The organism is Faecalibacterium taiwanense (genome assembly GCF_036632915.2).
GTDB classification, from domain to species: domain Bacteria; phylum Bacillota; class Clostridia; order Oscillospirales; family Ruminococcaceae; genus Faecalibacterium; species Faecalibacterium taiwanense.
On the sequence record NZ_CP155552.1, the window covers coordinates 2,006,880 to 2,233,922 of the forward strand.

Here is a 227,043-nt window from a genome sequence, read left to right on the forward strand (position 1 = left end):
TAAATTTTTGAAGAAGTTTGGATTTTTAGGTGTAGATTGAGGCTTCTCGATGGCTCGTAAGTGAGGGGACAATTCACCAGACGGCTCTCGCCGCTGGTGATATGTCCACACTCACGGACCTTGAAAGCTGAATAGTTCAATCATCTGGTACTTCAAGATAATGATACTTCTGTTCAACGCAGCCCGGTCAGCGTTAGGCGGGGTGGCTGAAATGCCAATGGAGCGGTACAAGCCCGCCGCCAGATGATTCCCCACTCTCAGGGAGCCGAGGGCGAATATGAGAGAACTTTATTCATATTTTCATCGCACTGCCAAATCGGCAGAGCAGTGATCTGCAATCCCAACACGATTCCCCAACAAATAACACGTTGGTTTGCAATAAAGCAGGAGCGGTCGGATGCCGTTTTCGGTCTCCGACAACTCCTGTTACTTTTACTTATCCATATCTATCCGCAAAACAACTACCCGACATAGGAGGACATCTCTATGGTTGAATTGAATCCTACCGTGCGGGAGCAGGAGATCTACGAGGAAATGGAGCTGACCCCGGAAATGGTCAAATCCATCCGAACCCTCTGCGCGACCTGCCTCCGGCACTTCGTGGAAGCTAAGGCTTTCAAAATTGCGCTCGTGCCCAGCCCTGACAAGAGCATGGACACCTGCACGGTCTGCCAGACCAACCGTGGGCATGACTATGTTGTTATGCACCGGTAAGTCCGGCACTGCACTTTGTCACCGGGGAGGTGATAACACACCCCATTAAAATGAATGCCACCATAAATTGAACGAAGCCCGCTGCCAAGAAAAAGCAGCGGGCTTTGTACATAACAAAACATGGAGGTAAACATTTGCAGCAAAACTGGAAGTTCCGGCGCGGAGACATTTACTACGTCCAATTCGGAAACACAAGTACCGGCTCGGAACAGCACGGCGACCGCCCTGCGGTCATCATTCAGAATGATGTGGGCAATACCTACGCACCGACCCTCATCGTTGTCCCTCTGACAAGCAATACGGAAAAGAAAGTAACTCAGCCGACACACTGCTTGTTGGAAAACGAAGGGCTGTCTATGTCCTCTATGGCTCTGGCAGAACAGATCTTCACCATCGACAAAAGCCGCATTTTGAAATACTTAGGGCATCTCGCCCCGGAAGATATGCAGCGGCTCGATTATGCCTTGAAGAACAGTCTTGCCTTGAACCCACTGGGCAGCATTCGGAAGCTCAAGCCCATCATCCGCTCCACGGCAGCGTATGCGCCGCCGGAAGTAGTGGATGGAAAGCCACCCATCTATCCCTACACACCCATCAAATCGTCCTTTGAGGACGCAGGGAGCGTGGAGGAAATGATGCTGTACACCGAGCTGCAATCCGCTGTTCATGCCATGATACAGCGACTCGAATACAGCTTTACCTTTAATCCCAGCCTGCTCACCATCCCGAAGCGTAAGCAGCAGGTCAGTGAGATTTTAGCAGAAGCCGAAAAATACATCTGGAGAATCCGGGAGGAAATGCAATGCGACTGAGCAACACCAACAACTTTTCCGCATCTTTCAATGTGGCCACTCCTTATCAGATGGTGGTCATTCACAGCAGCAAGCTAATCTACCCGCGCGAGCTTTATCAGCGGGGCATCCAGCGTAAGCGCGTTGAGCTGATTGCAAGAGACTTCAATGAATATACGGCGAATGAGCCGAAGGTCAGCTTTCGCAATGGCCGGTATTATGTAACGGACGGTCAGCACACCATTGAAGCGCGTATCCTGCGCAACGGTGGCAAAGACCTCCCGATTCTCTGCAAGGTGTATACGGGTCTGACGATGCAGCAGGAAGCCCTGTTCTTCGCAGAGCAAAACGGTCACGCTGCACCGCTGACGGCGGGCATCAAGCTCCGTGCCAAGGTCGTGGGCGAGGATGCTCTTTCCATGGCATTCCTCGCAGCCACCAACCGGGTGGGTCTGGACTTCAACTATGACAGCTTGCAGTTGAGCGACTACCGCATCAGCTGCGTAGGCACTGCACTCAAGCTGTACAACCAGATGGGCGAGAAAATCTACTGCGAGGCTCTGCGGCTGATTGTGGACGCATGGGAGGGCAAACCCGATTCCTTCCGTGCCGCAGTCCTGAAGGGTGTGATGTACTTCGTGGAAGTGTATCACGGTGAGTTCAACGAGGAACGGCTGATCCGTGCCCTGCGCAGCGTCCATCCCATGGAAATCTACCGCACCGGGATGGACAACCCGGCAAAGCTGCCCGGATGGAAGAAATACGTTTTCCCCATCTATGCGGCGTACAACGGCAAATCCCGTAAGGATGCCCTGCCGATGAAGTTCTGACATTTACAGGAATCTCTCCTTAAAGACAATGGGCATCCGCACAACGCAGATGCCCATTGTTACATATTAAGACAACAGCATTTATTCATAATAGGAGTTACAATCTTATGATCGATAAATTTTCACAGGTCGCAGAGAACCTTCCTGCGGCTGACCGTGATGCCGACCGGCAATATCATGTAATCAATGGCTATCCTGTTGTTTTCAGTTTTTCCAAAGAACCCAACCCGGAAGCATTTGAGCGCATTCGGAACATCCTGCTTGCCACCAGCTATACGAAGAAGGTAGGTTGACATCATGGACGAATGCAGAACCAAACGCTATACTGAGTGCGGTAACGGGCGGTGCTACAAGCCGAACCATTGCCGGACGTTCTTTGACAACGAAATAAAGCCTGTCCCCACTTTTGTTATGAAAGTGAGGAATTTACAATGACAGAAAACAACAACCGCGTCTGCTGCTTGTACCGCGTTTCCACCGATAAGCAGGTGGATTTCACTTCCAACCATGAAGCTGACCTGCCCATGCAGCGAAAGGCTTGCCATAAGTTCGCTGAATCGAAGGGCTGGGTCATCGTCCATGAAGAACAGGAAGAAGGCGTGTCCGGCCACAAAGTCCGGGCCGCCGCCCGCGACAAGCTGCAAATCATCAAGGACTATGCCCGGAGGGGCAAGTTTGACATCCTGCTGGTGTTCATGTTCGACCGTATCGGTCGTATCGCAGATGAAACTCCCTTTGTTGTGGAATGGTTTGTACGGAACGGCATCCGGGTATGGAGTACCCAAGAGGGTGAGCAGCGTTTCGACAACCACACTGACAAACTGCTGAACTACATCCGATTCTGGCAGGCGGACGGAGAAAGCGAAAAGACTTCCGTCCGTACCCGCACCAGTCTGCGCCAGCTTGTAGAAGAAGGTCACTTCAAGGGCGGAAATGCGCCTTATGGCTATGACCTTGTACGGAGTGGGCGTATCAACAAGCGCAAGCATGAACTGTACGAACTGCACATCAACGAACAGGAAGCTGCCGTAGTGCGGATTGTCTTTGACAAGTATGTGTATGAGGGCTACGGCCCGCAGCACATTGCTACCTATCTGAACAATTCTGGCTATCGCGCAAGGTCTGGAAAGTGCTGGCACCCATCCAGTATTCGGGGGATGGTACAAAACCTGACCTACACCGGCGTTCTCCGTTGTGGGGATGCACGGTCAGAATTGATGCCGGATTTGCAGATTGTCCCGCAGGAACAGTTTGAAAACGCACAGCGCATTCGGAATGAACGCTCTGTGCGCTCAACTGCGGAAGCCGAAAATCGCCTTCCTTTGAACATCCATGGGAAGTCGCTGCTTGCCGGCAACGCTTACTGCGGACACTGCGGTGCAAAGCTGGAACTGACCAGCAGCCGTAAATGGCGAAAAATGGCAGATGGTTCGTTAGACGATACGCTGCGTATTCGCTATACCTGTTACGGAAAGCTCCGCAAGCAGACCAACTGCACCGGGCAGACGGGATATACCGTCCACATTCTGGATGAGATCATTGATAAAGCTGTCCGCCAGATTTTCTCCAAGATGAGGGGTATCCCCAAAGAGCAGATCGTTACAAAACGCTATGAAAAAGAGAATGCGGAACGCAAGAATCATCTGCAAGACCTTCAGACACAGCGGAACAAGGCAGAAAAAGACCTGTTGGCACTGAAAACCGAGGTTTTAGCTTGCATCAAAGGTGAAAGTGTGTTACCGAGAGAAACCCTTGCCGAAATGATTACAGCGCAGGAAGAGAAACTCACGGAGCTGGAAAACCTTTGCGAAGCGGCCAGTGAAGAACTGGAGAAAACGGCTGAGCTGATGGATAAAGTGTCGCGGCTGTATGATGAACTGATTTCTTATGCTGACCTGTACGACAGTGCAAATTTTGAAGCGAAGAAGATGATCGTCAACCAGCTCATCCGCAGGGTAGACGTATATCGCGGATACCAGATCAACATCTCGTTCAACTTCGACCTTACTCCGTACATCGAGGGGGAGTGATACGTCCGCCTGCAAAACAGTCGGGCATCGAACAAGTATTTTCAAAAACAACGAAACAGCAAGAATTGGGGGTTGCCGTCCATGCGCCTGCAAAATCAGACTTTTGACTGATTTTTTCCGTAGCCTCCAAGAAATCAAAAAGAAAAGCACCATACTTCAAACGAAGTACAGTGCTTTTTTGGTGGAGAATACCGGGATCGAACCGGTGACCTCTTGCATGCCATGCAAGCGCTCTCCCAGCTGAGCTAATCCCCCATAAAATCCAAGAAGCGAACCTCTTGGATGGAGTTTTTTGTTGGGAATTGATTGTCGCAGGACTATCTGACTGGGGGTGTGTTTTGATACCAACCGGGCTCCCAGCTGAGCTAATCCCCCAGATGTTTGTGCCGTGCCTGACGACAGGAGTAATTATACCAGCGCTTTGCCGGATTGTCAACAGCTTTTTTGGGATTTTCTGCAAAAAAATTCCCGCCGGGGAAATGCCCTTCCCGGCGGGAAAAATGGCCGCGAAAAAACTTACGCTCTTGCGTTCTGCGGGTCGAAGATCTGCGGTGCGACACGGATCAGGATCACCACAAGGACCGTGGTCAGAATGGCTTCGGGCAGCATGTAGGTGGCGTTGTACACGGCACTGTACAGCCAGCACAGACCGTCCACGCTCATGTTGGAGATGCCGGGAAAGCCGATCTCGGTCATCCAGCTGAAAGCGTAGTCGTAGTCCTTCCAGACGATGTAACCGGACAGAAAGCTGCACAAAAAGCGCAGCAGGCACACCACAAAGGCGCTGACACCGACACCCACGGTGCGGTTGCGGAAAGGCTTTGCGATCAGGCAGGCAAAGCCCAGCACCGTGAAGGCCAGAAGGTAGTCCAGCAGCACGCAGCCCACCTGTGCCGTGAGGGTCTGGCAGTATGCCAGATTGCCAAGGCCCTGCACAAGCTGGATCAGGCTGTTGACGAAAGCGGTCATGATGCCCCACTTTGCGCCGTGGCGGTAGCTCATTACCAGAATGGGCACCATACTGAACAGAGTGATGGAACCGCCGTGGGGCATGAGCGGGATCTGGATCATGCTCAAAACGGTGGACAGGGCGATCATCAGCGCACCCTCCACCAGAATGCGGGTCTTGGAATAGGTTTTGGTCATAGGGATTCCTCTTCTCAGAACGATAGTACACAAAAACAAAATGCGCCCGCTTTCCAGCAGGCGCACGGGGTTTGTGAAAGAACGGACAGTTCTGCAAACTCCCACGCCGGCATTGTCCGGTCAGGTAAAAGGGTACTCCGCAAAACGCAGATCTCAGCCTTTCGGCACCCCTGTTTTTATGTCCATGCAAAAGTATAGCGCGTCCGGCGCAAAAGTCAAGCCCCGGCGGAACATATCTGCCCCGGCCTGTGCATAGGCTGTACCATAAGTTCACAATGGGAGGAGTCTGGATATGAAGGGAGACCCCGAACAGAGGGCGGTACAGCTGGGCGAATATATCGCGGCCAACCGGGCCACAGTGCGTGCGGCGGCAGCGGTGTTCGGGTGTAGCAAGTCCACCGTGCACAAGGATGTTGCGGTGCGGCTGCGGACGCTGCAGCCGGAGCTGTTCCGGCAGGTGCGTGCGGTTCTGGCCTGCAATAAGGCAGAGCGGCATCTGCGCGGCGGTGCGGCCACCCGGCGCAAATACAGCCGCAGATAAAAGACGGCACACTTCCGAACAAAACGGAAGCTGTGCCGCCTTTTTAGGTTCAGTCCGGGGTGCGGAACTGGCTCAGTGCGCCTTTTTCCAACCGGCTGACCTGTGCCTGACTGATGCCGATCTCCCGCGCCACCTCCATCTGGGTCTTGCCCTGCAGGTAGCGCAGCTCCATGATCCGCTTTTCCCGCGGGGTCAGCCCGGCCACGGTCTGCCGGAACTGCAGCCCGCTGATCCAGCTGTCCTCGCCGTCCGGGTCCCGCACCTGATCGATCACATACATCGCATCGCCGCCATCGGTGTACACCGGCTCTTCCAGACTGATCGGCTCCACCACCGATTCCAGCGCGGCGGTCACTTCGCGCCGGGCAAGGCCCGCCGCCTGCGCGATCTCGTCCATGGTCGGCTCGCGGCCCAGCTGCTTTTCCAGCGCTTCGCGGCTCTGCATGGCCCGGTAGGCGGTATCCCGCAGGCTGCGGCTCACCCGCAGGGCATTGTTGTCCCGCAGAAAACGCCGGATCTCCCCAATGATCATGGGAACGCCGTAGGTGGAAAAGCGCACCGGCTGGGCGGGGTCAAAATGATCGATGGCCTTGATCAGGCCGATGCACCCCACCTGAAACAGGTCGTCCAGATTTTCGCCGCGCTGGGCGAACCGCTGCACCACGCTGAGCACCAGCCGCAGGTTGCCTTCCACCATTTGTTCCCGGGCTGCTGCATCACCGGCGTGGGCGCGGGCCAGCAGTTCCCGCTTTTCGGCTTCGGTCAGCACAGGCAGCTTTGCAGTGTTCATGCCGCACAGCTCCACTTTGTTGTACATCCAAACGCCCCCGGTCTGTTTTAATCTTCACCGGGAGTATGGGATGCGCAGCGGCATTGTATGCGTGGAAAAAACTGTGCGCTTTCCCGTTTGACAGGAAAGCGCGGCAAAATATTGTTTTTCGTGCAGATTTATGATATGCTGTATTTGCGGCGGCAACGCCGCCATCAGGCGCTGTGCCCACAAACGCAGGCGGCTAGTCCTTACCGGTACTTGGGTGCCGGCTAAAGACGATTTTTTCTTGAAGATCTCGTTCTCCCCGGATGCCCAAGGGCGGAAAGGGGGGATGCACCATGACGTTTGAACAGGTCGTGCTTCTGCTCACGCTTCTCGGCGGAGCAATCTACGTTACGTTTGAAATTACATGGACTGTTTCTCACAGTGATGACAAAAAGAAAAAATGACCGCCTCGAGTCCCAATCCGAGCGGTCATCTTTTCTTGACTAATCCGGTAAGGAACTAGCCGTTTGCAGGGCCAGCGCCTTTTGTAGTTTTATTATACGCAAATCAGCGTGGATTGTCAAGCCCAGCGGGCGGCAGTCCGCGTTTTTTCACCTCACTCGTTTTCCAATTGTACTTTTAAGGTATGGATGATCCGTTTTTCCAGCCGGGAAATGTAGCTTTGGCTGATGCCCAGTGCGTCGGCGGCCTCCTTCTGGGTGCGCTCAATGCCGTCCGCCAGACCAAAGCGCAGCTCCATGATCTGCCGTTCCCGCGGGGACAGGCTGTCCACGGCCCGGCGAAGAACGGCACGCTCCGCATCCTGTTCCAGCCGCTGGCTGATCTGGTTCTCATCACTGCCCAGAATATCAGAAAGCAGCAGCTCGTTGCCGTCGCCATCCACGTTCAGCGGTTCGTCGATGCTGGCTTCCTGACGGCGGTTGGAGCTTTTGCGTAAGTACATCAGAATTTCATTGCCGATGCAGCGGCTGGCGTAGGTGGCCAGCTTGATGCTGCGCTCCGGCGTGAAGGTGTTCACCGCCTTGATCAGCCCGATGGTGCCAATGCTGATCATGTCCTCGGCAGGCACACCGCTGCTTTCGTACTTTTTGGCAAGATACACCACCAGCCGCAGGTTGTGGGTGATCAGGTCGTCCCGGGCAGCGGCATCGCCTGCAGCCATACGGGAGAGCAGGACCTTTTCCTGTTCCGGGGTCAGGGGCGGGGGCAGGCTGGGCGCGCCCGCCAGAAAATGTGCGCCGCCGCAATAGCCCAGCCGTGCAAGGAGCCAACGCCAGAACCGGTGCAGAACATGAAACATGAATACCCCTCCTGTACATCTATAGATATCGATCGCATCAAGCGCTTCTCAGCGGATGCCCAGCTGTACGGCCAGTTCGCTGCCAAGCAGAGCTGTCCATGGCTGCTGTGTTTCCGGGCGGCAGAATGCGGCCAGAATGCCCGCTGCACTGCCTTTGCTGGTGCGCAGGGCCTTGGCCGGAACGGCAGGCAGCACGCAGTGCCCGGCAATGGTGGTGCAGGGCACCAGCCGCACCCGCAGCTCCGGCGGCGGTGCCGTGCCGCAGGCAAAATAACGGTCCAGAAATGTGCGCAGCTCCTGCGGCAGGGCGCTGCGCACGGCGGGATAATAGACCAGAACCACTGCCTGCCCGGTCAGCGGGTCCTGCACTGAGAAGCCGGTGTCGCAGAAAGCCTGTACGGAGAGGGCTGCACCTTCCAGCTCCAGCACAGCGGCAAAGCAGCGGGTGCCTGCACGGCCAAAGCAGAACAGTACGCCGCGCAGCACGGCAAGCACTGCACCGCAGCACAGCAGCAGCCGGCCCGGGGACAGCGGCAGATAGACGCAGAGATTTGCGCTTTGCACTCCGGGCAGCAGCACGGCTCCGCACAGCAGCAGGTTCAGCAGCAGATACCACACACACAGCTGCACAAAATTGCGCAGGCCCGGCACGCCGTAAGCCGCAGCTACAGCGGCACAGCAGGTGAACACCTTATAAAGGAAAGCTGCAGGGCCGGGCAGCTCCGGCAGCAGAATGCCCAGCGAAGCCGCTGCCGCTGCCGCACTGCCCGCCATCAGCCGCAGACCGCTGCACTGCCGCGCACACAAAAGCCCTGCGCCCAAAAGCAGTGCTGCTGCGGCCAGAAAGTTCGTCAGCAGCAGTTCGTCCAGATAGATCACGGTTTTCATACACGATCCCTTTCAAATTCCAGTATCTTCCAATTCTGCAAAAAACCATGTCGCTGTGTGCAAAAAAGCGGCTTCTGTAAGAATTTTGAGACCGGATTTTCACAGTCTATCACATTTTTCACATTTTTTTCAAAAAAGTACTTGAACATTTCTGGAAAGTGTGGTATATTATTGCCATCCTAGTAAGGGACGTAAGCCAAACAAATGGCTTGCAAATATCTTTCTAAATTTGAAGGGAGAAATTCATTATGATGATGCCTGCAAACTTCTCTGCTGTTGCAGAAAACGAGATGACCTACGTTGTTGGTGGTAGCCTGGTTGATGTCCTGGCTCCTGCTATGACCACTGCTAACTGGCAGAACGTTTCCGCTAACGTGATCAAGATCGTTGGCAACTCTTTCCTGGCTAAGTACACCAACGATGTTCTGGCCCAGCTGTTCGATGGCAACTACGTTCCCGGCGATGTGATTGGCTACTCTGTTAAGAATCTGGATAAGGCTTACAACAAGGGCTACGGCACCTTCGGCGGCAACTGGGGCTTTGCTGTTGGCGCTCTGAACGCTGGCATGCAGATCCTGGGCGGTCTGTCCGCTATCTACACCCTGGGCAGCAGCTCCATCGGTCTGGAAACTAAGAGTGGCACTCTGCCCACTCTCTAATAACTAATCTTTCCTGAATAGGATAGATAGTTTGATTTGACATAGCGTTTGTTGTGTCAGGTAAAAGAGCTAGAGAGGCCCCGCACAAGACAAGCAATTGTTTTGTGCGGGGTTTTTGTTTGCATAAAAACGTAGCAGGCTGTGGGAAAACGGCGCAGGGATGGAGCAGGATAGGACGATCTCAAAAAAATCTCCATTGGCAGACAAACTGCTGCAGAATTTTTCAAAAAAACAGTTGACAACTCCCGGATGTGCTGATATAATAAGTCACGTCGTCAGGCACGGCACGAACATCTGGGGGATTAGCTCAGCTGGGAGCCCGGTTGGTATCAAAACACACCCCCAGTCAGATAGTCCTGCGACAATCAAATTCCCAACAAAAAACTCCATCCAAGAGGTTCGCTTCTTGGATTTTATGGGGGATTAGCTCAGCTGGGAGAGCGCTTGCATGGCATGCAAGAGGTCAGCGGTTCGATCCCGCTATTCTCCACCAAAAAAGCACTGTATTTCGTTTGAAGTACGGTGCTTTTCTTTTGCTTTCTTGGAGGTCGCACTGAAAATCATCCAAATGCTTGATTTTGCAGGCACATGGACGGCAACCCCAATTCTTGCTGTTTCGTTGTTTCTGAAAATGCTTGTTCGATGCCCGACTGTTTTGCAGGCGGACGTATCACTCCCCTCAATGTAAGGAGTGAGATCGAAGTTAAACGAGATGTTGATCTGATAGCCACGATAAACGTCTACCCTGCGGATCAGCTGGTTGACAACCATCTTCTTCGCTTCAAAGTTGGCACTGTCGTACAGGTCAGCATAGGAAATCAGCTCATCATAGAGCCTCGACACTTTATCCATCAGCTCTGCTGTTCTCTCCAGTTCCTCACTGGCAGATTCACAAAGGTCTTCCAGTTCCTTGAGTTTCTCTTCTTGCTCTGTAATCATTTCGGCAAGGGTTTCTCTCGGCAACACACTTTCGCCTTTGATGCAGGCTAAAATTTCGGCTTTCAGCGAAAGCAGGTCTTTCTCGGCCTTGTCTCGCTGCGTTTGCAGGTCTTGCAGATGGTTTTTGCGCTCCGTAGTTTCTTTTTCGTAGCGTTTTGTAACGATCTGCTCTTTCGGGATACCCCTCATTTTGGAAAAATCTGGCGCACCGCCTTATCAATGATCTCATCCAGAATGTGGACGGTATATCCCGTCTGCCCGGTGCAGTTGGTCTGCTTGCGGAGCTTTCCGTAACAGGTATAGCGAATACGCAGCGTATCGTCTAACGAACCATCTGCCATTTTTCGCCATTTACGGCTGCTGGTCAGTTCCAGCTTTGCACCGCAGTGTCCGCAGTAAGCGTTGCCGGCAAGCAGCGACTTCCCATGGATGTTCAAAGGAAGGCGATTTTCGGCTTCCGCAGTTGAGCGTACAGAACGTTCATTCCGAATGCGCTGTGCGTTTTCAAACTGTTCCTGCGGGACAATCTGCAAATCCGGCATCAATTCTGACCGTGCATCCCCACAACGGAGAACGCCGGTGTAGGTCAGGTTTTGTACCATCCCCCGAATACTTGACGGGTGCCAGCATTTACCAGACCTTGCACGATAGCCAGAATTGTTCAGATAGGTGGCGATGTGCTGCGGACCATAGCCCTCATACACATACTTGTCAAAGACGATCCGCACTACGGCAGCTTCCTGTTCGTTGATGTGCAGTTCGTAGAGTTCGTGTTTGCGCTTGTTGATACGCCCACTCCGTACAAGGTCATAGCCATAAGGCGCATTTCCGCCCTTGAAGTGACCTTCTTCCACAAGCTGGCGCAGACTGGTGCGGGTTCGGACGGAAGTTTTTTCGCTCTCGCCGTCTGCCTGCCAGAAGCGGATGTAGTTCAGCAGTTTGTCGGTGTGGTTGTCGAAACGCTGCTCACCCTCTTGGGTACTCCATACCCGGATGCCGTTCCGTACAAACCATTCCACAACAAAGGGAGTTTCATCTGCGATACGACCGATACGGTCGAACATGAACACCAGCAGAATGTCGAACTTGCTCGTCATAATCTGCGAAATAAACTTCTGCTTGTTTTCCAGCGTTTGCCAGAGGTAGGCGTCGAATGTCCCCTCCGTGACGTAATTATAGACGTAAACTTGTTTGTTTTTGTTGCCCTGACGGATGATTCGGCCGTTGCGTTGGGTCATATCGGACGGTCGCCAGCCTACATCCAGATGATGCACAGCCACCAGCAGGGTCTGGACATTGGTGCCTGCGCCCATCTTTGCAGTGCTGCCCAGCAGGACACGCACCTTGCCGCTGCGGACTTTGGAGAACAAATCCGCTTTCTTACCTTCAGTATCAGCGTTGTGGATGAACTCGACCTCCGATTCCGGCACCCCGGCGGCAAGCAGCTTTGTGCGAATATCATCGTAGACATTGAACGAGCCGTCTCCCTTGGGCGTGGACATATCGCAGAAAATCAGCTGCGTCAGATTATCCTCTTTGGTTTCGTTCCAGATACGCAGAACATTGTCGACGCAGGCATTCAGCTTGCTGTCCGGGTCATCCGGGGTGAGCGGATTCATCAGCCGCTGGTCAAGGCCGATTTTACGTCCGTCCGAGGTGATCTTCAGCATATTGTCCACCGAGGGGTCAACCGCACCGCTATGCACCTCAGCAGCACGTTCGCTCAGGGATTTCACCATGTCCTGCTGGATCTCCGATGGTTTGACCACGACAGTTTCAAACTTGGCTTCCGGAACAGGCAGATGCAACTGGTCGGAAGTCTTGATGTCCGCTGCCTCCTTGAACATATTCATCAGCTCCGGCAGGTTAAAGAACTTGGCAAAACGTGTGCGCGCACGGTAGCCGGTTCCTTCCGGCGCAAGCTCAATGGCCGTGGTGGTCTCGCCAAACGTAGAAGCCCATGCATCAAAGTGGGTCAGTTGTTTCTGCTGGAGAGTGCTGTACTGCAAATAGCGCATCAGAGTGTACATTTCCGTCATGGAGTTGCTGATGGGCGTTCCCGTTGCGAAAATCACGCCGCGCCCGCCAGTCACTTCATCCAGATAACGACACTTGCCGAACATATCGCTGGACTTCTGTGCTTCGGAGGTAGAAAGGCCAGCAACATTGCGCATCTTGGTGTAAAGATATAGGTTCTTGTAGTTCTGGCTCTCGTCCACAAATAACCTATCTACGCCTAATTGTTCAAATGTGACCACATCATCCTTGCGGTCGGTGGACTGTAGCTTTTTCAGTTTCACCTCCAGTGTTTTCCGTGTCTTTTCCATCTGTTTCACGGTAAAATGCTCACCGGACTGTTCCTTGGCCTCTGCAATGGCATTTTCGATTTCCTCGATCTGATCTTCGATAATCCGTGCCTGCCGTTCCGCAGAAAGAGGGATTTTCTCAAACTGCGAGTGGCCGATAATGACGGCATCGTAGTCGCCGGTTGCGATGCGGGCGCAAAAACGCTTTCGATTGGCGGGTTCAAAGTCTTTCTTGCTGGTAACGAGCAGCTTTGAATTGGGGTATAGCCGCAGGAACTCGCTGGCCCACTGCTCGGTCAGATGGTTGGGCACCACGAACAGGCTTTTCTGACACAGGCCCAAACGCTTGGATTCCATTGCCGAAGCTGCCATCTCAAAACTTTTGCCGGCACCCACCTCGTGGGCGAGCAGGGTGTTCCCACCATAAAGCACATGAGCAACTGCATTGCGCTGATGTTCCCGCAGATTGATCTCCGGGTTCATACCGACAAAATGGATATGGCTTCCGTCATACTCGCGGGGCCGGGTACTATTGAACAACTCGTTATACTGCTTCACCAGCAGATTCCGCCGCTGCGGGTCTTGCCAAACCCAGCCTGCAAAGGTATCCTTGATGGCCTGCTGCTTCTGCTGGGCAAGCATCGTCTCCTTCTGGTTCAGGACACGCCGCTCTTTACCATCCTCCTCAATGGTATCATAAATGCGGCAGTCCCGCAAATTCAAGGTGTCCTCCAAAATCTTGTAGGCGTTGGCCCGATGGGTGCCGTAGGTTTCGGTGGACATGATATCATACATTCCGGCGGCAGATTTGTTGCCGATGCGCCATTCGGACGTAAATGGAGAGTAGCGGACTTGGATCAGGTTGTTATAGCGGATGCGGTAGGGCGGCTGAAAAGTCTCCATCATAAACTGCTGCACAATGGCGGGATTCAGCCATGTGGCACCCAGTCGGATGTCGATTTCTGATGCTTCAAGGTCCTTCGGCTGCGCTTTGGTCAAAGCCTCCACATTGATCTTGAACTCCGGGTGGCTTTCAGCGGCAAGCTGAGCCATGCGCAGTTTATTCCGCACATTGCCGGAAAGATACTCGTCCGCAGTCTGCCAGCCTGCTTCCGGCTCATCTGCATCCGCAGAAGGGTCTTTGAAAATCACGCCTTGCAGCTCTGTGGTAATACGCTCATAATCGCCGGGAGAGCCGAGAAGTTCCGCCATATAGGGCAGATCAACACGGCCATGTTCTCCAATGGACACTGCCAGTGCTTCGCTGGGGGTGTCCACGCTGGTGACGGTGCGCTCCGGGCGAATCGTTCGCTTGGTGAACATATCCGCCTTGCTTTTGAGCTGTTTATTCTCATCGAGATTTTCCAAAGAGCAGAGCAGATAGTAGGAAGAATCATCCTCAAACAAACGCCCATTTTTGCGGTCGTTGAGCAGACCGTATTTTGCGGTAAAAACGTCATAAGCTGTGTTCAGCTTTGCTTGGGTTGCCTTAATGTCCTCATCCGGGTAATCGTCCAGCTGCTCCTGAATCAGCTGGTTGACGATCTGCCGCAGTTCCACCATGCCGGTGACACGGGCTTTGGCATTATCGGACAACTCCACCTGCGTCATAATCGAATTTTCTCGGTAGTACACCTCACCGTCCACCACGGCATAGGAGAAATTCTTTACATCCGGGTCAGCGGGGAGCGTCTTGCGCTCGACTTCTGCATCCGCAACATCTGGTGTTTCCACCTCGACTTCAACATACTGGCCCTCAATATGCTGTACCGCTTCGGCAAGCTGGTCGGCCAGCACTGCGCCCTCGATGGGGGCAACCGTCAGTTCCTCCCGTCCGTATTGGGTGCTTTCGGTGGTCAGTTCGCCCAGAATCATCTCCGGGTGGTCCACGAAATACTGGTTGATGGCAAAGCCGTCCTCGGTCTTGCCGAGCTGCACCCAGTCCGGCTCATGGTCGATGGGGCGGTCACGCTTTTGCAAAAAGATAATGTCGCTGACAACATCTGTGCCAGCATTGGCACGGAACGCATTGTTCGGCAGACGGATGGCACCCAGCAGATCGGCACGTTCTGCCATGTGCTTGCGGGCGGTGCTGTCCTTGCTGTCCATGGTGTAGCGGCTGGTGACAAACGCCACGATGCCGCCCGGACGCACTTGGTCAATGGCTTTCGCAAAGAAATAATTGTGGATACTAAATCCCAGCTTGTTGTACGCCTTATCGTTGACCTTGTACTGACCAAAGGGAACATTGCCCACCGATAAATCGTAGAAATCACGTCGGTCGGTGGTCTCAAAACCGGCTACGGTAATGTCAGCCTGCGGATACAGCATCTTGGCAATGCGCCCGGTGATGCTGTCCAGTTCCACGCCATACAGCCGACTGTCTGCCATGCTGTCCGGCAGCATTCCAAAGAAGTTGCCCACGCCCATGGACGGCTCCAAGATGTTGCCGCTGCGGAAACCCATGCGCTCCACGGCATCGTAGATGCCACGGATAACGGTGGGGCTGGTGTAGTGGGCGTTCAGGGTGCTGGAACGGGCAGCAGCATACTCATCCTCGGAGAGCAGCCCTTTCAGTTCGGTGTACTCTTTTGCCCAGCCGTCCTTGTTGGGGTCAAAAGCATCTGCAAGACCGCCCCAGCCCACATACTGGGAAAGCACCTGCTGTTCTTCAGGGGTGGCCCCCGGTGCTCCCGTTCCAGCTTGAACAGAGTGCGGATGGCTTCAATGTTCCGTCACCGGGCATCACCATCCTTATCCAAGTAAGATTTGAATGGTCGGACAGGCTCCACTTTATCAGCCTTTTCTTCCAGAGCTGCCAGCACAGAGGGGCGGGCATCCGGCTTTTCTTCCGCTTCGGGTTCTGTCCGGCTGGACTGATGCTCCATGTTCAACAGCGCATCCAATTCTGCAAGGCGGGCAGACTTGGTTTGCAGTTCTTCCTCCTGCGCAAACGGCTTGGCGATTTCAACCTCTGCGGCCTGCTTCTGCTGTTCCAGAGAATCCAGCGCGGCATCAGCATCGGCAATGCGGTCGGCAAAATTGCCGATGGCATTGTCCAGACGGACGATGTTGCCGCGAGGGTCATCGCCCAGCGGTACCGGATAACTCAGCTCGCCGCGGAGAACGATTTGATGCTCATTCTTGAAACTGTCAAAGCGAATGTTCAGCTCAAAGCCGCGATAGGTGCCCAGCAGCATCATATCCGCATTCGGCATCTCCTTGCAGGCGAGCATCAGCCGCTCACCAGCTGCTTTTTTCTCATCGAACACCATGCCCTTGATCGTCATGCCGCAGAAGTTCTCCTTATCCTGCGGGTGTGCGTCTGCGATTTGGGCATCGTTTTTCAGAGCCGCAATACGGTTCTTCGCTTTCTGAATTTCCTCCGGGTAATGCTTGAGCAGCTTATCTTCCAGACGATATTTCTGGTTCTGGTAATCCGAGCGCAGCACCTTGAGCTTTGCTACCTGCACATCCAGATCCATCTTTTCCCGGATGCGCGGGTCGCCTGCGCATAAGGCCTTGACCTCGGCATACGAAAGAGCCTGCTCATCCACATCATCACAGGAGCGCATCGGAGATTTGCTCGTCATGATCTGCGAAATAAACTTCTGCTTGTTTTCCAGCGTTTGCCAGAGGTAGGCGTCGAATGTCCCCTCCGTGACGTAATTATAGACGTAAACTTGTTTGTTTTTGTTGCCCTGACGGATGATTCGGCCGTTGCGTTGGGTCATATCGGACGGTCGCCAGCCTACATCCAGATGATGCACAGCCACCAGCAGGGTCTGGACATTGGTGCCTGCGCCCATCTTTGCAGTGCTGCCCAGCAGGACACGCACCTTGCCGCTGCGGACTTTGGAGAACAAATGTTCCTGATTGGGCTGCTGTTCTCTGCAAGGCACTTCAACACAAATTTGATGTGGTCGGCGTTCAGCTTCATAAATCGGCTACGTACCACCTCGGCGGGCTTATCGTCCCCGGCGATGTGCAGTAGCTTGCGGTTGGTAGCACAGGTGTCCACCAGCAAATCTACGATCTGATAGATGGTGTCCTCATCATCCGGGCAGAGCCGGAGCAGAAGGTCTACCTCCAAAGACTGCGAAAAATATTCTTCCAGTTGGGCGCGCTTACTCATCCCATCCGATTCTTCGGAATAGAAGAGATTAGTCTCACTCATTTCAGTATCATTCTCTTTAGTCTTATTACACCGTGATTTTGCAGGGTCTTGACACGCGATTTTGAAGCCACAAGAATCGTCATTATCACGATTCTTGACACTCTCTTTTGAAGATTCTGCCGAAAAGTTTTTCACATATACCAAACTTGGCTTTCCTTGCCCTCGGCGTTTTCGTTCAATCAGACCAAACTTTTCAAGTTCCCGGAGCAGCTTGGTTGCTTTGTTGTCTGCGCAACACAATGCCCTCTTGACATCCTCGATTGTGAAGATGATGAACACCCGGTTTTGCTTGTCCAGCCAGCCGTTTTTCACCGACAGGCTCATGCGGTCCAGCAGGATACCATACAGGGTTTTGGCATCCGTGGACAGGCTCTGGAACCGCTGCTCCTGAAAAAGAGCCTTTGGAATGCGGTAGAAGGAGAAAAGCTCTCCAGTCTGTCCGTAGAAGTAGTCAAGGGTCATGCGGTTGGTTCATGGATAAAAAACAGCGATAATACATCGGCATCGTTGAGAAAACCTCCTTGTCAATACTTTTGGGGAAAATAAAAAGCGCAACTTTGATGTGTAAAATCAAAATTGCGCTAAGTAAGCTGTCAGAAAAAACTTTTCTCGTAAATGACCTTCTCTCTGAGCAAAACCCATTGACACACTTGAAAATTGGGTGGTAAAATTGCCTTGTAGGCGGAGCATGATTCCTGGAAGCAGGATGCAACTGTGAACCTTTTTGGTGGATAGAACGTATCAACGCGATATTAAGCCTGTCCCCGCACTTTCGTGTGGGGGTGTGTTTCGATACCGTTCGGGAGAGCGCTTGCATGGCATGCAAGAGGTCACCGGTTCGATCCCGGTATTCTCCACCAGAAGGAAAAGCACCGCACGGAAACGTGTGGTGTTTTTTGTTGTTACCGACCAAAGGAGAAACTATGAGCTACGCGATCGTATTCAGCAGTAAAACAGGCAACACAAAATTATTGGCAGACACGCTGCACGCCTGTCTGCCACAGGAAAACTGCTGCTATTTTGGCACCCCGGACCCTGCTGCCATGGAAGCGGACGACCTCTATGTGGGCTTCTGGACAGACAAGGGAAACGCTGACGAAAGCACTTTGGACTTTTTGAAGCAGCTGCACGGCAAAAATATCTTCCTTTTTGGCACCGCCGGCTTTGGCGGCAGTGAGGAGTATTTCAACAAGATCCTGAAAAAGGTGGAGCGTTCACTGGACAGGAGCAACACGGTCTTCGGCCGTTATATGTGTCAGGGCAAGATGCCGCTTTCGGTACGCCAGCGGTATGAGGGCATGAAAAAGCAGCCGATTCATCTGCCCAATCTGGATGCACTGATCGAGAATTTTGACAACGCCCTTTCTCACCCGGATGCAGAAGATCTGGAACGGTTAAAGCAGGCGGTAAAATGATAAAAAGGCAGCGGTTTTCCTCAAACAGAGGAAGCCGTTGCCTTTTTTGCTTAGCGGATGATCCTACGCTCCTGCCTGCGGCTCCGCGGTTCTTATCCCACGCTTCTTTTATAAAAGAACAGGTACTGCTGCACGATGCCTGCTTCCAGCCCGAACTGCGGGAACGGGTCCTGCCCGGCAAACTCGTCCCGGATGAGCCGTTCGATCCAGACATCCACCGGCACACGGCCCACACGGCCATAGCCGAACAGACACACGCAGTTTGCCACCTTTTTGCCCACACCGTCCAGTTCCATCAAACGGGCAAAAAGTGCTTCATCGGGCAGGGAAGCCAGCTTCTTCAGGTCCAGTGTGCCCTCTGCCGCCTGCTGCGCCGCATGCAGCACGTAGCGGGTGCGGTAGCCAAGACCGCACTCCTGCAGCGCCTGCTCCCCGGCACAGCAGAGCGCTTCTGCTGTCGGGAACGCATACACCGGCCCTTCGCTATCGCTGCCCAGCCGCTCGCCAAACCGCTCCGAAAGCAGCTCTACCGCCCTGCGGATAGCCGGGATGCTCTTTCGCTGCGAGATGATGAAGCTGACCAGCATCTCCCACTCATCCTGACGCAGCACCCGGATGCCCCGACCATATTCCATGGCACGCTGCAGAAAGTCGTCCCGGCTGTCCAGCTTTCCGCGCAGGGCGGCATAGCTGCGGCCAAGGTCGAAGTAACCGTGCCAGAAGGTATCCCATGCGCCCGGCTCACACCGCACCGTGTAGGTTCCGCTGCGCAGTGGTCTGAGGTAAAGCAGCTGTCTCCCGGAAACAAACCGATACCAGCCCTCCGCCTGCTTCCGGGGGCGAAAGCACTGGCCGCTTTCCAGAATTTTGTCCGGGTCGAAATCATCCCGGATCTGAACCGTTTTCTCTTCCAGCTCCATTGCCCCCATCACAGCTCCAGCTCCCGGTACACTTCGCCTTCCAGCGTTTTCCAAAGGAAAGTCTCCCCTTCCAGTGTCATATAGCTATGTGCACTCCCCTCCTTCGGGATGCTCACAGAACCGGGGTTCAGGTAGAGATTGCCTTCGCCGAACTCTGTCCACGCCGGAATGTGGGTGTGGCCATGCAGCAGGACATCCCCCGGAGCCAGCGGCGGCAGGTTTTTCAGGTTGTGCACATGACCGTGGGTAGCGTAAACGAGCCGCCTGCCCACCGGCAGCACCGCATAGTCGGCCAGAATGGGAAAATCCAGCACCATCTGATCCACCTCAGCGTCACAGTTGCCCCGCACGCACAAAAGCGCCGGCTTCAGCCCGTTCAGGAGCGGGATGACCTCCTTCGGGGCATAACCCTCCGGCAGGTCGTTGCGGGGGCCGTGATACAAAAGATCCCCCAGCAAAAGCAGCCGATCTGCTCTCTCCCGCTCAAACGCTTTGATCATTTTTTTGCAATAAAACGCCGACCCGTGCAGGTCGGATGCGATCATCCATTTCATGGCAGGATTCTCCTTATTTTATAAAGTATCTATTTTTATTTTAGCCTCCCGGTGAAAAATGGTCAAGTCTATAAAAGTCATACTTTATCTGTTTGACCTCTTGACATCTGCCGGAAGCCGTGTTATCCTACAGTTAATAAAATTCGTGTGGATTTTTACAGCAGTATGCTACTTTTCGCCACACAATGACTTCAAAAAAGCCATTGTGTGGCTTTTTTGCGTCTGCTTTTATCTTCGAGCAGTCTCGCCCTGACGATTCCGCGGCTGCAGTAATTCATTCCTTTTCTCTACAGGAGCAATGCAAACACTATGAACGAGACCTTTATGAAAGAAAAACCGGTGCTGCCGCTGTTGGTATCCATGGCGCTGCCCAATGTTATTTCCATGCTGGTGAACAGTCTGTACAACATCGTGGACAGCCTGTTCGTGGCCCGCATCAGCGAAGACGCCATGACTGCGTTGTCGCTGGTGTTCCCGATCCAGAATTTTGCCAACGCCATCGCCATCGGCTTCGGTATCGGCATCAATGCCATGATCGCACTGTACCTTGGCGCGGGCGACCACAAAAAGGCCGAGACTGCCGCCACCCACGGTATGGCGCTGAGCCTGATGCACGGCATTCTCATCACCATTGTCAGCATTGTCATCATGCCGGGCTTTTTGCGCCGGTTCACCAGCGACGCAGGCCTGATCGCATCCGGCATCACCTACTCCACCATCGTATTCCTGTTTGCCACCATCAACATGGCGGCACTGGCCTTTGAAAAGATGTTTCAGGCCGTGGGCCGCATGAAGGTGACTATGGCGGCGCTGATCTTTGGCTGTGTGTGCAATATCCTTCTGGACCCCATCCTGATCTTCGGCCTTGGCCCGGTGCCTGCCATGGGCATTGCGGGTGCGGCCCTTGCCACCGGCATCGGCCAGCTGCTGAGCCTGTGCGTTTACCTTTTCGTTTACGTCCGTACTGAGCTGCCTATCCGACTGCGCCGCAGCTGCCTGCGCCCGGATGCTGCACTGGACGGCAAACTGTATGCCATCGGCGTGCCGGCCATCCTCAATCTGGCCCTGCCCTCTCTGCTGGTTACCTTCCTGAACGGCCTGCTGGCGGGCTTTTCCCAGAGCTACGTGGTGGTGCTGGGCATTTACTACAAGCTGCAGACCTTCCTGTATCTGCCCGCCAATGGCATCGTGCAGGGTATGCGCCCGCTCATTGGCTACAATTACGGTGCCAAACAGCACGCCCGCGTGAAAAAGCTCTACGAACTCACCCTCATCATGAGTGCTGCCATCATGGCTGCGGGCACGGTCATCTGCCTGTTCGCTTCCCGCCCGCTGATGCAGCTGTTCACTTCCAACCCCGAAACCGTCGCCATCGGCCAGACTGCCCTGCGCATCATCTGTCTGGGCTTTGTGGTTTCTGCCGTATCCACCACCTCTTCCGGTGCACTGGAAGGCCTTGGCAAGGGCGCAGAATCGCTGGTCATCTCGCTGTGCCGCTACATCGTATTCATCATGCCGCTGGCCGCTGTGCTGTGCCATTTCCTTGGTGCCAACGGCGTGTGGCATGCATTCTGGATCACCGAAGTGCTGTCCGCCATCGTGGCTTACCCGGTGTACCGCAAGGCAGTTGGAAAGTGCTGAGCCTTCTTGAAAGCGCTGGACGGCGAAGACCGAGTAAAATAAAATAGTTTCAAGCAGTTGAGGGAGAGTTTGCCAAAAATCCTCCCTCTTTTTTGTGCATTTTATTTGACAGTACGCAAAAACTGCGGTAAAATAAGGTGTTTGTTTTCCGGCATTTCGGCTGGAAAAGCGCAATTTAACAGAGGATGTGGGAAAAATATGATCGAGACGATCACGGCCGTCAATCAGGCGGTCAACCAATTCATCTGGGGCGTGCCCGCCATGGTGTGCATCATCGGCGTAGGCCTGCTCCTGAGCGTTCGCACGGGCTTTTTGCAGATCCGCAAATTTCCCTACGCCATCAAGATCACCATTGGACGCATGTTCCGCAAAAAAGACGCTTCCGATGGCGCCATGACTCCCTTTCAGGCAGTGTGCACCGCGCTGGCCGGCACCGTGGGCACCGGCAACATTGCCGGTGTGGCAGGCGCGATCGCCATCGGCGGACCGGGTGCCGTGTTCTGGATGTGGTGTTCTGCCCTGCTTGGCATGTGCACCAAGTTTGCCGAGGTCACGCTGGCGGTGCACTACCGTGAGCGCAGCGAGGCGGGCGAATGGGTAGGCGGCCCCATGTACTACATTAAAAACGGCCTGAGCAAGCATTGGCAGTTTCTTGCTGCGCTGTATTCCCTGTTTGGCGTGCTGACCGTGTTTGGCACCGGCAATGCCACACAGGTAAATACCATCGTTGCCGCTATCGATACCGCTCTGCTGGAGTACGGCGTGGTGGGCGGCGGTGCGCTTTCTACCCTGAACCTCGTGGTTGGCATCGCAGTGGCCATGCTGGTGGCCATGGTGCTGCTGGGCGGCATCAAGCGCATTGGCAGCGTGAGCGAAAAGCTGGTGCCCTTTATGGCTCTGTTCTACATCGTGCTGTCCGTGGGCGTTATGGTGCTGAACTTTGAGCGCCTGCCCTATGTGTTCGAGTCCATCATTGCGGGTGCGTTCAACCCGGCAGCGTTCACCGGCGGCACCATCGGCAGCCTGTTCGTCAGTATGCAGAAGGGTGTGTCCCGCGGCATTTTCTCCAACGAGGCCGGCCTTGGCACCGGCTCCATTGCCCACGCCTGCGCCGACACCAAAAAGCCGGTCAAGCAAGGCATGTTCGGCATCTTTGAAGTGTTTGCCGATACCATCGTCATCTGCACCCTGACTGCCATGGTCATTCTGTGCAGCGGTACCACCGTGAACTACGGCACCGCCGCCGGTGCAGAGCTGACCATCAGCGGCTTTACCACCACCTACGGCGGCTGGGCTTCCATCTTTACCGCCGTGGCCCTGTGCTGCTTTGCTTTTTCCACCATCATCGGCTGGGGCCTGTATGGTTCCCGGTTCCTGGTGTTCCTGTGCCGCAGCGATAAGGTGGCAAAGCCCTTCTTTCTGGTCTACTCCTTTGTGTCCATTCTGGGCGCAACGATGGATCTGGGCCTGCTGTGGAGCATTGCCGATACCTTCAACGGCCTGATGAGCATTCCGAACCTGCTCGCGTTGCTGCTGCTTTCCGGCACGGTGGTCAGGCTGACCAAAGAATTTTTTGCATCGGAGGGCTGATTGCCCACAACAAAAAGAGGCTGCTGCAAGACAGCTCTCCAAAAACATTGTACGAAACCCGGAACTTTTTCAGGGCCAAAACGGCTCCAAAAGGTTCCGGGTCTTTGATTTTTCGCAATTTCCCCGCGCAGGCTGCTACCGCATTTTTTCAATCCCCTTATTCTGCCCGCGTCCGGCTCTTTTCAACCCGGACAGTTCATGTTACAATATATATTAGAAAAAAAAAATGAATCGAGGGAATGAACCTTGGATTTTTATGGTACCATCGGCCCGGCCTGCGCACAGCCGGCGATCTTGCAGCACATGGTGGAAGCCGGCATGACCGGCATCCGCATGAATCTTTCCCACGGGCCGCTAGCGGCGCACACCGACTGGCTGGCCATGATCCGAGCAGCCGGCATCCGCCAGCTGCTGATCGACCTGCAGGGGCCGGAACTGCGCATCGGCACGCTGGCAGAGCCTGTTGCTCTGGTTGAGGGCAGCTCTGTACGCCTTGGCGCAGACGGCGTACCTTGCCCGGCAGCTCTGGTACAGGCGGCTGCGCCCGGGCAGCAGCTTCTGCTGGACGACGGCAAGCTTCTGGTGCAGGTCACACAGGCATTGCCGGAAGCCCTTGTGTGCACCGTGGTGCGCGGCGGCACCCTGCAGAGCCGCAAAAGCATTGCTGCACCGGGCCTTGCGGTGCCCTCGCCTACCCTGACGGAGGAAGACCTGCAGAACCTGAAAATTGCAAAGCAGTGCGGTGTTACCGGTGTGATGCTGCCTTTTGTGCGCGGCAAAGCAGATATTCTGGCCCTGCGCCATGCGCTGGAAGAAGCCGGGGCTGCGGATATCCGTATCTTTGCCAAAATTGAAAACATGACCGGTGTGCGTGCCCTGCCGGAATTCATCCACCTTGTGGATGAGGTGGTGATCGCCCGCGGAGACCTTGGCAATGCCATGCCGCTGTGGGAGCTGCCCCGCTGCCAGAAGCAGCTTTCCGCCGCCTGCCGGGCTGCAGGCGTGCCCTTTATGGTAGTGACCCAGATGCTGGACAGCATGTGCACCCGCGCCGTGCCCACCCGTGCCGAGGTGAGTGACATTTACAACGCCGTGCTGGACGGCGCGGCCAGCGTGATGCTGACCGGTGAGACTGCTGCCGGACAGTACCCGATGCAGGCCATGGAATATCTGGTGCGCACAGCGCAGACAGCCCTTGCCTGACCTTTGCGGAGTTTTTGCGCAAAAGGGATGGCGCATTGTGTCAGAATACGGTATAATAGACGTAAATATTTCTTGTTCAGAAAGGTTTTTTGCTATGGGAATCGTTGTGCTCGGTGCTGTTTTTGTGGATATCAAAGGCTATCCCCTTTCCGCCTATATTCCGGGCGGGCGCAATGCCGGCCGCATTGAGCAGGTACACGGCGGGGTGAGCCGCAATGTGGTGGAGGATATCGCCAATGTAGAGCTGCGCCCTACCTTTGTCAGTCTGGTGGACGACACCGGCATGGGACAGGATGTGATCAACAAGCTGGAGAACCACAAGGTGAACACCAAGTACATCCAGCGCGTGCCGGACGGCATGGGCACCTGGCTGGCCATCTTTGACAACGACGGCGATGTGCATGCAGCCATTTCCAAGCGGCCGGACACCACTCCCCTCACCGGCCTTTTAAAGGAAAAGGGCGACGAGATCTTTGCCGACTGCGATGCCATTGCGCTGGAGCTGGATCTGGAAAAAGATACTGTAAAACAGGTGCTGCACTACGCCAAAAAGTACAACAAAAAGGTTTTTGCGGCCATTTCCAACATGAGTATTGCCATGGAGCGCCGGGATTTCCTGCAGCAGATCGATTGCTTTGTGTGCAACCAGCAGGAAGCCGGGCTGCTGTTCTCCGATGATTACGGCCATCTGGCCCCGGACGAGATGTGCAGGGTTCTGGCCGCCAATGTGCACAGCGCCAACATTCCCAGTATGGTGATCACCATGGGCGGTCAGGGTGCCGTATATGCCCGCGCCAACGGCGAGTGCGGCGTGGTGCCTGCCAAGAAGGTGGATGTGATCGACACCACCGGCGCAGGCGATGCCTTCTTTGCCGGCACCACCATCGGCCTGACCTACGGCAAAACGCTGGCCGAGTCCTGCGAGATCGGCAGCCGGCTGGCCGCATCGGTCATCTGCATCACCGAGAACGTCTGCCCCCGCTTCCGCCCGCTGGAATTCGGGCTGAACATTCCGGTGGTGGATTAAAGTAATATCAGAAAGCCGGGCAGACTGCGGTCTGCCCGGCTTTCTTTTTAGGATTCGGGGAAGAGGTTTATATCATGCTTCCAGCACCTTTTTGCCGGTAACTGGATCAGGGATATCAAGCAACGCCAGAATGATGGCCATGCGGATATACACACCATTGTGCACTTGATCAAAGTAGGCGGCACGCGGGTCGTCATCCACATCCTTTTTGATCTCGTCGATGCGGGGCAGCGGATGCAGCACCGGCATATCCTGCGGTGCCTTCTGCAGCAGCGCTTCGTCCAGCTGGTAGCAGCCTTTCAGGCGCAGGTATTCTTCCTCGTTGAAAAAGCGCTCCTGCTGGATACGAGTCATGTACAGCACATCCAGATGCGGCAGCTCGGCTTCAAGGTCAGCCGTTTCCTTATAGATCTGATGGGTCGGCTCCAGCGATTCATTCTTCACATACTGCGGCAGGCGCAGATCTTCCGGCGAGATGAACACGAACCGGTTGCCCTCAAACTGGCTCAGCGCAGCGGTCAGGGAGTGGACCGTGCGGCCAAACTTGAGGTCGCCGCAGAAGCCGATAGTCAAATGATCCAGCCGCCCCTTGCGCTGGCGGATCGTCATGAGGTCGATCATGGTCTGGCTGGGATGCGCGTGCCCACCGTCGCCTGCATTGATCACCGGCACACGTGCAGAAAGGGATGCCCGCAGCGGTGCGCCCTCTTTGGGGTGGCGCATGGCAATCACATCGGCGTAATTGCTCACCACGCGGGCGGTGTCCTCCACCGTCTCGCCCTTGCTGGCGGAAGAAAGCTGTGCCCCTGCAAAGCCCAGTGTCTTGCCGCCCAGCCGCAGCATGGCCGATTCAAACGAAAGGCGGGTGCGGGTGGAAGGCTCGTAGAACAGGGTGGCCAGAATGCGCCCATCGCACAGGTGGGCATAGGGTGCCGGGTCGGCCTCCATCCGGTCGGCAAGATCCAGAAGGGCCAGCTGCTCTTCCAGAGAAAAGCTGTTGGGCTCAATAAAGTGTCTCACAGCCATTCTCCTTTCAGCACGAACTTCTCGCGCTCGGCTCCGGTGGAGACGAACTGGATCTCATGGCCCAGCTGCTTTTCCAGAAATTCCACGTAAGCCTTGGCCTCTTTGGGCAGCTCATCCCAGCTCTTGCAGCCGGAGATATCCTTGTTCCAGCCTGGCAGCATAGTGACCACCGGCTCTACACGGTCAAGGTCGGACAGCGGGTCGAAGCTGGGGACTTGCACGCCATCCAATGTGTAACCGGTGATCACCGGGATCTCTTTCATGCTGCTGAGCACATCCAGCTTCGTCAGGGCGATCTTGTCCGCGCCCTGACAGGTGAGGCCGTAGCGGCTGGCCACACAGTCGAAGGGGCCGACACGGCGCGGACGGCCGGTGGCCGCACCATACTCGCCGCCTGCCTTGCGCAGCTGTTCATTCCAATCCTCGCTCATGGCGTTCTCGGCGGCAAAGGGGCCTGCACCCACGCAGGTGGAGTAGGCTTTCAGCACGCCCACCACATGGTCAAGACGGCAGTTCGGAATGCCTGCGCCCAGCGGCGCATAGGCTGCCAGCGTGTTGGAGCTGGAAGTGAACGGGAAGATACCGTAATCGATATCGCGCATGGCACCCAGCTGTGCTTCCAGCACGATGCGCTTGCCGCTGTCGTGAGCCTGCTTCAAAAATGCACCCACATCACAGATATACGGTGCAAACTGTCCGGCCTGCATCCGGCACCATTCCAGCAGAGCATCGTAGCTCATGGGTTCCTGATGATAGCAGCCACCCAGCTCCAGATTCTTGGATTCCAGGATCATGTGCAGGCGGTCCTGCACGCGCTTTTCATCCAGATGCAGCAGATCGCCCAGACGCAGGGTCTTTTTGCGGTATTTGTCGCTGTAGGCGTAGGCAATGCCGCGGCGGGTAGAACCAAAGGCCGCACCCTTCTGGGCAAGGCGGTCCTCTTCCAAGCCGTCCTGCACCTTGTGCCACGGCATGGAGATGGTGGCCTTATCTGAAAGTTTCAGGTTTTCTGAGCCTACCTTTACGCCGCGCTCCTCAATGGCATCCATTTCTCCGGCCAGATGGTCGAGGTCGATCACCATGCCCGCACCTAGTACACAGACAACGTCCGGGTGCAGGATGCCGGAGGGCAGCAGGTTCAGGATGAACTTGCCCTGCTCCGTTACAACGGTGTGGCCGGCATTGTTGCCGCCCTGATAGCGGGCAACAACATCGGCATGTTCGGCTAACAGATCGATGACGCGGCCCTTGCCCTCATCGCCCCAATTGATACCAGTAACTGCGGTAAGCATAACTTCTTATTTACCTTCTTTTTCGTTGTTTACAATAGCCTGTACCTTGGTAGGCAGACCATACTTTTGAATTCCCTCTTGCAATTTTTGATTGCGGTGTTATTATACTAGCAAGCAGAGAATGTGTAAAAAGTATCCTGCACATGATCACGATACAAAATTGACATGAAAGAGGGCACGCCGCCATGTATGTGGACTGGGAATATTACAAAATCTTTTATTATGTCGCGAAATATCAGAATTTCACCAAAGCCGCGCGGGTGCTGGGCAACAACCAGCCCAACATCACCCACTCGATGAACCGGCTGGAAAGCCAGCTGAATTGCGTGCTGTTCATCCGCTCCAACCGCGGCGTTACCCTTACCCCGGAGGGTGAACTGCTTTACTCCCGCATTGCATCTGCGGCGGTTCAGATCCAGGATGCAGAAGAAGAGCTGAGCGCCAGCGCCACGCTGGAACACGGTGCGATCAGCATCAGCGCTACCGAAACTGCGCTGAACATCTACCTTGCAGAAAAGCTGCGCGCCTTCCACACGGACTATCCCGGCATCCGCCTGCGCATCTCCAACCACTCCACGCCGCAGGCTTTGCAGGCCGTGAAAAACGGCGAGGTGGATTTTGCCATCATCACCACCCCTGCCGAGGTGGAAAGCGGCCTGAAAATGGTGGAGCTGAAGCCCTTTTATGAGGTGCTTGTGGGCGGCAGGACCTTTACTGCCCTTGCCAGCCAGAACCTTTCGCTGAAGGAGCTGAACAATTATCCGCTGATCTCCCTGAGCGACGAAAGCATGACCCGCGCCTTTTACCGGCAGTTCTTTCTGGATCACGGTGCGGTGCTGAAGCCGGATACCGAGGCTGCCACCACCGACCAGATGCTGACCCTTGTCAAAAGTGAGCTGGGCATTGCGTTCCTGCCCCAGCCCATGGCACAGGATGCACTGGCCCGCGGTGAGATCGTGCAGCTGCATCTGCAGGAGATCATCCCTCAGCGCTCCATCTGCCTTGTGTACGACCATCACCGCCCGCTGAACACGGCAGCCCGCAAGTTCCAGCAGATGCTGACCAAAGCGGCCCCCAAGCGCCCGTAACACAGATAACCGCCGGGCCTTTCCCTGCAAACTGATCTATACGGGACTGTTGCAAAATAGCTCTCTGAAAAAACAATGCACAAAACCCGGAACCTTTTCACAGCCAAATCGGCTTAAAAAAGGCTCCGGGTTTTTGATTTTGTGCTATTTCTTTGTGCAAGTTGCTATCGCATTTTTATTTTGCAACAGTCCCCTGTTTTATTTTTACTTTTCCTGGATCTGTTTGCCGGTGAGGTGTTCAATGGTGATCTCGTAAAGCTGCACGGCCTTGATGTCCAGCGCAATTTCCTTTTCCACCTCTTCCTTGCCGGGGTAATACTTCATGCCAAGCTCCCGCACGCGGGCCTCGGTAGCAGCGGCATCGTCGATCAGATGGCAGCGGCCAAACACCACGGTGCTCTGCACATAAGGTGCCCAGTCGCCCGGCTCAAAGTGTTCGTTGCCGTAAACGGTAAAGCATACCTTATCATTCTGTTTCAGCGCGTCCACCTTCTGGCCGGACTTTGCACCGTGGAAGTAGATTTTGTCGTGCTCCTGATCGTAGTAATAATTTACCGGGATCGCAAAGGGATAGCCGTTGTCGCCGTTCACTGCCAGCACGCCCCGCCGGGACTGCTGCAGCAGGTGCTTTGCAGCTTCTTCCGGGATGGCGCGGCTGGCTCTTCTCATGGGTCTGAACATTTTTGTTTCCTCCATGTATCGCAGGTTTGCGGTGCGCACTCATGCACCCTTGATAATGCGGATGAGGGTCTTATCCAGCTGGATGGTGCGGTTCCACGGGTTCAGGATGATGCCGCTGATCTCCGGCACGGCAAGCGCTGCATCAAACAGCTTGTCTATATCCACAAGAAAGGTGGACTGCACCGGCTCGGCTCCCTTCAGTTCCTCGTCAAAGCTGGTGAATGCATACCACCAGCTTGCGCCATCGGCCGTCCGGATGGCCCGCAGCTGCATCTGTTCACTGCCCAAATTGGGCTCCACCGCCACGACAAGCTGGCCATGCTCCTTTATGCGCCGCCGGATCACGGTAAGGGTGTGGGCCAGCTGTTCCTGTGTGGGCTCCTGCTGCAGGGCGGCTACCGCCTGCTCGATCTTTTCGTTGCCGTTCAGGCCCTTGTCTCTGGGTTGATTCATTGAGGTTGGTTCCTTTCTATTGTATTTTGGCAGAGGGAATAAGCGCAGCTCATCACAGCAGCAGATCGAACAGGCCGATCATTACCGGCATAGACACAATGGAAAGCAGAGTGGTCAGCACATACAGCGCGCTGGAATGCGCCGCATCGCGGTCATAGAGCTGAGCCATGGAGGTAACAGTAGCACAGGCAGGGGTGATGGCGGCAAGGTAGACCGTCATCAGGATGTTCTTGCCGTCGGCCACCCAACTGGATGCATGGCAGACCCACAGCAGCACCAGAACCACCAGCGGACATACCACCAGACGCAGCACTGTGGGCAGATAGTTGCGGCGGGTGCAGAACACCTCCCGCAGCGGCTTTTCTGCAATGGCCATACCGGCCAGCAGCATGCCCATCGGTCCCATCATGTTGCCCACTGTGCTCATGGTATTCTGCAGCGGTGCAGGCAGCACCACACGGAACCAGTACAGCAGTGCACCGGCTGCAATGGCGATCATGTTGATATTGGTGAGCACCTTTTTCCAGTCCAGCGCACTGCTGCCCTGCAAAAGGGAACTGGCGTGGGTCCACAGCAGCACCAGCTGCACAATGATGAATGCGCAGGAGTAAATGACATACGCATCGCCCATCAGAGCCTTGACCAACGGGATCACCAGTGCAGCGGCGTTGCTGTAGATCACATTCACCTGCTCCACGGCATCCAGCTTGAGCGGGCGGCTCAACAGGGCGCTGAGCACCAGCAGCACTACATGGATAGCCGCCGCAATCGCCATGGAGTACAAAAGTCCCTTGCGGATCTCCGGCGTATCGTCGATCTGGAATGCGTTGATGATCACGCAGGGCGTGACCAGATACACCATGACCACCGAGAGCACCCGGCTGTCGCTGGCCTTCAGCAGCCCTACCTTGACCACAGCATAGCCCATGATCAGAATGAGGAACAGCTGTGCGATCTGCTGCATCAATAACAGACTTATCTCCATTGTTTTTTCCTTTCCCCTTCCCTTTTTCAAAACCCAAAGGGAGAGCCGCCTTCCGCAAGGCAGCTCTCCCCTTTTTCTGATTTTATTTGCCGCTCGTCAGCCGCGCCACATGCAACGCCAGATAGGCGGTTTCCTCGTTGGGCAAAAACACGCCGTACTTGCGCAGCACAAAGGTGCGTATTTTTTCCGCGCAGGTCACCGCTGCCGGATAATTCTGCTGCATCTGCTGGAACAAAAAGTCGTCTTCGCTGTCCATCAGTTTGCCGGAGAAGAACCGCTCGGCAAAATACTGCAGGTGGCTCACGAACCGCGCATAGTGGATGCTCTCGGTGCTCACCGGGCAGTGCATACTGTAGGTGACAATGTTGGACAGCTCACCGATCAGCTGCGCTGCCCGCATGGCATCGTAGCCGGCCTGCGGGTCCTGCCGGGCGTTGACGATATGGAAGGCGATGTTGCCTGCCTCTTCGTCCGGCAGCTCGATGCCAAGCTTTGCCTTTACCTTCTGCAGGCCGCGCTGGCCCACCGCGTACTCCTTGGGATAAAAATGCTTGATTTCCCAGAAGATGCGGTTGGTCACCACAAGACCCTTTTGCTGGCGCTCCACTGCAAAATGCAGGTGATCGGTCAGCAGCAGATAGATGTGCGCCGAAAGCTTGACTCCCAGCGACTGCTCTGCGTCGTCCACAATGTCCTGCGTCAGTTCCAGATAGGATGCCGGAATGCTGGAAAACAGCTCCAGCATAGGCTGTGCGTCCGGGTTGGACAATGGAAGGAACACGCGGTCTGAGGGCTGCCGTTCAATGGGCTCGCCCGCCTTGCGGCCATAGCCGATGCCCTTACCCAGCAGGATGGATTCCTCGCCGCTGTCATCCTGCACCAGCACAACACTGCTGTTCAGCACCTTCTGAATGTGCATCGGTCCCTCCTCCTTCCGTTGAAACCTTAAGACTGCCGCTTAGTCCAGATCTTCGCCGTTGGAAGCAATGACCTTCTTGTACCAGTAGAAGCTGTCCTTACGGCTGCGGGCCAGAGTACCGTTACCCATATCATCCTGATCCACATAGATAAAGCCATAGCGTTTGGACATCTGATTGGTGGATGCAGAGATCAGGTCGATGGGTGCCCATGTGGTGTAGCCCCACATCTCAACACCCTCATCGATGGCCTTGCCCATTTCGCTGATGTGCTGGCGGAAGTACTCTACACGGTAGGGGTCGTGGATGGAGCCGTCGGCCTCCACCACATCCTTGGCACCCATGCCGTTCTCCACCACCATCAGCGGCTTGCGGTAACGGTCGTACAGCTCGATCAGGCTGTAGCGCAGGCCCTTGGGATCGATCTGCCAGCCCCAGTCGGTGGAGGGCAGATACGGGTTCTTGACACCCAGCACGGTGTTGCCGGGGGTACGCTCTGCGTTCGGGTCCACAGACTCGGTCATGGTCATATAGTAGCTGCAGGAAACAAAGTCCACACAGCCTGCCTTCAGGGTGGCGGCATCCTCAGGCAGCATTTCCACATGGATGCCCTTGCGCTCGAACATCTTGAGGATCAGGCGGGGGTACTCGCCCCAGACATGCACATCGGCGTAGAACAGGTTTTCCAGATTCTTTGCCTGAGTAGCCAGCTCATCATCGGGTGCGCAGGTGCGGGCATAGGTGGTGAGCTTGGTCAGCATGCAGCCCACCTTGCTGCCGGGGATGATCTCGTGGCAGTCCTTTACTACCATAGCGCTGGCCACCAGCTGGTGGTGCAGGGCCTGATAGCAGGTCTCCAGCATCTTATCCTCGGGCACGCGGCTGGGGATGATGCCGGCGGTGGTGAAGGGGTGACGGATCACGCTGTCCACCTCGTTGAAGGTGAGCCAGTACTTGACCTGATCCTTGTAGCGCTCAAAGCACGCATGGCAGAACTTTGCAAAGCAGTCGATCACGCGGCGATCCACCCAGCCATTGTACTTGGTGGCCAGTGCCAGCGGCATTTCGTAGTGGCTCAGCGTGACCAGCGGCTCGATGCCGTTCTTGTGCATCTCAGCGAACAGGTCGCTGTAGAACTGCAGGCCCTTTTCGTTCGGCTCTGCTTCCTCGCCGGTGGGGAAGATGCGGGTCCATGCAATGGAAACGCGCAGCATGGTAAAGCCCATCTCGGCAAACAGCTTCAGGTCTTCTTTGTAATGATGGTAGAAATCGATGCCGCGGCGCTTGGGATAATAGGTATCATCCGGGTCGGCCATGGCGGCAGCAATGTGTGCGTCGTCCATGGCAACATGGGACTTGTAATCCTTCACGTCGGTGTTGGGCTTGTAGGTGGCAACATCGGCCACGCTGGGGCCTTTGCCATCCACGTTCCATGCGCCCTCTACCTGGTTCGCAGCAACAGCGCCGCCCCAGAAAAATCCTTTGGGGAAACTCATTTATTTGCCTCCAGTTTCAGCAGTGCGGCACCGGGCACCACAGCGCCCTCGGCCACAGTCTTGATGGTGAACTCATCGGCGTTGGTCACGACGATGGGGGTAGTTACATCATAACCGTCTGCTTTGATTCCGTCAAGGTCAAACTTCATCAGCAGCTGGCCCTTCTTGACAGTCTCGCCGTCCTTGACCTGCGGATCAAAGCCCTTGCCATCGCGCTTGACGGTGTCCATGCCGATGTGCATGAGCAGTTCAGCACCGGCATTGGTCTTCATGGAGATGGCGTGCTTGGTGCCGAACACGGACTCGATCACGCCGTCAGCGGGAGCGTACAGCTCACCCTTCTCGGGCACCACGGCAATGCCGTCGCCCAGGATCTTCTGGGAGAAAACTTCATCCTTGACCTCTTCCAGAGCAATGGCCTTGCCCTGCAGGGGGCTGCTGATGGTGGAATCCGCAGCTGCTGCGTCTGCAGCAGTCTCGGGAGCGGGTGCAGCGGTCTCATCCTCTGCGGGGGTCTCGTCCTTATACAGGAAGAAGGACAATGCGAAGGAGGCCACAACAGAGATCACCAGACCAACTGCAGCCCACAGGATGTTCTTGCCGTTATCCGGGTCAACGAACATGGCCATGCCAGCCAGACCGGGGCCCATGGCAACGAATGCCTTGACCTTCATCAGGCCAACGAACAGACCGCCGATGAAGCTGGAGACCACAACGGACATCATGACCTTCTTGTGCTGCAGGGTAACACCGTACAGAGCAGGCTCGGTGATGCCGAACAGGCCGGAGATGCCAGCGGAGATCGCGGTAGCGCGCAGGTTCTCGTCCTTGGTCTTCAGAGCAACACCCAGGCAGGCACCGCCCTCGGAAATGTTGTGTGCCAGAGAAGCAGGCATGTACAGCATTTCAAAGCCGGGGTCAGAAATAGAAGCAACTGCGTAGGGGACCAGAGCCTTGTGCATGCCCATGGAGATCATGAAGGGCAGCACGGCAGCCAGCAGAGCAACGGCCAGCCAGCCCAGCGTGTTGTACAGAGCCAGGATCACAGTGGTCAGCAGGGCACCGATGTTGTAGCCCAGAGGTCCGAGGACGACCAGTGCCACAGGGAAGCCGATGCCAAAGCACAGCATGGGCACAAAGAACACGCGGATGGCCTTGGGGCACCACTTGTTGGCCCACTTTTCAATAAAGGACATGAAAATGACGGTCAGGATGGCCGGGAATACCTGTCCGCCATAAGCGATGTTCTGCAGCTTGATGCCGAGGAAGTAAGCACCGCCCTCGGTAGCCAGCAGAGCGGAAACGCTGGGGTGGATCATGGCAGCAGCCAGAGCCACAGACACCAGCTTGTTGCAGTTGAACTTGGTTGCAGTGGTGAAGGCGACCATGACGGGCAGATAGTACAGAGCTGCATCTGCCACGCCGACGAACACCTTATAGGCGATATCTCCGCTGCTCATCAGGCCCAGAGTGCTCAGCAGCACCATCAGAGCCTTCAGAACGCCTGCACCTGCAATGGCGGGGACCAGCGGCTGGAAGATGCCGACCATGTAGTCCAGAATAATGTCGCCGATCTCTTTTTTGCCCTTGGGGGCAGCGGGAGCTGCAGCCTGACCTGCGTTGAAGGTGCCCAGCTTGAGCAGCTCATCGTACACTTCGATGACATCGTTGCCGATGACCACCTGACACTGCGGGCCGCTGGAAATAACGCCCATAACACCGGCAGTCTTTTTCAGGGCTGCAGCATCCACCTTGGAGGTGTCTGCCAGAGTGAAGCGCAGGCGGGTGGAGCAGTGCTCGACCTGCACAACGTTCTTCTCGCCGCCAACCAGACGCAGCACGTCGGAGGCAGTCTGCTTGTAGTTCTTCATTTTGTTCTCCTTTATCTTGTGTGTGGTGGCATTTCCCTGCCGCCCGGCCGAAGCGGACAAAAGAAAAAAGACCCAACAGAATGACCCCGTGTACAATTTCTCCCGGAATCATAGTATCTGGCTACAATTCACCCAAAAGAAAAGGTATTCGTCATTCCATCAGATCCTGCCTGCATTACCAGTAACATGTCCAACTGGATATTGTGGTATTAGTATATCAATCCTCTTTTCGTTTTTCAATATGACTTTTTCACAAAATAACTCTTAAAAAATTATGAAGTTCGTATATTCATTTGTTTTTTCACATAGCTGTCGGTGTGTGCTCGTGTACTCCTTTCACCGCCTGCACTGATGCCGGCCGCACATCTTGCGCACCGCGCCGCCGCTTGTTATAATAAGTGTAACGATCTGTTTATTACTTTTTACATACAGGAGGTACAATCCATGCGCATTGCTTACGAGACGATGCTGGCCGAATTTGAGCGGGTCCTGACCAAATACGGTTTCAGCCCAAAGCGTGCCCACGAAGCAGCCGAGATCTTTGCCCAGAACAGTCTGGCCGGCGTGTTCAGCCACGGGTTGAACCGCTTCCCCCGCGTGGTGGAATACCTGCGCAAGGGCGAGATTGATCCCGCCGCTGAGGCCGAGTGCATTGCCAGCTTTGGTGCCATGGAGCGCTGGGATGGCAAGCGCGGCTTTGGCCCTCTGAACGCCAAGCACGCCATGGACCGTGCCGTAGAGCTGGCACATCAGTTCGGTATTGGCATGGTGGCGCTGGGCAACAACAACCACTGGATGCGCGGCGGCACCTACGGCTGGCAGGCCGCAGACGCGGGCTGCATCGGCATCTGCTGGTCCAACACCTGCCCCAACATGCCTGCATGGGGCGCAAAGGACAACCACATCGGCAACAACCCGCTCATTCTGGCCGTGCCGCGCTCGAACGGGGAGCACATCATGGTGGATTGTGCCCTGAGCCAGTTCAGCTACGGCAAGCTGGAAACGATGCGTCTGGCCGGCAAACAGCTGCCTGTGGTAGGCGGCTACGATGCAGACGGCAGCCTGACCACCGACCCCGCTGCCATTGAAGAGACCCGCCGCATGATCCCCATTGGCTACTGGAAGGGCAGCGGTCTTTCCATCCTGCTGGATATGATCGGTACTATCCTGACGGGCGCAAACTCGGTGGCAACGATCGGCACCTTTGGCGATGAAGTGGGCCTGACCCAGATCATGATCGCCATTGATCCTGCAAAGTTCCAGTCCGCCGACCTCACCGATGCCGTCATTGATGCCATTGCCGCCGATGTGGCATCCAGTGAGCCTGCAGAGCCGGGCCGTGAGGTGCGCTGCCCCGGCATGGGTGAGCACCGCAGCCGCAAGGAAAACATGGAGCTTGGCATCCCGGCAGCCGAGGAAAAGTGGGCCGAAGTGCTGGCGATGTGATGCAATGTTAAAAGGGGTGTCTCTTCGGCAGACAGAGAGACACCCCTTTTCTTTTATCTGTGGTTTTCCGCAAATATCCGGCCCAGCTGGGACAAGATATCATGCGGCAGCATTCCGTACTCGCCAAGCGCAGCAGCGGCACGGTCGGCAGCGGCACCGTGCAGATACACCGCGCAGGCCGCAGCTTCGTATGCAGGCAGGCCGCAGGCCAGCAGGGCCGCCGTCATACCGGCCAGTACATCTCCGCTGCCGCCCCGGGCAAGGCCTGGGTTTCCGGTAGGGTTTGTGCACACGCGGCCATCCGGTGCAGCCACCACGGTACGGCAGCCCTTGAGTACCACCACAGCGTTCCATTTTTCTGCATACTGGCAGGCAGTATTTTCACGGTCCGCATTGATCTGCGCCACCGAAAGCCCGGTGAGCCGGGCCATCTCGCCGGGGTGCGGGGTCACGATCAGCTCTCCCGCCGGGTGCGGCAGCGTTTTGCCCTCGGCCAGCAGCTGCGCGGCGGCGTTCAGGCCGTCCGCATCCAGCACCGCGCTGCCTGCAAAGCCGGGCAGCAGCTTCTGCACCAGCGTGCGTGTTTCGGCCGCGCGGCCTGTGCTCTGGGCTGTACCGCCAAGGCCCGGGCCCAGCAGCAGCACCGTCGCCTTCTGGCGCTGGAGCTGTGGAATGCTCTCCGGTGAGATGCCGCCTTCGGCCCCCACCACGCAGGGACACAGGCAGCATTCCGGCAGGCGGGCCACCGCAGCTGCCAATACCGGCTCCACGCTGGCCAGCGTTACAATGCCCGCACCGGTGCGCAGCGCACCCTCGGCAGCCAGCAGGGCCGCACCTCGGTAATATGCGCTGCCTGCCACAGCCAATACGGTGCCAAAGCTGCCCTTGTGGCTGTCGCGCGGGCGCGGCGGGATGTTGTGCCAGACAAATTCGGATGTGATCTCGGTTGACATTTTATGCTTCCCCCTGCACCAGTTTGCGGATCTGCTTTTCCACATTCTGCACTTCCTCATGGAACATGCGGGCGGAGACACGCAGCGCGCCGTGGCCCAGAATGATGATCTGCTCCATGCCGTCGGAAGTAGCCACACGCACCCGCCGCCCCTTGCCGATCTCATGAGTAACGTGCTCGATGAACATATCTGCGGTTTCGGCTTCCTTGGTGTAGACCACATGGATATTGTGGTACTGCTCAATGCTGCCGGGGCTGCCCGGCACACGATAGGCATCGAATACAAGAATAAGATTGCACTTCTGGTAGCCCTGATAGTTGCACAGAATATCCATCAGCTTGTGGCGGGCCGCTTCCAGACTGTCCTTTGCAAGGGCGTTCAGCTCATCCCACGCAAAGATGATATTGTAGCCGTCCACCAGCAGATATTCGGGCAGGATTTCCCACTGCTGGGCATCAAAATCCGGGCGTTCCCGCTTTTGCACCGGGCGGAATGCCGCCAGCGGGTCCCGTTTGATGGGGCCATAGGTGCGCTCGAAGATTTTGAGCAGCTCGGCATCCTCTTCCAGTGTTGCGCGGTAAGCCGCTGTCCGGCGCTGGGGCACGGCCTGCGTCTCCTGCTCCGGGCTTTTGCTTTTTCCCCAGCCGCTGTCCACATGCATGTGGCTGCGCACCTGATCCCAAGGCACCACAAAGCCCGCGCCATGGGCACAGAACACCGAATCTGCCGGGTTGTCAAGGTCGTGCTCCGGCTCGTAGCCCACAGCTTCAATGATCTCCGCCGCATTGTGGCAGGGCCGGTAGCCGTCCAGCGTCAGGGTCAGGTGTCCCCGGCCCCGGGTATAGCCCACCACCTCCATGGGGTAGCTGCGCATGGTGGCCACCGGTGCAAAACCGGTGAGCACAGCAGCCTCTTCCCCGCTCTCTGGCGGGTCAAAGCTGCCCTCCATGCGCTGGATATCGGTCATGGCACGGCCAAGGTTTTCCACCGGCACTTCCAGCCGAAAGGCATACCATGGCTCCAGCAGCTGGCTTTTGGCCAGCATCAGGCCCTGCCGCACCGCGCGATAGGTGGCCTGCCGGAAATCTCCGCCCTCCGTGTGTTTAAGATGGGCGCGGCCCGCAATGAGGGTGATCTTCACGTCCGTCAGCGGCGCACCGGTCAGCACGCCAAGGTGCTGCTTTTCTTCCAGATGGGTCAGCACAAGGCGCTGCCAGTTCTTGTCCAGCACTTCTTCCCGGCAGTCGGCGGCAAACTGCATCCCGCTGCCGCGGGGCAGAGGCTCCAGCTTGACATGCACCTCTGCATAATGGCGCAGCGGCTCGTAGTGGCCCACGCCCTCCATAGGCTCCGTGATGGTCTCCTTGTACAGAATGCCGCCGGGGCCGAACTCCACGTTCAGGCCAAAGCGCTCTGCCAGCAAACTGCGCAGCACTTCCAGCTGCACCTCGCCCATGAGCTGCACATGGATCTCGCCCAAAGTCTCGTTCCATACCACATGGAGCTGCGGCTCCTCTTCTTCCAGCCGGTGCAGCTTGCCCAGTGCCGCGTGCACATCAGCCCCCTCCGGCAGCAGCACCTGATAGCTCAGCACCGGTTCCAGCACCGGCACATCGCTGTCGCGTTCCGCGCCAAGGCCCTCGCCCGGGCGCGCCTTGGTCAGGCCGGTGACGGCGCACACCTGCCCCGGGCCGATGGCTTCCGCCAGCGTATACTTTACGCCGGAGTACAGCCGCAGCTGGTTTGCCTTTTCCTCCCACGGCTCACCATCTGCTTCGCCGGAGAGCTGGGCCTTTACCTTCAGTTCGCCGCCAGTCACGCGCAGCCATGTCAGGCGCGTGCCCTGCTCATCCTGCGACACCTTAAACACCTTGGCACCAAAGGCATCCAGCGCGGGAGCCGGACGGGTATAGCGGTCAATCCCGTCCAGCAGAGCGTCCACGCTTTCCAGTGCATCGTTTTCGGTACGCCGCAGCGCCGAACCGAACCAGCACGGGAACACATGCCGGCGTGCAACGGCCGGGATGATGTCCGCATCGGTCAACTGCCCGGCATCCAACATCCGGTCCATCAGGTTTTCGTCACACAGGGCCAGTGCTTCGTCCCGGTCGGCCTGCGGCACATCAAAGGCCACAAAACCCTCGCCCAGACGGTGGTTCAGCTGGGCGAGCAGCTCTTCCCTGCTCTTGCCGGGCAGATCCATCTTGTTCACGAACACAAAGGTGGGCACATGGTAGCGCCGCAGCAGCCGCCAGAGCGTCTCGGTGTGGCTCTGCACACCGTCGGTGCCGCTTACCACCAGCACAGCATAGTCCAGCACCTGCAGGGTGCGCTCTGTCTCGGTAGAAAAATCCACATGGCCGGGGGTGTCCAGCAATGTGATATCCGTATTGCCCGCCGTCAACAGGGCCTGCTTAGAAAAGATGGTGATGCCGCGCGCTTTTTCAAGCGTGTCGGTATCCAGAAAGGCATCCTTGTGATCCACACGGCCCAGCTTGCGGATCGCGCCGGAGCGGTAGAGCATGGCTTCCGAAAGGGTGGTCTTGCCGGAGTCCACATGGGCAAGGATGCCCAGAACGATTTGTTTATGCGTTGTTTCCATCCGCTTCTCCTACAATCAAAAATTCATTTTTATTGTAGCACGGATGGGGAAAAAGAAAAGTTTTTGATTTAGAATGGGGTCGAAACCCAAAAACGCAATTTATCTTATCGGCTTTTCGCGTGAAAAAACAGCTCTGGAAAATCCGCAGATTTTCCAGAGCTGTAAATATAAGAATAACAATTCCGCTATTCATAGCCAAAGCGAACGCGTCGGCCATTTTAACGGTCAATTACTCCACAATGATGCTCTTGCCGGTCATTTCAGCAGGCACGGGCAGACCGATATACGGCAGCATGGTGGGTGCGATGTCGGCAAGGCAGCCGCCCTCACGCAGCTTCACATCGCCGCAGCCAACAGCCACAAAGGGCACCACGTTGGTGGTGTGTGCGGTGAAGGGGGTGCCGTCCGGGTTCATCATCTTCTCGGCGTTGCCGTGGTCGGCGGTGATGAAGGCGCAGCCGCCGGCCTTCAGCACAGCGGACACCACCTGATCCACAGCGGTATCTACAGCCTCAACGGCCTTGACCGCAGCATCGAACACGCCGGTGTGGCCGACCATATCGCAGTTTGCGAAGTTCAGGATCACCACATCGTACTTGCCGCTCTCGATGCGCTTGACGCACTCGGCAGCAACCTCGGGGGCGCTCATCTCGGGCTTCAGGTCATAGGTGGCGACCTTCGGGCTGGGGATCACGCAGCGGTCCTCGCCCTCGTAGGGAGCCTCCACGCCGCCGTTGAAGAAGAAGGTGACATGAGCGTACTTCTCGGTCTCGGCAATGCGCAGCTGAGTCTTGCCATTCTCGGACAGGTACTGGCCCAGAACGTTCTTCAGCTCCACAGGCGGATAGGCGACCTCGCAGTTGGGCATGGTGGCATCATATTCGGCCATGCAGACATAGTTCACCTGCTTGCGGCCGCCGCGGCGCTCAAAGCCGGTGAAAGCATCGTCGCAGAAGATACGGGTCATCTGGCGGGCACGGTCGGGGCGGAAGTTCATGAAGATGACGGTGTCGCCATCCTGCACGCGGCCGCCCTCACAGGTGACGCAGGGCAGAACGAACTCATCGGTCTTGTCTGCTGCATAGGAAGCCTCGATGGCCTCGGCAGCGTTGGCGGCATGATTACCCTCGCCGTAGACAAAGGCAGCATATGCCTTCTCTTCACGATCCCAGTTGTTATCGCGGTCCATGGCGTAGTAACGGCCGGAGACGCTGGCGATCTTGCCGATGCCCAGCTCGTCCAGCTTGGCCTGCAGATCGGCCAGGAAGCCCTTGCCGGAGTGCGGGTCGGTATCGCGGCCATCGGTGATGCAGTGCAGGTAAATGTTCTTTGCACCCAGATGTTTTGCCATTTCCAGCACGCCGAACCAGTGGTCTGCGTGGCTGTGCACACCGCCGGTGCCCACCAGACCCATCAGATGGATGGCCTTGCCGGCATCGATGGCAGCCTTCATGTTCTTGACCAGAACCGGGTTCTGGAGCATCTCGCCGTCCTTGATGGACTTGGTGATGAGGGTGAGCTGCTGGTACACGATGCGGCCAGCGCCCATGTTGGTGTGGCCAACCTCAGAGTTGCCCATCTGGCCCTCGGGCAGACCGACGGCCATGCCGGAAGCGTTGATGGTGGTCATGGGATATTTTGCCATCAGAGCATCGAGGTGGGGTTTCTTTGCGGCAACCACAGCGTTGCCGAAGGTCTCCTCCGGCACCCAGCCGAAGCCATCCATGATGCACAGAAGAACAGGTTTCTTTGCCATAAAATTGAATCTCCTTTGAATTTAACAAATCAGCGCCCGGCACAGCGCTGGAAATGCGGCGCAGCCGGGCGCTGAAACAGCTGATTTAAACCGTCGATCAGCCCTTGGTGGCTGCGTTGACGATCACTGCAAAGTCGGGAGCCTTCAGGGATGCGCCGCCGATCAGGCCGCCGTCCACATCCTTTTTGCTCAGCAGCTCCTCGCAGTTCTTGGCGTTCATACTGCCGCCGTACTGGACAGTGGTAGCCTCGGCAACTGCCTCGCCGTACACCTCGCCGATCACCTTGCGGATCTGGCCGCAGACTTCCTCAGCCTGATCGGCGGTAGCGGTCTTGCCGGTGCCGATGGCCCAGATGGGCTCGTAAGCGATCACAACATTTGCCATCTGCTCAGCGGTCACATCACGCAGAGCGATCTTGGTCTGCATACGCACCAGCTCTTCGGTCACGCCCTCTTCGCGCTGCTGCAGGCTCTCGCCCACGCAGATGATGACCTTCAGACCGGCGTTCAGAGCAGCCAGAGCCCGCTTGTTCACGGTCTGGTCGGTCTCGGCGAAGTACTGGCGGCGCTCAGAGTGGCCCACAATGACGTACTCCACGCCCAGATCTACCAGCATGTCAGCGCTGATCTCGCCGGTAAAAGCGCCGGACTTCTCGAAGTGGACATTCTCAGCACCCACATGGATGTTGGTGCCCTTGGTCTTTTCCACAGCGGTGACCAGATCGGTATACGGGGTGCAGATGACTACCTCGCAGCCTGCGTCCTGCACGGCGGGGACCAGCTCGTCCACCAGAACAGCAGCCTCGGAGGCAGTCTTGTTCATCTTCCAGTTGCCTGCAATGATAGCCTTACGCTTTGCCTTATCCATGATACTCTATCTCCTTTATTTACCTTCTATCGTGCAGAAAGCTCTGCACAAACAAAAAGATGCGGCGGCGCTAAAGCCGCCGCACCCATTATGATGCCGGGATCAGATTATGCGTTCTGAATGACTGCGATGCCGGGCAGCTCCTTGCCCTCCAGATACTCCAGAGAAGCGCCGCCGCCGGTGGAGATGTGGGTCATCTTGTCGCCCAGACCCATCTGCTGCACAGCTGCTGCGCTGTCGCCGCCGCCGATCACGGTGGTAGCGTCGCTCTCAGCCATAGCCTTTGCAACTGCCAGAGTGCCAGCTGCCAGAGTGGGGTTCTCGAACACGCCCATGGGGCCGTTCCACACAACGGTCTTGGATGCCTTGACAGCATCGGCAAACAGCTTCATGGTCTCGGGGCCGATGTCGCAGCCTTCCATGTCAGCCGGGATCGCGGTGACGGGAACAACAGTGGTCTCAACCGGAGCGTCGATGGGATCGGGGAAGTCCTTGATGCAGACAGCATCAACGGGCAGCAGCAGCTTCACGCCCTTCTCCTGAGCCTTGGCCATCATCTCCTTGCAGTAATCCAGCTTGGAATCGTCGCACAGGCTCTTGCCGACCTCGTAGCCCTGAGCCTTGACGAAGGTGTAAGCCATGCCGCCGCCGATGATCAGGGTATCGACCTTCTCCAGCAGGTTGGAGATAACATTCAGCTTGTCTGCGACCTTTGCGCCGCCCAGAATAGCGGTGAAGGGACGAACGGGATCGTTCACAGCGTTGCCCAGATACTTGATCTCCTTCTCCATCAGGTAGCCGACAGCGGTATCCTTGATGAAGTCGGTGACACCTGCAGTGGAGCAGTGTGCACGGTGGCAGCTGCCGAATGCATCGTCAACATATGCATCAGCCAGAGAAGCCAGCTCTTCGCTGAACTCAGGCATGTTCTTGGTCTCTTCCTTGCGGAAACGGGTGTTCTGCAGCAGAACGACATCGCCGTTGTTCATGGCAGCAACAGCAGCCTTTGCGTTCTCGCCCACAACGTTGTCGTCGTCAGCAAACACAACGGTCTTGCCCAGCTTTGCGCTCAGAGCCACAGCAACGGGTGCCAGGCTGAACTTTGCCTCGGGGCCGTTCTTGGGCTTGCCCAGATGGCTGCACAGGATGACCTTTGCGCCATCGTTGACCAGCTTCTGGATGGTGGGCAGAGCTGCATTGATGCGGTTCTCGTTGGTGATCACACCGTCCTTCATCGGGACGTTGAAATCGCAACGGACAAGCACCTTCTTGCCGCAGTAGTTCTGATCGTCGATCGTCTTCTTACCTAAACCCATGGTAATAAACTCCTCTCAAGTTTTAATTTCTGAACTAGAGTTTCGCTCGCATTCGGGGGATCTTGCCCCGTTACTCTACTATTATAAACAAAAACCGTGCACATTGCAAGGTAGCAAGATAGATAATAGTTTAACAAACATTTGCCGCTGATGCACGGAAATGTGTGTATTTTGACCGAAAGCCGCAGCCTTACCGTGTTTTCCGGCAGAACATTCCGCAAATGCGGTCATACATTCCCCATATGAACTTCTGGTTCCGCTGATCCCGCTCAAAAATTGCTTCCACACCAGCATAGCCGCTCGCCTTATACTTCCTGAAAATATTCTGCTTTCAGAGGATTATTCGACACTTCTTTTTCAAAGAATTCTTTGAAGCCTTCCTCCAATACATCCAGAAAATCCGGAGTCACCCCCCCACATATTCATGGATATCAGATAATTTTTCTGTGACCCAGCAGGTCACTTGTTCCTTGAAATGTGACCTACTGGGTCACATTTTGGCCTCAGAAGCCATCTCTGCTAAAGGGGAAAAAAGAAAATTCTGACTTCTATGTTGGCTGCTCTTTTCGTTCTTCTTGATTCGTTTTTTCATAGGCCAGATGTTCCTTATTGGAATCCACCATATATCCGGCACCTGTGAAGATGCCCGCAAGGAAAGCATGATAGAAGTCTTCCCGATAGTCATGGTAGCTTATGGTGCGCCGGAGCAGAGCATTCATTTCCTTGGTAATGCCTTCGCTGTCACCATTCCAGACTGCATCAAACAAAGCATTTCGATTCCACTTCTTCGTACTGTCATCGAACCATTGATGATTTGTTGATCCCAGTTATATTTCTCGCAGATAAAGTCAGCTGCCTGATTCTTCATTTTCATAACCATTTCAGGATGGTCACAAGCCTCTTGCAGTTTTTCTCGCAAGTCCTCTACATCTGACTTTTTGAAAATCAATGCCTTATCTTCCACAACCTCTGCGCATTCCGGAATATCGGAAACCAGACAGCAATTGCCGTAGCTCATTGCCTCCAGTAGACTTAATGGCATTCCTTCCAGATCAGACGGCAGCGTGTAAATGTAAGCATTGCTGTATAGTTCATCCAACATTGCTCCCTGCACAAACCCGGTAAATAGAATCCGATCGTCACCCTTCGCCAGTTCTTTCAATTCCTCCATAAAGGAATCCGTATCGCTGGAGCCACCTGCAATGACCAGTTTTTTCTGTCTTAACATTCTTGAATGCCTCAACCAGATATCGAATCCCCTTCTCCGGCACCAGACGCCCGAGGAACAATATGTAGGAATCTTTTTCCAGTCCAAAATGATCTGTGATCAGCTTTGCTTCCCGAATCTGCGGCCTATTCACGCCATTAGGGATAAAGTGTGTTTCTCTTCCATAAGTTTCCTTAAAATAGTCCTGCACTCCTTTGCTCAGAACAATGACCTCGTCCGCATATTTCGCAGCATTTTTTTCACCCTGCCGGATAAATTTTGATCCAACGCCAAATTTCCATTTTTCGCGGGCCCAGTCCAAACCGTGAATAGTGCAGATTACACGCTTGCCAAAAAGTTTTGGTATCCAACAGAAAAAGGCAGGACCTTCTGCATGGATATGCACCACATCGTATTTTCCAAATGCACTATAAAGTGCCGCAAATGCGGAGGAGCTGACTGCAGCAAGTCCGCGTCGTTCAATGGTCGGAACAAACTTCTGACGGATTCCCTCGTACTCCGTTTTACCAGCATCGTCATATTCTGCACCACTCACATGATGGCCTGCTCTGTTGTAGCAGGTCACGTCACAACCATTCTGTACCATTCGGGTGCAGAGCTCTTTGACAACGATTTCTACTCCGCCTTCTCTCGATAATCGCTTCTGTCCGAACATCGCAATCGCAAGTTTCTTACTCATAAATCTTTCCCACAATCCCACTCAATTTCTTCATCAATATCTCGGTCAACACAAAGAGCGGATAGGCTCGTGCACCTGTCCGCTGGCTGTCACCCCACCCTCATGGTCGAGATTTCTTCCTGTGCGGCATTTCTGCCGCTCAGAAAGATCATTCGTTCATTCTTCGGGTAAGAAAATATGAACTTCGGGTCGCGGAGCCTTTCGTTCTCTGCCGTACCCTTGTCCCTATTATGACAGCCGCGTATTATATCTCTAGCCCCGCGCCGTTCAATGGTCGGAACAGACTTCTGACGGATTCCCTCGTACTCCGTTTTACCAGCATCGTCATATTCCGCACCGCTCACATGATGGCCTGCTCTGTTGTAGCATGTCACCTGACAGCCCTGCTGCGCCATCCGTGTGCACAGCTCTTTTACCACGATCTCCACGCCGCCCTCTCTCGACCACCTTTTGTGGCCAAAAACAGCAAGCCTCAATTTCTCTTTCATTTTCCCTTTCCTGTCGCTTTCCCCATTTAGGGATCTCATCCCCATACCGTGCCAAACTCCGGCCCGGTTTCCTTTACATCAGAAAAAGCCCGGACGCATTTACGCCCAGGTTTTTGACTGATTTACGCCGCAATTCATTGACATTTTATTTCCAGAATCATCAATATCAATTTCGTAAATGTATTTATTGACACTAAAAATATTTTACCATTTTTTCCTCTGGGGTACAATACTTTGCAGCTGTATCATTGCCTGCATCATGGCTAAGATTTCCGTACTTTATTCCGTCTTTTTGTTGCAACCTATTCATTTTAGAAAGGAACTCGTTCCATTGCTTTTTTGTAGCAAAAAAACACCCTTCTTCTCACGGAAACCCGCAAAAGGAAGGGTGTTGAACTCGTTATCCTGTTGTCGTACCAATCACAGCATGTTCGTATCAGCAAAGCCAATACTAGTTGTCCTTCAGCACGGCATCTCAAGCACTTTTGAGCGTAGAGCTGTGATTAGCAGTTCTCAGCGAAGTACTTAATGGTACGGACCATCTGAGAGGTGTAGGAGTTCTCGTTGTCGTACCAAGACACGACCTGAACCTGATAGGTGTCGTCGTCGATCTTAGCGACCATGGTCTGGGTAGCATCGAACAGAGAGCCGTAACGCATGCCGATGACATCGGAAGAAACGATCTGATCCTCGTTGTAGCCGAAGGACTCAGAAGTAGCAGCCTTCATAGCAGCATTGATGGACTCCTTGGTGACGTCCTTGCCCTTGACGACAGCAACCAGAATGGTGGTAGAACCGGTGGGAACAGGCACACGCTGAGCAGAACCGATCAGCTTGCCGTTCAGCTCGGGGATGACCAGGCCGATAGCCTTAGCAGCGCCGGTGGTGTTGGGAACGATGTTCTGTGCGCCAGCACGAGCACGGCGCAGATCGCCCTTGCGCTGAGGACCATCCAGGATCATCTGGTCGCCGGTGTAAGCATGAACAGTGGTCATGATGCCGGAGACGATGGGGTAGGTCTTGTTCAGGGTGTTAGCCATGGGAGCCAGGCAGTTGGTGGTGCAGGAAGCAGCAGAAATGACCTGATCCTCAGCGGTCAGGGTCTTCTCGTTGACGGAGAAGACAATGGTCTTCAGATCGTTGCCTGCGGGAGCAGAGATAACGACCTTCTTTGCGCCAGCCTGAATGTGAGCCATGCTCTTCTCCTTGCTGGTGTAGAAGCCGGTGCACTCCAGAACGACATCAACGTTCAGTTCGCCCCAGGGAGCGTCCTTTGCGTCCTTAACAGCGTAGATCTTGATCTCCTTGCCGTCAACAATGATGGAGTCCTCGGTAGCCTCGACGGTGTGCTTGCCCTCGCCGATCTTGCCGCAGAAAGAACCCTGAGCAGTATCGTACTTCAGCAGGTGAGCCAGCATCTTGGGGCTGGTCAGGTCGTTGATTGCGACGACCTCGTAACCCTCAGCATCAAACATCTGACGGAAAGCCAGACGACCAATACGACCGAAACCATTGATAGCAACTCTAACAGCCATGTTAATAGTACCTCCTAATTATTTTACCCATAATCGGATAAATCACGGTATCTTTATTTTAGACCAAAACGCAGAAAGTTTCAAGTGTCTGCCAAAAAATTAACAAGACATTCACTGCATTTTTTGCTTTTGTACGATTTTAATTCCTTTCATTCCCTGCTTTTCGGCAATTGCGCCAACAGAGTGCCAACATTTTTGTCAGCTCTCCCCGTTCAAGCAGGCTGCAACGCACGCTCCGCCAATGCCGCCCACGCAGCAAAGGCCCAGTCCGGCAAAGATCTCCGGCCAGACAGCCGGTGCGGCCCAGCTCAGGCCGCTCATCAAAACCAGTACATAGGGCAGCTGCCAGCACAGGCAAAGTGCAAATGCGGCAAGCCCGGCTGCGCACAGTGTTTTGCCATTGCCCGGCTGCGGGACATGCAGTGCCCGGGCCAGCGCTGCCAAAAACACCAGTGCCGCAAGCGCCTGCCACACCGCCGCTGTAGGGATCACGCGGTGCCAGCTGGAGCTGTTCTCCATAAAGCGCAGCAGCACGTTCCAGTAGAACAGCAGACTGCCCGCCACGGCCAGATACAGCCCACCAAAGGGCTTTTTCCACTCGTTGGGGCTGAGCCAGCAGCGGCCCATGGTGCTGAGCCACGCGGAGCACAGGCATTCCAGAATGCACCGCACAAAGCCGCCCAGACCGGAAGCTGCGCCCAGCGCGATCTGTGCACCCGCTGCGGCCAGAAAACATACTGCACCGACAAAAGCCAGAATACCGGCCAGCGGCCTGCGGCTACGCACCGCTTCCGAGTGGGAAGGCTGTGTACGGCCCACAAGCACTGCAGCCAGCACCACGATACCCAGTGCCAGATAGCGCCACCACACCGAGCCGACCACGCACAGACCGGTGACGGCATCGGTGCCAAAGGCAAGGTCTGCCGCGCGCAGCACGCCCAGCAGAATGCTCAGGATAAAAACGAACAAAACAGAAGGATTCATCAGCGTTCCTCGATCGGCTTATATTTCTGGCGCACGCCCAGATACTTGTAAGCGGGACGAATGATACGGTTGGCGAATACCACCTCTTCCACGCGGTGTGCACACCAGCCGGGCACACGGGCAATGGCGAACAGCGGGGTGTAGATATCCTCAGAGATGCCCAGCATGTTGTAGATCAGGCCGCTGAACAGGTCCACGTTGGCGCACACCGGCTTGGTGCTGCCCTTTTCCTCGGCAAAGATGCCGGGGGCCAGCCGTTCGATGCTGCACAGCATATTATACTCTTCCTCAAAGCCTTTGTCGTAGGCCAGATGGCGGGCGCGCTGCTTCAGGACCACCTCACGAGGGTCGCTGATGGTGTACACCGCGTGGCCCATGCCGTAGATCAGGCCGGAGCCATCGCCCGCCTGCTTGCGCAGGATGCGGCGCAGATACTCGCGCACCTCATCGTCGTCCTCGGGGTTTTCCACATGCTTGAGGATATCCTTCAGCTGACGGTTCACCATCAGGTTGGCACCGCCGTGCTTGGGGCCCTTCAGTGCACCGATGGCCGCCGCGATTGCGGAGTAGGTATCGGTGCCGGAGGAGGACAACACACGGGTGGTAAAGGTGGAGCAGTTGCCGCCGCCGTGGTCGGCGTGCACCAGCAGGCACATATCCAGCAGCTTTGCTTCCTCGTGGGTGAACTTCTGGTCCGGACGGTAGGTGCTGAGGATGTGCTCTGCCGTGCTCTGGCCGGGCTTGGGCAGGTGGAAGAACATGCTCTGCTTATCGTAGTAGCGGCGCTTCATCTGGTAAGCGTTCACCATCATGGTGGGCATGCTGGCGATCAGATTGATGCTCTGGCTCAGGATGTTCTCCAGACTCAGATCCTCGGCGTGCTCATCATAAGAGTAAAGGCCCAGCACGCAGCGCTGCAGCTTATTCATGATATTGGGCGAGGGGGCGTTCATGGTGTCCATGAAGCCTTCCGGCAGGGCGCGGTGCTCTGCCAGGATCTCACAGAAATCGTCCAGCTGCTCCTGGTTGGGCAGACTGCCGAACAGCAGCAGCCAGATCACCTCTTCAAACACAAAGCGGTCATTGCGGTAGGCCTCGTCCACGATCTCGTTGATGTTCACACCGCGGTAGATCAGCTTGCCAGGAGTGGGGATCACATGGCCTTCCTGATCCTTTTTATAGCCCACAACGTCGCAGACGTTGGTCAGGCCGGCCAACACACCGGTGCCATCCGGGTTGCGCAGGCCGCGCTTGACCCCCAGACGTTCGCTCGTCTCCGGATCGATGTAGTTGTTGGCAACATATTCCTCACACAAAGTCCGCATCGTGTTCGGGTCCAGCGTTGCCACCTCCGAATGTGCAAAATTCATAAGGGGAATTCTCCTTTCATCCTATTTATATACTTTCCCGCCCACCCTCAATGATGGGTATAATTCTATATTATCGCTTTTGACGAGTAAATTCAAGCATTAACTGCACCGTTCAGCGCTCAAAAAGTCGGTTTGGTGCTTTTTTGCGCTTGCACCACAAAAGGCTTTTTCCCTGTTTCGCATCTTTTTTCAGGGTATATCCGGTATTCTGATTAAAAAAACACCGCTGTCGGAGGGTTTGGGACTATGAAAAAGTTTTTTCTGCCAATCTTTGCGGTCCTGCTGGTGCTGGGCAGCATTCTGCCGCTGGCTGCCTACCGGGTCACACGCGCCGTGCTCAGCGGGGCAGAGCCCGCATCTTCTGCCGTGTCTTCGCCTGCAGCATCTGCGCAGCCGCCAAGTGCCGTGCCTTCTGCGGATGCCGAGACCTTTCTGGTGGAGGATCAGGCCACCGGACAGGTGCTGGAGCTTTCCCGTCAGGAATACGTTCTGGGTGCTGTCGCCGCCGAGATGCCGGTGAGCTGGCCGGACGAAGCGCTCAAGGCACAGGCCGTTGCCGCCCACAGCTATGCGCTCTACTGCCGGGACCACACCACCCTGCAAAGCGGCGCTTGGCTCACTGCCGACCCAGCCCGGCGGCAGGGCTGCCTGACCGAGCCGGTGCTGCGCAGCTACTGGGGCACCGCCTACGAGCAGAATTATGCCCGCCTCTCCGCCCTTGTGGACGAGGTCTTGGATGAGATACTTTATTATGAGAATGCTCCTGCCTGCGCCAGCTACTTTGCCATTTCCAATGGGCAGACCGAGGCCAGTGAAAATGTATGGGGTTCCGCCCTGCCCTACCTCATTTCAGTGGACAGCAGCACCGACCGTTCCGCTGACAACTACGAATACACCATCACCTTTTCCGCAGAGCAGGTGCAGCAGGCCCTTGCAGGCCTTGGCATTTCTGCCGACCTCGCCGCGCCGGAGGGCTGGTTCGGCCCGGCAGCGCTGACCAGCGCCGGATACACAAAAACCGTCACGGTCTGCGGGCAGACCGTGACCGGCACGACCCTGCGCCGGGCGCTGGGCCTGCGCAGCACATGCTTTACGGTACAGTACCAGAGCGGGAATTTCAGCTTTACCACCCGGGGTTACGGCCACGGCGTGGGCCTGAGCCAGTGGGGCACAAAGGCCATGGCGGAGCAGGGCAAAAGCTATGCCGATATTCTGGCACACTACTACCCCGGCACACAGCTGCAAGGATGAAAAAGCGGCCCGCACCGCAAAGGCACAGACCGCATTTCTATTCACTCTTTTTCTTATACCCGCACCATATCCGGGGTGATTTCGGCCAGAGAATGCGCACCGCACATCTGCATGGTGTCGGCCAGCTCACCGGCCAGCTTATCAATGTAGCACTTCACGCCTTCCTCGCCGCCGCCATACACAGCCGTGACGAACGGGCGGCAGATCAGCACGCCGTCTGCACCCAGTGCCAGTGCTTTGAACACATCCACACCGGTGCGGATGCCGCCGTCCACCAGGATCTTCACGCCGGTGCCCTTGAGGGCTGCTGCGATCTCCGGCAGCACCTCGGCAGTGGCCGGGCACTGATCCAGCACGCGGCCGCCATGGTTGGACACCACGATAGCAGCCGCGCCGGCTTCCTTTGCCTTCAGTGCGCCCTTAACGGTCATAACGCCCTTGACGATGAAGGGGCGCTCGGCCAGCTTGACGATCTCGGCAAGCTCTGCCACGCTCTTGCTGCCTGCGGGCGGAGTCATGTTCTTCAGGAAGGGCAGACCGGCTGCATCCACATCCATGGCCACGGCAAAGCAGCCGCTGGCCTTGGCCTCGGCCATTTTTTCCTTAATGGTATCAATGTTCCAGGGCTTGATGGTGGGCACGCCGCAGCCGTTTGCTGCGCCAATGGCCTTGGTGGCCATCTCCATAACGGTGGGGTTGGTGCCGTCGCCGGTAAAGGCTGCGATGCCGTTCTCTGCGCAGGCGCGCACCAGCACATCATTATAGGTCATATCGGTATAGGCTTCGGAGTAGTGCAGGTTCACAGCACCCACCGGGCCTGCAAAGAACGGGTACTTGAAGCTCTTGCCAAACAGCTCAATATGGGTGTCCGGGGTGCCGCCCTCGCACAGGGTGTCCATGTTCACGCGGATCTCGGCCCACTTATTATAATTGCGGATGGCCGTATCGCCCACACCCTTGGCACCGGGGCCGGGGATCTGGTTTTTGCAGGCCACGCCGTTGCACACCGGGCAGGCCTTGCAGTATTTTCCGATGCACTCGCGCGCATTAGCCAGCACTTCAGGATAAGTCATAATAAAATATCCTCCTTTTATTCCTTTTCTGCAGGGCAAACTCTCTCCGCAGCACTCTTTACCCCCATCATAGCCCGGTTTTCAGCCGTCGTCAAGGGTTTTGCACGGTTTTCAGTGCAAAGTTCGGAGGCCAGAAACGCAGGCACGTGCTTTTTGAAAAAATACAATTTTTTTCAAAAAAATCCTTGACAAAAGTGCTTCTTTCAGGTATTATAGTGGAGCGCTGAGGGCCACGGCCCAAAACGCAAAACCGAATATGGAAAGATGGCTGAGTTGGTCTAAGGCGCACGACTGGAAATCGTGTAACGTGTCAAAAGCGTTCTGGGGTTCGAATCCCCATCTTTCCGCCAGAAATCCGAAACCTTACAGTTTCGGATTTTTTGTTTTTCCAGCGCTCCTCTGTTCCGCCTTGACTTTTGTCCGCTGTTCCGCTATGCTGAATAAAACATCTGAGGGAGGATTTTTTATGGCATCTTCCAAACGAAAAAAGCACGGCGCGGGCTATGTGATCCTGATCGCAGTGCTCATCCTTGTACTGCTTGCAGTCGTGGCCGCTGTAACCGGGTACAGTCTGGTAGCCCGCCGGGTGAAAGCGCTGCAGGCAGGCGCGGCCTTTACCTTTGATTATGAGATCACATCCACAGCCGATTCCCCTGCCCTTTACACCATCCTGCAAAAGACAGGCTCCACCAAGGGCACCGTCAACGGCCTGTATGCGCCGGACGCACTGCAGCTGAACATCTCGGCCCCGGATGCCGTTATCCCGGCAGGCCCGCTCACCCGGGTGTATATCAGCAGCAGCGAGACCTTATACGATGTCGGGCAGCTGTACAAAAATATCCGCTCTTCCATCACCGGCAGCTACCCGCTGGCGAGCCTTCTGCTGCCGGACTGGAGCCTTGGCAGTTATATCTCGCAGGCCCAGCTGGCAAGCCTGCTGGGTGTGGACACCACAGCCACCAGCCTGCAGGACATGACCGAGTTTGAGCTGCCGCAGAAAAAGCTGCAGCGCGTACAGCCGGAAAACGCAAAGGACGGCTACCTTTATTTTCAGCTGGATACCGGTGATGCCCGCGCCAATGCACCGGTACTTGTTATCGGGCTGGAAAAGAGCAGGTTCTTTGCGGATGCCATCCCGGTGCACATCCTGCTCACCATCCCGGAACACGGGGTCAGCATCCAGCTCACTGGCACCGTGAGTGCCCAGACCGTGGTGCTCACTGCGCCCACATCCCGCATGAAGGACGAAGACATCCAGACGCTGGTGCAGATCCGCGATACCATCCAGAGCGTGCTGCAGTTCGTGCAGACCGCTGCCAACAGCGTACAGAACGCGGGCTGATCTTTCCGCAAACATCAAAAGCCAGAAACGGCAGCAGTCGTTTCTGGCTTTTGTTCTGTCATTTTACCGGTCGAGGATGCGGCCATCGGTGGAGAAGGTGACTACATTCCACGGGATGAACTTGCCGCTGTTCTTCAGAGCAGTGATGGCAGCGTGCTCCAGCCCGCCGCAGCAGGGCACCTCCATGCGCAGCACCGTCACGCTCTTGATATCATTGCTGCGGATGATCTCGGTCAGCTTTTCGCTGTAATCCACAGCATCCAGCTTCGGGCAGCCGATGATGGTCACATGGCCCCTCATGAACTCCTCGTGGATATTGGCGTAGGCATAGGCGGTGCAGTCGGCGGCGATCAGCAGCTTGGCACCGTCAAAGTAGGGCGCGTTCACCGGCACCAGCTTGATCTGGCAAGGCCACTGTGCCAGCTGGGACTGCATGGGCACTGCGGCTGCGGCAGGTGCGGTCTGCTCACGGTGGAACTGTTTCATCATGCTGCCCGGGCAGCCATGGAACGCCGGTGCGGCGGGCTGTGCCTGCTGCTGGGCGGCAGCGGCCTTTTTCTGCTTGTTTTCCAGCACAGCCTGCTCGTCATAAGCGGCGGCTTCGCGCTCGGTAAAGGTGATGGCACCGGTGGGGCATCCGGGCAGGCAGTCGCCAAAGCCGTCGCAGTAGTCGTCCCGCATCAGCTTGGCCTTGCCGTTCACAAGGCCGATGGCACCCTCGTGGCAGGCGGTGACGCAGGCACCGCAGCCGTTGCATTTTTCTTCGTCTATATGAATGATTTTGCGGATCATGGAAAAATCCTCCTTGCTTTGATGTTCTGAGTATACTATAATCAGACCGTGCTTTCGGTTGTTATAACCACAGAAAGAGGATTTTTATGAAAAAGATCGCGTCGCCCCTGTTTCAGGATCTTTCAGAAGCCGAGCTGGATACCCTTGCCGCTGCCGGGCACCTGCGCACCCGGCAGTTTGCAAAGCACGAGGTCATCTTCCGCGCCGGAAGCTGCGTGCGGGAGATCGGCATTGTGCTGCGTGGTTCCGTGCACATTGAAAATCTGGATCTCTGGGGCACCAAAAGCATCCTGAGCAGCGTAGGTGCCGGGCAGGCCTTTGCCGAGACCTACGCCTTTTGCGGCGAGGCCTTGATGGTGGATGCTGTTGCGGCCGAACATTGCGAAATACTGTTCCTGCACACTGCCGCCCTTACCGATGCGCGGATCGAGCCAGCGCTGCAGGACAAGCTGCTGCGCCGCCTGCTGGCGGTGTCCATGCGCAAGAACCTCAGCCTTTCGCAGCGCATCTTCTGCACAACGCCCAAGACTGTGCGCGGACGGCTACTGACCTATTTTTCCGCACAGGCAGCACGCTGCGGCAGGATGGCGTTCGAGGTGCCCTTCAACCGCCAGCAGATGGCCGACTACCTCAATCTGGACCGCAGCGCCCTCTCCAAAGAGCTGTGCAAAATGCGGGACGAAGGTTTGCTGGAATTTGATAAAAACCGCTTTGTTTTAAAGCAGCTTCCAGAATAACCAAAAGCGCCCGCCGGGCAGGGCTGGACCTCCGGCGGGCGCTTTCATTTTAACAGGTCAACAGAACGAGATCAGACCGTCTCCTTCTTCTTGCGGGGTGCGCACTTGCGCTTGGGCTTCTCCGCAGCGGGCTTTTCCTCTGCAGGTGCTTCTGCCTTTGCAGGCTCTGCTTTTTCGGCAGCCTTGGCGGCGGTCTTACGGGCAGGCTTTGCGGGCTTTTCTGCCGGTGCTGCGGTCTCTGCCTTCCCCTCTTCTGCAGCTTCTGCCTTGGCGGCAGCCGCCTTTTTGGTGGTGCGGGGCTTGCGGGCCGCAGTCTTCTTGGCCGGTGCCTTTTCTGCAGCGGGTGCAGCTTCAGCGGCAGCCTCCACAGCAGGCGCCTCGGCCTTCTTTGCGGCACGCTTTGCGCGCTCCTTCACCTCGGCAATGGTCCACAGCTGGTCGTCTGCACCGGGCACCTCCTGCCAGATCTGCAGCACAGTGCCAACCGCAGCGCCCATGCCGACCGTATCCACGCACTTGCCGCCTGCCCAGGAAGAGCGCAGGCGCACAGTTCCTTCCGGGGTGGGCTGGACCGTCCACATCTGGGAGGTGCCGCCCACATCCTCCCACAGATGCAGCCATGTGCCGTTGGCAGTACCGGTCATGGTCAGGTCCAGCAGCTTGCCGGATGCGCGGTTGCGGATGCGGTAAACGCCGTCACCCACGCGGATAAAGCTCCACTCCTGCTCAGGCTTATGCTCGTACTTGCCCAGACGGACGGTACCGGCTTCCTTGGTGCCCTCCACGGCCTGAATGACGTTGCCGGTGTGCGCGGCAATGGTGTAAAAGTGATCGGCTTCGATCACGGTCTGTGCAACAGTTTTCATGGTTTGTTCCTCCTATGGATCGCAGCCGCCCGGCTCTGCCTGCGGCTGCCGCTTATATTTTGTATGCAGCCTGTACAGATGCACAGGCTCTTTTGTTTCCCTTATGGTAAATGATACCACATATCGTGATTTTCTACAAGCAATTCGACCAGCCTTTAGCAAAACAGACAAAAACAGTCAAGCTTTCCGTCCGTTTTTCTCCCGCTCCATGGGCATTTCAGGCACCATTCTGTACCGGTTCGGCTCTCGACTTTTTGCCGCAGCTGCGTTATACTATGGAACGTGCATCCCGTGCACACATTCAAATTATCCGCCGCTCTGCTGCTGGGCGGCTTTTCTTGACCTATTCCTTATGATAAAAGGAGGTTCTTTCATGTCAGCAGACGAACTCAACATTCAGCAATACAAAAAAATGACCGAGACACCCATTCCAAAGCTGATCCTCGGTCTTGCCGTCCCTACCATTTTAAGTATGCTCATCACCAGCATCTACAACTTGGCCGATACCTTTTTTGTGGGCCAGATCTCCACCAGCGCTTCCGGTGCGGTGGGCATTGTTTCCAGCCTGATGGCCATTATTCAGGCGCTTGGCTTTACACTGGGCCACGGCTCCGGCACCATCATCAGCCGCAGCCTTGGCAGCCGGAACACTGAGGCCGCCACCCGTTTTGCTTCCACCAGCTTTTTTACTGCTCTGGCCGTTGGCGTGGTGCTGGCCGTTGTGGGCCTTGCCACTCTGCCCAGCTTCATGATGCTGCTGGGCAGCACCGAGACCATTCTGCCCCACGCCTGCGCTTATGCACGGCCCATCCTCATTGCAGCCCCGCTTATGATCTCCAGCCTTGTGATGAACAACATCCTGCGCTATGAGGGCAAGGCGAACTTTGCCATGATCGGCCTTGTGACCGGCGGCGTGCTGAACATTGTGCTGGACCCCATCTTTATGTTCGGCTTGGGCCTTGGCACCGCCGGTGCAGGCATTGCTACGGCTCTCAGCCAAAGCATCAGCTTCTGTATCCTGCTGTCCATGTTCCTGCGGGGCAAAACCGTCAGTCAGTTCCGTATTGCTGCCGTCACCCGTGAAGCGCGGGAGTTCGGCATGATCCTGGTGGGCGGCGCGCCCAGCTTTGGCCGTCAGGGCCTGCAGAGCATCGGCGGCATGCTGCTGAACATTGCCGCCCGCAGCTACGGCGATGCCGCTGTGGCCGGCATGAGCATCGTTTCCCGCATTTTCATGTTCATCATCTCGGTAGCCATTGGCGTTGGGCAGGGCCTGCAGCCGGTGGCCGCGTTCAACTACGGTGCGCGCAAATTCCGCCGGGTGCAAAAAGCTGCAGTTTTTACCATGGGTGCAGCCTTTTGTATGCTGGTGGTGCTGGTGAGCCTGTGCTGGGTCAACAGCGATGCCCTCATCCGCCTGTTCCGCGACGACCCGGAAGTTACCGCCGTGGCGCTGCCCGCCTTCCACTATCAGTGCCTTGCCATTCTGCTGCAGCCGGTCATTGTGGTGGCAAACATGACCTTCCAGAGCGTGGGCAAAGCCGGGCGCGCCACCTTTCTGGCCTGTTGCCGTCAGGGCGTGTTCTTCATTCCGCTCATCCTCATTCTGCCCCGCACTTTCGGCCTTGTAGGCGTAGAGATCTGCCAGCCCATTGCGGATGCGCTCACCTTTATTGTTTCCCTGCCGTTCCTGCTGGCCTTCCTCAAGCAGCTGGACCGGATGGACGATGCTGAAAAAGCCAAAGCACAGTCCTGAACGTCTGTCATAAAATTGTAATCAACAGCCGTGTTTTCCTGCAATGGAATGCGCGGCTGTTTCGTATTATAATTGAACTGGAAAACCTTTCCGGCTTTCTTTTAAACTTTGTTCCTTTCCATACTGTAAGGAGTGATCTTTATGAAGCGTAACGTTTGCCGCATAGGCAGCGCTGCTGTATGCGCTGCCCTGTGCCTTACCCTTGGCTGCAGCTGCAGCGTGCTGCCGCCCGCTTCCGGCAAGCCTGCGGCTCCTGCTTCCTCAGTGCCCACCGATGCACACGGGGATCCGCTTTACGACAGCTCCCGGCTGGACGACGGCCGGCTGCGGATTCTTTACGGTTACGACAGTTCCGGCAACAGCTGCACGGTGCTCTGCGGCAGCAAGGTGCTGTACCAGTCCTTCCGCAGCGAGAACGTGAACCTTCTGCAGGACACCGTGACCGGTGAGACCAACTACTGGTTCCGCACCTGGGCCGACCCGGACGCTTATTGCGGACGGCGCAGCGGCCTGTTTGACAAAGACGGCAATGAAGTCATGACCTTTGAGGGGGAGCAGAACGCCTCCATGCAGAACGGTCTGCTGGTGCTGCAGGAAGCCCACGCCGTGAACGGCAGCTACGAAAACGGCTACGACGATTACGGCACCTGTCAGGTGATCGACCTTTCCACCGGCGAACGTCTGCCCGTGCCGGATGGCGCATACCGCTGCATCGTGTGCGGGGACAGGCTGGTGTTCACCTGCTATGCCCGCCCAGCAGACCTTGCCGAGGACGCATGGGACGATGAACCCGCCCTGCACAGCTGGGTCATTATACAGACGAAGGACGGTACACAGACTTACGGCGCAGATGCCACTACTGCCCTGAGCCTTTCCTATGCACCGGACGTTCTGACCGACTGGGTGGAGCTGGACACCTGCCACGCCAGCGGCGAGCCAACGGACGAAACGCTCTATAACCCCGCCACCGGCGAAGGCTTCACCGGCTTCCGACAGGTATGCGGCAGCGGCACCGCCTGCTTCGAGACCAGCGATGGCCGCTACGAGCTGCGGGATCTCGCCACCGTGGACCGCACCCTCATTGGCACCTTCGACGACCAGCCCAGCAGCTATTTCCCGGGCTATGTGGTCACATGGCGCACGAGCGGCGACTTCGGCTATGATCTGCACGACCTTGTTACCGGTGAGGTGACACCGCTGTACGCTTCCAGCGTCATGAGCGACACCATCGCCCTTTACTATGAGGACGGACGGTTGAAGGTGTTCAACACCGAAACCGGCGATTTGATCACCGATACCACCGTGGAGCCAGTGGAGGGCCAGCAAAGCGTGATGATGGATAACAAGGGTGACGGCTACGTCTGGCTGGAGCTGCGGGATAACGATAACTTTGAGACCACCGCCACCCGCGTGTACGGCCCCGAGGGCCTTGTCTCCGACCTGACCCATCTGCAGGACAAGTATTATGCCCTGAACTATCTCATCACCACACCGGAGGGCAGGCCGCTGTACTGTGGCAACGCCAATGCGCCCAGCAGCAACGGCTCAATGTGTGACGTGCTGGATGAAAACGGCAACATTGTGTTCTATGGCCTTGGCAGCTGCTACAGCTACTACGACAACAGCCTGAACCAGCTGCCAGAACACGTGTTCGTTGCAAAACGCGGTTTTTACTACGGCTGGATGGATACGAACGGCAAATGGCTTTACTGCCAAAGCATCTTCTCTTCCATCAACGCCGACGATGAAATGGGCTACTGACCCAATAGGAGGAACGCCTTATGAAAAATGCTAAAATTTCCCGCCGCAGCTTTCTGCTTGGCCTTGCCGCCTGCTCTGCCGCAGGCATTCTCACTGCCTGCAAGGGGGATGACACCCCCGCCAGCAGCGCTTCCACCTCGCCGGAAGCACCCGCTTCTTCCGTGAGCGAGCTTGAACCCATCGGGCTGTTTACCGTGGAAGATTTTCCCAAGCTGGATGGCAGCACTGCCTGCATCCCGCTGATGGCCCAGATGATGGCCGATACCACCGGCATCGATCTGGAAGTAGCCCAGAGCGGCATTTCGGTCAGCACCACGGCCTATGCGTGGGAAAACTTCGGCCTGTACCCGGATGAGGAGTACACTGCCAGGATGCTGGTGGTCTACGAAGCGCCGGACTACGTAAAGGAAGAGCTGAAAGAAGCAAACGCCCAGCTGGAACAGAAACCCATTGGCCGGGACGCACTGGTGTTCATCGTGAACGAGAACAATCCGGTCAAGAGCCTGACCCGGCAGCAGCTGAAGGATATCTATGCCGGTAAGATCACCAACTGGAAAGAAGTGGGCGGCGAGGATCTTGCCATCGTGCCCTTCCAGCGGGGCGAAGACTCCGGCAGCCAGACCCTGTTCCGCAAGCTGCTCATTCAGGGCGGCGAACTGATGGACCCGCCCACCGAGCTGGCTCCCGCTGCCATGGGTGAGCTGGTGGATAGCATCGCCGCCTACAACAACAGCGCCAATGCCATCGGCTTCTCGGTCTACTACTACATCGACCAGATGTACTCCCAGCCCGGCCTGCGTCTGCTGGCCGTGGACGGCGTGACCCCTTCCAACGACACCATCGCCAGCGAAAGCTACCCGCTGTGCAACGAGTTCTATGCCGTTCTCCATGCGGACGCTGCCGCCGACAGCCCGGAACGCCAGCTTTACGACTGGCTGGATACCGCCGCCGGACAGGACTGCATCAAAAAATCCGGCTATGTAGCGGTGGCACCCGCCACTGCAGCGAACAGTGCCGTCTGATCTTCTAGCAATTGACAGCTTTCTGCATTTCTGTTACAATATTACACATGAATGTTGAAACTTTTTTGCAAAGGAAGGCTCAATATGGACAATTCCTCCTCCCATGTGGAAAGCCGCTGGCGCACCCAGCTGCGCAACCGCATCATTCAGGCGTCCAGTCTGCTGGAAATTTTGCTCTCCGGCCTTGTGCTCATCGGCCTGCTGCTCAGCGCTGTGCCGCTCATCAAGTGGATGCCCGGCCTGCTGTTTGACGGCAACGAAGTGGAGATCCGCATTTTTCTGGAGCGGAGCCTTGACATCGTGATCGGCATCGAGTTCATCAAAATGCTGGCCAAGCACAGCCCCGGCAGCAGTCTGGAAGTGCTGCTCTACGCCATTGCCCGTCATCTGGTAGTGGGCCATGACTCGGCAGTAGAAAACCTGCTCAGCGTGGGAGCCATCGCCCTGATTTTTATTGTGCGCAAGTTCTTCTTTGTGCCGGCCTTTGGTGCCCACCTGCCGGATGGCCACCCGGCACCGGATCTTTCACCTCGCCAGAGCGGCATCCCCGCCGATGCGTTTCTCTCCCGCCTGAAGGAGCGCGCCAAGGCCGAGGCGGCCGAGGCCATTCCTTCCGAAGAAGAGACTTTTGACGAGTACGATTTTGAGCAGGCCGCCCCGGAACCAAAATAACATAAACAAAAATGCCCCGCAGCACTGCCGGAAAACCAGCAGGCTGCGGGGCATTTTATAATGCTTTTATTTTTTATTGTGCTTTCCGAAGCGGTACTCTTTGCCCTCACGGATGCGCTGGATATTGGCGCGGTGCATATAGATCACCATGCCGGACATAAAGCCGGAGCCAATGGCGCACACCAGCATATCACCGGCGGCATAGCCCTGCAGGGAACCGTAAATGATGGTCAGCACCGGGTAGAGTGCTGCCATGGCCACGCTGCCCAGCGACACCATGCCGGTGGGGATCAGGCACACCAGAAAGATAATGGCCAGAAACGGCAGCAGCACCGGCTGGATGGCCAGAATGGCACCAGCTGCCACCAGCACGCCCTTGCCGCCTTTGAACCCGAAGTACAGCGGGTACAGATGGCCCAGCACTGCAAAGATGGCGGCCAGATAGACACCCAGATACGGCGAAACGCCGGCATCGGCGGGCAGCATGTGGAACAGCCACCGGCCGATGCACACGGCCAGCACGCCCTTGAGCACATCGCCTGTCGCGGTCATGGCGGCAGCCTTCTTGCCAAAGGTGCGCAGCATGTTGGTCATGCCGGCCGCACCGCTGCCATGATTGCGCACGTCGTCATGATATACGAATTTGCTGACGAGGATGCCGGTATCCACACTGCCCAGCAGGTACGCCTGCAGGATGGTGGCTGCGGCAATCAGGATCGCTTTCATCATAGAAACGGATGCCTCCTTTGCGGGCGCTTACACGTCCTTTGCGCCCACTTCGCCGGAGCCGCGCTCGCGGATCACCAGACGGATGGGAGTGTGTTCCAGACCAAAGTTCTCGCGGATCTGGTTGATCAGATACCGCTGGTAGCTGAAATGGAACAGCTGCTTCGAATTCACAAAGGCCACGAACGTGGGCGGGCGGGTGGATGCCTGAGTCAGATAGAAGATCTTCAGGCGGCGGCCCTTGTCGCTGGGCGGCTGCATCCGGGCTGTGGCGCGGGCCAGCATCTCGTTCAGCACGCCGGTGGGCACGCGGGCACCGTTCTGGCTGTCCACATCGCGGATCAGCTGCATGAGCTTGTTCACGTTGTAGCCGGTCTGAGCCGAGATGAAGATGATAGGAGCATAGCCCATAAAGCTGAAGCACTCGGCATAATCGCGGCGCTGCAGCTCCATGGTGTTGGTCTCCTTGCCTTCCACCGCGTCCCACTTGTTGACGACGATGATGCACGCCTTGCCCTGATCGTGGGCATAACCGGCCACCTTGCTGTCCTGCTCGGTAAAACCGACGGTGGCATCCACAAGGATCAGCGCCACACGGCTGCGCTCCACAGCGGCCAGTGCGCGCACTACCATATAACGCTCCAGACCGTCGGTGATGTTGCTGCGCTTGCGCAGACCGGCGGTATCGGTAAAGATGAACTTGCCATAAGCGTTGTCCACCGGGGTGTCAATGGCATCACGGGTGGTGCCCGCCTCGTTTGCCACGATCATGCGGTTCTCGCCCAGAATGCGGTTGGTCAGGCTGGACTTGCCCACATTCGGGCGGCCGATGATGGCAACCGGGATGCGGTCCTCTTCCACCACCGTCTCGCTGAAGTCCAGATGGGCGCACACAGCGTCCAGCAGGTCGCCGGTGCCGTGGCCGTGCACGGACGAAATGGGCATCACCTCGTCAAAGCCGAGGTTGTAGAACTCGTACATCTCCATGGGGGCATCGCCCACCTTGTCGCACTTGTTCACGGCCAGAATGATGGGCTTGTGGCTGCGGCGCAGCATGTGGGCCACATCCTCGTCCGCGGCGGTCAGGCCGTCGCGCACGTCCACCACCATGATGATGCAGTCTGCAGTGTCAATGGCGATCTGGGCCTGCTCCCGCATGTGGGCCAGAATGCCCTCGGTAGCCTTGGGCTCAATACCGCCGGTGTCCACCAGCAGGAAGTCATGGCCGTTCCACTCGCAGTTGGCAAAAATGCGGTCACGGGTAATGCCCGGCGTGTCCTCCACAATGGCAAGGCGCTGACCGCACAGCTTGTTGAACAGGGTGGATTTGCCCACGTTGGGGCGGCCCACCACTGCTACGATCGGTTTGCTCATAGGGGTTCCTCCTTTCTTACAACCCTCTCAGGCACGGCTTACGCCGCGCCAGCTCCCCCGAAAGGGGGAGCTTTTATCACTTCTGCCGAAAGATGCATAAAACCTCGCCCTTCGGGAGAGGTGGCATCGCGCAGCGATGACGGAGAGGGTTTTCTTTTATGCTCTTCTTCTCCTTGCAATGTGCAGGCCGCTACGCAGCAGGGCGCGGGCTTCGTCGCCGCCAGAGGTCGGCAACACCTCCACCTTCACGCCAAGGCGCTGGGCCAGCTGGTCGGTGGTGATGTCGTCCAGAAAGGTGTCTTTTTCCTCCCGCAGCATCACGGCGGGCACGCCCAGCGTGCCGCTGGTCAGCTTGCCCTCGCACTGAGCAATGATATCGGTCGCCGTTACAAGCCCGGCCACACCCACATTGCCGCCGAAGAATTTGTTCTTGATGGTGTGCACCGTCACCTCGATCATGGGGTACTGGCGGTGCAACTCAGCCATCATCTGGTGGATGAGCGGCGAAGCCATTTCGCCCGTGACCACGTCCATCTTTTTGGTGCCGTAGATGCGGTGGGGCTTTTCCAGCTCCGCCAGAAATTCCGAGGCATACAGGCGCATCATGCCCACGCCGTTTTCCAGCTGGTCGAAGTCCTCGTAGAACTCTTCCGGCGGGATGGGCCTGCCTGCCTTGAGGTACCATTCATCACTGGGATAAATGATGCGCTTGCCGTGGCGGCGCTTGCACTCATCGCCGAATTCTTCCATGATGTCGATGACTTCGGCGCTGGTCTTTGCATCATACGGTGTCTGCTTGAACAGCTTCTCGCGGTAGTCCGTCACACCGCAGGGCACCGCAGCGATGCTCTGCACCATAGGGGTCAGCTCCAAAAGGTCGGAGAGGGTACGGCGCAGCTCGTCGCCGTCGTTGATGCCGCGGCACAGCACCAGCTGACAGTTGACGGCGATGCCGCCCTCCACCAGACGGGGCAGATACTTGAGCACCTCGCCGCCGCGCTTGTTGGCCAGCATCCGCACACGGAGCTGCGGGTTCGTGGTGTGCACTGAAATGTTGATGGGCGAAATGTGCATCTTGATGATGCGGTCGATCTCGTGGTCCTGCATGTTCGTCATGGTGATATAGTTGCCGAACAAAAAGGAAAGCCGCTCGTCATCGTCCTTGAAGTAAAGACTCTCGCGCATACCGGGGGGCAGCTGGTCGATGAAGCAGAACATGCAGTGGTTGGAGCAGGAGTGCTTCTGATCGCCCAGATAGGTCTGGAAATCGCATCCAAAGGGACCGCGCTCCGTGCGCTGCACATCCCACTCGCGGATGCCGTCTGCCACCCTTGCTTTCAGGTGGAAGCTTTTGCTGTCAGTGTAGAAATCGTAGTCCAGACTGTCGTTCAGCTCGTTTTCGTCCACGCTCAAAAGCTCGTCACCCGGGCCAAGGCCCAGCACTTCCGCTTCGCTGCCGGGTTCCACCCGTGCGATCTTCATTGCCACCGCATCCACCTCCTTTCAGACAGAACAAGAAGGGGAAGGCATGCGCCCTCCCCTTCTGTACATAACACCATTATGCCACCAATTACGCGCAAATTAGGCCTTCTTGATGACTTCCTCGCCCTTGTAGTAACCGCAGTTGCCACATGCCTGGTGGGGGAGCTTCAGAGAGCCGCAGTTGCTGCACTTGACCAGTGCGGGGGCCTCCAGCTTCCAAACATTGCTGCGACGCTTGTCGCGGCGGGCCTTGGAAAGATGTCTCTTAGGTACTGCCATATTTTTGCACCTCCTTGATGGGTTTATCAGTTCAGCAGTGATTTAAGGATTGCGAGCCTTGTGTCTACGGGAGCTTCGGCATGCTCTGCCGGCTGGCAGGTGCATTCCGCCTTCTTTTTGCCGCACACGGGGCAAAGCCCGGCACAGTCGGCACTGCAAAGCAGCACCGTGGGGATCTGGAACATAAACTCCTGATTGAGCCATTCATCTACATCCAGATGTCCTTTTTCGTCCAGCGGAAGGTCAAAATCCGGGTCATCCAGATCCCGTTCCTTTACCGTCCACTCCGTATCGACCGTCTCCTCCCGAATGACCGGGTCCAGACAGCGGGCGCACTCTCCGTGCACCGATGCGTTTGCCCGCAGTGTCATCCGGACCTCGTCGCCGTCCGTCTCCGCTTCAAAAACAGCGGTGACCGGCTGCGGGATCCTTGCCCCGGCATAATCATGTGCAGATAAATCACACTGAAACTCTGCATGATAGGGTTGTCTGCCGGTGGCGATAAACTTTCTCAGGTCAAATTGCATAGTACACCTCTAAAAGGCTGCTTTGTTAGTATAGCGCCAACGCAGCCCTTTGTCAACACCAAAACAGGCAGAAAACCGAAAAAATTTAAATTTCCCGGTTCTCTGCCTGTTCAAAGTGGTTCAGATCCCGATTTTCCGGAATTACAGGTACTTCTTCACATCGTGGGGCAGTGCAGCCTCGTCAGCGCTGACGGTAACAGTCACCTTCACGCTGTCGCCTGCAATGGCTGCCATCTCGTCCAGCACAACGCCCAGACGGTTGATGTCATGATCCAGCACCTTCAGGATGCCGTCAATGTACAGGTCGGTGATATCGTAGTTGCTTGCCATCAGGCCGGCAACAAAGCCGTACAGCATTTCGCCGCCGGAGATCTTGTACTCGTCCAGGTCGATCAGACGTGCAGCAGGAGCGATGTCGTAGGTGAGCTTCATGCCCTTTTCAACGACGACCACGTTGCCCTTGGAGGTCTTGACCGCATCATTGATCTGGTCGATCATAGCCTTGGTCTTGCCGGAGCCCTTGGTACCAACAATCAGTTTAATCATAGTTCAGTCCTCCTGTATTTTCCACGCCTTGCGGCGGGAGATCATTTTTATTTACTTCAGCTTTGCTTCCAGCTCGGCGGTCAGGCCTTCGTAGCCCGGCTTGCCCAGCAGAGCAAACATATTCTTTTTATAGCTCTCAACGCCCGGCTGATTGAAGGGATTGACGCTGAGCAGATAACCGCTGCAGGCACATGCACGCCAGAAGAAGTAGATCAGGTAGCCCACATTGTAAGCGGTCAGGTCGTCCACCTCGATCAGCACTTCGGGCACGCCGCCGTCGGTGTGTGCCAAAATGGTACCCTCCATGGCCTTGCGGTTGACAACGCTCATGTTCTGGTTTGCCAGGAAGTTCAGGCCGTCAAAGTTGCCTTCCAGCGGGTCGATGAACAGATCCTGTGCAGGCTTCTTCACGTCCACGATGGTCTCGAACATGGTGCGGGAGCCTTCCTGAATGAACTGACCCATGGAGTGCAGATCGGTGGAGAAGATGCAGCTTGCGGGGAACAGGCCCTTGTTGTCCTTGCCCTCGCTCTCGCCGAACAGCTGCTTGTACCACTCGTTCATCAGGGCGAAGTCCGGCTCGTAGCACTCCAGAATTTCAACGCTCTTGCCCTTGCGGTACAGGATGTTGCGGATGGCAGCATACTTGTAAGCGTCGTTGTCCTTGCTCAGAACGGAGAAGCGCTCCATGGAATCGGCAGCGCCCTTCATCAGGTCGTCGATGCTGATACCGGCAGCAGCAATGGGCAGCAGGCCCACAGCGCTCAGCACGGAGTAGCGGCCGCCCACGTCGTCGGGGACCACGAAGGTGGGCCAGCCCTGTGCGTCGGCCAGCTGCTTCAGGGTGCCCTTGGCACGGTCGGTGGTGGCGTAGATGCGCTTGTTGGCTTCTTCCACGCCCATCTCCTTTTCCAGCAGCTCACGCAGCACGCGGAATGCCAGAGAAGTCTCGGTGGTAGTGCCGGACTTGGAAATGACGTTGATGGAGAAGCGCTTGCCCTTGCACAGGCTGATGATGTTATTCAGGTAGGTGGGGCTGATGCTGTTGCCGCAGAAGTAGATCTTGGGGCCATTTTCCAGCTCATTGTGGAACTGGCCCTTGACGGCCTCGATGACAGCGCGTGCGCCCAGATAGCTGCCGCCAATGCCGGCCACCACCAGCACATCGGAATCCTCGCGGATCTTTGCGGCGGCTTCCTTGATGCGGGCGAACTCTTCCTTATCATAATCACGGGGCAGATACATCCAGCCGAGGAAATCATTGCCCGGGCCGGACTTTGCTTCCAGCTGGTTATGGGCAGCTTCCACCTGCGGATAGATGGCTGCATATTCCTCTTCGCTGATAAAGCTGGAGAGGTGTTTTGTGTTCAGTGCGACGCTCATTTTATTATAACCTCCAAACGATTTGCCGGGCCTTTGCCCTGCGAGGAAATATCTTGGTATAAGTGTACCGTTCCCTCCGGGCAAAGTCAAGGTCAAAATCCTTGGATTTCATACAATTTTAATAGTGTTTTTTTGTTTCTTCATCCAGAATTGTTCACACAGACAGTTCCACGCAGCTTACCGCAGCGCGCTTTTGTACGCTGAAGCGTGCATTCAGCTTTCGCAGCCGGTCAAAGCGTCCCACAACAGGCCGAATGCGGTGCCAAAGTCCATTTTTTCAGCATCGGCAGCGGTGCGCACCTCGTACTCGCCCAGTTGGGTCTCCCCGCTCAGGATGCGCACCGTGCCAACGGTCTGGCCCAGCTGCACCGGTGCTTCCAGCTCCTGCGGCAGATCCAGCTGCGCGGTGAGGGCGGCGGCGTTTTCCTTGGGCATCAGCAGCGTTTCGGGCAGAGCGGTGTAGTCCAGCGGTACGCTTTCCTCTGCACTGCCCTTTACTTTTATAAGAAGAGGCCGATCCTCCATGGCGGGCAGCGGCACGGCGGCGTAGGCCGCAAAGCCATAGTCCAGCAGGGTGGTGGCCGCTGTGAACCGCTCCGAGCTGGAGAGCGACCCCAGCACCACGGCGATCAGGTCCAGCCCGTCGCGGGTGGCGCTGGCGCTGATGCACACGCCCGCGCCGCTGGTGGTGCCGGTTTTCAGGCCGGTGATGCCGTTGTAGCGCTTGAGCAGCTTGTTGGTGTTCACCAGCTGGGTGGCACCGCCGCGCAGGGTGTCCGTCCAGATGCCGGTATAGTGCAGCACCTCCGGGCAGGTGTTCAAAATCTCGCGGCTCATGATGGCAACATCGTGGGCGGTGGAAAGATGCCCTTCGGTGTCCAGCCCGCAGGCATTGTGGAAGGTGGTGTTCACCATGCCCAGTTCTGCTGCGCGGGCGTTCATCATCTGCACAAAGCCCGGCTCGCTGCCTCCCACCAGCTCTGCCACAGCCACAGCGGCATCATTGGCAGAGGACACACAAATGGCTTTGATCATCTCGTCCAGCGTGAACTGCTCCCCCGGCTCCAGCCAGATCTGACTGCCGCCCATGTGGTAGGCGTGTTCACTTACCGGCACCAGCGTGTCCATGGCAATGCGGCCGTCGTGCACGGCTTCAAAGGTGAGCAGCAGGGTCATTACCTTGGTAATGGATGCAATGGGCATCTGCTGGTCGGCGTTCTTTTCATATAATATAGTGCCCGTCTGCTGATCGATCAGGCAGGCGGCGCGGCAGGGCAGCTCCAAGGCAGGCTGTGCCGCCGCGGGCTGCACCGGCTGGGTCTGGTCTGCAGCCGCCTGCACCGCCGGGTTTTGCTGCCGCAGCCCATTGCCCTGCGCCGTGCCAAAGGCCAGCGCAAACAGCCAGAAGCACACCACCCCTGCACACAAAAGCGCCAAGTTTTTCCGCTCCATTTCGGTCCCTCCCTGCGCAATGTCTCTTGCTGAGAGAGTATGCAGGGGCCTTTTTGTTTAGAATATCCTGCGCCCGCACCGCAGCCTGCATTTTTTATTTTGTCTTTTTCTACAAAAGGGTTTGACTTTTGCCCACCTTATAGTGTAAATTGGAGATGGCCCAAAAAGGCTGTATTGCTTCATTTGTGGAATTATTTTTTAGGAGGATACTATTATGATTCTGTCTCGTCGTTCTTTCCTGAAGATGGCTGGTCTGACCGTTGTTGCTGCTGCAGGTGCTTCCATGTTCACCGGCTGTGGTGCTTTCTCCACCACTCCTATCAAGGTAGTCGCCGCTAAGGATTCTACCAAGGAGTTCCAGGCTGCTGTTGCAGAGCTGAACAAAAAGAAGCTGGTCGTATGGCCTGCTGATGCAAACGGCGCTTATCTGAACAGCTTCCTGATGACCAATCTGGCCGCTAATGGTCTCTCCGGCTTCGCTGTGGAAAAGGCCGAGTATAAGACCGCTAAGGACGCAGAGACTGGTAAAGAGTACAAGTATCTGGAAGTCACCGTTAAGTCCACTAAATAATTTTTCTAAAGTTCTCTTTGAGAGACGGGCGTTTGCCCGTCTCTTTTTGTTTTGCCCGCTTTCCAGCAAAAAAGTGCCTGCTGCTGTGCATCCGGTCTTGCGCCGCACCGCCGCTGTGATATATAATAAAGAGCAATGCAAACACCACCCCGTTTTTTGTCGAAAGGATACCCCCTCATGCGAGTTTGTTTTTATACCCTTGGCTGCAAGGTCAACCTGAATGAGACCGGCGCGCTGGAACAGATGTTCCGCGCCAACGGCTTTACCATTGCGCAGGAGAACGAGCCTGCGGATGTTTTTGTGGTGAACAGCTGCACCGTGACCAACTTTGGCGACCAGAAAAGCCGCAAGTGGCTGCGCCGCAAAAAGCGCGAGAACCCCGGCGCGGTCACGGTGCTTACCGGCTGCTACCCGCAGGCTTTCCCGGAGGAAGCCGCCCAGTTCACCGAGGCCGACCTTGTGTGCGGCAACGGCGACCGCAAGGCCATTTTAGATAACGTTCTCAAGCTGCTGGACGGCCATGAGCGCATTGTGGCCATCACGCCCCACCAGCGCGGCGAAAAATTTGAAGAGCTGCCCGTGGAGCGGTTCGAGACCCACACCCGTGCCTTTATCAAGGTAGAGGACGGCTGCAACCGTCAGTGCGCCTACTGTGTCATCCCCGGGCCCGCGGCCCGGTGCGCAGCCGCGACGAAGCCAGCATCCTTGCCGAGCTGCGCCAGCTGGCGGCTTCCGGCTACCGCGAGGTGGTGCTCAGTGCCATCTCCCTGCCCAGCTATGGTCTGGATACCGGCACCAACCTTGTGGAGCTAGTGGAGCACTGTGCTCAGGTGGAGGGCATCCAGCGCATCCGTCTGGGTAGTCTGGACCCGGATATGCTCACGCCGGAGTTCATCACCCGCCTTGCCGCCGTGGAAAAGCTCTGCCCGCAGTTCCACCTGAGCCTGCAGAGCGGTTGCACTGCCACCCTGCGCCGGATGCGCCGCGTGTACACCGCCGAGCAGTATGCACAGGTGGTGGACCAGCTGCGCGCCGCCTACGGGGAGCGCCCGGTCAGCTTTACCACCGACTGCATCTGCGGCTTTCCCGGCGAGACGCAGGCCGATTTTGAAGAGAGCTGCGAATTTTTGAAAAAGATCGGCTTTCTCAAGGTGCATGTGTTCCCCTACTCCCGCCGCAGCGGCACCCCGGCCTACGACTTCCCGGAGCAGGTGCACGAGCGGGAAAAGCAGGAGCGCAGCCGCGTGATGAACGGCATCGCCGAGGAGGTGCGCCGCGAAGTGCTGGCCGCCTATGTGGGCACCGAGGACGATGTGCTGCTGGAGACCCCGCTTTCCGGCACGCTGTTCACCGGCTACACCCGGCTGTACATTCCGGTGGTGGTGTCCGCCCCCGGCCACGAAAGCGGGCAGATCGTGCATGTACGCTTGGGCGAGTACGACGGCGAGCGCGTCCGTGCAGCACTTTGCTGAGTTTACGCGCTTAAACTGTTGATTCTGTACACGAGGACGAATACAACAAATTTTTAACAAATTTTGCGTTTTATCCCTTTTCATACGGCACGCTTTATGCTAAAATGAAGGTGGATCATCCCGGGCACAGCGCTGTTTGCAGCAGTGCGTTACCAATGTGCCCTGTAATGCGCCCGCCCTGCGCGACAGAACGCTGTCGGCAGCCGGGTGCAGCCCGTTTGTTTTTAGCAAAGCAAGGAGAGAATTGGAATGAGTTTCAGAGGAATCAATACCACGGTCATCCAGATCCGCCGTCAGGTGTTCACCGAGGTGGCACGCATGGCTTACGCCAACGTCAAGGGCGAGCAGGCCAACCACCTGATGCGCAAGATCCCCTACACCATCATCCCCGGCGAGGAAGGCAAGCTGCGCAAGGACATCTTCCTGGAGCGCGCCATCGTTGAGGAGCGCGTGCGTCTGGCCATGGGCCTGCCCACCCGCCGCATGGACGAGCACAACAGCGTCGTCTCCGGTCTGGAGGATGCTTCCATCGCCGATAAGTATTATGATCCCCCGCTGGTGAACGTGATCAAGTTTGCCTGCAACCGCTGCCCGGAAAAGCTGGTCAAGGTCTCCGACCTGTGTCAGGGCTGCCTTGCCCACCCCTGTATGGAAGTGTGCCCCAAGAAGGCCATCACATGGGAGAGTGGCCGTTCCATCATCGATCAGGACAAGTGCATCAAGTGCGGCCGCTGCGTCGGCGTGTGCCCCTACAACGCCATCGTCAAGACCGAGCGTCCCTGCGCTGCAGCCTGCGGCATGGGTGCCATCCACTCCGATGAGCTGGGCCGCGCCGAGATCGATTACAGCAAGTGCGTTTCCTGCGGCCAGTGTCTGGTCAACTGCCCCTTCGGTGCCATTGCCGACAAGGGCCAGATCTATCAGCTGATCCAGGGCTTCAACCGCGGCGACCGCATCTACGCGCTGGTGGCTCCCGCCTTCATCAACCAGTTCCCGGGTCTGGCTTCCACCGGCAAGCTCAAGGCCGCCCTGAAGGCCGTCGGCTTCTACGATGTGGTGGAGGTTGCCATTGGTGCCGACCTGTGCACCGTGGACGAAGCACACGACTTCCTGGAGGAAGTGCCCGAGAAGCTCAGCTTCATGGCAACTTCCTGCTGCCCGGCATGGAGCATGATGGCAAAGACCGCTTTCCCGGATCTTGCCAAGAACATCTCCATGACCATGACCCCCATGGTGTTCACCGCCCGCATGATGAAGCAGAAGGACCCCGAGGCCCGTATGTGCTTCATTGGACCCTGCGCCGCAAAGAAGCTGGAAGCTTCCCGCCGCACCGTCCGCTCCGATGTGGACTTCGTGCTCACCTTTGAAGAGCTGGCCGGTATCATCGAGGCCAAGGATGTGGACACCAGCCTGCTGGAAGTGGACGAGGCCGAAGCTCTGCACGCTGCATCCGCAGCAGGCCGCGGCTTTGCACAGTCCGGCGGCGTTGCCAAGGCTGTTGCCGATAAGATCAAGGAATGGCACCCGGATATGGATGTCAAGATCGCATCCGCACAGGGCCTTGCCGAATGCAAGAAGCTGCTCATGCTGGCCAAGGCCGGCAAGTACAACGGCTACCTGCTGGAAGGCATGGGCTGCCCGGGCGGCTGCATCGGCGGCGCAGGCACCATTGCCGACCCCGCACGCACGGCCATCCAGCTGAACAAGTACGTCAAAGAAGCTCCCTTCGCCGACCCGGAGCAGAGCCCCTTTATGAGCGAGATCCATGTGCTGAAGGACGACCCCGACTTTGAACTTTAAGCGCTGATTTTTCAAGAACCGCTTCTCCTGCCGGAGGGGCGGTTCTTCGTCATCTTCGCCTACCATATTTTATCAATGTGCAACATTTCTGTGAAAGCTTCACGAAGCGGATTGACAATTTTGCACAGCCATGCTATTTTAGCATTGACAAACCGGTATTACCGCAATTGTTCAACGCCGCCTCTGTGGCAGGAAAGGCAGATCATTCATGACGAACACTTATAAGCGCGTAAGCGCCGCCCTGCTCTCAGTGCTGCTGCTGTGCATGTTCACCTTTGGTGCAAGCGCTGCTTCCAGCCTGAACGTAGGCATTAAATTCTGGAAAGAAAGATCCGATAAGGAATCCATGGCCAACACCGGCATCGATGCCAGCCGTGATGTCACCCTCACCCGCCAGTCCAACGGCACCTACACGCTCACCTTGCCCATCCAGCAGGTAAGCAAGATGGGTGTCACCGGCTATCTGTCCGGCCTGACCATTGGTGATGTGACCTACACCGGCACCGTCTCCGGCGATGTTGCCAAGGGCACCGGCGTGCTCACCATCAAGAACATGCCCGCCTCGGTGCTGACCGGCAGTGATGTGAACAAGGCACTCACCGTTACCTGCAACATTCAGATGGATCTGAGCGTGCTGGGCGAGATCAACACCGCGGCCCGCATGTGCATCTGGAACAAGTAAGCTTTTCAAGCAAAGAACGGCGTTCCCCACCGGAACGCCGTTCTTTGCTTTTATCACTCCATGTGCTTTTCCACAAAGTCGCCAACCATTTTGTCCAGCTGCAGCACAGCGTTCTCGGCACCCTTCATCACCTTGCGGGTGGTGCGGCGCAGCTGGCGCTGGTTCTGGGTGGCGGCCATCACGCCCACGGCACCCAGTGCCGCCCCCGCGGCCATGCCAAGCAGCATCCCGGAAGAACTGGTGGATTCATGTTTCATAGTAAAACTCCTTTCGGTGAAAAAGATCCGGTCTCCGGCGTTATTATTTCCTGTAAACTATCTGGTATCCGCTTTTTTTATGCAGAAATTTGTGGTATACTGTTCTACGATGTTTTAATGGGCGGGTGTGCCCGGCTAAAAAGCGCACTGCTCATTCCGCATACTGGTAAGGAGGTTCCTTATTTGATACACCCTGTTGAACCCAAAAAAGTCCTTTGCATCCACGATCTTTCCGGCATGGGCCGCTGCAGCCTTGCAGTGATCCTGCCGGTGCTGTCGGTCATGGGCGTGCAGCCGGTAGCCCTGCCCACGGTGGTGCTTTCCACCCACACAGGCGGGCTTGGCACACCTGCACGGCTGGACGGCTGCGCCTACGGCGAACAGGCGCTGGAGCATTACCATGCGCTCGGCGTGGAGTTTGACTGCATCTATACCGGCTATCTGGGCGGTGAGGATCAGGTGGCACTGGCCGAAAAAGCCTTTGCCCTCTGGCCCGCAGCCAAAAAGATCGTTGACCCGGTCATGGGCGACAACGGCAAGGCTTACTCCACCGTAACGCCTGCTTTGATCGACCGCATCCGTGCACTGTGCGGTGCTGCCGATCTGATCCTGCCCAATTACACCGAGGCACAGATCCTGCTGCAGCGTCAGCCGCAGACCGAGCTGCTCACCGATGAAGCCGCACAGGCTCTGGCTGACGAGCTGACCGCTCTGGCCCCCGGGGCTGTCGTCACCGGCCTGCCGCTGGGCAAATACATCGGCTGTGCAGGCAGCGGAAAAGACCGCTTCCTCATCAAAAAGCTGCACATCAGCCGCAGCTTTCCCGGCACCGGCGACCTGTACGGTGCGGTGCTCATCGGCTCGCTGCTGCAGGGCAACGCCCTGAGTGCCGCCGCCGACAACGCTGCCGAGTTCGTGGCGCTTTCCATCCAGAGCACGCCCGCCGCGCAGGATACCCGCTACGGGGTCTGGTTCGAGCCGCTTCTGCCGCGCCTGTGCCCGGCAAGCTCGGCAGAATAAGGGGAGGTACACCGATGAACGAAAAGCCAACCTTGAACATCGTTCTGGTGGAGCCGCGCATCCCGCAGAACACCGGCAATGTGGCCCGCACCTGTGCCTGCACTGCCTGTCGGCTGCATCTGGTAGGCCCCATGGGCTTTGCCATCGATGATAAAAAGCTCAAGCATGCGGGTCTGGATTACTGGCACTACCTCGACATCAGCTATTACGACAGTCTGGACGAGTTCTTTGCCAAAAACAGCGGCCCCTATTACTATTTTACCACCAAGGCACCTCAGCGCTACACCGATGTGAGCTACCCGGACGGTGCATACCTCGTGTTCGGACGCGAGGATGCCGGCCTGCCCGAAGCCTTGCTTGCCGCCAATCAGGAGCACTGCATCCGAATGCCCATGCGCGACACCTGCCGCAGCCTGAACCTTTCCAACAGCGTGGCTGTGGGCGTGTATGAAGTGCTGCGCCAGTGGGACTTTCCGGAGCTTTTGGACCACGGACACTTACGAGACTACGAATGGAAATGAGGGACATTATGAGCAAGATTGCGATCCTGACCGATTCCTCCTGCGATATCCCGCAGGAGATGGCCGAAAAATACGGCATCGACATCATGAGCTTCCACATCCTGCTAGACGATGTGGACTACGTGGAGCGTGAAAGCTGCACCAACACCGAATTTTACGATAAGATGCGTGCCGCTAAGGGCGTGCCCTCCACTGCCGCCATCACCCCCATCCAGTTCTGCGAAAAATACTGCCAGTATGTGGACGAGGGCTATACTGATGTCATTCATGTACCCATCAACAAATCCGGCTCTTCCACCTACAATAACGCCCTCATGGCACAGGGGATGCTGCGGGAAGAGCGCCCGGAGCACCACTTGAAGATCCATCTGCTGGACCCCCACACCTATTCCATGGTGTTCGGCTGGTATCTGTGCGAAATGGCCCGCAAGCTGAAGAACGGTGCAGAGATCAGCCATGTGATCCGGGAGTTTGAAAAGCAGATGGACTGCATGGAGATCGTTCTGGGCCCCTACAGCCTGAAGCAGATGAAAAAGAGCGGACGTATCTCTGCCGCTGCTGCTGTTATGGGCGAGCTGATGGGCATTCGTCCCATCATCACCCTGATCGACGGCAAGACCAAGGTGGAAGCCAAGGTACGCGGCGATGACAAGGTGGTGCCCGCCATGGTGGAGCTGTGCAAACAGCGCAGCGAAGGGGTGGAGAACTTTGATTATATGATCGGCCACACCAACATCCCGCAGACCGCCGATCTGGAAAAGGCCTGCCGCAAGGCCTTTGGCAAGCCGCCGCTGCTGGTGTTTGAGCTGGGCGGTGTCGTTTCCGCCAACACCGGCCCCGACACGGTGGCTCTGGTATACACCGGACACCCCAGAGGGTAACACACGATTTTAATAGCCTCCGCTTTCGCTCTGGCTATTTCAGCGGTAATTTTATTTTTATTTTGAGGTTCCGAAAAGCCTGCGGGCTTTTCGGAACCTCTTTTTCACCGGAAGGGTCCAAACCAAAAACTACATCTGTACCTGATTCTGCGAAAATTCGTTGCAATCTGCCAAAAATTATGCTATACTGCCTTTTGCTGTGCTTTTTGTGCGGCATCCTTTCAGAGCAACTTAGGATTTTAGGCTCCCCGGCGTGTCTCGAACCATGCCGGGCCAAACCCACAGGGGCTGGCGGCCCTGTGCGGTCAAAATCATCCCGCTGGAGTATTATCATGAATCAGAATCCTTCCGTCCGTAAACTGGTGCGCTGCGGCGTGGTCGCAGCCATTTATGTTGTTCTCTGCATGGCTCTGCAGCCGCTCTCCTATGGTGCGGTACAGGTGCGTGTGGCTGAGGCGCTCTGCCTGCTGCCGGTGTTCGGTGCCGAGTACATTGCCGGTGTGGTACTGGGCTGCTTTTTGGCAAACCTGCTGGGCTCCACCATCGTGGATGTCATCTTTGGCACCCTTGCCACCCTGCTGGCCTGCCTTGTCACCTACAAGCTGCGGAACATCCGCATCAAGGGTCTGGCTGTGGCGGCTTCCCTGCCGCCGGTGCTGTTCAATGCCGTGATCATCGGCATTGAGATCGCCGTCATGTTCCCGGACCCCACCTCCAGCGCTCCCATCTGGCTGGCCTGCATCACCAACGGCATCTCCGTAGGTATCGGCGAGCTCATCAGCTGCACCGTTCTGGGTGTGCTGCTGGTGAAGATCATCGAGAGCAGCAAGGCCCTGCGCAAAATTTTTGCAGCTTAATGACCGCAAGGAGGTTTCCATGCAGGCAAACGGAATGATCTTCTGGGACTGGAACGGCACTTTGATGGATGATGTTGATTTCACCCACAGCTGTCTCAACTGGATGCTGGAGACCCACGGTTATCCGCAGCGGTACGATCTTGCCGCTTACCGGGAAATTTTCGGTTTTCCCATTGAGGAATACTACATCCGCGCCGGCTTCGACTTTGCCAGACATCCCTATCCGGAGCTGGCCGAGTGCTTTATGGAACATTATAACGCAGGTGTGGATGCCTGTCCCCCCTCTGCACACGCTGCCGAAACGCTGGCCGAGCTTTCGCGCCGGGGCTGGCGGCAGAGCGTGCTTTCCGCCTCCCGCCGGGACTACCTGATCGAGCAGGTAGCCGCACGGGGCCTGCAGGGCTATTTTACTGAGTTGCTCGGCCTTGCAGACATCTATGGCGTAAGCAAAGTGCAGGTGGGCAAACAGTGGCTTGCACAAAGCGGCATCGCCCCTGCTGCCTGCGTGATGGTGGGCGACACCCAGCACGATGCCGAAGTTGCAAAGGCCCTTGGCACAAAATGCGTGCTCTACACCGGCGGCCACCAGTCCCGCGCGCGGCTCGAGGCTGTGTGCCCGAATGTCATCGACGATCTGGCACAGCTGCCGCAGCTGCTGGAAACCTTATAATGTACACCTGACCACTTCTGATTTGCAAAAATCAGAGGTGGTTTTTGTTTTAGCTGGCTCACCAGCTCCCCCAAAGGGGGAGCCTCTGGCGAAACCGGAAACTTTGCGTGGATTGCCAAGGCCTCCCACTTTGGGGGAGGTGGATGCGACCAGCGGGAGCAGACGGAGAGGGCGAGGCTGTTCGCCTCCACCACATATCTTTTCCTTTTATGAACCCCCCGCCAGCGCAAATTTACAGAAAATTCATTCAAAAACCGGCTAAAATAACCTTGCAGGTTTGACGCGTCTGCCGCTTTGGTGTATCATATATGTGTGTATTTATGTCTATCTCCGGGAAGCATTTTCCCGAATTTGATCTATGAGGTGTTACCAATGTCCCTTGTTGAAAAACTCTTTGGCAGCTTCTCGGACCGGGAGCTGAAAAAGATCAACCCCATTGCCAAGCAGGTGCTGGCTCTGGAAGAAAAATATGCCGCCATGCCGGATGCCGACCTGCAGGCACAGACCGCTGTGTTCAAGCAGCAGCTGGCCGACGGCAAGACCACCGATGATATCCTGCCCGATGCCTTTGCCGTCTGCCGCGAGGCCGCATGGCGCGTGCTGGGCATGAAGCACTTCCCTGTGCAGGTCATCGGTGGCATTGCCCTGCACCGCGGTGATATTTCCGAGATGCAGACCGGTGAAGGCAAGACTCTTGTGGCTACCCTGCCCGCCTACCTGAATGCCCTCACCGGTGAGGGCGTGCATGTTGTCACCGTCAACGATTACCTTGCCAAGCGCGACAGCGAGTGGATGGGCAAGCTCTACCGCTGGCTGGGCCTTTCTGTCGGCCTGATCGCACAGGGCATGGACGGCGATGCACGCCGCGCCGCCTATGCTGCCGACATCACCTACGGTACCAACAACGAGTTCGGCTTCGACTACCTGCGCGACAACATGGTGACCTATAAGGCCAACATGGTGCAGCGCGGCCACGCCTATGCCATCGTCGATGAAGTGGACTCCATCCTGATCGATGAAGCCCGCACGCCCCTGATCATTTCCGGCCGCGGCGAGGATTCCTCCAGCCTGTACACACAGGTGGACCGCTTTGTGCGCACCCTGCGCAAGAGCGTGGTGGTAGAGCTGGAGGATAAGGTCTCTACCGACGAGCAGACCGACGGTGATTACGTCGTGGACGAAAAGCACAAGACCTGTACCCTGACTGCCAGCGGCATCAAGAAAGCGGAAGCCTACTTCAAGGTCGAGAACCTTGCCGCCGCCGAGAACATGACCCTTGCCCATCACATCGATCAGGCCATCAAGGCTTACGGCGTGATGCAGCGGGACATCGATTACGTGGTCAAGGATGGTCAGGTCATCATCGTGGACGAATTCACCGGCCGTCTGATGATCGGCCGCCGCTACAACGAAGGCCTGCATCAGGCCATCGAAGCCAAGGAGGGCGTGAAGATCGCCGCCGAGAGCAAAACGCTGGCTACCATCACCTTCCAGAACTACTTCCGCATGTACAAAAAGCTGTCCGGTATGACCGGTACCGCCAAGACAGAAGCCACCGAGTTCACCGAGATCTACGGCCTGAACATCGTTACGGTGCCCACCAACCGTCCCCGTCAGCGCATCGATTATCCGGATGCCATCTACAAGACGGTCAACGGCAAATACAATGCCGTTATCCAGCAGGTGCTGGAATGCCACCAGAAGGGCCAGCCCGTGCTGGTGGGTACGGTCAGCGTGGAAAAGAGTGAGACCCTTGCCAAGATGCTGCAGAAATACACCCGCGACTTCAACGTGCTGAACGCAAAGAACCACGAGCGTGAAGCCGAGATCGTGGCGCAGGCCGGCAAAAAGGGTGCCATTACCATTGCCACCAACATGGCAGGCCGTGGTACCGATATCATGCTGGGCGGCAACGCCGAGTTCATGGCCAAGGCCCAGATGCGCAAGGAACACTTCTGCGAAAACCTGCTGAACCCGGAAAAGCCCGAGGATGCCGACCCGGCTGCAGTGGAAATGCTGCTGACCGAAGCCAACGGCCACGGCGATACCGAGGATGCCAACATCCTTGCTGCCCGCAAGCGCTTCGATGAGCTGTACGCCCAGTGCAAGCCCCAGATCGATGCCGAAGCTGAGCAGGTGCGCGCTGCAGGCGGTCTGTTCATCATCGGCACCGAACGCCACGAGAGCCGCCGCATCGACAACCAGCTGCGCGGCCGTGCCGGCCGTCAGGGCGACCCGGGTGCTTCCCGCTTCTACCTGAGCCTGGAAGATGACCTGATGCGCCTGTTCGGCGGCGACCGCGTCTCCAGCCTGATGGATACCCTCAAGATCGACGAGGACACTCCCATCGAGAACCGCATGATCACCAACACGCTGGAAAGCGCCCAGAAAAAGCTGGAAGGCCGCAACTTCGAGATCCGCAAGAACGTGCTGAAGTACGACGACGTGATGAACCAGCAGCGCGAGATCATCTATGGTCAGCGCCGAAAGGTGCTGGATGGCGAGGATATCAGCACCGAAATGCACAAGATGCTGCGCGAGAACATCGATTCCAGCTGCGACCAGTTCCTGGCCGGTGATGTGAAGGACGACTGGGACTTTGGTGCCCTGCGCCGCCACTATCTGGGCTGGCTGACCACCGAGGAAGACCTCCACTACACCGTGGCCGACTTTGACGATATCTCCCGCAAGGGCATTGCCGACCAGCTCTATGACCGCGGCATGAAGATCCTCTCCGACAAGGAGCAGCGTTACGGTACTCCCATCATGCGTGAGCTGGAGCGCATCTGCCTGCTCAAGTGCGTGGACCGCATGTGGATGGACCACATCGACAACATGGACCAGCTGCGTCAGGGCATTGCGCTGCGCGGCTACGGCCAGAAGGACCCCGTTGTGGAGTACCGCATCGAGGGCTTTGACATGTTCGACCAGATGGTGGATTCCATCCGTGAGTCCAGTGTGAAGATGCTGCTGACCATCGAGATCCGTCAGGCCGGTGCTGCCCCCAAGCGTGAGCAGGTGGCAAAGCCCACCGGCGAAGGCTTTGTGCCCGGCAACGGTGCACCCGGTGCCAAGGGTGCACCCCACGGCCAGCCTGTGCGTGTCATCAAAATTGGCCGCAACGACCCCTGCCCCTGCGGCAGCGGCCTGAAGTGGAAAAAGTGCACCTGCGCCAAGTACCACCCGGAAGGCACATCGACGAACGAAAACTAAGTAAAAAACCTCTCAGGCTCTGCCATAAGGCAGGGTCTGGGAGGTTTTTGATAAAATAGAGGGAGTTGATTTTGGAATGATCACACCAGAAAAACTGCTCGAATCCGCAAAGGAGCTGGAAACCCAGCTGCGCACATGGCGGCGCACCCTGCACCGCCACCCGGAGGTAGGCTTTGACCTGCCCGAGACAAAAGCGCTGGTGAAAAAAGCCCTGACCGAAATGGGCTACACCCCGCAGGACTGCGGCAAGTGCGGCGTACTCGCGCTTGCGGGCGGCAAGCGCCCCGGCAAGACCATCCTGCTGCGCGGTGACATGGATGCTTTGCCCATTCAGGAGGAATCCGGCGAAGAATTTGCTTCCGAGGTGCCGGGCAAGATGCACGGCTGCGGCCACGATATGCACACCGCCATGATGCTGGGTGCGGCAAAGCTGCTCAAAGAACACGAGGACGAGATCGAGGGCACCATCAAGCTGGAATTCCAGCCTGCAGAGGAGATCTTTCAGGGTTCGCTGGACATGCTGAAAAACGGCCTGCTGGAAAACCCGAAGGTGGATGCCGCGGTCATGTTCCATGTTCTGGCCGGGATGCCCCTGCCCGTGGGCACCGTGCTAGTGCCGGGCGGCGGCATCACCATGGCAAGCTGTGAGCAGTACCACATCACCGTACACGGCAAGGGCGGCCATGGCTCCATGCCCAACGCCTGCATCGACCCCATCACCGCAGCGGCCCACATCCACATTGCCCTGCAGGAGATCAACAGCCGTGAGCTGGACCCCGCCAAGTTTGGCGTGTTCACCACGGGCCGGTTTGAAGCTGGCAAGGCATCCAACGTCATCCCGGATTCTGCCGATATGTGGGGCACTATCCGCACGGTGGACCCCGAAGGTGCCGTGAGTGAGCAGATCCACCAGCGCATGACCGAGATCGCGCAGGGCGTGGCGGCAGCCTATCGCTGCACTGCTGATGTGGAGTTCAGCGACCACTGCCCCTGCATGGTGGTGGATACGCCTCTTGCCAAGAATGCCCTGACCTATATGACCGAACTGCTGGGCCGTGGTGCCATGGATATGACCGTCCTCACCGGCGGCAAGCCCGGCGGCGGCAGCGAGGACTTTGCCTTTGTCAGCCACGAAGTGCCCACCGTAAGCATGTTTCTCTCCGCAGGCAACGCCAAGGAGGGCTATGTTTACGGCCAGCACCACCCCAAGGTACGCTTTGACGACAGCGTGCTGTACGAGGGCGCAGCGGCCTATGCCTATATGGGCCTGCGCTGGCTGAGCGACCACAAGGCATAACCATTTGGGTTTCCCCCGCGGAAAATTTATTATTTATTTGAACCTCCGAAAAATCCGCGGATTTTCCGGTGGTTCTTTTTCACGGATGGGTTCGGAGCAGCACGCTGCATCTCTTAAAAATCGCCTTTATAAACAAAAAAATCCCGGAAGGTTCACACCCTCCGGGATCTTTTTTATATCAGCTTTGCCCCCGCATGGGGCAGGCTGTCGGCCCCATGGCTTTGCAGCTGCTGCGGCAGGGCGGCGAGGTCGCCGCCGGTGTAATACCACGCAGCGGCAAACGCGGCCAGTGCCAGAATCAGCAGAAAAATCAGGGCATTCCGCACCCTGTGCCGTTTGCGCGGCGCTGCTGTCGGTGCATCCGGCTCCGGCTTGTCCGGCAGGCGCTGCGCCGTCAGGGCATCTGCCGGGATGGCCCTGCCACACTTCTGCCAGATCGTTCCCGCCGCCTGCGGCAGGCCGGAAGCCGCCCGGCGGATCATATCCAGCAGCCACAAAGCAGGCGTATCTGCATTGGCCACCGTGCGCACCCAGCAGCCTTTCCGGCTGCCCAGAAACAGCACCGTGTCCTCGGCGCGCTCCAGACACCCGGCTGCAAAGTCTGCACCCACAAGGCGCTGCGCTGCCCGCACACGGGTAAGCTTTGCCGGCACCGGCCCGCCCTTGACCCGGCAGACCTTTGCGCTCAGCTTTTCCCGCACCTTTGCATCGGCATAGCTCATGGCTCCAAAATCAAACACTTTTTCTGCGCCGGCCACCGTTTCCATCCGGGCTTCCAGCAGAGTGCCTGCATCCGCATCACAGCATACCAGCAGCCTGTGGTGCGTTTCCAGCGCCTGCACCGCTGCATGAACAAGGGTCATCTCCCCTTCTCCGTACAGCTCTGCCGCAAAGCGGTCTGCCAGCGCTTTCCGTGCCTTGCTCAATGCTGCGGGCGTTTCTGTCTGCAGCGCAGCCAGTGTTTCTGCACCGCGGCTGCGGCACTGGGCAGCAAGTCCTGTCTGCCGCACTGCCTGTTGTACTGCCCACAGCGGTGCGCCAAACAACCGCAGCACACAGGTGGTCTGCGTTTTTTCTTCGTGTATCAACTGCTTCACCCCCGCGGCCCGGGGCCGCTCGTATTAACCCTTGAGGAAGGTGCTGTCCAGTGCCGTCAGAGCCGCCGCATCGTGCCGGGCGCTTTTTGCCAGTGCCTGTGTATCTGCAGGAACTTTGCCCTGAGCCAGACGCAGCGCCAGTTCCAGTGCCGCCTGTGCCGCGCGGGCACGCACCAGCGCACGGTCGGGGCGGGAGACGAAGAGCTTTTTTACATAGACGGTCTCACCGCAGGCCGCACCCAGATACACCGTGCCCACCGGGCGGACGGCATCGCCGCCGTTGGGGCCTGCCAGACCGGTGACGCTGACAGCGATATCGGCCCCGGCAGCTTCGGCTGCGCCCAGTGCCATCTGTGCTGCCACCGGTGCGGACACCACATTGTACTTTGCGATCGCTGCCGGGTCTACGCCGATCATCTTTGCCTTGGCCTGCTCCCAGTAGGTAACAAAGCCGAAGCCGAACACCTCGCTTGCACCGGATACATTGGTCAGCCGCTGGGCGATCATGCCGCCTGTGCAGCTTTCTGCCGTGGCAATGGTGAGTCCCTTTTCCTTCAGGGTGTGCACCAGAGTCTCTTCCAGACCGGTCACATCCTCATCATACACCGCATCACCCAGCAGATCATAGAACTTTGTGGCGTATGCGCGGCACATTTTTTCGGCTGAACTGTCGGTTTCTGCCCGGGCAGTAATGCGGATCTCGCACTCGCCGGTCTTGCAGTAGATTGCGGCGGTGGGATTTGCGTTTTCCAGCAGATGCCGCACACGGTATTCGATATCGCTTTCGCCGCCCAGCACCCGCAGCGTGATGGAATGCAGGGTGCAGTTCTGGCGGGCCAGCAGCAGCGGGCGCACGCTCTCCTCCCACATGGCTTTCATTTCGTGAGGCACGCCGGGCATCAGCACAGCACAGTGACCATCCTGTTCAAACCATGCCCCAGGGGCAGTGCCGTGGTTATTGATGATCTTGTGGCCGTTCACCGGCACCATGGCCTGCTTGCGGTTATTGGGGGCAGTCTTGCGCCCGGTGCGCGTGAAGAAATCCACGATCTTCTGCCATTCTTCCGGGTCAAAAGCCAGCGTATCACCGTAGCATCCAGCAACCGTCTCCTTGGTTAGGTCGTCCGCCGTGGGGCCAAGGCCGCCGGTGAACACCAGCAGGTCGCACCGCTGCTTTGCCTCGTTGACGAAATCCGCCAAACGGCCGTGGTTGTCGCCAATGGTGCTCTCGCGCTGGACGGTGATGCCCAGAGCCGCCAGTTCCCGGCTGAGGTACTGGGCGTTGGTGTTGAGAATGTTGCCGAGCAGCAGCTCGGTGCCCACACTGATGATCTCTGCTGTCATGGCTTTCACCCCTCAAATTCGACCTGATCGGTGATACGGATGCGGATGCGCTCGGCGCTCTCTGCTGCTTCGGCTTCCAGCGCGGCAAGGCCGGGCATGGCGGCTTCGGCCTCCAGAATTTCGGCCAGTTCCGGGCGGATCTTCGGGTGCGGCGGGGTGAAGATGGTGCAGCAGTCCTCGTAGGGCAGGATGCTGGTCTCAAAGGTGTTGATGTGGCGTGCCGTCTCCACGATCTCGGTCTTGTCCATGCCGATGAGCGGGCGCAGGATGGGCAGATCCTGCGCAGCATCGGTGCACTGCAGGGCCTTGACGGTCTGGCTGGCTACCTGAGCCAGACTCTCGCCGGTAACAAGGGCTTCGCAGCCCTGCTTCTTGGCAATAACGTTGGCAATGCGCATCATGCTGCGGCGCATCAGCACCGTGAACAGCACATCCGGAGCATTATCCCGGATGTACTCCTGCGGCTTGGTGTAGGGCACGACGAACAGATTGGAGCTGCCCGTATAGATGCTGGTGAGCTGCGCCAGAGCTTTTACCTTGAGCTTTGCGCGCTCCGAAGTGTACGGCGGAGACGCAAAGTGGATGTGGTCCAGTGCCAGACCGCGCTTTGCCATGCGGTAAGCCGCCACGGGACTGTCGATGCCGCCAGACAGCATGTTCAATGCACGGCCGCTGGTGCCCACGGGCAGACCGCCCTCGCCGGGCACTTTGGGGCCGTGGATGTAGGCGCCGTAATCACGAATTTCTACGATCACCTTGAAATCCGGGTTATGCACATCCACCTTGAGGTAGTTGTGTTTGCCCAGCAGATAGGCACCCAGCTCCCGCATCAGTTCAGGGCTGGTCATGGGGTAGGTCTTGTCGGAGCGGCGCGCCTCCACCTTGAAGGTGCGGATGCCGTGCAGGCTGGCGCCGAGGTAATCCTCAGCGGTCTGGCAGATGGTGTCAAAGTCCTTGTCGCAGACCACGGCGCGGCTGAGCGCCGCAAGGCCGAACACCTTGCTCACCCGGTCAAAGGCGAGGTCCATATCCACGTCCTCTTCCTCAGGCTCCATGTAAAAGGTGGACTGGGTGCAGTAGACCTTGAACTTGCCCACGGTCTTGAGCCGGTAGCGCAGAATTTTCATCATCGCCGACTCGAATTGGTTGCGGTTGAGGCCTTTCAGGGACATTTCACCCTGATAGCCCATAATGATTTCATGCATAAATGTTGTATCTCCTAGGTTACGATTTAACATGGCCTCCGCTTGCGCTCTGGCCATTCTCAGCGGAAATTTTAATATTTATATTTGTGTTCTGAAAATGACTGCGGTCATTTCCAGAACACTTTTTCACGGGCAGGGTCGTAACGGTCAGCGGCATCCATCCTCCTATTCGCGAAAGTATCCTGACGAAAAATACAGAGGAACAATTTGCTGCATCTGCCGGTCCGGACCCCTTCCGTAAAAATGCGTTTGGAGTGCCCCGCAGGGCACGACAAACGCCCTAATCAGAATGATCCTTCCTCTAAACATGGCCAGAGCAAAGCGGCGGCCATTCCAGATGGTCCTGCCTGTGGAATCACTTCCGGATCCTCTGCAAGCTCTTCATTCCGTCCTCAAAGCGGTTGAGGAAAGCATCCACATCCTCGGGGGTGTTGTCGCCGCAGAAGGACACGCGGATGGCCGTGTCGATGGCAAGCGGGTCTTTGCCCATTGCCGCCAGCGTGTGGCTGGGCTGGCCGCGGCCGCAGGCACTTGCCGAGGAAACATACACCTGTGCTTCGGCCAGCCATGCCAGCATGGTCTCGCTCTTGATGCACATCTCACTGAAGTTCAGCACCTCGGGCACCGCGTTTTCCGGGCTGTTGAGCTCCACCTCCGGAAAGGCCTTCAGGCCGTCCCGCAGACGCTGGTTCAGGGCCTTCATAGCGGTGTCACGGCTCTTCATGGTCTTGGCAAGACGGGTGGCGGCTGCGGCAAGACCCATGGCGTAGGGTAGGTTTTCGGTGCCGGGGCGCAGGCCGCGCTCCTGCTCACCGCCGAGGTACGGCGGCCGGAACGCCTGTACCAGACGGTCAGAAAGATACAGCGCGCCAATGCCCTTGGGAGCGTGGATCTTGTGGCCGCTCACCGACAGGGTGTCGATGTTGTCCAGCTTGATGGGCACACGCATCCACGCCTGCACCGCATCCACATGGACGATGGTGCGGCTGTTGCGGCGCTTGACCTCGGCGGCAAGGCGTTCCACATCGTTGCGGGTGCCTACCTCGTTGTTCACCATCATGCAGGCCACAAGGATAGTGTTTTTGTCCACATGCTCCAGCATTTCGTTGATATTCAATGTGCCGTCCGGGCGGGGCTTGACCACCGTGACATTGTAGCCCTGCTTCGCCAGCTCTTCCAGCGGGCGCTGGACACTGGGGTGCTCAAAGCCGGACACCACGATGCCCTTGCCGAAAGTGCGGGTGCGCACCGCGCCCAGCAGGGCCAGATTGTTGCTCTCGCTGCCGCAGGAGGTAAAGTACAGCTCCTTTGGCTTGCAGCCCAGTGTACGGGCCACAGCGGCACGGGCGGCGTTGAGCGCTTCCTCGCTGCGGGCACCGGGGCCGTACAGGCTGGACGGGTTTGCCCAGTGTTCCCGCATGGCCTTGTCGATGACATCCGCCACCTCGGGAGCCACCATGGTGGTAGCGGCGTTATCCAGATAATGCAATTCAGGGTTTTGCAGCATAAAAGGGATTCCTGCTTTCTAAATTTTCATAGTAAACCATGATAAGTATACCACAACAGGCTGTAGAACGCAAAATATTTGGCGCTGTTTTTCCTTGACAAACACCCCGGCATTGTGCTATCTTTACTGCATAGAGACCGTATCTCTGCTGACGGAACCTTGTGGAGCACCACAGTGCAGGGATGGCGGGAGAGTCAATGCCGACCGTCTGGGCAGCCTTGCGCAATTGCTGCGCAAAGCTGCCTTTTTTGTTGTCGGAAGTTGTTTTTATAAGCAGGGTGCGTTGAATGGCGAGATTTTTTGCCCGCAGACAAGGTGATTTTTCGCAGCAATCCTGACGGATTGCAAGGGAAAGCAACGCAGGATGCAAGCAAAAAGGCCGTTCAGGCGGCGTGCAATGCTTGTAGAAACGACTTCCAAAGGAGGATGTCTGATGAAAACCGATATCGAGATCGCACAGGAAGCCAAAATGAAACCCATCACCGAGATTGCCGCCCAGCTGGGCCTTTCCGATGAGCACGTGATCCCCTATGGCCGCTACAAGGCCAAGATCGATCACCGCCTGATTCACGATGCCAAAAAACAGGGCAAGCTGATCCTCGTCACCGCCATCAGCCCCACCCCGGCGGGCGAGGGCAAAACCACCACCAGCGTGGGTCTGGCCGATGCCATGAACGCTCTGGGCAAAAAGACCATGCTCTGCCTGCGTGAGCCCAGCCTTGGCCCGGTGTTCGGCGTCAAGGGCGGTGCTGCCGGCGGCGGCTACGCACAGGTGGTGCCCATGGAGGACATCAACCTGCACTTTACCGGCGATCTGCACGCCATCGGCACAGCCAACAACCTGCTGGCTGCCATGATCGACAACAGCATCCAGCAGGGCAACCCGCTGAACATCGACCCCCGCCGCATCACATGGAAGCGCTGCATGGACATGAACGACCGCCAGCTGCGGTTCATCGTGGACGGTCTGGGCGGCAAGGTGAACGGCACTCCCCGCGAGGACGGCTTTGATATCACCGTTGCCAGCGAGGTGATGGCAATTTTCTGCCTTGCCACCAGCATTTCCGATCTGAAGGAGCGTCTTTCCAAGATCGTATGCGCCTACACCTACGACGGCAAGCCCGTCACTGCCGGTGAGATCGGTGCTGCCGGTGCCATGACCGCCCTGCTGAAGGACGCGCTGGACCCGAACCTTGTACAGACGCTGGAAAACAACCCCGCCATCATCCACGGCGGTCCCTTTGCCAACATCGCCCACGGCTGCAACAGTGTGCTGGCTACCAAGCTGAGCCTTTCTCTGGCCGACTATACCATCACTGAAGCAGGCTTTGGTGCCGATCTGGGCGCAGAGAAGTTTTTGGATATCAAGTGCCGCTACGCCGGTATCGCTCCCTCTGCCTGCGTGCTGGTGGCCACCGTGCGTGCCCTCAAGAGCCACGGCGGCGTGGCAAAGGCCGACCTGAGCCAGCCCAACCTCGAAGCCGTCAAGGCCGGTGCATCCAACCTCATCCGCCACATCGACAACCTGAAAAATGGCTTCGGCCTGCCGGTGGTGGTCGCCATCAATGCCTTCCCCACCGATACCGCCGAAGAGCAGGCTTATGTGGAGCAGGTGTGCGCCGAGCAGGGTGTTCCCTGCGTGCTGAGCGAAGTATTCGCCAAGGGCGGCGAGGGCGGCAAGGCGCTGGCCGAGAAGGTGCTGGAGGTGCTGGAGGATCGTCCCATCCAGTACACCTACCCGCTGGAAATGCCCCTGAAGGACAAGATCAACGCCATCGCCACCAAAATTTACCGGGCCGACGGCGTGAACTACAGCGCCGCCGCCAGCAAGACACTGGCCGAGCTGACTGAGATGGGTTATGGGAACCTGCCCGTGTGCATCGCCAAGACCCAGTACAGCTTCAGCGACAACGCAAAGCTCATCGGTGCCCCCACCGGCTTTACCATGGAGGTGCGCGAGGTGCGCCTTGCTGCCGGTGCCGGCTTCGTGGTGGTCATCTGCGGTAATATCATGACCATGCCGGGCCTGCCCAAAAAGCCCGCCGCTGTGAGCATCGATGTGGATGCCGACGGCAAGATCACCGGCCTGTTCTAAGTTTCAAGTAAAAAATAAGAGGTTCGCTCAGTGAACGAACCTCTTATTTTTTATCCTTCTGTGTGGCTGCACAGATAATCCGTCCATACGGCATATCCGGCGGGTCTCAGATGGTAGCCGTCCGGCTGGGCGTAGCTTTCGATCAGGTCGCCGTTTTCATCTGCCAGCACTTCCCACAGGTTGAGAAAATAGCAGTTCTTTTCCAGCGCAATGGCTGCCAGCTCATTGTTGATCTGGCACAGGCGGTCGCGGTTCAAGCCCTCATGGCCGGACTTCTGGCATACTTCCGGCCGCACCGGCGTGATGGACTGCACATAGATCTTTGCATTTGGCAGTGTCTGGCTCAGCATGTCCAGCATCAGCCGGTAATAGGTCAGAAAGCTGCTATAATCGGTATCGCGGCCCAGCACGTTGGTGCCCAACAGGACATAAATAGCTCTGGGCTGCTGGGCGGTCAACGCTTCCAGCGGCACCTCAGCCACGCCGTCGGCGCGCTTGCAGGTAGTGCCATTGACGATCACGTTCGGCCCAACACCCTTGTACGCACAGAACATGGCGTTCTGCATTCCTTCTTCGTACAGCTGCATGCCCTGCGTCAGGCTGTCGCCCACAAAGCTCACGTCATTGAACCATTCCCTGCCCACAGCCGTGCTGCTCTTTGGCAGCGCCGCCATACGGAAATCCAGCGCAGTGGCCGCGCTGTCTGCAAGCGGCTGCACCGTGAGCTGCCGCGCCACCGCGTAGGAGGCCGTGTTCCAAGTATTATCCTGTGTTACCTCCTGCAGGATGGTGTTCTGCCCAACGCCGGAGGGCCGCTGTTCCCGGTGCAGGCTCTTCCACAACATCCCGATGGCTCCCACCAGCAAAAGCAGCAGCAGCAGAGCTGCCGCCATGAACCGCCTGCGCCAGCGTTTGCGCAACACGCGCCGCCGGTATTCCTGATAGTCTGCCATGCTGTCTCCCTCACTTTTCTGCCCGGGCTATGCTGCGGGCTTTCTCGTTCTTAGTATACCATATCTGTGCATTCCGGCAAGACCCGTTTTCTGCCAGAGTGCCTAAAATTGCAGATTCTTTTGCACGCAGGCATGCTATTGTGCGCAAAAAGCCCGCCTTCTATCGTGTCAAAAGCTTGCATCCTGTACCATAGATGTGTTATACTGAACTGAACTACTATTGATAGGGAGGCTTTCACGATGGCATTTACTCCAAAACTGACTTATAAAGGCAAGCCCCTCGTCCGCAAGGACAATGAGCTGTACTACGGCAATATGACCGACCCATATGTGCTCTATCTGCAGATCACGACCACCAAGCCTGTGGGCGACCAGCAGGTTGCAGACAAGGTCCACCTGATGCTGCTCTCTACCGACACCACCAAGGCTCCGCAGGAGCGCGTGATGCGTCAGACCACCAAGATCGGCCTGTACAACGCTTTGGACATCGGCAGCATCTGGCTGCAGAAGGCAAACGCACAGTAAACAAAAAAGACCGCTGCACCGGAGTGCAGCGGTCTTTTTTGCTTATTCTTCGGTCACTTCAAAGTCGAGGGGCTTGCCGCAGTTCGGGCACTTGGGTGCGCCGTCCAGCAGTTCGTCTTCCTCAAACACGGCGGTAGTGCCGCAGTCCGGGCAGGTCACTTCGTACTGCACGGGGCCATCCTCGGCATCCTCTTCGCCGTCCCCTTCCAGAGCGACCTCAAAGGTCACGCCGCAGTGCGCGCAGTTGGCTTCGCCTGCATCCAGATCATCCTCGCTGACGTAAACGGTCTCGCCGCAGTTGGGGCAGGCCACTTCATAGAACGGCTCACTGGCGATGTCATCATCCTTGGCATCGTCGTCGCCATCGGTGTCCTCATCCTCAGCGTCCTCGCTTTCGCCGTCTTCGTCCTCCTCCTCGTACAGATCTGCTTCCAGATCTTCCAGCTCATCGCTCAGGTCGTTGATCTGGTCGTAGGCGCGGGAAAGATCTTCGTCCACGCTCTCGATGACCTCAGCCATTTCACCCAGCAGTGCGCTCATGGCCTTGATGATCTTGCCCTCTTTGGTGGTATCATCAATGCCCAGACCATCGACCAGACCCTGCAGATAAGCTGCCTTTTTGTTCAGTTCCATACGAATGCCCTCCTTAAAATGAGAAAAATCGGAGTTTTAAAAAACCGGGCAGACGGTTGCCCGCAGCCCGGTTTGGCGTTAAAGAGATCAGACGCGCTCCATATACTCGCCGGTGCGGGTATCGATGCGGATGTGGTCGCCCTCGTTGATGAACAGAGGCACACGAATCTCAGCACCGGTCTCGACGGTAGCGGGCTTCAGGGTGTTGGTGGCAGTGTTGCCCTTGACACCCGGCTCGGTCTGGGTAACTTCCAGCTCGATGAAGTTGGGGATCTCGACGCTGAACACCTTGCCCTTGTAGCTCAGCAGCTTGCACAGCTCGTTCTCCTTGCAGAACTTGAAGTTATCGGGCACATCGGCTGCGTTGACGGGGATGTCATCGTAGGTCTCGTTGTCCATGAAGTGGTACAGATCGCCATCCTCGTAGCTATAGGTCACATCCTTGCGCTCGATGAAAGCCTGCGGGAACTTTGCGGTCGGGTTGTAGCTGGTCTCAACCACAGAGCCGGTAATCACGTTCTTGGTCTTGGTACGGACAAAGGCAGCGCCCTTGCCGGGCTTCACGTGCTGGAACTCAACGACCTGAAGAACCTGGCCGTCCTGCTCAAAGGTCACGCCATTGCGAAACTCGCCTGCAGAAATCATAGGAATTCCTCCATTAGTTTAATCTCAAATGCTTAACGCATATCTCTATTTATTTTACCCAATCCGTTTGCATTTGGCAAGGGGTTTCGGCAAAAAAGACGATAAAAACACAAAATTTTTTACGTTTTGCACGCTGCATGGTACATCTGCTGCATAGCCCCGGCATCCTCAGCCTGCGTGCCTGCGCTCTCGCAGATGATGACCGGCTGCAGCTTCCGCTCAGCCAGCAGTTCCATCAGCGGCTGCGGCTCCGGGCCGAACTGGGTCTCGGCAAAGGTCCAGTGGCGCTTTTCGCCGCCCGCCGAATACTCGATGCGGGAAAAATGCACATGGAACCGTTCTGCCCGTTGGTCCCCCAGCTTTTCTGCCATGCGGTCAAGGATGGCAGCGTAGTCCTCTTTCGAGCGGATGCCGCCCAGAGTGCGGGCATTCAGGTGGCCGAAGTCGATGCAGGGCGTAATGCGCTTATCCACGCTGCACAGCGCCAGCACCTCGTCCAGTGTGCCCAGCTGGCCGATCTTGCCCATGGTCTCCGGGCAGAGAGTCATATCGGCAAAGCCTGCTTCGTCCAGCGCTTCCACGGCACGGCGCATGGTATCCAGCGCTTTTTCAAGGGCCGCTTCCCGGCTCTGCTTGCCGCAGCTGCCGGAGTGGAAGATGATGCGTCTGCCGCCCAGCGCTTTGCACACCGCCGCACTTTGCAGCAGATACTGGATGCTGTTGAGCCGCTTTTCCTCTTCCAGACTGGACATGCTGATATAATACGGTGCATGCACGCTGAACAGGATATCCTTTGGCGCGGCCAGTGCGGCCATTTTTGCAGCCTTGTCCAGCCCCAGACGCACGCCCCGTCCGCACTGGTACTCGAAGGCGTTCAGTCCCATCTTTGCGGTGTACTCCGGCACATCCAAGCTGCTTTTGTAGCCTTGGGCGGCAAAGCTGTCGCTGGTGCCTGCGGTGCCGAACCGGATCTTCCAATCACTCACAGGGTCTTGCCTCCCCGGTCATAGTATTTCTGCCAGTGTTTTTTCTCCCACTTACGCTTGAGGATGACCTGCGCACCGAGGTCCGGGCCGCGGGGCACCACCATCAGGCCCGGAATGCCGTACAGCGCTGCCGCCATGCGGTCGGCATAGAGCTGGTCGCCCACCATCGCCATCTGACGGCGCTTCACGCCCATGCGGTGCTGCGCCGCCATCAGAGCAAAGGGCAGCGGCTTTGCGGAGCGGTACAGGTACGCAAGGCCCAGCTTCTGGGCAAAGGGCCGCACCCGCTTTTCCGCACCGTTGGACACGATGGTGAGCCTGACACCCGCCCTGCGCATCGTGTCCAACCACACGGCCACATCTTCCGGCAGCTCCTGACTGCGGTCGGCGGTGAGGGTGTTATCGATATCCAGCACCAGCGCAGTGATGCCTTTTTCCGCCAGCCATTCCGGCGTGATGTGGGTGACATCCTTGAAAACGTATTCGGGGGTGATGAGCATAGTATTTCTCCCTGCAATGAAAATAGGGGAGCCTGCAATACAGGCTCCCCTACATCGGCGTTAGCAACGCGTATGAAATCTAAAGCAACAGCGACTTCAAGTGATCAATTACTTGAACTTGCGCTTGCGGGCTGCTTCGGACTTCTTCTTGCGCTTGACAGACGGCTTCTCGTAAGCCTCGCGCTTACGGACCTCTGCGAGCACACCGCTGCGAGCGGTGCTGCGCTTGAAGCGACGCAGTGCGCTTTCCAGCGACTCGCCCTCTTTAACACGAATTTCCGACATCTTATTCCCTCCCTTGGACCGTGAGGCAGGAATTTCGTTGTTACATGGTAACTAACAGTAGACAGTATAGCGCATTTTCTCCGGTTCGTCAACCTTTTTTTGAAAGTTTTTTGCGCAAAATCTTTGAAAAGATTTTGAATAAACGTTCCCGGGTGTTTTATGCGCCAGTCCGCCTCTGCGGGTAGTTGTATATCCAGCCTTTCGGCAGGGTATCGGTTGGTTTAGCCCTTGACAGCCAGATTGACCAGACGGCCCTTGACGTAGATCTCCTTGACCAGCTGCTTGCCTTCCAGAGCGGCAGCAACAGCGGGGTCAGCCTTGGCGGCAGCAATGGCGGCAGCAGCGTCAATGTCGGCAGCCACCTTCAGGCGGGCCTTCACCTTGCCGTTCACCTGCACAGCGATCTCCACTGTGCTTTCCACGCACTTGGCCTCTTCGTACTTGGGCCAGGGGTAGTAAGCCAGCTGCTCGTCGTGGCTGTGGCCCAGCTTCTCCCACAGCTCTTCGGTCATGTGGGGAGCAAACGGGTTCAGCAGCTGGACAACGGTCTCCAGCTCGGCCTTGGTCGCGCCGCCGTTGTCGTACAGGGCGTTCACCAGCGTCATGAGCTGGGCAATGGCGGTGTTCATCTTCAGGGTCTCGATGTCAGCGCCCACCTTCTTGATGGTCTGGTGCATCAGGGTCTCGACCTGCGGGCGATAGCCCTCGCCCTCCACCAGCTTGTCGCTCAGCGTCCACACGCGGTCCAGGAAGCGGTTGCAGCCTGCAATAGCAGAGGTCTGCCACGGTGCAGCCTGTTCAAAGTCGCCCATGAACATCTCGTACAGACGCATGGTGTCAGCACCGTACTGGTCCACCACCTCGTCCGGGTTGATGACGTTGCCCAGAGACTTGGACATCTTCACGATGGGATGGCGCGACATTTCGCCGTACTTTTCTTCCAGAGCCTTTTCAGCGGCCTTCTGGCTGCCGTACTCCTTCAGCAGCTTTTCCTGCTCCTCAGCGGGCAGGTTGACAAAGCTGTGGGGGTTCAGGCCCAGGATCATGCCGTGAGCGGTGCGCTTCTGGTAGGGTTCCGGAGAAGGCACAGCGCCGATATCATACAGGAACTTATGCCAGAAGCGGCTGTACAGCAGATGCAGGGTGGTGTGCTCCATGCCGCCGTTGTACCAGTCCACCGGAGACCAGTATTCCAGAGCTTCCTTGGAAGCAATGGCATCCTTGCAGTGGGGGTCCATGTAGCGCAGGAAGTACCAGGAAGAACCGGCCCACTGGGGCATGGTGTCAGTCTCGCGGGTAGCGGGGCCGCCGCAGCAGGGGCAGGTGGTCTTGACCCAGTCCTTGTGGCGGGCCAGCGGAGATTCTCCGTCCGGACCCGGCTCAAAATCGGTGATGTCCGGCAGGGTCAGGGGCAGGCTGCTCTCGGGCAGAGGCTGCCAGCCGCACTTTTCACACTTGACCATGGGGATGGGCTCGCCCCAGTAGCGCTGACGGCTGAACACCCAGTCGCGCAGCTTGTAGTTGACCTTATCGCAGCCCTTGCCGTTTGCCTCCAGCCAGTCGATCATCTTTTTCTTTGCATCGGTGACGGACAGGCCGTTCAGGAAGCCGGAGTTGACCAGCGTGCCGGTGGCCACATCGGTGAAGGCGGCTTCGTCCAGATTGGACGGGGTATTGCCTTTGACCACCTCGATGATGGGCAGGCCGAACTTCTTGGCAAACTCCCAGTCGCGGGTATCGTGGGCGGGCACAGCCATGATGGCACCGGTGCCGTAGGTGGACAGAACGTAGTCCGAGATAAAGATGGGGATCTCGGTATCATTGACCGGGTTGATGCCCATGACGCCTTCCAGCTTGACACCGGTCTTTTCCTTGTTCAGCTCGCTGCGCTCAAAGTCGCTTTTGCGGGCTGCCTCGGCCTGATAGGCCTTGACGGCATCGGCATTCTTGAGGATGCCCTTGTCCAGCCACTCCTTGACCATAGCGTGCTCCGGAGAAACGACCATGTAGGTGGCACCAAACAGAGTGTCACAGCGGGTGGTGTACACGGTCAGGGTATCGCCTGCGGTGGTGCCGAAGTTAACCTCTGCGCCGTGGCTGCGGCCGATCCAGTTCTTCTGCTGGGTGGCAACGCGCTCAATGTAATCCAGACCGTCCAGACCATCGATCAGCTTATCGGCATAAGCGGTGATCTTGAGCATCCACTGGCTCTTGACGCGGTGAACGACCTCGCTGCCGCAGCGCTCGCACACGCCGTTGACAACTTCCTCGTTGGCCAGCACGCACTTGCAGCCGGTGCACCAGTTGACGTTCATTTCCTTCTTGTAAGCCAGACCATGCTTATACAGCTGCAGGAAGATCCACTGGGTCCACTTGTAGTACTCGGGGTCGGTGGTATTGATCTCGCGGTCCCAGTCAAAGGAGAAGCCCAAAGCCTTCAGCTGGCTGCGGAAGTGGTCCACATTGTTCTTGGTGACAATGGCCGGGTGGATGTGGTTCTTCATGGCAAAGTTCTCAGTGGGCAGGCCAAAAGCGTCCCAGCCCATGGGGTACAGCACATTGTAGCCGTTCTGACGGCGCTTGCGGCTGACCACGTCCAGCGCGGTGTAGCTGCGGGGATGGCCTACATGCAGGCCGGCACCCGACGGATACGGGAACTCGACCAGTGCATAGAACTTGGGTTTTTTGTGGTCGATCTCGACATGGAAGGTCTTTTCGTCCTCCCACACCTTCTGCCACTTGGCTTCAACTGCCTTGTAATCGTACTTCATGTTGTTAATCAGCTCCAGACTTTATCCAAAATACCGTTGCTTGGGGGCGTATGCTTTCAAGCTATCTGCCTTTGCCAGAAAACCCTCTCCGTCATCGCTGCGCGATGCCACCTCTCCCGAAGGGGAGAGGTTTTGTGCAGACCGCAGCCTTCCCTCTTTTGCGCAAGCTCCCCCTTTCGGGGGAGCTGTCAGGGCGGACGCCCTGACTGAGAGGGTTCTTTTTTCAGGTAGACAGCTGTTTGCCTGAATCATTCAAGGGTGCTGTCAGGGGTGAGGTACTCGGAGATATCAATGGGCTCACCATCTGCCCACAGGTGCTCCAGATCGTAATAGGTGCGGGTGTTGGGTACGAATACGTGCACGATGACGTTGGAATAATCCAGCAGCACCCAGTTCTTGGAATCGTAGCCCTCCGTGCTGTAGGGCTCCAGGCCCTTCTGGGAAAGCTCATACTCCACCTCGTCGGCCAGAGATGCCACCTGCGTGGTGGAAGTGCCGGAGGCAATAACGAAGTAATCTGTGAGCACGGTCAGGCTTTCCACCTTGAGCACGCGCACATCGTGGGCCTTTTTCTTATCCAGGATCTTTGCGATCTCAATGGCAAGCGCCTTGCTGTCGTTGAAGTTCTCCATATGTTTTTCCTTTCTGTCAGTTTCAGTTTGCGGAGCCTGCGGCCTGACCGTCGGTGGTAACAGCGCCATCAAGGTCTGTATCGCCGTTCAGGATGGCATCGTCCGACTCCTTATCGATGCGGCCCATATACTGCACGTTGGCATCGGTGGATGCACTGCCGTGGGGCCACTCGTCGGTGACAAGATTCATTTCGCTCACATCAATGGGGCCGGTGTAGGTGCAGAAATACTGGTTGAGCAGGTTTGCAATGGAACCCGCATCCGGCACCACGCAGGAGTAACCGGCAAAGGTGTCGGTCTTGCCCACGTTGGGCACGCCCATGAACACCGGTGTCTGCGCCAGAATGATGTTGGAGCTGTCGAGCTTGAGGAAAGACACCACCAGCTTTGCAATGGTGGAAATGTCCATATCCGTCTTGATATAGTTTTTGAACACCAGCGGCAGCTGGTTCAGGATATCGGTAACGCCCATGGCGCGGGCACGCTTGAACAGGCCGGCATAGAAATAGCGCTGCATGTTCAGGCGGTCGATATCGGAATTGGCGTAGCCGTCGCCGTGGCGGCAGCGCACAAAGAACTCTGCCGATGCGCCGTTCAGATTGCGGTAGCCCTTGAGCAGCTTGCTGCCGCCGTAGGACATATCGTGAGGGATATACACCTCAATGCCGCCAAAGTTATCCACCATATCCACCAGTGCCTGCATATCCACCGTCACATAGTAATCGATGGGCAGTCGGAACTGATCGTAGATAACATCGGCCAAAGCGGCGATGCTGCCGCCGTTGGAGATTGCCACCGAGTTGATCTGATAATTCGTGGCGGCGTAGGTCTTTCCATTGGAAAGGGTGATCTTTTTGTTCTTGGTGGTGACAAGGCTGTTGCGGGGGATCTGCAGCATCCGCAGTGCACCGTTCTTGATGTCGAACTGCACGTACAGGATCATATCGGTCATGCCGTCGTTAGAGGTGGGATCGTTGGAATAATTGCGGCCCTCTTCATAGTCGATGCCGCAGACCAGAATGTTCACCACATCGCCCTTGTATTCCTCGGCTGTCTTCACCTCTTCCTCAATGGTAGGGGTGCTGTCGTCCGGGCGGATGCTGTCCTCCACCTTGTTTACAAGGCTGACTCCGTACACCACCACACCGGAGATCACCGCGATGATGGCCATGACCACTGCAAAAGGCAGCCAGAGGGGCATTTTCTTTTTCTTTTTGCGGCGGCGCGGCGGCTTCTGCCCTGCTCCCTGTGCCGGGCGGCGCGGCGGCTCATTGTGTGCACCGCCTGCGCTCTGCTTTGCATCCGTGCTGGATGCAGCGTGGCGCGGTGCGGCTGCTGCCGAATCCGGCCGGTTCAGAGAACGCGAAGTATTGATATGGCGTGGCGTCTGGCTCATGCTTTTTTGTATCCTCCAGATTTTCGCGGTCCTGCAAAAAAATGTTCCTGCAGACCTGTCATGCTCTTAAGTATAGCATTATCCGACGAAATCTGCAATCCGTTTTCTGTTTCCGCTTGTTTCAGAGCAGCTGTGCTCTCACCGTTCATTCTTCCCGCTGCGGGCAAGGATATCCTCATAGGCAGCCTTGGACATCGGGTCAAGGGGCTTGCCCTGCGAGAGCACGAAATCGTTGGTCTGCTTCAGCGCGGCCAGCATAGCGGCATCCAGATTCTTTTTTTCCAGCTTGCGCAGCTTTTCCACGCCGGGCCAGTCCCGCTCCGCGCTGGTCATATCGGCCAGATACAAAATTTTGTCAAGCCGGGTCATGCCGGGTTTGCCCGCCGTGTGGCAGGCAATAGCGCTAAGCACCGCTTCGTCGGTCACGCCCCACTGGGTGCGGGCCAGAATGGCGGCGCACACGCCGTGCCACACCGGGGCCGGGCGCTCTTCGCCGCCCTCGGCATACTGGGGGTAAGCGCGCAGGATCTCGCGCATCTCATCCTTGCTGATCTCCTTGGCGGAGTCGTGCAGCAGGGCTGCCAGCGCGGCGCGCTCCTCATCCTCACCGTAGATCTTTGCCAGCTTGACGGCCATTTTTTTCACATTCAAGGTATGCTCATAGCGCTTATCGCTCAAGCGGCCGCGCACAAGCTCCTTTGCCTGTTTGAGGTTCATTGGCTGATACTTCCTTTTTGTAGAGTTTCTCCCGGCGGATGACCGCCCGCACCGCCTCCGGCAGCTCAGCTTCACATCCTTCGCCTGCAGTCAGACGGGTGCGGATGTCGCTGCTGGCCATGGGCAGCGCCTGTACCGGCGCAAACAGGATGCGTGCCCCGGTGGGGTCCAGCCGGAGAGCCTTTGCGTGCAGCTCGGGGTCGTCGCCCACATGGCGGCTGGTGACCACCAGATGGGCAAGGCGCAGGATATCCTGCCAGCGGTGCCAGCCGTCAAAGCTTAGCAGCATATCGCTGCCAATGGCAAGGTACAGCTGTGCCCCGGGGTAGTCCCGGGCCAGTTTTTCCACCGTGAGCACCGTATAGTTGCGGTTTCCGGCAGCGGCCTGCTCGATCTCCCAGCCGCTGACTTCCAGCTGCGGGATCGTGTCCGCATCCTCTTCCAGTGCATGGAAGCAGCTGCACATTTCCAGCCGCAGTGCGCCCGGCGCAGAGGTCTTCTGCTTGAAGGGCGAAAGCCCGGCAGGCATCACCACCACCTTATCCGGCTGCACGCGGGCAGCGGCAGCGCGCAGATTGTTCAGGTGGCCGTTATGGGGCGGGTCAAATGTACCGCCGTAGAGAAGAACTTTCATTTTTACTTCAGCAGATCAGCGTAGGCGCTGTCCTTTTTCTTCTGCAGGTACAGCACGAACTTGGAGCCGATCACCTGTACGCAGTCGGCACCGGTGGCCTCAGCCAGCTTGACCGAAGCTTCACGGGCATTGTACATGCTGTTTTCCAGCACCTTGAGCTTGATGAGCTCACGGGCATCCAGACAGTCCTTCACGCCCTGGATCATGGTCTCGTCGATCTCGCCCTTACCCACGATGAAAACGGGGTCCATGGTGTTTGCCTTGCCGCGCAGAATGGCGCGCTGTTTGCTTGTCAGCATAGTTTTCTCCTTTATTTTGAGGTTGATATTTCGATAAAGAAACGATTTAGAATTGTCTCCGCTTGCGGTGAGAAACTCCTTCAGTCAAAGCCTTGCGGCTTTGCCAGCTCCCTCAAAGAGGGAGCCTTTGGCAGAAACGAAACGCTTGCCGGACTGCCAAAGGCCCCATCTCCGAGGACGACTTCCCCCGGCCGGGGGAAGATGTCACCGTAGGTGACAAAAAGGGGAATCTGTCTGCGAAGCAGACTGGGGGAGTTCATTCTGCCAGAAATCCCGGCAGCTGCTGTTCCAGCACCGCCAGCGCATTGCCGCGGTGGCTGATGGCATCCTTTTCATCCGGGGTCAGCTGGGCGTAGCTGCGGCCCTCGGTGTTGGGGCGCTTATCGTGCTTTCCCACGCCGCAGTCGGTGGGGATGAACAGCGGATCGTAGCCAAAGCCGTAGTCCCCGCACAGCCGCTCAAAGGCGATGCTGCCCGGGCACTCGCCCATGCAGGTCAGATGCCGCCCATCCGGCAGGATGAAGCACACCGCGGACACGAATTTTGCACCCCGCTGCCCGGCAGGCACAGCCTGCATGGCGTCCAGAAGCTTGTCGTTGTTGGCTTCGTCGTCGCCGTGGCGGCCGCAGTAGCGGGCACTGTAGACGCCAGGCGCACCGCCCAGCGCCTCCACGCACAGGCCGGAGTCATCGGCGATGGTGGGCAGGCCGCATGCCTTGCAGATGGTTTCAGCCTTGATGAGGGCGTTCTCGGCAAAGGTGGTGCCGGTCTCCTCCGGCTCGATGGTGATGCCCAGCTGCTTCTGGCTGACCACCTCGTGGCCCTGCGCTTCCAGAATGCGGCGCAGTTCGCGGAGCTTTCCGGCGTTGCCGGTAGCTGCACAAATTTTCATCTTAATACTCCTTCCGCTTTCAAAGCTCGCCCCTTTGGGAGAGCTCCGTCTCCGCGCCGCTGCAAGCGGACGGAACGGTGAGAGGGTTCTATTTTAGTGCTTCCACTGGCGCGGGAGCAGCTCTTCCACAAAGCCCTCCGGGGTAAAGGGCAGCAGGTCGTCGATGCCCTCGCCCACGCCGATGAAGCGCACCGGCAGGCCCAGACGCTGCTTGACCGCTACCACGCAGCCGCCCTTGGCGGTGCCGTCCAGCTTGGTCAGGATGATGCCGGTAGCATCTGCAGCCTTGCAGAATTCCTTGGCCTGACTGATGGCGTTCTGGCCGGTGATGGCATCCAGCACCAGCAGCGTTTCAAGGCTGGCTTCCGGGCTGGCCTTCTTGACGCTGCGGCTGATCTTGGAAAGCTCTGCCATCAGGTTTGCCTTGTTGTGCAGACGGCCTGCGGTGTCGGCAATGACCATGTCATAACCACGTGCGGTGGCAGACTTTACGGTGTCGAAAATGACAGCCGCCGGGTCTGCGCCCTCGCCTGCGCTCACAATGGGCACACCGGCGCGGTCAGCCCAGATCTCCAGCTGTTCGCTGGCTGCAGCACGGAAGGTATCGCCTGCGGCCAGCATCACCTTTTTGCCCTCGCGGGTGTAGTGATCGGCCAGCTTTGCAATGCTGGTGGTCTTGCCCACGCCGTTCACGCCAATGACCAGAATGACGGCCGGCTTGCCGGAAAGATCCATCTCGGCATCCGGTGTCATTTCCTCGGCAATGATGTCGCGCAGGGCATCCGCCGCCTCTTCGCCGGTCTTCAGGCCCTTTTCGTGCACACGGTCGCGCAGCTTATCCACCAGACGCACGGCCACCTCGCCGCCCACATCTGCAAGGATGAGCTGCTCTTCCAGATCATCGTACATATCATCGTCGATGACGCTGCCGGTGAGGGTGTTGAGGATATTGCCCCAGAAACCGGTGCGGGTCTTTTCCAGACCCGTTTTCATTTTTTCCTGTTCTTTTTCTTTGTTTTTCTTGCCAAATCCGAAGAACCCCATGGTGTCCTCCTATCTTTTTCTTTAATATATATCAGGAAACCAGCGTTGCGTCAACCTGTTCCAGATCAAGCTTGAGCAGCTTGGACACGCCGTCCTCCTGCATGGTAACGCCGTAAAGCACATTCGCGGCTTCCATTGTGCCGCGGCGGTGGGTGATGACGATGAACTGGGTCTTGTCGCTCACCCGGCGTAAGTACTGGGCAAAACGCACCACATTGGCATCGTCCAGAGCGGCTTCGATCTCGTCCAGAATACAGAACGGGGCCGGGTTGACCGCCAGAATGGCAAAGTAGATGCTGATGGCCACCAGCGCCTGCTCGCCGCCGGAAAGCGCTTCCAGATTTTTGATCACCTTGCCCGGCGGTGCCACCCGGATGCCGATGCCGCAGGACAGCACATCGCTTTCATCCTCCAGCACAAGGCTGGCTTCGCCGCCGCCGAACAGCTCGGTAAATACGCGGCCAAAGTTTTCGTTGATGGCGCGGAAGCTGTCGGAGAAGATCTCCCGCATCTGTGCCGAAAGCTTGGAGATCATGCGGGTCAGCTCATTGCGGCTTTCTTCCACATCGGTCACCTGATGCATCAGGGCATCGTAGCGGGCCTTGACCTCCTTGTATTCCTCGATGGCGCTCACATTCACGCTGCCAAGGGCGCGAATTTTGCCGCGCAGGTCGGCCACCTGTGCGCGCAGGGCCGTCAGGCTTTCAAACTCCACGCAAAGGTTCTCTGCCTGACTGACCGAGAGCTGATATTCATCCCACAGCTTTGCCACGGTCTGGTCGTACTCGGTCTCGGCAGCGGCCTTGCGCTCTGCAAGGCGGGCCATCTCGCGCCCCATTTCCTCGCGGCTGTCGGAGGATGTACGCGCCCGGCTCAGTGCCGCTGTTTCAGCCTGCTGGCGTTCCAGCCGCTGTTCCGTGGCTTCCCGGATTGCCTTTTCTTTTTGGGCGATCTCGGTCTGGCTGTCGGACTTTGCCTGCCGGATGGCTGCAATTTCTGCCCGGCAGCTCTCGCTGCGCTGTGCCAGTGCCCCAAGGCTTTCTTCCAGCGTGGCGCGGCGGGCAGCGGCATCCTGTGCCCGCTGTTGCAGTGCCGCGATCTGGCTGTAGGCCAGTTCTGCATCCTTCTGGCGGGTCACCTGTTCCAGCCGCTTTGCGCTGAGCTTTTGGCTCAGTTCGGTCTGCTGGACCACAAAGTTGTCGTCACCTTCGGCAATTCGGTTCATCTCCGCCGTCAGCAGGTCGATCTTTGCCGTCAGCCGGGCCTGCAGGCTGGCAGCTTCCTCTGCTTTGCCACGGCTCTCTGTCATGGCCGCCTGCAAAGCGTCGATCTGCTGCTGGCCGTTGCTGCGAGCCGTTTCCAGCTGGGCGGCAGCAGCTTCCAGCCGCTTCTGCTCTGCCTCGGCACGCACTTTGTCGTTGGCGGCGGTGATTTGTTCACTGGCCGTGGCGGTCAGCTCTGCCTGAAGGGCATCTACCTGCTCTTTGCAGCGGTCGGTCTTTTCCTGTGCAGCAAGGCAGTCTTTTTGTAACTTGGCCGCTTTCACCCGCAGCTCTTCCATCTCCTGCTTGCGGGTGAACAGGCCTGCGCTGCGCTGGACGCTGCCGCCGGTAAAACTGCCGCCTGCATTGATCACCTGACCATCCATGGTCACGATCTTGCTGCGAAAGCCGTTGTCCCGCGCCACGCGAGAAGCTTCGTTGATGTCGTCCACCACGATGATGCGGCCCAGCAGGTTCGATACGATGTTGTCATACCGGCGGTCGGCCTGCACCAGACTGGAGGCAAGCCGTGCCGTACCGGAGAGTCGGCCACGGAACACGCCGGGCTGGACGGTATCCAGCGGCAGGAAGGTGGCGCGGCCTGCATTGTCATTGCGCAGCAGGGCAATGGCCGCTTTGGCAGCGGCTTCGTTCTCTACCACGATGTTCTGCAGCGCACCGCCCAGAGCCGTTTCCACAGCCACTTCACAGCCCGGCTCCACCTTTAAGATGGCGGACACCGGCCCGATGATGCCCCGCAGGCGGCGTGCACCGGCAGCACGCATGACGGCCTTGACCGAGTTTTGGTAGCCGTCCATGTTCTTTTCCAGTTCCCGCAGCACGGAAAGGCGCTGGCGGGCCGCATCCAGCTCACGGCCAAGGCACTGCTCTGCTGCGTCGGCATCGTCCAGCGCAGCCTTGCGGCCTTTCAGCTTAAGTTCCACGCCGGAACGGACATTTGCCAGCTGCTTCTCGTTTTCTTCCAGCATCCGGCGATACTTGATGGTGTCGTCCAGATCCTGCTTTGCTTCGTCCCGCTGGGCGGTGCTTTCCTGCACACTCTGCTCAAGGGCAGGCAGGCGCTGGCGGGCTGTTTCCCCGGCAGCTTCGGCAGCGGCCTGCGCCACCTGCGCTTCGGTGCGCCGGGCTGTCAGGCCGGCAAGTTCTGCTTTCAGGGTATCCTTGCGGGCACCGCTGGCACTGCTGGCATCGGTCAAACGTGCGATCTCCGCGTTCAGCGCCTCGATCTCTGCCGCCAGCTTTTCGCCCTCCGCTTCCATGGTCTTTGCCACGGCACGGTGGCGCTGCAAGGCGGCCTGTGCCTCGGTGCTGTCCTGTTCCCCGGCGCTGATCTCTTCCTGCAGGGATGCGGCGCTCTCCTCGTTGCGGAGGATGTCGTTTTCCAGCACAGCGATACGGCTTTCCGACCCGCTGATCTGCTCGGTGATGCTGCGGATATCCCCATTCAGGCGCTCAACAGCAACCGTCAGCTGCTGTGCCTGCATCCGGATCTCCTCAGCCTCCTGCTCGGCGGCTTTCGTCTCCCGGTCAAAGCGCTCGTAGTCGGCCTGCGCTGTCTCGTAGTCCCGCACCTGCTGGCGCACGGCTTCGCGCGCGCGGTGCACACCGTCGGTCCACAGGGTCACTTCCAGCGTTTTGCGCTGTGCGGCCAGCTCGAGGAACTTTTCTGCCTTGGCGCTCTCTTTTTCCAGCGGGCCTACCCGGCTTTCCAGCTCACCAAGGATGTCCCGCAGGCGTTCAAGGTTTTCGCCCGCCGCAGCAAGGCGGCGTTCTGCCTCGGTCTTGCGGTAGCGGTACTTGGCAATGCCGCAGGCTTCCTCAAAGATCTCGCGGCGCTCACTGCTTTTTGCGGCCACGATCTCCGCAATGCGGCCCTGCCCGATCACCGAGTAGCCGTCGCGGCCAATGCCGGTATCCAGCAAAAGTTCGTACACATCCTTCAACCGGCACACCTGCCCGTTGATGGTATACTCGCTGTCGCCGGAGCGGTAATATTTGCGGCCAATGGTCACTTCGTCCGCATCCACATCAAAGGTATGGTCTGCGTTATCCAGCGTCAGCCGCACCTGCGCAAAGCCCATGGCTCCGCGCCGCCGGGTGCCGCCGAAGATCACGTCCTCCATCTTGCCTGCCGCGCGCAGCTGGCGGGAGCTGGTCTCGCCCAGCACCCAGCGCACTGCGTCCGAAAGGTTCGACTTGCCGGAGCCGTTGGGACCTACCACGCCAGTAACGCCTGCGTCGAACCGAATTTTGACTTTATCGGGAAAGCTCTTGAAGCCCTGGATCTCCAGTTCCTTGAATACCATTTACTTTTCCTTTATCACGCCCAGCAGCTTGAGCGCTTCTTTTGCGGCGCACTGCTCAGCGGCCTTTTTGCTGCGGCCTTCGCCACGGGCCACGCGGTCAGAGTTGAACCGCACCGCCACCACGAAATGCTTGTCGTGATCCGGGCCGGACTCGCTTTCTACTACGTAGCTCAACCGCTCTTCCGGGTTCTGCTGCACGATCTCCTGCAGGCGGGTCTTGTAGTCGGCCTCGGCGTGCTTGCCCTCGGTGATAAAGGGCAGGATGAAGCTGCGGGCCACATCCATGCCGCCATCCAGATACAAAGCCGCGATCAGCGCTTCAAACGCATCGGACACAACGCTGGGGCGGGTGCGTCCGCCGCAGCGCTCCTCGCCGCGGCCAAGGCGCAGGTACTCGCCCAGATCGATCTCCTGCGCGAACTGGAACAGTGCACCCTCGCTGACAAGGCTGGCGCGGATGCGGGTCAAATCGCCCTCCGGCCGGTCGGCATAGGCGTGGAACAGATAGTCTGCCGAGACGATCTGCAGCACGCTGTCGCCCAGAAATTCCAGCCGCTCGTTGTGCTTGACCGGGGTGCGGCTCTCGTTGGCATAGCTGGTATGGGTGAGCGCGATCTCCAGCAGCTCCGGGTTTTTGAACTTATAACCAATAATTGTTTCCAACTGATGGCTCATGGTCGTTTTTACTCCCTTTTATTCCTCAGTTTTCTGTGCCGCAGCCAGCTCGTCCAGCGCAGACTGCATGGTGCCGCACAGATCGTTCTCCACGCAGATCTTTGCCTGACGGATGGCGTTCTTGATGCCCTTGGCCTTGGAAGAGCCGTGGGCCTTGATGACCGGCTGCTTGGCCCCCAGGAAGGGTGCGCCGCCGTACTCCTCGCTGTCCATCTGGTGCTTCAGGTCTGCCACGCTGCCCTTGAGCAGCAGATAGGCCAGCTTGCCGCCGAGGTTTGCGAGGAACATTTGTTTCAGCATGCCCAGCAGCATTTTTGCCACGCCCTCGGTCAGCTTGAGGATCACATTGCCGGTAAAGCCGTCGCACACCACCACATCCACTTCGCCACCCGGCACATCGCGGGGCTCGATGTTGCCCACAAAGCGGATGCCGGGGGTGGTCTTGAGCAGCTGGTGGGCTTCCTTGAGCATGGGGGTGCCCTTGCTCTCCTCCGCACCGTTGTTGGCCAGCGCCACGCTGGGGCTGCGGCGGCCCTCCACCTTATTCACATAGCAGCTGCCCATGACAGCGAACGCCGCCAGCATCTCAGGGCGGCACTCCACATTGGCACCGCAGTCCAGCAGCAGATAAGCCTGCTTTTTGGCGGGCACCATGGTAGCCAGAGCCGGGCGCTTGATGCCCTTGAGGGTGCGCACGATCAGGCTTGCGCCCACATGCAGCGCACCGGTGCTGCCGGCGGAAACAAAGGCATCACCCTTGCCGTCTTTCAGCATGTTCAAGCCCACCACGATGGAGGAATCCTTCTTCTGGCGGATGGCGCGAGCAGGCTCATCGCACATATCGATGACCTCGGTGCAGTTCACCAGCTCAATGCCATCCAGCGGGATGCTGTTCTCCTGTGCGGTCCTGCGCACCAGCGCTTCGTCGCCCACACCGACGACGGTGATGCCGTACTCTTTCACGGCCTGTGCGACACCCTCCAGCACAGCCAGAGGGGCGTTGTCGCCGCCCATCATATCCACGATAATCTTCATAGCTTTTCTCCCTTCTTAAAGAGAAGTTTCATCCAGCCAGTGCTGGAAGCTGGCAACAGCGCGCTGAGCCTGTGCCATGTAACGCAGGCGCTTGTCCCGCGGGCGGCTCTCCTCCGGCAGCGGAGGAAGGATGCCCATATTCGCGCCCATGGGCTGGAAGTTCTTGTTCTCGGTGGTCAGGTACTGCACCAGCGCACCGCACATAGTATCCACAGGCGGGGCGGGCAGTTCTTTGCCTTCCAGCCGGGCATACAGGCTGCGGGCCGCCAGCAGGCCGCAGGCAGCGCTTTCCATATAGCCCTCAAAGCCGGTGATCTGGCCCGCAAAGAACACATTGGGGTGTTCTTTCAGGCACAGCTGGGCGCTGAGCACCCGGGGCGCATCGAGGAAGGTGTTGCGGTGCATGACACCGTACCGCACAAACTCGGCATTTTCCAGCCCGGGGATCATGCTGAACACCCGCTTCTGTTCGCCCCACTTGAGGTTTGTCTGGAAGCCCACGATGTTATACAGGGTGCGCTCCTTGTTCTCGGCGCGCAGCTGTACATTGGCCCACGGACGGTGGCCGGTGTTGGGATTCACAAGGCCCACCGGGCGCAGGGGACCGAAGCGCATGGTGTCGGCACCCCGGGCGGCCATGATCTCGATGGGCATACAGCCCTCGTAGACCGTGACGGTGTCGGCCTTTTTGCCGTGGGCATCCGGGTCGGGCTGAGCAGACTGCTCGGCCCCGGTGTCAAAGTCGTGCAGCGGGGCACGCTCTGCCGAAGCGAGAGCTGCGTGGAAATTCTCGTACTCTTCCTTGTTGAAAGGGCAGTTCAGGTAGTCGGCCTCGCCCCGGTCATAGCGGGAGGCGGCAAACACCTTGTTGTAGTCCAGACTTTCGGCGGTGACGATGGGGGCCACAGCATCGTAGAAGTGCAGCCGCTCGTCCCCAGTCAAGGCCCCGATCTCATCGGCCAGTGCGCCGTCGGTCAGGGGCCGGTGGCCACCAGAATGGGGGCAGATGCATCGATGTGCTCCACCTGCTCCCGGTGGACGGTGATATTTTCACAGCTTTCCACCATGCGGGTCACTTCGGCGCTGAATGCATCGCGGTCCACCGCCAGCGCACCGCCAGCGGCCACGCGGGCCGTCTCGGCGGCATTCAGCAGCTGGCTGCCCATCCGGCGCATTTCTTCCTTCAGCAGGCCGGAAGCAGAGTCCAGCCGCTCAGCTTTCAGGCTGTTGGAGCAGATCAGCTCCGCAAAGCCTGCGCTTTTGTGTGCGGGCGAAAAATGCACGGGCTTCTGTTCGTACAGGTCTACCTGCACGCCCTTGCCAGCCAGCCAGAGGGCGGCTTCACAGCCCGCAAGACCAGCGCCCAGAATGGTTATTCTATAATCGCTCATATTACAGGTTTCCTTATTACGAACCCTCTCAGTCATTGCCTTGCGGCAATGCCAGCTCTCCCGAGAGGGAGAGCTTTTGACCGAAAGGGAAACTTTATCGTCTCAACTCAAAGCTCCCCCTTCGGGGGAGCTGGCGCGACAGCGCCTGAGAGGGTTATTTAATCCTTTTTCGGCACCGGCATCTCGTAGCCGCAGCCTTCCTTTGCGCAATACAGCTTGGAGCCTTTGCGGAACATGGTGCTGCCGCACTTGGGGCACTTGGTGGGCACCGGCATGTCCCATGTCATAAAGTCGCAGTCCGGGTAGCGCTCGCAGCCATAATAGATGCGGCCCTTGGAGCTTTTGCGCTCCAGCATACGGCCCTTGCCGCACTTGGGGCAGATGCCGCCGGTATCCTTGACCAGCCGCTTTGTGCCCCGGCACTCCGGGAAGCCGCTGCAGGCCAAAAACTTGCCGTACTTGCCCACCTTGATGACCATGGGCCGGCCGCACAGGTCGCACACCTCACTGGAAGGCTCGTCCGGCACCTTGACCTTCTTGCCTTCCATGTTCTTTTCGGCCTGCTCGAGGCTTGCCGCAAAGCCCTGATAGAAGTCATCCACCGTCTTGTGCCAGTCGGCCTTGCCGCTCTCGATCTTATCCAGATTCTTCTCCATCTGGGCGGAGAAGTCCACATCCACGATGTGGGGGAACTGCTCCAGCATCAGGCCATCCACCGCCCGGCCCAGCAGGGTGGGCTTGAGCTTTTTCTGGTCGCGCTCCACATAGCCGCGGTCGATGATGGTGGTGATAATGGGTGCGTAGGTGGAAGGACGACCGATGCCGTTTTCTTCCAGTGCCTTGATGAGAGTCGCTTCGGTGTAGCGGGCGGGCGGCTGGGTGAACTTCTGCTCGCTCTTCAGGTCGCGCAGCTTCAGCACCTGACCCTGCTCCAGCGGAGGCAGGGCGGTCTCCTTCTTTTCCTTTTCGTCGGTGGCTTCCTCGTACAGGACGGTGAAGCCGTCAAAGGTAACGGTATAGCCGCTGGCCTTGAAACGGTAGTTCGCCGCGCTGACCGTGACAGACACGGTGTCCTGCTGGCAGTCTGCCATCTGGCTGGCCATGAAGCGGCTCCAAATCATGCGGTAGAGCTTTGCGGTGTCGCCGCTGATGCTCTTGTCCACCTCGTCCGGTGTCAGGGACGGCACCGAGGGACGGATGGCCTCGTGGGCATCCTGTGCGGCAGTGGCGCTCTTGGTCTTCCATGTGCGCTTGTAGGGGCAGATATAGGCTTCACCGTAAGCCCCTGCGATATATTCCTTTGCGGCGGCAACGGCTTCATCCGAGATGCGCAGGCTGTCGGTACGCATGTAGGTGATCAGACCCATGGTGCCGTGGCCCGCAATGTCCACGCCTTCGTACAGGGTCTGGGCAGCGCGCATGGTGCGGGTGGCCGTAAAGCCCAAGCGGCGGGATGCCTCCTGCTGCAGGGTACTGGTGATAAAAGCCGGAGTGGGCTGCTTTGCCCGCTTGCCCTTTTTCAGCTCTGCCACCACGTACTCGGCCCCTTCCAGACCCTTTTCTATGGCGCGGGCCTCGGCTTCGCTTTTGGGCAGCAGCTTTTTGCCGCTGGCATCGGTGGCCAGCCGGGCGGTAAAACTCTTGTGGCCTGCGCCGAGGGTGGCATCCACGTTCCAGTATTCGTCGGGCTTGAAGCTCTCGATCTCCTTTTCGCGGTCATCGATCAGGCGCACGGCCACGCTCTGCACGCGGCCTGCGGAAAGGCCCCGGCGCACCTTGCGCCAGAGGAACGGGCTGAGCTTGTAGCCCACCAGACGGTCCAGCACACGGCGGGCCTGCTGTGCGTTGAACAGATCTTCGTCGATGGCGCGGGGATGGGCCATGCCCTCCTTCACGCCCTTTTTGGTGATCTCGTCAAAGGTCACACGGTTCGGCTCGTGGGGGTCCAGCCCCAGAATGTTTGCCAGATGCCAGCTGATGGCTTCGCCCTCACGGTCCGGGTCGGTTGCCAGCAGCACGCCGTCTGCGTGTTTGGCCTTGCTCTTCAATTCCTTGATGAGCTTTTCCTTGCCTTTGATGCTGATGTACTGTGGGGCATAGCCGTGCTCCACATCGATGCCCAGCTGGGAAGCGGGCAGGTCACGGATATGGCCCATGCTTGCGGTGACCTCGTAATCATCGCCCAGATACTTGCCAATGGTTTTCGCCTTAGCAGGCGACTCCACGATAACCAGTTTCGCCATTCGAGTTTACTCCCATTTCAAATTTTCTTTCTTCTCTATCAGGAACGCACCGTGCAACTGCACAGTACGGGATTCTCTATTTTTATATCATACCACAGCTGTTGTGTGCTGCGCCAGCAGAAATTATACTATTTTATCACATACCGCTTGCCCGGCATGCACAGCACCCGGCCGGAAAGCTCCAGCTTCATCAGGGTGCCCAGCAGCACCGCTGTGGGCAGGCCGCTGCGCACGCAAAGCTCCTCAATGCCAAGGGGCTGCGGCCCGATGCAGGAAAGCACCTTCCGCTCGTTCTCGCTCAGAGGCTCCGGCTGCTTTGCCGTCACCGCCGCTGCGCTCTGCCGGCGCAGGCCCAGCGGGCCAAGCAGGTCAGCAGCAGAACACACGGCACGCGCTCTGCCGTCCCGCAAAAGGCCGTTTGTGCCTGCGGAATTGGGCGAGTAGATGCTGCCCGGCACCGCGAACACCGGCTTGCCATAGCGTTCGGCGTGAGACACAGTGGACATGGTGCCGCTTTTTTCCTGCGCTTCCACCACCAGCAATGCAGAGCTGAGCGCCGCAATGAGCCGGTTGCGCTGCAAAAATCCATTTGGGCCAACGCCCTCACTGCGGGGCGGGTACTCACTGATCACGCAGCCCTTCTGCTCGATCTTGTGCCGCAGCACCACATTGGCCGCAGGATAGGTGCGGTCGATGGGCACGCCCATCACAGCAATGGTAGGGCAGTTGTTTTTGACAGCAGCGCGGTGCCCGGCGCTGTCCAGCCCGTCCGCAAGGCCGCTGACGATCAAAGCGCCGCTTTGGGCCAGTTCCCCGCCAATGTCCGCCGCTGCATTCAGACCGTATTCGGTAGGCTTGCGGCTGCCCACGATGCCCACCGCGCCCGGCTCGTTGAGCCAGAGCGGATCGCCGGTGCAGTAGAGCACCAGCGGCATATCCGGGATGCGGGAAAACGCCAGCGGATAGTCCGGATCGTCAAACGGCAGGATGCGCACACCCAGATCATCGCACCGCATCACCAGCGGGTGGTACTGTTCCGGGGCCAGCTGCTGCGCCCGCAGAGCTGCTGCCTCTCCCGCTGCAAGACGAAATTCTGCCGTATCGCGAGCCTCCCATGCTTCCTGTGCACCGCCAAAGGCATCCAGCACACGGCCCGCGTGAACGCTGGCCGGGCCAAGCACATGGGCCAGCCACAGCCAGCACAGCAGCGGATCCGGGGCAGGCTCCGGCGGGAAAAGACTGGTCTGCCCTGCAAGGCCGCTCATAGGCTTTCCTCCCGGAAATGCCACAGCAGGATGCTGCCCGCAATGCCGGCGTTCAGGCTTTCCACCCGGTCGGTCATGGGGATGCGCACCGTGCTGCTGCAGGCAGCAATGGTCTCATCGGTCAGGCCCTGACCCTCGCTGCCAATGACGACGCAGACGCCGCCGGGATAGCTGGCCTGCGCCGCGCTCAGCGGCTGAGACTTGTACAGCGCGGCAGCAAGGCAGGTGATACCCTTTGCGCGCAGCTGGGTGATGGCATCGGGCATGGCACCGGCTTCGATCACCGGGATACGTACTGCCGCACCCATGGAAGCGCGCAGGGTCTTGGGGGCATACACACTGGCACAGCCGTCGCTCAGGATCACACCGTCAAAGCCAAAGGCCGCAGCAGAGCGCAGCAGGGTGCCCACATTGCCGGGGTCCTGCACCCGTTCCAGCGCCAGATACCGCCCGCCGGCCTTCACTTCGTCCAGTGTGTGCACCGGGGTGCGGAACACGCCGAACACCCCTGATGGGTGCCCACATCGGCCAGCTTATCGGCCACATGGTCTTCCACAAGGTAGTGTTCACCGGGCAGCCCGGCAAGCTCCGGGCACTTTGCCATAGCGCTCTCCGTATAAAATAAGGTCTCCAGCTGCGCACCGCGGGCAAGCTCCGGGCAGAGCTTGCGGCCCTCGGCCAGAAAGCGGCCCTCGCTGCGGCGGAATGCCGCGCTGGAAGAAAGGCGGCAGGCGTATTTGATCTTTGCGTTTTCCCGGCTGGTGATTTTTTCGTCCATCGTGTGTATTCAACCTTTCGCTGTACTGTCGTTCAAAAAGTAGTCTGCCGTCTTGTTCAAAAAATGCAAAAAGGGCAGCGTCTGCCACAAAGCGTTCCTGCGGCAGGGCGCTGCCCTGAAAAACATGTTCCCCTGCCGTAAGAACCCCGGATACAAAACGGACGCCCGCGTATACGCGCGGGCGTCACGATTCAAGTTCCTAATCAGGCGTTCTTGACGGTCTCGACCAGAGCTGCAAAGCTCTTGGGATCGTTAATAGCCATCTCAGACAGCATCTTGCGGTTCAGCTCGATGCCAGCCTTCTTCAGACCAGCCATGAAGGTGGAGTAGTTCATGCCCAGAGGACGAACTGCGTTGTTGATGCGGCAGATCCACAGGTTGCGGAACTGACGCTTCTTCATGCGGCGGCCAGCCAGAGCGTAGTTGCCGCTCTTCATGACCTGCTGCTTGGCCATCTTAAAGTGCTTGCTCTTGCAGCCGTAGAAGCCCTTGGCCAGCTTCAGCATCTTCTTACGACGTTTGTGAGTCATGGTTGCGCCCTTGATACGTGCCATTTTTTATATCTCCTTTAGTTGTCTCAATAGAATGTGTTTGCCTGCGGCTCGCTCTTAGGCGTAGGGCAGCATGCTCTTGATGGTAGCTGCGTTGGTCTTATCAACGTAGCTGGGCTGACGGTAGCCACGGGTCAGCTTAGTGGTCTTCTTGGTCAGGATGTGGCTGCGGAATGCGTGGCCGCGCTTGATCTTGCCGTTCTTGGTCAGCTTAAAGCGCTTCTTAGCGCCGGAGTGCGTCTTCAGTTTCATCTTAGCCATTTTAGTTTCCTCCTAAAATTAGTCCTTATTGGGTTTCGGGATCAGCAGAATGGACATCGTGCGGCCCTCGAGCACCGGCGGCTTATCGGTGGATGCCTGAGGCAGAGCCTCGGCAAAACGTTTCAGCACGTCTGCGCCCAGAGCACTGTGCGCCATTTCACGGCCGCGGAAGCGGATCGAAACCTTAACCTTGTGGCCAGCTGCCAGGAACTTGGCAGTCTGGTTCAGCTTGGTATTGAAGTCGTTGGTGTCAATGTTGAGCGAAAGGCGGGTCTCTTTAACTTCGACCACCTTCTGGTTCTTCTTGGCTTCCTTCTCCTTCTTCTGCTGTTCAAAACGGTACTTGCCGTAATCCAGCACCTTGCACACAGGCGGAACAGCCTGCGGTGCGATCTTGACCAGATCCAGACCAGCATCTTCAGCAGCGCGCATGGCCACCTGAATGGACACAACGCCCTTCTGCTCGCCGTCTGCACCGATCAGACGGACCTCACGGTCACGGATCTGACCGTTGATCTCCAGTTCCTTCGACTTTCCAGCGGTAGCGATAATGAATGCACCTCCAAACAAAATCCATTTTGTTGCAATATTTGGCATAGAAAACGCGGCCGCCCATTTTCAGGACAGCCGCGCAAAAATTCACTCAAAGCCACAGTCCACTCATAATGAACTGCCTTCAGGTATAGCCCGGGGGATCTTTCCCTCGCAAGGCGAGCGCGGCACAGGCCGTAGCTGCTTTCTTTACCCGGCTATTTTACCACAGGCAGAAAACGCTGTCAAGCACTTTTTATGCGTTTTGCGGGAAAAATATGACTTTTGAACCCTCTCAGGCGCTGACGCGCCAGCTCCCCCGAATGGGGGAGCTTTTACCGAGAAGGCAAACTTTCCGGTTATTGCACAAAGCTCGCCCTTCGGGAGAGCTGGCAGCGCCGCAGGCGATGCCTGAGAGGGTTTTCCTTATGCTTCGATCAGCCTCCCCAGCTCCAGCGAGTAGATGCCCTTATACGTTACCTTCTTCGGTGCAAAGCGCTTATCGATGGCAAGGGCATAGAGGTTCAGCTGCGGGCGGTAGGCGCTCAGGAAGTCCGCTTCGGTCTTGCGGCGGTCGGTCTTGTAATCCAGCAGTTCCAGATGATCCGGGAACACCAGCACAAGGTCTGCAATGCCCTGCACCAGCACCTGCTCATCCTGCACGGCGGCGGCTTCCTGCGCGGAAGCTCCCTGTGCCGTCAGCACGGCCGACGCGGGCAGCGCCGTGATGAAGGCCAGCTCCCGCAGCACCTTTTCGGATGCGCAGATCTTTGCAAAGGCCTCGCCTTCCACAAAGCGGCGAATCCGGCTCACATCCAGCTTTTCCGCGATCTCCGGGGCCACAAGCTGCCTGTCCACCTGCCGCTGACGCTCGGTCAGAATGGCTTCCTCCAGCGTGCCCGCCGCTTTGGCAGCAGCAAGGGAGGCAAAGTCCGCATGTTCCAGAAAAGCGTGCAGAGCCGTGCCCATCTCGGCGGCGGTCAGTCCGTCCTTGGAGAGAAAGGCAGGGCGTTCCAGCGTGGTCTGCTCGGCCTTGTGCACGATGCTGGTCACGCTGACCTTGGCGGGCACCGCAGCCAGTTTTGCCGCCGGATACCGCCATGCAAAGCCCTCCTGCAGCTGAGCCACCAATGCCGGGTCTGCCGGGACAGGCTCTGCCGCTTCCGGTTCCTGTTCCGGTGTTTCCGGCTCCGGCTGAGCTTCCTGCACCGTGACCATGATCTCGCTTTCCGTAAACACAAAGGGCAGTTCCAGATCTCCTGCCAGCCGCCGCAGCGGCCCGCCGAAGGGATGCACCAGCAGCGCTGCACGCAGCCAGTCGGCAAAGCTGCCCGCCTGCTGGTTCAGCGTTTCTCCCGCGCCCGCAGCAAGGAATGCTGCCGCCTTGGCAAAGGGATTGCCGGTCTTGGTCATGCCCAGCGGCACCGTGAGGATCAGCTTATCCTGTGCACGGGTGAGCGCCACATATAAAAGGCGCATCTGCTCGCTGCGCGTTTCCTGCGCATGGACGCTGGCAAGGGCTGCGTAGGCTGCAGTCTTGTACATGCTCTCGCCCTGTTCCGGGCGCAGGCGCAGGCCCGCGCCGTATTCCCGGTGCAGCAGCACCGGCTGGTAAGTGTCGCTCAGGTTGAAGTGCCGGGCCGTGTCGCCCACGAACACCACCGGGAACTGCAGGCCTTTAGAGCGGTGGATGGTCATAATGGTCACACAGCCAGGCCGCGCACCGCCGGGCACAGTGTCCTGCCCGGTAGAACCGGCCTGCGCCGCCGCGTCGATGGCACGCACCAGCGCCGAGATGCCGTTTGCACCGGTCTGTGCGCAGAAAGCCGCAAAGCGCCGGGCATCTTCCCGGCGGTGCGCACCGTTTTCCAGTACGCCCAGCGCAGCAAGATAGCCGGTGGAGACAAAGATCTCTTCCAGCAGCTGTTCTGCCGGGGCACTGCGGGCCATGCGCCGCAGTGCGGTGAGTCGGTCATAAAAGTCTTTCACCTTTTGGGTGAACGGAGTTTCATCACCATTCTGCACCACCTGCAGCACTGCGCCGTACAGACTCATGCGGGAAGCCCTTTTGCCCGTTTCCTTCGCGCCCTGTTCCTCCTGCGCCTTTTTCTGCATTGCGGCGCTCTGGGCACGCAGGCGTACAAGGTCGTCGTCCGTAAAGCCGAACATCGGCCCCAGCATGGCGGCGGCAAGGTAGATATCCTGCGCCGGGTTGTCGATGACCTTCAAAAGCGAGATCAGCGGCCGGATGTGCGCTGCTTCCATCAGGTTTTCGCGCGCATCCGCATACACCGGGATGCCCCGGGCCGTGAGCGCTTCCTCATAAGCGAGGAAGTCGCCGCGCGCCGCCAGCAGGATGCAGCAATCCTCGTACTGCACCGGGCGGGTGGAGCTGCCGTCCCGCACTGGTTCGCCGTTTTTCACCAGTTCTTCAACGCGCTGGGCGATCCACGCCGCGTCGGTCTCAGCGGTGTCGTCGGGCAGGAAGTGCGCTTCCACGCTGCCGGCGTATTCGCCGGGTGCACCGCACACCAGCCGCTGGCCGTCACCATAAGCCGTATCGCCCAGCTGGGGGTCATGAGCTGTTCAAAGATAAAGTTGATGCCTGCCACCACCTGCGGGGCGGAGCGGAAGTTCGCATCCAGCGCCAGCAGAGCGTTTCCGCCTGCCGTACCCTCCTCCGGGCGGGGGCGGGCAGTGCCGCTGGGCAACGGTGCCCATGCGTTCAGCTTAGCCCGGAAGATGCTTGGGTCGGCCTGACGGAAGCGGTAGATGCTCTGCTTCAGGTCGCCCACAAGGAACAGGTCATCCCCCGCCGGGGAAGCAAGGCAGCGGTAAATGGCATCCTGCAAAGCGTTCGTGTCCTGATATTCGTCCACCATCACGGCGGCATAGCTGTGCCGGATGCTCTGGCACAGCGGGGTGCACACGCCATCCGGTGTGCGCAGCAGCCGCAGGGCCTGATGCTCAAAATCGCTGAATTCTAGCAGCTTGCGCTCCTTTTTCTTTGCCGAGAAGCGGGCATCAAAATCCCGCACGGCGGCAAACATCGCCCGCAGCCGGGGCAGGGCCGCTCTGCGGTCCGCTTCGGCTTCCTCCTCGCTGCAGGAGACAAGCTCCGTAATGTGCTCAAACAGCTTGGCGGCTTCGTCTGCGCGGGTCCTGACCGCCGCCTTATGATCGCCGGTCAGCCGTTTTTTCATGCCCTTGAAGCCGGGCATCTCCTCCATGCCCAGCACATAGGGTGTCAGCTTATCGTACAGCGGTGTCCACTGCCCTGCCGCAGCCAGCCGTTCCACCTCGCCCAGCAGGGCGGCGGCGCTTTCCAGCCGGGAGAGCGGCTCTGCAAATTTATCGTTGACACCGGCCACGGCCTTTGCCTTGGAAGCAGCGGTCTTGCCTTTTTCCTCGGCCTGTACCTGTGCAAGGACAAAATCTTCCTTACAGTCTGCCAGCGCTGCCGTCAGCAGTTCCCGCGCGGCCTTTGCGCAGCGGGCCGCTTCCGCCAGCAGCAGGTCATGCCAGCAGGTAAAAGCAAAGCCGTTTTCCCGCTGCCATGGTGTCAGATATTCGTCCAGCCTGCGGTCGTAGTCCGGCAGAGCGCGCAGAAAATCGTACACATGCAGGATGGTATTGCCTGCGGCCTGATCGGTGCGGCCCTTTCCGTAAAGGTCTGCAAAGGCACAGAAGTCCGGGTCGCGGTAGGCATTTTCCAGCGTTTCGGCCAGCGCCGAAGCCCGCAGCACCTCCACGCTGCCTGGGTCTGCCGGGGCAAAATCCGGCGGGATGTCCAGTGCCTGAAAGTGCTTGTGCAGCAGGTCCAGACAGAACGCGTCAATGGTGCAGATGGGTGCGCGCTGCAAAAGCATCCGCTGGCGGCGCAGGCTCGTGTTGTGGGGCTGCTGCTGGCTGAGCCGCAGCAGTGCCTGCCCGATGCGTGCCCGCAGCTCTGCCGCCGCCGCATTGGTAAAGGTGACGATGAGCAGTTTGTCCGCATCCACCGGGTGGTCCGGATCGGTGATGAGCCGCACGGCGCGTTCGGTCAGCACGGCCGTTTTGCCGCTGCCCGCCGCTGCGCTCACCAGCAGCGCACCACCCCGGTCCTCAATAGCAGCGCGCTGGGCCGGGGTCCATTTGGGTTCACTCATGCCTGCTCACCCTCCTTCTCGTTCTCGGTCTCTTCCGGCTCAAAGGGTTTGGCCGGGGCTTCCAGTGCCCGCTCGCCGATGCCGGTCTCGTGGCAGCAGATAAAGCTGTAGTCGCACCAGACACAGGGGTTCCTGCCTGCGCCTGCCACCAGCGGTTCTGCAGCGATCTGCCCATCGTAAAGCTGCTGGCCCATCTGGGTGACAAGATCATCCAGATGCAGCTGGATGCGGTTGAGCTTTGCAATATCGGCACGCTTATCCTTCTGGCTGGGGCTGGGTACACCGTTGCGGTAGCCAAAGGGCAGGTAGCGGCCCGTCTCATCCGCATCCATGGCATCGAACACCTTCTGCTCGTCCCTCACAAGGCCGTCCAGCTCGTACTGCACGTCCTGCTGTGCCTGCTGGCGGTTGGTGGTCTTGGGGGCCGGGTCTGCCAGCAGATACAGAACACCTGCGGGTTCCGCGCCGGTAAAGCGCCCGCTCTTACCCCGCGTCAGGCTGAACAGATACAAAAGCATCTGGCAGTCCAGCCCGCAGTATACCTCTTTCAGGTTCAGTTTTTTGGTGCCGGTCTTATAGTCCACCACCCGCACCCAGCGGGTGCCGTCTTCCTCCACCCACTCGTCGGCACGATCCACCGTGCCCACCAGCTGCACCGTGCGCCCATCCGAGAGATGATACACCTGCCCGGGCACGGCGTCCTCCCCGGAGCCGATGCGCAGCTCACAGGCTGCCGGGTGGAAGCAGGACTGCTTCTGTTCGTCCCGCAGGTAGCACAAAAGGCTTGTCATGCTTTTTTTGAGCCGTGAGAGCAGATAGGCGAACCGGGCCGTATCCTCCGGCAGATAACGCTTTGCATATTCGTCCACCAGCAGGCTGGCAAGCTCTGCCATGGCTTCGTCGTCCAGCTCCAGAAATGGGGCCAGCCCGGCGCAGGGATTATCCGCATCCGGGTGCGGGTCCAGCGCCATCTGCAGCACCCAGTGCATCAGGGTGCCGCTCTGGTCGGCAGAAAGCTCGGCCCGTCTGCGGGGCTTCAGGCCCAGCACATACTGCAAAAAATAGCCGTAACGGCAGGTATAGTATTTTTCCAGCTGGCTGGGCGAGATGCGCAGCCGCTGCCCCAGCAGGCCGCTCAGCGCGGACAGGTCGTTCACCTGCCGGGGCGGGTCCTCCTCCATGCGGCGCAGCAGCGCAAGGCCCCGGGGTGCATCCGTCTGCGGCAGACGCAGCGCCTCAGTCAGGCTGGCGCGTTCCGTGTCGGTCAGCGGCCAGCCGCCCAGCGTATCCAGTGCATCGGCGGGGGTGGCTGCAAGGTCGGGAAGCGCCAGTTCCGGTGCCGCCGGGTGCAGGGCCTCCACGATGGGTTCCAGCGCTGCGCACAGGGTCTTGCCCTGCCCCTTGGGCCAGCTGAGCCACAACCCCTTTGCCGGTGCGGTGAGGGCTTTGTAAACGCACACCTGCTCGCGCACCACGCGGTTCTCAAAGCAGTCCGGCAGATCGATCTGCTTTGCCATCAGAACATCTCGGTCGGCGTGGGTCAGAAGGCCCGTCTCGGACGGTGCACAGGGAAATTCGCCCTCCGCAAGGCCCAGCACGAACACATAGTCCGGCGCGTCCAGACGCATTTTGCCCGCGCTTGCCAGCACCACAGCATCCAGCGTCTGCGGGATGTGCCCAAGGTCCGAAGAGCGCAGCAGCAGGCTGAACAGGTCCTCATATTCTGCAAAGGTCACACCCTGCCCGCCCAGCAGGTGGGCCATCTCGTTGAGCAGCTGCATCACCACGTTCCACTCGCGGGCCGCTTCCTCTGCCGCCGGGATGCCCCGGGCAGTGCGGACGGCTTCCACCAGCGCTGCCTGCTGCTCTTCTGCACCCAGCTTTTTCAGGCAGAAATACAGTTCCCGGCTGATCTGTTCGGCGCTGCCGCCCCGCACCTTGCTGCGCAGTTCGTCCACGGCTGTTACCAGCAGCTGGCGGGCAGTCTCGGCATCCTCCAGCGTTTTTGCATCCTCATCGGACAGTTCATTTTCGCCGAAGCCCTTGGGGCTTTTCTCAAATTTTGTGCGCCATGCCGCCGCATTGGGTGACCAGGTATAGGCATAGTTTTCCAGCGCGCAGACCTGCGGCTCGGTCAGAGCGCACAGGCCGGTCTTGGCAAGAATGGTCAGGTTTTCGGTCATATCCGCACCGCGCAGCAGTGCCAGCAGTGCACGCACTGCCGTAGCCGGGGCGCTGAACTCCGGGGTGGTGGGTTCATCGCAGTAAAGCGGGATATCTGCCATGCGGAACTCGTACCGGATGGCCGCACGGTAATCCGGGATATTGCGGCAGACCACGGCCATTTTGCCGCAGCGCACGCCCTGCCGCATCAGGCGGCGGATGGCCGCAGCGGTGCAGCGGGCTTCCTCTTCTCGGCTGGCAGCGGCAAACAGCCGCACCTCCGGCGCAGCGGGCGGCACCTCACAGGTGCCAGTCTCCAAAAGCTCTGTCACAGCCGCAAGGCCGGGCGCATCCTTATGGCGCAGGTCGCGGCGCAGCAGCTCCGGCACTGCCGCATCAGCACCGTTTTTGCGGGCCAGCTGCCGCAGCTGTGCGGCCACCTGCTTTGCGCCGGAAAAAAGCCCCATATCCCCCGGCACCATGGGCGCACCGTCGTCGCACAGGGCCACCGTGACGGCGGGCAGCGCCGCCAGCATCGCGCCCATCAGCCGCTTTTTGGGGGCGTTGAAGGTATCAAACTCGTCAATGAACACTTCCCGCTCCCGCAGAAAGTCCGGCAGTTCGCCCCGGGCAAGAGCGGCTTCCAGCCGGTCAGCCGCCAGCTCCAGCCGGTCGGCGGGGTCCATGCCGGTGCCCGCCAGCAGCGTTTCGTATCCCTGAAAAATCAGTGCCAGCTCGCTCAGCTTGCCGCTTTCCGGCCCGCAGTCCGGCGCAAGCTCTGCCAGCTGTGCGCCGGAAAGGCCGGCACTTTTCAGCTCGTCGATAGTCTGGGCCGCCATCTGGCAGAAGGCCGCACTGCGGCGGTGGCGGTAGTAGTAGTGCACATGATCCTGCAGCTCTTCCAGCGCGCGGCGCACCAGCACGGCCCGGCCCGCGTCCGAAAGGGCCTGCACCGCCGCGCCGCCCTCGGCAGAGAGGATGCGCTCGGCCAGACTGGTAAAGGAAAAGCTTTCCACCATGCCGGAAAGAGCATCGCCCAGCTCCCGGTAGATGCGGCCCTCCGTGCTGGAAGTGAACTGTTCCGGCACCAGAAGGATGCTGCGCCGGCCCTGTTCGGCCCGGGCCTTGATGCGGGAATAGAGCAGGGTGGTCTTGCCGCTGCCGGAGCCGCCTAAAACCAGTTTGAGCATGGGGCACTTCCTCCTTGAAAAACGATCTGTGTTTATTGTAACACGAAAATCCTCTCAAAAAAAGTGTGATTCTCTACCTTTTAGCCTGCAGCTGTGGTACACTTGGACCGACAAACTTTTCCACACAAGAGAGGAAGCCTGTATGAAAATTTTAGCTGTTGACTACGGCGACAGCCGCACCGGCCTTGCCACCTGTGACCGCACCGAGTTCCTTACAACGGCCATCACCCCGCAGATCACCCTGAAAGCCCGCAACAAGGTGGCGGCACGGGTGTGCGAAGTGGCCAAGGAGATCGGAGCCGAGCTGATTGTGATCGGCCTGCCGCTGAACATGGATGGTACCGAGGGCGAACGCGCCATCAAGAGCCGCAAGCTGGCAAAGACGGTCGAGATCTGGAGCGGCCTGCCGGTGCGCATGTGGGACGAGCGCCAGACCACCTGCGCCGCCGCCGACATTCTGGACGAAAGCGGCACCTTTGGCACAAAGCGCAAGGAAATTCTGGACTCTGTGAGCGCCACGGTCATTCTGGATGACTATCTGGCGTGGCGGAAGGAACATCCGGGGGAGATCTGATTCAACTCCTTCCGTCATCGCTGGCGCAATGCCACTGCTCCCCTTTTTGTCACTTGCGTGACATCTTCCCCCGGCCGGGGGAAGTCTTTCTCATTGAGGGAGGCTCTGGCGAAAAGGAAAACTTTGCCGCACTGCCAAGGGCTCCCTCTTTGAGGGAGCTGTCGCCGCAGGCGACTGAAGGAGTTATAAAAAGGCACCCGCAGTTTTGAACGCTGCGGGTGCCTTTTGGTTCACTGATAGGTCTCGATGCTCACGCTGTTGATGGTGATGTCCTCACGGGGCTTCTGGTTTTCGTCCACGGCGGTCTGGCCGATGGCATCCACCACGTCCATGCCCTCGTACACCTGCCCCAGCACGGTATCGGTGTAGTCAAGATAAGGCGCGCCGCCTGCCGTCTGGTAGGCAGAAACGACCTCCGCGCGGTAGCCCGCGCTGTTCATCTGGTCCACAAGCTCCTGCGTCACCGACTGGTCTCCCGGCAGGGTCTGCACCACGTAAAAGACGCTGGCACACTCGCCGGAAGCATCCGTGCCCATGCACAGGGCACCGGAATAATGGTGCAGGCTGTCGGTGGTCTCAGCCGGGTAGCGGCTGCCGTTCCAGATGGTACTGCCCCTGCCGTCGGCCCCCTGTCCGGCCTCCACCACAAAGCCGCTCTCCACACGGGAGACTGTCAGGCCGTTGTAGTAGCCTGCCTGCACAAGGCCTGCAAAGTTATCATAGGCCTGCGGGGCCTTATCCGGGAAAAGCACCGCCTTGAACACGCCTGCCGAGGTATCGAACACCGCAATGGTGTCCCCCGCCGCAGGGTGGGCAAACTGCAGCTCTGCCGATTCCACTGCCGGGCGGTCGATCTTCTGGACTGTACTGCCGCCGCTGCCTTTGCCAAAGTGCAGAAAGCTCCCGGCACTGCAGCCCGTCAGCGCCAGCGCCGCTGCCAGCACAAACGCCGCCCATCTTTTTTTATGCATCATTTCCGCCCACGCTCCATACTCTATAGTAACCTGCACGGCACACCGTGCACAGAAGATTCAGAGGATAGTATATCATATTCTGCCGCAGAGTGCGAGAGCAAATGCGTGAAAATTTGCTGCACAATTTCTGTGCGAAAAAGCATCTTGACGAGCAGGCGAAAAAACGCTACACTATATGCAGGCCAAGCGGGCGGCGCACAAACAGCCCGTTTTATGACACGATACAGGAGACAATATCTATGTCTGACGAAATCAAGAACCCTAATACCGAAGAAGATCAGCCCGACCTGATGACCCTGGAGGATGAGGACGGCAACGAGATCACATTTGAGGTGATCGATGCGCTGGACCACAAGGGTGTGCATTATCTGGCTGCTGTGGAATACGCCGAGACCGAAGAGGAAGCTGAGAATGCTCAGCTGGTCATTCTGAGCGTTGGCGAGGATGACGAAGGCGAATATCTGGATGTCGTGGACGACGACGAACTGCTGCTGGAGCTGGGCAAGCTGTTTGAAGAGCGCCTGAGCGACGAGTACGACATCGAAGAATAATTCCAGACAAATTACCCGGCAAAACTTCCTGCCCGGCTCGATTTGTTGCGGTTTATATGATCCTACTAATCATTCAACGGGAGCTTGGAGTTCCCCGGTGGATTGCAGACCTCCCCGTCATGGGGCGACCATGAAGGCTCGATGAGGAAGCGCGAACCCGGAGACAGGGCACCCACCTGTCCGTAAGGGTAGGTTTGATTGACCGCAGACGACCGGGCGGGATCTTTTTATAGCAATCCATCCACCTCTGTCCTCTGCACTTTCTGCAGAGATGCAGTGTGTGGATTTTTTATTATCTTGAAAGGATGTGCATTGCGGCATGAAGTCAGAACATCTGGTGGGCACCTCCATCCCCCGCTTTACCTTTGATACCCCCACCACACCGGGCAATGATTTTTACAAGCTGTGCGAAGGGGAGCACCCTCTGGTCATGATCTTCCTGCCTGCCTTTGACCACCCTGTCACGCGGGAATATCTGACCCGCTACCTGCAGACCCTGCCCAGACTGCGCGGCGTGCGGCTGGCCTGCGTGGTGCGTTCCTCGCCCCGCATGGTGGCAAAGGCCACACAGGGGGCCGAGTTTCCCTTCACCCTCATCTGCGACGCGCCGGGGGTGCTGTACGGCTACCTTGGCGTAGAACAGGCCCGCGGCATCCTGAGCTGGAGCTTTGCGGCCCAGCGCATCTACAAAGCGGCCAAAGAGCAGGGCTACCGCTACAACAGCAATGCTCCGCAGCAGCTGCCGCTGACGCTGGTGGTGGGCCACATGGGTAAGATCCTGTTTACCCACTCCGGCCGCAGCCAGACCGACCTGCCGGAGGACTGCGCCGCCATCCGCGAGATCACCCGCGAGGTGGTGCGCACCATGGCCGAGGACCAGCGGCGTGCACACCCCCACTGCTCCGACGAAACGCTCACCCTGCCGGATCTGGTAGGCTGGGATGATCTTGACGGAAGCAGTAATTGAGTCAACAAGCAAAAGCACCTGCAATTGACCCTCTCAGGCGCTGACGCGCCAGCTCTCCCGAAGGGAGAGCTTTTTTACTTCTGGAGGACAGGCACAATAAAGCTCCCCCTTTCGGGGGAGCTGGCAATGCCGTAGGCATTGACTGAGAGGGTCATTCATCCGTTTCGTCCGAAAACAGCCCCGGGATGCCGCACAGGGCTGCAATGCCCACCAGCGTGAACACGATGCGCGACCAGATGGATGCACTGCCGCCCAGCAGCCAGCCCACAAAATCGAATTGGAACAGCCCCACAAGGCCCCAGTTGATGCCGCCCACGATCATTAAGATCAGACAGATTTTATAAAAGGTCTGCACAAAAAAGACCTCCTTCCTTTGCGGGCAGTATGCCCCGTAGGAAGGAGGTCTATGCATTTTTATCGGCTCACCCGTGCGCCGCCGCGGTCAGGCTGCGCCACGTACACCTGCTTCCAGCGCCGCTTTGCGGCCTGTGCAGCAGCCCGTGCGGCCCCTTCGTCCCGGAATACGCCGAACACCGCCGCACCGCTGCCGGTCATCAGGGCGGTGACAGCGCCATGCTCCCGCAGCAGGGCCTTGATGGCCCCGGTATCCTTTGCTCCGCTGCACTCTTCCAGCGCATTGCCGGCGGCGGCACAAAGGGCATCCAGATCTCCGGCACGGATAGCGGCTTCCTGCGCTCCGCAGTCCGGGTGGATGCTGCTGCCCACCCGGTCATAGGCCGCAAAGGCCTCCGGGGTGGAAACGCCGTAGTCCGGCATCACCACCGTGAACCAGCACTCCGGCACCGGCGGCAGCGCCTTGAGAAAATCGCCCACACCCTGCACCCGGCAGGTGCCGCCCATCAGGGCAAAGGGCACATCCGCACCGATCTTTGCGCCCAGCGCGCACAGCTCACTCATGGAAAGGTGCGCACCGTACAGCTCGTTCATGCCCACCAGAACAGCGGCAGCATCGGCACTGCCGCCCGCCATGCCCGCCCGCACCGGGGTATTTTTATAGATTGTGATGTCCACTCCCGCCAGAAGGCCGGTGTAGTCAAAAAAGGCCAGCGCTGCCTTGATGGCAGTGTTTTTGTTATTGGGGGCCACCAGACTGCCCGGCAGACGCAGGTTCAGGTAGGGGCTGCGGCGCAGCACCACCCGCTCGTACAGGGTAATGGCCTGCATGGTCATGTCCAGATCATGGTAGCCGCCCGGCAGAAGGCCCACCACATCCAGCGCCAGATTGAGCTTTGCGGGGGCCAGAATGGTCACGCAGTTCAGCCTTGCCATTTGTTCCTCCTCAGATGCCGTGATAGATGCCGTTTTCCTGCAGGAATTCCCGGATGCGCCGGAGCGCTTCCTTCAGATGCTCCACGCTGTAGGCATAGGAAATGCGGGCGTAGCCTTCACCGGAAGCGCCAAAGGCGTCGCCGGGGATGATGGCCACATGCTTCTGTTCCAGCAGCTTCGTGCAGAAATCCTGACTGCTCATGCCCGTGCTCTTGATGCAGGGGAAGGCGTAGAACGCACCGCGCGGCTCAAAGCAGGTCAGGCCCATATCGTTAAAGGACTTCACCACAAGGCGGCGGCGCATATTGTACTCGTCGCGCATGCGGTCGATCTCGCCATCGCACTCCTTCAGGGCGGTGATGGCGGCGTACTGGCTGGTGGTGGGGGCACTCATGATAGCACTCTGGTGGATCTTGGTCATGATCCGGATGATGGGTGCCGGGCCGCAGGCATAGCCCAGACGCCAACCGGTCATGGCGTAAGTCTTGGAGAAGCCGTTCACCACGATGGTGCGCTCGGCCATGCCGGGCAGGGTGGCAATGGAAACATGAGGCCGCAGGCCATAGTTCAGCTCTGCATAAATTTCGTCGGAGAGCACCATGATGTTGGTACCGCGCAGCACCTCAGCTACAGCTTCCAGATCCTCGCGCTCCATCACCGCACCGGTGGGGTTGTTGGGGAACGGCATGATGAGCAGCTTTGTCTTGGGGGTGATGGCTGCTTTCAGCGCATCGGCACGCAGGCGGAACTCGTCCTCCTGACGGCAAGCCACATGCACCGGCACACCGCCGGACAGGGTGGTGATGGGCTCGTAGCACACAAAGCAGGGCTCCGGGATGATGACCTCGTCCCCGGGCTGCACCAGCGTGCGGATGCACATATCAATGGCTTCGCTGCCGCCCACCGTGATGAGCACCTCGTGCAGCGGGTCGTAGTGCAGGCCCATGCGGCGCTCCAGATACTTTGCCACCTCGGCGCGCAGCTCCTTCAGGCCTGCGTTGGAGGTGTAGCGGGTGCGGCCATGCTCCAGACTCTCAATGCCGGCTTCGCGCACAGCCCATGGCGTTTTAAAGTCCGGCTCGCCCACGCCCAGACTGATGCACTCGGGCATTTCGGCAGCCAGATCGAAAAATTTGCGGATGCCGGAGGGGCGCATGGCCTCAGCGGCAGGCGCGATCAGTTTATCGTAGTCCATCACAGCACCGTGCACTCTCTTTCATCGATTTCTTCGTCCTGATACAGGCGGCCCTCCTTTTATAGGTGCGCAGCACAAAATGGGTGGCGGTGGACAGCACATCGTCCAGCGGAGAAAGGCGCTTTGCCACGAACAGGGCGATCTCCTGGAAGGTCTGGCCCTTGATCACCAGCTGCAGGTCGTAGCCGCCGCTCATCAGCAGCACGCTCTCCACCTCGTCAAAGGCGGCAATGGTGGCTGCGATCTCGTCAAAGCCGCGGCTCTTCTTGGGGCTGACGTTCAGCTCGATGACGGCCTCCACACGGTTGACCCCGGCCTTTTCCCAGTCCACGAGGGTCTTGTAGCCCTTGATGATGCCCTGCGCCCGGGCCAGATCGATCATGGCCGCCACCTCGGCGGGGGATTTATTCAGCATCGTGGCGATATCCTCAATGGGCAGCCGCGCGTTGTCTTCCAGGATCTTCAAAAGCTGTTCCATAGTATTTTGCTCCTTCTCAGCCCGTAATCGGGAAATAAATTATCTATAAGTATAGCACAAGCTGTAAAAGATTGCACCCAATTTTTGGGATAGAATGTCTTTTTCCCCTCGTGTCTGTTCTTTTTTACAAAAAGTGTGTTCAAATTTTGCCAAATCTGCTATACTGGAAAAGTAAGAGTGTGCCGGAACGCTTGCGGCACCGTTCATCAAAAGGAAAACGAGGGTGGAAACGATGAAAGCATTCATTACCGTCATTGGTCACGATACCGTGGGCGTTGTTGCCAAGGTCGCCGGTCTGTGCACCGAACTGAACATCAACATCGAGGACGTGACCCAGAGCATCCTGCAGGGCATGTTCGCCATGATCATGCTGGTGGATATCTCCAAGTGCAATGTGGGCCACGAAGAGCTGCACAAGCGCTGCGATGCACTGGCCGCCGAGATGGGCATGCAGATCAACGTGACCCGTCAGGAAGTCTTTGACGCCATGCACACCATCTGATGGAGGGAGTACACTGCAATGAGTATGTTTAACACCGGTGACATCCTCGAGACCATCGAGATGTTCACTCAGGACAATCTGGATGTGCGCACTGTCACCATGGGCATCAGCCTGCTGGACTGCATCGACCCGGACCCGAAGAAGGCGTGCGAGAACATCTATAACAAGATCACCACCAAGGCCGCAAACCTTGTGCCCACGGTGGAGCATATCAGTGCCGAGTACGGTATTCCCATCATCAACAAACGCATCAGTGTCACACCCATCGCCATGCTGCTGGGTGCCTGCCCGGATGCCGACCCTGTGGAGTTTGCAAAAACTCTGGATGCCGCCGGTAAAAAGGTGGGTGTAAACTTTGTGGGCGGCTACAGTGCTTTGGTGCACAAGGGCTTTTCTGCCGGTGACCGCCGCCTGATCGAGTCCATTCCCCGCGCACTGGCCGAGACCGACATCGTGTGCAGCTCGGTGAACATTGGTGCCACCAAGGCAGGCCTGAATATGGACGCTGTCAAGCTCATGGGCGAGGCCGTCAAGAAGGCCAGTGAGCTGACGGCTGGTCGTCAGTGCATCGGTGCCGCAAAGCTGGTGGTGTTCTGCAACGCACCGGAGGACAACCCCTTCATGGCCGGTGCATTCCACGGCCCCGGCGAGCCGGACTGTGAGATCCACGTGGGCGTTTCCGGCCCCGGCGCTGTGCGCGCTGCACTGGCCCGCCTGCCCAAGGATGCCCCCATCGACGAGGTGGCAGAGCTGGTCAAGCGCACCGCCTTCAAGATCACCCGCGTGGGCCAGCTGGTGGCCAATCTGGCTTCTCAGGCACTGGGCGTGCCCGCCGGCATCATCGACCTGTCGCTGGCACCTACCCCCGCCATCGGCGACAGTGTGGCCAATATTCTGGAAGAGATGGGCCTTGAGACCTGCGGCTGCTGCGGCACCACCGCCTGTCTGGCCCTGCTGAACGATGCCGTGAAGAAGGGCGGCGTGATGGCCTCCAACCACGTGGGCGGTCTGTCTGGTGCCTTCATCCCGGTCAGCGAGGATGCCGGCATGATCCACGCCGCCGAGACCGGATGCCTGACCATTGAAAAGCTGGAAGCCATGACCGCCGTCTGCTCGGTGGGCATCGATATGGTCATCATCCCGGGCGACACCACCCCGGCTGTCATCAGCGCCCTGATCGCTGACGAAGCCGCCATCGGCATGGTGAACAGCAAGACCACCGCCGTGCGCGTGATCCCTGCCATTGGCCGCAAGGCCGGCGAGGTGCTGGACTTTGGCGGTCTGCTGGGCTATGGCCCCATCATGGCCGTGAACCAGCACGACCCGTCCGTGTTCATCAACCGCGGCGGCCGCCTGCCTGCCCCCATGCAGTCGCTGAAGAACTAAAGGACCCTCTCAGTCATCTCGCATACGCTCGATGCCAGCTCCCCCGAAAGGGGGAGCTTTTTTCAAACCGAAAGCAGGTGTTTCCTATGAAACCGAACATCGTTCCCAAAAATGGCGATATGCTGCCTCGTGCACGCGAGCTGCGCCGCGAAATGACGCCGCAGGAAAGAAAGCTATGGTATCAGTTTTTGCGCCGCTACCCGGTAAAAATTTATAAGCAGCGCATCATTGAATCTTTTATTGCTGATTTTTACTGTTCTCGCGCACAACTGGTCATCGAATTGGATGGAGCACAACACACCACCGAACAAGGGCTTCTGTATGACCGTGAACGGAGCAGCATCTTTTCGCAGTACGGCTTGGATGTTCTTCGTTTTTCTAATTATGAAGTGGATCTTCAGTTTGAAGCAGTCTGTGAAAAAATCCATCAGACGATTCAATCTCGCCTTTGAAGCTGCACTTTCCCGGTATATGCACAAAAGCTCCCCCCCTCGGGGGAGCTGGCATTGCGCAGCAATGCCTGAGAGGGTTCGTTCTTTCCTGAATAAATTCTTTTCAACAGGCCCATCCTCTGGATAACATTTCCAGAAGAAGGGTCTGTTTTTATGTTATCCAGAATGCTTACACGTTCTCAGATGGCTCTGCTCTGCCTTGGCCTGTTTCTCGCCCTTGCCCTGTGTGGCGCATGGCAGACATTTGCATGGGGCCGCACCCAGCTGGACACCGGGGCGCTGGTGTGCACCGACACCCTGCGCCTGCACATCCGGGCTGAGAGCGATTCCATTGCCAGCCAGAGCGCAAAGCTCCATGTGCGGGATGCCGTGCTTGCCTATCTGGACACCGCCTGCCCGGCACGGAGCAAACCGGAAGCGATCGCCTGGGCGGCGCAGCATCTATTTGAGCTGCAGCTCACGGCTCGGCACGCGCTGGCACAGCTGAACATCCGCACTCCGGTGCGGGTGCAGCTGGTGAACATGTACTTCGACACCCGGCGCTACGCTTCGGGCATCCTGCCTGCCGGGCGGTACGACGCTTTGCGCATCGATCTCGGTGCCGGAAAAGGCCGCAACTGGTGGTGCGTGCTCTACCCGGGCCTGTGCCGCTCTGCCTGCGGCAGCTATGCCCAGCCTGCCGAAAACGACCTTGTGTGCGGGGAGTACATCCTCCGGCTCCGGCTGGTGGAATGGGTGCAGCAGCGCACCGCCCGCCGGGAGGACGTGGTGCTGCTTGGGTAACGCCCGGTGCTTTCGCCGCATAGCATAGGGCGAAAGGAGTGTGTTATCCACTATGGCGATCCCTGCTTATTATTCCCTGCTCCAGCGTGGCTCCTCCGGGCCGGACGTAGCTCTTGTGCAGACCTGGCTCAACGGTGTGCGCGACGCCTGCACATGGTACAGCGAGCTGAAGACCGATGGAAAATTCGGCATTTCCACCGAGAACGCCGTGAAGGAGTTCCAGCTGAAAAACAAGATGAATGTGGACGGCAAGGTAGGCGCGAACACATGGAACGTGCTCTACACCCGCTACACGGCCAAGCACGGCCTGCATGTGCCCTACCCCGGCATTGCCCTGCGCAGCGGCTCTTCCGGCGGCACGGTGCGTCTGGTGCAGCAGAAGCTCAATTCGCTGGGTGAACGGCTGAACGCCGACGGTAGGTTCGGCGCGGCAACGGCAGCGGCTGTGCAGCGGTTCCAGCGCCGCAACGGCCTTACCGCCGACGGCGCGGTCGGCGAAGAAACGTGGGAGAAGATGTTCTGATTTAAGGGAAGCGAACTCCTTCAGTCACGGCTTGCGCCGTGCCAGCTCTCTCAAAGAGGGAGTCTCTGGCAAAACCGGAAGCTTTTCCGCACTGCCAAAGGCCCCATCCCCGAGGGGGCTGGCATCGCGCAGCGATGACTGGGGGAGTTTTCCTTGCCCCCACCCCCGCCCTGCTGTATAATAAAGAAAACTCTGAAAAGGCGGTGTTTCCGTTTGCGTTTTCTGCATCTTTCCGACCTGCATCTGGGCAAGCGGGTGTGCGAGTTCTCCATGCTGGACGACCAGCGGTACATTCTGGAACAGATTCTCTCCCTGCTGGACAGCACACCCGTGGACGGTGTGCTGCTGGCGGGCGACCTCTACGATAAGCCCGTTCCCCCTGCCGAAGCCGTGCGCCTGCTGGACTGGTTCCTCACCCAGCTGGCCGAACGCAGGCTGCCGGTGTTCGCCATCAGCGGCAATCACGACTCCGCCGACCGCATCGCCTTCGGCGCGGCCCTGCTGCAAAACAGCCGGGTGTACGTCAGCCCGGTGTTCTCCGGTGCGCCGGTGCCCATCCCCCTCACCGACGAGTACGGCGCGCTGGACGTGTACCTTCTGCCCTTCCTCAAGCCCGCCATGGTGCGGCATGTCTGGCCGGACGAGCCTGTGGAGAGCTACAACGATGCCCTTGCCTGCGTGCTGCGCCACTGCCCGCCGGACCCGGCCCACCGCAGCGTGCTGGTGGCCCATCAGTTCGTGGCCGGTGCCGCCTGCTGTGAGAGCGAGGAAGTCTCGGTGGGCGGTGTGGACAGCGTGGATGCCAGCCTGTTCGATGCCTTTGACTACGTGGCGCTGGGCCACCTGCACAGCCCCCAGAAGGTGAGCCGCGATGCCGTGCGCTATTGCGGCACCCCGCTGAAATACTCCTTTTCGGAAGCAGACCAGCACAAGAGCGCCACCTTTGTGGAGTTCGGTCTCAAGGGCGAAGTTTCCATCACCACCGCGCCGCTTACCCCGAAGCACGACCTGCGGGAAGTGCGCGGCAGCTACATGGAGCTGACCGACCGCCGCAATTACGACGGCACTGCGGTGGACGACTACCTGCACATTACCCTGACCGATGAGCAGGACGTGCCGGACGCGCTGGCCCGCCTGCGGGTGATCTACCCCAACCTGATGCGGTTGGACTACGATAACCTCCGCACCCGGGAAGATCAGGAGATCACCGCACCGGAACGCGCCGAGAGCATCACCCCGCTGGAGCACTTCTCGGCGTTCTACCAGCTGCAGAACAATCAGCCGCTGACGGCGGAGCAGGCGGCATTCTGCCAGCAGCTCATTGAGGAGATCTGGAAGGAGGGCGAGGACGCATGAGACCGCTGAAGCTCACTCTTTCGGCCTTTGGCCCCTATGCCGCCGAGACGGTTCTGGAACTGGCAAAGCTGGGCAGGGGCGGCTTATACCTTGTCACCGGCGATACCGGCGCAGGCAAGACCACCCTGTTCGATGCCATTACATACGCCCTGTACGACCATTCCAGCGGCGGCGTGCGCGAAGGCACCATGCTGCGCTGCAAATATGCTGATCTTAAAACACCCACCTTTGTGGAGCTGGAATTTGAGGTGAACGGCCAGCGCTATACCGTGCGCCGCAACCCGGAGTACCAGCGCCCCAAAAACCGCGGCGAGGGCATGACCACCGAGAAAGCGGATGCCACCCTCACCTATTCCGATGGCCGTCCGCCGGTGACCAAAGCCAAGGATGTGACTGCCGCCGTGCAGGAGATCATCGGGCTGGACTACAGCCAGTTCTGCCAGATCGCCATGATCGCGCAGGGTCAGTTCACAAAGCTGCTCAACGCTTCCACCGAGGAGCGCAGCCGCATTTTCCGCAAGCTGTTCCGCACCCAGCGCTATGCCCGGCTGCAAGAGCGCCTGCAGGCCGAAAGCGCCGCCCTCAGCCAGCAGCGCACCACCCAGAATGCAAAGCTGGACAGTCTGCTCTCCGGCATCCGGTTTTCTCCCGACGACCCGGATGCCGATGCCCTTGCCGCACTGAACGCCCAGACCGAGCCGGAGACGGCCCTTGCCCTGCTGGAAGGTCTGCTGGCCCGCCAGCAGGCCGCGCAGGAGACCGTTGCTGCTGCCCTCAAGGACACCGAAGCCAAGCTGGACGAAGTACAACGTCAGCTGGGTGCTGCCCAGCAGGCCCGACAGCTGGCCGCAAAGCTGGCCGCAAAGCAGGCAGAGCTTACCGCTGCCCTGCCTGTGCTGGAAGCTGCCCGTGCCGAGAGCGCCCGCCACGCAGGCGATGCCGCCCAGCTGGATGTTCTTGCCGGACAGGTGACGCAGGCACAGACGGCCCTTGCCGCCTACGATGAGCTGGATGCCCTGTGCCATCAGCAGCAGACCGCGCGGGATGCTGCCCAGCTGGCCGCTGCCAAGGCCAGAGCGAAACGCACCCAGCTGGCCGCACTGGACACAACGCTGGCCGCTGCTGAAAAGGAGCTGACCGCGCTGGAAGATGCTCCCACCCGGCTGCTGGCCTTGCAGAACCGGGAAAAGGAGCTGGCCCAGCGCAGCACCGCCCTTACCACCCTGAACCAGCGGCTTGCCGCCTGCCAGCAGCAGGCACAAAAGGCCCACCGTGCGCAGGATGCCTACCGCACTGCCGCCGAAGCCAAGGAGCAGGCCCATGCCCGGCGGGATGCGCTGGACAAAGCCTTTCTGGACGCACAGGCCGGACTGCTGGCGCAGGCGCTGGCCGAGGGTGCACCCTGCCCCGTGTGCGGCAGCGTCCACCACCCGGCAAAGGCCCAACTGCCCCACACAGCCCCCACGCAGGCGCAGGTGGATGCCGCCAAGCAGGAAGCCGAAAAGGCCGATGCACTGGCCCAGACTGCCAGCACTGCCGCACAGAGCGCCCTTGCCGCAGCCGACGAAGCCCGCCGCTCCCTGCGCCGGGATGCTGAGAGCCTATTGCCAGAGCGCTTCACTTCCCCGGATGGGACGGTGCAGCTGACCTTCAAGGGGATGAACGCTGTCCTGACGGAAGAAGCCTGTGCCCTGCACGCAGCACAGGCCGAGTGTGTCGCCGCGCTTCGGCAGGCCGAAGCAGACTGCGCCCGCCGCACCGCATTGGAGGCCGACCGTCAGGCAAAAAGCCGCCAGCGCCCGGCACTGGAACAGACCGCCGCTGAAGCTGACAGCACCGCCGCCGCGCAGAATGCCAGCGCCGATGCACTGGAACAGCAGGCCGCTGCCGCTCGTGCAGCCCTGCCCTACCCGCAGCGAGCCGAGGCACAGGCCGCGCTGGATGCATTGGAAGCCAGCCGCACCGCCCTGCGCACCGGCATGGAGCAGGCTCAGCATTCCCTCAAACAGGCAGAGCAGGCCTATGCCGCTGCCAAAGCCGCTGTGGATGCCCTGCAGACCCAGCAAGCCACTGCCGAAACCGCCGGGCCTGCCCAGCCGCTGGAATTTTTACAGGCAGAACAGGCCCGCCTTGCCGCCGCCCGCACTGCCCTGCGGGAGCAGGCCCAGCAGCTGGCCGCACAGCGGCTGCCCAACCGTGCAGCCGCTGAAAAATACCGCACCGCTGCCGAAGCGCGCACTCAACTTGAACAGCGCTGGCAGTGGGTGAGTGCCCTTGCCGCCACGGCGGGCGGCACCTTGACCAGCAAACAGAAGATCAAATTGGAAGCCTACATCCAGATGAACTATCTGGACCGCATCCTGCGCCACGCCAACACCCGCCTGATGCAGATGACCGCCGGGCAGTACGAGCTGGAGCGCATTGGTGCCGAGAACCAGCGCAGCCAGTCCGGCTTGGACCTTGGCATCATCGACCACTACAACGGCACCCGCCGCAGCGTCAAAACCCTTTCCGGCGGCGAAAGCTTCAAGGCATCGCTGGCGCTGGCACTGGGCCTTTCGGACGAAGTACAGAGCGCGGCAGGCGGCATCCGTCTGGACACGCTCTTCCTCGACGAGGGCTTCGGCAGTCTGGATGACGAATCGCTGGAACAGGCCATGCGCGTACTTGCAGGGCTGACCGAGGGCGACCGGCTGGTGGGCATCATCTCCCACGTAGGTGCTCTGAAAGACCGCATCGACCGACAGGTTGTGGTGCGCAAAGCCCGCACCGGCGGCTCTACCGTAGAATTGATCGTGTGAAACACCGCAGGCCTCTTTATAAGTTACATCTTTCCGGGGCATCCTATGGGCGGAGGTGATTTTCTAATGAGCTTGACGCCCTTTATCCGCCATGAGCTGGAACACCAGCCCGGCATTGCCGCCGCACCGGAAAACAGCTGCACCCGCTGCAGCCCGCCGCTAGGCAGGGAGCCGGACATCCTGCTGCCAGGCGACCCCGCTGCCCCCGGCACACAGGTGCCGCCGCAGATCGAAACACCGGGCCAGACCCCGCACCCGGACACGGACAGTGTCCCGCAGGGTGTGCCCATGACCAACGGCACCCCGGCCGCCTGTTACCAGAAGAACGCCCGGGAATTTTTGGCCGGGGATGTGCAGACCAGCGTGATGGCCCACTATGCACCCGGACTGTTCAGCACCGACCAGCACACCCATTCCTGCCATCCGGCCCCGGACGAGGATGCTTCTCAGGTGCTGAGCCTTGTGGACTGGCGTGAGGATGCACCTTACGGCTAACAAAAATTTTTCAAATTATTTTTGCTCTACCTGTTGAAATCTGCGTCCGCTTCCCTTATTATGGTAGCAAACAAAGATAAAGGCAGGTTTTGCATCATGGCAGAGATCAAATATGAAGTTGTTCAGCGCATTGCAGTTCTCTCGGAGCGTCCCCGCGGCTGGGAGCGTCAGCTGAACCTCATCAGCTGGAACGACGGCGAACCCAAGTACGACATCCGCGACTGGTCCCCGGACGGCACCCGCATGGGCAAGGGCATTTCCCTGAGCCACGACGAAATGGCCATCCTCAAGGGCCTTCTGGACGAGCTGGAGCTGTAAGCATGGGCGGCCGCGAAGAGTTTTTGCAGATCTGGCAGCAGCACGTCACCCGCCCCGGCAGCGAAAAGCTGCTGGACTGGCTGGACCATAAGACCGATTTCTTTACGGCACCGGCCTCCACTCGGTTCCACGGTGCGTGTGAGGGCGGGCTTTGTATGCACAGCCTGAACGTCTACCATGCGCTGCACGATACCTTTTTTACCGAGGGCGACAGCGAGGAGACCTTTGCCATCTGTGCACTGCTGCACGATCTGTGCAAGGCCAACTACTACAAGCCCGGCACCCGCAACGTGAAAAACGAAGCCACCGGCCAGTGGGAAAAGGTGCCCAGCTACAGCGTGGAGGATCTGTTCCCCTACGGCCACGGCGAAAAGAGCGTATTCCTCATCGAGCGGTTCATGAAGCTGCACATCGAGGAAGCCGTTGCCATCCGCTGGCACATGGGCGGCTTTGACGATGCGGCCCGGGGCGGCTGCTTTGCCATCTCGGAAGCCTACGACAAGTATCCCCTTGCCGTCAAGCTGCACATCGCTGATCTGGAAGCCACCTATCTGATGGAGCACCGCACCAGCGCTGTGCGCTGAAAAAACAAAAATACCCGGACAGGCACAGCAGTGCGATACTGCAGCCTGTCCGGGCTTTGTTTTGTTTAATTTTTGCGCTCGGCCTTGTTCTGGTACATTTTTACGTCCGCCTGACGGATGGCCTCGGTGAGCGGATGTACACCGCACACACCGCCAACACTGGCCGAAAGCTCCAGCTCCGGGTAGCCTTCCACTCTGGCACTCGCCGCAGCCTCCCGCACGCGCTGTATCACATGTTCCCCGGGCCGGATGTGCGGCACCAGCAGCAGGAATTCATCGCCGCCATAGCGCACCAGCACATCGGTCTGGCGCAGGTTGCTCAGGATGGACTGTGCCACGCTCTGCAGGGCCTTATCGCCCACCAGATGGCCGAACCGGTCGTTGACCTCCTTGAAGTGATCCACGTCGATCATCACTACGCCTTCCACCTGTTCGCTCTCCGCAAGGAAGCACTCGAAGTACTGGCGGGAGTATGCCCCGGTCAGCGAATCCACAAAGGCGCTGCGGTCAAAGTTGGAGCCGCGGTCCAGCAGCATCCGGCGGCCGCCCATATCCAGCCAGCGTCCGTCCGAAAGCTTGGACACCATTTCCAGCACGCAGCCGCGTCCGCCCACTTCCACATACTTTGCCATGACAAAATAAGCCTGATCGTCCTTGAACTCGATCTTGTTCAGGGATTCCTTGCGGGCAAGGGCCTTACTGGAAATGCAGTTTTCGCACCGGCCCGATTTGTTCCACACCATGTGGCAGGTGCCGGGCATCTCGGTCAGCCGGCCATCCTTGCCCAGGCCCAGCACCTTGGTGCTTTCCGGGTCCACCAGACGCACAATGTCAAAAATGCCCTTCAGGCGTTCCAGCAGTGCTTCCGGCTGGTCGCTGTTCACATCGCCCAGCATCAGCTCCTGCAGGCGGGCATGGTCATCTGTGATCTGGCCCACCACGCTTACGCAGTGGCGCACACCGGCGCGGCTCCACATGGTGTGCATCACCAGCCGGTGCAGCCGGTATTCCTGATCCACCGCGATCAGCACCGGGAATGCGGCATCCGGCTCTTCCGGCGTTGCGGCTGCAATGGCATCCAGCAGCTTGCGGCGGTCCTTGCCGGAGAGAAATGTCAGGCCCATGCCCTTATCAAAGTCCAGCTTCTGGGTTCGGTTGACCGGATCCTCGTAGCGGTTCACCACGGTCACGCTGCCGCTGAGTATATCGTAATCGAACTGAATACCGCCGCGCTGCTCGGCATAAAAAGCGGTGCGCTCCCGTTCCAGATCCAGCAGGCGCTGGGCACGATCCTCACGGGGCAGAGCTTCGCGGTGCAGGATCTCCTCCGAAAGGCGGCGGGTCTCGTGGCGGAAACCGCGGTCATACTCCGAGCGCTGCAGCTCTGTGCGCAGCAACTCCGAGGATTCTTTCAGGCATTCCATCAGCAGCGGATTGAAGCTGCCGCACTCGCCGTGCAGGATCATGTCAACGGCCTTTTCGTGGCTGTAGGACTGCTTATAACAGCGCTCGCTGGTCAGTGCGTCGTACACATCGGCCAGTGCCACCACCTGTGCTGCAATGGGGATCTCGTCGCCCTTGAGCCTGTCCGGGTAGCCGCCGCCGTCCCACCGCTCGTGGTGCCAGCGGCAGATAGCGTGTGCCACCTTTACCAGCGGTTCGTCCTGCCCGATGGCAAGCTCCTTCAGGATCCTGGCACCCTCGGTGGTGTGGGTCTTGATGGCGGCGTACTCTTCCTCGGTCAGGCGGCCGGGCTTGTTCAGGATCTCTTCCGGGATCATGATTTTGCCGATATCGTGCAGCGCCGATGCTGTGCTGATCAGCGAGATATCACTCTCATCCAGCTGGTAGCGGTCAGTCTTCTGCGCCAGCTGATGCAGGAGCAGGCCGGTCAGGGTGCGGATGTGCAGCACATGCTGGCCGCTCTCGCTGTTGCGGAACTCCACCACATGGCTCAGAATGCTGATCATCAGCACACCGTTGTGCTCTTTTTCGTACACCTGATCGGTCACAAGGCGGGTAAGGCGCTTCTGCTTTGCGTAAAGCATGAGCGCATTCTTCACCCGGCGCAGCACCATGACCCGCTCGAACGGGCGGCGGATGTAATCGGCCACGCCCATATCATAGGCGCGCTCGACGCTTCGGTTGTCCTCTGCCGCGCTGATCACAATGACCGGGATTTCCTCCTGCCATGCATAGCACTGCATCACCCGCAGCACATCAAAGCCGTCCATTTCCGGCATGATCAGGTCCAGCAGCACCAGCGCGATATCGGTGCGTCTGCGCAGAATTTCGATCGCGCGCAGGCCGTTCTCGGCTTCCAGATATTCGTAGCCCTCACCCAGAATCTCCTTGAGCATAGCGCGGTTGATCTCCGAGTCATCCACGATCAGTATTTTCTGTTTTGGTTCCATCTCAACCGCTCCTCGCTCCTGTACTTCCGGCCGCAGGGTCTTCCGTTTCCTACCGGACCACAAAAAAAGCTGCTGCAACAGCTTTGCGCTTTGCAGCAGCTTTTCATTTCACTCATATCTGCTTTTTTTGCAGGTCATCCAGCTTTCCGTCATGCGCCCATCATATCGTCGAACCAGTTCATCAGCTCCACCGAGAGGTGCTCCAATCTGGTCTGGGGCTTCCAGTCCGGCTGAGCAGGCTGCGGAACCTCCGGCCCGGGCTGTGGGGCTGTTCGGCCTCCGGCTCCGGCCGCGGACTCTGCGCTGCCGATGGTTCCGGCTGCGGGGGCGTATGTGCCGCAACCGGCACAGGCCGCACAGCTTCGGCATGGCGGGCCAGCTCCTGACGTAGCTGCTCTGCATGAGCGCCCGCGCACTCAGCCTCCTGCCGCGCCTGCTCACAGGCCGCTTCCAGCTGGGCATTTTCCTGCCGCAGCGCGGCCATCTGCCGTTCACAGGCAAACAGACGGGTCTGATAGCGCAAAATTTCCGCACTGGCCGCTGCCAGCTTTCGGTTCATCTGCTCCAGCTGGGCACACACCGCCTTGGGCGGCTCTGCCGGAGCCTTTGCCGCGGCAGACTGGGCACAGCGCTGCCGCGAACCATTGTTCTGCTGCCTGCCCTGCGCCATGGTGTCCCTCCGATCCATCCGATACGCCTGATCCGCTTATGACGGCCAGCTTTTTATCTGCGCTTGTTCAGCATGGCCATCAGCTGGTCGTAATAGCCATTATCGCTGTTGTCCTCTTCCACGGGCTTTTCAGCAGTGGGTGCCGGTGCAGCGCCGCCTGCGGCAGAAGCTGCCGGGCTTGCAGTCTCGCTGCTGAACACAGCAGACGGAGTGGACTGTGCGCCGCCCATTGCATTGCTGATGCTGCTGCGCAGGTCGCTTGCGCTCTTGTTGTCAAAACCGGTAGCAACCACGGTCACACGCATCTCGTCCGAGAGGTTCTCGTCGAACGCAGTACCCCAGATGATGTTTGCATCGGGATGTGCGCTCTGGGTAATGAGACCTGCTGCGGTCTCCACATCCTCCAGACCGATGTCCGGGCTGGAAGTGATGTTGATGATCACGCCGTGTGCACCGGCAATGCTGGTCTCCAGCAGCGGAGAAGAAATAGCAGCCTTTGCGGCGTTCTCGGCCTTGCCTGCGCCCTTGGCGCTGCCCACGCCCATGTGTGCGTAGCCGGCATCCTTCATGATGGAGCGCACGTCGGCGAAGTCCAGGTTGATGAAGGCAGGCACATTGATCAGAGCGGAAATGGACTCAACGCCCTGACGCAGCACGTTATCGGCTGCCTGGAAGGCATTCATCAGGGTGATCTTTTCCTGGCTGATCATCTTCAGGCGCTCATTGGGAATGACGATCAGACTGTCCACATGCATGAGCAGGTTTGCAATGCCCTGCTCTGCCAGACCCATCTTGCGCTTGCCCTCAAAGGAGAAGGGCTTGGTGACGATGCCAACGGTCAGGATGCCCAGATCATGTGCCACCTCGGCCACAACGGGTGCTGCACCGGTGCCGGTTCCGCCGCCCATACCGGCAGTGATAAACACCATCTGGGAACCCTTGAGCGCATTTGCGATCTCGTCCTTGCTCTCTTCAGCGGCGCGCTGGCCGATCTCGGGGTCTGCACCGGCACCGCGGCCCTTGGTCAGCTTGGAACCCAGCTGCACCTTGGTGGCAGCGTGGTTCTTGGCCAGAGCCTGCTGGTCGGTGTTCATTGCGATAAATTCGACGCCCTGCAGGCCGTCGCTGACCATGCGGTTGACAGCGTTGCCGCCGCCGCCGCCCACGCCGATCACCTTGATCGTCGTAACGTTTTCGTCCATTTCTTCATCGAGCATGAGTGCCATAACTTTGTCCTCCATCGGATTTTATCGTAAAACTGCGCATAGCGCACAGAAATTATCTGCTTACACTTATATAACTGTATCGTATCATCTTTTTGCCCTGAATGCAAGTCAATTTTGCTTTTTTGAAGGTGTTTTTTTCTCGCTGGCGCTTTCCCGCGGCATTTCCCGCTCAATTTGGGCACCAAGTTCCGCCAGCATCTGTGCAAAACCGGCATATCCGCGGTCGATGTAACCGGTGTCGGTAATGCGGCTCCGTCCCCTTGCCGCCAGCGCGGCCACCACCAGTGCCGCGCCTCCGCGCAGGTCCGCAGCCCGTGCACACGCGCCCTGCAGCTGCCGCACCGGCCGGATGTCCAGTGTGCGTCCCTGCACCTGCACAGCGGCTCCAAAAGCCGCAAAACCCTCTGCACAGCCGAATCTCCGCTCAAACACCACATCCTCGATGCTGCTGGCGCTGTCGGCGGCAAGCATGGCAGCAGCAAGCAGCGGCGCTGCGTCTGTTGCCAGTGCCGGGTATACCCCGGTAAACACTCTGCCCGCGCCGTGCAGCGCGCCCAGCCGGGTAATGACCGCACTTTCCGGCCCTGTTTCTATCCTGCAGCCCATTTGTGCCAGAATTTCCAGCAGCGGTGCATAGGTCTCCGGCCTGCAGCCGGTCAGTTCCACCCGACCTCCTGCCGCCGCGCAGGCACAGGCAAGGGTGGATGCCACGATGCGGTCGGCCATGGGCGCAAAGCTGCAGCTATACAGCATTCGTCTGCCCTGCACCCGGATGGTGCTGGTGCCCGCGCCCTGTACACAGCCGCCGCAGCGGTTCAGGAATGCTGCCAGATCGCTGATCTCCGGTTCTCGTGCGGCCCCGCGCAGGACCGTCTCGCCCTGCGCCGCAGCTGCTGCCAGAAGCAGGGTCTCGGTAGCACCCACGCTGGGGAACCCAAGTGTGATGTCCGCACCGTGCAGTCCGGCAGGCGCTGTCAGGATCAGCCTTGCCCCCTCCTCCCGGCAGTGCACGCCCATCTGCGCAAGGCCGGAAAGGTGCAGGTCCACCGGCCTTGCACCAATGCGGCACCCGCCGGGCAGCACCGTTTCCACCCGGCCAAGCCGCGCCAGAAGCGGTGCGCAGAACAAAATGGATGCCCGCATCCGCGCGGCGGCTTCCGGCGCAAGGCGGCAGGTGGAAGGCACGCCCTGCACCGTGATGTCGCTGCCCTGCCAGCGGGCCGTGCAGCCCGCACCCTGCAAAAGCTCCACGCTGGTGTCCACATCCGCAAGATGCGGCACCTGCAGAAAACGCACCGTGCCATTGCACAAAAGGGCCGCTGCCAGCAGCGGCAGCACGCTGTTTTTGGCTGCCGGGATGTGTACTGTGCCGTTCAGCGGCATGCCGCCTGTGATGATAAGATCTCCGCCCATGCAAAAAGCCCCCGTTCCGCAAAAGATACCTCATGCTATGCGGCGCGAAGGCTTTTTGTTTATTTTGTCTGCAGTTGTGTCATTTGTTTGTCCGGTTATTTGTAGCTGAACCGGCAGAGGATGCTGTCGTTTTATGGCAGGGAACGCCCGGTTTTATGTCTCCCCGCGGGACACCGACAGCACGATGCCCATTTCGCCCAGCAGCATCATCAGACTGGTGCCGCCGGAGGAAAAAAACGGCAGGCTGATGCCGGTATTGGGGATGGTGTTGGTGACTACCGCCATATTCAGCACTGCCTGCAGGGCCACCTGCACCACAAAGCCCACTACCAGCAGCGCACCGAACCGATCCGGTGCATGCGCCGCCAGCGTGATGCCCCGCCACAGCAGCAGCGCAAACAGCAGGATCACCGCACAGGCTCCCACAAAGCCAAGCTCCTCGCACAGGATGGAAAAGATGAAGTCGTTCTGCGGTTCGGGCACGAACAGGTGCTTCTGGCGGCTGCTGCCAAGGCCAAGGCCCGCCGCGCCCCGGAGCCGATGGCATACAGGCTCTGGATGGTCTGGTGGCCGTCGCCCAGCGGGTCGGCAAAGGGGTCCAGCCATGAGCTGAGACGGCTGGCCGCGTAGGGCACAAGGTCCGGCATAATGATGATGGCAGCTCCAATGGCCGCTGCACCGCCCGCCCCGGCCAGCACGAACCACTTGAGGCCGGTGCCGCCCACGAACATGAGCACCGCGCCGATGCCCAAAATGAGCACGGTGCCGGAGAGGTGCGGTTCCAGCAGCATGAGCACCGCCACCGCTCCCAGCACCAGTGCAAAGGGCAGCACCCCCACCGCAAAGCTGCCCATGCGGTCGTGGTTGAGCGCAATGATATGCGCAAACACCAGCACCACCGCAAATTTGGCGATCTCGCTGGGCTGCAGTGTGCCCAGGCCCGGCAGCACCAGCCAGCGCTTGCAGCCGTTGTACTCCGGCATGAACAGCACCGCTGTCAGCAACACCATTGAAAGCGCCAGCAGCGGCCATGCCAGCTTGTGGTAAACATGGTAGTCCACCCGGCTTGCCACCCACATGGCCCCGATGCCCAGCGCAGCATACAGCAGCTGCGGCCGCAGGTAGGCAAAAGCATCGCCCCGCCGGTACAGCGCCACTGCACTGCTGGCACTGCCCAGCATTACAAGGCCAAAGCCCACCAACGTGAGCACCAGCACCAGAAACGGCAGGTCTATGGCCGGCAGATGCCGCAGCGGCAGGCCGCGCTTTGCATGGGCAGCAGCTTTGTGCATCCGTATCACCTCCGTTCCTTTATTGTACGCGGCGGCGGTGTCGGTTAGTCATATCCCCGGCGCACCGGCGCATACACTTGCCCAGAGAAGGAGGTGCCTGCCATGCCAAAACCGGAGCCGCGTCCCTTGCGCACCCTGCCGGAACGGGCATTCCATGCCCGGGCACGGCTAGTGGCCGCGTTGATGTGCTGCGTCTGCTTTGCGGGGCTTGCCGCGCGGCTGGCGTATCTGCAGCTGTTTGCGGGCGGCTGGTATACGAGCCGTGCCCTCGGCCAGCAATTGCGCGATACTGTGGTGCCTGCCGACCGGGGCCGTATCTACAGCGCCGACGGTGTACTGCTGGCCGCCAACAGCAGCTGCTGGACATTGCGGGCCTCCCCGCGCGAGATGCCGGAGGAAAAGCTCAGCCTTGCCGCGCAGGGCCTTGCGGAAATATTGGAGCTGGACAAATCGAAGCTGCTGGAAAAATTCAGTGACCGCATCTCCAACGACTGCCTTTTGCGCTACCGCGTGGAGCGCGACACTGCCGACCGCGTGCGGGATTTTTGTGAAGAGAACAGCATCACCGGCATCCGCATCAATCAGGACTCCAAGCGCTGGTACCCGGAGGGGGAATTTCTGGCCAGCGTGCTGGGCTTTACCAATGTAGACAACGCCGGTGTGAGCGGGCTGGAGCTGAAATATAACGATGTGCTCACCGGGCAGAATGGTGTGGTGCTCACCGCCGTCAACGCTTGGGGCTACACACTGGAGCAGAGCTACGAGACCGAAAAAGTGCCCTTGGAAGGCAGCGGCCTGCGGCTGACTGTCGATGCCAACATCCAGCATTACCTTGAAAACGCGCTGGATTATGCGGTCAAGGAGCATCATGTGGCGGCGCGTGCCGTGGGCATCGTGATGGACGTGAACACCGGGGCCGTGCTGGCCATGTCCACCACGCCCGCCTACGACCCGAACCAGCCGCGCGTGATCTACGATGCAGCCGCCCGCAAGGCCGTGGATGCCCTTACCGGCAGCGAGCGCGCTGCCGCCCTGCAGCTGGCCCAGCAGACCCAGTGGCGCAACAAAGCCGTCAGCGACCTGTACGAGCCGGGCAGCGTGTTCAAGCTCATCACCTGCGCCGCCGCGCTGGATGCCGGGGCTGTGAGCAAAAACTCCACCTTTTACTGCGGCGAGTCCATCTCGGTGGCGGGCACACGGTTCCACTGCGCCAACCACAAGCGCCACGGCAGCCAGACCGTGACCCAGGCGCTGGAAAATTCCTGCAACCAGAGCTTTATCCAGATCGGCGCGCGGCTGGGCAAGAAAGCCTTCTGCGATTACTTTGCCGCTTTCGGCCTGCGGGAGCCAACCGGGGTCGATCTGCCCGCCGAGCCCAAAAAGAGTCTGTACTACACCGCCGACCGCATGGGACCGGTGGAGCTGGCCTCCTGCGCCTTCGGCCAGAGCAGCAAGATCTCCTATATGGAAATGGCCGCAGCCGTGTGCGCTGTGGTGAACGGCGGCAGGCTGATGCAGCCTTATCTTGTCAGCGATATCCTAAACCCGGACGGCAGCATTCTGCAGCACACAGAGCCGGTGTGCAGGCGGCAGGTGATCAAACCGGAAACTTCTGAAACTATGCGTGAGATGATGGAAGCCGTGGTGCTCTACGGCGGCGGGCGCAATGCCCGCATCCAAGGCTACCGGGTAGGCGGCAAGAGCGGCACCAGCCAGAAGCTGGACAGCACCGACGAAAAAGCCCGTATTGCCAGCTTTGTGGCCGTGGCTCCCATCGACGACCCGCAGTTTTTGTGTCTGGTGTGCTTGGACGAACCCCACAGCTGGACGACTGCCGGCGGCAGCCTTTCAGCCCCGGTGTGCGCCGAGGTTCTGGAACAGACGCTGGTGTACAAGGGCGTGCCCCGCGCCGTGGAACCGGAAACCGATCCCGATCCCGCCCAGACCGCTGCCGACCTGCCCGCCGACGGTGACAGCTTTGACGGGGCGTAAGCAAAAAACGGCCCCGGAAAGGTCTTCCGACTTTCCCGGGGCTGCAATGTTTTTTGTTTAATTCTGCTGCGGCTGCTCGCGGAAGACGATCTCGCCGGTCTCGCTGTTCATAGACTCCACAATGGCAAGGCTCTCCAGCTGGATGCCCTTGCTGCGGATCAGCTCGCCGCCCTGCTGGAAGCCCTTTTCCACAGCAATGCCGATGCCCTCCACTGTGGCGCCGGCTTCCTTGGCCAGATCCAGCAGGCCCATCAGGGCACAGCCGTTGGCAAGGAAGTCGTCAATAATCAGCACATGATCCTCTGCCGTGAGGAACTTTTTGGAGACGATCACATTGTAGATCTTTTTGTGGGTGAAGGACTGGATCTTGGTCTCGTAGTTGTTGTAGTCCAGATTGATGCTCATGGACTTTTTGGCAAATACCACCGGCACGTTGAACTCGCTGGCCACGATGGCTGCAATGCCAATGCCGCTGGCCTCGATGGTGAGCACCTTGTTGATGGGCTTGCCTGCAAACAGGCGCTTCCACTCCTTTGCCATCTCCCGGAACAGCGGAATGTCCATCTGGTGGTTGATAAAGCTATCCACCTTGAGCACATTGCCCTCGCGTACGATACCATCCTTGCGAATACGATCTTCCAGCATCTTCATAGTGCAGCAGTTCCTCCAACCTGATCTTTTCCATGCCCATGCGTTTGCAGCGCATATTTCTCTTTTTATTTCACTTAGTATACCGGATGCTCTTTCCTTTGGCAAGAGGTTTTCTTGATAAATTTATAGGTTTTCCGCTCTTGTACTTTTTACAGATTCGAGTATACTGTAGTTAATATAAGGTGTGTCCGGCATCTGTGCACCGGCACACAGGAGGGGAGAGCATATATGAAAACGGGTCTTGTGCTGGAAGGCGGTGCCATGCGCGGCATGTTTACCGCCGGTGTTCTGGATGTATTGATGGAGCATGGCATCGTGCTGGATGGTGCCATTGGCGTTTCGGCCGGTGCGGTGTTCGGCTGCAACTACAAGTCCCATCAGATCGGCCGTGTGATCCGCTACAACACCCAGTATTGCAACGATAAGCGCTACGCAAGCTTCGGCAACCTGCTGCGCACCGGCAACCTGTACAGTGAGCAGTTCTGCTACCACACCGTGCCGGAAAAGCTGGACGTGTTCGACGCAAAGGCATTTGCAGAGAACCCCATGGACTTTTTTGTGGTGTGCACCGATGTGCGTACCGGCGACCCCATCTATCACAAATGCCGCACCGGCGATGCCGAGGATATCCAGTGGATGCAGGCATCCGCTTCCATGCCGCTGGCGGCCAAGATCGTAAAGATCGGCCATTATCAGCTGCTGGACGGCGGCATTGCCGATTCCATCCCCGTGCGGTTCTTCGAGTCCATCGGCTACAAACGCAACCTCATTGTGCTGACCCAGCCCAAGGGCTTTGTGAAAAAGAAGAACAAGATGCTGCCCGTCATCCGGGCACGCTACATGCGCTACCCCGCTTTCGTGGAAGCCGTTGCCGACCGTCACGAGCGCTACAACGAAACGCTGGATCACATTGCCATGCTGGAGCAGACCGGCAAGGCGTTCGTCATCCGCCCGCCCATCCCGCTGGAGATCGGCTCCATGGAGCGCGATCCGGTCCAGCTGCGCCGCGTCTACGAGACCGGCCGTGCTGTTGCCGAAATTCAGGTGGATAAGATCGCCGCCTTTGTGAACGAATCCAAAGCTGCAGCGGAAGAGTAACGGCGGCACAAACAGATATCCTACATGTGATGTTTTCGCGGCATCACGAAAATGTTAACGTCAACAAAATTATGGTATAGCAGCAGCCCCGGTGAACCTGACGGTCCATCGGGGCTGTTTTTGCGCCGTCTTCAACGACATCGCCGCAGCTGTTCGAATCCACCCGCCCGATGAGTTTAGCCTTGTCGCAAAACAAAAACCTCAGCGTACTTTCATACGTTGAGGTTTTTTGGTGGAGCGAAGCAACCTAAATCCGAACCATTGCCCTCTGGGGCATCTTTGGCAGCGATCTCATCGAAAGTGATGGTTTTTGTGCCGTCTTTGTAGTTGAATATAATCAAAACTTTTTCATCATAGAGATAAACCGCGTTCACGAACGTGTTGATAAGCGTCTCCCTGTGGCTTTTCACGTTCGGGTCGAGCTTGCGGAACCGGGTCAGCCAGAACCGAACCTGATTTTCGCTCAACCGTGGCCGAGCGATTTTTTCTTCGGCAATCCGAATCTCAAGTTCTTTCTGCTGGGCTTCCAGCTTTTCCAAACGCGATTTGGTGGAGTTGGTCAGCACACCTGCTTGAATGGCGTTCAGCATATTTTCAATGCCGTTCTCTACCTCGCGCATCTGCTTTTCCAGGAAAGGGAGAGTGGTGTTTTCCTGATCCTGCAACTCCATCACTTCCGCAACGATGGCATCAATCACGGCATCGTCCTGAATCAGCTTCATGGTTTCAGCTATGACCAAATCTTCCAGCCACTCTTTACGGACGGTCTTTTTCTTGCAGGTCTTGAAACGCTTCGCGGTGGCGCACTTATAATAATGATGAACGACCTTGTTTCTACCCGTACCGCACTCGCCGAACATCATCGCGCCGCACATTCCGCAGAACAGCTTGGTGGTGAGCAAGTAATCGTCCTCGGCCTTGTGGCGGGCAGGAGCGCGGCTGTTCTTTTTGATTTTCAGCTGCACTTCCTCAAACAAATCCTTGTCCACGATGGCCGGGATACTGTCGGGCATCACAATGTCCTTGAAGTGGTTTTCTCCGATGTACCGCTTATTTGTCAGCAGCTTCTGAACACTGTTGTAGGTGAACTTCTGGTTGCGGTTAGTGGTCACGCCGCTGTCGTTCAGCCAGTTCATCAGTTCTTTCATAGTTGCGCCATCGTTGTACCGCTGAAAGGCTTCTACCACAAAGGGAGCTTTCAGCGGGTCGACTTGAAAGAACTTCTCCTCATCCACCTTAAAACCAATGGGAATCGTGCCGCCGTTGTACTTCCCCTTCAGAACATTCTCGGTCATGCCGCGCACAACTTTTTCAGAAAGTTCTGCCGAGTAGTATTCAGCCATGCCGGTGAGCATACTCTTGACCATGATACCCGCAGGGCTGTCAGAGATAGGCTCCGTGGCAGATACCAGCTTGACATGATTTCGTTCCAACTGGTACTCATAGTGGGCTGAATCATAGCGGTTCCGGGCAAAACGGTCGAGTTTCCAGACCAGCACGATGTCAAACAGCCGTTTTTCGCTGTCCTTGATCATCTGCTGGAAGTCCGGGCGGTTATCGGTTTTGGCGGAAAGGGCACGGTCAATGTAGTGTTTGACCACGGTAATGCCGTTCTTTTCGGCGTAGGCCGTACATTCACGAATCTGCCCTTCGATGGATTCTTCGCGCTGGTTATCGCTGGAATAGCGGGCGTAAATCACGGCGGTCATGCAAACACCCCTTTCACTTCATTCTCCGCAGGCGGCGCACAAGGTCGGATGCGCTGTACAGCACACGGGCCACCGACACGGCATCCTCGCCCACAATGTAGAACACCGAGTAGTTGTCCACCAGCATCTGCCGCAGCCCTTGGGTACGCTCCGGCTCGCTTTCCACCAGCGCGCAGCGTTCCGGCAGGATGTTCAGCGACTGGATGGCTTCTGCAATGCGGTTGTACTGCCCCATAGCCGTATCAGGTTCAAGCAGACGGTCAGCAATGTAGCTGTAAATCTGCTCCATATCGCTGAGTGCCATCCGGGAAATTTTCACATCATACTGTTTCATCTGTGCTGTTCCCTGAACTGTGCGAATGCGCTTGCAGCATCCACGGTATCACCGTTCTGAATCTCCTTAATGCCCACCTGCAAGGCTGCATGGAGCTGGTCATCGGTCATGGTGTCAGCGTTCAGAGCCGCAGGAGCCTTCGGCAGGGACAGCGAGAAGGGGATGCCGCCAGTCAGGGTGATCTGGCGCAGGTACATATCAATGGCTGTTGCCATCGGGATGCCGAGCTGCTTCAACACATCCTCGGCTTGCTGCTTAACGGTGGGGTTGACACGAAGATTGAGTGTCATCGTTTTTTCCATGGTTATCACCTCGGCCTTATTGTAACGTATTTTGCGTTGCAAGTCAATTCGAGGTGAACGCGCAAATGAAATTCTCCATATCGCACAATATATTCATCGTTAAATTGTTCAAAGCGCGGGATATTCACCCTCTATAATAAATTCTTGGAGTGTGCCTAGCTTTTGCTGAGTAGTAAGTTTGAATATTATCTCTCTTGGCTGCGACCATGGCAGACTGGAAGTTTAACCTTCAATAAACTATTTACTGTACAATTCTTTTAGAATACACCAAAGATTCATTATCACACCAACGCCACCAACAAGTGCAATGAGAATCCCTGCAACTACTGTAAGGCGAACATTTTGATTAAAGGCATACCATAAAAAATTAGTGTCCGCACAAAGTATAAGCAAAATTCCAACAATAAATATGCTTACCGATACGATTGCTGTAAGAATTTTTTTCATGTTACACTCTCCTTTGTGTATCACTGTTATTCTCCGAGAAAGTTCGACTCACATCCCTATGATAGTGAACACATCATTCGTTTCAAAACACTTTGCTGCCCAAGGAACTGCTTCTGCAATAATCTCTTTGCAAGTACATCCATCCGATTGACTTTTTGTTAAAATATTATCCCATTGTACTTTTGTAACGATTGTTATTCCATAAAAGTCAAACTCTGGAATCACTTCAAGAATCAGATCTGAAACATGGCGGCTATTCCATACTTCATCACTGATGCTAATAGATGTGTCAAGCCAGCACTTGTCATGATACTGCCCTTGTTGAAATTCCAAGTAGCAGCTGCTGTGTGAGGCTTTTCTTTGATCTTCGTCAATAAAATACTTCAAATTAGTTCACCCGTATTAGCAGATAGCTGTGGTCATCGCTATGTACTACAAGCGGAAAAGTTATATCAAATCCCATTGATCGTTAGCAATTCAACCCATCACAGTAACCATCTGGAAGTATTGATACTGATATTCGTCTTCTAATACAGCCTGCATCTCTTCCATGTATAACGGGTCTTTCAACAGTTTGAGATGAAATGCTCGCTCTCTCCAAAGTCGGACTCCAATTTCAGGGAAAAGATATTCCGTTCCCAGTTGCAAGTCCTTTTCGTTGCAAACAACGTTGTCCTTTTTCATTAAGCTATCAATAATACACTCGGCGGTTGTATTAAACATATCCAGCCCGAACAATTTTATTGATGCCACTTTAGACAACTCTCTCTGGATGCCGATTTCAGTAGCTTTTCCGTTCCGATACTGCACCAGAAAGAACGAATCATTATCCATATATCGTCCTGTTATCAAATTAGGATCACCAGTTTCAGCACAACGCTCCATTTGCATTGCTTCATCAGAAGAATTCGACCACTGTTTCTTCATTTGTAGAAGAGCATTTTCTAGCTCATCTGGTGCCATACCTAATTTTAATTGTCCAATTCCAATATGTGGTATAATAATTATCTCTTTCATAACAAAACCTTATACCAAAAAGGTAAACCACACAAATGCAGCAGTTGCACATATCATCAGAACCAGTAGTATCGTACTTGCAAGTTTCTTCTCAATGGAAACTTTCTGATTTTCGCATAGGACAATCTGCTGAAGATTGTGAAATTCGGCTTCGCTGACATTTCCATTTAATGCTTTCCATGCAGTGTAGCGATCTGTAACCAGCAAAAAATCGGACAGCATTTCCATAAAGATGACAGCGAAAAATGCCAGAGAAAAGAACCACATCCCATTCCATTGAAGTTCTGTCAACACCCTCTGAAGGCTTGAAGGCTTTAATGACACTAACGAAATAATGTAAATCAACGTGTTGCAGAATTCTCTTGCTAATGGCCCTTTTTGTTTAAGAAAATCCATTTTCAACCCTTTCCTTACAAACGGAGTGACTTAACCACCAATAGCCTGATAGTAATCCGTTTTAGAACGAATCAAAGAACCGTTTGACTTGTATTCTTTGACAGTTTGATGGTAGCAATATTTTCGAAATATGTGTTCTATTTTTTCTGCATTGGAATCACCTCATATCAAGTTTGAATTCATATTCTATGCGTCAAATTGTGACTGATTTCAATGTTTTTTTTGGTGATGACTAAGATGTTTTATTTAGCTCATTTCGTCCGATGCGGTAAATCTTCTTGTCTTGTTCTCCTACTTCAACAATAAGTTCATTTTTATTGTGATGAACTATTACTGGAATATAGCTATCGGAATTTTCCACCATCAAACATGTGACTCCATTCGTCCATTCACTGTTCAATTCCTTTGATAGCATGGAAATGATTTCTTCTTTCGTCATTTTGATTAATGAATAACCTCCATTTTGTACACTCCCCAGGAGCTTTTGCTTAGTCAACGTTGCTCACACTGCGTTTGTGACAGCTTTTTTGAAAAAGTTCAAAATCTTGTCAGCTTTGGACGCTTCAACGAAAAAGTGTCCACACATTTGTAAATAATTACAAGCGTGTGGGCAAAAATTCAGCCAGTTAGGAAATGCTCTCTGCAATTTTTAGAATCTCTTCACGCGGTATCTTTCCAATGATCGTATGTGATATGCCATCTTTCTCCCATACTAGCACATATCTTGTACGGCCTCCGCTATTGTTTGTTCCGAGTGTGGCATCGGCTGTTCCAACTTAACCTCGTTCTAAATAAACCGTCTGGCGGTATCTAACTGATTAACATTTCAACAAAGAAGCTGTGGTTGGAGCCTCCAATATTGAGCAATCCATTTTCTTTCCACTGCATCATAGGGATAACCGGGATTCCCCAGCATCTCTTTTATTCAGGATTTTTCTACTGAAATCCGGATTCCAAATCCTCCCTCTGAGTATGCAATGCTTATCCATGTTTCATCTTTTCTTAGCAAAACGCCTGTCGAAACGCTTTCTGAAGCCGATGCCTCTTCAGCGTATCCTAAGGTTTTCAATTGGTCAATATATTTTTGTATTTCTTCTTCAGAGATATTATTATAAAAGATTGCATAATACCCAGCATTAGAACCATCCAATATATATTCTATCGTTCCACTTTCCGGCTCACAAATAAGCCTAGTGTATTCATTATCCGGCCAAACTGAAGTATAAATACATTTTACATCAGACGGATTGGTTCCTCCATGTGTAGCAAATTTTCCCTGACCTGAAAAACGAATGCAAAGAAAGACCAATATCAAAACTATAAAGGCAACCGCCATACTGCTAAAAAATTCCAATTTCTTATTCATTTGGCTTGCTCCATAATTCAAACGTACAAAGCCACGATTCTTTTCTTTCGACTCTAAAGAATCGTGGCTTTTATACCCATTATCTAATGCTTTTATTACGGAATCGTGATGTCGTAGGAAATGGAGAACTGGCCACCGTTTGCCAAAGCATTCAATTTGTTTTCAAGGAAATTATCTGCATTGGAATCACCTCCATCACGGTTTCCATTTTAGATGTTGATAATAGCAAAGCACAAATAGAAAAAATCCACAATATTGTAGCAAGACGGAGAAAAAATGTCACCAAAACGGTGTAAGCGCAAAGCAGGGATTGGTTCTTGATCTCTGTTGTGAGAGTTCACAAACGTCCGGGGTGCTGTTGCCGGAAGGATGCTTTCTTCAATTTTCTTCCAGAATTCTCTGCAAATAGCGGGCTGTTTATGCTTCTTGAGAATCCATCTAGTGAATACCGACACCCTCCATGATCTTTTCTATCCAATTTGTGGAAGAATCATTTTTCTCACTAAATGACCCCAAATAATGTGACGAACTCTCAACCTCTATTATTACACCATCCGGCATTCTGTATTTTTCTAAACTGAGATTCAAACCTTTAAGTGGGATTGTTCTAGCCAGTTGAGGGATAGAAACTGTATGGAGAATATCAATTTTTGATAAACCTCTATACGTTTCTGTCTTTTCGGCTTCACTTAGCAACCGTTCTGCATACTGATTTGAAATAACCTGTATGCGAAATTGTTCTTTTTCATCCTCGGTCATCTCAAGTGGAACGCCGTGCAATGTGTCCACAATATAGGACGAAATTTTAGCGAAGTGCTCGTCAAAATCAGTGGTATCTTCGTTGGTCATATTTCTGTTCTACCCTCATTATAAGCTTTCCGGTCTGCTTAAAGTTACAGCTTTCAGCGTAAAGCTTCCGTAGTTTTTAATGCTAAACGATAGTTATCGAACTTTTCCACAGCTTTTGCAAAATCGTCGAGAAAAAGTTCTGTATCTTTTTCATTCGTACCACTTTACCCCATTATTAGAATTGAAAATTAGTAGCCCTTTGATATAAATAAGTAAACGATGAATCCACCCCACAAAACAACTTCAGCAATTATCAAACACTTCAAGTGTTGCTGCAATTTTTCGGGGTCAATTTCGCCTTTTTTCAGAAAATCATAAATTGAATTTCGCAATTTATCTATGTCTTCCTGCTTGATTTCCAGTTTCAAATAATAATTTTTCCCGAAAAGGAGCTGGTGCATCCCATAATATATTGAAAGCAATATTAAAAATGAAGTAATACTTACAAGCGCTGGCTGGGTCCAGCTTATTGTCATACCTTCTACCGATGTAAGATTTCTATAAAAAACAATATCACTTAAACCAGCTACAAACAACAGAAAATTCCAAACCAAAAATGTATATAAAGTTTTCTTCATTTTCTATACCTTCTTTCACTACTGCCCACATTGCTGGAAATATCAAACGCCTACTTTATTTTTATGCCCTCATTTTTTACAAATCATCAAACCTTCCCGCCTTGCTTTTTTGTTTAGATAACGAAATTTAAGCCTGATTTATTTCGTTTGTCCACAAAATTTTTCAAAATCGTATAGATGCACATAAACTTCCTGAAAATTTGTAGCACAATCGCAATCTTCTTTTAAATAAACACGCTATAAGGATAAACTTTTTGTTTTACCTCGATTGAAAGCCATCTTTAGCTTTCTGGTTTGAGAACTGTACTTCGGGCCGGATTCTTTGGGTCTACTAGAATTTTTATTGGTGCCCCTTTCGGAATACATGGATTGAACCAAAACCACTGCGACTTTCCATTATAGGTTTCACCTTTAACTTTATACTGATAATGTACCACATATGGATAGATTACATCTTCATCGGCAAGGTGGTAGGTACTCATATGAAATTTTATATGTACTCGTTTTGTTGCTGTAACCTTTCCGATGATTCTTGTTCCATTTTTCAAAAGTTCTGCCTTTTTATAGTCGGAAATAATCGCCAATCCGATAATTATACCTGCTACAATCCATGCTAATATCGCAGCCACCCAAATACCAGACTTACACGCTCCAACCGATATAATTGCCGCCACGAACATTCCGACATATGCCATTGTATGAATAAGATCTTTTGAAAAAAACATTTTATCTCGTGTAATTTTCATAAAACGGCATCCTCCTCAAATCCTACAGTCGGTAATCAGCGGCTCCGTGAAATCAACGTTCCTTAGATACTTAGATTTAATCCTATTTTGTTTCATCCGTCTACAAAATTTCTCAAAATCGTATAGTTGCACATAAATTCCCATAAAGCTCGTAGCACAATCACGATTTTTTCTTTTCATTCAGATAAACCACCACGGCAGTTCCAGCCAAAGGTTATCCATGGCCTGTTCCTCCGTCTTTTTTGCGCGGCCTTTTGTCAGGTGAAAGTATATCGCCGTGCCAATCAGTGGATGCTCCTCGCCATCAGTGAAGCCATAGCGGTACAGCAGGTAGGTCTGCTCCCGCTGGGTCAGCCGTTTCAGACCATCGTACAGTTCCCGGCGCGATTCCTGCTCTTCCATAATACTCTGCGGCTGCATGGTATAAGGGTCGGCTATGGCTTCGATGCGCCGCAGTTGTTCCTCTCCCGGCAGAACATCGTCCAGCGAAACGCGCTGGCAGCAGATACCGTCCTTGTCCTCCGTTACCATCCGCTGCTCAAAAGCGGCAAAGGCATCCCGCACCATGTCCATCATGGCGTTGCGGATGGCAGGAGCCGCGTAGGTCAGGAACTTCATGCCGCGCGCTGCATCGAACTTTGGCACGGCCTTCCACAAGCCCATATTCCCTGCCTGTTTCAAATCGTCCGTGTCAAGGTTCAGGCCGGACTGTGCCAGATTCATGCTGCGGAAAAGGTCATTTGCCACCTTGCCAATAAAGGACTTGTTGTTGTCGATCAGGCTGTCCAGCGCGGTAGCATCGCCTTTCTGCGCCAGCGCACAAAGCCGTTCATTCGTCTGCTTCATGGGCGTTTTCCTGCTCTGCGGCAGACTGCAAGATTCCCAGCAGACCGCTTCGCAGCTGTTCCAGTGCTTCCGGCGTGGCTCCATCCATGCCCAAAACGCTACCCAACATTGCGTCTGTCAGCTGCTCTGCCGTGATCGTTGGGTGCTGCACATCCTGCCCTTTGGTCAATTCGGTGAACATCTTCTCTGCCACTTTCTTACTCATAGCTTCCTGTTCGGCGTAATGGCTCCCGATACCCTTTTTGATCTCCTTGACCGCTGCCATGAAGTACGTCTCAATATCATCAAGGTCGCCTTGGTACACAGGCTTTCTCCGAAGGCTGATGTCCTTTGCAGCCTTGGCTGCTTCCGGGGTCTTGACCTTTGTGCGCAGCAGGGTGCTCAGTGTCGTGAGCATGGCGTTCTGTGCCGCGATACCGGATGCAAAGGTATCATCAAAATACTGCGCTATGCGGTAAGTAAGTTCTGCAAAACGGGCGTTTTCCAGCAGCAGGTTGACCACCTCTGCATTGACGCGCCCTGTGTAGAGGTTCTTTGCGGCTTCTACGGACAAGCCCAGTTCAGCAATATCATAGTTCTTGCGGTCGGGGATGTTGGTTTCTCCCAGCAGAAAATCCGTGGATACGTTGAACAGCCTTGCAATTTTCAGCACCTGCTCATGGGTCAGGGTTCCCTTTGCACCGCTGATAAAGCGGTTGATGGTGCTCTTGGAGCAGCCGAGTTCCTTGGCAAGTTCTGGTTGGCTGATGTTGCGTTCTTTCATCAAGTCCGCAAGACGGATGTTGGATGGTGCGGGCAGATATTCCTGTGCCATGTGGTCGGCCCTCCTTTTTGAGCTTTTTCCTCATTATAATACGCTCTGCCGTTTTGTTCAATATACGGTTTCCTCTCTGCCCTTGCTGTTGCAGCCCTGCAACCAGTAAGGGCATTTTTCTTTTTCCGTTGCAGTTCTGCCGCTTTTTCGCCTTTCCTGCAAAATTTTCCGTATATTCAGGCAGGAAGCAAAAAACACCAGAGTTCCCGCTTTGGGGTCTCTGGTGCAACGCGCAACGCACGACACAAAGGAGGAATGCCCTTGAGCCTGTTTCAGAAAATCAAATCCGCCATCACCGTTCCGCAAGCTGCCAAGGTCTACGGCATGGAGCCCGACCGCCATGGCATGGTGTGCTGTCCGTTCCATTCCGACAGCGACCCCAGCATGAAGCTGAACGACAACTATTATTATTGCTTTGGCTGCGGAGCCAACGGAGATGCCATCGACCTCACCGCCAAATTGTTCGACCTGAACCCCGGCAAGCCGCCGAGAAGCTCGCAAGTGACTTCGGGCTTGACCCGGACAAGCCGCCCGCCAATGCCATCGCTCTGCCGCCGCCCAAGCGCGGCCTGACGGACGAGCAGTGGGCAGACATCGCCTACTGCCTGCGGGTACTGACCGATTATCTTGACCTGCTGCACGACTGGCAGGAGCGCTACAAGCCTGCCACCCCGGAGGAACCGCATGACCCACGGTTTGAAGAAGCCCTCCACACGACCGAGACCGTCGAGCACCTGACAGACTGCGTTGCATTTGGAACACCCCAGCAGAAGGCCGATGCCGCCGCACAGCTGCTGTCCGGGTCGTACCTGCTGATGTTGGAGGAGCGCACCGACCGCCTTGCTCTGGCGAAGTGCGCCTGATAATTTATTCACCTGAAGTGGTGGGTCTCACCGTGAGACCCACCACTTCACTTTTCTAAAGGAGAACCGCCACATGAAGAAAAACATTTCCCGCAACCCCTTATGGCCGGACTGGTACAACGGCAAGAAGATCGATGAAGTCCAGTTTGGCCGTGCCTTTCTGGAACAGTGGCCGCTGAAATGCGTCAACGGAACGCTATACACGCTGGACGGCCCGGTGGAGGACGAAAGCGAGATCAAGCAGCGCATCTTGGAGAACATCGAGGAATATGTCACCTCCGGCCTGTCCAAAAAGGTCACCAACATTCTGGAGACCATCAAGCTGCTGGCCTTTTCCGATCCGTTCCCCATTGAGCAGGACTGCATCCACCTTCAGAACGGCGTGTACCATCTGCCGGACGGCTCTTTTCAGGAGAGCCGCTTGTTCTGCCAGAACCGTCTGCCTGTGAACTACGACCCGAAAGCTGCCACCCCTGACCGTTGGCTGACCTTCCTGCACGAGCTGCTGGACGATGCCGACATCCCCACCTTGCAGGAGTATCTGGGCTACTGCCTGATCCCCAGCACCAAGGGACAGAAGATGATGCTCATTGTTGGCAAGGGCGGCGAGGGCAAGTCCCGCATCGGGCTGGTGCTCAAACGGCTCATGGGAGATGCCGCCAGCAACGGCAGCGTCCAGAAAGTCGAGAACAACCGCTTTGCCCGTGCCGATTTGGAACGCCGCCTGCTGATGATCGACGATGACATGGACATGAATGCCCTGCCTAAAACGAATTATATTAAGACCATCGTGACCGCCGAGGCCAAACTGGACTTGGAGCGCAAGGGCGTCCAGAGTTACCAGCGGGACATTTACGCCCGGTTCCTCTGCTTCGGCAACGGCGCGTTGACCTCACTGTATGACCATTCGGACGGCTTCTTTCGCCGCCAGCTCATCCTGACCACCAAGGACAAGCCTGCCGACCGCACGGACGACCCTTTCCTTGTGGAGAAGATGTGCGCCGAGTTGGAGGGCATCCTGCTCTGGTGTCTGGAAGGTCTGCACCGGCTGGTGCAGAACGATTTCCGCTTCACGGTCAGCGAACGAGCCGCCGCCAACGTGGACACCATCAAACGCAGCAGCAACAATGTCATCGACTTCATGGAGTCCGAGGGCTACTTCCGCTTCAAGGCGGACTACTCCATCAGCTCCAAGGAGTTCTATGACATTTACAAGCAGTGGTGCGAGGACAACGCCTGCCACAGCGTATCGGCGATTCGTTTCAGCGCCGAACTGCGCCAGAATGACCGCCGCTATAACCTTGAAGCCACCAACAACATCTACCTGCCCGGTGGCCGCAGGGTGCGGGGATTCGTGGGCATTGAGCCGCTTGTTCACCCCTGTCCGTAAAAAGTGCATTTTTTCACGGAAGAAGTTCGTACAACCTGTACGGTCTGTACTTGTACGCACCTGTACAGCAAATTGAAGAAAATTAAGACGTGGTATCGTTTATATTTCGTATTTCTGTACGTCGTACAGACCGTACAGGTTATTTGAAGTCCGTACGCAATTTTTTCAGATGCGTACGGAGCAATCAAGTTCGCATTGTGCGAACTTGATTGTAACTCTCCCGCAGGAGACGTTCCCCCTCGGAGAGCCCACTACACTTTGCAGACCATAGGGATGAAAGTGTCATAGTGGGTTATTACACTTCCGCAGAAGTGCATCTCCGTTCCCCGTCACCTCTCGATGAACCTTGAAAGGAGGGATGCCCTTTGGCAAGAAATGATGGCATTGACCGCACCAGTGTTCGAAATCTCGCCGTTTCGGACAAGGCCGTTGGCAACACTCAGCAGCACAACGAGCGCGAAAAGGACAGCTACCGGAACCCCGACATCATCCCCCAGCGCACTGCATGGAACATCCACTTCAAAAAGCCAACCGCCAGCTACACCGACCTGTTCTCCCAACTGGAAACCGCTGGTACGATTTCAACGCGCGGCCTGAAGCCGGATGCCACCCATTATTGCGAGCTTGTCTTTGATGTCAACTCGGCCTATTTTGACAATCACGGTGGCTACGAGTTCGCCAAGCAGTTCTATGAGGATGCCTACAAAGCAGCCGTTCAAATCGTGGGTGGTGAGCAGTATATCCTCTCGGCAGTCATGCACGCTGATGAGATCAACCGTGCCATGACCGAAGCACTAGGCAGGGAGGTCTACCACTACCACCTCCATGTGGTCTATGTACCTGTGGTGGAAAAACAGATCCTCTGGTCGAAACGCTGCAAGGATAAGGCACTGGTCGGCACAGTCAAGGAGACCGTCATGCAGGTCAGCCGGAGCAAGAAGTGGGCATCCAAGCCCCTGCTGGACGATGCCGGAAAGCCCGTGCTGCAAAAGAACGGCAAGCCAGTCCTGAAGAAGTCGCACAGCGTCCTGCAAGACGATTTCTTCAACTATATGCGTACTGCCGGGTACACCGATGTGGAGCGCGGCGAGCGTGGCAGCACCGAAGAACACCTGACTGTCACTCAGTTCAAAGTCCAGCGGGAGCAGGAACGGCTGGACACCCTGACCACCCAAGCCGACCAGCAGGCACAATCGCTTGCCAAAACCAGTCAGGCCCTCTCCCAAAAGGAGAAAGAACTTGCCTCCATTCAGAAAAAGACCACGCTCACGAAAGAAGCCCTCATTCATGCGCGTGATCTGGATTATATCGGCAAGCGCACCTTCCTCGGCAACTACTCGCTGACCGAAGAAGAATTTTCCAAGCTGAAAAAGCAAGCCGACCACGGCTATATGATGGACGTGGAGAACCGCCGCCTGAAAGAAGAACTTTCCACCGCCAAGAAGGAAACCATTCATTGGAGCAACAAGTACCACGACCTGTGGTACGATGTAAAGCCCTATCTGGACGCCATCCACCGTGCGCCTGAACTGGTTCGCAGCTTTCTGGAAAAGATTCTTGCCCCCAAGCAGGAGCGCACCATGAATGTGCAGCAGCGAAACCGCAGGCGTGGGCAGGATATGGAACTTTGATTTTCGGAGGATACCATTTGAATAAAAAGAAGAAGTCAAACAAATCCGGCTACCCGGATGAAGCAATCAAGACCCTTGCACGTTGCTTTTATCCCTCCATGGTTGAGTTTTTCAACAGCGAGGAAGGCCAGCGTGAATATGAGGAATGGCTGAAAGAGCAGGAAGTTCTACAAGCCTTGCCTGTTGCAGCATAAAAACAGCAGGACGCTCCCAGTAAAGGGAACGCCCTGCCTTATATAGATGTATCTCACCGAGGTGTGTCCAGTTGGGCACACCTCTTATTTTTTTGCCCTTAATCTTCTAACCCATGGCTCCCGGCTGCATTTTTCAAATATTCCTCTGGGTCACCGTTCAGAATCAAATCGGCATAGCTCAGCGGGTCATTGTAGATCAGGTAGTCCAATTCCGTCTGCTGTGCCATAGTCACATTCAGTGCATCCTCGACCCCGGTGCAGCCGATGGAAATTTTTCTCCCATCTTGGAGAGTCAACTCCACGCACCCGGTATCCATGTTGAACGAACAGGCTCTTGCATCGTACTTCATAATCATACCCTCCAAATCTTGTGATTGTCTTACGGTTTATGACAAGGTATCGGGGTTTTGCGCCGTCCACGGGAGCCTTCGTTGTTGTACCCGAAGAAAACGAAAAATCCGAACCCTTCTCCAATCGGAAACAGGTTCGGATTTTTCTTGTTTGGTGGGCGCGGGTGGATTCGAACCACCGAAGCTGAAAGCAGCAGATTTACAGTCTGTCCCCATTGGCCACTCGGGAACACGCCCATATTCAGTTTTGCAGTCCATGGGTTGCCTGTATATATTACCACCCGGATGATAGTTTGTCAACATCTTTTGCGGAATTTTTGGATTTTTGTGCCGAAAGCAAAAGTACAAAAGCAAAAGCCGCCCAGAAATCAACGTTCCTGAGCGGCTTTTTGGAGCTGGTGACAGGAGTTGAACCTGCAACCCACTGATTACAAATCAGTTGCGCTGCCATTGCGCCACACCAGCATGGACCAAGCGGTCTTTTGATAGAATACCAAAAAACGCGCGGCTTGTCAATATCTTCTTGGCGCGCAAAAAACAACCCATTCCCCAAACAGTATACTATACCGTTTAACAAATGAGGTGCCATTGCCATCAGTTCATGCTTTCGTCTGCTTTTAGCATTCTTTTCTGTTGTATCACATTTTGATACCCGTAATTTTCAACGCAATACATCGATAATAAAATCGAACCATCCGATTCTATTATCATAAAAACCCCACAGGAACCGCGGACGGCTCCTGTGGGGTTCAAAGCCTGTTGTATTCTTTTTTGAGCAGCGGGCTGCTTCAGCGGGCAAGGGCCTGCTGGATCTTTGCAAAATCCTCCAGTGTGAGGGCTTCCGGGCGGATGCGGGCATCAAAACCGGCGGCTTCAATGGCGGCTGTCACCGCGTCCTTGGACATCCCCAGGCCGCTGGCAATGGCGTTTGCAGCCGTTTTGCGGCGCTGTCCGAAGGCGGCACGCACCAGCGCAAAATAGCCTTCTTCGTCCTCCACCTGCACAGCGGGCTGCGGACGGATCTCCATGCGCACCACAGCGCTGGTCACCTTGGGGGCCGGGTAAAAACTGCCGGGCGCAGCGGTGAACATCATTTTGGAGGTGGCATAGTAGCTCACCGCGCAGCTGATGGCGCTGGATGCACGGGTGCCGGGCGCAGCAGCCAGACGGTCGGCAGCTTCCTTCTGTACCATGACGGTCAGGCTTTCAATGGGCAGGCGGTCGCCCAGCAGCTTCATGACGATGGGACTGGTGATGTAGTAGGGCAGGTTAGCGCACACAGCCACCGGCATACCGGGGAACTCTTCCGCAATAAGAGCCTTCAGGTCAACTTTCAGTACATCCTGTAATACCAGTTTAAAATTGTCCACTCCGGCCATCGTTTCGGCCAGCAGCGGCGGCAGGCGTTCGTCCACTTCAATGGACACCACCTTGGCGGCGCGCTTTGCCAGTTCCCGGGTCAGCACACCGATGCCGGGGCCGATCTCAATGACACCATAGCGCTTATCCACGCCACTGGCATCCACGATCTTGGGCGGCAGGCCCGGGTTGATGATAAAGTTCTGTCCAAAACCCTTGGAGAGTGCAAAATCGTATTTTTCACACAGGGCGCGGATCACCGAGAGGTCGGTCAGTTCGGGCATAGATTCCATCCTTTTTCATAGTACGATTTGAATGCCCTCCGCGTCGCTTTGGGCATATTCAGCGGAAATATTATTATAATATGGCAACCCAGCCAGACCTGCGGGTCTGGCTGGGTTGCATTTTCACGAGAAGGGGTCGGTACGGTAAACGGGAGCGCTGCGGGGCGCTCCAAAACGCCTTTTCACGTGAGGAGTCGATACGGCAGGCAGCATCACCGCGCCCTACGGGCGCGATCAAAAGCCGTTTCAAGAAAGGAACATGCGTACGGCAAACAGCACCGCAATAAACCGGGTTCCTTTTTACAAGAAGAAGCCCATGCAGCATTTCTGCCGGTTTTACCCTTTATTCTGCGCTGGATGCTGCTTCACCGCCGGCTTCTGCTTCGGTGGAGGAAGCCGTTTCCTCAGAGGAAGCGTTCTCCGGCTCAGTGGCAGCGCTGTCGGCTTCTTCGGAAGCAGCAGCCGAAGAAGCTGCTTCGTTGACACCGCCCAGAGTCGTGGTACCGCTCAGCTGCTGTGCTGCGCTGACCGCACGCTGGATCTGCGGGTCATCCTTGGGGGTATAAGCGTAGAAATTCGTGGTCTCTTCGGCACTGAGGGCACGCTCCACATCCACGCTCAGGCCGGTGCCATCAAAGCAGGAGCCGTCGCCGCAGATGAGCTTTGCCACCGTGATGCTCACGGCGCTGCCATCCGAAAGGCGCTGCGGGCTGCTCTGGATGGTTCCCTTGCCCATGGTGGTGGTGCCCACCAGACGTGCGCCGTTCATGGTGCGCAGGCTGGCAGCAAACAGCTCTGCTGCGCTGGCAGTGTTGCCGTTGACCAGACAGACGATGGGCAGCTCCACCTTGCTCTCATCGTCGCTGCTGCCAATGATGGTGCGGTTTCCGTTCTTATCCTCGGCATAGGCCACAGTGCCTTCCGGGGCGATCAGGTCGATGCAGCTGATGGCATCATCCAACACACCGCCGCCGTTATCGCGCAGGTCGAACACAAGGCTCTGGGCACCGCTGGTAGTGAGAGACCGGATGGCATAGTCCAGCTCGCTGGGCGTGCTGCCGTCGAACTGGCGGATCTTGATGTAACCCACGCTGTCCAGCATCTGGTAGTCCACGGTGGTGCTGGTGTAGCCGGAGTGGGTCAGGTCCGTCGTCCGGGAAGCAGCCTTGCTGTCGAGCCATGTAACATTGACGATGGTGCCGGCTTCGCCCTGCAGGCGGGACTGCACGGCATCCACCCCGGAAAGGCTCTTCACATCGGTGCCGTCAATAGCAGTGATGTAATCGCCCACCACGATACCGGCTTCCTGCGCAGGCGAGTCCTCATACACCCTGGTCACTCTGGCATAGCCGGTCTGGTCCATGCCAAGCTCCACGCCAATGCCCATCACCTTGCCGCTCTGCTGGTTCATCAGCTCGGTGTAGGCGTTGGCGGTGTAGTAACGGGCGTACTTGTCGCCGGTACCCAGCAGATAGCCTGCGGTCAGGCGGTCGTACAGCACCGTTTCATCAATGGTGTAGTAGTCGTTGCTGCGCACATAGCGGTCCACCTCGGCCACTTTGTTGTACATGCTCTCCTTTTCCTTCACGCTGCTCACCGTGCTGTCAAATAGACGCATGGCAATGAGCATGGTAATGGAAAAGGTCACGGTCATGGCAAGGATCACAATGGTGACAGCCATGCCCACAGAGATCTTACGGTTCATGCTTGCCCCTCCCTGTTAATACAGCAGCATCATGATCACACTGCTCAGCAGCGAGAGTGCAAACACGCCTGCCAGAACAAGGCAGCCGATACGCAGCCAGCGCTTGTGTTTTTGTTCGTTCATAGAATACCAGACTCCTTATAAACACACTCAGTTGTGCGGGAACGGGATATAACCGCGCGGATTGACCGCATTGGCCTTTTTGCCGCCCTTCCAGACCTCCAGATGCAGATGGTTGCCGGTAGAGTTGCCGGTAGAGCCAACGTAGCCGATCAACTCGCCCTGCTTGACATACTTGCCTGCGCTGGTGGCGACCGACCTCATGTGGCCGTACAAGGTACTGTAGGCGTTGCCGTCCGACATGCTTCCGTGGTAGATGATGACATAGTTGCCATAGCCGCCGCTGGACCAGCCCGCCACCTGCACATAGCCGCTTGCGGCTGCGTAGATGGGGGTACCGCCCGGGGCCGCCAGATCGATGCCGGCATGCAGCCTGTTCACGCCGGACACCGGGTTCTTACGCCAGCCGTACTCGCTGGAAACGCGGGTATAGCTCTTCAGCGGGCAGGCAAAGCCGGTAAAGCTCAGCTGCGGCTTACTGGATGCAGCCGCCGCGATCAGCTTCTGGATCTCTTTCTTGACGGCCTCATAGTTCAGCTCGTCCGATTCAATAGCGGCCTGTGCCGTCTGCTGGGCCTTCTGGGCATCCTGTGCAGAAAGCTGCGCCGCAGAAATGCTGCTGTTCAGCTCGCTCTGCTTTGCCTTCATCTGGTAGTTCTGGGTATCCAGCTCCGCCTTCTGGCTCGTCAGCTCCTTGCGCTGGGCTTCCAGCTCCACCTTATCTGCTTCCAGAGCGCTCTTGGCGGCCTTCATGTTGTCCATGATCTCGGTATCTTTAATGGAGATATCCTGCATGACCTCGTTGAAGGTGAGCAGCTCATACAGGTCGTTCACTGCGCTCAGCATGGCCACGCTGCCGCCGTCGCGCAGCTCCTGCATGGCAGCCATGTGCTTTTTAAAATCGCCCCACTGGCTGTCGATCTCGGCCTGCTTCTGGGTGATCTCACCTTCCTTGGCGGTGATTTTCTGCTCGGTCTGGCCAATGTTGTTCTGCACAGCAGCGATCTGGGTGCTCAGCACGCTGATCTGAGACTGAATGACGCCCACGCGCTCCTTTAGCTCACTTTCCAGCGCTTTTGCAGCAGCTTCCTTTTTCTTTGCGTCCGAAAGCTCCTTCTTGTGCTGGTCGATGGATTTGGAAAGGCTGTTCAGCTTGTTCTGCAGGCTGGCCATGCTGGTGGCTGCCGTGGCCGGCTGGAAGCTGACGCTTGCCGCAAGGCATACCGCCGCCAGGCACAGACTCACGCCGCGCAGCAGCTTGCTGCGGGCAGGCTCCGGCCGTGCATGGCGCGGCGTATGGCCGGGCATCTGCAGCCGGAAGGGCTTTGCATGAAGTGCTTTTTTCATGTGCGGCTCCTTTCGATCACACGTTCAGGTGCTTGCGGATGGAGAACATACTGCCCAGACCACCCACAACGGCACCGCCGATGAGGCTGTACGGGATGATCGTGGACCAGACGGCGCTCACCGGCACCAGTGCCTGACCCATGATCATTTCCCACACGCCGCCCAGACCGTCGGAAGCCTGCACCATGTAGGAGTAGCCGCCCAGACTGATCGCTGCAGTGAGCACGCCGGAGATCAGGCCCATGGCCAGACCTTCCACAACGAAGGGCAGAGTGACCAGACCGTTGGTGGCGCCCACGTACTTCATGATCTCAATTTCGCGGCGGCGCGCAAACACGCTCAGGCGGATGGTGCTGCCCACCGTGATGATGCTGACGACCATCAGCACCAGCACGATGCCGCGGCCCACTTTGGTAACAGAGCGCTGCACCTGCACAAAGACGTTGGTCATTTCCACCGGGGCGGTAACGCTGTACACGCCCTGAATGGCCTGCATCTGCTTGCTCATACTCTCCATCTGGCTCAGATCCGCGATGGAAACGCGGTAGTTGGCCTTGAAGGGGTTGTCATTTTCAAACTCATCCCACAGGGAGGAGTAATCTTCCATGTAATTGCGATAGGTGTTCAGCACGTCCTGCTTGGAGACGAACTGCACATTGGTCACGCCGGGCATTGCCGCCAGCTTTTCGCCCACGGCCTGCGCAGTGGCATCATCACACTCCGGGTCCAGATAGACCACGGTCTCGTTCTGGCTGCCCAGATAGTTCACCATGCTGTCCACGTTCACCTCGGCAAGACTTGCAAAGGTGTTCAGGGTCATACAGACACTGAGGGACAGGATGCACACAAAGGTCATGGCCCAGTGCTTGCCCAGATTGCGGATGCCGCGCCGGATCAGAAAAAAGAAGGTAGAAGGTCTCATCATACGGTGGCCGCCTCCTTTTCTGCGGTGTCAGCAGGTTCCAGCTCGGTCTCGAACAGACGTTCTTTGCGCTCTGCGCGTGCGCGGATGGCTTCCTTGTCGGCAGGCACATCCGAAATGATGCGGCCCTTTTTCAGGGTGACGACGCGCTGGTGGAACTGGCGCACCAGCTCGTGCTCATGGGTAACGACCACCACGGTGATGCCCGTTTCGCTCACCCGCTCCAGCAGCTCCATCATTTCCAGGCTCAATTCCGGGTCGATGTTGCCGGTGGGCTCGTCCGCAATGACCAGCTTGGGGCCGTGGGCAAGGGCGCGGGCCACAGCCACGCGCTGCTGTTCACCGCCGGAAAGGGTGTCCGGATAGGCCTTGGCCTTATCCTCCAGATGCACCAGCTCCAGCATGTACTCCACACGGTCGCTGATCTCCCGGCTCTTGACGTTGGTCACATGCATGGCAAAGGCGATGTTTTCGTACACAGTCATGGTGGGGATCAGCCGGAAATCCTGAAAGATAATGCCCATCTGACGGCGCAGATACGGCACCTGATGGCGGTGCAGGCTGGCAACATCCTTGCCCAGAACGGTCACCTTGCCCTCACTGGGCAGCTCTTCGCGCAGCAGCAGCTTGAGCAGGGTGGATTTGCCTGCGCCGGAATGGCCCAGCAGGAACACGAACTCGCCGTCGTCCACATGGAGGTTGATATCGTCCAGTGCCAGCGGTCCGCCTCGTTTATATTCCTTGGAAACGTGTTCTAAATCGATCATAGGGTAATATTAGCTCCTGACATTAAAATCTGTTTTCACAGCAAAAAGAACCGGCCAGCATCGGTTTCGAGCGGCCGGTTCTGCACTGCAGGCAGAGCCTGCAGCTTATTAGTATTTGGCCGGATTGTTGGACAGGTACTTCTTGACCATCAGTGCTACCTTAAAGACGATAGCATCGTCGAACTCACGCAGATCCAGGCCAGTCAGCTTTTTGATCTTTTCCAGACGATACACCAGCGTGTTGCGGTGCACAAACAGGCCGCGGCTGGTTTCAGACACATTCAGGTTATTCTCGAAGAAGCGCTGGATGGTGAACAGGGTCTCCTGATCCAGGCTTTCGATGCTGCCCTGCTTGAACACCTCGCGCAGGAACATCTCGCACACGGTGGTGGGCAGCTGATAGATCAGGCGTGCAATGCCCAGATTATCGTAGCGGATGATCTGCTTTTCGGTGTCGAACACCTTGCTCACTTCCATGGCGATCTGTGCTTCCTTAAAGGAGGTAGCCAGATCCTTCACGTTGGAGATGGGGGTGCCGATGCCCACCACAGCCTTGATGTAATGCTCGCCGGACAGGGTATCCACAATGCTGGCAGCCAGCTTTTCCATATCGGTGCGGTCGATGCCCTTGCGGATCTCCTTGACCAGCACGGTATCCGTCTCGCTGATATTGAACACAAAGTCCTTCTGCTTGTCGGGGAACAGGCTGCTGACCACATCGTAGGCGGAGATATCGCCGCCGCTGGTAACACGCACGATGAACACCACGCGGGAAACATCGGTGGCAAAGTGCAGCTCACGGGCCTTGGCATAGATATCGCCGGGCAGGATGTTATCCAGCACCACATTCTTGATAAAGTTGGACTTATCAAACTTTTCGTCGTGGTACTGCTTGATGCTCTGCAGGCTGATGGACAGCATAGCGGCAAACTGACCAGCCGTCTCGTCCACGCCTTCCACGAATACTGCATAATCGTTATGCTTGGCGCTGGAGAACTGCTGATAGGTGTAGCCATCGCGCACAAAGCGGTCGCCTGCGGTCAGACGCTCCGCCATGAAACCCTCGCGCACCTCGCCGATCAGGTTCAGTTCCGAGCAGGAAATAACAGCGCCGGTCTCATCCACCACGCCGACCACCCGGTTGATCGCGTCTTTCATCTGGTAGATCACGCTTTGAAATACTCTATTGGCCATAATGGATACCCCTTTTCCTCGTTTGTGCAAACCGCAGCGGCAGCCGGTCGTGATTTTTAACAATTTAGCTGCATTACATTTTATATTTTACACAAAAGAATTTACTTTTGCAACATATTTCAACAAAAAAGATAGTTTTTTCTTGTGAATATTATCTTCAGGGGCCATTCTGAACCAAAAAAGTGCCTTTTTGCGTGGTTCTGCCCCCTATTCTACCGGAAAAATGTGTTGCTTTTTTGAAATTCGGGTGAAAAGCCGACCCTGTCAGCTGGAAATTTTTGACACTTCTTCGGCAGAAAGCTCCCGCCACTGGCCCGGTGCAAGGGCCGGGTCGAGTGCAAGGCCGCCGATGGCATCCCGGTGCAGGCCGTTCACACCTGCGCCGTACACGCCGAACATCCGCTTGATCTGGTGATAGACGCCCTGCTTGAGCACCACCCGCACGGTCAGGCCGTCGGCCGAAAGGGCCGTCACCTCCGCAGGCGAAAGTGCTGTGCCGTCGGCAAGGGTCACGCCCGCCGCAAAGCCGGTGCGCATCTGCTCGGTCAGCGGCGTGTCCAACACCACAGTGTAGGTCTTGGAGACGTGGCGCTTTGGAGCAAGGATGTCGTGGGCAAAGGTGCCGTCATCGGTCAGCAGCACAAAGCCGGTGCTGGTCTTGTCCAGCCTTCCCGCCGGGAACAGCTGCCGCCGGGGATAGGCATCCCCCACCAGATCGACCACGGTGGTGTCACGCTTGTCGGTGGAAGCGCTCACCACGCCCTCGGGCTTGTTGAGCATGATGTACACGAACTGCTGATAGCTGAGCGCCCTGCCATCCACAGCCACAGTGTCACTTTCTTTGAGCTGGGTGTCCCCTTTTTGCAGACAGCACCGTTCACCTGCACCCGCCCTTTGGAAAGCAGCGCCTTAGCTTCGCTGCGGGTGCACTGGGCCGTCTCGGCTAAGTATTTATCCAATCGCATACGCGGTTCTCCTTTTACATAGGTTTGGAGTTTTAGTGTAACATGATAAAATGATTTGCGCAAGAGAACTCCTTCCGTCATCGCTGCGCAATGCCGCCTCCCTTAATGAGGGAGGCTTTGGCCGTACGGTAAACTCTTCCTCTTCGTCAGAGGCTCCCTCTTTGAGAAAGACTTCCCCCGGTCGGGGGAAGATGTCACCGAAAGGTGACAAAAAGGGGAACGGCTGACGCACGAAGTGCAGCTGAAGGAGTTTTTCTTTCTGGCCCTTTTCGTGAAAAAGCAAGAAGGAGAAGCCCGCAGGCTTCTCCTTCTTGCAAAACAAACTGTAACTTCCGCTGTTTATGCTCAGAGCGTAAGCGGAGAGCATTTAAAATCAAACACTCAAAGATGCGTGCTGCTCCACGGCATCGGGGTTGGCATCGAAGATGGGCTTGAGCACATTGGCGATGAACTCCTCCACCTGCTGCGGTGCACGGCCCACAAAGTTTTCCGGCACAAGGCCCGCCACGATCTCCTCGCGGGTCAGGCCAAAGGCGGGGTCGGCAGCGATGCGGTCCACCATATCGTTGGGCAGGCCCTCTTCCTTGACCTGCTTGCCGGCGGCGATGGCGTGCTGGCGCAGACGCTCGTGCAGCTCCTGACGGTTGCCGCCCTTTTCCACAGCCTGCATCATGATGTTCTCGCTGGCCATGAAGGGCAGCTCTGCCATCAGACGGCTGCGCACCACCTTGGGATACACCACGATGCCGTCGGTGACGTTGAGCATGATGTTCAGGATAGCGTCGGTGGCAAGGAAGCCCTCAGCCATGGCGACACGCTTGTTGGCGCTGTCGTCCAGCGTGCGCTCAAACCACTGGGTGCCGGTGGTGAAGCTGGGGTTCAGCACATCTACCATCAGGTAGCGGCTCAGTGCGCAGATACGCTCGCAGCGCATGGGGTTGCGCTTGTAAGGCATGGCGGAGGAACCGATCTGGTTCTTTTCAAACGGCTCTTCCATCTCCTTGAAGTTAGCCAGCAGACGCAGGTCGGTGGCAAACTTCATGCAGCTCTGGCCAATGCCGGCAAGGGCGTTCAGGATGAAGGCATCCACCTTGCGGCTGTAGGTCTGGCCGGACACGGGGATGACCGCTTCGGGCGCAAAGCCCATCTCCTTGGCGATGGAAGCATCCACGGCGCGGATCTTATCGGCATCGCCCTTGAACAGCTCCATAAAGGAAGCCTGCGTGCCGGTGGTACCCTTGACACCGCGCAGCTGCAGAACAGCAAGACGGTGGTCGATCTCCTGCAGGTCCATCACCAGCTCGTTGGCCCACAGGGTGGCGCGCTTGCCCACGGTGGTGGGCTGAGCGGGCTGGCAGTGAGTGTAGGCCATGCAGGGCATGTCCTTGTATTCCTCGGCGAAGCGGCCCAGCTTTGCCAACACACCGATCAGCTTTTTGCGCACCAGTTCCAGACCCTGACGCATCACGATGATGTCGGTGTTGTCGCCCACATAGCAGCTGGTGGCACCCAGATGGATGATGCCGGCAGCCTTGGGGCACTGCTGGCCGTAGGCGTACACATGGCTCATCACGTCGTGGCGCACCAGCTTTTCGCGCTCGATGGCCACTTCATAGTTGATATCGTCCACATGGGCTTCCAGCTCAGCCACCATATCGGGGGTGATGTTGGTCAGGCCCTGCTCCATTTCGGCCCGGGCCAGCGCCACCCACAGGCGGCGCCATGTGCGGAATTTGTTATCGTCCGAGAAGATATACTGCATCTCGTCCGAGGAATAGCGGGTGGAAAAGGGGCTGATATAACGATCATGCTGAGACATTGATTGTTTCCTCCTGAAAATAACCCTCTCAGTCTCGCTTTGCTCGCCAGCTCCCCCGAGGGGGGAGCTTTTTGCGCTCTGCCGGTCAGCACCAGAAAGCCTCCCCCTTTTTCGGGGGAGGTGGCACGCCGCAGGCGTGACGGAGAGGGTTTTTCTCTATTCTACCATCAAATCTTGAAATAGTCCACGCCGCCCTCAAAGATCGGCTGATATTTGTCACCGGTAACGTTCTTGTACAGGTACTCGCCGCTGCGCTCCGAGTGGCCCATCTTGCCGAACACACGACCATCCGGGCTGGTGATGCCTTCGATCGCCAGCACAGAGCCGTTGGGGTTATAGCGCTGGTCCATGGTGGGGTTGCCCTCGATGTCCACATACTGGGTGGCGATCTGGCCATTCTTCATGAGGGTGTCCAGCACCTCCTGCGGAGCCACGAAGCGGCCCTCGCCGTGGCTGATGGCAACGGTGAACTGTTCGCCCACCTCGCACTTGGACAGCCACGGGCTGCCGGTGGATGCAATGCGAGTGCGCACCAGCATGCTCTGGTGGCGGCCGATGGTGTTGAAGGTCAGGGTGGGATCGTAAGCGGTGATGGGGCGGATATCGCCGTAGGGGACCAGACCCAGCTTGATGAGGGCCTGGAAGCCGTTGCAGATGCCCAGCATCAGGCCATCGCGCTGCTGCAGCAGACGGCGCACTGCCTCGGTGACCTCCGGGTTGCGGAAGAAGGATGCAATGAACTTTGCGCTGCCGTCCGGCTCGTCGCCGCCGGAGAAGCCGCCGGGCAGCATGACGATCTGGCTGTTATCGATGGCCTTGACCAGTGCCTTGCAGCTCTCGGCCACGTCGGCGGGGGTCAGGTTGCGGATGACCAGGATCTCCGGGTCGGCACCGGCGCGGGCAAAGGCCTTGGCGGTGTCGTACTCGCAGTTGGTGCCCGGGAACACCGGAATGATGACCTTGGGCTTTGCCACACCGATCTTGGGTGCGGCGGGTGCGGTCAGCTTGCCGTTGATCTTTTCCACGGTGGGGCCTGCCTTGCGGTAGGGGTACACCGGCTCCAGCTTGCCTTCCCAGATCTCCTGCAGCTGGGCCATATCCAGCTTTTCGCCGCAGGCTTCAAAGACGTATTCCTTGGTGGTCTCGCCCAGGATCTCACCGGCGGGAGAATCGGACACCATTTCCAGAACAATGGAGCCGTACATGGGCTGGAACATCTCATGGGTGGTCTTATCCGCACGCATCTTGAAGCCAATGTGGTTGCCAAGGCCCATCTTGAACAGAGCCTCGGCAATGCCGCCGTAGCCCACAGAGCAGGCGGATGCCACCATGCCCTCTTCGACCATGTCCTCCACCATCTTGTAGTTGGCCTTCAGGGAGAAGAAGTTGGGGCAGCCGGTCTCGGGGTCGATGATGGGCCGCACCAGCACAACGGTGCTCTCCGGCTTCTTGAATTCGGTGGACACCACCTTGTTTGCCTTGCCGATGGCGGTGGCGAAGGAGACCAGCGTGGGAGGTACATCAAGCTTTTCAAAGGAGCCGGACATGCTGTCCTTGCCGCCGATGGATGCAATGCCCAGACCCATCTGAGCATCCAGTGCACCCAGCAGAGCGGCCAGCGGCTTGCCCCAGCGCTCCGGGGCGGTGCCCAGACGCTCGAAATATTCCTGGAAGGTGAGGTAAGCATCCTCATAGCGGAAGCCGGAGGCCACCAGCTTGGTAACGCTCTCGATGACAGCCATCTGAGCGCCCTTGTACTGGTCTGCGCTCATCAGGAAGGGGTTGAAGCCCCATGCCATGCCGGAGCAGGTGCTGGTCTCGCCGTCCACCGGCAGCTTTGCCACCATGGCGTTCTGCGGGGTCAGCTGATAGGCACCGCCAAAGGGCATGAGCACGGTGGCGGCACCAATGGTGGAGTCGAACCGCTCAGACAGGCCCTTCTTGCTGCAGATGTTCAAATCGCCCACCATGTTCTTCATCTTCTGGCTGAAGGTCAGGCCCTCCCACTGGGGCTGCCAGACCGTGGCCTTTTCCACATGGACCTTCTGGTGCTTCTCGGCACCGTTGGAGTTCAGGAACTCGCGGCTGATGTTCACGATGGACATGCCGTTCCACACCATGTTCAGGCGGGGCTCAGCCGTCACCTTTGCCACCGGAGTAGCCTCAAGGTTCTCTTCGTTGGCGAGAGCAATGAACTTGTCCACGTCCTCGGGGGCCAGCGCCACAGCCATGCGCTCCTGGCTCTCGCTGATGGCCAGCTCGGTGCCGTCCAGACCCTCGTACTTCTTGGTGACCTTGTTCAGGTCGATGTACAGGCCGTCGGCCAGCTCACCGATGGCAACGGACACACCGCCTGCACCAAAGTCGTTGCAGCGCTTGATCATCCTGCAGGCATCCTCGCGGCGGAACAGGCGCTGCAGCTTGCGCTCGATGGGAGCATTGCCCTTCTGCACCTCGGCACCGCAGTGCTCAAGGCTGTCCAGCTTGTGGGCCTTGGAGGAGCCGGTAGCACCGCCCACACCATCACGGCCGGTGCGGCCGCCCAGCAGAACGATGACATCGCCGGGGGCGGGGCACTCGCGGCGGACGTGGGAAGCGGGGGTAGCGCCTACAACGGCACCGATCTCCATGCGCTTTGCCACATAGCCGGGATGATAGATCTCGTCCACCTGACCGGTAGCAAGGCCGATCTGGTTGCCGTAGGAGGAATAGCCTGCGGCAGCAGTGGTCACCAGCTTGCGCTGGGGCAGCTTGCCGGGCAACGTCTCACTGACCGGCTTGAGCGGGTCGCCTGCGCCGGTAACGCGCATGGCCTGATAGACGTAGCTGCGGCCGGACAGCGGGTCACGGATGGCACCGCCGATGCAGGTAGCTGCACCGCCGAAGGGCTCGATCTCGGTGGGGTGATTGTGGGTCTCGTTCTTGAACAGGAACAGCCAGTCCTCATCCTTACCGTTCACATCGCACTTGATCTTGACGGTGCAGGCGTTGATCTCGTCGGACTCGTCCAGATTTTTCAGGATGCCCTGCTTCTTCAGCTCCTTGGCGCCGATGGTGGCAAGATCCATCATGCAGCGGGGCTTGTTCTCGCGGCCCAGATCGGCGCGCATGGCCATGTAGCGGTCAAAGGCCTTCTGCACCACGGCATCGTCGATCTGCACATCGTCCAGAATGGTGCCGAAGGTGGTGTGGCGGCAGTGATCGGACCAGTAGGTGTCGATCATCTTGATCTCGGTGATGGTGGGGTCGCGGTGCTCCGAGCGGAAATACTTCTGGCAGAACTCGATATCGCCAAGATCCATGGCAAGACCGTTGTCCGCAATGAACTTTTTCAGCTGCTCTTCGTCCAGCTGGTTGAAGCCCTCCAGCACCTTGACCGGGGCGGGCACGGGGTACTCCATTTTCAGGGTCTGCTTGGTGTCCAGCGAAGCCTCGCGGGCCTCCACCGGGTTGATGACGTATTTCTTGATCTCGGCCACCTGCTCGTCAGTCAGGGTGCCTTCCAGCAGATAGACGCGGGCAGAGCGCACCAGCGGGCGCTCGCCCTGACTGATGAGCTGGATGCACTCGGCAGCAGAGTCTGCGCGCTGGTCGAACTGGCCGGGCAGATACTCCACTGCAAAGGACACGCCGTCGCTGGCGGGCAGCTCGGCATAGGTGTTATCCACCGGCGGCTCACTGAACACGGTGTTTGCACACTGGTTGAACAGTTCTTCGTCGATGCCTTCCACATCGTAGCGGTTCAGCAGACGCAGACCGGTAAGCGACTGGATGCCCAGCAGGCTGGTGAGCTCATTTTTCAGGCCGGTGGCTTCCACATCAAAGCCGGGCTTTTTTTCCACATAAATACGATAGACCATTGGGTAGGTTCCCCCTTTGTATTCTTTGAACCGACCCTCTCAGTCACGGCTTACGCCGTGCCAGCTCCCCCGAAAGGGGGAGCTTTTTCTGCTGGCGGAAAGTACCGCGTTCGATGGAAAGCATCGGCTTGCCCATTTTCCCGCATAAAGCTCCCCCTTCGGGGGAGCTGTCGCCGCCAGGCGACTGAGAGGGTTTTCTTTCTTACTGCTTCTCTGCCAGTGCCTTCAGGGCGCGCAGGCCGATATCGCTGCGCTTGTGCAGCTTTTCAAAGCTGATCTTCTCTGCCGCCTCATAGGCATGGCTCAGCGCATTGGTCAGCCGCGGGCCGGTGGCGGTGACACCCAGCACACGGCCGCCGGCCGTGACAAGGGTGCCGTCCTCGGTGATGGCGGTGCCAGAGTGGTAGACCGTCACATTCTCCTCGCCGGGCAGCTGGCCGTCCACAAGGCCGGTGATGGGCTTGCCCTTCTCGTAAGCCACCGGGTAGCCGCCGGAAGCCAGAATGACGCAGGCGGCAGCACCGTCCGAGAACTTGACCTCCTCGTTTTCCAGCGTGCCGTTGGTGCAGGCCTGCATGATGTGCAGCAGGTCGCCTTCCAGCAGGGGCAGCACCACCTGCGTTTCGGGGTCACCAAAGCGGCAGTTGTACTCGATGACCTTCGGGCCGTCCGGGGTGAGCATCAGGCCGAAGTAGAGGCAGCCCTTGAAGGGGCAGCCCTCGGCGTTCATGGCCTTGATGGTGGGCAGGAAAATTTTCTCCATGCACTCAGCGGCCACTTCCGGGGTGTAGTAGGGGTTGGGAGCAATGGTGCCCATGCCGCCGGTGTTCAGGCCGGTGTCGTGGTCGTTGGCACGCTTGTGGTCCATGCTGGACACCATGGGCTTGACCACCTTGCCGTCCGTAAAGCTCAGCACACTGACCTCGGGGCCGGTGAGGAATTCCTCCACCACCACATGGTTGCCGGATGCGCCGAATTTCTTATCCAGCATGATCTCCTTCACGCCGTCCGCAGCCTGCTGCTCGTTTTCGCAGATCAGCACGCCCTTGCCCAGTGCCAGACCGTCGGCCTTGATGACCACCGGGTACTTGCCCTCGGCCTTGATGTACTCCATGACCTTGGCGGGGTCGTCAAAGGTCTCGTACTTTGCGGTGGGGATGCCGTATTTCTTCATCAGGTCCTTGGAGAACACCTTGGAGGCCTCGATGCGGGCAGCGGCCTTATCCGGGCCAAAGGCCGGGATGCCCACTGCTGCCAGCGCATCCACCATGCCCAGAGCCAGCGGGTCGTCCTGCGCCACCACAACGTAATCGAACTTTTCTTCTACGGCAAAGCCCACCATGGTGTCCACATCGGTAGACTTGATGTTTTTGCATTTTGCGTCATAGCTGATGCCGCCGTTGCCGGGTGCGCACCAGATCTCGCCGCAGTCAGGGCTCTTTTTCAGTGCCTTGATGATGGCGTGCTCACGGCCGCCGCCGCCGACAACCAGAATTTTTTTCTTCATAATTGCACCTTCTCTATGCATCGGCACGGCGGAAGTTTCTCCGAGGACCGTCCGCTGGGGTGGGACCCTGCCGCCGCAGGCCGCAGGGCGGGCGATGGAATGGCCCGATTCGTGTCCGAGGAGGAAGCTTCCGCTGTGCCGTACTATCAGTGATGGAACAGCCGCAGGCCGCAGAAAGCCATTGCGATGCCGTACTTGTTGCAGGTGTCAATGACCTGCTGGTCGCGGATGGAGCCGCCGGGCTGCACGATGGCGGTCACGCCGGAGCGGCGGGCACGCTCGATGTTGTCGCCGAAGGGGAAGAAGGCATCCGAGCCAAGGCACACGCCGGTCACTTTGCTCAGATATTCCTTCTTTTCCTCAGCGGTCAGCGGGGCGGGCTGCTCGGTAAAGGTCTCGGCCCACACATCGTCGCCAATCACATCCTCGGGCGTATCGCCGATGTAAACATCAATGGCGTTGTCACGGTTGGGCTTTGCCACATCGTCGCGGAAGGGCAGGTTGAGCACCTTATCCATGTGGCGCAGCTGCCAGTTGTCGGCCTTCTGGCCTGCCAGACGGGTGCAGTGGATGCGGCTCTGCTGGCCTGCGCCCACGCCGATGGTCTGGCCGTGGTAGGTGTAGCACACGCTGTTGGACTGAGTATACTTCAGGGTGATGAGTGCAATGACCAGATCACGCTTCTGCTCCTCGGTCACGTCCTTGTTCTCAGTGACCCAGTTGTTCAGCATGGTGTCGGCGTTGATGACCAGCTCGTTGCGGCCCTGCTCAAAGGTGATGCCGTACACCTGCTTGTGCTCGATGGGAGCGGGCTTGTAGGCCGGGTCGATGGCGACCACATTGTAGTTACCCTTTTTCTTGCCGGACAGGATAGCCAGTGCCTCCGGCTCGTAGCCCGGGGCGATGATGCCGTCGGACACCTCGTGCTGGATCAGCTTTGCGGTGGGCACATCGCAGATGTCCGAAAGGGCGATCCAGTCGCCAAAGGAGGACATGCGGTCCGCACCGCGTGCACGGGCATAGGCATTTGCCAGCGGCGACAGCTCCATATCCGGGGCAATGTGGTACATCTTGCGTTCCACATCGGTGAGCGGCAGCCCCAGCGCTGCGCCTGCCGGGGAAACGTGCTTGAAGGAAGCTGCTGCGGGCAGACCACAGGCAGCTTTCAGCTCCTTGACCAGCTGGATGGAGTTGAGCGCGTCCAGAAAATTGATGTAGCCGGGCTTGCCGTTCAGCACAGTGACCGGCAGGTCAGAGCCATCTTCCATATAAATGCGGCTGGGCTTCTGGTTGGGGTTGCAGCCGTACTTCAGTGCCAGTTCGTTCATTGGTGCATCCTCCTTATTTCTCTATTGTTTTAGTCCTGTTTTTCCTCTGCGTCAAGCTTTTTGAGCAGTTCCAGCTCTTCGGGCAGCAGCTCCGGCTCTTCGGGGTCGTCCAGATCGCTGCACACGGCATCGTACTTGTTAAAGATCATGTCGCCGGTCTCGCCGGAGTCCAGATCAATGACCCGGGCAAACAGGCTCACCTTGTTGTCCGGGTTCAGGCTGCTCCACAGACCCTGTGCAAAATCGCCGATGGTGCGGGGGCAGGCAAAGCGCAGCGGCTCACCTTCAAAGCTGGGGATGGGATTTCCGTTGTGCTTGTAGGTGCTGATGAAATGGCCCTCGCCTGCAACGGGCTGCGGGTAATCAAAGAAATAGCGCTGCACGCTGTCGCCATTGCTGTCCGCAGACTTGAGAATGCTCATCTGATAGCTGCCGTCGGCATACACCACAGCGGAGATGCGGGGGGTGTAGTTGGGGCCGTCCGGCTCAAAGGTGCGGGTGCGCAGGGCATCGGCAAAGCTCTTGCCCTGACTCATCAGGTCATAAATGGTATCGGTCTGGTCGCCGTTGGTCACGATATGGGTCTTGCCCAGCGTCAGCACCGGATTGTAAATAATGAGGCTGGGGTCCTCCAGCTTTGCGGGGTCCGCTGCGATGGTGCAGATGCCGCCGCGCTCGGGCACGGGGTCAAACACGCGGTTGCGGCTGTTCTCGCTGCGGCCCATGATAAAGTAGCCAATGAACATCTGGCGGCCATCCGGAGCCATTGCCACAGCAATGCCGCGGCCGGGATACTCGTTGGATGCCAGATACTCGTTCAGGTTGATCTTTTCCATGTCAAATTCTCCTATTACGGAACTCCCCCAGTCGCCTGCGGCGACAGCCCCCTCGGAGAGGGAGCCTTGCCTCCCTCCTTGAGGGAAGTGGCACGCCGTCAGGCGTGACGGAAGGAGTTTTCACTCGATCTCTCCGCTGCACACCATAGCCACAGCCTTGGGCAGCAGCTTCCACTCGGCCTGCTCCATCACACGCTTCTGCAACACCTCGGGGGTGTCGCCGGGCAGGATGTCCACGGCCTTCTGCAGCAGGATGGGCCCGCCGTCGCACTCTTCGTTCACGAAGTGGACGGTGGCACCGGTCACCTTGCAGCCCCGGGCCAGAGCCGCCTCATGCGGATGCAGGCCGTACATGCCGGGCCCGCAGAAAGACGGGATGAGTGCCGGGTGCACATTCAGGATGCGGCGGGGATATGCTTCAATGACACTGGGCCCCAGCACGGACAGAAAGCCTGCCAGCACCACCAGATCGATGTTGTGGTCTTTCAACGTTTTCAGCAGAGCTGCGTCAAAATCCTCACTACTGGCGTAATCCTTGCGGCGCACCACGCAGCCTTCCACACCGGCCTTTGCGGCCCGTTCCAGCGCATAGACACCGGGCTTGGAGGCCACCACAAGGGTGATCCTGCCGTTGGGGTTCTCGCCTCGGGCTTCGCTGTCCAGCAGAGCCTGCAGGTTGGTGCCGCCGCCGGAGACTAAAACTGCAATGTTCAGCACAGCTCCACGCCCTCGCCTTCTGCAATGACGCCCAGACGGTAAGCTTCCGGCTCACCGTTTGCGTGCAGGATCTCCAGCGCCTTGTCGGCCTGCTCTGCGGGGACGGTGAGCACCATGCCAACGCCCATGTTGAAGGTGTTGAACATATCGTGCTCGGAGATATTGCCGGTCTTCTGCATCAGCTGGAACAGAGCCGGGGTGCGGACATCTGCCTTGTTGATGCGTGCGCAGCAGCCCTTTTTCAGGCTGCGGGGAATGTTCTCGTAGAAGCCGCCGCCGGTGATGTGGGAAATGCCCTTCACATCCACCTCTTCCAGCACCTTGAGCACAGGCTTGACGTAGATCTTGGTGGGAGCCAGCAGGGCCTCGCCCAGCGTCTTGCCGCCCAGCTCTGCAGGGGCAGTGTGCAGCACATCGGGGTTTGCGTCAATGTCAAAGATCTTGCGCACCAGCGAGAAACCGTTGGAGTGCACACCGGTGGAAGGCAGGGCAAGGATCACATCACCGGCTGCCATGGTCTCATTGCTCAGGATCTTTTCCTTATCCACAACGCCCACGGTGAAACCGGCCAGATCGTACTCCTCCTCCGGCATCATGCCCGGATGCTCGGCAGTCTCGCCGCCCACCAGAGAGCAGTCGGCCTGCACGCAGCCCTCAGCCACACCCTTGACGATCTCTGCGATCTTCTCGGGAATGTTGCGGCCGCAGGCGATGTAATCCAGGAACACCAGCGGCTTTGCACCGGCGCAGATGACATCGTTCACGCACATAGCCACGCAGTCGATGCCGATGGTATCGTGCTTGTCCATGATCATGGCAATTTTCAGCTTGGTGCCCACGCCGTCGGTGCCGGAGATCAGCACCGGGTGCTTGTAGCCGGTGCAGTCCAGCTCAAACAGGCCACCAAAGCCGCCCAGACCGCCAATGCAGTGCTCGTTCATGGTGCGGGCCACATACTGCTTCATCAGTTCAACAGAGCGATAACCGGCGGTGATATCCACACCGGCGGCTGCATAGCTTTCAGAATAGCTTTTTTCCATGGTCTTACTCTCCTAACTTTTTCTCGTCCTTGGGACGGTCGTTCAGGTGGCGTTCGTGAATATCAGTGGAAAGCACCTCGTCCGGCTTCACGGCATATTCGCCGGTAAAGCAGGCGGTGCAGAATCCGCATTTTGCGTTCTTTGCAAGCTGGACAACATGCTCAGTGGAAAGGTAGCCCAGCGTATCGGCCCCGATCACTTCATTGATCTGCTCGACCGTGCGGCCGGTGGCCACCAGCAGTTTCTGATCCGGGATGTCAGTGCCGAAGTAGCAGGGGTACTTGAACGGCGGTGCCGACACCATAAAGTGCACCTCGGTGGCACCGGCGTCCCGCAGCAGCTTGATGATGCGGGCAGATGTGGTGCCGCGCACGATGGAGTCATCCACCAGCACCACGCGCTTGCCCTTGACCGTGCTGGAAACGACGTTCAGCTTGATGCGCACGCTGTTCTCGCGCTGCTTCTGGCTGCCCTGAATGAAGGTGCGGCCGATGTACTTATTCTTAATAAAGCCGATGCCATAGGGGATGCCGCTCTCCTGTGAGTAGCCGAGCGCTGCATCCAGACCGGAATCCGGCACGCCGATGACCACGTCCGCTTCCACGGGGTGTTCCTGTGCAAGGAACCGGCCGGCCTGCTTGCGGGCCTCGTGCACCGAGCTGCCCTCGATGATGCTGTCCGGGCGGGAGAAATAGATGAATTCGAACACGCACATCTGGGTGTCCGGCCGACCGCAGTGATCCTTGATGCTGCGCAGCTCGCCGGTTTTTGCGTCTGCCACCACGATCTCGCCGGGCTCCACGTCCCGCAGCAGGGTGGCACCGGCAGCGTCCAGTGCACAGCTCTCGCTGGCAAACACATAGCCGCCGCCGGGCAGAGTGCCGATGCACAGGGGCCGGTAGCCGCGGGGGTCACGCACCGCAATGAGTTTGGTGGCCGACATGATCACCAGACTGTAGGCACCCTCCAGCACATCCATCGTCTTGCTGATGGCGGTCTCGATGCTGCCCATGCGCAGGCGGTTGCGGGTGATCAGGTAGCAGATCACCTCGGTATCGGAGGAGCCGTGGAAGATGGCGCCTTCATTTTCCAGCTGGCGGCGCAGCTCGATGGCGTTGGTCAGGTTGCCGTTGTGGCACAGTGCCATGGTGCCGCGGCCATGGCGCACGATCATGGGCTGTGCATTGGCGCGCACACGGCTGCCTGCCGTGGCGTAGCGCACGTGACCGGTAGCCATGTGCGCATTGGGGTTTGCCAGACTTGCCAGCACCGCCGGGGTGAACACCTCGTTCACAAGGCCGAGGTCGCGGTGGCCGACAATGACGCCATCATCGTTCACGGCGATGCCGCAGCTCTCCTGACCACGGTGCTGCAGGGCATACAGAGCCGAGTAGGCCGCAGCGGCCACATCCTCGGTACCGGCACGGTCGTAAATGCCGAAAACGCCGCATTCTTCGTGCAGCGGATATGCAAAATCAGACATTGGTTCTCCTTTACAGCTGGGCGATCTCAGCCTGCAGCTTTTCCTCTTTGGCAGCGATCTGTGCGGCCATGGCGGTGCGCTCTGCTGCCAGCTTTTCGGCCAGAGCGTCGTCACTCAAAGCCAGAATTTCCGCAGCCAGCCATGCGGCGTTCTTGGCACCGTTCAGAGCCACCGTTGCCACCGGGATGCCGCTGGGCATCTGCACCGTGGCAAGCAGGGCATCCATGCCGTCCATGGCACCGCCCTTCATGGGAATGCCGATCACCGGCAGGGTGGTGTTGGCAGCAAAGGCACCCGCCAGATGTGCTGCCATGCCTGCTGCGCACAGGATCACGCCGAAGCCGTTGGCACGGGCGCTTTTGGCAAACTCCGCTGCCTCGGCAGGGGTGCGGTGTGCCGAAAGGATGTGCGCCTCAAAAGGGATGTCCAGCGCTTTCAGCTGGGCACATGCGCCCTTTACCACCGGCCAATCGCTGTCAGAACCCATGATCACAGCCACTTTACGAACCATATCCAAACCTCTCTTTCTCAACCGACAAACAAAAAAGGCTGCGGTACACCCGTACCACGGCCTTTAATTCTGCGTATGCTCTCCCGACGCTTTGCACAAAGTTGCACGATGCCCCTGACATGCCCGAATGTTGTTTCGACCCATGAGACCCGGCAGCATCTTCATCATTGAAGTTCTCCTCCGCAGTTCCTTGTGCTTGCGTTTTCAGGCGGCGGAAAGGCCCTTTCTGCGGGCCGCCGTCCCTGTACTACATACAGTTTACGGCAAAAAAACATCTTTGAAAAGAGTGTTCCCACAAATTCTACCTTGTGTTTTCATGCCGTCAAAAAACTTTCAAAAGTTTTGTGCAGTTTCGACATTGTTTTTCTTTTTAAGTATGACTTATAGTTTAAGTATATTTTATGTAAATAGGACGCGTTAACTTTTTGTACAATAGACGGACTTTTTTAAAAAATAATTTTTGCTGTAATTGCCCGTGCAGCGCGGATGAGGTCCGCCGGGGCACAGCACACCTGCGTGCCGATGCGCCCGCCGGAGACATAGACCTTCTCCTGCGTCAGCACGCTCTCATCGAACACAGTCTTATACTGCTTTTTCATGCCTACCGGGCTGCAGCCACCGCGCACATAGCCGGTGACCTTGTTGATATCGGCCACATGGATCATGGCAACGCTTTTTTCGCCCACACTGCGGGCAGCGGCTTTCAGATCCAGCTCTGCTGCCACCGGAATGACGAACACAAAATAGTTTTTGCTATTGCCCTGCGTCACCAGCGTCTTATACACGCAGGCAGGGTCTTCGCCCATGCTGCCTGCCACATCCACACCTGCCACGGCAACGCCCTCTTCATGAGCGTACTCGTGGGCGGTGTAGGGCACCTTCTCGCGCTCCAGAATGCGCATGGCATTGGTTTTTGCTTCTTTTCCCATTGTAGTATTCCCCTTTATATTTAGCTGGTTCTATTCTTAAGTATGATGGCATTGGGTCAGCGTCCTCGCCCTCTCCGTCATTGCTAACGCAATGCCACCTCTCCCAAAGTGAGAGGCTTTGGCAATCCACGCAAAGTTTCCGTTTTTGCCAAGGGCTCCCCCTTTGGGGGAGCTGCTGAGCGCAAGCGAAGCTGAGAGGGCGAGCCTGCTTTTCCTTTTCCTGCCCCCATTCTACCACTTTCTTCAAAAAAATTCAAAATTCTCTTGACTTCAGTTTCCTGAAGTGATATCATAGCGTCACACACTTCAGAACCCTGAAGTTTGACACTGCAAGCTGCGGCAAAGGAGCCGGTCTCCCTCGCCGTTTCACACGATAAGGCAAAGGAGACAAAGCACTATGATCATCGTACTCAAACAGGACGCACCTGATGTACAGGTACGCGAGTTCTGCCACGAACTGCAGGATATGGGCCTGCAGATCAACGATTCCAAGGGCAGTGAGAGCCACATTCTGGGCCTGATCGGCGACACCAAGGCCGTGGCCGAGAGCTGGGTGCTGGCAAACCCAGTGGTGGAGACCTGCCGCCGCGTGACCGAGCCTTATAAGAAGGCCAACCGCAAGTTCCACCCGGACGACAGCGTGATCGATGTGGACGGCGTAAAGATCGGCGGCGGAAACTTTGCGGTCATTGCCGGCCCCTGCAGCATTGAGAGCGAGGAGCAGATCACCTACTGCGCACAGCGCGTGAAGGCTGCGGGTGCTTCCCTGCTGCGCGGCGGCGCATTCAAGCCCCGCACCTCGCCCTACTCCTTTCAGGGTATGCGCAGCGAGGGCCTCGACCTGCTCAAGCTGGCACGCCGCGCCACCGGTGCTCCCATCGTGACCGAGATCATGAACACCGAGCACCTGCCCCTGTTCGAGAATGTGGACCTCATTCAGGTGGGTGCCCGCAACATGCAGAACTTTGAGCTGCTCAAGGCCGTCGGCCGTCAGAAGAAGCCGGTGCTGCTCAAGCGCGGCCTTGCCAATACGCTGGAAGAGTTCGTGATGAGCGCCGAGTACATCATGGCCGAGGGCAACGAGAACGTCATCCTCTGCGAGCGCGGCATCCGCACCTTTGAGACCAGCATGCGCAACACCCTCGACCTTGCCGGTGTGGTGATGCTGCACAAGATGACCCACCTGCCCGTTATTGTGGATCCCAGCCATGCCTGCGGCCACGCATGGATGGTGCCGGATCTGGCAAAGGCCGCTGTTGCTGCCGGTGCCGACGGCCTGATGATCGAGGTGCACAACAACCCCGCCAAGGCAAAGTGCGATGGTGCCCAGAGCCTGACCCCGACCAGTTCGACGAGCTGATGCAGTTCATCGGCAAAGAGGTGGAGTTCTTTGGCAAAAAGCTGAACTGATGATTTGAAAGATCCTCCGCTTCGCTCTGGATATATTCAGCGGAAAGAATATTTTTGATATTGCAAACAAGCCAGACCTGCGGGTCTGGCTTGTTTGCTTTTTCACGGGAGGGTTCGTGGATATAAACTGCATCTTCCGGTTCTGCCCCTTTTCCTGTGAAAAAACAACCCCGGGGCGCTTGCGGTCACCCCGGGGTTGTTACAAGAATGATCTACTTTTCAGGAGATCAGGCTCTTTTCCTTGGCCTTATCCCAGACAAGGCAGGTTTGGAGCTTGGTCACATAGCGATAGGGGCGGAACTCGTTTTCCTTCACATCGTCCATCAGACCCTGCTCTTCCATCCAGCTGGCAGCCTGCCGCAGATGAAGGTCGGCGTCATCGATGTCGCTGAAGCTCTTCACCGTCTGCGGTTCCGGGCAGCCGGCCTTTTCCCAGATCAGGGTCGCCAGACCGGCGCGGTTGGAGGGCATGGGGACGCCGGGCATATTCAGCACGCGATAGATGCCGGTTCCGGTTTCGTAAATGCCCCACACGGCTGCACCGGTCAGCGCAACAGCCGCAATGCCGGCCACCACATCGCTGCCGCCGCCGCCGGGATTGACAGGGTCAACATTTCCACCCTGATACAGCGCTTCGACGGTCACGTTGCAACCGGGCATCTTAAAGTGTGCGGTCTGATCATCGCCCAGATCCAGCTCTTTGCCATCGTCACGCACGGCGCTCCAGCCGAGGAACTCTGCGCCCTCTGCGCCCTCCGGGAGGTTTGCCGTCACGGTCACGAGGGTGTTTTCCGGCACAACGGTGGCAGTATCCAGCTCCTGCTCCCCGGCACCGAGGTCAGCGGTTGCCTTCGCATTTACAGCGTTGACGATGTTGCCGTTGGCATCTGCCAGATAGCGGTATTCCTTGCCATCATCGCCGCGCTTATAGCCGATGATGTAGTGGGGATCCACGCTGATGAGTTTCAGCTTGTTCTGATAGCTGAGATCCTCGTTTTCCAGCGTGATATGACGGCCGAGGCTTGGATCGTCGGTCAGGATCGTTGCCGTACCGGTAAAGGTCTTTTTGATGTTGATCGTCTGACCGGCACCCAGATGGATATTGCTTTGGGTGTTGTTCTCAAAGGCCGCGTTCTTCAGGGTCACTTCGGAACTGCCAAGGTCCGCCAGACGGATGCCGTCTTTTCCGCCCTTGATGGTGCCGCCGTTGATCTGTGTATCGCCGAAATCGCCGTTGCAGTCAATGACCGTGCCTTCCGCATTCGAGGTAGCCACCGTGCCGCCGTTCATGCGCAGGCCGCCGCGGTTTTTGATGGTGCAGTCGGCATCCGAGGTAATGGTGCCGTCGTTGATCTCCACCCGGCCCCAGTTGTTTTGGATGCAGCTGATACCCACCGACTCAAGAACGCCGTCTGTTGTGGTGCCATTATTGATTGTTAAATAACCAGAATTCACAATGCAGTTTCGTCCGGTAGTTTTGTAGTTTCCTCCATTGATTTTCAGAATCGCACCAGAACTGTTAGTAATTGCAGGAGACGACATACCTCCATCAACTTCTGTAATCACCGAAACATCCGTCAGTGTCATGTGCCCAGCATTTTGGAATACATAAGTATGGTCTGCTATCGTCTTAGTATACTTTCCGCCATTAACGACTACTGTACTGGTACCTCCAGTCGTCACAGCATATCCACTCGTCGTAGTCACGTCAACATTGTTCAGGGTAAGATGATTGTTCGTTCCAAAAAGCATGATAAAGTTTCGAAGAGGTGTTATATAAGTACCCCCATTTACAACAGCATTGCTCGAATTGTAAAGATCCATAAAATGATGTCCGCTCAGATTCACCGTGTGACCATCATTTTCAATCGTCACCAGCTTTGCATGCTCGACATCTATGAAAATCGTATTAGTCTGTGTAAAAGTAACTTCACCAGTAATGCGAATCGTCACTTCATCCGTGGTATCATCCTTGGTATCGATCTCAATACCGCCGGTATAAATTCCTTCCGGGATCTCGTAATCACCGCCCTTGGTGATTTTCATGCCCGTAGTGGGGATCGTCGTGGCCGTTTCCGCATTTTCCTGCGCAGTTACGCCATTTTCAGGCGTACCCCCCCAGAGCAAGTGCATTGACCGGAAGGACAGATGTCATCATGCATGCCGCAAGCACTGCACTGATGAACCGCATCTTCTGTTTTTTCATCCTCAAAACCTCTGCTTTCTGTTAAATTTCTAAGACTTATGTCTTGCATTTTTAGTATAGCACCTCTATTTTCTGCATACAATCTTCACCTGCACTGAAATTTGCCTTGTAATTTCTTCTAATTTTTGTTGCCTTTGCTCGAAATTCTCCGAAACTTTTCCCGGTAGTACCGGCCCCCCGGCATTCCATTTTTTGCGTATTTGTGTTATACTATAGTGTATTTGCAATCCACCCTGAAATGAGGTTTTTTTATGAAAGCACATATCGCACGCAACCAGAACGCCGGTGTCCCGCTGGTTCTGGGCTGGAACCTTTCCCCGCCGACCGCGGCAAGCTGGAAGGCATGGCTCCTGCCTTTGGCATGAAGGTGCTGCTCGTCTCCCCTGCCGATGCGGGCAAGACCGTGGCCCAGCTGCTGGGCGAGGTGGAGACCAAGGCCGCCCGCACGCTGGTGCTGGAACCGGGTGCCTACCCGCCGGCAGTGGTTCTGGCCAACTTCAAGGAGAAGGATGTGGACACCCTGCTGGATCTGATGAAGCAGGCACAGGTCACCATTCCGCTCAAGGCCGTTGTGACTCCCTCCAACCGCAGCTGGGTGTTCGGCGATCTGCTGGCCCACCTGCAGGAGGAGCACGCCGCCTTTACCGCCGCAAAGGAGAACCACACCGTATGAAGACCCGCGCAAAACGTTTCGTCAGCGCCCTGCTGGCCGGGGTGCTCTGCCTGAGCCTGCTGGCAGGCTGTGCCTCCAAAAAGAAAGAGCTTACCCGCTATTCCACCGTTTTTTATGATGTGTTCGATACCGTAACGCAGGTGATCGCCTACTGCGAGAGCGAGGAAGAGTTCAACACCCAGATGGATGCCCTGCACGCAGACCTTATTACCTATAACCAGCTGTATGATATCTACAACGATTACCCCGGCGTGACCAACGTCAAGACCATCAACGACAATGCCGGCAGCGCTCCGGTGGAGGTGGACGACCGCATCCTCTCCATGCTGGAGCTGGCCGACCAGATGTACCAGACCACCAACGGCAAGCTGAACATTGCCATGGGCAGCGTGCTGAATATCTGGCACAATTACCGCGAAGCTGCCGAAGCCGCCGAGACGGATGCCGACAACAAGCTGCCCACCATGGAAGAGCTGGAAGCAGCCGCCCAGCACTGTGATATCAACAACGTGATCATCGACGCGGATGCCCAGACCGTTTATCTGGCCGACCCGGAAATGTTGCTGGATGTGGGCAGCGTGGGCAAGGGCTACGCCGTGGAAATGGTGTGTCAGGCTGCCGAGGCCCGCGGCCTGACCAGCGCTCTGGTGAGCGTGGGCGGCAACCTGCGCGCCATTGGTGTAAAACCGGACGGCAGCCAGTGGACCGGCGGCGTGGAAAACCCGTGGAGCTCTTCGGATGTATACACCTCGGATTCCATGCTGGACGGTGCCATCAACATGAGCGATATGGCCCTTGTGACCAGCGGCGACTACCAGCGCTACTACGTGGTGGACGGCAAGCGCTACCACCACCTGATCGACCCGGACACCCTGTTCCCCGCCGCCTACTTTAACGGCGTGACCGTGCTGTGCAGCGACTCCGGCCTTGCCGACTGCCTGACCACCGGCCTGTTCTGCCAGCCGCTGGAGGACGGGATGAAGATCGTGGAAAGTCTGGACGGCGTGGAAGCCATGTGGTGCACACCGGATCAGCAGGTCATCACCTCTTCCGGCTGGGATTCCCATTTGAAAAAATAACCCTTAAAACGGCAAAAGGCCGACGCAGTGCTGCGTCGGCCTTTTGCTGTTTTATCAGATGGTGAACTGCACCACACAGAATGCCGCGTAGATGCACAGCAGCGCAATGCCCTGCGGGCGGCTCAGCTTGCCCTTGAAGAGAGCGGGCAGGGTGAGCAGCAGCATCACGGCGAACATGACCGGGAACTCCAGCACCAGCGATGCATTGTGGCCGAAGAGCATGGAGTTCTGCGGAATGCTAAAGGGTGCCACCGTGGCGGAAACACCGCTCACCAGCACCAGATTGAACACGTTTGCACCAATGACATTGCCCAGCGAAAGTGCACCGTGGCCCTTTGCCAGCGAGGTGATGGCCGTTACCAGCTCCGGCAGCGAGGTGCCCAGTGCCACAAAGGTGAGCGCGATCACCGACTCCGGCACGCCCAGTGCCTGTGCGATCAGGGTGCCGTTGTCCACCAGCAGGTTGGCACCCACGGCAATGAGCACAGCGCCCACGGCCAGCAGGCCCAGCTCCTTGGCAAAGGATGCATTTTCTTCCGGTTCTTCCTCTTCTTCCGGGGCGGGGGCGTTCTTCATGGCCATCACGTTGCAGATGATATACGCTGCGAACATGGCCAGAAGAATCAGGCCCACCGGGCGGGAGAAGTAGCCGGTGGTGTAGGCCACACCGGCATAGAAGGCCGCTGCCACAAAGAAGAACAGCACCGGCGTGCGCAGGCTCTTGGGGTCTACCTTCCCCGGCTTTACCGCAATGGTGAGGGCCGCAATGAGCGATGCATTGCAGATGATCGAACCGATGGCGTTGCCGTAGGCGATCTCGCCGTGGCCGGTAAAGGCCGAGGTGGTGGAGACCATCACCTCCGGCAGGGTGGTGCCAATGGACACCACGGTGGCACCGATGAGCAGCTCCGGCACATGGAAGCGGCGGGCAATGCCCGTGGCACCATCCACGAACCAGTCACCGCCCTTGATGAGGCACAGCAGGCCCACGATGAACAGCAAAACAGGAATGAGCATAGTTTTCTCCTTTTGTTTTTGGCAGAGCAGCAATAAAAAAGAGGCCTTTATTACATCCTGCCCAAAAACGGGAAAGTGTAATAAAAGTCTCAAGCTTCCGGTGACACAGCGGGCATTTCTGCCGGGATGTCGCTGCGCCACAGCGCACCGTTTTTGCAAAACGAGCGCCCTTTACTCCCTTTTATCCGAAAAATATTATACCGGTTTTTGCACCAAAGTGCAAGAGGAGCGTTGAAATTTCATCCGGCCTTGGCTACTTTCTTCGCGTTGGGATAAATACGCTCCATGCGGGCATCGTCAAAATGCGCATCCAGCAGCATATCGATGCTGCTTTTGGGCGCTTCACCGCTGGTGCGGGCATCGTAGCGGGCAAGGGCCAGCGCACTGGTGAGCATGTTCACCGCCATGAACACTGCCAGCAGGGCGGTCATCCATGGGCGGACGCGGCTGCGCACCTTCTCCATGCCTCTGAGCACCAGCGGATAGCCGTAGCGCATCCATATCACCGCCGCAATGCCCCAGAAAAAGCAGTACAGCAGGTTGATGCGCCCGCCCAGATTGAACTTGAACTTGCTGTAGTCCCAGAACACGGTGCCGAACAGCAGCTCGGTGACGGCGCTGCACACGTATTCGTACACACCGCCCATGACGGTGCCGAAGGCGAACAGATAGCGGTCGCTCCGGTCCTTTTCCTGACGCAGCAGCACCGTTGCCAGCACCAGCGCCAGACCCCACACCACGCTGAACGGCCCCCAGACCAGACTGGAGCGGCTCATCCAGACCCCGGCGGTCACGCGGCAGAACACCGTCTCCACCATGTCGCCCAGAAACGCGCCGATCACGAACAGCCACAGCAGATCGGACACGCTGAGGAAGTTCTTTTCCCCCTTCCGGAGCGCAGTCTGCTCCTGCCGGGCCGCAGCCGGGTAAGCATACTGGATGCGTTTTTCAATGTAAAGCACGATCCTGCGGCGCAGCGTATCCGACCGCTCCCCCAGTCTCTGGTTGAGCTGCTCCAGCATCGGGTGCCGGGCCGCATACTGCTGCACCAGCACCGCCGAACCGATCTGGTCCAGCACCGCCACCGTCAGCGAGACCCATACTGCCGGGCGCAGCAGCCAGGCCGGGATATGCGCACACAGCTGCAGCAGCACATTATTGCCCCACAGCACACTTGCCGTGCCCAGCGCACCCCACAGCAGCGAATACTGCAGGCACACATAGCCGTTCAGATTGAATTTTTTCCGGAATAGTCCCACCACTTGCGGCGGTGCAGGCGTTCCAGCAGCTTGGCGGTGATCCATTCCATCACCGTTGCCGCCATCATACAGGCAAAGAACAGGTAGACCGGCTCGGTGCGCAGGTCGCCGAAACTCACGGCCAGCAGCACGCCGGTGGTACCGTAGATAAAGCAGAACGGGCCTGCCGCCGCACCGCGGTTGGCAAACCTTCCGCCCCGGATGGTCGCGACTACCGTCTCAGCCACCCAGCCCAGAAAGGAATATACAAGATAAATAACACTCAGAGTATAGAAGTTCAGCGTCATAAGGTTCCTTTCGCTTCCAGTTTTTTCTTACTGCATTGATTGTACCCGTTTTGGGCGCTGTGTACAAGAGCCGTGCAGAAATTTTGTCACTCTGCGACGCGGCAGGCTCTCCGGGCATCTCTGAAAAGACGAAGATCCAGCCTGTTGCTTTGTTTTCAGATACATCTTAGAAAAAGGCCCTGCCATCCCGAAGGACAGCAGGGCCCAAAATTACAGCTTGAATTTACAGAGCGGAATCACAGCTGGCTCTTATACAGCTCTACGATCTCTTCCACGCTGGTGTCGCGGGGATTGCCGGGACGGCAGGCGTCTGCGAATGCGGACTCGGCGAGGAACTGGATATCCTCTTCCTTCAGGATGCCGTGCAGATTTGCGGGGATGCCCACGTCTGCGCTCAGCTGCTTGACGGCGGCGATGGTGGCGTCAGCGGCTTCCACATCGTTCATCTCATCGATGCCCACAACGCCCATGGCCTTGCCCACGGCGCGGTAGCGCTCACCGGCAACGCTCTTGTTGTACTCCAGACCCACCGGCAGCAGGATGGCGCAGGCCACACCGTGCGGGGTGTCGTACAGAGCGGACAGGCCGTGTGCCATGGAGTGCACGATGCCCAAACCCACATTGGAGAAGCCCATGCCGGCGATGTACTGGCCCAGAGCCATACCCTCGCGGCCTTCCGGGGTGTTCTGCACTGCGCCGCGCAGGCTCTGGCTGATGAGCTTGATGGCTTCCAGATGGAACATATCGGAGATGACACAGTGGCCCTTGGTGATGTAGCCCTCGATGGCGTGGGTCAGAGCGTCCATGCCGGTGGCGGCGGTCAGGCCCTTGGGCATGGAGGACATCATATCGGGGTCAACCACGGCGATCTCGGGGATATCGTTGGTATCCACGCAGACGAACTTGCGCTTCTTCTCCACATCGGTGATGACGTAGTTGATGGTGACCTCGGCAGCAGTGCCGGCAGTGGTGGGAACAGCGATGGTGAACACAGCGTGCTTCTTGGTGGGAGCAACACCTTCCAGAGAGCGGACATCCGCAAACTCGGGGTTGTTGATGATGATGCCGATGGCCTTTGCGGTATCCATGGAGGAGCCGCCGCCGATGGTCACGATGCAGTCAGCTTCAGCAGCCTTGAAAGCGGCCACGCCGTCCTGCACGTTGGCGATGGTGGGGTTGGGCTTGATCTCGCTGTAAACAGCATAGGCAAAGTTTGCAGCATCCAGCAGATCGGTGACCTTCTTGGTGACGCCGAACTTGATCAGGTCGGGGTCAGAGCAGACGAATGCCTTCTTGTAGCCGCGGGCGGTCAGTTCGGGAACGATGTTCTCAATGGCACCGTGGCCATGGTAGGAGATGGTATTCAGAACGATGCGGTCAGCCATAGTTATTTTTCCTCCAAATCTCTTTTCCGCCGCTTTCCGGGCGGAGCTCTCTGTTTTTCAGCATAGCACATTGTCAAAAGCTTTGCAATGTGAAATTGTTTGAATTTATTGTAAATTTTTATCAATGTGCAGTGTTTTATGGGCACTTTTTCAAATTTCCCACAGTTTTATGGTGTTTTTTCTTTTTCCCCTTGACAAACAGAGCAAATCGTGTATTATTGTATCAAGCGCTTAATACAACAAGACAAGGAGATGATACCATGGGCGAACAGTTTGATGCCAGCCGCCCGATCTATGCACAGCTTGTGGAACGGCTGAAGGCCCGGATCCTGGCCGGCACCTACCCGCCGGGCGGGCATCTGGATTCGGTGCGTGATCTGGCCGCAGCCGCCGGGGTGAACCCAAACACGATGCAGCGGGCCCTTGCCCAGCTGGAGACGGAAGGGCTGGTGCGCACCGAACGCACCGCAGGCCGCTATGTTACGGAGGATACTGCATTGATCGAACAGCTTCGCGCCGACACCGCCCGGACGCTGGCGTCGGATTTTCTGGAAAAGATGCGCGGCATCGGCTACAGTCCCGCACAGGCGGCCGCGCTTTTGGAACACTGGGACGCAAAGGAGGACCGCAATGAATGAACTTTTGAGCTGTGAAGCACTGACCAAGTGCTACCAGAAGGATAAGACCGCACTGGAAAATGTAGACCTGCACATCGGCTTTGGCCGCATCGTGGGGCTGCTTGGCCCCAACGGCAGCGGCAAGACCACCCTCATCAAGCTGGCGAACGGTCTGCTGCAGCCCAGTGCAGGCAGCATCCGGATCGCCGGCATGACCCCCGGGCCGGACACCAAAGCCATCGTGTCCTATCTGCCGGACGCCGACTGGCTGCCGGACTGGATGCGTGTGGAGCAGCTGGTGGAAATGTTCCACGAATTTTATGCCGATTTTGACCCCGCTAAGGCAAACGAAATGCTGGCCCGGCTGGAACTGGAACCGAAGGCGCGGCTCAAGACCCTCTCCAAGGGCAGCAAGGAAAAGGTGCAGCTGATCCTTGCCATGAGCCGCGCCGCAAAGCTCTACCTGCTGGATGAGCCCATTGGCGGCGTGGACCCTGCCGCCCGGGACTATATCCTGAGCACCATCCTGAACAACTACAGCCGGGATGCGACCGTCATTCTTTCCACCCACCTCATCGGCGATATCGAGCCCATTCTGGACGAAGCCGTCTTTTTGAAGGATGGCCGGGTGTTCGCCCACCGCAATGCCGAAGAGCTGCGCGAGACCGAGGGCATGAGCGTGGATGCATATTTCCGGGAGGTATTCAAATGCTGAAACAGCTGTTAAAATATGAATTCAAGGCCACCGGCCGCACCTACGGCGGGCTGTATCTGGCCCTTGTTGCGCTGGCAGTGCTGAGCGGCTTTTCCCTGCGCAGCTCTTCCAAGGACGACTTTGCATCTCTGCTGCTGTTCGCCTACATGGTCGTAGCCGTCGCGGTGGCAGTGGTGTCTGTGATGACCATTGTGACCCGCTTCACCCGCAATCTGCTGGGCCGCGAGGGCTACCTGATGCACACCCTGCCGGTGACGGAAAGCCAGCTCATCCTTTCCAAGCTGATCTCCAGCGTGGTGTGGATGCTTTGCAGCAGCATCGTGGGTATTTTCTCCTTTGCGGCGATGCTGCTGGCTCTGTCTCTGAACAGCGCGGCCCTGCAGCAGCTGCCGGAGCTGTGGCAGAAAGTGGTAGAGATCTTCCGAGAGATCTTCCGCATGACCGGCAGCTCCGGGTGGCTCTGGCTGATCTTTGAAACGCTGAATGGGCTGGTGGCACTGGTGTCCAGCATCCTGTGCATCTATGCCGCATGCATGATCGGCCACCAGTTCAAAAAGCACATGGTCCCGGCCGGTATTCTGGCATTTTTCCTGCTGTCCTTCCTGCAGAACTGGCTGAGCTCCGGTGTCAGCAGTGCCGACATGCTGCAGGCTGTTTCCGATCCCACCCTTGGCGGTGTAGATGTTTCCATCGCTGCGCCCAGTGCGTTCACCACCCTGTTCGGGCTGGCGGTCAGCATTGCCTTTGCCGCAGGGTACTTTCTGCTGACCCGCTGGCTGATGGAGCATAAGCTGGATCTGGAATGATCTTAATGTCCTCCGCTTTCGCTCTGGGCATTTTCAGCGAAACTACTTCTTAATTGCAATTTGTAAAAGGCCGAACCATAAACTTCATCTGATACAAAAAACATCTGCAAGCTGCCCCATTCCGGGCAAAGCTTGCAGATGTTTTTCTTGTTATAAAGTGTTCAGCACTCGTCGTACTGCTTTTTCAGGTAGTTCAGGCATTCCACCGCGTTTTCCGGGGTGGTGTTCTCCAGCGTTGCAAAGATATAGGGCTTTTCCTGCTTTGCAAAGCGCAGGATGGTGCGGTAGTCCTCCATACCGCCCTGTCCTGCACCCGTAGCAGCCAGCTGGCCGCCCGCATCCTTGCGCAGGAAATCCTTAAAGTGGATCATGGCGATGTCCTTGCCCAGAAGCTCGATGGCCTCGGCGAACACTTCTTCGCGGCGGTCCACATTTTCCATGTTCAGCAGGTTGACGGGGTCGAACAGGATCTGCAGGTTCGGGCTGCCGATCTCGTCCAGCACGGTGCGGGCGCGTCTGGCATCGTACACGATGTGCTTGACCACCGGCTCAATGGCAATGGTCACGCCGTACTGCTCGGCGCAGCGCACCACCGGCTTGAAGTTCTTGATAAAGGTAGAAAGGGCTGCATCGCTGCGGCACTCCGGACAGAATTTGTACTCCGCGTTGGGCGCACCGGTCTCGGTGCCCACCATGCCGCAGCCCAGCAGGCTTGCAAAGCGGATGTGCGCATAGTATTTTTCCTGAATGGCGTGCAGGGCATCCGCATCCGGGTGGGCAAGGTTCAGGTAGTTGCCCAGCACGGCAATATCGATGCCGTTTTTCTCAAACAGATGCCGCAGATACAGCGCATAGCCGGGGGTCAGGGCGCTGGGGGTGCAGGGCAGCTCCTTGAAGGATTTGCTCAGAGCCACATGGGCGCAGGTAAAGCCTTTCTGGCGCACCAGCGGCAGCACCTGTTCAACGGGCAGCTTTTCCGCGTCATGCAGACGCAGGCCGAATTGGATCATGGAAAACCTCCTCCTTTCCCGCACAACACGCGGGGTTGCATTGACCTTATTATACACGAAAGCTGCGTTCCATGGAACAGCCTGAAACAAAATAGAGCATCACTTTGCATCCTCAACGGATACAAATGATGCTCTTTTTTCAGATCTGGTCCTGGCAGATGCGGCTCATTCTCAGCGCCGGTACTTTGCAGCGGCCTGCAGGCGCTGCATCGCACGGTCGAGCGCGATCTTGCTCTGATAATATTCATGCATGCTCTGCTGATGCTGCAAACGCTCCTCGGCACGGATGCGGGCAGCCTCGGCACGGTTCTTGTCGATATCCTCCGGACGCTCGGCGCTGTCCACCAGCACCATCACGTAGGCAGGCGTCACCTCGGCAATGCCGTCGCCTACCAGGATGTCCTGGCTTTCACCGTTCACCTCAAAGTGCAGGATGCCCATGTGGATGGCCACCAGCACCGGGCTGTGTCCAGCCTGTATGCCGTACACGCCATCGCTGATGGGCAGCACAAGGTCTTCGCAATCGCCCTGATAGTACTCACCGCTGGACGCAGTGATGTTCAGCATGAACTTGTTCATCAGATGGCACCGCCCTTTTCCTCAGCCAGCTTTTCCGCTGCCTTCTGGCGGGCATCTTCCAGCGTACCAACGTTGAAGAACGCCCACTCCGGCAGATCGTCGGCCTCGCCGTCCACAATGGCGGCAAAGCCGCGCACGGTATCCTGCAGCGGCACATACTTGCCCTTCAGGCCGGTAAAGTTTTCGGCCACAGCAAAGGGCTGGGACAGGAACTTCTGCAGCTTGCGGGCACGGGCAACGGTGAGCTTGTCGTTCTCGTCCAGCTCATCCATGCCCAGAATGGCAATGATGTCCTGCAGCTCCTGATAGCGCTGCAGAATGGACTGCACCTTGCGGGCCACGCGGTAGTGCTCCTCGCCCACAATATCCGCTTCCAGAATGCGGGAGGTGGATGCCAGCGGGTCCACGGCCGGGTAAATGCCCTGCTCCACGATCTTACGGGACAGCACGGTAGTGGCATCCAGATGTGCAAAGGTGGTGGCGGGGGCCGGGTCGGTCAGGTCGTCGGCGGGGACGTAGACGGCCTGCACCGAGGTGATGGAGCCTTCCTTGGTGGAGGTGATGCGCTCCTGCAGAGCGCCCAGCTCGTTGGCCAGAGTGGGCTGGTAGCCCACAGCAGAGGGCATACGGCCCATCAGGGCGGACACCTCGGAGCCTGCCTGCACGAAACGGAAGATGTTATCAATGAACAGCAGCACGTCCTTGTGGGTCTCCTCACGGAAGTACTCTGCCATGGTCAGGCCGGTCTCGGCAACACGCATACGTGCTCCTGGGGGCTCGTTCATCTGACCAAAGACCAGTGCGGTCTTATTCAGAACACCGGACTCGTTCATCTCGCCCCAAAGGTCGCAGCCCTCGCGGGAGCGCTCGCCCACGCCGGTGAAGATGGAGTAGCCGCCGTGCTCGGTGGCCACGTTATGGATCAGTTCCTGGATCAGCACGGTCTTGCCGACGCCTGCACCGCCGAACAGACCGATCTTGCCGCCCTTTGCATAGGGGGCCAGCAGGTCGATGACCTTGATGCCGGTCTCCAGGATCTCGGTCGCGGGCTTCTGCTCTGCAAAGCTGGGGGCCTTGCGGTGGATGGGCCAATGCGGCACATCATCCACAGAGCCCTTGCCGTCGATGGGTCTGCCCAGCGGGTCGAACATGCGGCCCAGCGTGGCTTCGCCCACCGGTGCGGTCAGGCCGTGGCCGGTAGCGGTCACGGTCATGCCCTTGCCCAGACCCTCGCTGGCGGAAAGCATGATGCAGCGCACAGTGGTCTCGTTGACATGCTGTGTCACTTCCATCGTGCGCTCGGTGCCCTCGGCGGTCACGGTAAGCGCTTCCTGCAGGGCAGGCAGCTTGCCTGCGGTGAACTGCACGTCCACCACAGGGCCGGCTACGCGAATAATAGTTCCCTGTATCATACGATTGCCTCTATACTAATTTGTAAATACGTTTTATTCCGCCCGGTTCTGCACGGCAGCCGCACCGCCGATGATCTCGGTGATCTCCTGTGTAATGGAGCCCTGACGGGTGCGGTTGTATTCCAGCTGCAGCTCCCGGATCATATCGTTGGCGTTCTTGGTGGCGGAATCCATGGCGGTCATGCGGGCGCTCTGCTCTGCGCAGAAGCTCTCGGTCATGGCACCAAAGATCATGCCGTGCATATAAATGGGCGCGATCTGTTCAAACACCGTCCATGCAGACGGGAACATCTCCACATCGCCCTTCGGATCGCCCAGACCCTTGGGGGCAGGCTGCAGATGGGCGCGGTCCAGCGGCAGCAGACGCACCATGGTGGGCTCGCTGGTCAATGCATTCTCGATGCGGGTATAGATGAGATAGATCTCATCCAGCTTGCCGGTCTTGAAATCATCGATGGCGTCCATCGTGATATCGCGGGCGCGCTGCAGCGTGGGCTCCGTGGCACCATAGTGGAAATCCTCCACCAGCCGCGGATCCTTGTGGTACAGGGCGCGGTAGCCGGTCTGGCCGATCACATAGAACCGGTCATTCTCATCCGCATTTTCCTTGAGGAACTTGATGATGTTCTGGTTGTAAGCGCCTGCCATGCCCTTATCTGCCGTCAGCACGATGTAGGCCCGCTTGGGGTTTGCGATATTGCGCTCGTGGAAGAACGGATGCACCGGCTCTTCCGGCAGGTGGGGCACCACGCGGGAAATGGTATCGCGCATACGGTTGAAGTAGGGCGATACATTCTGGTAGTTCTTACGTGCCTTGCGCAGCTTGGACGAGGAGATCAGGTACATGGCGTTCGTGATCTTCATGGTGTCCTGAATGCTCTCGATGCGCTCCTTCAGCAGCTTACTGGACGGCATGGCTGTCGCCTCCCGCATAAGCTTTCCAGGCGTTCAGGATGGCATCGACCATTTCAGGTTCCAGCTTGCCGGTGGCGGTGATCTTATCCATCGTACCGGACACATCCGCGCGGAACTGACGCACAAATGCGGAAGTTTTGGCGCGCAGCTCGGCAGTGGGCAGTTCGTCCAGCACACCGTGGGAAGCCAGCACCAGCGTGACCACCTGCTCGGCGTCGGACTTGGGCTGATACAGCGGCTGCTTGAGCATTTCCATCAGAGCCTTGCCGTGATCCAGCTGGCGGCGGGTCTCCGCGTCCAGATCCGAACTGAACTGTGCAAAGGACTCCATATCCTTGTACTGTGCCAGCTCGATACGCAGGTTGGCGTTGGCCTTCTTCATGGCCTTGGTCTGGGCAGCGCCGCCCACACGGGACACCGACAGACCCACATTGACGGCCGGGCGGTTGCCTGCATTGAACAGGGCGCTCTCGAGGAAGATCTGACCATCGGTGATGGAAATGACATTGGTGGGGATGTAGGCCGAAACGTCGCCTGCCTGCGTCTCTACGATAGGCAGTGCGGTGATGGAACCGCCGCCCAGATCGTCGCGCATCCGGCAGGAGCGCTCCAGCAGACGGGAGTGCAGATAGAACACATCGCCGGGGTAAGCCTCACGGCCCGGAGAGCGGCGCAGCAGCAGAGAAATGGCACGGTAGGCCACTGCATGCTTGGACAGATCGTCGTAAACGATCAGCACGCTCTTGCCCTGACTCATGAAGTACTCGGCCAGTGCGGTGCCGGCATAGGGTGCGATGTACTGCAGGGGAGCAGAATCCGAAGCAGTAGCCGCCACGATGGTGGTATAGCTCATAGCACCGTGCTTCTGCAGATCGCCTGCCACGCGGGCAATGGAAGAAGCCTTCTGGCCGATGGCCACATAAATGCACAGCACACCGGTGTTTTTCTGGTTCAGGATGGCGTCCGTGGCGATGGAGGTCTTGCCGGTCTGGCGGTCGCCGATGATCAGCTCACGCTGGCCGCGGCCGATGGGGAACATGGAATCGATGGCGAGGATGCCGGTGTGGAGCGGGGTATCCACGCTCTGACGTTCCAGAATGCCGGGGGCCTGCTTTTCGATGGGGTTGTAGCCCACAGCTTCAATGGGGCCCTTGCCATCGATGGGCTCGCCCAGCGGGCTGATGACACGGCCCAGGAATGCATCGCCCACCGGGATGCCGGCACGCTTGCCGCTGCGGGTCACCATGGTGCCCACACCGACGGTCTCAGCTCCGTCGAACAGCATGATGCCCAGCTGTTCGGGGTCCACGCTCTCCACCATGCCCTTGGCACCGTTGTCGAAGGTGACGATCTCGCCGTACACAGCGCGGTTCATGCCTTCGACGTGCACGATGCCGTCGGCAGAGGAAATGACCACGCCACCCTCCGCAGAGGTCTCGGCGGGCTTGTAGTCCTCAATGCGGGTCTTGAGGGTAGCCAGCGAGGGCTTGCCCTCCATCATCTTGTCCAGCTGATGACGGCCGGAGTTATCGAACACACGGTCGCCCACCTGCAGGACATAGCCGGACAGCAGGCTCTCGTCCACCGTCACGTTCAGGATGACCTCGGTGGCATCATACAGCTTGCGTACCTCGGCGCGGATCCGGTTCAGCTCCTCTTCCCGGGGCTTGCGGGCGCTGCGCAGCTCGGCCTTGACGATGCGGTTGTCCGCAAAAAATTCACGACTGAATTCAGTTGCCATTGCCTGCACCTGCTTTCTCCAGCAGATCGTCCAGCAGACGTGCGTCGTCCTGGGCGGTCAGATTGCGGGCCAGCAGCTTCTCGCACATCGCACGGGCCAGTGCCGTGGTCTGGGCATCGGCTTCCCGCAGCTTGCTCTGGCGTTCGGCCTCGGCGCTCGCCTTGCCGGCGGCCACGATGGCGTCCGCCTGCTTGCGGGCATCTGCCAGCAGCTGCTGCTTTTCGACCTCAGCCTGCTTTTCGTAGGCTTCGCGGCGGGCAGCGGCCTCATTGTCCACATTGCGCAGTTTTTCCTGTGCGGCGTTCATGGTCTCTGCGGCTTCCTTCTTGGAGGTCTCCGCATCGGCCAGGTTTGCGTCCACCATCTGCTGGCGCTTTGCGATCACGTCCTGAACAGGCTTGAACAGGAACTTGCGCAGCACCGCATACATGACGAGGACGTTCACGACGGTCCACAGCAGGTTAATATCCAACTTCAGCATTCGTCTGCGCCTCCGTTACTGACCCAGGAACAGGATGATCAGCAGTGCAACGACGAAGCCGAAAATTGCAGTACCTTCTGCCAGAGCAGCGCCCAGCAGCAGGTTGGTCTGGATCTTGCCGGATGCCTCGGGCTGACGGGAGATTGCCTCCGTTGCCTTACCCGTTGCGATGCCGATGCCGATACCGCCGCCAATGCCGGTCAGCGCTGCAATGCCAGCGCCCAGAGCAATCAAACCATTCATAGTAATAATCTCCTTTTAAATTCAGTAAATATCAATGGATCAGTCTTCTCCGCCCATGGTCTCTTTCATGAACAGCGAAGTCAGGAACACGAACACGTAGGTCTGGATCAGACCGTCGAACAGGTCAAAATACAGGCTGAACACCGCCGGGACGAACACGGGCACCACGAGCTTGATCAGCTCCATGATGACGAATGCACCCAGCACGTTGCCGAACAGTCGCATGCACAGGCTGGTGGGGCGGATGGCGATCTCGAGGATGTTCATAGGGGTCATGACCGGAGTGGGGGCAGCCAGACTCTTGAAGAAGCCCACACCGCCGCGTGCCCGGATGCCGGCACCCTCGATCAGGATGATGCTCATCAGCGCCAGCGCTGCGGTCACGTCCAGATCCTTCGTGGGGGGCTTGACACCGAACACGCCGATCAGGTTGCTGAAGGCGATGTAGATGGCCACGGTCATCAGGTAAGGCACATAGCGCCTGCCCTTTTCGCCCAGCAGACCTTCAAAGAAATTGGTGCCTGCGAGGTAGGCCATTTCCAGCACGGCCTGACGCTTGCTGATATGGTCCACCTTCAGGTTTCTGGTAAGCAGGATCGAGCCGATGGTAACGATGGCCAGGATCACCCAGCTGATGACCACGGATTCCGGGATCTGCAGCGGGCCGACCTTGACGTATTCGACGGTCAGCTCTTCCATCAATGCTTTGGTCAGATTATTCAATTGTTTTTCCTCCTTCCTGAAGAATAGGGTTCCGGGGGTAAGACCGCCGCACCGCCCCGGCGGCGCAGCGTCCTTCTTATCGCTCGAAGAAAAGGCGCAGCTTTGTGAAAAAAGTAAGGAAGGTGTTCGGCTCTGTCCGGTCACACCCTCCCTCCTGCACGGGTCACTTCGTCTTTTTTCGTTGTGTATGATAGTACGATTGACGAAAATTGGCAAGTGGCTTTGTGCACATTCTACATTTTAGGTGGTTCTACTGCATTGATATACAAAAAAAGTTGTGCATCTTGTCCAATAAAACGCTCTTCGCATGTACTTTTTACACAAATTTCTTAGCCAATTCTTAGGTTTCAATGGCTTCTTCAGGGCATTCCGGGAAATATTTCCATCAAAAATGCCCCATTGTACATACTTTATATGCCCGATATATAAAATTCGTATAGGCGTCTCGTCCGGTATTACACCCGCTCCTATACATATTTATTATAACTGCATATCTAAAATCTGTCAGTCCGCCTGTTTTGCGCCGCGGCGGAACACCAGCCGGAAGATGGCACGGGCAAGCGGCCCGCAGTACAGCATCTGCCAGCACAGGGCCATGGGCATATTGCAGCCCCAGGTATGCACCCAAGTGCCAAAGCCGGGTTCTTTAAACAGCACCGTTGCGATCAGGCTCATCACCGGGCACATGATGCACACGATCATCAGCGAGATGGCATAGGTGATGAACTGCGGACGATCTGTGGGCCGCATGAACATAAACGCCAATCCGGTGGCCAGTTTCTCCACCACGAAAAATTCCAGCACGCAGGCAATGGGAACCATGATCGGCATCTCGTGCAGAGCCATAACAAAGGTGGCATTGGTGACACCGCCTGTGTTCAGCGCCACATTGTAAACGATCATGCCATAGACCATAATTGCAGCCATGACAATGGTAAAGAAGATACGTTCCGGTAAAGTTTTAGGCATTTTGATTCTCCGTTTCTTTTGTGTCTAAATTTTTGCCGCAAAAAAGCCGCCCCGCGAAACTTTCATCTCGCGGGGCGGCGGCGACTACCATTCATTGACGCTATTTTAGCACAAATCGATCTGACGCATAATACCCTGTGGACACTTTCTCCCGTTTTGCGCAAAATCCTCCACAAACGGCCCGGAACTTCTGGGCAGCTTTGCTGTTGACTTCCTCGGCAGCCCTTCCTGCAGGGCACAGAGTTCCTCTCCAAAGGGCCCGATCGCCCGGGCACACCGCACAGAAAGCGGCATTTTGCACGTTCTATCTGCTGTTTTTCAAGAACTGCACAATTTTATATTTCTATCCTTGTGCACTCTGCGAATAGACAAATCAATCAGGAATATGTATAATAAAGCCAGAAACCAGAGAAGTACAGCAGAAGCTCAAGAGAGAGCTAATCCCGCTGGCTTGAAGCAGAAAGGAGCGAGACCGATGGTCGATATGGAACCCGCACAGCAGGGACAGGCTGTCGGGATTCGCTGAGAAGCAAAATAGAGGCTCACCACAAACGGGATGTTTCCCCCGTATAAAAACACAACAAAAATGAGCCAGTCTTGAGCATCAAAAATGCGATTACACGACAACCTGTCGATAAACTTAACCCCCAGCGATTCAAATAGATCCGCCGGAGATGATTCCTATGAAGGTATCTTTTGTACGGAGAACATTATTTGAATAGCAAAAAGGAGTTCTACCAATGTACTAAGTAGTTTGCCCCTGGCGAATCTAACTCGAAAGAATGTGGTAATATGAAATTCATCTTCCGAATCTCGGTGCCGCACTCCATCAGTTAAGAGAAGGGTCAATCCAATGTACTAAGTAATCAGTCCCCTTGAAATAGATTCTCAGTTTCCAGTAGTTTCTAAGGAGAGTCACCCTATGAAACGTTTACTCCGAAAATGAGGAACCCCAAGGAGAAGAGGCTTATGACTCCGAAGAAGTAAGTATCCAGCCGGACGAGGGCTTGCAACCGCCTCGTCCGGCTGGTTTTATTTTGTGCTGTTTTCACCAACAGTCAACGCCCGATTTGTGCAAATTTTATGCTGCGCGGTTGAATACCGTCCTTTGTTTTTGCACTTTTCTGTGGTATACTGTGGAAAAAGATGGGAGGTTCATTTCATGGAGTCGTTCGTTTCGGTTTCCACTCTGTTCAACCTTGTGCTGACCGTTATCTGGTTCATCTCCGGCATTCGGGATCTTCAAGGCAAAGACCCGTTCATCAATCTGCCGTTCAACCAGTATAATCGTGACCCGGAGTACCGCGCCTTCTGGCAGAAAAAGAACGGCGTGTTTTACATGCTCAACAGCATCGCCTTTCTGATCTTAGCCTTCACACCTGTTACATCGCTGCTCTACCGTATCATCTTCGGCATCGCCATTGTGGGAGACCTTCTTTATCTTGTCGCTTACGAAAGCTGGAACCATAGTGCGGATTGACAGCCGGAAAGGGGCCACCATGAATTTGAATCTTTCGGTCTGGGATTGGCTGAACGCCGCGCTGGGTGTGCTGTTTTTGTACCGCGGCATCCGGGATCTGTACAATGGCACCGGCACCGGATGGAGCACCGAGGACGAAAAGAAACACTTCCGCAAATTTTACGGCATTGCTTCGACCATCGGCGGCGCGTTCTTGCTGGTCAACATTTTTCTGCCAAAGGTCGAGCCGCTGCACTCCATTTTGATGGTGGCAGCGCTCGTGTTGTGCGTTGCCCTGCTGATCTCGTATCTGTGCTATGCCCTGAGTAGGAGCGACAAAAACAAAAAGTGAGAGGTTGCTATGGAAGTCATCTGTGCGATCTTAACCGCACTTTTCGGCATCGGGTTCGGCATTTTTATGGCGCTGCAGCCGGAGGATGCCATTGCCCTGCATGACCGTGGACGGTATACACAGACCGAACCAACGGAAGCGTACATCAAATTGACCCGGCTGGAGGGCATCGGACTTTCGGTGCTCTGTGCCGCACTTCTGGTGGTGTTGCTGTTCGCACCCCAATAATACTTTGCAGTTTTCCTCTTGCGGATTTTTTCTCACCCTGTTACAATGAGAAAAAAACGCAGGAGGTATTTTATTATGGTCAAGCATGTGATCCTTTGGCAGCTGAAGGACGAACTGTCCGACGCCGAAAAAGCCGCCGTCAAGGCAGGCATCAAGGAAGGGCTGGAAGGTCTGGCAGGCAAGGTCCCGGGCCTTGTGGAAGTGCATGTCAACATCAACGGTCTCCCCTCTTCCACCGCCGACCTGATGCTGGACACCACCTTTGAAAGCGCCGAGGCCCTCAAGGGCTACTCCGTCCATCCCGCCCATGTGGCTGTGGCCGACAGCAAGGTGCGGCCCTACACCAAGGCACGGTTCTGTCTGGATTACGAGATTTAATGTTGACAAACCCACCGTTTTTGCGTATTATAGACATAACAATGTAAATTGGCTGTGAAGAGAAGAGTACGCACCGTCTGCGCCTGACAGAAAGCCCGAAGGATGGAACCGGGCAGGCCGCGCGATGCCGAAGATGGTCTCGGAGCTGCGCAGGTGAAAATTGAGCCTGCGACGGGTGCGCCCGTTACCGCGCTGCGCCGTGCTTTTTGGCCCGGCAAAAGGCTGCGCCCGCAAGGGTGCGGCGAAGCAAGGTGGTACCACGAAAGTTTCAGGCTCTCGTCCTTGTCCGGCTCAGTCCGGCAGGATGAGGGCTTTTTTCGTCCCCCGCCAAATCAGGAAAGGAAGAGTATCAACCTATGAGTGAGCACAAGACATTCTACATCACCACTCCCATCTACTACCCCAGCGACAAGCTGCACATCGGCCACAGCTATACCACTGTCGCCTGCGACGCACTGGCACGCTTCAAGCGGATGCAGGGCTATGACGTCATGTTCCTGACCGGTACCGATGAGCACGGCCAGAAGATCCAGGACAAGGCCGCCGACGCCGGTGTGACCCCCAAGGAATACGTGGACAAGATCGTAGCCACCGTCAAGGATCTGTGGAAGCTGCTGGACGTCAGCTACGACCGCTTCATCCGCACCACCGACGACTACCACATGGAGTCCTGCCAGAAAATTTTCACCAAGCTGTATGAGCAGGGCGACATCTACAAGGGCGAGTACATCGGCCACTACTGCAAGCCCTGCGAGAGCTTCTGGACCGACAGCCAGCTGGTGGACGGCAAGTGCCCCGACTGCGGCCGCGAAGTGTACGACGCCCACGAGGAAGCCTACTTCTTCAAGACCAGCAAGTATGCCGACCGCCTGCTGAAGCTCTACGAGGAGAACCCCCAGTTCATCCAGCCCGAGAGCCGCAAGAACGAGATGATCGCCTTCATCAAGCAGGGCCTGCAGGATACCTGCGTGTCCCGTACCTCGGTCAAGTGGGGCATCCCCGTGCCCTTCGACCCCAAGCACACCATGTATGTGTGGGTGGATGCCCTGAGCAACTATATCTCCGCGCTGGGCTACGGCAACGAAAAATATCACGACTACGACAAGTTCTGGCCTGCCGACCTGCACATGGTGGGCAAGGAGATCCTGCGTTTCCACACCATTCTGTGGCCCGCCATGCTGATGGCTCTGGATCTGCCCCTGCCCAAACGGGTGTTCGGCCACGGCTGGCTGCTGATGAACGGCGGCAAGATGTCCAAGTCCGTGGGCAACGTGGTGGACCCCGTGATCCTGTGCGACCGCTACGGCGTGGATGCCATCCGCTACTTCCTGCTGCGTGAGATTCCCTTCGGCAACGATGGCATGTTCACCAACGAAGCCCTGATCACCCGCATCAACAGCGATCTGGCGAACGATTTGGGCAACCTGCTCAGCCGCACCGTCGCCATGTGCGAGAAGTACTTCGGCGGCACCGTGCACAATGTGGCCGGTACCGAAGCCATTGACACCGAGCTGGAGACCATGGTCAACGAGCTGACCGCCAAGGTCACGGCCGACATGGACAACCTGACCATCCCGCAGGCCCTGATGGAGATCTTTGCGGTCATCCAGCGCGCCAACAAGTACATCGACGAGACCGCTCCCTGGGCGCTGGCCAAGGACGAGGCCAACAAGGCCCGTCTGGAGAGCGTGCTGTACCACCTGTGCGAGGCACTGCGCGTGTGCGGCATCCTGCTGAACGCATACCTGCCCACCACCGCACCCAAGATGATGGAACAGCTGGGTCTGGACGCGTCTGCTCTGGACCTGACCAAGACCACCTACGGCGTACAGGAGACCTACACCGTGCACAAGGGCGAGGCACTGTTCCCCCGCATCGATGTGGCAAAGGAAATTGCCCACCTGAAGGAAGAGGACGAGAAGCGCAAGGCCGCTGCCGAAGCTGCCAACAAGGCCAAGGCTGAAGCGGAGAAGAAGGCTGCCGCCCCCGCCGAGGAGAGCACCGTGGACTTTACCCACGAGGAAGAGATCGACTTTGACACCTTCTGCAAGGTGGAACTGCGCGTGGCCGAAGTGCGCGCCTGCGAGAACCTGAAGGAAAGCAAGAAGCTGCTGCACCTGACCGTGTTTGACGGCGAGCGGGAGCGCTGCATCCTTTCCGGCATTGCAAAGTGGTTCAAGCCGGAAGACCTGATTGGTAAGAAGATCGGCATTGTGTGCAATCTGGCACCTCGCCCCATGATGAAGGGCAAGTATGTCAGCGAGGGCATGATCTTTGCTGCTGATACCGCCGACGGCGGCTGCTCCATCGCTTTCTACGGTGACGACACCCCCGTAGGCAGCCGCATCCACTGAGCCGCCATGCAGGAAAACAAAACGCTTTCCCGCGCGGAATGGCTGGATAAGATCTTCGGCACGCCGGTGTTCGCCGTGCTGCTGGCCATCTTCTGCAATGTGCTGTGGGGCTCGGCCTTCCCCTTCATCAAGCTGGGCTACCGGCTGTTCGCCATTGATTCCAGCAGCACCGCCTCCATCTTCTGCTTTGCCGGTGTGCGGTTCATGCTGGGCAGCTTTCTGGTGCTTCTGGGCAGTGTTCTGCTGCAGAGCCGCCTGCCCAAATTCCCCCGCGGCAAAGTGGCAGCGGAGTGCTGTGCTCTGGGCCTGTGGCAGACCACGACCCAGTACGCATTCTATTACATCGCTGTTGCCATGCTCACGGGTGCCTTTGGCGGCATCCTGAACAGCACCCAGAGCTTTCTGGGCGTGATCTTTGCCCATTTCATCTACGGCAACGCCGACCGCATGACCCCTGCCAAAACGCTGGGCTGCGCCGTTGGCTTTGCGGGCGTGCTCATCGGCACGCTGGGCAACCACGGCGGCGGCAGCGGCTGGGGCGTGTTCTGCATGATGGCCGCTACCATCATCTTTACCCTGTCCGGCCCGTGGAACAAATCCGTGACCAAAAAAGCAGACAGCTTTGCCGTCTGCTTCATCAACCTGTTCGTGGGCGGTCTGGCACTGTTCGTGCTGGGCACTGTGCTGGGCGGCAGTCTCCATGTGCAGAGTGCACTGGCGGTGGTGGTCATGCTGTATCTGGCCTTCATCTGCGGGGCAGGCTATGTGCTGTGGGCCCTGCTGATGAAGAACAACCCGGTCAGCCGCATTGCCATCTTTGGCTTCGTGAACCCGGTGGTCAACGTACTGCTGAGCGCCGTGCTCAACGGCGAGCCCCTGTTCCGCTGGCAGTATCTGGCGGCGCTGGTGTTCGTGTGTGTGGGCATCTGGCTGGTGAACAAGGCCCCCGCCAAAAAGGAGGGCAAATGACCGGCCCCATTTTTGACACCCACGCGCACTACAGTGCCCGCGCTTTTGACGCAGACCGCGATTTCCTGCTGGACAGCCTGCCCGGCAAGGGCGTGGTGGGCGTGTGTGAACAGGCCACCCACTCCGGGGATGCACCCAAAGTGCTGGAGCTGGCGCACCGCTACCCGTGGGTGGTGGCAGCTGTTGGCATCCACCCGGAAAGCCTGCTGCCCGCCGCCGACTGCGGCGAGGAAGGCCCGGCTCCTACGGTCTCGGTGTACGGCGGAGACTGGGCCGCAGAGATGCGCGCTCTGGCCCCGTATTACGAGGACCCCAAGGTAGTAGCTGTGGGTGAGTGCGGGCTGGACTACCACTGGCCTGTGCCCAAGGATGCCCAGCTGGCCATGTTTGAGGCACACATCCGGCTGGCGCTGGAACTGGACAAGCCCATCATCGTGCACGACCGCAACGCCCACGCCGACGTTTACGCCCTGCTCAAAAAATACCAGCCCAAGGGCATCGTCCACTGCTATTCCGGCAGTGCCGATGACGCGGTGTGGCTGGCAAAACAGGGACTGTTCATCGGTTTTGGCGGGGCATGTACCTTCAAGGGTGCCAAGCGGGCGGCAAAAGCCATCAGCGCCCTGCCGCTGGAAAGCATCGTGCTGGAGACCGACTGCCCCTACATGGCACCGGAGCCGGTGCGCGGCACCCGCTGTGACAGCTCCCTCATCCGCTATGTGGGCGAGTATATCGCCCAGCTGCGGGGCATTTCTGCCGAAGAGGTGTTCCGCACCACAGCCGAAAATGCCCGCCGGGTATACGGGCTGTGATCCGTTTTTCGCAAGTTGCACAGGTTTTTCTCTGTGCTTCTGTATAAATCAACAATCAAAATCCAAACTGTTATAAGGAGAACCTACCATGAAAGCACGTATTCCTAAGCACCGCGAGTTCATCATCAACTTCCCCGACAGCATCGACCAGAACAAGGCCAACGAGGGCTGGGCAAAGCTGCAGCAGATCGTTGAGGACTACAAGAAGGCCCACAATGGCGCTTCTGTCTACGCCCCCACCTTCATCGAGGACTGCGAGGCCGAGGTGAAGAAGCTGCAGGAAGAGTACGGCTTCGAGTATACGATCGAATACGTTCAGTAATTTCTGATATTTAAAATCCCCTCTGTGCATCTGCGCAGGGGGGATTTGCTGTTTCAGGGGGAACCGCTTTTCCCTACGGTGCACTTCCCCGCAAAAATACAGCCCCGGCAGACTGCATGGTCTGTCGGGGCTGTGCTTTTCTGTCCGGGTCACTTTTCCACTTTACTCAGCAGGATGCGGTCGTTATCCAGATTCTTGCCTGCGTTCTCGCGGAACTTTTCAAGCAGGTCGTCCACGGTCATCCGGCTGCGTTCCTCGCCCTTCACGTCAAAGACGATGCGGCCGGAATCCATCATCAGGGTGCGGTTGCCCAGCTCCAGTGCCTGATGCATGTTGTGGGTGACCATCAGGCAGGTGATCTTCTTTTCAGCCACGATGCTCTTGGTCAGCTCCAGTACCTTTTCGGCGGTGGCGGGGTCCAGTGCGGCGGTGTGCTCGTCCAGCAGCAGCAGCTTGGGGGTGACGAGGGTGGCCATGAGCAGGGTCAACGCCTGCCGCTGGCCGCCGGAAAGCAGTCCCACCGGCTGCTTCATGCGGTCCTCAAGGCCCATATCCAGCAGCGCCAGCTTTTCGCGGAACACTTCCTTGTCCTTGCGGGAGATGCGGGAGAAGATGGCGTGGGGCGCGGTGCCGGCACGCAGATAGGCCAGTGCAAGGTTTTCCTCAATGGTCATGTTGGGTGCCGTGCCCTTGAGCGGGTCCTGAAACAGGTGGCCGATGACCTTGCTGCGCTGGTGCTCCGGCGCAAAGGTGATATCCTGTCCGCCCAGCAGGATGCTGCCCTCGTCGGCGATGAAGCCGCCGGTGATGGCGTTGAACAGGGTGGATTTGCCCGCGCCGTTGGAGCCCACGATGGTGGCAAAGTCCCCGGCTTCCATGTGCAGGCTGACACCGTTCAGGGCCACTTTTTCATTGACCGTGCCGGGGTTGAAAGTCTTGTGCAGATCGTTCAGCTGAAGCATTTCCATCTTACTTTCCCTCCTTGCCGGTAGTCACGCGGCGGCGGCAGGCCCCATGCTTGCGCTGCTCAAAGGCGATTTTTTCCTTGATAGCCGGCATCGAAATGGCGATGGCTACGATGATGGCAGACACCAGCTTCATGGCGGCGGCGGGCACATTGAAGCGCAGGGCCACAGCCACGATAAAGCGGTACAGGCAGCTGCCGAACACCACGCCGATGATCCGGCGCAGCATGGTGCGCTTACCAAGCAGGGTCTCGCCGATGATGAGGGAAGCCAGTGCGATGGTCACCATGCCGGTGCCCACATTGATATCGCAGCTCTTCTGATACTGTGCCAGCAGGCCGCCGGAGAGGGCGCACAATGCGCCGGAAATGCACAGGCCCACCGTAATGGTGAAAGCCGGGTTAATGCTGGAAGCACGCACCATAGCAGCGTTGTCACCGGTGGCGCGGATAGACAGGCCCAGCCGGGTGCCCAGAAAGCCCAGCATCGCCGCACCGGCAAGCAGGATCATGGCCAGCGCGATGGCCAGCTTATACCAGCCGCCAAGGAAGCTCAGTGAGCCCTTTGCCAGCGAGAAAACAGTGTCGGTCTTGACCAGCGACATGGTGGAGGAAAAGCCCATCACGGCCAGATTGATGGTGTAAAGGCCGGTGTTGACGATGATGCCTGCCATGATGCTCTCCACGCCAAGGCGGGTCTGCAGAAAAGCCGTAACAAAGCCGGAGCACACACCTGCCGCCATGGCTGCAACAAGTGCCAGAATGGGGTGGCCGGTCAGTGCTACCTGACAGGCCACGGCGCAGCCCAGCGTGAAGCAGCCGTCGGTGGACAGGTCTGCAATGTTCAGGATGGAATAGCTCAGGAACAGTGCCAGCGCCACCAGGGCATAGATACAGCCCAGTTCCAGCGCCGTCTGTAGGACGTTGAGCGAAAAGATACTCGCCAGCATGTGTGTGCTCCTTTTATGTTTCTTTTTGATTGGACGATTTAAAATGGCCTCCGCTTTTGCTCTGGCCATATTCAGCGGAATTGGGTTTTATTCGGGATTCAGAAAAGCCTGCGGGCTTTTCTGAATCCCCTTTCACGAGTAGGGTCGTGACGGAAAACGGCATTTGCAGCGCCGCTTTCTGCGAAAGCGCGGCGCTGTGGGCGGCGTCCTCGCCCTCTCAGGCGCTTACGCGCCAGCTCTCCCAAAGGGAGAGCCTCTGGCAAAGCTGCACACTTTGCAATTGAATCGAAAACTTTTCCTAGAACCGCCAAAAGCTCCCCCTTCGGGGGAGCTGGCAAAACCGTCAGGTTTTGACTGAGAGGGTACTTTTTTAAGAGAAGTTCTCTGCGGTGGTTACTTCCACGATCTCGGTGCAGTAGGGCTTGAAGGCTTTCTTCACGGTGTCAAGGTCAAGGCCCAGCGCTTCGCAGGTCTCGGTGTTGATGGTGACGATACCGTTATCAAAGGTCTGGTAGGGCAGGTCTGCGGTAGTCTTGCCCTCGCACAGCAGCTCTGCCACCATATCGGCAGTGGCTTCGCCCAGCTGGACGTAATCCACGCCGTAGCCCACAAAGGCCCCGTTCAGTGCAAAGCTGTCGGCACCGGTGTAGTGCTGCACGCCTGCCTCGGTAAAGGTCTCGTAGATGGACAGCTCTGCGGTCATCACGGTGTTGTCGGTGGGGGTAAACACGGCCTTGACACCGGCGGCGATCAGAGCCTCAGCCGCCATCTGCACCTCAGCGGTGGTGGTGCCGTTCTTCTCAATGTACTTGATGCCGTTGGCATCACAGAAAGCCTTGGCATCTGCAATGGCCTGCGTAGAGGCATCCTGACTCAGGTCGTACAGCAGGCCAATGGTGTCAATGTCCGGGTTGACAGCGGTGATCAGGTTCATGATGGCCTCGGTGTTCAGTGCGTCGGAGGTGCCGGTGATGTTCTCCTCGCCGTCAAAGCCTGCAGCGGCGGGGTCGGTGACAGCAGAGTAGACAACGGGGATATCGGTATCCTCCACAGCGGCCAGCATGGTTGCGGCGGTGGGGGTAGCCACAGCCACGATCACATCCACGCCGTCCCCTACGAGGTCGGCACCGATCTGGTTCAGGTTGGACTGGTCAGCCTGTGCATTTGCGTAGTAGTCGGCGTAGTCGAAGGTAACGCCCTTCTCTGCCCCCAGCTCATCCAGACGGCTCTCCACAGATTCCACGATCTGGTTGAGGGAAGCATGATCCACATAGTTGACGATGCCAACCTTGAAGGTCTGGCCACCCTCGGCTGCTGCGGAAGCGGCAGCGGAAGAAGCAGTGGAAGATGCAGCCACGGTGCTGGAAGCGGAGCCGCCGCAGCCGGTGAATGCCAGTGCAGAAACGGCGGAAGCAGCCATAGCGGCCTTGAGGAAGCTGCGGCGGGAGATCATGGTAACGTTTTTCATAATAGCAAACTCCTTTCCCGGAGCGGGCGGCAAAAGTAAAAGACCCGCTCCCCTTGCGGGACGGGTCTTACAAATAAAAACGACCCTGTCCCTGTGTGTTATCCACAAGGACAGGATCGGTAAAGTTCGATTCTGCGGTGCCACCTTGCTTGCCCTGCTTTGCAAACTGCAGAGCCTCTCACGGAGAGCCAACACTCCCCTGTCCTGTAACGGAGACTTCCGTCCAAAGCTACTAAGGTTTGCTGCCCATTTGCCCGGCCCTCGGCGGCCCACGAAGCTCTGCCCCGCTCTCGCCCGTTTTCACTGTCCGGGCTCACTGAAGATGCGCTGTGCAGGTTCTCTTCCGCCTCATCGGTTTGATTGCATTATACACTTTATTGGCATAAAGTCAAGGGAAATTTCAAAAATTTCTTTTTTCTACAGCACAAAGTCATTCTTCCGTGCATCAGGCCCGCTTTGTGCGGCGCTTGCGCCAGACGAAGTACGCCGTGTACGCCAGCCATACCACAATGCCGCCCAAAGTCAGCGCACGGCTCAGCCGGATGCCGTCGGGCTGGTAGACAAAATCGATGCTGTTTTCACCTGCCGGGCACAGCACAGCCATCAATCCCTCGTCCACCTCCACAATGTCGGCTTCCTGCCCGTTGACATAGGCCGTAAAGCCGTCATCGTAAGGCACGGAGAAGAACACGAGGTTCTCTTTTTCCAGCGTGATCTCGGCGTGGAAGCCCGAATTGTTCATCTGGAACACACTGGCAGCCGTGGCACGGCGCTCGCGGCAGTCCTGCACGTAGGACTCATAGTACAGCTCCTCCCGTCTGCCTTCCGGCAGATGGGTGAGGTACTTGCCGTAGACTGCAGCATCCTCGTCGGTAAGCACCAGTGCACGCATCAGGAGGTTTGCGCGGGTGGCCTTGGCTATTTCTTCGTACTCGGTCTGGGTGAGGTAATAATCATAGGCAAAGCCCATGGGCACGTAGTTCGTGTTGCGGTAGACCGTATAGCCGTCCTTTGCAAAGGCATATTCCCAGCCGTCGTCGGCTTCGTTTTCAAAGTCGGTCTGCTTTTCCGGCGTGGTGATAAGGTACTCCACACTCAAAAGGCCCCGCAGTGCATAATTGGAAAGCTCCGGCTCACTGCGCACATCCCGCTTGACCCCCAGCGCCGGGTAGAAGCTGAGGATGCTGGGGGCCGCCGTGCTGCCAAAATACTGCAGGCAGCTCTTATCCAGCCACATACCGATGTTGTCGTGGATCTTGTACGTATCCACGCGGTAATCGCCTTCGGACAGGTCGTTTTTCAACAGCAGGGCGTTGGTGTCCTGCTTCACAAGGTCGCTGTCGGTATACCACTGGCCGAACTTGCCAATGCCGATGTGCACCACGCTGAACAGGAAGGCAAACGCCAGCACTGCCGCCGTCATGCGCTGGGCAAAGCGGCTGTCGCCCCGCCACTTCTGGCAGAGATAGCGGTACAGCAGCAGGCCCAGCAGGCCAAAGCCCAGCACCGCGCAGTACTGACCGGGGTTCTTGAGCACGCCGAACGACCAGCTGCCGGTGTCGCTGTCCTGCACCGGCACCACCGCAAAGGCCACCGTGGCGATCATCAGCCAGCTGATGCCGCGGGCCGGGCTGTCCAGATCGGTGTTGTGGTCTTCCAGCGCGTTCACGGTCATTGCGGCCAGCACCAGCACCGGCATATAGTACCAGCGCGCATAGTAGCTGGAATTGAGGGCGTAGAACGCACTGTTCAGGATGGGCACCAGTGCGAACACGGCGCAGGTGCCCACGATGCGCTTTTTACTGTCGCCGCACTTTGCTTTCCAGTAGGCCACGGCACCGGCCAGACTGCACAGCGGCAGATAGGCCGACATGCTGGTCCACTTGATCACGCCCTCCGACCAGATGGATGTGAGGTAGGGAGAATCCGGCGGCATGATCCAGCTGACGAGAATTGCAAGGTACTGCTGCACCTTGCTGTAGGTCAGAAAGCCCCAGCCGGAGGAAAGGTCGATGGTGCGCGGGTTCTGCAAAATGGAGAGCACCGCAGGCACCAGCAGGATGCTGCCCATGGCAACGCCCAGCAGGCTTTCAAAGGCCAGCAGCCCGAACTTTTTTGCAGTGAGACGGAAGTCCCTTGTGCTGAGCTTGCAGATGAAGTAGATGGCCAGAAACACCACCTGACCGATGAAGAAGAAGTAGTTGTTGACAAGGTTCACCGCCACCCAGAACGCAAACCAGCTGCGGCGGTCGTTGTAAAGGGCCTCGTCCAGCGACCACAGCAGATACGGGAACAGCGCCACCACATCTACAAAGTGGTTGAAGAACACATTGTATACCGTAAAGCCGGAGAAGGTATACAGACAGGCTCCCAGCACGGCGTAGTCGATATTTTTGACGTAGCGGCGCAGATACAGGTATGCACCGCCGCCCGCCACGGCAAACTTGAGCACCAGCAGCGGCACCATGAGGTAGGGCAGCCACCCCTGCGGGAAGAGCAGCGAGAACCAGAAGAACGGCGAGCCGTACAGGTAGAACGAATAGGCGTTCATCACGCCGCTGCCAAGGTCGGTAGCCCATGAGAAGGTATTGTGCACCGAGGTGAACGCACTGTCCGGGTAGCCTGCGCCCTTGATAAAGCCGTTCATATAGCGGTAAAAGCTGATCTGCTGGCTGTTGAAATCGCCTGCATAGTGGAAAAAGCCGCCGTCGATGATATAAAACGGCAGAAAGAACAGGGCCGCCGTGAGGGCACACAGGCCCACCGTCAGCCAGAATTTATCCTTTTTTTGTCCCAGCAGCTGCGGCTGCCGGGCAGTACCAGACCGCTCCATGGTTTCCTCTTTTCTCTGCCAAAGCGGCAGAATGTTGGTTTGTTCTAGTATAGCACGAACACTGCGCAGAAAAAAGGGCTTGACAACGCTCTGCCGGACAGGTATGTTGGAGAAAAAAGGAGGAAGCTGCCATGCTGTACCCGTTCAGCGCCCTGCTGGCGCGCATGAAATACATTACCCGCTGGAGCCTGATGCACTCCACCCGGGCCGAATCTCTCAGCGAGCACACCTGCGATACCGCCCTGTTGGCCCACATGCTTTGCCTGATCGCACGGCGGTACACCGGCACGCCCTGCCGCCCCAAAACGGTAGCAGTGGCGGCGCTGTACCACGACGCGCCGGAGATCATTACCGGCGACATGCCCACACCGGTCAAGTACAGCAGCCCCACCCTGCGGGATGCCTACAAGGCGTTGGAAACCGAGAGCGTGCGCTGCATGACCGGCCTTCTGCCGGACGAGTTGAGCGAAGAGCTATCCCCGTTCATCTCCGGGGAACTGCTCACCGCCGAGGAAAAGCGCCTGCTGAAGGCCGCCGACCGGCTGAGCGCCCTCATCAAATGCACGGAGGAGCAGCGCAGCGGCAACCACGAGTTTGACGCGGCGCTGGCCCAGCAGAAAGCGGCCCTGCAGGCCATGCACTGCCCGGAAGCCGACTGGTTCATAGAGCACTGTCTGCCCTGTTACACCCAGAATCTGGATGAGCTGACCCGGCAGCAGTAATATTCCCCTTACGGAAACGGCACCTCGCGCACGTCGTCCGGGTCGATGCCCGCTTTGCGCTGCTCTTCAAAAACAGCATCGATCAGCTCGTCCAGATCTTCCAGATGGGTCAGGGTGCAGCAGTAGCGGCGCAGATTGGCCGCACCTTTCAGCCCCTTCATATAGTGCATGGTCTGAGAGCGGGCCTGCGGCATGGCGACGAACTCGCCCTTCTGCTCCACCATCTCCTCCACCTGACGGCGCAGCGCATTCATGCGGGCCTGCAGGTTGGGTGCCTTGGGTGCGGGCAGGCCTTCAATGGCGGCGTTCACCCGCTCAAAGAGCCACGGGTCGCCCAGCGCGCCCCGGGCGATCATCACGCCGTCACAGCCGGTGGCCTGCATCATCTCCACCGCATCCTCTGCCGAGTAGATGTCGCCGTTGCCCAGCACCGGCACTCTGACGGCATCCTTCACCCGGGCAATGATCTCCGGGTCGATGCCGGGGGTGTACATCTGCTCCCGGGTACGGGCGTGCACCGCAATGAGGGCTGCGCCGGCCTGCTCACAGGCCTTGGCACACTCCACTGCAGTGATGTGGTCGGCATCCCAGCCCTTGCGCATTTTCACGGTGACAGGCCGTTTTGTATTTGCCACAACCTGCTCCACGATGCGCCCGCAGCGGTCCGGGTCCAGCATCAGCTTGCTGCCTGCGCCGCCGGACACGATCTTGGGGGCCGGGCAGCCCATGTTGATATCCACAAAGTCGAACTCGTACTGTTCGATGGCGGCGGTGGCTTCGCCCATGATCTCGGGCACTTCGCCAAAGATCTGCACGCCATAGGGTGCACCGTTGGGTTCGGCCTTGAGCAGGCTCACCGTCTTGTGGTCGCCGTACACCAGCGCCCGGCTGGACACCATTTCGCTCACAGTAAAGCCTGCACCGTGCTGGGCCATCAGGCGGCGGCAGGGTGCATCCGTAAAGCCCGCCATCGGGCCGAACACCGCCCGGTGCGGCAGGATGATATTGCCGATTTTCAAAGGTTCCATTGGTTGTTCCTCGCTGTTATCGAAAAAGCTCCCCCGCAGGGGAGCCAGATTTTTGGGGTACGAACCCTCTCAGTCACGGCTTGCGCCGTGCCAGCTCCCCCGAAAGGGGGAGCCTTTTCATCTGCCCGAAACAGGCTTCTTGCGGGTGAAGAAATCGTTTATCTTCATAGCGCATAAAGCTCGCCCTTCGGGAGAGCTGGCAAAACCGTAAGGTTTTGACTGAGAGGGTTTTTGCATGTTACATCTTCTCCGGCACGTTGATCTTGAACATGGTCAGCACGTTGAAGATGGCATTCTTCACGCCGATGCACAGGGCCAGACGTGCCTGCTGCACAGCGGGGTCTGCACCCTGAATGCGGCAGCTGCCGTAGAAGCGGTGGAAGGCGCTGGCCAGATCAATGACAAAGCGGTTGATGCGGCTGGGGTCGTACTTCTCGGCCGCCATGACGATCTCCTGCGGGAAGGCTGCCAGCATCCGGATCAGATCCATCTCGGAAGGCTCGGTGAGCAGGGTGGCATCCACCTTCTCGGCACCGGCAAACTGCACGCCCTCGCTCTCCATCTTTTTCAGGATGGAGCAGATGCGGGCATGGGCATACTGCACATAGTACACCGGGTTATCGTTGTCGGTCTTGACAGCCTGATCGAGATCAAAATCGATGCCGCTGCCTGCGTCGTGCATATTGAACAGGAAGCGTGCGCTGTCGATGGGCACCTCTTCCAGCAGGTCGGTCAGAGTGATGGCATTGCCGGTGCGCTTGGACATCCGCACAGGCTGGCCGTCGCGCATCAGGTTGACCATCTGCATCAGCACAACGTCCAGATCTTCGCCGTTCAGGCCGATGGCATCCATGGCACCCTTCATGCGGGCCACATGGCCGTGATGGTCTGCACCCCAGACATCGATGGCCTTGGCAAAGCCGCGGGTAGCCAGCTTGTTGTAGTGGTAGGCGATATCGGCGGCAAAGTAGGTGGGGATGCCGTTGGCACGGACCAGCACTTCGTCCTTGGCTTCCTCCTCGGTGCCGTCCTCGGTCTTTTTCTTGTTCACCGTGCCGTACTTGGCAGCGTACTGGGCGCTGCGGTACATGATGGCACCGTCCTCCGCCTTATAGCATGCGCCCAGCTCCAGCAGCTTATCCACCACGGCCTTCACCGCGCCGGACTCGTGCAGGGTGCTCTCATGGAACCACACATCGTAGTCGATGCGGTACTTGCCCAGATCGCGCTTGAGGGCAGCAATGTTCTTGGGCAGAGCGTAGGTCACCAGTGCGTCCTTCAGGGCGGCAAAAGCCTCGCTCTTGAACAAAGTCTCCTCGTCCATCCCCTTGCAAGCGGCAACGTACTTGTCGCCGTTCAGCTCGGCAAACTCACCGGCCAGCACCTTGATGTCGCCGCCCTGATAGCACTCGGCGGGCAGCGGATAGGCTTCCTCGCCGCAGTACTTCTGCAGGTAGCGCACGGCAAGGCTCTTGCCGAACTTCTGGATCTGGTTGCCGGCATCGTTGATATAGAACTCACGGGTCACATCATAGCCGGACCAGTCCAGCACAGCGGACAGACAGTCGCCCAGAGCGCCGCCGCGGGCGTTGCCCATGTGCATGGGGCCGGTGGGGTTGGCGGAAACGAATTCCACATTGTACTTGGCGCCCTTGCCGTGATCGGTGCGGCCATACTCCTTGTTGGAGCAGGCACCCAGCACCACACTGGCCCAGAAGGACGGAGCCAAAAACAGGTTGATGAAGCCGGGGCCAGCCACTTCCACCTTGGCAAACACACTGTTCTCGATGGAGGGCAGATGTGCCAGCAGCGCATCCGCGATCATCTTGGGAGCCTTGCGCCAGCTGCGTGCACCGGCCATGGCGATGTTGGAGGCGATATCGCCGTTCTTGGTATCGGCGGGGATCTCCACGATGAAGGCGGGCAGCTCAGCTTCCGGCAGAGCACCATCGGCCATGGCGGCCTTGGCGGCAGCGGTCAGCAGAGCGCGTGCCTCGTCCAGCGCAGCTTGACGGGGGTTATAGTTCTGGTAGATCTTTTCAAATTCAGTCATTGGTCTGGTTCCTTTCACAGTCTGGGAAATATCTCAGTTTACGTGGGTCACGGTCACTTCAAGGCGGTTGCGGCTCACAAGCTCGGCGCTGTTGGCGTCCAGCAGGTAGCCGAACTTTGCGGTGCCGCCCTTCTCGGTCAGGCCGCACTCGATCTCGTCGGCGGTCACGCCCAGCGTCATGGAGCCGTAGCCTGTCTCGTAGTGGCAGAGGTTGCGCTTGCCTTTTTCGATCAGCAGCTGGGTTCCGGCCCCGCCGCCCTTGCCAAACCGCAACATCGCCACGCGGCTGCCGTCGGCGGCAATTTTCAGGGTGGTGGTGCAGCCCTCGTAGCCGGTGGTCTCGGTCTCTTTATAGGTAATGTAGTAGCTGCCGCCCTTCTGCACGAACTGGCCGCGGGTCATCAGCTCCACAAACTCTTCCTTTTCTTCCTGCTCCACAGGCTCTTTCACATGCTGCTCAATGCGGCTCTTGATGCGGATGATATAATCTTCCTTCAGCGGTTTGCTCACGTTTTTCTGTCCTTATCAATATTTATCAATGGCGATCTGATCCACCGGGCCGCCCTTGTACTCGCCCAGGAACAGGTCTGCCGTCTGCACAAAGCTGTCCGGCACATCGCTCACGTAGAAGTGCGCCTGACCCTCGTGCTCCTGTGCAGCGCGCAGGCCGCGCTCGGAGAGCATCTGTTCCAGATGGTGGGCGGCGGTCTTGGCCGGATCCACCAGCGTCACGCTCTGGCCCATGAACTCGCCGATCATGGTCTTGAGCAGCGGGTAGTGGGTGCAGCCCAAAATCAGGGTGTCCACACCGGCCTCACGCACCTCGGTCAGATACTGAGCGATCACCAGCTTCGTCACCTGCTGTCGGCTCTCCTCGCTGTGGTCCACGTAACCGGCCTCCACCAGCGGCACGAACAGCGGGCAGGCCTGCGCGGTAATCTCTACCCCCGGCACCAGCTGACGCAGCAGCTTTTCGTAGCTGCGGGAGCGGATGGTGGCAGCGGTGCCGATCACGCCGATGCGGCGGTTGCGGGTAGCAAAGGCTGCTTCCCGGGCGGCAGCATCCACCACACCCAGATAGGGCACCGGCAGCTTTGCCGCTTCTGCAGCCGGGTAGGTACTGGACACGGTGCCGCAGGCCGCCATGATGCACTTTACATTTTTAGAAAGCAGGAATGCCACGTCCTGACGGGCATACTGCAGGATGGTCTCCGGGCTGCGGCTGCCATAGGGCACGCGGCCGGTATCGCCAAAATAGATGATCTCCTCGTGGGGCAGGCGCTTGCGCAGCTCCCGCACACCGGTCAGGCCGCCAAGGCCGCTGTCGAATACGCCGATCGGGCGGTTATCCATGCTGCTTTTCCTTCCTTTCCAGCGCCAGCGCGATCAGCCGGTCGATGAGCTGCGGCACCGGCAGGCCCTCGTGCTCCATCAGCTTGGGGTACATGCTGATGGACGTGAAGCCCGGGAAGGTGTTGATCTCGTTGATCAGCACCCGGCCAGTACCCTTTTCCACAAAGAAATCGCAGCGGGCAAGGCCCTCGCAGTTCAGGGCAGTGTAGGCCATGGCGGCGTAGGTCTTCACCTCGTCCAGCTTTGCTTCCGGCAGGTGAGCCGGAATGACGGTCTGGCTCACGCCGTTCTTGTACTTGTCGTCGTAGGTATAGAACTCGGCACCGGCAAGGATCTCGCCCGGACGGGTAGCCACGGCGGGGTCGGAGCCGATCACGGCGCACTCCACTTCCTGTCCGTCCACAAAGGCTTCAAACACCACCTTGCGGTCGTTTTCCAGTGCAAGGTCGATGGCCTTTTTCAGCTCGTCACGGCTGGACACCTTGGAGATGCCCACGCTGGAACCGGCGTTTGCGGGCTTGACGAACACGGGCCAGCCCAGCTTCTTTTCCACACCCTCGCACACGCCTTCCAGATCGGACTCGATCTCCCAGCGGTCGGCAGCCAGCCATCTGGTGTGGGGCACACCGTTGGCCTCGAACAGAGCATTGGCCACGGCTTTGTCCATGCACACCGCGCTTGCCAGCACGCCGCAGCCCACGTAGGGGATGCCGGCCAGCTCCAGCAGGCCCTGCACCGTGCCATCCTCGCCCCACAGGCCATGGAGCACCGGGATGACCACATCCACATGCACTTTTTCCACATGGCCTTCCGGGGTGAACAGGATCATGCCGTGGTCGGCGCGGTCCGGACTGATGACGCAGGCCATGTTGCCTGCCAGCTCTTCCCAGCTGCCATCGGCCATCTGGGCGGCCGTGGCCTCGGTGTACAGCCAGCGGCCCTCCTTGGTGATGCCCACAGTGAGCACCTCATATTTTTCACGGTCAATGTTGTTGACGAAGTTGCCCACAGAAACGCGGCTGACCTCGTGCTCGCTGGACATACCGCCGAACAGCAGCACAACGCACATTTTTTCAGACTGCATGATAACTCTCTCCTATTTATAAAGCCCAAGACCTGGGTGGGATATAACCGGTAAAAATGCCGTTCTGGCTTATTATACAATATCTATGCGCGCGATGCAAGCAGAATGCCAAAAAGCTGCCGGTGGGTAAAAGAGATATTTTTCAAAAAAACTTTCCAAAAATCGAAGATTTCCGCTTGACGGATGGAAAAGTGCGTGGTACAATGATATCACCTCTTTTGCGGGGTTATTAAGTGCGCCTGTTTTACAGGTACCACCCGCAACCCGAGGGAGGTTCAAAACAACCGTTATAATGGAGGTGTCAACAAATGACCGTTAAAATCACTCTGGCCTGCACCGAGTGCAAGCAGCGCAACTACAACACCACGAAGAACAAGAAGAACAACCCCGATCGTCTCGAGATGAAGAAGTATTGCCGTTTCTGCAAGAAGCACACCGTTCATCGCGAAACCAAGTAAGAAAGGCGGACGCATCATGGCAGACAAAACCGAGAACAAGCCGGGCTTTGTGGCCAGAGCAAAGGCCGCTGTGAAGAACTTCTTTGGCAAGTGTGCCAAGTTCTTCCGCGACACCAAGAGCGAGCTGAAGAAGGTGGTGTGGCCGTCCAAAGAGGACGTTAAGACCAACACCGTCGTCGTGCTCGTGACCGTCGCCATCGCAGCGGTCGTGATGATCCTGCTGGATGCCATCTTCGGCGGCATCCTGGGCCTGATCATCGGCGCCTGAGAATCATCTTGAAACGGAGGGCAGACCAAAATGGAAGAACAATCCAATGAGGCACTTTGGTATGTAGTGCATACCTATTCCGGCTATGAGAACAAGGTCGCGAACGACCTGCAGACCATGGTGGAGAACCGTCATCTGCAGGATCTGATCTGCGATATCAAGGTTCCCGTCGAGATGGTTCCCGAAATTGACAAGAATGGCAAGCAGAAGATGGTGGAGCACAAGCTCTTCCCCGGCTACGTTCTGGTCAAAATGGTGATGAACGACGATACTTGGTACGTGGTGCGCAATACGCGCGGCTGCACCGGCTTCGTCGGTCCCGCATCCAAGCCCGTTCCCCTCTCTGCTGAAGAAGTAGAGAAGATGGGCGTGGAAAAGGCTGCACCTTTGGCAGTCGACTTCAACGTCGGCGACACCGTGCAGATCACCGCCGGTCCTCTGGAAGGCTTTATGGGCCTTGTGGAGGAGATCGATACCGAGAACTTCAAAGTGAAGCTCAAGGTCAACATGTTCGGCCGCGAGACCCCCGCAGAGGTGGAGATCGGTCAGGTCGAGCTGCCGTAACCAACCGGCACAAATCGTTTACCAAGGTAAGACCGCAGTGCGGTTCTTATAGAGCGTGTGCACTGTGCACATGCTCGTGGGAGGCACGGAGACACCGTGCCGCAACTCACCACAGATTTTTGGAGGTGCATTTATTATGGCACAGAAAGTTACTGGCTACATTAAGCTGCAGATCGAGGCCGGCAAGGCAACTCCGGCTCCCCCTGTTGGCCCTGCTCTGGGTCAGAAGGGTGTCAACATCATGGCATTCACCAAGGAGTTCAACGAGCGTACCAAGAACCAGATGGGTTATGTGATCCCCGTCGTCATCACTGTGTATGCTGACCGCTCCTTCAGCTTCATCACCAAGACTCCTCCGGCAGCCGTTCTGATCAAGAAGGCAGCTGGCATCAACACCGCTTCCGGCAAGCCCAACAAGGAAAAGGTCGCTTCTCTGACCGCCGCTCAGGTGGAAGAGATCGCCAAGACCAAGATGCCCGACCTGAACGCTGCTTCTCTGGAAGCTGCATGCAGCATGGTTCGCGGCACCTGCCGTTCCATGGGTGTCACCGTCGAGGGCTGAGACATAAACAGTGGGAGGGCATAAAACTGCCCGCATGACCACACAGGAGGATATACAATGAAACATGGCAAGCACTATGTCGACGCTGCAAAGCTGGTCGATTCTACTAAGGCATATGATGTGAACGAGGCTCTGGAGCTGGCTTGCAAGACCGCTTCTGCCAAGTTCGACGAGACCGTTGAGCTGCACGTCCGTCTGGGCGTTGACGGCCGTCACGCTGACCAGCAGGTCCGCGGCGCTGTCGTTCTGCCCAACGGCACCGGCAAGACCGTCCGCGTCTGCGCAATCGCCAAGGGTCCCGCAGCTGCCGCTGCTGAGGCTGCTGGCGCTGATATCGTCGGTGATGACGAGCTGATCGCAAAGATCGCCGGCGGCTTCATGGATTTCGACGTTGTCGTGACCACTCCCGATATGATGGGCCGCGTTGGCCGTCTTGGTAAGGTCCTGGGCCCCCGCGGCCTGATGCCGAACCCCAAGGCCGGCACCGTTGCTCCCGACCTGGGCAAGGCTGTTTCCGAGGCCAAGGCTGGTAAGATCGAGTACCGTCTGGACAAGCAGAACATCATCCATGTGCCCGTGGGCAAGGCTTCTTTCGGTGCAGAGAAGCTGTACACCAACCTGGACACTGTGATGGAGGCTATTGCCAAGGCAAAGCCCGCTGCAGCAAAGGGTACCTACTTCAAGAGCGCTACCATCGCCACCACCATGGGCCCTGGCATCCGTCTGAACACCCTGAAGTACGGTGTCTGATTTGAAGTTCTGATCGTTTTTCTGCCGTTCGTATGGGCGGCAGAAAAATTTTGTCAGAAAATTTCAAAAAAGACTTGACAACTCCGCACGTTTGCGGTAAAATAATCATGCTGTTTTTGAGACAGCAGGTACTGGAGTCCAGTGTAAGGCTATGCCGCCTGCCGAGAAACGTGCGTAAAGTTGTTTTATGCTTCTTTCTCGACCAAGTGCGGGAAAGAGGCTTTTTTCATACTTGCTCCGGTTTTCGATACAAGTTTTTGAAACGAGGTGAAACCGAATGCCCAGTGCAAAGATTCTTTCTGAAAAGCAGGCTTATGTCGCTGATCTGAA

At 57.6% G+C, this 227,043-nt stretch carries 209 protein-coding genes, 5 tRNA genes, 1 other RNA gene, 8 pseudogenes, 3 riboswitches and 1 other annotated feature (2 of these 227 running past the window's edge); of the genes and pseudogenes, 80 read left to right on the forward strand and 143 right to left on the reverse strand.

The genetic code is table 11. From position 1 onward, the window contains the following. The 6 genes from PXT33_RS09940 to PXT33_RS09965 form a co-directional block, all read left to right on the forward strand. On the forward strand, window positions 1-40 hold the final stretch of the coding sequence (locus PXT33_RS09940; RefSeq protein WP_117529633.1) for a sigma-70 family RNA polymerase sigma factor. It extends 449 nt beyond the left edge of the window; 40 of the gene's 489 nt are visible here — the last part of the coding sequence; the start codon falls outside the window, past its left edge; its stop codon occupies window positions 38-40. 446 nt (window positions 41-486) lie between these two features. Beyond that, window positions 487-714: a hypothetical protein gene (locus PXT33_RS09945; protein ID WP_015565651.1), complete on the forward strand. Its 228-nt coding sequence runs from the start codon at window positions 487-489 to the stop codon at window positions 712-714. 134 nt (window positions 715-848) lie between these two features. Further along, the gene (locus PXT33_RS09950; protein ID WP_117529634.1) at window positions 849-1,526 is read left to right on the forward strand and encodes a type II toxin-antitoxin system PemK/MazF family toxin; all 678 of its coding nucleotides are present in this window, start codon (window positions 849-851) and stop codon (window positions 1,524-1,526) included. Then, the gene (locus PXT33_RS09955; RefSeq protein ID WP_112145130.1) at window positions 1,517-2,335 is read left to right on the forward strand and encodes a DUF6551 family protein; all 819 of its coding nucleotides are present in this window, start codon (window positions 1,517-1,519) and stop codon (window positions 2,333-2,335) included. The genes PXT33_RS09950 and PXT33_RS09955 overlap by 10 nt, the downstream gene beginning before the upstream one ends. A gap of 107 nt (window positions 2,336-2,442) precedes the next feature. Then, on the forward strand, window positions 2,443-2,628 hold the full coding sequence (locus PXT33_RS09960; protein ID WP_015565653.1) for a hypothetical protein: 186 nt from the start codon (window positions 2,443-2,445) through the stop codon (window positions 2,626-2,628). Window positions 2,629-2,766: 138 nt separating this feature from the next. Then, the gene (locus PXT33_RS09965) at window positions 2,767-4,365 is read left to right on the forward strand and encodes a recombinase family protein (protein WP_097792688.1); all 1,599 of its coding nucleotides are present in this window, start codon (window positions 2,767-2,769) and stop codon (window positions 4,363-4,365) included. Between the two features lie 179 nt (window positions 4,366-4,544). Here PXT33_RS09965 and PXT33_RS09970 read toward each other — a convergent pair. Continuing rightward, a tRNA-Ala gene (locus PXT33_RS09970) sits at window positions 4,545-4,620 on the reverse strand. Window positions 4,621-4,881: 261 nt separating this feature from the next. Next, window positions 4,882-5,511, reverse strand: coding sequence for an energy-coupled thiamine transporter ThiT (locus PXT33_RS09975; protein ID WP_005945665.1), 630 nt, complete (start codon window positions 5,509-5,511; stop codon window positions 4,882-4,884). 82 nt (window positions 5,512-5,593) lie between these two features. Further along, window positions 5,594-5,693, reverse strand: a riboswitch (TPP riboswitch). 110 nt (window positions 5,694-5,803) lie between these two features. On the opposite strand from PXT33_RS09975, the gene PXT33_RS09980 reads away from it, so the two are divergent. Next, on the forward strand, window positions 5,804-6,052 hold the full coding sequence (locus PXT33_RS09980; protein WP_005945675.1) for a sporulation transcriptional regulator SpoIIID: 249 nt from the start codon (window positions 5,804-5,806) through the stop codon (window positions 6,050-6,052). A 49-nt stretch (window positions 6,053-6,101) separates the two neighbouring features. Here the strand turns inward: PXT33_RS09980 and sigG are convergent, their stop codons facing one another. The 3 genes from sigG to PXT33_RS09995 all read right to left on the reverse strand — a co-directional run bounded on the left by sigG (window position 6,102) and on the right by PXT33_RS09995 (window position 9,018). Further along, the gene (gene sigG, locus PXT33_RS09985) at window positions 6,102-6,869 is read right to left on the reverse strand and encodes an RNA polymerase sporulation sigma factor SigG (protein ID WP_291015347.1); all 768 of its coding nucleotides are present in this window, start codon (window positions 6,867-6,869) and stop codon (window positions 6,102-6,104) included. A 556-nt stretch (window positions 6,870-7,425) separates the two neighbouring features. Then, window positions 7,426-8,130, reverse strand: coding sequence for a sigma-70 family RNA polymerase sigma factor (locus PXT33_RS09990; RefSeq protein WP_005945695.1), 705 nt, complete (start codon window positions 8,128-8,130; stop codon window positions 7,426-7,428). 48 nt (window positions 8,131-8,178) lie between these two features. Then, window positions 8,179-9,018 carry a sigma-E processing peptidase SpoIIGA gene (locus PXT33_RS09995; protein ID WP_120080172.1) on the reverse strand — a complete coding sequence of 280 codons (840 nt, stop codon included), beginning with the start codon at window positions 9,016-9,018 and terminating at the stop codon, window positions 8,179-8,181. A 248-nt stretch (window positions 9,019-9,266) separates the two neighbouring features. Here PXT33_RS09995 and PXT33_RS10000 point away from each other — a divergent pair, with 248 nt between their 5' ends. Then, a complete protein-coding gene (locus PXT33_RS10000) occupies window positions 9,267-9,677 on the forward strand; it encodes a hypothetical protein (protein WP_005945705.1) in 411 nt (136 codons plus the stop codon). 417 nt (window positions 9,678-10,094) lie between these two features. Further along, window positions 10,095-10,170: transfer RNA gene (locus PXT33_RS10005), tRNA-Ala, on the forward strand. Here PXT33_RS10005 and PXT33_RS10010 read toward each other — a convergent pair. From PXT33_RS10010 to PXT33_RS10030, 4 genes and pseudogenes are all read right to left on the reverse strand, one after another. Continuing rightward, on the reverse strand, window positions 10,158-10,805 hold the full coding sequence (locus PXT33_RS10010; protein WP_347070310.1) for a hypothetical protein: 648 nt from the start codon (window positions 10,803-10,805) through the stop codon (window positions 10,158-10,160). The two genes, PXT33_RS10005 and PXT33_RS10010, sit on opposite strands and share 13 nt — an antisense overlap. Further along, window positions 10,802-15,657, reverse strand: a pseudogene (locus PXT33_RS10020) (recombinase family protein); the annotation flags it as partial. The pseudogene PXT33_RS10020 and the gene PXT33_RS10010, both read right to left, overlap by 4 nt. After that, window positions 15,658-16,791: pseudogene (locus tag PXT33_RS10025) on the reverse strand (N-domain protein, SNF2 family); the annotation flags it as partial. Next, window positions 16,674-17,561 (reverse strand): replication initiator protein A, encoded by an 888-nt coding sequence (locus PXT33_RS10030; RefSeq protein ID WP_332376459.1) that lies wholly within the window; start codon window positions 17,559-17,561, stop codon window positions 16,674-16,676. The gene PXT33_RS10030 and the pseudogene PXT33_RS10025, both read right to left, overlap by 118 nt. A gap of 461 nt (window positions 17,562-18,022) precedes the next feature. Here PXT33_RS10030 and bilS point away from each other — a divergent pair, with 461 nt between their 5' ends. Then, window positions 18,023-18,514 carry a flavodoxin family protein BilS gene (gene bilS / locus PXT33_RS10035; protein ID WP_005945663.1) on the forward strand — a complete coding sequence of 164 codons (492 nt, stop codon included), beginning with the start codon at window positions 18,023-18,025 and terminating at the stop codon, window positions 18,512-18,514. 92 nt (window positions 18,515-18,606) lie between these two features. On the opposite strand, the gene PXT33_RS10040 is transcribed toward bilS, so the two are convergent. Together PXT33_RS10040 and yfcE are read right to left on the reverse strand one after the other, a co-directional pair. Then, window positions 18,607-19,443, reverse strand: coding sequence for a DNA-3-methyladenine glycosylase (locus PXT33_RS10040; RefSeq protein ID WP_005945661.1), 837 nt, complete (start codon window positions 19,441-19,443; stop codon window positions 18,607-18,609). Continuing rightward, window positions 19,443-19,988, reverse strand: a complete 546-nt coding sequence (gene yfcE, locus PXT33_RS10045; RefSeq protein ID WP_005945659.1) for a phosphodiesterase — start codon at window positions 19,986-19,988, stop codon at window positions 19,443-19,445. The genes PXT33_RS10040 and yfcE overlap by 1 nt, the downstream gene beginning before the upstream one ends. Window positions 19,989-20,297: 309 nt before the next feature. Here yfcE and PXT33_RS10050 point away from each other — a divergent pair, with 309 nt between their 5' ends. The 4 genes from PXT33_RS10050 (at window position 20,298) to PXT33_RS10065 (ending at window position 25,449) form a co-directional block, all read left to right on the forward strand. Then, window positions 20,298-21,629 (forward strand): MATE family efflux transporter, encoded by a 1,332-nt coding sequence (locus tag PXT33_RS10050; RefSeq protein ID WP_097775315.1) that lies wholly within the window; start codon window positions 20,298-20,300, stop codon window positions 21,627-21,629. Window positions 21,630-21,827: 198 nt separating this feature from the next. Beyond that, entirely contained in the window at window positions 21,828-23,219 is a 1,392-nt protein-coding gene (locus tag PXT33_RS10055) for a sodium:alanine symporter family protein (protein ID WP_332376460.1), read from the forward strand. A gap of 246 nt (window positions 23,220-23,465) precedes the next feature. After that, window positions 23,466-24,422, forward strand: a complete 957-nt coding sequence (gene pyk / locus PXT33_RS10060; RefSeq protein ID WP_097775314.1) for a pyruvate kinase — start codon at window positions 23,466-23,468, stop codon at window positions 24,420-24,422. A 94-nt stretch (window positions 24,423-24,516) separates the two neighbouring features. Next, complete coding sequence (locus PXT33_RS10065; protein WP_097775313.1) at window positions 24,517-25,449, forward strand: carbohydrate kinase family protein; 933 nt, start codon at window positions 24,517-24,519, stop codon at window positions 25,447-25,449. Window positions 25,450-25,521: 72 nt separating this feature from the next. Here PXT33_RS10065 and pyrB read toward each other — a convergent pair whose 3' ends face one another. Then, window positions 25,522-26,469: an aspartate carbamoyltransferase gene (gene pyrB, locus PXT33_RS10070; RefSeq protein ID WP_044954226.1), complete on the reverse strand. Its 948-nt coding sequence runs from the start codon at window positions 26,467-26,469 to the stop codon at window positions 25,522-25,524. Further along, complete coding sequence (locus PXT33_RS10075) at window positions 26,466-27,767, reverse strand: adenylosuccinate synthase (protein WP_294647607.1); 1,302 nt, start codon at window positions 27,765-27,767, stop codon at window positions 26,466-26,468. The genes pyrB and PXT33_RS10075 overlap by 4 nt, the downstream gene beginning before the upstream one ends. Before the next feature lie 185 nt (window positions 27,768-27,952). Between PXT33_RS10075 and PXT33_RS10080 the strand changes: the two genes are divergently transcribed. Beyond that, window positions 27,953-28,855, forward strand: a complete 903-nt coding sequence (locus tag PXT33_RS10080) for a LysR family transcriptional regulator (RefSeq protein ID WP_332376461.1) — start codon at window positions 27,953-27,955, stop codon at window positions 28,853-28,855. A 204-nt stretch (window positions 28,856-29,059) separates the two neighbouring features. Here PXT33_RS10080 and PXT33_RS10085 read toward each other — a convergent pair whose 3' ends face one another. The 6 genes from PXT33_RS10085 to PXT33_RS10110 all read right to left on the reverse strand — a co-directional run bounded on the left by PXT33_RS10085 (window position 29,060) and on the right by PXT33_RS10110 (window position 35,258). Continuing rightward, window positions 29,060-29,536 carry a pyridoxamine 5'-phosphate oxidase family protein gene (locus tag PXT33_RS10085; RefSeq protein WP_044954198.1) on the reverse strand — a complete coding sequence of 159 codons (477 nt, stop codon included), beginning with the start codon at window positions 29,534-29,536 and terminating at the stop codon, window positions 29,060-29,062. 39 nt (window positions 29,537-29,575) lie between these two features. Beyond that, on the reverse strand, window positions 29,576-29,989 hold the full coding sequence (locus PXT33_RS10090) for an SseB family protein (RefSeq protein ID WP_332376462.1): 414 nt from the start codon (window positions 29,987-29,989) through the stop codon (window positions 29,576-29,578). 52 nt (window positions 29,990-30,041) lie between these two features. Further along, entirely contained in the window at window positions 30,042-30,974 is a 933-nt protein-coding gene (locus PXT33_RS10095) for an AEC family transporter (RefSeq protein WP_005945635.1), read from the reverse strand. Between the two features lie 82 nt (window positions 30,975-31,056). Beyond that, window positions 31,057-31,893, reverse strand: a complete 837-nt coding sequence (locus PXT33_RS10100; RefSeq protein ID WP_005945634.1) for a PRD domain-containing protein — start codon at window positions 31,891-31,893, stop codon at window positions 31,057-31,059. A gap of 39 nt (window positions 31,894-31,932) precedes the next feature. After that, the gene (locus PXT33_RS10105) at window positions 31,933-33,387 is read right to left on the reverse strand and encodes a glycoside hydrolase family 1 protein (RefSeq protein ID WP_005945633.1); all 1,455 of its coding nucleotides are present in this window, start codon (window positions 33,385-33,387) and stop codon (window positions 31,933-31,935) included. Then, window positions 33,384-35,258, reverse strand: a complete 1,875-nt coding sequence (locus PXT33_RS10110; RefSeq protein WP_332376463.1) for a beta-glucoside-specific PTS transporter subunit IIABC — start codon at window positions 35,256-35,258, stop codon at window positions 33,384-33,386. Before PXT33_RS10110 ends, PXT33_RS10105 begins: the two co-directional genes overlap by 4 nt. A 444-nt stretch (window positions 35,259-35,702) precedes the next feature. Here PXT33_RS10110 and yiaK point away from each other — a divergent pair, with 444 nt between their 5' ends. Then, a complete protein-coding gene (gene yiaK / locus PXT33_RS10115; protein WP_120080152.1) occupies window positions 35,703-36,704 on the forward strand; it encodes a 3-dehydro-L-gulonate 2-dehydrogenase in 1,002 nt (333 codons plus the stop codon). A 53-nt stretch (window positions 36,705-36,757) separates the two neighbouring features. On the opposite strand, the gene PXT33_RS10120 is transcribed toward yiaK, so the two are convergent. From PXT33_RS10120 to PXT33_RS10170, 11 genes are all read right to left on the reverse strand, one after another. Next, complete coding sequence (locus PXT33_RS10120) at window positions 36,758-37,657, reverse strand: NAD(P)H-hydrate dehydratase (RefSeq protein WP_120080150.1); 900 nt, start codon at window positions 37,655-37,657, stop codon at window positions 36,758-36,760. A gap of 1 nt (window position 37,658) precedes the next feature. Further along, window positions 37,659-40,259 carry a translation factor GTPase family protein gene (locus PXT33_RS10125; protein ID WP_332376464.1) on the reverse strand — a complete coding sequence of 867 codons (2,601 nt, stop codon included), beginning with the start codon at window positions 40,257-40,259 and terminating at the stop codon, window positions 37,659-37,661. Between the two features lie 229 nt (window positions 40,260-40,488). Further along, window positions 40,489-42,015, reverse strand: a complete 1,527-nt coding sequence (gene gpmI, locus PXT33_RS10130; RefSeq protein ID WP_332376465.1) for a 2,3-bisphosphoglycerate-independent phosphoglycerate mutase — start codon at window positions 42,013-42,015, stop codon at window positions 40,489-40,491. A gap of 97 nt (window positions 42,016-42,112) precedes the next feature. Then, window positions 42,113-42,883, reverse strand: a complete 771-nt coding sequence (gene tpiA, locus PXT33_RS10135; RefSeq protein WP_005945612.1) for a triose-phosphate isomerase — start codon at window positions 42,881-42,883, stop codon at window positions 42,113-42,115. 107 nt (window positions 42,884-42,990) lie between these two features. Next, the gene (locus PXT33_RS10140; protein WP_005945608.1) at window positions 42,991-44,199 is read right to left on the reverse strand and encodes a phosphoglycerate kinase; all 1,209 of its coding nucleotides are present in this window, start codon (window positions 44,197-44,199) and stop codon (window positions 42,991-42,993) included. A 715-nt stretch (window positions 44,200-44,914) separates the two neighbouring features. Further along, window positions 44,915-45,427, reverse strand: coding sequence for a glycosyltransferase family 4 protein (locus PXT33_RS10145; protein WP_347070311.1), 513 nt, complete (start codon window positions 45,425-45,427; stop codon window positions 44,915-44,917). Next, window positions 45,339-46,106: a glycosyltransferase family 4 protein gene (locus PXT33_RS10150; RefSeq protein ID WP_347070312.1), complete on the reverse strand. Its 768-nt coding sequence runs from the start codon at window positions 46,104-46,106 to the stop codon at window positions 45,339-45,341. The genes PXT33_RS10145 and PXT33_RS10150 overlap by 89 nt, the downstream gene beginning before the upstream one ends. An 89-nt stretch (window positions 46,107-46,195) precedes the next feature. Next, a complete protein-coding gene (locus PXT33_RS10155) occupies window positions 46,196-46,594 on the reverse strand; it encodes a hypothetical protein (protein ID WP_345786155.1) in 399 nt (132 codons plus the stop codon). 503 nt (window positions 46,595-47,097) lie between these two features. Beyond that, window positions 47,098-48,129: a type I glyceraldehyde-3-phosphate dehydrogenase gene (gene gap / locus PXT33_RS10160; protein ID WP_005945602.1), complete on the reverse strand. Its 1,032-nt coding sequence runs from the start codon at window positions 48,127-48,129 to the stop codon at window positions 47,098-47,100. Between the two features lie 198 nt (window positions 48,130-48,327). After that, window positions 48,328-49,113: a hypothetical protein gene (locus PXT33_RS10165; protein WP_332376467.1), complete on the reverse strand. Its 786-nt coding sequence runs from the start codon at window positions 49,111-49,113 to the stop codon at window positions 48,328-48,330. After that, window positions 49,113-50,483, reverse strand: a complete 1,371-nt coding sequence (locus tag PXT33_RS10170; protein ID WP_097781654.1) for a citrate synthase — start codon at window positions 50,481-50,483, stop codon at window positions 49,113-49,115. The genes PXT33_RS10165 and PXT33_RS10170 overlap by 1 nt, the downstream gene beginning before the upstream one ends. A gap of 246 nt (window positions 50,484-50,729) precedes the next feature. On the opposite strand from PXT33_RS10170, the gene spoIID reads away from it, so the two are divergent. Then, window positions 50,730-51,734, forward strand: coding sequence for a stage II sporulation protein D (gene spoIID / locus PXT33_RS10175; protein WP_332376469.1), 1,005 nt, complete (start codon window positions 50,730-50,732; stop codon window positions 51,732-51,734). Window positions 51,735-51,787: 53 nt separating this feature from the next. On the opposite strand, the gene PXT33_RS10180 is transcribed toward spoIID, so the two are convergent. Further along, a complete protein-coding gene (locus PXT33_RS10180) occupies window positions 51,788-52,807 on the reverse strand; it encodes an alpha-hydroxy-acid oxidizing protein (protein WP_005945594.1) in 1,020 nt (339 codons plus the stop codon). A gap of 258 nt (window positions 52,808-53,065) precedes the next feature. Between PXT33_RS10180 and PXT33_RS10185 the strand changes: the two genes are divergently transcribed. Beyond that, a tRNA-Ser gene (locus tag PXT33_RS10185) sits at window positions 53,066-53,157 on the forward strand. Window positions 53,158-53,273: 116 nt separating this feature from the next. After that, window positions 53,274-54,149, forward strand: a complete 876-nt coding sequence (locus PXT33_RS10190; protein ID WP_332376470.1) for a hypothetical protein — start codon at window positions 53,274-53,276, stop codon at window positions 54,147-54,149. A 63-nt stretch (window positions 54,150-54,212) separates the two neighbouring features. On the opposite strand, the gene PXT33_RS10195 is transcribed toward PXT33_RS10190, so the two are convergent. After that, window positions 54,213-54,941: an ATP-binding protein gene (locus tag PXT33_RS10195; protein WP_097775294.1), complete on the reverse strand. Its 729-nt coding sequence runs from the start codon at window positions 54,939-54,941 to the stop codon at window positions 54,213-54,215. A gap of 86 nt (window positions 54,942-55,027) precedes the next feature. Here PXT33_RS10195 and PXT33_RS10200 point away from each other — a divergent pair, with 86 nt between their 5' ends. Continuing rightward, window positions 55,028-55,678 carry a Crp/Fnr family transcriptional regulator gene (locus tag PXT33_RS10200; protein WP_332376471.1) on the forward strand — a complete coding sequence of 217 codons (651 nt, stop codon included), beginning with the start codon at window positions 55,028-55,030 and terminating at the stop codon, window positions 55,676-55,678. Window positions 55,679-55,749: 71 nt separating this feature from the next. Here PXT33_RS10200 and PXT33_RS10205 read toward each other — a convergent pair whose 3' ends face one another. Continuing rightward, the gene (locus tag PXT33_RS10205; RefSeq protein ID WP_332376472.1) at window positions 55,750-56,544 is read right to left on the reverse strand and encodes an RICIN domain-containing protein; all 795 of its coding nucleotides are present in this window, start codon (window positions 56,542-56,544) and stop codon (window positions 55,750-55,752) included. A gap of 373 nt (window positions 56,545-56,917) precedes the next feature. Here PXT33_RS10205 and PXT33_RS10210 point away from each other — a divergent pair, with 373 nt between their 5' ends. The 4 genes from PXT33_RS10210 (at window position 56,918) to PXT33_RS10225 (ending at window position 61,755) form a co-directional block, all read left to right on the forward strand. Next, window positions 56,918-58,300, forward strand: a complete 1,383-nt coding sequence (locus PXT33_RS10210) for an MATE family efflux transporter (protein WP_332376473.1) — start codon at window positions 56,918-56,920, stop codon at window positions 58,298-58,300. Between the two features lie 141 nt (window positions 58,301-58,441). Then, the gene (locus PXT33_RS10215; RefSeq protein WP_332376474.1) at window positions 58,442-60,061 is read left to right on the forward strand and encodes a DUF5046 domain-containing protein; all 1,620 of its coding nucleotides are present in this window, start codon (window positions 58,442-58,444) and stop codon (window positions 60,059-60,061) included. Window positions 60,062-60,081: 20 nt separating this feature from the next. Continuing rightward, the gene (locus PXT33_RS10220) at window positions 60,082-61,083 is read left to right on the forward strand and encodes a substrate-binding domain-containing protein (protein WP_097775289.1); all 1,002 of its coding nucleotides are present in this window, start codon (window positions 60,082-60,084) and stop codon (window positions 61,081-61,083) included. 84 nt (window positions 61,084-61,167) lie between these two features. Then, on the forward strand, window positions 61,168-61,755 hold the full coding sequence (locus PXT33_RS10225; protein ID WP_332376475.1) for a transporter: 588 nt from the start codon (window positions 61,168-61,170) through the stop codon (window positions 61,753-61,755). A gap of 66 nt (window positions 61,756-61,821) precedes the next feature. Here the strand turns inward: PXT33_RS10225 and plsY are convergent, their stop codons facing one another. The 8 genes from plsY to PXT33_RS10265 all read right to left on the reverse strand — a co-directional run bounded on the left by plsY (window position 61,822) and on the right by PXT33_RS10265 (window position 69,524). After that, on the reverse strand, window positions 61,822-62,484 hold the full coding sequence (gene plsY, locus PXT33_RS10230) for a glycerol-3-phosphate 1-O-acyltransferase PlsY (RefSeq protein ID WP_005944253.1): 663 nt from the start codon (window positions 62,482-62,484) through the stop codon (window positions 61,822-61,824). A 27-nt stretch (window positions 62,485-62,511) separates the two neighbouring features. Beyond that, window positions 62,512-63,855, reverse strand: coding sequence for a ribosome biogenesis GTPase Der (der, locus tag PXT33_RS10235; RefSeq protein WP_005944256.1), 1,344 nt, complete (start codon window positions 63,853-63,855; stop codon window positions 62,512-62,514). Between the two features lie 156 nt (window positions 63,856-64,011). Then, window positions 64,012-65,337 (reverse strand): DUF512 domain-containing protein, encoded by a 1,326-nt coding sequence (locus PXT33_RS10240; protein ID WP_405002406.1) that lies wholly within the window; start codon window positions 65,335-65,337, stop codon window positions 64,012-64,014. Between the two features lie 99 nt (window positions 65,338-65,436). After that, entirely contained in the window at window positions 65,437-65,616 is a 180-nt protein-coding gene (rpmF, locus tag PXT33_RS10245; protein ID WP_005920250.1) for a 50S ribosomal protein L32, read from the reverse strand. Window positions 65,617-65,642: 26 nt separating this feature from the next. Beyond that, a complete protein-coding gene (locus PXT33_RS10250; protein ID WP_097781644.1) occupies window positions 65,643-66,143 on the reverse strand; it encodes a DUF177 domain-containing protein in 501 nt (166 codons plus the stop codon). Between the two features lie 141 nt (window positions 66,144-66,284). Continuing rightward, a complete protein-coding gene (locus PXT33_RS10255; protein ID WP_005944262.1) occupies window positions 66,285-66,689 on the reverse strand; it encodes a hypothetical protein in 405 nt (134 codons plus the stop codon). Window positions 66,690-66,740: 51 nt separating this feature from the next. Continuing rightward, on the reverse strand, window positions 66,741-68,072 hold the full coding sequence (locus tag PXT33_RS10260) for a glucose-6-phosphate isomerase (RefSeq protein WP_097775285.1): 1,332 nt from the start codon (window positions 68,070-68,072) through the stop codon (window positions 66,741-66,743). Window positions 68,073-68,285: 213 nt separating this feature from the next. Then, window positions 68,286-69,524, reverse strand: a complete 1,239-nt coding sequence (locus tag PXT33_RS10265) for a D-alanyl-D-alanine carboxypeptidase family protein (protein WP_332376477.1) — start codon at window positions 69,522-69,524, stop codon at window positions 68,286-68,288. 214 nt (window positions 69,525-69,738) lie between these two features. On the opposite strand from PXT33_RS10265, the gene PXT33_RS10270 reads away from it, so the two are divergent. The 5 genes from PXT33_RS10270 to PXT33_RS10290 all read left to right on the forward strand — a co-directional run bounded on the left by PXT33_RS10270 (window position 69,739) and on the right by PXT33_RS10290 (window position 74,049). Further along, window positions 69,739-70,095, forward strand: coding sequence for a twin-arginine translocation signal domain-containing protein (locus PXT33_RS10270; protein ID WP_005944271.1), 357 nt, complete (start codon window positions 69,739-69,741; stop codon window positions 70,093-70,095). A gap of 177 nt (window positions 70,096-70,272) precedes the next feature. Beyond that, a complete protein-coding gene (locus PXT33_RS10275; protein WP_347070313.1) occupies window positions 70,273-70,908 on the forward strand; it encodes a hypothetical protein in 636 nt (211 codons plus the stop codon). After that, window positions 70,809-71,567, forward strand: a complete 759-nt coding sequence (locus PXT33_RS10280) for a radical SAM protein (RefSeq protein ID WP_347070551.1) — start codon at window positions 70,809-70,811, stop codon at window positions 71,565-71,567. Before PXT33_RS10275 ends, PXT33_RS10280 begins: the two co-directional genes overlap by 100 nt. Before the next feature lie 249 nt (window positions 71,568-71,816). Beyond that, the gene (locus tag PXT33_RS10285) at window positions 71,817-73,367 is read left to right on the forward strand and encodes a 4Fe-4S dicluster domain-containing protein (RefSeq protein ID WP_120080052.1); all 1,551 of its coding nucleotides are present in this window, start codon (window positions 71,817-71,819) and stop codon (window positions 73,365-73,367) included. 208 nt (window positions 73,368-73,575) lie between these two features. Then, a complete protein-coding gene (locus PXT33_RS10290) occupies window positions 73,576-74,049 on the forward strand; it encodes a pilin (RefSeq protein WP_097775281.1) in 474 nt (157 codons plus the stop codon). A 53-nt stretch (window positions 74,050-74,102) separates the two neighbouring features. Here the strand turns inward: PXT33_RS10290 and PXT33_RS10295 are convergent, their stop codons facing one another. Further along, on the reverse strand, window positions 74,103-74,306 hold the full coding sequence (locus PXT33_RS10295) for a hypothetical protein (RefSeq protein ID WP_044954007.1): 204 nt from the start codon (window positions 74,304-74,306) through the stop codon (window positions 74,103-74,105). Window positions 74,307-74,489: 183 nt separating this feature from the next. Between PXT33_RS10295 and PXT33_RS10300 the strand changes: the two genes are divergently transcribed. The 7 genes from PXT33_RS10300 to PXT33_RS10330 all read left to right on the forward strand — a co-directional run bounded on the left by PXT33_RS10300 (window position 74,490) and on the right by PXT33_RS10330 (window position 82,765). Continuing rightward, window positions 74,490-75,326 (forward strand): bifunctional hydroxymethylpyrimidine kinase/phosphomethylpyrimidine kinase, encoded by an 837-nt coding sequence (locus PXT33_RS10300; protein ID WP_242821961.1) that lies wholly within the window; start codon window positions 74,490-74,492, stop codon window positions 75,324-75,326. A gap of 14 nt (window positions 75,327-75,340) precedes the next feature. Continuing rightward, on the forward strand, window positions 75,341-75,847 hold the full coding sequence (locus PXT33_RS10305) for a tRNA (cytidine(34)-2'-O)-methyltransferase (protein ID WP_005944287.1): 507 nt from the start codon (window positions 75,341-75,343) through the stop codon (window positions 75,845-75,847). Beyond that, window positions 75,838-76,728, forward strand: coding sequence for a DegV family protein (locus PXT33_RS10310; RefSeq protein WP_005944288.1), 891 nt, complete (start codon window positions 75,838-75,840; stop codon window positions 76,726-76,728). The genes PXT33_RS10305 and PXT33_RS10310 overlap by 10 nt, the downstream gene beginning before the upstream one ends. A 224-nt stretch (window positions 76,729-76,952) precedes the next feature. Further along, window positions 76,953-77,053, forward strand: a riboswitch (PreQ1-III riboswitch). A gap of 7 nt (window positions 77,054-77,060) precedes the next feature. Continuing rightward, on the forward strand, window positions 77,061-77,585 hold the full coding sequence (locus PXT33_RS10315; protein WP_005944292.1) for a QueT transporter family protein: 525 nt from the start codon (window positions 77,061-77,063) through the stop codon (window positions 77,583-77,585). A 19-nt stretch (window positions 77,586-77,604) separates the two neighbouring features. After that, window positions 77,605-78,255 (forward strand): HAD family hydrolase, encoded by a 651-nt coding sequence (locus PXT33_RS10320; RefSeq protein ID WP_298638801.1) that lies wholly within the window; start codon window positions 77,605-77,607, stop codon window positions 78,253-78,255. A gap of 372 nt (window positions 78,256-78,627) precedes the next feature. Further along, the gene (gene secA / locus PXT33_RS10325) at window positions 78,628-81,468 is read left to right on the forward strand and encodes a preprotein translocase subunit SecA (RefSeq protein WP_097775275.1); all 2,841 of its coding nucleotides are present in this window, start codon (window positions 78,628-78,630) and stop codon (window positions 81,466-81,468) included. A gap of 76 nt (window positions 81,469-81,544) precedes the next feature. Continuing rightward, window positions 81,545-82,765: a M20 family metallopeptidase gene (locus tag PXT33_RS10330; RefSeq protein WP_332376478.1), complete on the forward strand. Its 1,221-nt coding sequence runs from the start codon at window positions 81,545-81,547 to the stop codon at window positions 82,763-82,765. Window positions 82,766-82,938: 173 nt separating this feature from the next. Here PXT33_RS10330 and PXT33_RS10335 read toward each other — a convergent pair whose 3' ends face one another. The 4 genes from PXT33_RS10335 to PXT33_RS10350 form a co-directional block, all read right to left on the reverse strand. Beyond that, complete coding sequence (locus PXT33_RS10335) at window positions 82,939-83,853, reverse strand: hypothetical protein (protein ID WP_332376479.1); 915 nt, start codon at window positions 83,851-83,853, stop codon at window positions 82,939-82,941. A 33-nt stretch (window positions 83,854-83,886) separates the two neighbouring features. Continuing rightward, a complete protein-coding gene (locus tag PXT33_RS10340; RefSeq protein WP_332376480.1) occupies window positions 83,887-85,206 on the reverse strand; it encodes a competence/damage-inducible protein A in 1,320 nt (439 codons plus the stop codon). 5 nt (window positions 85,207-85,211) lie between these two features. Beyond that, a complete protein-coding gene (gene thiI / locus PXT33_RS10345; protein WP_005944312.1) occupies window positions 85,212-86,411 on the reverse strand; it encodes a tRNA uracil 4-sulfurtransferase ThiI in 1,200 nt (399 codons plus the stop codon). Between the two features lie 355 nt (window positions 86,412-86,766). Next, window positions 86,767-87,918, reverse strand: a complete 1,152-nt coding sequence (locus tag PXT33_RS10350) for a cysteine desulfurase family protein (protein WP_291015556.1) — start codon at window positions 87,916-87,918, stop codon at window positions 86,767-86,769. A gap of 134 nt (window positions 87,919-88,052) precedes the next feature. Next, a riboswitch (ZMP/ZTP riboswitch) is annotated at window positions 88,053-88,139 on the forward strand. Window positions 88,140-88,351: 212 nt separating this feature from the next. On the opposite strand from PXT33_RS10350, the gene PXT33_RS10355 reads away from it, so the two are divergent. Continuing rightward, complete coding sequence (locus tag PXT33_RS10355) at window positions 88,352-90,013, forward strand: formate--tetrahydrofolate ligase (protein ID WP_332376483.1); 1,662 nt, start codon at window positions 88,352-88,354, stop codon at window positions 90,011-90,013. A gap of 50 nt (window positions 90,014-90,063) precedes the next feature. Here PXT33_RS10355 and PXT33_RS10360 read toward each other — a convergent pair whose 3' ends face one another. Next, window positions 90,064-90,966 carry a GDSL-type esterase/lipase family protein gene (locus PXT33_RS10360; RefSeq protein ID WP_332376484.1) on the reverse strand — a complete coding sequence of 301 codons (903 nt, stop codon included), beginning with the start codon at window positions 90,964-90,966 and terminating at the stop codon, window positions 90,064-90,066. A gap of 240 nt (window positions 90,967-91,206) precedes the next feature. Between PXT33_RS10360 and PXT33_RS10365 the strand changes: the two genes are divergently transcribed. Then, window positions 91,207-91,491, forward strand: coding sequence for a hypothetical protein (locus PXT33_RS10365; RefSeq protein WP_097775268.1), 285 nt, complete (start codon window positions 91,207-91,209; stop codon window positions 91,489-91,491). Window positions 91,492-91,533: 42 nt separating this feature from the next. On the opposite strand, the gene PXT33_RS10370 is transcribed toward PXT33_RS10365, so the two are convergent. From PXT33_RS10370 to PXT33_RS10500, 27 genes and pseudogenes are all read right to left on the reverse strand, one after another. Beyond that, entirely contained in the window at window positions 91,534-92,124 is a 591-nt protein-coding gene (locus PXT33_RS10370) for a CD1247 N-terminal domain-containing protein (protein ID WP_118526304.1), read from the reverse strand. Between the two features lie 87 nt (window positions 92,125-92,211). Next, entirely contained in the window at window positions 92,212-92,769 is a 558-nt protein-coding gene (gene efp / locus PXT33_RS10375; RefSeq protein ID WP_005928281.1) for an elongation factor P, read from the reverse strand. A gap of 119 nt (window positions 92,770-92,888) precedes the next feature. Then, window positions 92,889-93,755: a TIM barrel protein gene (locus PXT33_RS10380; RefSeq protein WP_332376485.1), complete on the reverse strand. Its 867-nt coding sequence runs from the start codon at window positions 93,753-93,755 to the stop codon at window positions 92,889-92,891. Next, window positions 93,752-94,255 carry a YqeG family HAD IIIA-type phosphatase gene (locus PXT33_RS10385; protein WP_154255565.1) on the reverse strand — a complete coding sequence of 168 codons (504 nt, stop codon included), beginning with the start codon at window positions 94,253-94,255 and terminating at the stop codon, window positions 93,752-93,754. Before PXT33_RS10385 ends, PXT33_RS10380 begins: the two co-directional genes overlap by 4 nt. 108 nt (window positions 94,256-94,363) lie before the next feature. Continuing rightward, window positions 94,364-94,540 (reverse strand): 30S ribosomal protein S21, encoded by a 177-nt coding sequence (rpsU, locus tag PXT33_RS10390; protein ID WP_005928271.1) that lies wholly within the window; start codon window positions 94,538-94,540, stop codon window positions 94,364-94,366. Between the two features lie 221 nt (window positions 94,541-94,761). Further along, the gene (leuS, locus tag PXT33_RS10395) at window positions 94,762-97,311 is read right to left on the reverse strand and encodes a leucine--tRNA ligase (protein ID WP_207698644.1); all 2,550 of its coding nucleotides are present in this window, start codon (window positions 97,309-97,311) and stop codon (window positions 94,762-94,764) included. Between the two features lie 248 nt (window positions 97,312-97,559). Further along, the gene (rsfS, locus tag PXT33_RS10400) at window positions 97,560-97,943 is read right to left on the reverse strand and encodes a ribosome silencing factor (protein WP_005944348.1); all 384 of its coding nucleotides are present in this window, start codon (window positions 97,941-97,943) and stop codon (window positions 97,560-97,562) included. Window positions 97,944-97,965: 22 nt separating this feature from the next. Continuing rightward, the gene (locus PXT33_RS10405) at window positions 97,966-99,339 is read right to left on the reverse strand and encodes an LCP family protein (RefSeq protein WP_332376486.1); all 1,374 of its coding nucleotides are present in this window, start codon (window positions 99,337-99,339) and stop codon (window positions 97,966-97,968) included. A gap of 138 nt (window positions 99,340-99,477) precedes the next feature. Continuing rightward, on the reverse strand, window positions 99,478-100,056 hold the full coding sequence (gene yqeK, locus PXT33_RS10410) for a bis(5'-nucleosyl)-tetraphosphatase (symmetrical) YqeK (protein ID WP_005944360.1): 579 nt from the start codon (window positions 100,054-100,056) through the stop codon (window positions 99,478-99,480). Next, window positions 100,007-100,690: a nicotinate (nicotinamide) nucleotide adenylyltransferase gene (gene nadD / locus PXT33_RS10415; protein WP_332376487.1), complete on the reverse strand. Its 684-nt coding sequence runs from the start codon at window positions 100,688-100,690 to the stop codon at window positions 100,007-100,009. Before nadD ends, yqeK begins: the two co-directional genes overlap by 50 nt. Before the next feature lie 2 nt (window positions 100,691-100,692). Continuing rightward, entirely contained in the window at window positions 100,693-100,989 is a 297-nt protein-coding gene (locus PXT33_RS10420; protein ID WP_005944364.1) for a YhbY family RNA-binding protein, read from the reverse strand. A 256-nt stretch (window positions 100,990-101,245) separates the two neighbouring features. Next, window positions 101,246-101,881, reverse strand: a complete 636-nt coding sequence (gene rdgB / locus PXT33_RS10425; protein WP_332376488.1) for an RdgB/HAM1 family non-canonical purine NTP pyrophosphatase — start codon at window positions 101,879-101,881, stop codon at window positions 101,246-101,248. Between the two features lie 93 nt (window positions 101,882-101,974). After that, window positions 101,975-102,925, reverse strand: coding sequence for a signal recognition particle-docking protein FtsY (gene ftsY, locus PXT33_RS10430; RefSeq protein WP_005944371.1), 951 nt, complete (start codon window positions 102,923-102,925; stop codon window positions 101,975-101,977). A gap of 31 nt (window positions 102,926-102,956) precedes the next feature. Further along, window positions 102,957-106,514 (reverse strand): chromosome segregation protein SMC, encoded by a 3,558-nt coding sequence (gene smc / locus PXT33_RS10435; RefSeq protein ID WP_332376489.1) that lies wholly within the window; start codon window positions 106,512-106,514, stop codon window positions 102,957-102,959. Beyond that, window positions 106,515-107,189: a ribonuclease III gene (gene rnc, locus PXT33_RS10440; RefSeq protein WP_005944374.1), complete on the reverse strand. Its 675-nt coding sequence runs from the start codon at window positions 107,187-107,189 to the stop codon at window positions 106,515-106,517. An 18-nt stretch (window positions 107,190-107,207) separates the two neighbouring features. Next, entirely contained in the window at window positions 107,208-108,224 is a 1,017-nt protein-coding gene (gene plsX, locus PXT33_RS10445; protein WP_332376490.1) for a phosphate acyltransferase PlsX, read from the reverse strand. Between the two features lie 15 nt (window positions 108,225-108,239). Beyond that, window positions 108,240-109,615: pseudogene (gene trmFO, locus PXT33_RS10450) on the reverse strand (methylenetetrahydrofolate--tRNA-(uracil(54)-C(5))-methyltransferase (FADH(2)-oxidizing) TrmFO). Window positions 109,616-109,773: 158 nt separating this feature from the next. Continuing rightward, window positions 109,774-111,858 carry a type I DNA topoisomerase gene (gene topA / locus PXT33_RS10455; protein WP_332376493.1) on the reverse strand — a complete coding sequence of 695 codons (2,085 nt, stop codon included), beginning with the start codon at window positions 111,856-111,858 and terminating at the stop codon, window positions 109,774-109,776. 128 nt (window positions 111,859-111,986) lie between these two features. Further along, window positions 111,987-113,123, reverse strand: a complete 1,137-nt coding sequence (dprA, locus tag PXT33_RS10460; RefSeq protein ID WP_097775256.1) for a DNA-processing protein DprA — start codon at window positions 113,121-113,123, stop codon at window positions 111,987-111,989. Beyond that, window positions 113,120-113,620, reverse strand: a complete 501-nt coding sequence (locus PXT33_RS10465) for an RNA methyltransferase (RefSeq protein ID WP_347070314.1) — start codon at window positions 113,618-113,620, stop codon at window positions 113,120-113,122. The genes dprA and PXT33_RS10465 overlap by 4 nt, the downstream gene beginning before the upstream one ends. After that, the gene (locus PXT33_RS10470) at window positions 113,584-113,901 is read right to left on the reverse strand and encodes a hypothetical protein (RefSeq protein ID WP_347070315.1); all 318 of its coding nucleotides are present in this window, start codon (window positions 113,899-113,901) and stop codon (window positions 113,584-113,586) included. The genes PXT33_RS10465 and PXT33_RS10470 overlap by 37 nt, the downstream gene beginning before the upstream one ends. A 203-nt stretch (window positions 113,902-114,104) precedes the next feature. Continuing rightward, on the reverse strand, window positions 114,105-114,455 hold the full coding sequence (gene rplT / locus PXT33_RS10475) for a 50S ribosomal protein L20 (RefSeq protein ID WP_005928218.1): 351 nt from the start codon (window positions 114,453-114,455) through the stop codon (window positions 114,105-114,107). 54 nt (window positions 114,456-114,509) lie between these two features. Beyond that, window positions 114,510-114,713, reverse strand: a complete 204-nt coding sequence (gene rpmI / locus PXT33_RS10480) for a 50S ribosomal protein L35 (protein WP_005928215.1) — start codon at window positions 114,711-114,713, stop codon at window positions 114,510-114,512. 18 nt (window positions 114,714-114,731) lie between these two features. Next, window positions 114,732-115,310 carry a translation initiation factor IF-3 gene (gene infC, locus PXT33_RS10485; RefSeq protein WP_005944384.1) on the reverse strand — a complete coding sequence of 193 codons (579 nt, stop codon included), beginning with the start codon at window positions 115,308-115,310 and terminating at the stop codon, window positions 114,732-114,734. 360 nt (window positions 115,311-115,670) lie between these two features. Then, window positions 115,671-117,776, reverse strand: coding sequence for a 3'-5' exonuclease (locus PXT33_RS10490; protein WP_347070316.1), 2,106 nt, complete (start codon window positions 117,774-117,776; stop codon window positions 115,671-115,673). Further along, complete coding sequence (locus PXT33_RS10495) at window positions 117,665-119,392, reverse strand: UvrD-helicase domain-containing protein (protein WP_347070317.1); 1,728 nt, start codon at window positions 119,390-119,392, stop codon at window positions 117,665-117,667. Before PXT33_RS10495 ends, PXT33_RS10490 begins: the two co-directional genes overlap by 112 nt. Then, the gene (locus PXT33_RS10500) at window positions 119,389-122,745 is read right to left on the reverse strand and encodes a PD-(D/E)XK nuclease family protein (RefSeq protein ID WP_332376496.1); all 3,357 of its coding nucleotides are present in this window, start codon (window positions 122,743-122,745) and stop codon (window positions 119,389-119,391) included. Before PXT33_RS10500 ends, PXT33_RS10495 begins: the two co-directional genes overlap by 4 nt. A gap of 142 nt (window positions 122,746-122,887) precedes the next feature. Here PXT33_RS10500 and ruvX point away from each other — a divergent pair, with 142 nt between their 5' ends. Then, window positions 122,888-123,319 carry a Holliday junction resolvase RuvX gene (gene ruvX / locus PXT33_RS10505; RefSeq protein WP_044954016.1) on the forward strand — a complete coding sequence of 144 codons (432 nt, stop codon included), beginning with the start codon at window positions 122,888-122,890 and terminating at the stop codon, window positions 123,317-123,319. Window positions 123,320-123,549: 230 nt separating this feature from the next. Here ruvX and PXT33_RS10510 read toward each other — a convergent pair whose 3' ends face one another. Next, window positions 123,550-124,293, reverse strand: a complete 744-nt coding sequence (locus PXT33_RS10510; protein ID WP_332376497.1) for a peptidylprolyl isomerase — start codon at window positions 124,291-124,293, stop codon at window positions 123,550-123,552. A gap of 239 nt (window positions 124,294-124,532) precedes the next feature. On the opposite strand from PXT33_RS10510, the gene PXT33_RS10515 reads away from it, so the two are divergent. The 3 genes from PXT33_RS10515 to PXT33_RS10525 all read left to right on the forward strand — a co-directional run bounded on the left by PXT33_RS10515 (window position 124,533) and on the right by PXT33_RS10525 (window position 125,811). Further along, on the forward strand, window positions 124,533-124,844 hold the full coding sequence (locus tag PXT33_RS10515; protein WP_044954017.1) for a DUF1292 domain-containing protein: 312 nt from the start codon (window positions 124,533-124,535) through the stop codon (window positions 124,842-124,844). 22 nt (window positions 124,845-124,866) lie between these two features. Continuing rightward, window positions 124,867-125,071, forward strand: a non-coding RNA gene (gene ssrS / locus PXT33_RS10520) — 6S RNA. 92 nt (window positions 125,072-125,163) lie between these two features. Then, window positions 125,164-125,811 carry an AhpC/TSA family protein gene (locus PXT33_RS10525; RefSeq protein ID WP_044954019.1) on the forward strand — a complete coding sequence of 216 codons (648 nt, stop codon included), beginning with the start codon at window positions 125,164-125,166 and terminating at the stop codon, window positions 125,809-125,811. Between the two features lie 151 nt (window positions 125,812-125,962). Here the strand turns inward: PXT33_RS10525 and PXT33_RS10530 are convergent, their stop codons facing one another. The 4 genes and pseudogenes from PXT33_RS10530 to PXT33_RS10545 form a co-directional block, all read right to left on the reverse strand. After that, window positions 125,963-126,166 (reverse strand): DUF378 domain-containing protein, encoded by a 204-nt coding sequence (locus tag PXT33_RS10530; protein ID WP_243111924.1) that lies wholly within the window; start codon window positions 126,164-126,166, stop codon window positions 125,963-125,965. Between the two features lie 59 nt (window positions 126,167-126,225). Continuing rightward, a complete protein-coding gene (ispE, locus tag PXT33_RS10535) occupies window positions 126,226-127,101 on the reverse strand; it encodes a 4-(cytidine 5'-diphospho)-2-C-methyl-D-erythritol kinase (protein ID WP_154259295.1) in 876 nt (291 codons plus the stop codon). Between the two features lie 10 nt (window positions 127,102-127,111). Continuing rightward, complete coding sequence (locus PXT33_RS10540; protein ID WP_005944411.1) at window positions 127,112-128,296, reverse strand: pyridoxal phosphate-dependent aminotransferase; 1,185 nt, start codon at window positions 128,294-128,296, stop codon at window positions 127,112-127,114. Then, window positions 128,296-128,774, reverse strand: a pseudogene (locus tag PXT33_RS10545) (Lrp/AsnC family transcriptional regulator). Before PXT33_RS10545 ends, PXT33_RS10540 begins: the two are co-directional and overlap by 1 nt. Before the next feature lie 232 nt (window positions 128,775-129,006). Between PXT33_RS10545 and PXT33_RS10550 the strand changes: the two are divergent. From PXT33_RS10550 to PXT33_RS10595, 10 genes are all read left to right on the forward strand, one after another. Continuing rightward, window positions 129,007-129,276: an ACT domain-containing protein gene (locus PXT33_RS10550; RefSeq protein ID WP_097776535.1), complete on the forward strand. Its 270-nt coding sequence runs from the start codon at window positions 129,007-129,009 to the stop codon at window positions 129,274-129,276. A gap of 24 nt (window positions 129,277-129,300) precedes the next feature. Further along, window positions 129,301-130,662 (forward strand): PFL family protein, encoded by a 1,362-nt coding sequence (locus tag PXT33_RS10555; RefSeq protein ID WP_350339888.1) that lies wholly within the window; start codon window positions 129,301-129,303, stop codon window positions 130,660-130,662. 86 nt (window positions 130,663-130,748) lie between these two features. After that, window positions 130,749-131,114: an endonuclease domain-containing protein gene (locus PXT33_RS10560; RefSeq protein ID WP_005944419.1), complete on the forward strand. Its 366-nt coding sequence runs from the start codon at window positions 130,749-130,751 to the stop codon at window positions 131,112-131,114. A 153-nt stretch (window positions 131,115-131,267) separates the two neighbouring features. After that, a complete protein-coding gene (locus PXT33_RS10565; protein ID WP_332376499.1) occupies window positions 131,268-131,897 on the forward strand; it encodes a stage II sporulation protein R in 630 nt (209 codons plus the stop codon). A gap of 52 nt (window positions 131,898-131,949) precedes the next feature. Continuing rightward, window positions 131,950-132,420, forward strand: a complete 471-nt coding sequence (locus PXT33_RS10570) for a peptidoglycan-binding protein (RefSeq protein WP_332376500.1) — start codon at window positions 131,950-131,952, stop codon at window positions 132,418-132,420. 213 nt (window positions 132,421-132,633) lie between these two features. Continuing rightward, the gene (locus PXT33_RS10575) at window positions 132,634-133,776 is read left to right on the forward strand and encodes an exonuclease SbcCD subunit D (protein WP_332376501.1); all 1,143 of its coding nucleotides are present in this window, start codon (window positions 132,634-132,636) and stop codon (window positions 133,774-133,776) included. Continuing rightward, window positions 133,773-136,577 (forward strand): SMC family ATPase, encoded by a 2,805-nt coding sequence (locus PXT33_RS10580; RefSeq protein WP_332376503.1) that lies wholly within the window; start codon window positions 133,773-133,775, stop codon window positions 136,575-136,577. Before PXT33_RS10575 ends, PXT33_RS10580 begins: the two co-directional genes overlap by 4 nt. Window positions 136,578-136,643: 66 nt before the next feature. Further along, complete coding sequence (locus tag PXT33_RS10585) at window positions 136,644-137,072, forward strand: hypothetical protein (protein ID WP_243138967.1); 429 nt, start codon at window positions 136,644-136,646, stop codon at window positions 137,070-137,072. Between the two features lie 96 nt (window positions 137,073-137,168). Beyond that, window positions 137,169-137,390, forward strand: a complete 222-nt coding sequence (locus PXT33_RS10590; RefSeq protein WP_120079997.1) for a YdbC family protein — start codon at window positions 137,169-137,171, stop codon at window positions 137,388-137,390. Window positions 137,391-137,392: 2 nt separating this feature from the next. Further along, complete coding sequence (locus tag PXT33_RS10595) at window positions 137,393-137,974, forward strand: hydrolase (protein ID WP_120120256.1); 582 nt, start codon at window positions 137,393-137,395, stop codon at window positions 137,972-137,974. Window positions 137,975-138,039: 65 nt separating this feature from the next. Here PXT33_RS10595 and PXT33_RS10600 read toward each other — a convergent pair whose 3' ends face one another. The 5 genes and pseudogenes from PXT33_RS10600 to PXT33_RS10620 form a co-directional block, all read right to left on the reverse strand. Continuing rightward, window positions 138,040-140,388, reverse strand: coding sequence for a diguanylate cyclase (locus tag PXT33_RS10600; RefSeq protein ID WP_154259281.1), 2,349 nt, complete (start codon window positions 140,386-140,388; stop codon window positions 138,040-138,042). 181 nt (window positions 140,389-140,569) lie between these two features. Further along, on the reverse strand, window positions 140,570-141,076 hold the full coding sequence (locus tag PXT33_RS10605) for a hypothetical protein (protein WP_347070318.1): 507 nt from the start codon (window positions 141,074-141,076) through the stop codon (window positions 140,570-140,572). A gap of 35 nt (window positions 141,077-141,111) precedes the next feature. Then, window positions 141,112-142,284: a cell division protein FtsZ gene (ftsZ, locus tag PXT33_RS10610; protein ID WP_044954030.1), complete on the reverse strand. Its 1,173-nt coding sequence runs from the start codon at window positions 142,282-142,284 to the stop codon at window positions 141,112-141,114. A gap of 108 nt (window positions 142,285-142,392) precedes the next feature. Next, window positions 142,393-143,697, reverse strand: a complete 1,305-nt coding sequence (locus tag PXT33_RS10615; RefSeq protein ID WP_223389249.1) for a UDP-N-acetylglucosamine 1-carboxyvinyltransferase — start codon at window positions 143,695-143,697, stop codon at window positions 142,393-142,395. 153 nt (window positions 143,698-143,850) lie between these two features. Next, window positions 143,851-144,989 (reverse strand): annotated as a pseudogene (locus PXT33_RS10620) (FtsW/RodA/SpoVE family cell cycle protein). 102 nt (window positions 144,990-145,091) lie between these two features. On the opposite strand from PXT33_RS10620, the gene PXT33_RS10625 reads away from it, so the two are divergent. Then, on the forward strand, window positions 145,092-146,981 hold the full coding sequence (locus PXT33_RS10625; RefSeq protein WP_332376507.1) for a penicillin-binding transpeptidase domain-containing protein: 1,890 nt from the start codon (window positions 145,092-145,094) through the stop codon (window positions 146,979-146,981). 57 nt (window positions 146,982-147,038) lie between these two features. Here PXT33_RS10625 and PXT33_RS10630 read toward each other — a convergent pair whose 3' ends face one another. Further along, window positions 147,039-147,632: a xanthine phosphoribosyltransferase gene (locus PXT33_RS10630; RefSeq protein ID WP_332376508.1), complete on the reverse strand. Its 594-nt coding sequence runs from the start codon at window positions 147,630-147,632 to the stop codon at window positions 147,039-147,041. A 228-nt stretch (window positions 147,633-147,860) separates the two neighbouring features. On the opposite strand from PXT33_RS10630, the gene PXT33_RS10635 reads away from it, so the two are divergent. Then, on the forward strand, window positions 147,861-148,730 hold the full coding sequence (locus PXT33_RS10635) for a patatin family protein (protein ID WP_097775237.1): 870 nt from the start codon (window positions 147,861-147,863) through the stop codon (window positions 148,728-148,730). 212 nt (window positions 148,731-148,942) lie between these two features. Here PXT33_RS10635 and PXT33_RS10640 read toward each other — a convergent pair whose 3' ends face one another. The 15 genes from PXT33_RS10640 to PXT33_RS10710 all read right to left on the reverse strand — a co-directional run bounded on the left by PXT33_RS10640 (window position 148,943) and on the right by PXT33_RS10710 (window position 158,500). Next, window positions 148,943-150,439, reverse strand: a complete 1,497-nt coding sequence (locus tag PXT33_RS10640; protein ID WP_291018833.1) for a recombinase family protein — start codon at window positions 150,437-150,439, stop codon at window positions 148,943-148,945. Window positions 150,440-150,452: 13 nt separating this feature from the next. Next, complete coding sequence (locus tag PXT33_RS10645; RefSeq protein ID WP_332376510.1) at window positions 150,453-150,773, reverse strand: type II toxin-antitoxin system RelE/ParE family toxin; 321 nt, start codon at window positions 150,771-150,773, stop codon at window positions 150,453-150,455. Beyond that, window positions 150,770-151,075 carry a type II toxin-antitoxin system RelB/DinJ family antitoxin gene (locus PXT33_RS10650; RefSeq protein ID WP_035393314.1) on the reverse strand — a complete coding sequence of 102 codons (306 nt, stop codon included), beginning with the start codon at window positions 151,073-151,075 and terminating at the stop codon, window positions 150,770-150,772. Before PXT33_RS10650 ends, PXT33_RS10645 begins: the two co-directional genes overlap by 4 nt. 237 nt (window positions 151,076-151,312) lie before the next feature. Then, window positions 151,313-151,522 carry a hypothetical protein gene (locus PXT33_RS10655; protein ID WP_097775234.1) on the reverse strand — a complete coding sequence of 70 codons (210 nt, stop codon included), beginning with the start codon at window positions 151,520-151,522 and terminating at the stop codon, window positions 151,313-151,315. A gap of 48 nt (window positions 151,523-151,570) precedes the next feature. Next, on the reverse strand, window positions 151,571-151,909 hold the full coding sequence (locus tag PXT33_RS10660) for a hypothetical protein (protein ID WP_133300805.1): 339 nt from the start codon (window positions 151,907-151,909) through the stop codon (window positions 151,571-151,573). A gap of 90 nt (window positions 151,910-151,999) precedes the next feature. Next, window positions 152,000-152,539 carry a hypothetical protein gene (locus tag PXT33_RS10665; RefSeq protein WP_097775233.1) on the reverse strand — a complete coding sequence of 180 codons (540 nt, stop codon included), beginning with the start codon at window positions 152,537-152,539 and terminating at the stop codon, window positions 152,000-152,002. A gap of 9 nt (window positions 152,540-152,548) precedes the next feature. Continuing rightward, entirely contained in the window at window positions 152,549-152,935 is a 387-nt protein-coding gene (locus tag PXT33_RS10670; RefSeq protein WP_332376512.1) for a hypothetical protein, read from the reverse strand. A gap of 626 nt (window positions 152,936-153,561) precedes the next feature. Continuing rightward, on the reverse strand, window positions 153,562-153,654 hold the full coding sequence (locus tag PXT33_RS10675) for a DUF4367 domain-containing protein (protein WP_236131440.1): 93 nt from the start codon (window positions 153,652-153,654) through the stop codon (window positions 153,562-153,564). A gap of 206 nt (window positions 153,655-153,860) precedes the next feature. Beyond that, window positions 153,861-154,301, reverse strand: a complete 441-nt coding sequence (locus tag PXT33_RS10680) for a hypothetical protein (RefSeq protein ID WP_005929376.1) — start codon at window positions 154,299-154,301, stop codon at window positions 153,861-153,863. A 438-nt stretch (window positions 154,302-154,739) separates the two neighbouring features. Then, window positions 154,740-155,150, reverse strand: a complete 411-nt coding sequence (locus tag PXT33_RS10685; protein WP_015564578.1) for a hypothetical protein — start codon at window positions 155,148-155,150, stop codon at window positions 154,740-154,742. Window positions 155,151-155,338: 188 nt separating this feature from the next. Beyond that, a complete protein-coding gene (locus PXT33_RS10690) occupies window positions 155,339-155,728 on the reverse strand; it encodes a hypothetical protein (RefSeq protein WP_332376513.1) in 390 nt (129 codons plus the stop codon). Window positions 155,729-156,009: 281 nt separating this feature from the next. Beyond that, window positions 156,010-156,474: a DUF3592 domain-containing protein gene (locus tag PXT33_RS10695; RefSeq protein ID WP_015538140.1), complete on the reverse strand. Its 465-nt coding sequence runs from the start codon at window positions 156,472-156,474 to the stop codon at window positions 156,010-156,012. A 180-nt stretch (window positions 156,475-156,654) separates the two neighbouring features. Further along, a complete protein-coding gene (locus PXT33_RS10700) occupies window positions 156,655-157,320 on the reverse strand; it encodes a sigma-70 family RNA polymerase sigma factor (RefSeq protein WP_223387698.1) in 666 nt (221 codons plus the stop codon). Next, window positions 157,304-158,134, reverse strand: coding sequence for a helix-turn-helix transcriptional regulator (locus tag PXT33_RS10705; RefSeq protein WP_332376514.1), 831 nt, complete (start codon window positions 158,132-158,134; stop codon window positions 157,304-157,306). The genes PXT33_RS10700 and PXT33_RS10705 overlap by 17 nt, the downstream gene beginning before the upstream one ends. A 57-nt stretch (window positions 158,135-158,191) precedes the next feature. Next, window positions 158,192-158,500 (reverse strand): hypothetical protein, encoded by a 309-nt coding sequence (locus tag PXT33_RS10710; RefSeq protein WP_347070560.1) that lies wholly within the window; start codon window positions 158,498-158,500, stop codon window positions 158,192-158,194. A gap of 44 nt (window positions 158,501-158,544) precedes the next feature. Here PXT33_RS10710 and PXT33_RS10715 point away from each other — a divergent pair, with 44 nt between their 5' ends. The 4 genes from PXT33_RS10715 to PXT33_RS10730 all read left to right on the forward strand — a co-directional run bounded on the left by PXT33_RS10715 (window position 158,545) and on the right by PXT33_RS10730 (window position 162,212). Then, window positions 158,545-158,997, forward strand: a complete 453-nt coding sequence (locus PXT33_RS10715; protein ID WP_347070319.1) for a DNA primase — start codon at window positions 158,545-158,547, stop codon at window positions 158,995-158,997. A 73-nt stretch (window positions 158,998-159,070) separates the two neighbouring features. Continuing rightward, window positions 159,071-160,387: a phage/plasmid primase, P4 family gene (locus tag PXT33_RS10720; protein WP_332376516.1), complete on the forward strand. Its 1,317-nt coding sequence runs from the start codon at window positions 159,071-159,073 to the stop codon at window positions 160,385-160,387. Between the two features lie 365 nt (window positions 160,388-160,752). Then, window positions 160,753-162,018, forward strand: a complete 1,266-nt coding sequence (locus tag PXT33_RS10725; RefSeq protein ID WP_332376517.1) for a plasmid recombination protein — start codon at window positions 160,753-160,755, stop codon at window positions 162,016-162,018. 17 nt (window positions 162,019-162,035) lie between these two features. Then, a complete protein-coding gene (locus PXT33_RS10730) occupies window positions 162,036-162,212 on the forward strand; it encodes a hypothetical protein (RefSeq protein WP_223389193.1) in 177 nt (58 codons plus the stop codon). Between the two features lie 98 nt (window positions 162,213-162,310). Here PXT33_RS10730 and PXT33_RS10735 read toward each other — a convergent pair whose 3' ends face one another. From PXT33_RS10735 to ybaK, 20 genes and pseudogenes are all read right to left on the reverse strand, one after another. Beyond that, entirely contained in the window at window positions 162,311-162,562 is a 252-nt protein-coding gene (locus tag PXT33_RS10735; RefSeq protein ID WP_332376518.1) for a DUF6061 family protein, read from the reverse strand. Window positions 162,563-162,714: 152 nt separating this feature from the next. Continuing rightward, window positions 162,715-162,799: transfer RNA gene (locus PXT33_RS10740), tRNA-Tyr, on the reverse strand. 153 nt (window positions 162,800-162,952) lie between these two features. Then, window positions 162,953-163,027: transfer RNA gene (locus PXT33_RS10745), tRNA-Thr, on the reverse strand. Between the two features lie 323 nt (window positions 163,028-163,350). Then, complete coding sequence (gene rsmA / locus PXT33_RS10750; RefSeq protein ID WP_097775225.1) at window positions 163,351-164,205, reverse strand: 16S rRNA (adenine(1518)-N(6)/adenine(1519)-N(6))-dimethyltransferase RsmA; 855 nt, start codon at window positions 164,203-164,205, stop codon at window positions 163,351-163,353. Window positions 164,206-164,548: 343 nt separating this feature from the next. Next, window positions 164,549-165,910, reverse strand: a complete 1,362-nt coding sequence (locus PXT33_RS10755; protein WP_332376520.1) for a S41 family peptidase — start codon at window positions 165,908-165,910, stop codon at window positions 164,549-164,551. A 150-nt stretch (window positions 165,911-166,060) separates the two neighbouring features. Further along, on the reverse strand, window positions 166,061-167,377 hold the full coding sequence (locus tag PXT33_RS10760; protein ID WP_005944447.1) for a murein hydrolase activator EnvC: 1,317 nt from the start codon (window positions 167,375-167,377) through the stop codon (window positions 166,061-166,063). 16 nt (window positions 167,378-167,393) lie between these two features. Further along, a complete protein-coding gene (locus PXT33_RS10765; RefSeq protein WP_120020906.1) occupies window positions 167,394-168,302 on the reverse strand; it encodes an ABC transporter permease in 909 nt (302 codons plus the stop codon). Next, the gene (gene ftsE, locus PXT33_RS10770; RefSeq protein WP_120081169.1) at window positions 168,299-169,066 is read right to left on the reverse strand and encodes a cell division ATP-binding protein FtsE; all 768 of its coding nucleotides are present in this window, start codon (window positions 169,064-169,066) and stop codon (window positions 168,299-168,301) included. Before ftsE ends, PXT33_RS10765 begins: the two co-directional genes overlap by 4 nt. Before the next feature lie 108 nt (window positions 169,067-169,174). Continuing rightward, the gene (locus PXT33_RS10775) at window positions 169,175-170,260 is read right to left on the reverse strand and encodes a CdaR family transcriptional regulator (RefSeq protein WP_005944450.1); all 1,086 of its coding nucleotides are present in this window, start codon (window positions 170,258-170,260) and stop codon (window positions 169,175-169,177) included. 264 nt (window positions 170,261-170,524) lie between these two features. Next, window positions 170,525-171,225: pseudogene (locus PXT33_RS10780) on the reverse strand (pseudouridine synthase). Between the two features lie 373 nt (window positions 171,226-171,598). Next, window positions 171,599-173,044 carry an adenylosuccinate lyase gene (gene purB / locus PXT33_RS10785; protein WP_097775220.1) on the reverse strand — a complete coding sequence of 482 codons (1,446 nt, stop codon included), beginning with the start codon at window positions 173,042-173,044 and terminating at the stop codon, window positions 171,599-171,601. A gap of 167 nt (window positions 173,045-173,211) precedes the next feature. Continuing rightward, a complete protein-coding gene (locus PXT33_RS10790; protein WP_332376523.1) occupies window positions 173,212-176,904 on the reverse strand; it encodes a phosphoribosylformylglycinamidine synthase in 3,693 nt (1,230 codons plus the stop codon). A gap of 202 nt (window positions 176,905-177,106) precedes the next feature. After that, the gene (gene purD / locus PXT33_RS10795) at window positions 177,107-178,411 is read right to left on the reverse strand and encodes a phosphoribosylamine--glycine ligase (protein WP_097781584.1); all 1,305 of its coding nucleotides are present in this window, start codon (window positions 178,409-178,411) and stop codon (window positions 177,107-177,109) included. A gap of 146 nt (window positions 178,412-178,557) precedes the next feature. Next, window positions 178,558-179,739 carry a phosphoribosylaminoimidazolecarboxamide formyltransferase gene (locus PXT33_RS10800; RefSeq protein ID WP_097775217.1) on the reverse strand — a complete coding sequence of 394 codons (1,182 nt, stop codon included), beginning with the start codon at window positions 179,737-179,739 and terminating at the stop codon, window positions 178,558-178,560. Window positions 179,740-179,768: 29 nt separating this feature from the next. Then, window positions 179,769-180,575 (reverse strand): IMP cyclohydrolase, encoded by an 807-nt coding sequence (locus PXT33_RS10805; RefSeq protein ID WP_097776489.1) that lies wholly within the window; start codon window positions 180,573-180,575, stop codon window positions 179,769-179,771. A 120-nt stretch (window positions 180,576-180,695) separates the two neighbouring features. Beyond that, entirely contained in the window at window positions 180,696-181,292 is a 597-nt protein-coding gene (gene purN / locus PXT33_RS10810; RefSeq protein WP_332376524.1) for a phosphoribosylglycinamide formyltransferase, read from the reverse strand. Further along, window positions 181,286-182,332, reverse strand: a complete 1,047-nt coding sequence (gene purM / locus PXT33_RS10815) for a phosphoribosylformylglycinamidine cyclo-ligase (protein ID WP_120081181.1) — start codon at window positions 182,330-182,332, stop codon at window positions 181,286-181,288. The genes purN and purM overlap by 7 nt, the downstream gene beginning before the upstream one ends. Before the next feature lie 4 nt (window positions 182,333-182,336). After that, window positions 182,337-183,815, reverse strand: a complete 1,479-nt coding sequence (gene purF / locus PXT33_RS10820; RefSeq protein WP_332376525.1) for an amidophosphoribosyltransferase — start codon at window positions 183,813-183,815, stop codon at window positions 182,337-182,339. Window positions 183,816-183,825: 10 nt separating this feature from the next. Beyond that, window positions 183,826-184,326, reverse strand: coding sequence for a 5-(carboxyamino)imidazole ribonucleotide mutase (gene purE, locus PXT33_RS10825; protein ID WP_097781583.1), 501 nt, complete (start codon window positions 184,324-184,326; stop codon window positions 183,826-183,828). A 446-nt stretch (window positions 184,327-184,772) separates the two neighbouring features. After that, window positions 184,773-185,255 (reverse strand): Cys-tRNA(Pro) deacylase, encoded by a 483-nt coding sequence (gene ybaK, locus PXT33_RS10830; protein WP_005944468.1) that lies wholly within the window; start codon window positions 185,253-185,255, stop codon window positions 184,773-184,775. A 397-nt stretch (window positions 185,256-185,652) separates the two neighbouring features. Here ybaK and aroF point away from each other — a divergent pair. Continuing rightward, a pseudogene (gene aroF, locus PXT33_RS10835) lies at window positions 185,653-186,665 on the forward strand (3-deoxy-7-phosphoheptulonate synthase). Window positions 186,666-186,884: 219 nt separating this feature from the next. Here the strand turns inward: aroF and PXT33_RS10840 are convergent. Then, window positions 186,885-188,120: a hypothetical protein gene (locus tag PXT33_RS10840; RefSeq protein WP_332376527.1), complete on the reverse strand. Its 1,236-nt coding sequence runs from the start codon at window positions 188,118-188,120 to the stop codon at window positions 186,885-186,887. A 396-nt stretch (window positions 188,121-188,516) separates the two neighbouring features. Between PXT33_RS10840 and PXT33_RS10845 the strand changes: the two genes are divergently transcribed. The 3 genes from PXT33_RS10845 (at window position 188,517) to PXT33_RS10855 (ending at window position 190,623) form a co-directional block, all read left to right on the forward strand. Beyond that, entirely contained in the window at window positions 188,517-188,801 is a 285-nt protein-coding gene (locus PXT33_RS10845; protein ID WP_347070320.1) for a hypothetical protein, read from the forward strand. A gap of 413 nt (window positions 188,802-189,214) precedes the next feature. Further along, window positions 189,215-189,544 (forward strand): DUF3783 domain-containing protein, encoded by a 330-nt coding sequence (locus tag PXT33_RS10850; RefSeq protein ID WP_347070321.1) that lies wholly within the window; start codon window positions 189,215-189,217, stop codon window positions 189,542-189,544. Continuing rightward, window positions 189,541-190,623: an FAD:protein FMN transferase gene (locus tag PXT33_RS10855; RefSeq protein ID WP_332376529.1), complete on the forward strand. Its 1,083-nt coding sequence runs from the start codon at window positions 189,541-189,543 to the stop codon at window positions 190,621-190,623. Before PXT33_RS10850 ends, PXT33_RS10855 begins: the two co-directional genes overlap by 4 nt. 54 nt (window positions 190,624-190,677) lie before the next feature. Here the strand turns inward: PXT33_RS10855 and PXT33_RS10860 are convergent, their stop codons facing one another. The 4 genes and pseudogenes from PXT33_RS10860 to fucO all read right to left on the reverse strand — a co-directional run bounded on the left by PXT33_RS10860 (window position 190,678) and on the right by fucO (window position 194,571). Further along, window positions 190,678-191,640 (reverse strand): calcium/sodium antiporter, encoded by a 963-nt coding sequence (locus PXT33_RS10860; RefSeq protein ID WP_332376530.1) that lies wholly within the window; start codon window positions 191,638-191,640, stop codon window positions 190,678-190,680. A gap of 239 nt (window positions 191,641-191,879) precedes the next feature. Then, window positions 191,880-192,662, reverse strand: coding sequence for a putative ABC transporter permease (locus PXT33_RS10865; RefSeq protein WP_350339889.1), 783 nt, complete (start codon window positions 192,660-192,662; stop codon window positions 191,880-191,882). Window positions 192,663-192,758: 96 nt separating this feature from the next. Further along, a pseudogene (locus PXT33_RS10870) lies at window positions 192,759-193,186 on the reverse strand (putative ABC transporter permease); the annotation flags it as partial. Between the two features lie 236 nt (window positions 193,187-193,422). Continuing rightward, entirely contained in the window at window positions 193,423-194,571 is a 1,149-nt protein-coding gene (gene fucO / locus PXT33_RS10875; protein WP_097781577.1) for a lactaldehyde reductase, read from the reverse strand. Window positions 194,572-194,831: 260 nt separating this feature from the next. Between fucO and PXT33_RS10880 the strand changes: the two genes are divergently transcribed. Genes PXT33_RS10880 through PXT33_RS10890 form a run of 3 tightly spaced genes read left to right on the forward strand, consistent with a single transcriptional unit; the run spans window position 194,832 to window position 196,709 of the window. Further along, window positions 194,832-195,209: a GntR family transcriptional regulator gene (locus tag PXT33_RS10880; protein WP_005944480.1), complete on the forward strand. Its 378-nt coding sequence runs from the start codon at window positions 194,832-194,834 to the stop codon at window positions 195,207-195,209. Further along, complete coding sequence (locus tag PXT33_RS10885; RefSeq protein WP_298638654.1) at window positions 195,202-195,903, forward strand: ABC transporter ATP-binding protein; 702 nt, start codon at window positions 195,202-195,204, stop codon at window positions 195,901-195,903. The genes PXT33_RS10880 and PXT33_RS10885 overlap by 8 nt, the downstream gene beginning before the upstream one ends. Then, on the forward strand, window positions 195,897-196,709 hold the full coding sequence (locus PXT33_RS10890) for a hypothetical protein (RefSeq protein ID WP_332376533.1): 813 nt from the start codon (window positions 195,897-195,899) through the stop codon (window positions 196,707-196,709). The genes PXT33_RS10885 and PXT33_RS10890 overlap by 7 nt, the downstream gene beginning before the upstream one ends. Window positions 196,710-196,870: 161 nt before the next feature. Here the strand turns inward: PXT33_RS10890 and PXT33_RS10895 are convergent, their stop codons facing one another. From PXT33_RS10895 to PXT33_RS10935, 9 genes are all read right to left on the reverse strand, one after another. After that, the gene (locus PXT33_RS10895) at window positions 196,871-197,719 is read right to left on the reverse strand and encodes a sugar phosphate isomerase/epimerase (RefSeq protein ID WP_120120292.1); all 849 of its coding nucleotides are present in this window, start codon (window positions 197,717-197,719) and stop codon (window positions 196,871-196,873) included. A 171-nt stretch (window positions 197,720-197,890) separates the two neighbouring features. Further along, window positions 197,891-198,298: an ATP synthase F1 subunit epsilon gene (gene atpC / locus PXT33_RS10900; protein WP_154259085.1), complete on the reverse strand. Its 408-nt coding sequence runs from the start codon at window positions 198,296-198,298 to the stop codon at window positions 197,891-197,893. Next, on the reverse strand, window positions 198,298-199,710 hold the full coding sequence (gene atpD / locus PXT33_RS10905) for a F0F1 ATP synthase subunit beta (RefSeq protein ID WP_097781574.1): 1,413 nt from the start codon (window positions 199,708-199,710) through the stop codon (window positions 198,298-198,300). The genes atpC and atpD overlap by 1 nt, the downstream gene beginning before the upstream one ends. Before the next feature lie 33 nt (window positions 199,711-199,743). After that, window positions 199,744-200,625 (reverse strand): ATP synthase F1 subunit gamma, encoded by an 882-nt coding sequence (gene atpG, locus PXT33_RS10910; RefSeq protein WP_097781573.1) that lies wholly within the window; start codon window positions 200,623-200,625, stop codon window positions 199,744-199,746. Then, window positions 200,612-202,366 carry a F0F1 ATP synthase subunit alpha gene (gene atpA / locus PXT33_RS10915; RefSeq protein WP_005944488.1) on the reverse strand — a complete coding sequence of 585 codons (1,755 nt, stop codon included), beginning with the start codon at window positions 202,364-202,366 and terminating at the stop codon, window positions 200,612-200,614. The genes atpG and atpA overlap by 14 nt, the downstream gene beginning before the upstream one ends. Next, window positions 202,356-202,847, reverse strand: a complete 492-nt coding sequence (locus tag PXT33_RS10920) for an ATP synthase F0 subunit B (protein WP_005944489.1) — start codon at window positions 202,845-202,847, stop codon at window positions 202,356-202,358. The genes atpA and PXT33_RS10920 overlap by 11 nt, the downstream gene beginning before the upstream one ends. Window positions 202,848-202,862: 15 nt before the next feature. Further along, window positions 202,863-203,090, reverse strand: a complete 228-nt coding sequence (gene atpE, locus PXT33_RS10925; protein ID WP_005944490.1) for an ATP synthase F0 subunit C — start codon at window positions 203,088-203,090, stop codon at window positions 202,863-202,865. A 39-nt stretch (window positions 203,091-203,129) separates the two neighbouring features. Continuing rightward, window positions 203,130-203,813, reverse strand: a complete 684-nt coding sequence (locus PXT33_RS10930; protein ID WP_179860484.1) for a F0F1 ATP synthase subunit A — start codon at window positions 203,811-203,813, stop codon at window positions 203,130-203,132. Between the two features lie 504 nt (window positions 203,814-204,317). Beyond that, the gene (locus PXT33_RS10935) at window positions 204,318-204,782 is read right to left on the reverse strand and encodes a DUF2798 domain-containing protein (RefSeq protein WP_097775200.1); all 465 of its coding nucleotides are present in this window, start codon (window positions 204,780-204,782) and stop codon (window positions 204,318-204,320) included. A 1,162-nt stretch (window positions 204,783-205,944) separates the two neighbouring features. Between PXT33_RS10935 and PXT33_RS10940 the strand changes: the two genes are divergently transcribed. The 8 genes from PXT33_RS10940 (at window position 205,945) to PXT33_RS10975 (ending at window position 211,656) form a co-directional block, all read left to right on the forward strand. Beyond that, a complete protein-coding gene (locus PXT33_RS10940) occupies window positions 205,945-206,262 on the forward strand; it encodes a hypothetical protein (RefSeq protein ID WP_207698683.1) in 318 nt (105 codons plus the stop codon). 19 nt (window positions 206,263-206,281) lie between these two features. Next, complete coding sequence (locus tag PXT33_RS10945; RefSeq protein WP_332376537.1) at window positions 206,282-206,593, forward strand: hypothetical protein; 312 nt, start codon at window positions 206,282-206,284, stop codon at window positions 206,591-206,593. Window positions 206,594-206,602: 9 nt separating this feature from the next. Beyond that, window positions 206,603-206,821, forward strand: a complete 219-nt coding sequence (locus tag PXT33_RS10950; protein ID WP_332376538.1) for a hypothetical protein — start codon at window positions 206,603-206,605, stop codon at window positions 206,819-206,821. A 75-nt stretch (window positions 206,822-206,896) separates the two neighbouring features. After that, a complete protein-coding gene (locus tag PXT33_RS10955) occupies window positions 206,897-207,199 on the forward strand; it encodes a Dabb family protein (RefSeq protein WP_294647645.1) in 303 nt (100 codons plus the stop codon). 45 nt (window positions 207,200-207,244) lie between these two features. Beyond that, window positions 207,245-207,486: a binding site (T-box leader), on the forward strand. Window positions 207,487-207,555: 69 nt separating this feature from the next. After that, entirely contained in the window at window positions 207,556-209,553 is a 1,998-nt protein-coding gene (gene metG / locus PXT33_RS10960; RefSeq protein WP_332376539.1) for a methionine--tRNA ligase, read from the forward strand. Between the two features lie 6 nt (window positions 209,554-209,559). Continuing rightward, window positions 209,560-210,522, forward strand: coding sequence for a DMT family transporter (locus PXT33_RS10965; RefSeq protein WP_332376540.1), 963 nt, complete (start codon window positions 209,560-209,562; stop codon window positions 210,520-210,522). Continuing rightward, complete coding sequence (locus PXT33_RS10970; RefSeq protein WP_291018860.1) at window positions 210,519-211,334, forward strand: TatD family hydrolase; 816 nt, start codon at window positions 210,519-210,521, stop codon at window positions 211,332-211,334. The genes PXT33_RS10965 and PXT33_RS10970 overlap by 4 nt, the downstream gene beginning before the upstream one ends. A gap of 88 nt (window positions 211,335-211,422) precedes the next feature. After that, on the forward strand, window positions 211,423-211,656 hold the full coding sequence (locus PXT33_RS10975; RefSeq protein WP_291015406.1) for a methylenetetrahydrofolate dehydrogenase: 234 nt from the start codon (window positions 211,423-211,425) through the stop codon (window positions 211,654-211,656). 149 nt (window positions 211,657-211,805) lie between these two features. Here PXT33_RS10975 and PXT33_RS10980 read toward each other — a convergent pair whose 3' ends face one another. The 4 genes from PXT33_RS10980 to PXT33_RS10995 all read right to left on the reverse strand — a co-directional run bounded on the left by PXT33_RS10980 (window position 211,806) and on the right by PXT33_RS10995 (window position 217,871). Continuing rightward, window positions 211,806-212,618: an ATP-binding cassette domain-containing protein gene (locus PXT33_RS10980; protein WP_165852618.1), complete on the reverse strand. Its 813-nt coding sequence runs from the start codon at window positions 212,616-212,618 to the stop codon at window positions 211,806-211,808. A gap of 7 nt (window positions 212,619-212,625) precedes the next feature. Further along, entirely contained in the window at window positions 212,626-213,570 is a 945-nt protein-coding gene (locus PXT33_RS10985) for an ABC transporter permease (protein ID WP_097775191.1), read from the reverse strand. Between the two features lie 370 nt (window positions 213,571-213,940). After that, on the reverse strand, window positions 213,941-215,038 hold the full coding sequence (locus tag PXT33_RS10990) for an ABC transporter substrate-binding protein (protein ID WP_332376541.1): 1,098 nt from the start codon (window positions 215,036-215,038) through the stop codon (window positions 213,941-213,943). Window positions 215,039-215,483: 445 nt separating this feature from the next. Then, window positions 215,484-217,871 carry a YfhO family protein gene (locus PXT33_RS10995; RefSeq protein WP_332376542.1) on the reverse strand — a complete coding sequence of 796 codons (2,388 nt, stop codon included), beginning with the start codon at window positions 217,869-217,871 and terminating at the stop codon, window positions 215,484-215,486. A 131-nt stretch (window positions 217,872-218,002) separates the two neighbouring features. Between PXT33_RS10995 and yfbR the strand changes: the two genes are divergently transcribed. Then, window positions 218,003-218,593, forward strand: a complete 591-nt coding sequence (gene yfbR / locus PXT33_RS11000) for a 5'-deoxynucleotidase (protein ID WP_005944511.1) — start codon at window positions 218,003-218,005, stop codon at window positions 218,591-218,593. 8 nt (window positions 218,594-218,601) lie between these two features. On the opposite strand, the gene dusB is transcribed toward yfbR, so the two are convergent. From dusB to PXT33_RS11025, 5 genes are all read right to left on the reverse strand, one after another. Next, the gene (gene dusB / locus PXT33_RS11005) at window positions 218,602-219,621 is read right to left on the reverse strand and encodes a tRNA dihydrouridine synthase DusB (RefSeq protein WP_332376543.1); all 1,020 of its coding nucleotides are present in this window, start codon (window positions 219,619-219,621) and stop codon (window positions 218,602-218,604) included. A 238-nt stretch (window positions 219,622-219,859) separates the two neighbouring features. Further along, window positions 219,860-221,674: an arginine--tRNA ligase gene (gene argS / locus PXT33_RS11010; RefSeq protein WP_154255604.1), complete on the reverse strand. Its 1,815-nt coding sequence runs from the start codon at window positions 221,672-221,674 to the stop codon at window positions 219,860-219,862. A 33-nt stretch (window positions 221,675-221,707) separates the two neighbouring features. Next, a complete protein-coding gene (locus PXT33_RS11015) occupies window positions 221,708-222,184 on the reverse strand; it encodes a DUF1934 domain-containing protein (protein WP_097775187.1) in 477 nt (158 codons plus the stop codon). A gap of 15 nt (window positions 222,185-222,199) precedes the next feature. Continuing rightward, window positions 222,200-223,027, reverse strand: a complete 828-nt coding sequence (murI, locus tag PXT33_RS11020; RefSeq protein WP_097775186.1) for a glutamate racemase — start codon at window positions 223,025-223,027, stop codon at window positions 222,200-222,202. Beyond that, window positions 223,020-224,111: a D-alanine--D-alanine ligase family protein gene (locus PXT33_RS11025; RefSeq protein ID WP_097775185.1), complete on the reverse strand. Its 1,092-nt coding sequence runs from the start codon at window positions 224,109-224,111 to the stop codon at window positions 223,020-223,022. The genes murI and PXT33_RS11025 overlap by 8 nt, the downstream gene beginning before the upstream one ends. 308 nt (window positions 224,112-224,419) lie before the next feature. On the opposite strand from PXT33_RS11025, the gene rpmG reads away from it, so the two are divergent. From rpmG to rplJ, 6 genes are all read left to right on the forward strand, one after another. After that, a complete protein-coding gene (gene rpmG, locus PXT33_RS11030) occupies window positions 224,420-224,569 on the forward strand; it encodes a 50S ribosomal protein L33 (protein WP_005920501.1) in 150 nt (49 codons plus the stop codon). A 16-nt stretch (window positions 224,570-224,585) separates the two neighbouring features. After that, window positions 224,586-224,837: a preprotein translocase subunit SecE gene (gene secE, locus PXT33_RS11035; protein WP_005944520.1), complete on the forward strand. Its 252-nt coding sequence runs from the start codon at window positions 224,586-224,588 to the stop codon at window positions 224,835-224,837. 30 nt (window positions 224,838-224,867) lie between these two features. Continuing rightward, window positions 224,868-225,401 (forward strand): transcription termination/antitermination protein NusG, encoded by a 534-nt coding sequence (gene nusG, locus PXT33_RS11040; RefSeq protein ID WP_005944521.1) that lies wholly within the window; start codon window positions 224,868-224,870, stop codon window positions 225,399-225,401. Window positions 225,402-225,537: 136 nt separating this feature from the next. After that, window positions 225,538-225,963, forward strand: coding sequence for a 50S ribosomal protein L11 (rplK, locus tag PXT33_RS11045; RefSeq protein ID WP_005920496.1), 426 nt, complete (start codon window positions 225,538-225,540; stop codon window positions 225,961-225,963). A gap of 57 nt (window positions 225,964-226,020) precedes the next feature. Next, a complete protein-coding gene (rplA, locus tag PXT33_RS11050; protein WP_005920494.1) occupies window positions 226,021-226,713 on the forward strand; it encodes a 50S ribosomal protein L1 in 693 nt (230 codons plus the stop codon). Window positions 226,714-226,990: 277 nt separating this feature from the next. Beyond that, a protein-coding gene (gene rplJ, locus PXT33_RS11055; protein ID WP_005944524.1) for a 50S ribosomal protein L10 crosses the window boundary here: on the forward strand, window positions 226,991-227,043 show its beginning. The gene runs 463 nt beyond the window's last position; 53 of the gene's 516 nt are visible here — the first part of the coding sequence; the start codon lies at window positions 226,991-226,993; its stop codon lies beyond the right edge, outside the window.

What these genes read in the sequence shown, in the direction of transcription:
- gap (WP_005945602.1), bottom strand. Translation starts at nt 48,129, where the DNA reads ATGGCTGTTAGAGTTGCTATCAATGGTTTCGGTCGTATTGGTCGTCTG.
- murI (WP_097775186.1), bottom strand. Translation starts at nt 223,027, where the DNA reads ATGGATAACCGCCCGATCGGCGTATTCGACAGCGGCCTTGGCGGCCTG.
- PXT33_RS10095 (WP_005945635.1), bottom strand. Translation starts at nt 30,974, where the DNA reads ATGGAGATAAGTCTGTTATTGATGCAGCAGATCGCACAGCTGTTCCTC.
- argS (WP_154255604.1), bottom strand. Translation starts at nt 221,674, where the DNA reads ATGACTGAATTTGAAAAGATCTACCAGAACTATAACCCCCGTCAAGCT.
- nadD (WP_332376487.1), bottom strand. Translation starts at nt 100,690, where the DNA reads ATGAAAGTTCTTCTCTACGGCGGTACATTTGACCCGCCCCATAACGGC.
- tpiA (WP_005945612.1), bottom strand. Translation starts at nt 42,883, where the DNA reads ATGGATAAGGCAAAGCGTAAGGCTATCATTGCAGGCAACTGGAAGATG.
- PXT33_RS10860 (WP_332376530.1), bottom strand. Translation starts at nt 191,640, where the DNA reads ATGCTCATTCCTGTTTTGCTGTTCATCGTGGGCCTGCTGTGCCTCATC.
- PXT33_RS10100 (WP_005945634.1), bottom strand. Translation starts at nt 31,893, where the DNA reads ATGCACATTCAGAAGGTGCTGAACAGCAGTGTTGTGCTGGTGCAGGAT.
- infC (WP_005944384.1), bottom strand. Translation starts at nt 115,310, where the DNA reads ATGCCAAATATTGCAACAAAATGGATTTTGTTTGGAGGTGCATTCATT.
- PXT33_RS09975 (WP_005945665.1), bottom strand. Translation starts at nt 5,511, where the DNA reads ATGACCAAAACCTATTCCAAGACCCGCATTCTGGTGGAGGGTGCGCTG.
- PXT33_RS10600 (WP_154259281.1), bottom strand. Translation starts at nt 140,388, where the DNA reads ATGGAACCAAAACAGAAAATACTGATCGTGGATGACTCGGAGATCAAC.
- ruvX (WP_044954016.1), top strand. Translation starts at nt 122,888, where the DNA reads ATGAAAATTTTAGCTGTTGACTACGGCGACAGCCGCACCGGCCTTGCC.
- PXT33_RS10560 (WP_005944419.1), top strand. Translation starts at nt 130,749, where the DNA reads ATGAAACCGAACATCGTTCCCAAAAATGGCGATATGCTGCCTCGTGCA.
- PXT33_RS10640 (WP_291018833.1), bottom strand. Translation starts at nt 150,439, where the DNA reads ATGACCGCCGTGATTTACGCCCGCTATTCCAGCGATAACCAGCGCGAA.
- PXT33_RS10010 (WP_347070310.1), bottom strand. Translation starts at nt 10,805, where the DNA reads ATGAGGGGTATCCCGAAAGAGCAGATCGTTACAAAACGCTACGAAAAA.
- PXT33_RS10195 (WP_097775294.1), bottom strand. Translation starts at nt 54,941, where the DNA reads ATGATCCGCAAAATCATTCATATAGACGAAGAAAAATGCAACGGCTGC.
- dprA (WP_097775256.1), bottom strand. Translation starts at nt 113,123, where the DNA reads ATGAGCGGCCTTGCAGGGCAGACCAGTCTTTTCCCGCCGGAGCCTGCC.
- PXT33_RS10090 (WP_332376462.1), bottom strand. Translation starts at nt 29,989, where the DNA reads ATGAATCAACCCAGAGACAAGGGCCTGAACGGCAACGAAAAGATCGAG.
- plsX (WP_332376490.1), bottom strand. Translation starts at nt 108,224, where the DNA reads ATGAAGATTATCGTGGATATGATGGGCGGCGACAACGCCCCTCTGGCT.
- PXT33_RS10040 (WP_005945661.1), bottom strand. Translation starts at nt 19,443, where the DNA reads ATGGGGGCAATGGAGCTGGAAGAGAAAACGGTTCAGATCCGGGATGAT.
- PXT33_RS10110 (WP_332376463.1), bottom strand. Translation starts at nt 35,258, where the DNA reads ATGAAGAACTACAAGCAGACTGCCTCCGACGTGCTGCGTCTGGTTGGC.
- PXT33_RS10985 (WP_097775191.1), bottom strand. Translation starts at nt 213,570, where the DNA reads ATGCTGGCGAGTATCTTTTCGCTCAACGTCCTACAGACGGCGCTGGAA.
- rplT (WP_005928218.1), bottom strand. Translation starts at nt 114,455, where the DNA reads ATGGCACGTATCAAGGGCGCAACCATGACTCACAAACGTCGTAAGAAG.
- nusG (WP_005944521.1), top strand. Translation starts at nt 224,868, where the DNA reads ATGGAAGAACAATCCAATGAGGCACTTTGGTATGTAGTGCATACCTAT.
- PXT33_RS10645 (WP_332376510.1), bottom strand. Translation starts at nt 150,773, where the DNA reads ATGAAACAGTATGATGTGAAAATTTCCCGGATGGCACTCAGCGATATG.
- PXT33_RS10180 (WP_005945594.1), bottom strand. Translation starts at nt 52,807, where the DNA reads ATGACTTATCCTGAAGTGCTGGCTAATGCGCGCGAGTGCATCGGAAAA.
- PXT33_RS10970 (WP_291018860.1), top strand. Translation starts at nt 210,519, where the DNA reads ATGACCGGCCCCATTTTTGACACCCACGCGCACTACAGTGCCCGCGCT.
- topA (WP_332376493.1), bottom strand. Translation starts at nt 111,858, where the DNA reads ATGGCGAAACTGGTTATCGTGGAGTCGCCTGCTAAGGCGAAAACCATT.
- PXT33_RS10330 (WP_332376478.1), top strand. Translation starts at nt 81,545, where the DNA reads ATGATCACACCAGAAAAACTGCTCGAATCCGCAAAGGAGCTGGAAACC.
- PXT33_RS10000 (WP_005945705.1), top strand. Translation starts at nt 9,267, where the DNA reads ATGATGATGCCTGCAAACTTCTCTGCTGTTGCAGAAAACGAGATGACC.
- plsY (WP_005944253.1), bottom strand. Translation starts at nt 62,484, where the DNA reads ATGATGAAAGCGATCCTGATTGCCGCAGCCACCATCCTGCAGGCGTAC.
- PXT33_RS10265 (WP_332376477.1), bottom strand. Translation starts at nt 69,524, where the DNA reads ATGGAGCGGAAAAACTTGGCGCTTTTGTGTGCAGGGGTGGTGTGCTTC.
- rplK (WP_005920496.1), top strand. Translation starts at nt 225,538, where the DNA reads ATGGCACAGAAAGTTACTGGCTACATTAAGCTGCAGATCGAGGCCGGC.
- ispE (WP_154259295.1), bottom strand. Translation starts at nt 127,101, where the DNA reads ATGGCAAGGCTGAACTGCGTGACCATTCTGGCCCCCGCAAAGCTCAAT.
- PXT33_RS10935 (WP_097775200.1), bottom strand. Translation starts at nt 204,782, where the DNA reads ATGCCTAAAACTTTACCGGAACGTATCTTCTTTACCATTGTCATGGCT.
- PXT33_RS10615 (WP_223389249.1), bottom strand. Translation starts at nt 143,697, where the DNA reads ATGGGCGGAGATCTTATCATCACAGGCGGCATGCCGCTGAACGGCACA.
- PXT33_RS10215 (WP_332376474.1), top strand. Translation starts at nt 58,442, where the DNA reads ATGAAGCGTAACGTTTGCCGCATAGGCAGCGCTGCTGTATGCGCTGCC.
- PXT33_RS10950 (WP_332376538.1), top strand. Translation starts at nt 206,603, where the DNA reads ATGGAAGTCATCTGTGCGATCTTAACCGCACTTTTCGGCATCGGGTTC.
- yfbR (WP_005944511.1), top strand. Translation starts at nt 218,003, where the DNA reads ATGCTGTACCCGTTCAGCGCCCTGCTGGCGCGCATGAAATACATTACC.
- PXT33_RS10140 (WP_005945608.1), bottom strand. Translation starts at nt 44,199, where the DNA reads ATGGGTTTAGGTAAGAAGACGATCGACGATCAGAACTACTGCGGCAAG.
- PXT33_RS10975 (WP_291015406.1), top strand. Translation starts at nt 211,423, where the DNA reads ATGAAAGCACGTATTCCTAAGCACCGCGAGTTCATCATCAACTTCCCC.
- PXT33_RS10290 (WP_097775281.1), top strand. Translation starts at nt 73,576, where the DNA reads ATGACGAACACTTATAAGCGCGTAAGCGCCGCCCTGCTCTCAGTGCTG.
- yqeK (WP_005944360.1), bottom strand. Translation starts at nt 100,056, where the DNA reads ATGAACCTCAAACAGGCAAAGGAGCTTGTGCGCGGCCGCTTGAGCGAT.
- PXT33_RS10625 (WP_332376507.1), top strand. Translation starts at nt 145,092, where the DNA reads ATGCCAAAACCGGAGCCGCGTCCCTTGCGCACCCTGCCGGAACGGGCA.
- ftsZ (WP_044954030.1), bottom strand. Translation starts at nt 142,284, where the DNA reads ATGGCACTCATGCTCGATGAAGAAATGGACGAAAACGTTACGACGATC.
- PXT33_RS10250 (WP_097781644.1), bottom strand. Translation starts at nt 66,143, where the DNA reads ATGCAATTTGACCTGAGAAAGTTTATCGCCACCGGCAGACAACCCTAT.
- PXT33_RS10920 (WP_005944489.1), bottom strand. Translation starts at nt 202,847, where the DNA reads ATGCTGAAGTTGGATATTAACCTGCTGTGGACCGTCGTGAACGTCCTC.
- sigG (WP_291015347.1), bottom strand. Translation starts at nt 6,869, where the DNA reads ATGTACAACAAAGTGGAGCTGTGCGGCATGAACACTGCAAAGCTGCCT.
- PXT33_RS10865 (WP_350339889.1), bottom strand. Translation starts at nt 192,662, where the DNA reads ATGCTGGAGCAGCTCAACCAGAGACTGGGGGAGCGGTCGGATACGCTG.
- dusB (WP_332376543.1), bottom strand. Translation starts at nt 219,621, where the DNA reads ATGGAACCTTTGAAAATCGGCAATATCATCCTGCCGCACCGGGCGGTG.
- PXT33_RS10515 (WP_044954017.1), top strand. Translation starts at nt 124,533, where the DNA reads ATGTCTGACGAAATCAAGAACCCTAATACCGAAGAAGATCAGCCCGAC.
- PXT33_RS10350 (WP_291015556.1), bottom strand. Translation starts at nt 87,918, where the DNA reads ATGCTGCAAAACCCTGAATTGCATTATCTGGATAACGCCGCTACCACC.
- PXT33_RS10965 (WP_332376540.1), top strand. Translation starts at nt 209,560, where the DNA reads ATGCAGGAAAACAAAACGCTTTCCCGCGCGGAATGGCTGGATAAGATC.
- PXT33_RS10995 (WP_332376542.1), bottom strand. Translation starts at nt 217,871, where the DNA reads ATGGAGCGGTCTGGTACTGCCCGGCAGCCGCAGCTGCTGGGACAAAAA.
- yfcE (WP_005945659.1), bottom strand. Translation starts at nt 19,988, where the DNA reads ATGAAATGGATGATCGCATCCGACCTGCACGGGTCGGCGTTTTATTGC.
- PXT33_RS10120 (WP_120080150.1), bottom strand. Translation starts at nt 37,657, where the DNA reads ATGTCAACCGAGATCACATCCGAATTTGTCTGGCACAACATCCCGCCG.
- secE (WP_005944520.1), top strand. Translation starts at nt 224,586, where the DNA reads ATGGCAGACAAAACCGAGAACAAGCCGGGCTTTGTGGCCAGAGCAAAG.
- PXT33_RS10690 (WP_332376513.1), bottom strand. Translation starts at nt 155,728, where the DNA reads ATGAAGAAAACTTTATATACATTTTTGGTTTGGAATTTTCTGTTGTTT.
- PXT33_RS10630 (WP_332376508.1), bottom strand. Translation starts at nt 147,632, where the DNA reads ATGAAGATGCTGGAAGATCGTATTCGCAAGGATGGTATCGTACGCGAG.
- PXT33_RS10580 (WP_332376503.1), top strand. Translation starts at nt 133,773, where the DNA reads ATGAGACCGCTGAAGCTCACTCTTTCGGCCTTTGGCCCCTATGCCGCC.
- rnc (WP_005944374.1), bottom strand. Translation starts at nt 107,189, where the DNA reads ATGAGCCATCAGTTGGAAACAATTATTGGTTATAAGTTCAAAAACCCG.
- PXT33_RS10310 (WP_005944288.1), top strand. Translation starts at nt 75,838, where the DNA reads ATGGAAATGAGGGACATTATGAGCAAGATTGCGATCCTGACCGATTCC.
- PXT33_RS10125 (WP_332376464.1), bottom strand. Translation starts at nt 40,259, where the DNA reads ATGGAAACAACGCATAAACAAATCGTTCTGGGCATCCTTGCCCATGTG.
- PXT33_RS10365 (WP_097775268.1), top strand. Translation starts at nt 91,207, where the DNA reads ATGGCATTTACTCCAAAACTGACTTATAAAGGCAAGCCCCTCGTCCGC.
- atpD (WP_097781574.1), bottom strand. Translation starts at nt 199,710, where the DNA reads ATGATACAGGGAACTATTATTCGCGTAGCCGGCCCTGTGGTGGACGTG.
- PXT33_RS10720 (WP_332376516.1), top strand. Translation starts at nt 159,071, where the DNA reads ATGAAGAAAAACATTTCCCGCAACCCCTTATGGCCGGACTGGTACAAC.
- PXT33_RS10605 (WP_347070318.1), bottom strand. Translation starts at nt 141,076, where the DNA reads ATGGATCGGAGGGACACCATGGCGCAGGGCAGGCAGCAGAACAATGGT.
- PXT33_RS10565 (WP_332376499.1), top strand. Translation starts at nt 131,268, where the DNA reads ATGTTATCCAGAATGCTTACACGTTCTCAGATGGCTCTGCTCTGCCTT.
- gpmI (WP_332376465.1), bottom strand. Translation starts at nt 42,015, where the DNA reads ATGGCAAAGAAACCTGTTCTTCTGTGCATCATGGATGGCTTCGGCTGG.
- PXT33_RS10360 (WP_332376484.1), bottom strand. Translation starts at nt 90,966, where the DNA reads ATGGCAGACTATCAGGAATACCGGCGGCGCGTGTTGCGCAAACGCTGG.
- PXT33_RS10205 (WP_332376472.1), bottom strand. Translation starts at nt 56,544, where the DNA reads ATGAAAACTGTTGCACAGACCGTGATCGAAGCCGATCACTTTTACACC.
- rpmF (WP_005920250.1), bottom strand. Translation starts at nt 65,616, where the DNA reads ATGGCAGTACCTAAGAGACATCTTTCCAAGGCCCGCCGCGACAAGCGT.
- PXT33_RS09995 (WP_120080172.1), bottom strand. Translation starts at nt 9,018, where the DNA reads ATGAAAACCGTGATCTATCTGGACGAACTGCTGCTGACGAACTTTCTG.
- PXT33_RS10510 (WP_332376497.1), bottom strand. Translation starts at nt 124,293, where the DNA reads ATGATGCATAAAAAAAGATGGGCGGCGTTTGTGCTGGCAGCGGCGCTG.
- PXT33_RS10755 (WP_332376520.1), bottom strand. Translation starts at nt 165,910, where the DNA reads ATGAACCGTAAGATCTCTGTGGGCATGGCTGTCACCATTGTGATCCTT.
- PXT33_RS10805 (WP_097776489.1), bottom strand. Translation starts at nt 180,575, where the DNA reads ATGGAAAAGATCAACCTGAACGAGTATCTGGCATCCAACGAGTATCCC.
- PXT33_RS10705 (WP_332376514.1), bottom strand. Translation starts at nt 158,134, where the DNA reads ATGGCACAGGAATATCTGCCCGCACCATCCAACATCCGTCTTGCGGAC.
- PXT33_RS10285 (WP_120080052.1), top strand. Translation starts at nt 71,817, where the DNA reads ATGAGTTTCAGAGGAATCAATACCACGGTCATCCAGATCCGCCGTCAG.
- PXT33_RS10655 (WP_097775234.1), bottom strand. Translation starts at nt 151,522, where the DNA reads ATGAAAAAAATTCTTACAGCAATCGTATCGGTAAGCATATTTATTGTT.
- rsmA (WP_097775225.1), bottom strand. Translation starts at nt 164,205, where the DNA reads ATGCCCGAACTGACCGACCTCTCGGTGATCCGCGCCCTGTGTGAAAAA.
- PXT33_RS10370 (WP_118526304.1), bottom strand. Translation starts at nt 92,124, where the DNA reads ATGGAACTGAACAAAAAGGCAGCTTATCTGCAGGGTCTGGTCGATGGT.
- PXT33_RS10255 (WP_005944262.1), bottom strand. Translation starts at nt 66,689, where the DNA reads ATGATTAAACTGATTGTTGGTACCAAGGGCTCCGGCAAGACCAAGGCT.
- purD (WP_097781584.1), bottom strand. Translation starts at nt 178,411, where the DNA reads ATGAAGAAAAAAATTCTGGTTGTCGGCGGCGGCGGCCGTGAGCACGCC.
- PXT33_RS10260 (WP_097775285.1), bottom strand. Translation starts at nt 68,072, where the DNA reads ATGAGCGTCGCACTGAACACAAAACACCTCTCCAGCTTTATCAGCGAA.
- PXT33_RS10525 (WP_044954019.1), top strand. Translation starts at nt 125,164, where the DNA reads ATGAAGTCAGAACATCTGGTGGGCACCTCCATCCCCCGCTTTACCTTT.
- PXT33_RS10765 (WP_120020906.1), bottom strand. Translation starts at nt 168,302, where the DNA reads ATGATGAGACCTTCTACCTTCTTTTTTCTGATCCGGCGCGGCATCCGC.
- PXT33_RS10710 (WP_347070560.1), bottom strand. Translation starts at nt 158,500, where the DNA reads ATGGAACGGACAGCACACCATGCCATGGCGGTCGGGCTCCATGCCGTA.
- PXT33_RS09980 (WP_005945675.1), top strand. Translation starts at nt 5,804, where the DNA reads ATGAAGGGAGACCCCGAACAGAGGGCGGTACAGCTGGGCGAATATATC.
- PXT33_RS10665 (WP_097775233.1), bottom strand. Translation starts at nt 152,539, where the DNA reads ATGAAAGAGATAATTATTATACCACATATTGGAATTGGACAATTAAAA.
- PXT33_RS10940 (WP_207698683.1), top strand. Translation starts at nt 205,945, where the DNA reads ATGGAGTCGTTCGTTTCGGTTTCCACTCTGTTCAACCTTGTGCTGACC.
- purB (WP_097775220.1), bottom strand. Translation starts at nt 173,044, where the DNA reads ATGTCTCAGCATGATCGTTATATCAGCCCCTTTTCCACCCGCTATTCC.
- PXT33_RS10590 (WP_120079997.1), top strand. Translation starts at nt 137,169, where the DNA reads ATGGCAGAGATCAAATATGAAGTTGTTCAGCGCATTGCAGTTCTCTCG.
- PXT33_RS10775 (WP_005944450.1), bottom strand. Translation starts at nt 170,260, where the DNA reads ATGGCCAATAGAGTATTTCAAAGCGTGATCTACCAGATGAAAGACGCG.
- PXT33_RS09960 (WP_015565653.1), top strand. Translation starts at nt 2,443, where the DNA reads ATGATCGATAAATTTTCACAGGTCGCAGAGAACCTTCCTGCGGCTGAC.
- secA (WP_097775275.1), top strand. Translation starts at nt 78,628, where the DNA reads ATGTCCCTTGTTGAAAAACTCTTTGGCAGCTTCTCGGACCGGGAGCTG.
- PXT33_RS10220 (WP_097775289.1), top strand. Translation starts at nt 60,082, where the DNA reads ATGAAAAATGCTAAAATTTCCCGCCGCAGCTTTCTGCTTGGCCTTGCC.
- PXT33_RS10240 (WP_405002406.1), bottom strand. Translation starts at nt 65,337, where the DNA reads ATGAAGATCGCACGGGTGGAACCCGGCAGCGAAGCGGAAGTGCTGGGC.
- PXT33_RS10270 (WP_005944271.1), top strand. Translation starts at nt 69,739, where the DNA reads ATGATTCTGTCTCGTCGTTCTTTCCTGAAGATGGCTGGTCTGACCGTT.
- PXT33_RS10170 (WP_097781654.1), bottom strand. Translation starts at nt 50,483, where the DNA reads ATGAATTTTGCACATTCGGAGGTGGCAACGCTGGACCCGAACACGATG.
- rplA (WP_005920494.1), top strand. Translation starts at nt 226,021, where the DNA reads ATGAAACATGGCAAGCACTATGTCGACGCTGCAAAGCTGGTCGATTCT.
- PXT33_RS10850 (WP_347070321.1), top strand. Translation starts at nt 189,215, where the DNA reads ATGGCTCCTGCCTTTGGCATGAAGGTGCTGCTCGTCTCCCCTGCCGAT.
- smc (WP_332376489.1), bottom strand. Translation starts at nt 106,514, where the DNA reads ATGGTATTCAAGGAACTGGAGATCCAGGGCTTCAAGAGCTTTCCCGAT.
- PXT33_RS10225 (WP_332376475.1), top strand. Translation starts at nt 61,168, where the DNA reads ATGGACAATTCCTCCTCCCATGTGGAAAGCCGCTGGCGCACCCAGCTG.
- PXT33_RS10050 (WP_097775315.1), top strand. Translation starts at nt 20,298, where the DNA reads ATGAACGAGACCTTTATGAAAGAAAAACCGGTGCTGCCGCTGTTGGTA.
- spoIID (WP_332376469.1), top strand. Translation starts at nt 50,730, where the DNA reads ATGAAAAAGTTTTTTCTGCCAATCTTTGCGGTCCTGCTGGTGCTGGGC.
- atpE (WP_005944490.1), bottom strand. Translation starts at nt 203,090, where the DNA reads ATGAATGGTTTGATTGCTCTGGGCGCTGGCATTGCAGCGCTGACCGGC.
- PXT33_RS10855 (WP_332376529.1), top strand. Translation starts at nt 189,541, where the DNA reads ATGAAGACCCGCGCAAAACGTTTCGTCAGCGCCCTGCTGGCCGGGGTG.
- der (WP_005944256.1), bottom strand. Translation starts at nt 63,855, where the DNA reads ATGAGCAAACCGATCGTAGCAGTGGTGGGCCGCCCCAACGTGGGCAAA.
- atpG (WP_097781573.1), bottom strand. Translation starts at nt 200,625, where the DNA reads ATGCCGTCCAGTAAGCTGCTGAAGGAGCGCATCGAGAGCATTCAGGAC.
- PXT33_RS10695 (WP_015538140.1), bottom strand. Translation starts at nt 156,474, where the DNA reads ATGAAAATTACACGAGATAAAATGTTTTTTTCAAAAGATCTTATTCAT.
- PXT33_RS10635 (WP_097775237.1), top strand. Translation starts at nt 147,861, where the DNA reads ATGAAAACGGGTCTTGTGCTGGAAGGCGGTGCCATGCGCGGCATGTTT.
- PXT33_RS10030 (WP_332376459.1), bottom strand. Translation starts at nt 17,561, where the DNA reads ATGACCCTTGACTACTTCTACGGACAGACTGGAGAGCTTTTCTCCTTC.
- PXT33_RS10790 (WP_332376523.1), bottom strand. Translation starts at nt 176,904, where the DNA reads ATGGTCTATCGTATTTATGTGGAAAAAAAGCCCGGCTTTGATGTGGAA.
- PXT33_RS10760 (WP_005944447.1), bottom strand. Translation starts at nt 167,377, where the DNA reads ATGAAAAAAGCACTTCATGCAAAGCCCTTCCGGCTGCAGATGCCCGGC.
- PXT33_RS10190 (WP_332376470.1), top strand. Translation starts at nt 53,274, where the DNA reads ATGGCATCTTCCAAACGAAAAAAGCACGGCGCGGGCTATGTGATCCTG.
- PXT33_RS10305 (WP_005944287.1), top strand. Translation starts at nt 75,341, where the DNA reads ATGAACGAAAAGCCAACCTTGAACATCGTTCTGGTGGAGCCGCGCATC.
- PXT33_RS10980 (WP_165852618.1), bottom strand. Translation starts at nt 212,618, where the DNA reads ATGCTTCAGCTGAACGATCTGCACAAGACTTTCAACCCCGGCACGGTC.
- PXT33_RS10700 (WP_223387698.1), bottom strand. Translation starts at nt 157,320, where the DNA reads ATGAAGCAGACGAATGAACGGCTTTGTGCGCTGGCGCAGAAAGGCGAT.
- PXT33_RS10670 (WP_332376512.1), bottom strand. Translation starts at nt 152,935, where the DNA reads ATGGATTTTCTTAAACAAAAAGGGCCATTAGCAAGAGAATTCTGCAAC.
- PXT33_RS10315 (WP_005944292.1), top strand. Translation starts at nt 77,061, where the DNA reads ATGAATCAGAATCCTTCCGTCCGTAAACTGGTGCGCTGCGGCGTGGTC.
- PXT33_RS10075 (WP_294647607.1), bottom strand. Translation starts at nt 27,767, where the DNA reads ATGCTTACCGCAGTTACTGGTATCAATTGGGGCGATGAGGGCAAGGGC.
- purE (WP_097781583.1), bottom strand. Translation starts at nt 184,326, where the DNA reads ATGGTTCGTAAAGTGGCTGTGATCATGGGTTCTGACAGCGATTGGCCG.
- PXT33_RS10955 (WP_294647645.1), top strand. Translation starts at nt 206,897, where the DNA reads ATGGTCAAGCATGTGATCCTTTGGCAGCTGAAGGACGAACTGTCCGAC.
- PXT33_RS10105 (WP_005945633.1), bottom strand. Translation starts at nt 33,387, where the DNA reads ATGAGTTTCCCCAAAGGATTTTTCTGGGGCGGCGCTGTTGCTGCGAAC.
- PXT33_RS10145 (WP_347070311.1), bottom strand. Translation starts at nt 45,427, where the DNA reads ATGTTAAGACAGAAAAAACTGGTCATTGCAGGTGGCTCCAGCGATACG.
- PXT33_RS10735 (WP_332376518.1), bottom strand. Translation starts at nt 162,562, where the DNA reads ATGAAGTACGATGCAAGAGCCTGTTCGTTCAACATGGATACCGGGTGC.
- PXT33_RS10355 (WP_332376483.1), top strand. Translation starts at nt 88,352, where the DNA reads ATGAAAACCGATATCGAGATCGCACAGGAAGCCAAAATGAAACCCATC.
- PXT33_RS09965 (WP_097792688.1), top strand. Translation starts at nt 2,767, where the DNA reads ATGACAGAAAACAACAACCGCGTCTGCTGCTTGTACCGCGTTTCCACC.
- PXT33_RS09955 (WP_112145130.1), top strand. Translation starts at nt 1,517, where the DNA reads ATGCGACTGAGCAACACCAACAACTTTTCCGCATCTTTCAATGTGGCC.
- PXT33_RS10150 (WP_347070312.1), bottom strand. Translation starts at nt 46,106, where the DNA reads ATGAGTAAGAAACTTGCGATTGCGATGTTCGGACAGAAGCGATTATCG.
- PXT33_RS10055 (WP_332376460.1), top strand. Translation starts at nt 21,828, where the DNA reads ATGATCGAGACGATCACGGCCGTCAATCAGGCGGTCAACCAATTCATC.
- PXT33_RS10085 (WP_044954198.1), bottom strand. Translation starts at nt 29,536, where the DNA reads ATGTTCAGACCCATGAGAAGAGCCAGCCGCGCCATCCCGGAAGAAGCT.
- efp (WP_005928281.1), bottom strand. Translation starts at nt 92,769, where the DNA reads ATGATTTCTGCAGGCGAGTTTCGCAATGGCGTGACCTTTGAGCAGGAC.
- rpsU (WP_005928271.1), bottom strand. Translation starts at nt 94,540, where the DNA reads ATGTCGGAAATTCGTGTTAAAGAGGGCGAGTCGCTGGAAAGCGCACTG.
- PXT33_RS10470 (WP_347070315.1), bottom strand. Translation starts at nt 113,901, where the DNA reads ATGGACGAAAAAATCACCAGCCGGGAAAACGCAAAGATCAAATACGCC.
- PXT33_RS10210 (WP_332376473.1), top strand. Translation starts at nt 56,918, where the DNA reads ATGTCAGCAGACGAACTCAACATTCAGCAATACAAAAAAATGACCGAG.
- atpA (WP_005944488.1), bottom strand. Translation starts at nt 202,366, where the DNA reads ATGGCAACTGAATTCAGTCGTGAATTTTTTGCGGACAACCGCATCGTC.
- PXT33_RS10065 (WP_097775313.1), top strand. Translation starts at nt 24,517, where the DNA reads ATGGGAATCGTTGTGCTCGGTGCTGTTTTTGTGGATATCAAAGGCTAT.
- PXT33_RS10420 (WP_005944364.1), bottom strand. Translation starts at nt 100,989, where the DNA reads ATGCTGACAAGCAAACAGCGCGCCATTCTGCGCGGCAAGGCAAACACC.
- purF (WP_332376525.1), bottom strand. Translation starts at nt 183,815, where the DNA reads ATGTCTGATTTTGCATATCCGCTGCACGAAGAATGCGGCGTTTTCGGC.
- rsfS (WP_005944348.1), bottom strand. Translation starts at nt 97,943, where the DNA reads ATGGAGAACTTCAACGACAGCAAGGCGCTTGCCATTGAGATCGCAAAG.
- rpmI (WP_005928215.1), bottom strand. Translation starts at nt 114,713, where the DNA reads ATGGCTAAGATGAAACTGAAGACGCACTCCGGCGCTAAGAAGCGCTTT.
- PXT33_RS10570 (WP_332376500.1), top strand. Translation starts at nt 131,950, where the DNA reads ATGGCGATCCCTGCTTATTATTCCCTGCTCCAGCGTGGCTCCTCCGGG.
- PXT33_RS10540 (WP_005944411.1), bottom strand. Translation starts at nt 128,296, where the DNA reads ATGGACTACGATAAACTGATCGCGCCTGCCGCTGAGGCCATGCGCCCC.
- ybaK (WP_005944468.1), bottom strand. Translation starts at nt 185,255, where the DNA reads ATGGGAAAAGAAGCAAAAACCAATGCCATGCGCATTCTGGAGCGCGAG.
- PXT33_RS10385 (WP_154255565.1), bottom strand. Translation starts at nt 94,255, where the DNA reads ATGCTCATCACCCCCGAATACGTTTTCAAGGATGTCACCCACATCACG.
- fucO (WP_097781577.1), bottom strand. Translation starts at nt 194,571, where the DNA reads ATGGCTGACCGCATCGTTCTGAATACCATCTCCTACCATGGCCACGGT.
- PXT33_RS10800 (WP_097775217.1), bottom strand. Translation starts at nt 179,739, where the DNA reads ATGAACGAACTGGCACTGAAGTACGGCTGCAACCCCAACCAGAAGCCC.
- PXT33_RS10895 (WP_120120292.1), bottom strand. Translation starts at nt 197,719, where the DNA reads ATGATCCAATTCGGCCTGCGTCTGCATGACGCGGAAAAGCTGCCCGTT.
- PXT33_RS10585 (WP_243138967.1), top strand. Translation starts at nt 136,644, where the DNA reads ATGAGCTTGACGCCCTTTATCCGCCATGAGCTGGAACACCAGCCCGGC.
- PXT33_RS10685 (WP_015564578.1), bottom strand. Translation starts at nt 155,150, where the DNA reads ATGACCAACGAAGATACCACTGATTTTGACGAGCACTTCGCTAAAATT.
- PXT33_RS10155 (WP_345786155.1), bottom strand. Translation starts at nt 46,594, where the DNA reads ATGAAAGAGAAATTGAGGCTTGCTGTTTTTGGCCACAAAAGGTGGTCG.
- rdgB (WP_332376488.1), bottom strand. Translation starts at nt 101,881, where the DNA reads ATGAAAATTTGTGCAGCTACCGGCAACGCCGGAAAGCTCCGCGAACTG.
- PXT33_RS10555 (WP_350339888.1), top strand. Translation starts at nt 129,301, where the DNA reads ATGTTTAACACCGGTGACATCCTCGAGACCATCGAGATGTTCACTCAG.
- PXT33_RS10945 (WP_332376537.1), top strand. Translation starts at nt 206,282, where the DNA reads ATGAATTTGAATCTTTCGGTCTGGGATTGGCTGAACGCCGCGCTGGGT.
- PXT33_RS09990 (WP_005945695.1), bottom strand. Translation starts at nt 8,130, where the DNA reads ATGTTTCATGTTCTGCACCGGTTCTGGCGTTGGCTCCTTGCACGGCTG.
- PXT33_RS10595 (WP_120120256.1), top strand. Translation starts at nt 137,393, where the DNA reads ATGGGCGGCCGCGAAGAGTTTTTGCAGATCTGGCAGCAGCACGTCACC.
- PXT33_RS10405 (WP_332376486.1), bottom strand. Translation starts at nt 99,339, where the DNA reads ATGAGCCAGACGCCACGCCATATCAATACTTCGCGTTCTCTGAACCGG.
- atpC (WP_154259085.1), bottom strand. Translation starts at nt 198,298, where the DNA reads ATGAACAAGTTCATGCTGAACATCACTGCGTCCAGCGGTGAGTACTAT.
- PXT33_RS10495 (WP_347070317.1), bottom strand. Translation starts at nt 119,392, where the DNA reads ATGAGTGAACCCAAATGGACCCCGGCCCAGCGCGCTGCTATTGAGGAC.
- PXT33_RS10275 (WP_347070313.1), top strand. Translation starts at nt 70,273, where the DNA reads ATGCGAGTTTGTTTTTATACCCTTGGCTGCAAGGTCAACCTGAATGAG.
- PXT33_RS10680 (WP_005929376.1), bottom strand. Translation starts at nt 154,301, where the DNA reads ATGAATAAGAAATTGGAATTTTTTAGCAGTATGGCGGTTGCCTTTATA.
- PXT33_RS10880 (WP_005944480.1), top strand. Translation starts at nt 194,832, where the DNA reads ATGGGCGAACAGTTTGATGCCAGCCGCCCGATCTATGCACAGCTTGTG.
- PXT33_RS10885 (WP_298638654.1), top strand. Translation starts at nt 195,202, where the DNA reads ATGAATGAACTTTTGAGCTGTGAAGCACTGACCAAGTGCTACCAGAAG.
- metG (WP_332376539.1), top strand. Translation starts at nt 207,556, where the DNA reads ATGAGTGAGCACAAGACATTCTACATCACCACTCCCATCTACTACCCC.
- PXT33_RS10990 (WP_332376541.1), bottom strand. Translation starts at nt 215,038, where the DNA reads ATGAAAAACGTTACCATGATCTCCCGCCGCAGCTTCCTCAAGGCCGCT.
- PXT33_RS10295 (WP_044954007.1), bottom strand. Translation starts at nt 74,306, where the DNA reads ATGAAACATGAATCCACCAGTTCTTCCGGGATGCTGCTTGGCATGGCC.
- thiI (WP_005944312.1), bottom strand. Translation starts at nt 86,411, where the DNA reads ATGCATGAAATCATTATGGGCTATCAGGGTGAAATGTCCCTGAAAGGC.
- PXT33_RS10320 (WP_298638801.1), top strand. Translation starts at nt 77,605, where the DNA reads ATGCAGGCAAACGGAATGATCTTCTGGGACTGGAACGGCACTTTGATG.
- PXT33_RS10650 (WP_035393314.1), bottom strand. Translation starts at nt 151,075, where the DNA reads ATGGAAAAAACGATGACACTCAATCTTCGTGTCAACCCCACCGTTAAG.
- PXT33_RS10890 (WP_332376533.1), top strand. Translation starts at nt 195,897, where the DNA reads ATGCTGAAACAGCTGTTAAAATATGAATTCAAGGCCACCGGCCGCACC.
- PXT33_RS09945 (WP_015565651.1), top strand. Translation starts at nt 487, where the DNA reads ATGGTTGAATTGAATCCTACCGTGCGGGAGCAGGAGATCTACGAGGAA.
- PXT33_RS10165 (WP_332376467.1), bottom strand. Translation starts at nt 49,113, where the DNA reads ATGAATCCTTCTGTTTTGTTCGTTTTTATCCTGAGCATTCTGCTGGGC.
- PXT33_RS10340 (WP_332376480.1), bottom strand. Translation starts at nt 85,206, where the DNA reads ATGACAGCAGAGATCATCAGTGTGGGCACCGAGCTGCTGCTCGGCAAC.
- ftsY (WP_005944371.1), bottom strand. Translation starts at nt 102,925, where the DNA reads ATGGGGTTCTTCGGATTTGGCAAGAAAAACAAAGAAAAAGAACAGGAA.
- PXT33_RS10550 (WP_097776535.1), top strand. Translation starts at nt 129,007, where the DNA reads ATGAAAGCATTCATTACCGTCATTGGTCACGATACCGTGGGCGTTGTT.
- purM (WP_120081181.1), bottom strand. Translation starts at nt 182,332, where the DNA reads ATGGAAAAAAGCTATTCTGAAAGCTATGCAGCCGCCGGTGTGGATATC.
- rpmG (WP_005920501.1), top strand. Translation starts at nt 224,420, where the DNA reads ATGACCGTTAAAATCACTCTGGCCTGCACCGAGTGCAAGCAGCGCAAC.
- bilS (WP_005945663.1), top strand. Translation starts at nt 18,023, where the DNA reads ATGAGCTACGCGATCGTATTCAGCAGTAAAACAGGCAACACAAAATTA.
- PXT33_RS10200 (WP_332376471.1), top strand. Translation starts at nt 55,028, where the DNA reads ATGAAAAAGATCGCGTCGCCCCTGTTTCAGGATCTTTCAGAAGCCGAG.
- PXT33_RS10500 (WP_332376496.1), bottom strand. Translation starts at nt 122,745, where the DNA reads ATGCTCAAACTGGTTTTAGGCGGCTCCGGCAGCGGCAAGACCACCCTG.
- PXT33_RS10080 (WP_332376461.1), top strand. Translation starts at nt 27,953, where the DNA reads ATGTATGTGGACTGGGAATATTACAAAATCTTTTATTATGTCGCGAAA.
- ftsE (WP_120081169.1), bottom strand. Translation starts at nt 169,066, where the DNA reads ATGATCGATTTAGAACACGTTTCCAAGGAATATAAACGAGGCGGACCG.
- yiaK (WP_120080152.1), top strand. Translation starts at nt 35,703, where the DNA reads ATGCGCATTGCTTACGAGACGATGCTGGCCGAATTTGAGCGGGTCCTG.
- leuS (WP_207698644.1), bottom strand. Translation starts at nt 97,311, where the DNA reads ATGAAGTACGATTACAAGGCAGTTGAAGCCAAGTGGCAGAAGGTGTGG.
- PXT33_RS11025 (WP_097775185.1), bottom strand. Translation starts at nt 224,111, where the DNA reads ATGCAGTCTGAAAAAATGTGCGTTGTGCTGCTGTTCGGCGGTATGTCC.